General features: G+C 67.3%; 206 protein-coding genes, 3 pseudogenes and 1 riboswitch (1 of these 210 cut by a window edge). Of the genes and pseudogenes, 119 read left to right on the forward strand and 90 right to left on the reverse strand.

Annotated features, from left to right (window positions below):
• Together AB4Z37_RS15230 and scpA are read left to right on the forward strand one after the other, a co-directional pair.
• Nucleotides 1-147, forward strand: a 147-nt coding sequence (locus tag AB4Z37_RS15230; protein WP_441517809.1) for an acetyl-CoA carboxylase biotin carboxyl carrier protein subunit, incomplete at its 5' end; no start/stop codon positions are given.
• A 92-nt stretch (nucleotides 148-239) separates the two neighbouring features.
• Nucleotides 240-2387 (forward strand): methylmalonyl-CoA mutase, encoded by a 2148-nt coding sequence (scpA, locus tag AB4Z37_RS15235; protein WP_441517589.1) that lies wholly within the window; start codon nucleotides 240-242, stop codon nucleotides 2385-2387.
• 30 nt (nucleotides 2388-2417) lie between these two features.
• Here the strand turns inward: scpA and AB4Z37_RS15240 are convergent, their stop codons facing one another.
• The 5 genes from AB4Z37_RS15240 to AB4Z37_RS15260 all read right to left on the reverse strand — a co-directional run bounded on the left by AB4Z37_RS15240 (nucleotide 2418) and on the right by AB4Z37_RS15260 (nucleotide 7725).
• A complete protein-coding gene (locus AB4Z37_RS15240) occupies nucleotides 2418-2954 on the reverse strand; it encodes a DinB family protein (protein ID WP_441517590.1) in 537 nt (178 codons plus the stop codon).
• 102 nt (nucleotides 2955-3056) lie between these two features.
• Entirely contained in the window at nucleotides 3057-3953 is an 897-nt protein-coding gene (locus AB4Z37_RS15245) for a hypothetical protein (protein WP_441517591.1), read from the reverse strand.
• Nucleotides 3954-4074: 121 nt separating this feature from the next.
• Entirely contained in the window at nucleotides 4075-5586 is a 1512-nt protein-coding gene (locus AB4Z37_RS15250) for a sensor domain-containing diguanylate cyclase (RefSeq protein WP_441517592.1), read from the reverse strand.
• 223 nt (nucleotides 5587-5809) lie between these two features.
• Nucleotides 5810-6853, reverse strand: a complete 1044-nt coding sequence (locus AB4Z37_RS15255) for an alcohol dehydrogenase catalytic domain-containing protein (RefSeq protein WP_441517593.1) — start codon at nucleotides 6851-6853, stop codon at nucleotides 5810-5812.
• Nucleotides 6850-7725: an IclR family transcriptional regulator gene (locus AB4Z37_RS15260; RefSeq protein ID WP_441517594.1), complete on the reverse strand. Its 876-nt coding sequence runs from the start codon at nucleotides 7723-7725 to the stop codon at nucleotides 6850-6852. The genes AB4Z37_RS15255 and AB4Z37_RS15260 overlap by 4 nt, the downstream gene beginning before the upstream one ends.
• Before the next feature lie 188 nt (nucleotides 7726-7913).
• On the opposite strand from AB4Z37_RS15260, the gene AB4Z37_RS15265 reads away from it, so the two are divergent.
• From AB4Z37_RS15265 to AB4Z37_RS15305, 9 genes are all read left to right on the forward strand, one after another.
• Nucleotides 7914-8777, forward strand: a complete 864-nt coding sequence (locus tag AB4Z37_RS15265) for an SDR family NAD(P)-dependent oxidoreductase (RefSeq protein ID WP_441517595.1) — start codon at nucleotides 7914-7916, stop codon at nucleotides 8775-8777.
• A 55-nt stretch (nucleotides 8778-8832) separates the two neighbouring features.
• A complete protein-coding gene (locus tag AB4Z37_RS15270) occupies nucleotides 8833-9852 on the forward strand; it encodes a TRAP transporter substrate-binding protein (RefSeq protein ID WP_441517596.1) in 1020 nt (339 codons plus the stop codon).
• Nucleotides 9849-11729, forward strand: coding sequence for a TRAP transporter large permease (locus tag AB4Z37_RS15275; protein WP_441517597.1), 1881 nt, complete (start codon nucleotides 9849-9851; stop codon nucleotides 11727-11729). The genes AB4Z37_RS15270 and AB4Z37_RS15275 overlap by 4 nt, the downstream gene beginning before the upstream one ends.
• A gap of 12 nt (nucleotides 11730-11741) precedes the next feature.
• Nucleotides 11742-12776 carry a cyclase family protein gene (locus tag AB4Z37_RS15280; protein WP_441517598.1) on the forward strand — a complete coding sequence of 345 codons (1035 nt, stop codon included), beginning with the start codon at nucleotides 11742-11744 and terminating at the stop codon, nucleotides 12774-12776.
• A gap of 3 nt (nucleotides 12777-12779) precedes the next feature.
• Nucleotides 12780-13649, forward strand: a complete 870-nt coding sequence (locus AB4Z37_RS15285; RefSeq protein ID WP_441517599.1) for a hypothetical protein — start codon at nucleotides 12780-12782, stop codon at nucleotides 13647-13649.
• Between the two features lie 251 nt (nucleotides 13650-13900).
• Nucleotides 13901-15034, forward strand: a complete 1134-nt coding sequence (locus AB4Z37_RS15290) for an MlaE family ABC transporter permease (RefSeq protein ID WP_441517600.1) — start codon at nucleotides 13901-13903, stop codon at nucleotides 15032-15034.
• A gap of 2 nt (nucleotides 15035-15036) precedes the next feature.
• Nucleotides 15037-15804, forward strand: a complete 768-nt coding sequence (locus AB4Z37_RS15295) for an ABC transporter ATP-binding protein (protein ID WP_441517601.1) — start codon at nucleotides 15037-15039, stop codon at nucleotides 15802-15804.
• A gap of 2 nt (nucleotides 15805-15806) precedes the next feature.
• Nucleotides 15807-16934 (forward strand): ABC-type transport auxiliary lipoprotein family protein, encoded by a 1128-nt coding sequence (locus AB4Z37_RS15300; RefSeq protein WP_441517602.1) that lies wholly within the window; start codon nucleotides 15807-15809, stop codon nucleotides 16932-16934.
• Nucleotides 16935-17028: 94 nt separating this feature from the next.
• Complete coding sequence (locus tag AB4Z37_RS15305; protein ID WP_441517603.1) at nucleotides 17029-18240, forward strand: cyclic nucleotide-gated ion channel; 1212 nt, start codon at nucleotides 17029-17031, stop codon at nucleotides 18238-18240.
• A 33-nt stretch (nucleotides 18241-18273) separates the two neighbouring features.
• Here AB4Z37_RS15305 and phbB read toward each other — a convergent pair whose 3' ends face one another.
• Entirely contained in the window at nucleotides 18274-18996 is a 723-nt protein-coding gene (phbB, locus tag AB4Z37_RS15310) for an acetoacetyl-CoA reductase (protein WP_441517604.1), read from the reverse strand.
• 170 nt (nucleotides 18997-19166) lie between these two features.
• Here phbB and AB4Z37_RS15315 point away from each other — a divergent pair, with 170 nt between their 5' ends.
• Nucleotides 19167-21029, forward strand: a complete 1863-nt coding sequence (locus AB4Z37_RS15315) for a PHA/PHB synthase family protein (RefSeq protein WP_441517605.1) — start codon at nucleotides 19167-19169, stop codon at nucleotides 21027-21029.
• Here AB4Z37_RS15315 and AB4Z37_RS15320 read toward each other — a convergent pair.
• Both AB4Z37_RS15320 and AB4Z37_RS15325 read right to left on the reverse strand, forming a co-directional pair.
• On the reverse strand, nucleotides 21011-22579 hold the full coding sequence (locus tag AB4Z37_RS15320) for an AAA family ATPase (RefSeq protein ID WP_441517606.1): 1569 nt from the start codon (nucleotides 22577-22579) through the stop codon (nucleotides 21011-21013). The genes AB4Z37_RS15315 and AB4Z37_RS15320 overlap by 19 nt on opposite strands.
• 4 nt (nucleotides 22580-22583) lie before the next feature.
• Complete coding sequence (locus AB4Z37_RS15325) at nucleotides 22584-23567, reverse strand: zinc-dependent alcohol dehydrogenase family protein (RefSeq protein ID WP_441517607.1); 984 nt, start codon at nucleotides 23565-23567, stop codon at nucleotides 22584-22586.
• Between the two features lie 174 nt (nucleotides 23568-23741).
• Between AB4Z37_RS15325 and AB4Z37_RS15330 the strand changes: the two genes are divergently transcribed.
• Nucleotides 23742-24212 (forward strand): Hsp20/alpha crystallin family protein, encoded by a 471-nt coding sequence (locus AB4Z37_RS15330; protein ID WP_441517608.1) that lies wholly within the window; start codon nucleotides 23742-23744, stop codon nucleotides 24210-24212.
• A 483-nt stretch (nucleotides 24213-24695) separates the two neighbouring features.
• A complete protein-coding gene (locus AB4Z37_RS15335; protein ID WP_441517609.1) occupies nucleotides 24696-25655 on the forward strand; it encodes a SphA family protein in 960 nt (319 codons plus the stop codon).
• A 206-nt stretch (nucleotides 25656-25861) separates the two neighbouring features.
• Here the strand turns inward: AB4Z37_RS15335 and AB4Z37_RS15340 are convergent, their stop codons facing one another.
• The 11 genes from AB4Z37_RS15340 to AB4Z37_RS15390 all read right to left on the reverse strand — a co-directional run bounded on the left by AB4Z37_RS15340 (nucleotide 25862) and on the right by AB4Z37_RS15390 (nucleotide 36628).
• Nucleotides 25862-27454 (reverse strand): ATP-binding cassette domain-containing protein, encoded by a 1593-nt coding sequence (locus AB4Z37_RS15340; protein ID WP_441517610.1) that lies wholly within the window; start codon nucleotides 27452-27454, stop codon nucleotides 25862-25864.
• Entirely contained in the window at nucleotides 27451-28443 is a 993-nt protein-coding gene (locus AB4Z37_RS15345) for a branched-chain amino acid ABC transporter permease (protein ID WP_441517611.1), read from the reverse strand. The genes AB4Z37_RS15340 and AB4Z37_RS15345 overlap by 4 nt, the downstream gene beginning before the upstream one ends.
• Complete coding sequence (locus AB4Z37_RS15350) at nucleotides 28440-29315, reverse strand: branched-chain amino acid ABC transporter permease (RefSeq protein ID WP_211965604.1); 876 nt, start codon at nucleotides 29313-29315, stop codon at nucleotides 28440-28442. The genes AB4Z37_RS15345 and AB4Z37_RS15350 overlap by 4 nt, the downstream gene beginning before the upstream one ends.
• 18 nt (nucleotides 29316-29333) lie before the next feature.
• Complete coding sequence (locus AB4Z37_RS15355) at nucleotides 29334-30533, reverse strand: amino acid ABC transporter substrate-binding protein (RefSeq protein ID WP_441517612.1); 1200 nt, start codon at nucleotides 30531-30533, stop codon at nucleotides 29334-29336.
• A gap of 99 nt (nucleotides 30534-30632) precedes the next feature.
• Nucleotides 30633-31295 carry a DAPG hydrolase family protein gene (locus tag AB4Z37_RS15360; RefSeq protein ID WP_211965602.1) on the reverse strand — a complete coding sequence of 221 codons (663 nt, stop codon included), beginning with the start codon at nucleotides 31293-31295 and terminating at the stop codon, nucleotides 30633-30635.
• Nucleotides 31296-31354: 59 nt separating this feature from the next.
• Nucleotides 31355-32632, reverse strand: coding sequence for an MFS transporter (locus AB4Z37_RS15365; protein ID WP_441517613.1), 1278 nt, complete (start codon nucleotides 32630-32632; stop codon nucleotides 31355-31357).
• A gap of 63 nt (nucleotides 32633-32695) precedes the next feature.
• Complete coding sequence (locus AB4Z37_RS15370; protein WP_441517614.1) at nucleotides 32696-33637, reverse strand: 3-keto-5-aminohexanoate cleavage protein; 942 nt, start codon at nucleotides 33635-33637, stop codon at nucleotides 32696-32698.
• Entirely contained in the window at nucleotides 33634-34563 is a 930-nt protein-coding gene (locus AB4Z37_RS15375) for a 3-hydroxyacyl-CoA dehydrogenase family protein (RefSeq protein WP_441517615.1), read from the reverse strand. Before AB4Z37_RS15375 ends, AB4Z37_RS15370 begins: the two co-directional genes overlap by 4 nt.
• A 5-nt stretch (nucleotides 34564-34568) precedes the next feature.
• Nucleotides 34569-35366, reverse strand: coding sequence for an SDR family NAD(P)-dependent oxidoreductase (locus tag AB4Z37_RS15380; protein WP_441517616.1), 798 nt, complete (start codon nucleotides 35364-35366; stop codon nucleotides 34569-34571).
• The gene (locus tag AB4Z37_RS15385) at nucleotides 35363-35716 is read right to left on the reverse strand and encodes a cupin domain-containing protein (protein ID WP_441517617.1); all 354 of its coding nucleotides are present in this window, start codon (nucleotides 35714-35716) and stop codon (nucleotides 35363-35365) included. Before AB4Z37_RS15385 ends, AB4Z37_RS15380 begins: the two co-directional genes overlap by 4 nt.
• 69 nt (nucleotides 35717-35785) lie before the next feature.
• On the reverse strand, nucleotides 35786-36628 hold the full coding sequence (locus tag AB4Z37_RS15390) for a cyclase family protein (protein ID WP_441517618.1): 843 nt from the start codon (nucleotides 36626-36628) through the stop codon (nucleotides 35786-35788).
• A 179-nt stretch (nucleotides 36629-36807) separates the two neighbouring features.
• Between AB4Z37_RS15390 and AB4Z37_RS15395 the strand changes: the two genes are divergently transcribed.
• Nucleotides 36808-37581 carry an IclR family transcriptional regulator gene (locus AB4Z37_RS15395; protein ID WP_211965595.1) on the forward strand — a complete coding sequence of 258 codons (774 nt, stop codon included), beginning with the start codon at nucleotides 36808-36810 and terminating at the stop codon, nucleotides 37579-37581.
• 19 nt (nucleotides 37582-37600) lie between these two features.
• On the opposite strand, the gene AB4Z37_RS15400 is transcribed toward AB4Z37_RS15395, so the two are convergent.
• The gene (locus AB4Z37_RS15400; protein ID WP_441517810.1) at nucleotides 37601-38320 is read right to left on the reverse strand and encodes a DNA-3-methyladenine glycosylase I; all 720 of its coding nucleotides are present in this window, start codon (nucleotides 38318-38320) and stop codon (nucleotides 37601-37603) included.
• Nucleotides 38321-38561: 241 nt separating this feature from the next.
• On the opposite strand from AB4Z37_RS15400, the gene AB4Z37_RS15405 reads away from it, so the two are divergent.
• From AB4Z37_RS15405 to AB4Z37_RS15450, 10 genes are all read left to right on the forward strand, one after another.
• Complete coding sequence (locus AB4Z37_RS15405; RefSeq protein ID WP_441517619.1) at nucleotides 38562-40568, forward strand: alpha-ketoacid dehydrogenase subunit alpha/beta; 2007 nt, start codon at nucleotides 38562-38564, stop codon at nucleotides 40566-40568.
• Nucleotides 40568-41374, forward strand: a complete 807-nt coding sequence (locus AB4Z37_RS15410) for an IclR family transcriptional regulator (protein WP_211965593.1) — start codon at nucleotides 40568-40570, stop codon at nucleotides 41372-41374. Before AB4Z37_RS15405 ends, AB4Z37_RS15410 begins: the two co-directional genes overlap by 1 nt.
• A 12-nt stretch (nucleotides 41375-41386) precedes the next feature.
• Nucleotides 41387-41779 carry a RidA family protein gene (locus AB4Z37_RS15415; protein WP_441517620.1) on the forward strand — a complete coding sequence of 131 codons (393 nt, stop codon included), beginning with the start codon at nucleotides 41387-41389 and terminating at the stop codon, nucleotides 41777-41779.
• A gap of 5 nt (nucleotides 41780-41784) precedes the next feature.
• Nucleotides 41785-43173 carry an aminotransferase gene (locus AB4Z37_RS15420; protein WP_441517621.1) on the forward strand — a complete coding sequence of 463 codons (1389 nt, stop codon included), beginning with the start codon at nucleotides 41785-41787 and terminating at the stop codon, nucleotides 43171-43173.
• A gap of 2 nt (nucleotides 43174-43175) precedes the next feature.
• Complete coding sequence (locus AB4Z37_RS15425) at nucleotides 43176-44609, forward strand: amidase (protein WP_441517622.1); 1434 nt, start codon at nucleotides 43176-43178, stop codon at nucleotides 44607-44609.
• Between the two features lie 27 nt (nucleotides 44610-44636).
• Nucleotides 44637-45890 carry a branched-chain amino acid ABC transporter substrate-binding protein gene (locus AB4Z37_RS15430; RefSeq protein ID WP_441517623.1) on the forward strand — a complete coding sequence of 418 codons (1254 nt, stop codon included), beginning with the start codon at nucleotides 44637-44639 and terminating at the stop codon, nucleotides 45888-45890.
• A 76-nt stretch (nucleotides 45891-45966) separates the two neighbouring features.
• Nucleotides 45967-46917 carry a branched-chain amino acid ABC transporter permease gene (locus AB4Z37_RS15435; RefSeq protein WP_211965589.1) on the forward strand — a complete coding sequence of 317 codons (951 nt, stop codon included), beginning with the start codon at nucleotides 45967-45969 and terminating at the stop codon, nucleotides 46915-46917.
• Nucleotides 46914-48218, forward strand: coding sequence for a branched-chain amino acid ABC transporter permease (locus AB4Z37_RS15440; RefSeq protein WP_441517624.1), 1305 nt, complete (start codon nucleotides 46914-46916; stop codon nucleotides 48216-48218). The genes AB4Z37_RS15435 and AB4Z37_RS15440 overlap by 4 nt, the downstream gene beginning before the upstream one ends.
• On the forward strand, nucleotides 48215-48964 hold the full coding sequence (locus AB4Z37_RS15445) for an ABC transporter ATP-binding protein (RefSeq protein ID WP_441517625.1): 750 nt from the start codon (nucleotides 48215-48217) through the stop codon (nucleotides 48962-48964). The genes AB4Z37_RS15440 and AB4Z37_RS15445 overlap by 4 nt, the downstream gene beginning before the upstream one ends.
• Nucleotides 48964-49659 (forward strand): ABC transporter ATP-binding protein, encoded by a 696-nt coding sequence (locus AB4Z37_RS15450; protein ID WP_211965586.1) that lies wholly within the window; start codon nucleotides 48964-48966, stop codon nucleotides 49657-49659. Before AB4Z37_RS15445 ends, AB4Z37_RS15450 begins: the two co-directional genes overlap by 1 nt.
• 56 nt (nucleotides 49660-49715) lie before the next feature.
• On the opposite strand, the gene AB4Z37_RS15455 is transcribed toward AB4Z37_RS15450, so the two are convergent.
• The 6 genes from AB4Z37_RS15455 to AB4Z37_RS15480 all read right to left on the reverse strand — a co-directional run bounded on the left by AB4Z37_RS15455 (nucleotide 49716) and on the right by AB4Z37_RS15480 (nucleotide 54417).
• Complete coding sequence (locus tag AB4Z37_RS15455; protein ID WP_441517626.1) at nucleotides 49716-50399, reverse strand: helix-turn-helix domain-containing protein; 684 nt, start codon at nucleotides 50397-50399, stop codon at nucleotides 49716-49718.
• A 115-nt stretch (nucleotides 50400-50514) separates the two neighbouring features.
• Nucleotides 50515-50943, reverse strand: a complete 429-nt coding sequence (locus tag AB4Z37_RS15460) for a response regulator (RefSeq protein ID WP_441517811.1) — start codon at nucleotides 50941-50943, stop codon at nucleotides 50515-50517.
• A 73-nt stretch (nucleotides 50944-51016) separates the two neighbouring features.
• A complete protein-coding gene (locus AB4Z37_RS15465; protein ID WP_441517627.1) occupies nucleotides 51017-51220 on the reverse strand; it encodes a hypothetical protein in 204 nt (67 codons plus the stop codon).
• Between the two features lie 189 nt (nucleotides 51221-51409).
• Entirely contained in the window at nucleotides 51410-52024 is a 615-nt protein-coding gene (gene fixJ / locus AB4Z37_RS15470; protein WP_441517628.1) for a response regulator FixJ, read from the reverse strand.
• Complete coding sequence (gene fixL, locus AB4Z37_RS15475) at nucleotides 52017-53531, reverse strand: sensor protein FixL (RefSeq protein WP_441517629.1); 1515 nt, start codon at nucleotides 53529-53531, stop codon at nucleotides 52017-52019. The genes fixJ and fixL overlap by 8 nt, the downstream gene beginning before the upstream one ends.
• 157 nt (nucleotides 53532-53688) lie before the next feature.
• Nucleotides 53689-54417 carry a CBS domain-containing protein gene (locus tag AB4Z37_RS15480; RefSeq protein WP_441517630.1) on the reverse strand — a complete coding sequence of 243 codons (729 nt, stop codon included), beginning with the start codon at nucleotides 54415-54417 and terminating at the stop codon, nucleotides 53689-53691.
• Nucleotides 54418-54871: 454 nt separating this feature from the next.
• On the opposite strand from AB4Z37_RS15480, the gene AB4Z37_RS15485 reads away from it, so the two are divergent.
• The 4 genes from AB4Z37_RS15485 to AB4Z37_RS15500 all read left to right on the forward strand — a co-directional run bounded on the left by AB4Z37_RS15485 (nucleotide 54872) and on the right by AB4Z37_RS15500 (nucleotide 59655).
• Nucleotides 54872-55231 (forward strand): hypothetical protein, encoded by a 360-nt coding sequence (locus AB4Z37_RS15485; RefSeq protein ID WP_441517631.1) that lies wholly within the window; start codon nucleotides 54872-54874, stop codon nucleotides 55229-55231.
• 135 nt (nucleotides 55232-55366) lie between these two features.
• The gene (locus AB4Z37_RS15490; RefSeq protein ID WP_441517632.1) at nucleotides 55367-55792 is read left to right on the forward strand and encodes a CBS domain-containing protein; all 426 of its coding nucleotides are present in this window, start codon (nucleotides 55367-55369) and stop codon (nucleotides 55790-55792) included.
• A 90-nt stretch (nucleotides 55793-55882) separates the two neighbouring features.
• Nucleotides 55883-56725, forward strand: coding sequence for a universal stress protein (locus AB4Z37_RS15495; RefSeq protein ID WP_441517633.1), 843 nt, complete (start codon nucleotides 55883-55885; stop codon nucleotides 56723-56725).
• A gap of 227 nt (nucleotides 56726-56952) precedes the next feature.
• Nucleotides 56953-59655, forward strand: coding sequence for a bifunctional acetate--CoA ligase family protein/GNAT family N-acetyltransferase (locus AB4Z37_RS15500; protein ID WP_441517634.1), 2703 nt, complete (start codon nucleotides 56953-56955; stop codon nucleotides 59653-59655).
• A 51-nt stretch (nucleotides 59656-59706) separates the two neighbouring features.
• Here AB4Z37_RS15500 and AB4Z37_RS15505 read toward each other — a convergent pair whose 3' ends face one another.
• From AB4Z37_RS15505 to AB4Z37_RS15520, 4 genes are all read right to left on the reverse strand, one after another.
• Entirely contained in the window at nucleotides 59707-60129 is a 423-nt protein-coding gene (locus tag AB4Z37_RS15505; RefSeq protein ID WP_441517635.1) for a hypothetical protein, read from the reverse strand.
• Nucleotides 60130-60153: 24 nt separating this feature from the next.
• Nucleotides 60154-60627, reverse strand: a complete 474-nt coding sequence (locus AB4Z37_RS15510) for a phage holin family protein (RefSeq protein WP_441517636.1) — start codon at nucleotides 60625-60627, stop codon at nucleotides 60154-60156.
• A 1-nt stretch (nucleotide 60628) separates the two neighbouring features.
• A complete protein-coding gene (locus AB4Z37_RS15515) occupies nucleotides 60629-60904 on the reverse strand; it encodes a hypothetical protein (protein ID WP_441517637.1) in 276 nt (91 codons plus the stop codon).
• Nucleotides 60905-60998: 94 nt separating this feature from the next.
• Nucleotides 60999-61334 (reverse strand): c-type cytochrome, encoded by a 336-nt coding sequence (locus AB4Z37_RS15520; protein ID WP_441517812.1) that lies wholly within the window; start codon nucleotides 61332-61334, stop codon nucleotides 60999-61001.
• 202 nt (nucleotides 61335-61536) lie between these two features.
• Here AB4Z37_RS15520 and AB4Z37_RS15525 point away from each other — a divergent pair, with 202 nt between their 5' ends.
• The 13 genes and pseudogenes from AB4Z37_RS15525 to AB4Z37_RS15585 all read left to right on the forward strand — a co-directional run bounded on the left by AB4Z37_RS15525 (nucleotide 61537) and on the right by AB4Z37_RS15585 (nucleotide 74968).
• Nucleotides 61537-61680, forward strand: a complete 144-nt coding sequence (locus AB4Z37_RS15525) for a hypothetical protein (RefSeq protein WP_441517638.1) — start codon at nucleotides 61537-61539, stop codon at nucleotides 61678-61680.
• A gap of 41 nt (nucleotides 61681-61721) precedes the next feature.
• The gene (gene hemN, locus AB4Z37_RS15530) at nucleotides 61722-63056 is read left to right on the forward strand and encodes an oxygen-independent coproporphyrinogen III oxidase (RefSeq protein ID WP_441517639.1); all 1335 of its coding nucleotides are present in this window, start codon (nucleotides 61722-61724) and stop codon (nucleotides 63054-63056) included.
• 165 nt (nucleotides 63057-63221) lie between these two features.
• Nucleotides 63222-64853, forward strand: a complete 1632-nt coding sequence (gene ccoN / locus AB4Z37_RS15535) for a cytochrome-c oxidase, cbb3-type subunit I (protein ID WP_441517813.1) — start codon at nucleotides 63222-63224, stop codon at nucleotides 64851-64853.
• 10 nt (nucleotides 64854-64863) lie between these two features.
• Nucleotides 64864-65598 carry a cytochrome-c oxidase, cbb3-type subunit II gene (gene ccoO, locus AB4Z37_RS15540; protein WP_441517640.1) on the forward strand — a complete coding sequence of 245 codons (735 nt, stop codon included), beginning with the start codon at nucleotides 64864-64866 and terminating at the stop codon, nucleotides 65596-65598.
• A gap of 12 nt (nucleotides 65599-65610) precedes the next feature.
• Nucleotides 65611-65775: a cbb3-type cytochrome c oxidase subunit 3 gene (locus AB4Z37_RS15545; protein ID WP_441517641.1), complete on the forward strand. Its 165-nt coding sequence runs from the start codon at nucleotides 65611-65613 to the stop codon at nucleotides 65773-65775.
• A gap of 6 nt (nucleotides 65776-65781) precedes the next feature.
• Nucleotides 65782-66657 carry a cytochrome-c oxidase, cbb3-type subunit III gene (gene ccoP / locus AB4Z37_RS15550; protein WP_441517642.1) on the forward strand — a complete coding sequence of 292 codons (876 nt, stop codon included), beginning with the start codon at nucleotides 65782-65784 and terminating at the stop codon, nucleotides 66655-66657.
• Between the two features lie 106 nt (nucleotides 66658-66763).
• Complete coding sequence (gene ccoG / locus AB4Z37_RS15555; RefSeq protein WP_441517643.1) at nucleotides 66764-68218, forward strand: cytochrome c oxidase accessory protein CcoG; 1455 nt, start codon at nucleotides 66764-66766, stop codon at nucleotides 68216-68218.
• Between the two features lie 17 nt (nucleotides 68219-68235).
• Nucleotides 68236-68757 (forward strand): FixH family protein, encoded by a 522-nt coding sequence (locus tag AB4Z37_RS15560; RefSeq protein ID WP_441517644.1) that lies wholly within the window; start codon nucleotides 68236-68238, stop codon nucleotides 68755-68757.
• Nucleotides 68758-68768: 11 nt separating this feature from the next.
• On the forward strand, nucleotides 68769-70961 hold the full coding sequence (locus tag AB4Z37_RS15565; protein WP_441517645.1) for a heavy metal translocating P-type ATPase: 2193 nt from the start codon (nucleotides 68769-68771) through the stop codon (nucleotides 70959-70961).
• A complete protein-coding gene (gene ccoS / locus AB4Z37_RS15570) occupies nucleotides 70961-71119 on the forward strand; it encodes a cbb3-type cytochrome oxidase assembly protein CcoS (RefSeq protein WP_441517646.1) in 159 nt (52 codons plus the stop codon). Before AB4Z37_RS15565 ends, ccoS begins: the two co-directional genes overlap by 1 nt.
• A 452-nt stretch (nucleotides 71120-71571) precedes the next feature.
• On the forward strand, nucleotides 71572-72504 hold the full coding sequence (gene coaA / locus AB4Z37_RS15575; RefSeq protein WP_441517647.1) for a type I pantothenate kinase: 933 nt from the start codon (nucleotides 71572-71574) through the stop codon (nucleotides 72502-72504).
• 36 nt (nucleotides 72505-72540) lie between these two features.
• Nucleotides 72541-72771 carry a hypothetical protein gene (locus AB4Z37_RS15580; RefSeq protein ID WP_441517648.1) on the forward strand — a complete coding sequence of 77 codons (231 nt, stop codon included), beginning with the start codon at nucleotides 72541-72543 and terminating at the stop codon, nucleotides 72769-72771.
• A gap of 426 nt (nucleotides 72772-73197) precedes the next feature.
• Nucleotides 73198-74968 (forward strand): annotated as a pseudogene (locus tag AB4Z37_RS15585) (peptidoglycan D,D-transpeptidase FtsI family protein).
• Between the two features lie 352 nt (nucleotides 74969-75320).
• Here the strand turns inward: AB4Z37_RS15585 and AB4Z37_RS15590 are convergent.
• On the reverse strand, nucleotides 75321-75479 hold the full coding sequence (locus AB4Z37_RS15590; protein WP_441517649.1) for a hypothetical protein: 159 nt from the start codon (nucleotides 75477-75479) through the stop codon (nucleotides 75321-75323).
• A 215-nt stretch (nucleotides 75480-75694) separates the two neighbouring features.
• On the opposite strand from AB4Z37_RS15590, the gene AB4Z37_RS15595 reads away from it, so the two are divergent.
• Entirely contained in the window at nucleotides 75695-75943 is a 249-nt protein-coding gene (locus tag AB4Z37_RS15595; protein ID WP_441517650.1) for a hypothetical protein, read from the forward strand.
• Between the two features lie 45 nt (nucleotides 75944-75988).
• Nucleotides 75989-76822, forward strand: coding sequence for a universal stress protein (locus AB4Z37_RS15600; protein WP_441517651.1), 834 nt, complete (start codon nucleotides 75989-75991; stop codon nucleotides 76820-76822).
• Nucleotides 76823-76889: 67 nt separating this feature from the next.
• On the opposite strand, the gene AB4Z37_RS15605 is transcribed toward AB4Z37_RS15600, so the two are convergent.
• Together AB4Z37_RS15605 and AB4Z37_RS15610 are read right to left on the reverse strand one after the other, a co-directional pair.
• The gene (locus AB4Z37_RS15605) at nucleotides 76890-77057 is read right to left on the reverse strand and encodes a hypothetical protein (protein ID WP_441517652.1); all 168 of its coding nucleotides are present in this window, start codon (nucleotides 77055-77057) and stop codon (nucleotides 76890-76892) included.
• 90 nt (nucleotides 77058-77147) lie between these two features.
• Nucleotides 77148-77762 carry a GNAT family N-acetyltransferase gene (locus AB4Z37_RS15610; RefSeq protein ID WP_441517653.1) on the reverse strand — a complete coding sequence of 205 codons (615 nt, stop codon included), beginning with the start codon at nucleotides 77760-77762 and terminating at the stop codon, nucleotides 77148-77150.
• Between the two features lie 179 nt (nucleotides 77763-77941).
• Here AB4Z37_RS15610 and AB4Z37_RS15615 point away from each other — a divergent pair, with 179 nt between their 5' ends.
• From AB4Z37_RS15615 to AB4Z37_RS15635, 5 genes are all read left to right on the forward strand, one after another.
• Nucleotides 77942-79558, forward strand: a complete 1617-nt coding sequence (locus AB4Z37_RS15615) for a GMC family oxidoreductase (RefSeq protein WP_441517654.1) — start codon at nucleotides 77942-77944, stop codon at nucleotides 79556-79558.
• 320 nt (nucleotides 79559-79878) lie between these two features.
• On the forward strand, nucleotides 79879-80220 hold the full coding sequence (locus AB4Z37_RS15620; protein WP_441517655.1) for an EthD family reductase: 342 nt from the start codon (nucleotides 79879-79881) through the stop codon (nucleotides 80218-80220).
• Between the two features lie 14 nt (nucleotides 80221-80234).
• On the forward strand, nucleotides 80235-81056 hold the full coding sequence (locus AB4Z37_RS15625) for a sugar phosphate isomerase/epimerase family protein (RefSeq protein WP_441517656.1): 822 nt from the start codon (nucleotides 80235-80237) through the stop codon (nucleotides 81054-81056).
• 281 nt (nucleotides 81057-81337) lie between these two features.
• Entirely contained in the window at nucleotides 81338-82534 is a 1197-nt protein-coding gene (locus AB4Z37_RS15630) for an NADH:flavin oxidoreductase/NADH oxidase (RefSeq protein WP_441517657.1), read from the forward strand.
• A 31-nt stretch (nucleotides 82535-82565) separates the two neighbouring features.
• A complete protein-coding gene (locus tag AB4Z37_RS15635; protein WP_441517658.1) occupies nucleotides 82566-83519 on the forward strand; it encodes an aldo/keto reductase in 954 nt (317 codons plus the stop codon).
• A 298-nt stretch (nucleotides 83520-83817) separates the two neighbouring features.
• On the opposite strand, the gene AB4Z37_RS15640 is transcribed toward AB4Z37_RS15635, so the two are convergent.
• The 3 genes from AB4Z37_RS15640 to AB4Z37_RS15650 are packed head-to-tail and all read right to left on the reverse strand — an operon-like array spanning nucleotide 83818 to nucleotide 85521.
• Nucleotides 83818-84528, reverse strand: a complete 711-nt coding sequence (locus AB4Z37_RS15640) for an SDR family oxidoreductase (protein ID WP_441517659.1) — start codon at nucleotides 84526-84528, stop codon at nucleotides 83818-83820.
• Nucleotides 84529-84538: 10 nt separating this feature from the next.
• Nucleotides 84539-85351, reverse strand: a complete 813-nt coding sequence (locus AB4Z37_RS15645; protein WP_441517660.1) for a shikimate dehydrogenase family protein — start codon at nucleotides 85349-85351, stop codon at nucleotides 84539-84541.
• On the reverse strand, nucleotides 85348-85521 hold the full coding sequence (locus AB4Z37_RS15650; protein ID WP_441517661.1) for a hypothetical protein: 174 nt from the start codon (nucleotides 85519-85521) through the stop codon (nucleotides 85348-85350). Before AB4Z37_RS15650 ends, AB4Z37_RS15645 begins: the two co-directional genes overlap by 4 nt.
• On the opposite strand from AB4Z37_RS15650, the gene AB4Z37_RS15655 reads away from it, so the two are divergent.
• Nucleotides 85511-86707, forward strand: a complete 1197-nt coding sequence (locus AB4Z37_RS15655) for an ABC transporter substrate-binding protein (protein ID WP_441517662.1) — start codon at nucleotides 85511-85513, stop codon at nucleotides 86705-86707. The genes AB4Z37_RS15650 and AB4Z37_RS15655 overlap by 11 nt on opposite strands.
• A gap of 150 nt (nucleotides 86708-86857) precedes the next feature.
• On the forward strand, nucleotides 86858-87553 hold the full coding sequence (locus AB4Z37_RS15660) for an EthD domain-containing protein (RefSeq protein WP_441517663.1): 696 nt from the start codon (nucleotides 86858-86860) through the stop codon (nucleotides 87551-87553).
• A 249-nt stretch (nucleotides 87554-87802) separates the two neighbouring features.
• Here the strand turns inward: AB4Z37_RS15660 and AB4Z37_RS15665 are convergent, their stop codons facing one another.
• From AB4Z37_RS15665 to AB4Z37_RS15695, 7 genes are all read right to left on the reverse strand, one after another.
• Nucleotides 87803-88942 carry an ABC transporter substrate-binding protein gene (locus AB4Z37_RS15665; RefSeq protein WP_441517664.1) on the reverse strand — a complete coding sequence of 380 codons (1140 nt, stop codon included), beginning with the start codon at nucleotides 88940-88942 and terminating at the stop codon, nucleotides 87803-87805.
• Nucleotides 88943-88993: 51 nt separating this feature from the next.
• Nucleotides 88994-89863, reverse strand: coding sequence for an ABC transporter permease (locus tag AB4Z37_RS15670; RefSeq protein WP_441517665.1), 870 nt, complete (start codon nucleotides 89861-89863; stop codon nucleotides 88994-88996).
• Complete coding sequence (locus tag AB4Z37_RS15675; RefSeq protein WP_441517666.1) at nucleotides 89856-90722, reverse strand: ABC transporter ATP-binding protein; 867 nt, start codon at nucleotides 90720-90722, stop codon at nucleotides 89856-89858. Before AB4Z37_RS15675 ends, AB4Z37_RS15670 begins: the two co-directional genes overlap by 8 nt.
• Complete coding sequence (locus tag AB4Z37_RS15680) at nucleotides 90719-91798, reverse strand: ABC transporter substrate-binding protein (RefSeq protein WP_441517667.1); 1080 nt, start codon at nucleotides 91796-91798, stop codon at nucleotides 90719-90721. The genes AB4Z37_RS15675 and AB4Z37_RS15680 overlap by 4 nt, the downstream gene beginning before the upstream one ends.
• Nucleotides 91799-91828: 30 nt before the next feature.
• Nucleotides 91829-92755, reverse strand: coding sequence for a TauD/TfdA dioxygenase family protein (locus AB4Z37_RS15685; RefSeq protein ID WP_441517668.1), 927 nt, complete (start codon nucleotides 92753-92755; stop codon nucleotides 91829-91831).
• Between the two features lie 146 nt (nucleotides 92756-92901).
• Nucleotides 92902-94338, reverse strand: coding sequence for an NAD(P)-binding domain-containing protein (locus AB4Z37_RS15690; RefSeq protein ID WP_441517669.1), 1437 nt, complete (start codon nucleotides 94336-94338; stop codon nucleotides 92902-92904).
• 63 nt (nucleotides 94339-94401) lie between these two features.
• Entirely contained in the window at nucleotides 94402-95613 is a 1212-nt protein-coding gene (locus tag AB4Z37_RS15695) for an acyl-CoA dehydrogenase family protein (RefSeq protein ID WP_441517670.1), read from the reverse strand.
• Between the two features lie 428 nt (nucleotides 95614-96041).
• Here AB4Z37_RS15695 and AB4Z37_RS15700 point away from each other — a divergent pair, with 428 nt between their 5' ends.
• Nucleotides 96042-96857 (forward strand): class I SAM-dependent methyltransferase, encoded by an 816-nt coding sequence (locus tag AB4Z37_RS15700; RefSeq protein ID WP_441517671.1) that lies wholly within the window; start codon nucleotides 96042-96044, stop codon nucleotides 96855-96857.
• A gap of 54 nt (nucleotides 96858-96911) precedes the next feature.
• On the forward strand, nucleotides 96912-98255 hold the full coding sequence (locus AB4Z37_RS15705) for an LLM class flavin-dependent oxidoreductase (protein WP_441517672.1): 1344 nt from the start codon (nucleotides 96912-96914) through the stop codon (nucleotides 98253-98255).
• A 379-nt stretch (nucleotides 98256-98634) separates the two neighbouring features.
• On the opposite strand, the gene AB4Z37_RS15710 is transcribed toward AB4Z37_RS15705, so the two are convergent.
• The 4 genes from AB4Z37_RS15710 to AB4Z37_RS15725 are packed head-to-tail and all read right to left on the reverse strand — an operon-like array spanning nucleotide 98635 to nucleotide 102469.
• The gene (locus AB4Z37_RS15710) at nucleotides 98635-99864 is read right to left on the reverse strand and encodes an acyl-CoA dehydrogenase family protein (RefSeq protein ID WP_441517673.1); all 1230 of its coding nucleotides are present in this window, start codon (nucleotides 99862-99864) and stop codon (nucleotides 98635-98637) included.
• A 43-nt stretch (nucleotides 99865-99907) separates the two neighbouring features.
• Entirely contained in the window at nucleotides 99908-100903 is a 996-nt protein-coding gene (locus AB4Z37_RS15715) for an NrtA/SsuA/CpmA family ABC transporter substrate-binding protein (protein ID WP_441517674.1), read from the reverse strand.
• 28 nt (nucleotides 100904-100931) lie between these two features.
• Nucleotides 100932-101645 (reverse strand): ABC transporter ATP-binding protein, encoded by a 714-nt coding sequence (locus AB4Z37_RS15720; protein WP_441517675.1) that lies wholly within the window; start codon nucleotides 101643-101645, stop codon nucleotides 100932-100934.
• Complete coding sequence (locus AB4Z37_RS15725) at nucleotides 101642-102469, reverse strand: ABC transporter permease subunit (RefSeq protein ID WP_441517814.1); 828 nt, start codon at nucleotides 102467-102469, stop codon at nucleotides 101642-101644. The genes AB4Z37_RS15720 and AB4Z37_RS15725 overlap by 4 nt, the downstream gene beginning before the upstream one ends.
• A 329-nt stretch (nucleotides 102470-102798) precedes the next feature.
• Here AB4Z37_RS15725 and AB4Z37_RS15730 point away from each other — a divergent pair, with 329 nt between their 5' ends.
• Both AB4Z37_RS15730 and AB4Z37_RS15735 read left to right on the forward strand, forming a co-directional pair.
• Entirely contained in the window at nucleotides 102799-103872 is a 1074-nt protein-coding gene (locus AB4Z37_RS15730; RefSeq protein ID WP_441517676.1) for an LLM class flavin-dependent oxidoreductase, read from the forward strand.
• A gap of 120 nt (nucleotides 103873-103992) precedes the next feature.
• Nucleotides 103993-105366 (forward strand): LLM class flavin-dependent oxidoreductase, encoded by a 1374-nt coding sequence (locus tag AB4Z37_RS15735; RefSeq protein WP_441517677.1) that lies wholly within the window; start codon nucleotides 103993-103995, stop codon nucleotides 105364-105366.
• 18 nt (nucleotides 105367-105384) lie between these two features.
• Here the strand turns inward: AB4Z37_RS15735 and AB4Z37_RS15740 are convergent, their stop codons facing one another.
• The 7 genes from AB4Z37_RS15740 to AB4Z37_RS15770 all read right to left on the reverse strand — a co-directional run bounded on the left by AB4Z37_RS15740 (nucleotide 105385) and on the right by AB4Z37_RS15770 (nucleotide 112127).
• Nucleotides 105385-105912 carry a carboxymuconolactone decarboxylase family protein gene (locus AB4Z37_RS15740; RefSeq protein WP_441517678.1) on the reverse strand — a complete coding sequence of 176 codons (528 nt, stop codon included), beginning with the start codon at nucleotides 105910-105912 and terminating at the stop codon, nucleotides 105385-105387.
• Nucleotides 105913-105928: 16 nt separating this feature from the next.
• Nucleotides 105929-106843, reverse strand: a complete 915-nt coding sequence (locus AB4Z37_RS15745) for a branched-chain amino acid ABC transporter permease (protein WP_441517679.1) — start codon at nucleotides 106841-106843, stop codon at nucleotides 105929-105931.
• Nucleotides 106840-107700, reverse strand: coding sequence for a branched-chain amino acid ABC transporter permease (locus tag AB4Z37_RS15750; RefSeq protein WP_441517680.1), 861 nt, complete (start codon nucleotides 107698-107700; stop codon nucleotides 106840-106842). Before AB4Z37_RS15750 ends, AB4Z37_RS15745 begins: the two co-directional genes overlap by 4 nt.
• Nucleotides 107701-108411, reverse strand: a complete 711-nt coding sequence (locus tag AB4Z37_RS15755; protein ID WP_441517681.1) for an ABC transporter ATP-binding protein — start codon at nucleotides 108409-108411, stop codon at nucleotides 107701-107703. It lies immediately after the preceding gene.
• A gap of 17 nt (nucleotides 108412-108428) precedes the next feature.
• On the reverse strand, nucleotides 108429-109187 hold the full coding sequence (locus tag AB4Z37_RS15760; RefSeq protein ID WP_441517682.1) for an ABC transporter ATP-binding protein: 759 nt from the start codon (nucleotides 109185-109187) through the stop codon (nucleotides 108429-108431).
• Nucleotides 109188-109191: 4 nt separating this feature from the next.
• Nucleotides 109192-110412: an ABC transporter substrate-binding protein gene (locus AB4Z37_RS15765; protein ID WP_441517683.1), complete on the reverse strand. Its 1221-nt coding sequence runs from the start codon at nucleotides 110410-110412 to the stop codon at nucleotides 109192-109194.
• Between the two features lie 329 nt (nucleotides 110413-110741).
• Nucleotides 110742-112127: an LLM class flavin-dependent oxidoreductase gene (locus AB4Z37_RS15770; RefSeq protein WP_441517684.1), complete on the reverse strand. Its 1386-nt coding sequence runs from the start codon at nucleotides 112125-112127 to the stop codon at nucleotides 110742-110744.
• Nucleotides 112128-112427: 300 nt separating this feature from the next.
• On the opposite strand from AB4Z37_RS15770, the gene AB4Z37_RS15775 reads away from it, so the two are divergent.
• The gene (locus AB4Z37_RS15775) at nucleotides 112428-112664 is read left to right on the forward strand and encodes a hypothetical protein (protein WP_441517685.1); all 237 of its coding nucleotides are present in this window, start codon (nucleotides 112428-112430) and stop codon (nucleotides 112662-112664) included.
• A 44-nt stretch (nucleotides 112665-112708) separates the two neighbouring features.
• Here AB4Z37_RS15775 and AB4Z37_RS15780 read toward each other — a convergent pair whose 3' ends face one another.
• From AB4Z37_RS15780 to AB4Z37_RS15790, 3 genes are all read right to left on the reverse strand, one after another.
• Complete coding sequence (locus tag AB4Z37_RS15780; protein WP_441517686.1) at nucleotides 112709-113662, reverse strand: helix-turn-helix domain-containing protein; 954 nt, start codon at nucleotides 113660-113662, stop codon at nucleotides 112709-112711.
• Between the two features lie 404 nt (nucleotides 113663-114066).
• Nucleotides 114067-114843: a helix-turn-helix domain-containing protein gene (locus AB4Z37_RS15785; protein ID WP_441517687.1), complete on the reverse strand. Its 777-nt coding sequence runs from the start codon at nucleotides 114841-114843 to the stop codon at nucleotides 114067-114069.
• 248 nt (nucleotides 114844-115091) lie between these two features.
• Nucleotides 115092-116096 carry a SphA family protein gene (locus AB4Z37_RS15790; RefSeq protein ID WP_441517688.1) on the reverse strand — a complete coding sequence of 335 codons (1005 nt, stop codon included), beginning with the start codon at nucleotides 116094-116096 and terminating at the stop codon, nucleotides 115092-115094.
• Between the two features lie 755 nt (nucleotides 116097-116851).
• On the opposite strand from AB4Z37_RS15790, the gene AB4Z37_RS15795 reads away from it, so the two are divergent.
• Together AB4Z37_RS15795 and AB4Z37_RS15800 are read left to right on the forward strand one after the other, a co-directional pair.
• A complete protein-coding gene (locus tag AB4Z37_RS15795) occupies nucleotides 116852-117643 on the forward strand; it encodes a MoaF C-terminal domain-containing protein (RefSeq protein WP_441517689.1) in 792 nt (263 codons plus the stop codon).
• A 26-nt stretch (nucleotides 117644-117669) separates the two neighbouring features.
• Complete coding sequence (locus AB4Z37_RS15800) at nucleotides 117670-118059, forward strand: nuclear transport factor 2 family protein (RefSeq protein ID WP_441517690.1); 390 nt, start codon at nucleotides 117670-117672, stop codon at nucleotides 118057-118059.
• 57 nt (nucleotides 118060-118116) lie between these two features.
• On the opposite strand, the gene AB4Z37_RS15805 is transcribed toward AB4Z37_RS15800, so the two are convergent.
• Nucleotides 118117-119052 (reverse strand): helix-turn-helix domain-containing protein, encoded by a 936-nt coding sequence (locus AB4Z37_RS15805; RefSeq protein WP_441517691.1) that lies wholly within the window; start codon nucleotides 119050-119052, stop codon nucleotides 118117-118119.
• Nucleotides 119053-119744: 692 nt separating this feature from the next.
• On the opposite strand from AB4Z37_RS15805, the gene AB4Z37_RS15810 reads away from it, so the two are divergent.
• Entirely contained in the window at nucleotides 119745-121337 is a 1593-nt protein-coding gene (locus tag AB4Z37_RS15810) for a GMC family oxidoreductase (RefSeq protein ID WP_441517692.1), read from the forward strand.
• Between the two features lie 399 nt (nucleotides 121338-121736).
• On the opposite strand, the gene AB4Z37_RS15815 is transcribed toward AB4Z37_RS15810, so the two are convergent.
• Nucleotides 121737-125279 carry an autotransporter domain-containing protein gene (locus AB4Z37_RS15815; RefSeq protein ID WP_441517693.1) on the reverse strand — a complete coding sequence of 1181 codons (3543 nt, stop codon included), beginning with the start codon at nucleotides 125277-125279 and terminating at the stop codon, nucleotides 121737-121739.
• Between the two features lie 447 nt (nucleotides 125280-125726).
• Between AB4Z37_RS15815 and AB4Z37_RS15820 the strand changes: the two genes are divergently transcribed.
• On the forward strand, nucleotides 125727-126689 hold the full coding sequence (locus tag AB4Z37_RS15820; RefSeq protein ID WP_441517694.1) for an AraC family transcriptional regulator: 963 nt from the start codon (nucleotides 125727-125729) through the stop codon (nucleotides 126687-126689).
• Nucleotides 126690-126792: 103 nt separating this feature from the next.
• Here the strand turns inward: AB4Z37_RS15820 and AB4Z37_RS15825 are convergent, their stop codons facing one another.
• The 4 genes from AB4Z37_RS15825 to AB4Z37_RS15840 are packed head-to-tail and all read right to left on the reverse strand — an operon-like array spanning nucleotide 126793 to nucleotide 130148.
• Nucleotides 126793-127542, reverse strand: a complete 750-nt coding sequence (locus AB4Z37_RS15825) for an ABC transporter ATP-binding protein (RefSeq protein ID WP_441517695.1) — start codon at nucleotides 127540-127542, stop codon at nucleotides 126793-126795.
• Nucleotide 127543: 1 nt separating this feature from the next.
• Entirely contained in the window at nucleotides 127544-128251 is a 708-nt protein-coding gene (locus tag AB4Z37_RS15830) for an ABC transporter ATP-binding protein (protein WP_441517696.1), read from the reverse strand.
• Complete coding sequence (locus tag AB4Z37_RS15835) at nucleotides 128248-129288, reverse strand: branched-chain amino acid ABC transporter permease (RefSeq protein WP_441517697.1); 1041 nt, start codon at nucleotides 129286-129288, stop codon at nucleotides 128248-128250. The genes AB4Z37_RS15830 and AB4Z37_RS15835 overlap by 4 nt, the downstream gene beginning before the upstream one ends.
• On the reverse strand, nucleotides 129285-130148 hold the full coding sequence (locus AB4Z37_RS15840; protein WP_441517698.1) for a branched-chain amino acid ABC transporter permease: 864 nt from the start codon (nucleotides 130146-130148) through the stop codon (nucleotides 129285-129287). The genes AB4Z37_RS15835 and AB4Z37_RS15840 overlap by 4 nt, the downstream gene beginning before the upstream one ends.
• A 124-nt stretch (nucleotides 130149-130272) precedes the next feature.
• Here AB4Z37_RS15840 and AB4Z37_RS15845 point away from each other — a divergent pair.
• Nucleotides 130273-130392, forward strand: a pseudogene (locus AB4Z37_RS15845) (hypothetical protein); the annotation flags it as partial.
• On the opposite strand, the pseudogene AB4Z37_RS15850 reads toward AB4Z37_RS15845, so the two are convergent.
• Nucleotides 130371-131552, reverse strand: a pseudogene (locus AB4Z37_RS15850) (ABC transporter substrate-binding protein); the annotation flags it as partial. The pseudogenes AB4Z37_RS15845 and AB4Z37_RS15850 sit on opposite strands and share 22 nt — an antisense overlap.
• 256 nt (nucleotides 131553-131808) lie before the next feature.
• Between AB4Z37_RS15850 and AB4Z37_RS15855 the strand changes: the two are divergent.
• Complete coding sequence (locus tag AB4Z37_RS15855; RefSeq protein WP_441517699.1) at nucleotides 131809-132342, forward strand: 2,4'-dihydroxyacetophenone dioxygenase family protein; 534 nt, start codon at nucleotides 131809-131811, stop codon at nucleotides 132340-132342.
• 85 nt (nucleotides 132343-132427) lie between these two features.
• Complete coding sequence (locus AB4Z37_RS15860; protein WP_441517700.1) at nucleotides 132428-133186, forward strand: SDR family NAD(P)-dependent oxidoreductase; 759 nt, start codon at nucleotides 132428-132430, stop codon at nucleotides 133184-133186.
• A gap of 524 nt (nucleotides 133187-133710) precedes the next feature.
• Here AB4Z37_RS15860 and AB4Z37_RS15865 read toward each other — a convergent pair.
• Genes AB4Z37_RS15865 through AB4Z37_RS15875 form a run of 3 tightly spaced genes read right to left on the reverse strand, consistent with a single transcriptional unit; the run spans nucleotide 133711 to nucleotide 136743 of the window.
• Nucleotides 133711-134499 carry an SDR family NAD(P)-dependent oxidoreductase gene (locus AB4Z37_RS15865; protein ID WP_441517701.1) on the reverse strand — a complete coding sequence of 263 codons (789 nt, stop codon included), beginning with the start codon at nucleotides 134497-134499 and terminating at the stop codon, nucleotides 133711-133713.
• Between the two features lie 16 nt (nucleotides 134500-134515).
• Entirely contained in the window at nucleotides 134516-135343 is an 828-nt protein-coding gene (locus AB4Z37_RS15870; RefSeq protein WP_441517702.1) for a MoaF C-terminal domain-containing protein, read from the reverse strand.
• A 2-nt stretch (nucleotides 135344-135345) separates the two neighbouring features.
• Entirely contained in the window at nucleotides 135346-136743 is a 1398-nt protein-coding gene (locus AB4Z37_RS15875) for a transaminase (RefSeq protein WP_441517703.1), read from the reverse strand.
• Nucleotides 136744-136950: 207 nt separating this feature from the next.
• Here AB4Z37_RS15875 and AB4Z37_RS15880 point away from each other — a divergent pair, with 207 nt between their 5' ends.
• The 11 genes from AB4Z37_RS15880 to AB4Z37_RS15930 all read left to right on the forward strand — a co-directional run bounded on the left by AB4Z37_RS15880 (nucleotide 136951) and on the right by AB4Z37_RS15930 (nucleotide 151638).
• On the forward strand, nucleotides 136951-137634 hold the full coding sequence (locus AB4Z37_RS15880) for a helix-turn-helix transcriptional regulator (protein ID WP_441517704.1): 684 nt from the start codon (nucleotides 136951-136953) through the stop codon (nucleotides 137632-137634).
• A gap of 176 nt (nucleotides 137635-137810) precedes the next feature.
• Nucleotides 137811-139811 carry a primary-amine oxidase gene (locus AB4Z37_RS15885; RefSeq protein ID WP_441517705.1) on the forward strand — a complete coding sequence of 667 codons (2001 nt, stop codon included), beginning with the start codon at nucleotides 137811-137813 and terminating at the stop codon, nucleotides 139809-139811.
• Nucleotides 139812-139952: 141 nt separating this feature from the next.
• Nucleotides 139953-141623, forward strand: a complete 1671-nt coding sequence (locus AB4Z37_RS15890; RefSeq protein ID WP_441517706.1) for an amidohydrolase — start codon at nucleotides 139953-139955, stop codon at nucleotides 141621-141623.
• A gap of 4 nt (nucleotides 141624-141627) precedes the next feature.
• Nucleotides 141628-142776 carry a CobW family GTP-binding protein gene (locus tag AB4Z37_RS15895; RefSeq protein WP_441517707.1) on the forward strand — a complete coding sequence of 383 codons (1149 nt, stop codon included), beginning with the start codon at nucleotides 141628-141630 and terminating at the stop codon, nucleotides 142774-142776.
• Nucleotides 142777-142804: 28 nt separating this feature from the next.
• Nucleotides 142805-143986: an ABC transporter substrate-binding protein gene (locus AB4Z37_RS15900; RefSeq protein WP_441517708.1), complete on the forward strand. Its 1182-nt coding sequence runs from the start codon at nucleotides 142805-142807 to the stop codon at nucleotides 143984-143986.
• A gap of 87 nt (nucleotides 143987-144073) precedes the next feature.
• Entirely contained in the window at nucleotides 144074-144943 is an 870-nt protein-coding gene (locus AB4Z37_RS15905) for a branched-chain amino acid ABC transporter permease (protein ID WP_441517709.1), read from the forward strand.
• Complete coding sequence (locus AB4Z37_RS15910) at nucleotides 144930-146645, forward strand: branched-chain amino acid ABC transporter ATP-binding protein/permease (protein WP_441517710.1); 1716 nt, start codon at nucleotides 144930-144932, stop codon at nucleotides 146643-146645. The genes AB4Z37_RS15905 and AB4Z37_RS15910 overlap by 14 nt, the downstream gene beginning before the upstream one ends.
• The gene (locus AB4Z37_RS15915) at nucleotides 146642-147352 is read left to right on the forward strand and encodes an ABC transporter ATP-binding protein (RefSeq protein ID WP_441517711.1); all 711 of its coding nucleotides are present in this window, start codon (nucleotides 146642-146644) and stop codon (nucleotides 147350-147352) included. Before AB4Z37_RS15910 ends, AB4Z37_RS15915 begins: the two co-directional genes overlap by 4 nt.
• A gap of 176 nt (nucleotides 147353-147528) precedes the next feature.
• A complete protein-coding gene (locus AB4Z37_RS15920; RefSeq protein WP_441517712.1) occupies nucleotides 147529-148230 on the forward strand; it encodes a glutamine amidotransferase in 702 nt (233 codons plus the stop codon).
• A gap of 228 nt (nucleotides 148231-148458) precedes the next feature.
• On the forward strand, nucleotides 148459-149790 hold the full coding sequence (locus tag AB4Z37_RS15925) for an MFS transporter (protein ID WP_441517713.1): 1332 nt from the start codon (nucleotides 148459-148461) through the stop codon (nucleotides 149788-149790).
• A 195-nt stretch (nucleotides 149791-149985) separates the two neighbouring features.
• Nucleotides 149986-151638, forward strand: a complete 1653-nt coding sequence (locus AB4Z37_RS15930; RefSeq protein WP_441517714.1) for an acetolactate synthase large subunit — start codon at nucleotides 149986-149988, stop codon at nucleotides 151636-151638.
• Nucleotides 151639-151670: 32 nt separating this feature from the next.
• Here AB4Z37_RS15930 and AB4Z37_RS15935 read toward each other — a convergent pair whose 3' ends face one another.
• Entirely contained in the window at nucleotides 151671-152438 is a 768-nt protein-coding gene (locus AB4Z37_RS15935; protein WP_441517715.1) for an IclR family transcriptional regulator, read from the reverse strand.
• A 149-nt stretch (nucleotides 152439-152587) separates the two neighbouring features.
• On the opposite strand from AB4Z37_RS15935, the gene AB4Z37_RS15940 reads away from it, so the two are divergent.
• Complete coding sequence (locus tag AB4Z37_RS15940) at nucleotides 152588-153175, forward strand: nuclear transport factor 2 family protein (protein WP_441517716.1); 588 nt, start codon at nucleotides 152588-152590, stop codon at nucleotides 153173-153175.
• Nucleotides 153176-153380: 205 nt separating this feature from the next.
• On the opposite strand, the gene AB4Z37_RS15945 is transcribed toward AB4Z37_RS15940, so the two are convergent.
• Nucleotides 153381-154826 (reverse strand): PepSY domain-containing protein, encoded by a 1446-nt coding sequence (locus AB4Z37_RS15945; RefSeq protein ID WP_441517717.1) that lies wholly within the window; start codon nucleotides 154824-154826, stop codon nucleotides 153381-153383.
• 2 nt (nucleotides 154827-154828) lie between these two features.
• Nucleotides 154829-157105: a TonB-dependent siderophore receptor gene (locus tag AB4Z37_RS15950; protein WP_441517718.1), complete on the reverse strand. Its 2277-nt coding sequence runs from the start codon at nucleotides 157103-157105 to the stop codon at nucleotides 154829-154831.
• Between the two features lie 301 nt (nucleotides 157106-157406).
• Nucleotides 157407-157631: riboswitch (cobalamin riboswitch) on the reverse strand.
• A 322-nt stretch (nucleotides 157632-157953) separates the two neighbouring features.
• Between AB4Z37_RS15950 and AB4Z37_RS15955 the strand changes: the two genes are divergently transcribed.
• On the forward strand, nucleotides 157954-159261 hold the full coding sequence (locus tag AB4Z37_RS15955) for an NAD(P)H-dependent oxidoreductase (RefSeq protein WP_441517719.1): 1308 nt from the start codon (nucleotides 157954-157956) through the stop codon (nucleotides 159259-159261).
• A 230-nt stretch (nucleotides 159262-159491) separates the two neighbouring features.
• On the opposite strand, the gene AB4Z37_RS15960 is transcribed toward AB4Z37_RS15955, so the two are convergent.
• The gene (locus AB4Z37_RS15960; protein ID WP_441517720.1) at nucleotides 159492-160319 is read right to left on the reverse strand and encodes an enoyl-CoA hydratase/isomerase family protein; all 828 of its coding nucleotides are present in this window, start codon (nucleotides 160317-160319) and stop codon (nucleotides 159492-159494) included.
• Between the two features lie 136 nt (nucleotides 160320-160455).
• Between AB4Z37_RS15960 and AB4Z37_RS15965 the strand changes: the two genes are divergently transcribed.
• Nucleotides 160456-162012 (forward strand): class I adenylate-forming enzyme family protein, encoded by a 1557-nt coding sequence (locus tag AB4Z37_RS15965; RefSeq protein ID WP_441517721.1) that lies wholly within the window; start codon nucleotides 160456-160458, stop codon nucleotides 162010-162012.
• Nucleotides 162013-162211: 199 nt separating this feature from the next.
• On the opposite strand, the gene AB4Z37_RS15970 is transcribed toward AB4Z37_RS15965, so the two are convergent.
• The gene (locus AB4Z37_RS15970; RefSeq protein WP_441517722.1) at nucleotides 162212-163279 is read right to left on the reverse strand and encodes an IclR family transcriptional regulator; all 1068 of its coding nucleotides are present in this window, start codon (nucleotides 163277-163279) and stop codon (nucleotides 162212-162214) included.
• Between the two features lie 264 nt (nucleotides 163280-163543).
• Here AB4Z37_RS15970 and AB4Z37_RS15975 point away from each other — a divergent pair, with 264 nt between their 5' ends.
• The gene (locus AB4Z37_RS15975) at nucleotides 163544-164404 is read left to right on the forward strand and encodes a MaoC/PaaZ C-terminal domain-containing protein (RefSeq protein WP_441517723.1); all 861 of its coding nucleotides are present in this window, start codon (nucleotides 163544-163546) and stop codon (nucleotides 164402-164404) included.
• 188 nt (nucleotides 164405-164592) lie between these two features.
• Here the strand turns inward: AB4Z37_RS15975 and AB4Z37_RS15980 are convergent, their stop codons facing one another.
• On the reverse strand, nucleotides 164593-166140 hold the full coding sequence (locus tag AB4Z37_RS15980; protein ID WP_441517724.1) for an acyl-CoA synthetase: 1548 nt from the start codon (nucleotides 166138-166140) through the stop codon (nucleotides 164593-164595).
• Between the two features lie 289 nt (nucleotides 166141-166429).
• Here AB4Z37_RS15980 and AB4Z37_RS15985 point away from each other — a divergent pair, with 289 nt between their 5' ends.
• The 11 genes from AB4Z37_RS15985 (at nucleotide 166430) to AB4Z37_RS16035 (ending at nucleotide 177968) form a co-directional block, all read left to right on the forward strand.
• On the forward strand, nucleotides 166430-166840 hold the full coding sequence (locus AB4Z37_RS15985) for a Zn-ribbon domain-containing OB-fold protein (protein ID WP_441517725.1): 411 nt from the start codon (nucleotides 166430-166432) through the stop codon (nucleotides 166838-166840).
• Nucleotides 166841-166843: 3 nt separating this feature from the next.
• A complete protein-coding gene (locus tag AB4Z37_RS15990) occupies nucleotides 166844-167983 on the forward strand; it encodes a thiolase C-terminal domain-containing protein (RefSeq protein WP_441517726.1) in 1140 nt (379 codons plus the stop codon).
• Nucleotides 167984-168060: 77 nt separating this feature from the next.
• Nucleotides 168061-168981 (forward strand): SDR family NAD(P)-dependent oxidoreductase, encoded by a 921-nt coding sequence (locus AB4Z37_RS15995; RefSeq protein ID WP_441517727.1) that lies wholly within the window; start codon nucleotides 168061-168063, stop codon nucleotides 168979-168981.
• Nucleotides 168982-169327: 346 nt separating this feature from the next.
• On the forward strand, nucleotides 169328-170572 hold the full coding sequence (locus AB4Z37_RS16000; RefSeq protein WP_441517728.1) for an ABC transporter substrate-binding protein: 1245 nt from the start codon (nucleotides 169328-169330) through the stop codon (nucleotides 170570-170572).
• Nucleotides 170573-170746: 174 nt separating this feature from the next.
• The gene (locus AB4Z37_RS16005) at nucleotides 170747-171466 is read left to right on the forward strand and encodes an ABC transporter ATP-binding protein (RefSeq protein WP_441517729.1); all 720 of its coding nucleotides are present in this window, start codon (nucleotides 170747-170749) and stop codon (nucleotides 171464-171466) included.
• The gene (locus AB4Z37_RS16010) at nucleotides 171459-172163 is read left to right on the forward strand and encodes an ABC transporter ATP-binding protein (protein WP_441517730.1); all 705 of its coding nucleotides are present in this window, start codon (nucleotides 171459-171461) and stop codon (nucleotides 172161-172163) included. Before AB4Z37_RS16005 ends, AB4Z37_RS16010 begins: the two co-directional genes overlap by 8 nt.
• Nucleotides 172164-172176: 13 nt before the next feature.
• Nucleotides 172177-173043: a branched-chain amino acid ABC transporter permease gene (locus AB4Z37_RS16015; protein ID WP_441517731.1), complete on the forward strand. Its 867-nt coding sequence runs from the start codon at nucleotides 172177-172179 to the stop codon at nucleotides 173041-173043.
• Nucleotides 173040-174032, forward strand: a complete 993-nt coding sequence (locus AB4Z37_RS16020; RefSeq protein ID WP_441517732.1) for a branched-chain amino acid ABC transporter permease — start codon at nucleotides 173040-173042, stop codon at nucleotides 174030-174032. The genes AB4Z37_RS16015 and AB4Z37_RS16020 overlap by 4 nt, the downstream gene beginning before the upstream one ends.
• Nucleotides 174033-174182: 150 nt before the next feature.
• Nucleotides 174183-174632, forward strand: a complete 450-nt coding sequence (locus AB4Z37_RS16025) for a (2Fe-2S)-binding protein (protein WP_441517733.1) — start codon at nucleotides 174183-174185, stop codon at nucleotides 174630-174632.
• Nucleotides 174633-174642: 10 nt separating this feature from the next.
• Entirely contained in the window at nucleotides 174643-176835 is a 2193-nt protein-coding gene (locus AB4Z37_RS16030) for a molybdopterin cofactor-binding domain-containing protein (protein WP_441517734.1), read from the forward strand.
• 287 nt (nucleotides 176836-177122) lie between these two features.
• Nucleotides 177123-177968: a CmcJ/NvfI family oxidoreductase gene (locus AB4Z37_RS16035; protein ID WP_441517735.1), complete on the forward strand. Its 846-nt coding sequence runs from the start codon at nucleotides 177123-177125 to the stop codon at nucleotides 177966-177968.
• A 242-nt stretch (nucleotides 177969-178210) separates the two neighbouring features.
• Here AB4Z37_RS16035 and AB4Z37_RS16040 read toward each other — a convergent pair whose 3' ends face one another.
• Both AB4Z37_RS16040 and AB4Z37_RS16045 read right to left on the reverse strand, forming a co-directional pair.
• Nucleotides 178211-179767 (reverse strand): acyl-CoA synthetase, encoded by a 1557-nt coding sequence (locus tag AB4Z37_RS16040; protein WP_441517736.1) that lies wholly within the window; start codon nucleotides 179765-179767, stop codon nucleotides 178211-178213.
• A gap of 35 nt (nucleotides 179768-179802) precedes the next feature.
• Nucleotides 179803-180483, reverse strand: coding sequence for a TetR/AcrR family transcriptional regulator (locus AB4Z37_RS16045; protein ID WP_249122997.1), 681 nt, complete (start codon nucleotides 180481-180483; stop codon nucleotides 179803-179805).
• Between the two features lie 98 nt (nucleotides 180484-180581).
• Here AB4Z37_RS16045 and AB4Z37_RS16050 point away from each other — a divergent pair, with 98 nt between their 5' ends.
• The 6 genes from AB4Z37_RS16050 (at nucleotide 180582) to AB4Z37_RS16075 (ending at nucleotide 185821) form a co-directional block, all read left to right on the forward strand.
• The gene (locus tag AB4Z37_RS16050; protein WP_441517737.1) at nucleotides 180582-181766 is read left to right on the forward strand and encodes a lipid-transfer protein; all 1185 of its coding nucleotides are present in this window, start codon (nucleotides 180582-180584) and stop codon (nucleotides 181764-181766) included.
• An 8-nt stretch (nucleotides 181767-181774) separates the two neighbouring features.
• Complete coding sequence (locus tag AB4Z37_RS16055; RefSeq protein ID WP_441517738.1) at nucleotides 181775-182230, forward strand: MaoC family dehydratase N-terminal domain-containing protein; 456 nt, start codon at nucleotides 181775-181777, stop codon at nucleotides 182228-182230.
• Nucleotides 182227-182637: a MaoC family dehydratase gene (locus tag AB4Z37_RS16060; RefSeq protein ID WP_441517739.1), complete on the forward strand. Its 411-nt coding sequence runs from the start codon at nucleotides 182227-182229 to the stop codon at nucleotides 182635-182637. Before AB4Z37_RS16055 ends, AB4Z37_RS16060 begins: the two co-directional genes overlap by 4 nt.
• A gap of 184 nt (nucleotides 182638-182821) precedes the next feature.
• Nucleotides 182822-183649 carry an SDR family NAD(P)-dependent oxidoreductase gene (locus AB4Z37_RS16065; protein ID WP_211965397.1) on the forward strand — a complete coding sequence of 276 codons (828 nt, stop codon included), beginning with the start codon at nucleotides 182822-182824 and terminating at the stop codon, nucleotides 183647-183649.
• A 235-nt stretch (nucleotides 183650-183884) separates the two neighbouring features.
• Nucleotides 183885-185030, forward strand: coding sequence for an acyl-CoA dehydrogenase family protein (locus AB4Z37_RS16070; protein WP_441517740.1), 1146 nt, complete (start codon nucleotides 183885-183887; stop codon nucleotides 185028-185030).
• Nucleotides 185031-185044: 14 nt separating this feature from the next.
• Nucleotides 185045-185821 carry an enoyl-CoA hydratase-related protein gene (locus AB4Z37_RS16075; protein WP_441517741.1) on the forward strand — a complete coding sequence of 259 codons (777 nt, stop codon included), beginning with the start codon at nucleotides 185045-185047 and terminating at the stop codon, nucleotides 185819-185821.
• A 291-nt stretch (nucleotides 185822-186112) separates the two neighbouring features.
• Here the strand turns inward: AB4Z37_RS16075 and AB4Z37_RS16080 are convergent, their stop codons facing one another.
• Entirely contained in the window at nucleotides 186113-187918 is a 1806-nt protein-coding gene (locus AB4Z37_RS16080; protein WP_441517742.1) for a carbamoyltransferase family protein, read from the reverse strand.
• Between the two features lie 26 nt (nucleotides 187919-187944).
• On the opposite strand from AB4Z37_RS16080, the gene AB4Z37_RS16085 reads away from it, so the two are divergent.
• From AB4Z37_RS16085 to AB4Z37_RS16095, 3 genes are all read left to right on the forward strand, one after another.
• On the forward strand, nucleotides 187945-188349 hold the full coding sequence (locus tag AB4Z37_RS16085) for a hypothetical protein (protein WP_441517743.1): 405 nt from the start codon (nucleotides 187945-187947) through the stop codon (nucleotides 188347-188349).
• A complete protein-coding gene (locus tag AB4Z37_RS16090; protein ID WP_441517744.1) occupies nucleotides 188350-188670 on the forward strand; it encodes a hypothetical protein in 321 nt (106 codons plus the stop codon).
• Between the two features lie 335 nt (nucleotides 188671-189005).
• Nucleotides 189006-190064, forward strand: a complete 1059-nt coding sequence (locus AB4Z37_RS16095; protein ID WP_441517745.1) for a YeeE/YedE family protein — start codon at nucleotides 189006-189008, stop codon at nucleotides 190062-190064.
• Between the two features lie 46 nt (nucleotides 190065-190110).
• Here the strand turns inward: AB4Z37_RS16095 and AB4Z37_RS16100 are convergent, their stop codons facing one another.
• From AB4Z37_RS16100 to AB4Z37_RS16135, 8 genes are all read right to left on the reverse strand, one after another.
• Entirely contained in the window at nucleotides 190111-190764 is a 654-nt protein-coding gene (locus AB4Z37_RS16100) for a 2-hydroxychromene-2-carboxylate isomerase (RefSeq protein WP_441517746.1), read from the reverse strand.
• A 7-nt stretch (nucleotides 190765-190771) separates the two neighbouring features.
• Nucleotides 190772-192160, reverse strand: a complete 1389-nt coding sequence (locus AB4Z37_RS16105) for a cytochrome P450 (protein WP_441517747.1) — start codon at nucleotides 192158-192160, stop codon at nucleotides 190772-190774.
• Between the two features lie 168 nt (nucleotides 192161-192328).
• Nucleotides 192329-192775, reverse strand: a complete 447-nt coding sequence (locus AB4Z37_RS16110) for a DUF1801 domain-containing protein (RefSeq protein ID WP_441517748.1) — start codon at nucleotides 192773-192775, stop codon at nucleotides 192329-192331.
• Nucleotides 192772-193011: a hypothetical protein gene (locus AB4Z37_RS16115; protein WP_441517749.1), complete on the reverse strand. Its 240-nt coding sequence runs from the start codon at nucleotides 193009-193011 to the stop codon at nucleotides 192772-192774. Before AB4Z37_RS16115 ends, AB4Z37_RS16110 begins: the two co-directional genes overlap by 4 nt.
• 44 nt (nucleotides 193012-193055) lie before the next feature.
• Entirely contained in the window at nucleotides 193056-193487 is a 432-nt protein-coding gene (locus AB4Z37_RS16120) for an SRPBCC family protein (RefSeq protein ID WP_441517750.1), read from the reverse strand.
• A complete protein-coding gene (locus AB4Z37_RS16125) occupies nucleotides 193484-193807 on the reverse strand; it encodes an ArsR/SmtB family transcription factor (RefSeq protein ID WP_441517751.1) in 324 nt (107 codons plus the stop codon). Before AB4Z37_RS16125 ends, AB4Z37_RS16120 begins: the two co-directional genes overlap by 4 nt.
• A 505-nt stretch (nucleotides 193808-194312) precedes the next feature.
• Nucleotides 194313-195305: an MBL fold metallo-hydrolase gene (locus AB4Z37_RS16130; protein ID WP_441517815.1), complete on the reverse strand. Its 993-nt coding sequence runs from the start codon at nucleotides 195303-195305 to the stop codon at nucleotides 194313-194315.
• A 5-nt stretch (nucleotides 195306-195310) separates the two neighbouring features.
• Nucleotides 195311-195658: an ArsR/SmtB family transcription factor gene (locus AB4Z37_RS16135; protein WP_441517816.1), complete on the reverse strand. Its 348-nt coding sequence runs from the start codon at nucleotides 195656-195658 to the stop codon at nucleotides 195311-195313.
• Between the two features lie 272 nt (nucleotides 195659-195930).
• Between AB4Z37_RS16135 and soxC the strand changes: the two genes are divergently transcribed.
• The 11 genes from soxC (at nucleotide 195931) to AB4Z37_RS16190 (ending at nucleotide 204486) form a co-directional block, all read left to right on the forward strand.
• The gene (gene soxC, locus AB4Z37_RS16140) at nucleotides 195931-197175 is read left to right on the forward strand and encodes a sulfite dehydrogenase (protein ID WP_441517817.1); all 1245 of its coding nucleotides are present in this window, start codon (nucleotides 195931-195933) and stop codon (nucleotides 197173-197175) included.
• On the forward strand, nucleotides 197159-197848 hold the full coding sequence (locus tag AB4Z37_RS16145; RefSeq protein ID WP_441517752.1) for a c-type cytochrome: 690 nt from the start codon (nucleotides 197159-197161) through the stop codon (nucleotides 197846-197848). The genes soxC and AB4Z37_RS16145 overlap by 17 nt, the downstream gene beginning before the upstream one ends.
• Before the next feature lie 35 nt (nucleotides 197849-197883).
• Complete coding sequence (soxX, locus tag AB4Z37_RS16150) at nucleotides 197884-198222, forward strand: sulfur oxidation c-type cytochrome SoxX (protein WP_441517753.1); 339 nt, start codon at nucleotides 197884-197886, stop codon at nucleotides 198220-198222.
• A gap of 55 nt (nucleotides 198223-198277) precedes the next feature.
• Nucleotides 198278-198799 carry a thiosulfate oxidation carrier protein SoxY gene (gene soxY / locus AB4Z37_RS16155; RefSeq protein ID WP_441517754.1) on the forward strand — a complete coding sequence of 174 codons (522 nt, stop codon included), beginning with the start codon at nucleotides 198278-198280 and terminating at the stop codon, nucleotides 198797-198799.
• A 22-nt stretch (nucleotides 198800-198821) separates the two neighbouring features.
• Nucleotides 198822-199133: a thiosulfate oxidation carrier complex protein SoxZ gene (gene soxZ / locus AB4Z37_RS16160; RefSeq protein WP_211965363.1), complete on the forward strand. Its 312-nt coding sequence runs from the start codon at nucleotides 198822-198824 to the stop codon at nucleotides 199131-199133.
• A 184-nt stretch (nucleotides 199134-199317) separates the two neighbouring features.
• Nucleotides 199318-200181: a sulfur oxidation c-type cytochrome SoxA gene (soxA, locus tag AB4Z37_RS16165; RefSeq protein WP_441517755.1), complete on the forward strand. Its 864-nt coding sequence runs from the start codon at nucleotides 199318-199320 to the stop codon at nucleotides 200179-200181.
• Nucleotides 200182-200360: 179 nt separating this feature from the next.
• Entirely contained in the window at nucleotides 200361-200672 is a 312-nt protein-coding gene (locus tag AB4Z37_RS16170) for a hypothetical protein (RefSeq protein WP_441517756.1), read from the forward strand.
• A 255-nt stretch (nucleotides 200673-200927) separates the two neighbouring features.
• Nucleotides 200928-202676, forward strand: coding sequence for a thiosulfohydrolase SoxB (soxB, locus tag AB4Z37_RS16175; protein ID WP_441517757.1), 1749 nt, complete (start codon nucleotides 200928-200930; stop codon nucleotides 202674-202676).
• Nucleotides 202677-202907: 231 nt separating this feature from the next.
• Nucleotides 202908-203417: a DsrE family protein gene (locus AB4Z37_RS16180; protein WP_441517758.1), complete on the forward strand. Its 510-nt coding sequence runs from the start codon at nucleotides 202908-202910 to the stop codon at nucleotides 203415-203417.
• Nucleotides 203418-203476: 59 nt separating this feature from the next.
• Nucleotides 203477-203950, forward strand: coding sequence for a DsrE family protein (locus tag AB4Z37_RS16185; protein WP_441517818.1), 474 nt, complete (start codon nucleotides 203477-203479; stop codon nucleotides 203948-203950).
• A gap of 38 nt (nucleotides 203951-203988) precedes the next feature.
• The gene (locus AB4Z37_RS16190; RefSeq protein ID WP_441517759.1) at nucleotides 203989-204486 is read left to right on the forward strand and encodes a GlcG/HbpS family heme-binding protein; all 498 of its coding nucleotides are present in this window, start codon (nucleotides 203989-203991) and stop codon (nucleotides 204484-204486) included.
• Nucleotides 204487-204501: 15 nt separating this feature from the next.
• On the opposite strand, the gene AB4Z37_RS16195 is transcribed toward AB4Z37_RS16190, so the two are convergent.
• The gene (locus tag AB4Z37_RS16195) at nucleotides 204502-206721 is read right to left on the reverse strand and encodes a transglycosylase SLT domain-containing protein (protein ID WP_441517760.1); all 2220 of its coding nucleotides are present in this window, start codon (nucleotides 206719-206721) and stop codon (nucleotides 204502-204504) included.
• A gap of 286 nt (nucleotides 206722-207007) precedes the next feature.
• Between AB4Z37_RS16195 and AB4Z37_RS16200 the strand changes: the two genes are divergently transcribed.
• Nucleotides 207008-209089, forward strand: a complete 2082-nt coding sequence (locus AB4Z37_RS16200; RefSeq protein ID WP_441517761.1) for a methyl-accepting chemotaxis protein — start codon at nucleotides 207008-207010, stop codon at nucleotides 209087-209089.
• Nucleotides 209090-209283: 194 nt separating this feature from the next.
• On the opposite strand, the gene AB4Z37_RS16205 is transcribed toward AB4Z37_RS16200, so the two are convergent.
• Entirely contained in the window at nucleotides 209284-209994 is a 711-nt protein-coding gene (locus AB4Z37_RS16205) for a hypothetical protein (protein ID WP_441517762.1), read from the reverse strand.
• Between the two features lie 176 nt (nucleotides 209995-210170).
• Entirely contained in the window at nucleotides 210171-211619 is a 1449-nt protein-coding gene (locus AB4Z37_RS16210; protein ID WP_441517763.1) for a protein adenylyltransferase SelO, read from the reverse strand.
• A 298-nt stretch (nucleotides 211620-211917) separates the two neighbouring features.
• Between AB4Z37_RS16210 and AB4Z37_RS16215 the strand changes: the two genes are divergently transcribed.
• From AB4Z37_RS16215 to AB4Z37_RS16230, 4 genes are all read left to right on the forward strand, one after another.
• Nucleotides 211918-212763: a glycoside hydrolase family 16 protein gene (locus AB4Z37_RS16215; RefSeq protein ID WP_441517764.1), complete on the forward strand. Its 846-nt coding sequence runs from the start codon at nucleotides 211918-211920 to the stop codon at nucleotides 212761-212763.
• A gap of 215 nt (nucleotides 212764-212978) precedes the next feature.
• Entirely contained in the window at nucleotides 212979-213668 is a 690-nt protein-coding gene (locus AB4Z37_RS16220) for an outer membrane protein (RefSeq protein ID WP_441517765.1), read from the forward strand.
• 355 nt (nucleotides 213669-214023) lie between these two features.
• Entirely contained in the window at nucleotides 214024-214782 is a 759-nt protein-coding gene (locus tag AB4Z37_RS16225) for a hypothetical protein (RefSeq protein ID WP_441517766.1), read from the forward strand.
• Between the two features lie 120 nt (nucleotides 214783-214902).
• Nucleotides 214903-216525, forward strand: coding sequence for an ABC-F family ATP-binding cassette domain-containing protein (locus AB4Z37_RS16230; protein ID WP_211965325.1), 1623 nt, complete (start codon nucleotides 214903-214905; stop codon nucleotides 216523-216525).
• A 514-nt stretch (nucleotides 216526-217039) separates the two neighbouring features.
• Here AB4Z37_RS16230 and bla read toward each other — a convergent pair.
• Nucleotides 217040-217933 (reverse strand): subclass B3 metallo-beta-lactamase, encoded by an 894-nt coding sequence (bla, locus tag AB4Z37_RS16235; RefSeq protein WP_441517767.1) that lies wholly within the window; start codon nucleotides 217931-217933, stop codon nucleotides 217040-217042.
• Nucleotides 217934-218251: 318 nt separating this feature from the next.
• Between bla and AB4Z37_RS16240 the strand changes: the two genes are divergently transcribed.
• A complete protein-coding gene (locus tag AB4Z37_RS16240; RefSeq protein WP_441517768.1) occupies nucleotides 218252-218686 on the forward strand; it encodes a hypothetical protein in 435 nt (144 codons plus the stop codon).
• 75 nt (nucleotides 218687-218761) lie between these two features.
• Here the strand turns inward: AB4Z37_RS16240 and AB4Z37_RS16245 are convergent, their stop codons facing one another.
• Entirely contained in the window at nucleotides 218762-219427 is a 666-nt protein-coding gene (locus AB4Z37_RS16245; protein ID WP_441517769.1) for a TetR family transcriptional regulator, read from the reverse strand.
• 111 nt (nucleotides 219428-219538) lie between these two features.
• Between AB4Z37_RS16245 and AB4Z37_RS16250 the strand changes: the two genes are divergently transcribed.
• A complete protein-coding gene (locus tag AB4Z37_RS16250; protein WP_441517770.1) occupies nucleotides 219539-220204 on the forward strand; it encodes an O-methyltransferase in 666 nt (221 codons plus the stop codon).
• 11 nt (nucleotides 220205-220215) lie between these two features.
• Here AB4Z37_RS16250 and AB4Z37_RS16255 read toward each other — a convergent pair whose 3' ends face one another.
• A complete protein-coding gene (locus AB4Z37_RS16255; protein ID WP_441517771.1) occupies nucleotides 220216-221145 on the reverse strand; it encodes a LysR family transcriptional regulator in 930 nt (309 codons plus the stop codon).
• Between the two features lie 159 nt (nucleotides 221146-221304).
• Between AB4Z37_RS16255 and AB4Z37_RS16260 the strand changes: the two genes are divergently transcribed.
• The 3 genes from AB4Z37_RS16260 to AB4Z37_RS16270 form a co-directional block, all read left to right on the forward strand.
• Nucleotides 221305-222510, forward strand: coding sequence for an HlyD family secretion protein (locus tag AB4Z37_RS16260; RefSeq protein WP_441517772.1), 1206 nt, complete (start codon nucleotides 221305-221307; stop codon nucleotides 222508-222510).
• A 481-nt stretch (nucleotides 222511-222991) separates the two neighbouring features.
• Nucleotides 222992-224584 (forward strand): MDR family MFS transporter, encoded by a 1593-nt coding sequence (locus AB4Z37_RS16265; RefSeq protein ID WP_441517773.1) that lies wholly within the window; start codon nucleotides 222992-222994, stop codon nucleotides 224582-224584.
• Nucleotides 224585-224734: 150 nt separating this feature from the next.
• Nucleotides 224735-225169 carry the 5' portion of a carboxymuconolactone decarboxylase family protein gene (locus AB4Z37_RS16270; RefSeq protein WP_441517774.1) on the forward strand. It continues 12 nt past the right edge of the window, so only the first 435 of its 447 coding nucleotides appear in the window; its start codon is at nucleotides 224735-224737; its stop codon lies beyond the right edge, outside the window.

The raw sequence follows: 225169 nt of genomic DNA on the forward strand, positions 1-225169 counted from the left end.
ATCAAGGCCGGCGAGACGCTGGCGGTGGTCGAGGCGATGAAGATGCAGAACGTGTTGCGCGCCGAGCGCGACGGCACGGTCAAGGCGATCCATGCCAAGGCTGGTGCGACGCTTGCGGTCGACGCCCTGATCCTCGAGTTTGCGTGAGGCAGGCCGCCTGAACCGCCATGCCCGCCGACGTCGGCCTGCCTCCGGCCGATCGTCGGCGGGATCTCTTTCCCGAAGCATGCGAGACCAAGATGACGACGATTGTGTTTCCTGACGAGTGGAAGAAGATCGCGGAAGGCGAGCTCAAGGCCGATCCGGAAACGCTGGTGCGCCAGACCCCGGAGAATATCGCCATCAAGCCGGTCTATACGGCGTCGGACCTCGAAGGCATCGCGCATCTGGAGTCGCTGCCGGGGGCGCGCCCCTTCGTGCGCGGCCCGCGGGCGACCATGTATGCCGGTCGGCCCTGGACCATCCGGCAGTATGCGGGATTCTCGACGGCGGAAGCCTCGAACGCCTTCTACCGCTCGGCGCTGGCCGCCGGACAGAAGGGCCTGTCGGTGGCCTTCGATCTCGCGACCCATCGCGGCTATGACTCGGATCATCCCCGTGTCGAGGGCGACGTCGGCAAGGCGGGCGTCGCCATCGATTCCGTCGAGGACATGAAGATCCTGTTCGACGGCATTCCGCTCGGCGACATCTCGGTCTCCATGACCATGAACGGCGCGGTGATCCCGATCCTGGCGACCTTCATCGTCGCCGGCGAGGAGCAGGGCGTGCCGACCAAGGCGCTGTCCGGCACCATCCAGAACGACATCCTCAAGGAGTTCATGGTCCGCAACACCTACATCTACCCGCCGCAGGCCTCGATGCGGATCGTGGCCGATATCATCGCCTACACCGCGCAGCACATGCCGCGGTTCAACTCGATCTCGATCTCCGGCTATCATATGCAGGAGGCCGGCGCGACGCTGGTGCAGGAGCTCGCCTTCACGCTGGCCGACGGCCGCGAATATGTCCGCGCGGCGCTCGCCAAGGGGCTCAATGTCGACGACTTCGCCGGGCGGCTGTCGTTCTTCTTCGCCATCGGCATGAACTTCTTCATGGAGGCGGCGAAGCTGCGCGCGGCGCGGCTGATCTGGGCGCGGGTGATGGCCGAGTTCCAGCCGAAGAAGTCGTCGTCGCTGATGCTGCGGACCCATTGCCAGACGTCCGGCGTGTCGCTGCAGGAGCAGGACCCCTACAACAACATCGTGCGCACCGCCTATGAGGCGCTCGCCGCGGTGCTCGGCGGCACGCAGTCGCTGCACACCAACTCGTTCGACGAGGCGATCGCGCTGCCGACCGAGTTCTCCGCGCGGATTGCCCGCAACACCCAGCTCATCCTGCAGCACGAGACCGGCGTCACCGATGTCGTCGATCCGCTCGCCGGCTCCTACTATGTCGAGAAGCTGACCGACGATCTCGCCAGCAGCGCGTGGGCGCTGATGGAGGAAGTCGAGGCCATGGGCGGCATGGCGCAGGCCATCGCCACCGGCTGGCCCAAGCGGCTGATCGAGGAATCCGCGACGCGTCGGCAGGCGGCGGTCGACCGCGGCGATCAGGTGATCGTCGGTGTCAACCGCTTCCGTCTCGAGCAGGAGGATCCCCTCGACATCCTGGAAATCGACAACTCGTCGGTGCGCGCGGCCCAGATCAAGCGCCTCGACGATATCAAGCGCACGCGCGATCCCAAGCGCGTTGCGGCGGCGCTGCACGCGCTGGCCGAAGTGGCGCGCACCGCCGAGGGCAACCTGCTGGCGGCTGCGACGGAAGCCGCGCGCGCCCGCGCCACTGTCGGCGAGATGTCCGATGCGATGCGGCAGGCATTCGGCGACCACGCGGCGGTGCCGACAGTGGTGTCGAACGTTTACAGCAATTCGTATGGCGATGATCCCGAATTCACCAATCTCGTGACCCGGGTCGGCGAGGTCGCGCAGGCGATCGGCGGACAGCCCAGGATCATGGTCGCCAAGCTCGGCCAGGATGGCCATGACCGTGGCGCCAAGGTCATCGCGTCGGCGTTCGGCGACATCGGCTTCGAGGTGATTGCCGGTCCGCTGTTCCAGACGCCGGCTGAAGCGGCCACGATGGCCATACAGTCCAGGGTTCACGTGCTCGGGGTGTCGTCGCTTGCCGCCGGCCACAAGACGCTGGTGCCGCAGGTCATCGAAGAGCTCAAGGCGGCAGGCGCCGGCCACATCGTCGTCGTCTGCGGCGGCGTGGTGCCGCGCCAGGACTATGACGATCTCTACCGCAGCGGTGTCGCGGCGGTGTTCGGGCCCGGCACCAACGTGCTCGATGCCGCCCGCGCCATTCTCGACCTTGTCGAGGGCAAGCGCCGCAACCGCGCGTTCTGAGGCCTGCGGCGGGACGCGTCGACGCGTCTTTCAGCGCATGTCGTCCGGATCCTGGGCGCGCGCCGCGCGGTCGCCGAGCAGGAAGAATTCGTCGAGCTGCGGCGCGCGCTCGGCGGTGCCGGCGAGCATCGCCGTGGCCTGGCCGCGATGATGGATCTGATGCAGAAACAGGTGCGGCAGCACCGTCGCAACGGTTTCCCGGTGGAGTCCCGCTGGGCCACGATCGAGCAGGACGGTCTGGTCGAGACTGGTGGCCGCGAGGCCGTCACAGAAAGCGATCAGTCGCAAGTCCAGCTCCCGCTGCGCGGGCGTCAGTACCTGCATGGTCGGAAAGGGAATCTTGTCGGCGAAGATCACCACGCTGGCAACGCTGCCTGCGAGGCCGGTGAGATAGAAGCGGTCGACCAGCAGGATATGATTGAGCGTCAGTTGCAGTGAGGGAAAGAAGTTCGTGCGCTCGCGCGCGAACTCGTGGTCGGACAGGCGACTGCAGGTCCTGGACAGGCGAGCATTGGACCAGGCGTTGTTGCGGGCCATGGCACGATAGTGCTCGATAAGGGGATCCATCGCTTCCTTCTTCGGCTGGCCTGGCGGCATCGCATGGTCTGCGACGGCGGTGTGCACCGGTTTGAGCACTTCAGGTTACGCGGCCGCGCAAGAGGGCGCACACTAGTTCGCGCACAGCAGCGACGTTTCGTGGCAGATGAAGCCCGGCGGGCTGTTGCGCACCCGGATGGTCTCGATGCGGGTCATGGACAGCGCCATGAACTTGTCGAGGCGGTCGATCTGCATGTCGAACCGCTTGCGGAGGCGATCGGTCAGCTTGGTCATGGCCGCTCGGGTGGTGTCGTCGAATGTCGGCGGCGGCGCGTCCGCCTTGACGGCCGCCGTCCAGCGGCGGATCGGTTCGATATCGCGGTGCAGGTGATCGAAACAGGTATAGATTACAGCGAGATGATGCTTGGCGCTGCGCCAATCGACCTGCGGTGCTCCCGGTTGCGACGACAATGGCGCCATCGTCCAGCGTGCCACGTTCTGACCGGGGGCGATCAGCGTGTCGCAATCGATATTCGCGGCACCGATCGTGCTCAGGGTCAGCGGGTCCTGCAGCACTTTGTCGACGGGGGATGTCGTGGTCGGCCAACTCGGCCAATCGATATAGATCTCGGCCCGGCGCGCGATCACGTCGATCGATTGGCGCAGCTCGATCCGCGCACGCGTGTAGTCGTCATAGGCCGCTTTCGCCTGCGCGCCGAGAAAGCCGAGCCGGCTGTCGAGATCAGTGTCGGCCTCGAGCGCGGCGACATAGTTGAACACCAGCATCTGCTGCAGCGTGATGGCGCGGGACAACAGGTCCGAGGTCTCGGTGAAGGTCTTGGTGACTTGCTCGAGGTCGGTCTCCGCCGCCTTGAGGCGATGTTCGACGGTCCAAGAGTTGTACTGGATCAGCGCGCTCACCAGCCAGCCCAGCACCGACAGCAGGATGGCGACGCCGCTGAGCTGGCCGAGCGCCTTGAACGGCGCTTCCACGCGCTGCAGCCGATTGATCACGTCCTGCCAGGTCATGGGTGCCCCGCGTCGAACGGAAAGGCGGTCGGTGATGGCCAAGCGCCAGGGACCGATGGCACAATTCTAGCGCAAGGAGTGTGATGGTTAAATTACAACTTTTGTGGGGTGGCAGGGGCGATCAGGCCACAAGCCTGCAGGCCGGCCGCTCGATGGTCGCGGCAGCCACGCAGCGGTCGCGCCCCTGGTGCTTGGCGTCATAGAGCGCAAGGTCGGCGGACTTGATGAGGTCGGCCGGGCCGAGGCCTGCCTGCGGCATCATCGCGGCGATGCCGATGCTGAGGGTGGGGCACAGGTCCGGCCGGCCATGCTGCTGCTCGCGCAGCGACAGCACGCTCGCGCGCATCGCACTCGCCACCCGCAGGGCGTTGTCGGCGGTCAGGCCCGGCAGCAGCACGGCGAATTCCTCGCCGCCATAACGGGCGCACAGGTCGGAGGCGCGTTCGGCATGTGCCGCGATGCACGCGGCAATCGCCGCCAGCGCGGCATCGCCAGCCTGATGCCCGTGCTGGTCGTTGAAGGCCTTGAAATGGTCGGCGTCGATCATCAGCAGCGCGATCGGGCTCCTGTTGCGCCGGGCGCGGTACCATTCGGCCTCGATGGCATCGTCGAACCGCCGGCGGTTGCTGAGGCCGGTGAGGGCGTCGGTGCTGGCGAGGCGGGCGAGCTGATTTTCGGCAGCGCTGCGGCGCTTCAGCGCGGCGATCAGGAACAGCGTCAGCGCCATCACGATGGCGCACAGCGCCAGCGTCAGCGTGCCGATCAGCCACACCTCGCGTAGCCAGTCGGCGAAGATCGTTCGCATAGACAGGCCCTGCACCACCACCAGCGGATGGCGGCCGATCTGCTGATAGACGAACAGCCGTTCGATGCCGTCGAGCGCGGAGGTGGTCTGGTAGGTTCCTGCCGTGAGCGAGATGAGCTGCCTGAAGGTGGACGCCTTGCCGAGGTTGCGCCCGATGGTGTCGATGTCGAACGGCGCGCGCATCAGGATGACGCCGTCGGCGCTCATCAGGTTGATGGAATCATCGGGGCCGAGCTGCAGCTTCCTGAACAGGTCGTGGAAGTAGCTCAGCCGCATGCTGCCTGCGACCACGCCGGCGAACGAGCCGTCGGGATGGCTCATGCGCCGGCTGAAGCTCAGGAGGTACTGGCCGTCGTCGGCGATCCAGGGCCTGCTGATGAACAGACCGAGATCGGGCTGGCGCTGGTGCGCCTGGAAGAAGTCATGGCCGGTATAGTTGCGCGGCGCGGGCGACAGCGAGCGCGAATCCAGCATGACCCGGCCCTCGGCATTCAATACCAGGATCGAGCCCATGTCCTTGGCCGTGGCGGCGCGGTCGAACAGCACCACCTGGCGCAGCTCAGGCCGGATCACGGCGATTTCAGGCAGCTTCATGCCGTCGACCACGGCCTGCAGCGACAGATCGTAGAGCTCGATGTTGCGGCCGATCTCGCTGGCGAGGCTGGCGACCAGGTTGGTTGCGGCGGTGCGGCTGTGATCGAAATCCTTGGTGCGCATCTGCCACAGCACGGCGCCGCAGATGCAGGAAAAGCTCAGCGTGACCGCCAGCCCGAGCAGCAACAGCCGCCGGGTCGGCGCGCTTCTGTGCTGCAGATATCGCCTGTACATCTGGATGTCCCCGTCCCCCCGCCCGCGCTCCCCAGCGCGTGCCTTTTCCTGATAGCGGAATGCTGTTGAGGAAGACGGCGCAATTTTCCGGCAATCCGCACGGCGCCGGTCACACTTTGCTAACCATGGCGGGCAGGCCGCCGAGCATCCGGTTGCCGGGGCCGTCGGTTCGCTGGTCGCGACGGTATGAGCCGCGCGACCGGCCGCCGTGTCGAAAGCCGTTTCAGGGCTGCAGCACGACCTTGCCGGCCTCACCGGAGGCGGCAAGGGCGAAGGCCGCATCGAAGTCGGCCAGGGGAAGGCGATGCGTCATCACCTGGGCAAGCTGCGGGCCGTGCGTTCTGAGCAGCGTCTCCACCTGCAGCCAGGTCTGGTCGAGGCGCCGGCCATAGACGCCGCGCAGCGTGATCTCACCGAGAATGACATGGCGGGCCATGTCGATGCTGAAGGAGCGTTCCGGCAGGCTTGCGAACACGATGTCGCCGCCCTTGCGGGTTTGCGCCAGAGCATCCTGGAAGGCCTGCTCGCTGCCGGAGGTTTCGATCACGACGTCGAATTTTTCGCGCGCGAGCTGTGCCGGCATCGCATCGCCGAGCGACTGGCGGGCGGGATCGGCCACAACATCAGCGCCGAGCCGCTGTGCGAGCGCGCGCCGGTAGGCGGCAAGATCGGTGGCCATGATGCGGCCGGCGCCGTAGGCGCGTGCGGCGGCGACCGCGAACAGGCCGATCGGGCCGCAGCCGACCACCAGCACGTTGGCGCCGGTGACGGACACTTCGGTGACGGCGCGGACGGAGACGCCGAGCGGCTCCATCATGGTGGCGAAGTCGACCGCAATGCCGTCGGGAACGAGGCGCAGCAGCGCCTCCGGCACCACGGTATGGTCGGCGAAGCAGCCGAGGCCCATGCGGCTGAACAGCCGGAGATTGTCGCAGGTGTGGCCGCGTCCCAGCCGGCATTGCCGGCACTCGCCGCACGGCAGGTGGGTCTCGGCGCTAACGATGTCGCCAGCGTGCACCCGCGTCACCGCGGCGCCGGTGCCGACCACGGTGCCGCCGAACTCATGCCCGAGCGGGAGCGGCGGGCGATAGCTGTGCGCGGCCCATTCGTTCCACTTGTAGATGTGCAGGTCGGTGCCGCAGATCGAGGCGCTGTGGATGCGGACCAGCACGTCGTGCGGACCGAGCGCGGCGATCGGCTGCCGGCGCAGGCCAAGGCTGCGCGGCGCCGCCGCCTCCTTGAAGACCGAGCGTGTATCGATGCTCATCGGGACGCTCCGCGGCCGGTGCGCGTCTTGCGGCGATCGTCGGCCGGTGCCGTCTGAGGCGGGGCATCGGAAAAATCCGATCGCATCAGCGCGGCGAGCTCCGCCGCCTCGCGCTGCAGCAGCTGCACCACTTCCGGGATGCGCTCGCCGCGCAGCCGCTCGGCGATCGCCGCGACGCTGAGCGACGCCAGCGGGCGCCCCTCGGCATCGAGCACGGGAACGCCGATCGCATTCATGCCGGGGATCACCTGTCCATCGATGAACGAGAAGCCGTAGCGGCGGGTTTCCGCCACCAGCGCGCGCAACTGCTCGGCGTTGAAGCGCGGATAGTCCGCGAGCCAGCGGTGGTTGCCGGCAATGGCGGCGTCGATCTCGGCGTCGGACAGGAACGCGAGTATCGCAAGGCTGCCCGATCCGATGCCGAGCGGACGGCGATGGCCGACCTCGAGCGACAGTGTCCGGATCGGAAACGCTCCCACTTCGCGGCCGACGCACACCGCGGCGAAACCTTCGCGCACGGAGACGTAGGCCGTGTCGGCGGTGCTCCGCGCGATGCGCTCGAGAAACGGGTGGGCGAGGGCGGCAACGTTGCGATGACGCGCGGTGGTTGCGAGCAGGCAGAGACCGACGCCGAGGCGATAGCGGCGTGAGGTGGCATCCTGGGCGACGAATCCGACATCCGACAGCGCGCCGAGCAGACGGTGGACCGTCGCCTTGCCGAGCCCGGTGCGGCGGGCGACGTCGCTGAGCATGGCGCCGCGTTCGCCTTCGCCGACCAGCGCCGCCAGCAGCTTGGCTGCGCGATCGATGGTCTTGACCGCAGCGGCTATTTCACCGCCGCGCTCGAGGGGGTCGTCTGCTGTCAATTCCATTATTCCTCTCGATAGCGCTTCTATTTTGAAACGGATCTCATGCCCGCCAGGTCGGAAAAGATCCTCCGTCCGGCTTTTTGACCGCACTTTTTCAAGCCAGCCATTTGACATCGCAATTCTGAGTGTGCAATCGTTCCGTATAATAAATATTGTTGTTCCGCAATACGGAACGATATGGGAGGTCGCTGATGCCGTCCGAGCCTCACCCTGGAGCACCTGCTCCACATGAGCGCAGCGAGCTGAGCAGAGCGCCTCGCGCCCATGGCCGGGTGCGGGACAAGGTCGCCGTTGTCTTCGGGGCGGGATCATCCGGGGCGGGGTGGGGGAACGGCAAGGCGGCGGCCGTGCTGTATGCCCGGGAAGGGGCGCGTGTCGTGGCGGTGGATCTTCAGCGCACGGCGGCGGAAGAGACAGCCGGCCTCATCCGTGAGGAAGGCGGGCAATGCCTTGCGCTTCAGGCGGATGTGACGTCGAGCGAGGCCGTGGCGAATGTCGTGCGCGAGGCGGTCGCTGCGGTGGGCGCCATCGACATCCTGCACAACAATGTCGGCATCACTCACATGGGCGACGTGATCGAGGCCAGCGAGCAGAGCTGGCGGCGGGTGATCGACACCAACCTGACGAGCGCATTCCTGACCTGCAAGCACGTCCTGCCGGTCATGCTCGCACGGCAGCGTGGCGCCATCGTCAACGTGTCTTCGCTCGCCTCGATCCAGGTCAACAGCTATCCCTACGTTTCGTATTACGCGGCGAAGGCGGGGCTCAACCACTTCACGCGCGCCATCGCGGTCCAGTATGCGGCGCGCGGCGTTCGCGCCAATGCGGTGCTGCCGGGCGTGATCGATACGCCGCTTGTGCGAACTCAGATCGCCGGCCGCTACGAGAGCACCGAGGCGATGATGACCGCCCGCCATGCCGCAAGCCCGATGGGGCGCATGGGCGACGCCTGGGACGTGGCCCGCGCCGCGCTGTTTCTGGCCTCCGACGAGGCCGCCTACATTACCGGCGTCTGCCTGCCCGTCGACGGCGGCAAGAGCTGCGTCGGGCGCTGAATTTCAGACGACAACAACGATCGGCACAATGCCGTCGAATTTCATGGAGGATGCCATGCTCGAGTTGAGCCGTCGACGTTTTCTCGCGGCGGTCGGGGCGGGGACGATTGCGAGCCCGTTCATCCGGCTGAGGTCGGCAAGCGCTGCCGAATTCGCCTACAAATATGCCGGCAACGTCAATGCCGAGCATCCCCTGACGCGCAACATCGCGATCGCCGCCGACAAGATCCGCGAGCGGACCGCGGGGCGCGTCGATATCCAGATTTTTCCCAACAGTCAGCTCGGGTCGGAAATGGACATGCTGACCCAGGTACGCACCGGCGCGATCGAATTCTACACCATCTCCGGCCTCGTGCTCGCTTCGCTGGTGCCGATCGCCTCGATCAACGGCATCGGCTTCGCCTTTCCGGACTATCCGGATGTGTGGCGGGCGATGGACGGCAAGCTCGGCGCGCATGTGCGCGCGGCGATCGACAAGTTCAGTGTCGTAACCTTCCCGCGGATCTGGAGCGGCGGTTATCGCCAGGTGACGTCGAGCGTCAGGCCGGTGCGCACTCCGGCGGACCTGCAGGGCTTCAAGATCCGTGTGCCGGTCAGCCCGCTGTGGACCTCGATGTTCAAGGCGTTCGGCGCTGCGCCCGTCAGCATCAACTGGGGCGAGGTGTATTCGTCGCTGCAGACGCGGGTGGTCGACGGGCAGGAGACGCCGCTCGTCAGCATCGAGAGCGCCAAGCTCTACGAGGTGCAGAAGTACTGTTCGCTCACCAACCACATGTGGGACGGCTTCTGGTTCCTGGCCAACCGCCGCGCGCTCGACCGTCTGCCGCCGGACCTGCGCGATATCGTCGTCGGCACGATCGATGACCAGGCGATCGCCCAGCGGGCCGAAGTGGAGCGCCTCAACAAGAACCTGCAGCAGGCGCTGACCCGTCTCGGGCTCGTCTTCAATGCGACGGAGCCGGAGCCGTTCCAGGAGGCGCTGCGCAAGGGCGGCTTCTACGAGGACTGGAAGGGGCGGTATGGCGAAGCCGCGTGGGCGCTGCTCGAGGAAAGCGCCGGAAGGAAGCTGTCATGACCGTCGCCGAGCGGGTGCCGGACGCGCATGCGAGCGCGATTGCCGGCGGCGGCGCAGCGTGGCTGCGCGACATCGAGAACGGCCTGTCGCTGGTCGTCGCCGTTCTCGCCGGCGCGCTGGTGGTGGCCGAAAGCATCATTCTGCTCGCAGGGATCGTCGCGCGCTATGTCTTCCATGCGCCGCTGCTGTGGTCGGACGAACTGGCGTCGATCCTGTTCAGCTGGCTCGCCCTGCTTGGCGCGGCGATGGCATTTCGCCGCGGTGAGCACATGCGCATGACCGCGGTGATCGCCCGTGTACCGCCGTCGCTGCGCCAGTTCCTCGATGTGCTGGCGACGGCGCTCGCCACCGCCTTTGTGATTGTGATCCTTCCGGCGGCAGTCGAGCTCGCGCAGGAGGAGGCGCTGATGCTGACCCCGGCGCTGGAGATCTCCGGTGCCTGGCGCGCCGCGGCGCTGCCGGTCGGCGCCGCCGTGATGGCGGCGTTCGGCGTGCTGCGCCTTGCCCAGACGGCGGATCGGCGCCGTGCTGTGACCGCCGTGCTGGTCACGGTCGCCGCGGTGCTGCTGGTCGGCGCCTGTGCGCCGCTGTTCGCCGGCCTCGGTTATTTCAACCTGCTGATCTTCTTCGTCGGCTTCGTGTTCGTGATGGTGTTCGCAGGCGTGCCCATCGCCTTCGCGTTCGGCCTTGCCACCTTCGGCTACGTCTCGGTCGCCACCCATGCGCCGATGCTGGTGGTGGTGAGCCGTATCAACGAGGGCATGGGGCATCTCATCCTGCTGTCGGTGCCGCTGTTCGTTCTGCTCGGCATGATGATCGAGATGACCGGGATGGCGCGCGCCATGGTCCAGTTCCTCGCGAGCCTGCTCGGCCATGTCCGCGGCGGGCTGTCCTACGTGCTGGTCGGCGCGATGTATCTGGTGTCCGGCATCTCGGGCGCCAAGGCGGCCGACATGGCGGCGGTGGCGCCGGTGCTGTTTCCGGAGATGACGGCGCGCGGCGCCAAGCCCGGCGACCTGGTGGCGCTGCTCGCGGCGACCGGCGCACAGACCGAAACCGTGCCACCGAGCCTTGTGCTGATCACCCTCGGCTCGGTCACCGGCATCTCGATCGCCGCGCTGTTCACCGGCGGGCTGCTGCCGGCACTGGTGCTGGCGGTGACGCTGTGTCTGACCGTCGCCTGGCGCTATCGCCGCGAAGATCTGTCCGGCATCGTCCGGCCGACGTGGCGGCACATTGGGCGGGCCTTCCTGGTCGCGCTGCCGGCGCTTGCGCTGCCGTTCGTGATCCGCGCCGCGGTGATGGAAGGCATTGCCACCGCCACCGAGGTCTCGACGATCGGCATCGTCTATGCGGCGCTGGTCGGCGTCCTGATCTACCGCCAGTTCGACTGGCGGAAGCTGCTGCCGAAGCTCGTGGAGACCGCGGTGCTGTCCGGCGCCATCCTGTTCATCATCGGCACCGCCACTGCGATGGGCTGGGCGCTGACCCAGTCGGGCTTTTCGCAGACGCTGACGAAGGCGATGGCAGGCCTGTCCGGCGGCGCCGCGGTGTTCATGGCGGTGTCGGTGCTGGTATTCATCGTGCTCGGCAGCGTGCTGGAGGGCATTCCGGCGATCGTGCTGTTCGGGCCGCTGCTGTTTCCGGTGGCGCGGCAGCTCGGCATTCACGAGGTGCACTACGCCATGGTCGCCATTCTCGCGATGGGGCTTGGTCTGTTCGCGCCGCCGTTCGGCGTCGGTTACTACGCCGCCTGCGCCATCGGGCGCGTCAATCCGGATGAAGGCATGCGGCCGATCTGGGGCTATCTGCTGGCGCTACTTGCAGGCACCGTGCTGGTCGCCAGCGTGCCGTGGATCTCCATCGGCTTCCTGTGAGGTGGGGCGCTCATGAGCGATGACAAGCAGCAGACGCCGACACGGCGCTGGGTCAACCGGCCCGAGGGCTCCAACTGGGGCGAGTTCGGTGACGACGACCAGCTCGGTCGTCTCAATCTCATCACCGCGCACAAGGTGCGCGAGGGACTTGCCGAGGCACGAGAAGGTCTGACCTTCTGCCTCAGCCTGCCGCTGGACTATCCGGGAGGACGGGCGCTCGCGCCGCATCGCTTCCCGCCACGGCGGATGTCGACCGAACGGCGCGGCGAGCGCTTCTTCAATTATCGCTTCGCGCATGAGGGGGCGCAGTTCTGCGACTGCGGTTGTGACGATGCGGTGTTGCTGTGCACCCAGTACTCGACCCAGTGGGACAGCCTCGCCCATATCGGTGCGCTGTTCGACGCCGATGGCGACGGCGTCGCCGAGCCGGTCTATTATAACGGGTACCGTGCGGAGACGGATGTCGTGGCACCGGAGAACGCAACGGTCGCGAGCGCGCTCGGCGTTGAACGCATGGCGGAGCGCTGCATCCAGGGCCGCGGCGTCCTGGTCGATCTCGCACATCACTTCGGGCGGGCGCGGACGCTCGTCGGCTATGACGACCTGATGCGCGTGATGGAGGCCGACCGCGTCGAGGTCGGGGGCGGCGACATCCTCTGCCTGCACACCGGTTTTGCCGACGTGGTGCTGGAGATGAATCGCAACCCCGATCCCACGGTGTTGCACAACGCGTGTACCGCTCTGGACGGTGCGGATGCACGGCTGCTGCAGTGGATCACCGACAGCGGCGTCGCCGCCATCGCCGCCGACAACTATGCCGTCGAGGCGATTCCGGCGCGCGGGCCGGAGCAGGGCGCGCGGCCGTTCGTGCCGCTGCACCATCACTGCCTGTTCAAGCTCGGCGTGCCGCTCGGCGAGCTGTGGTACCTCGGCGCGCTCGGCCGCTGGCTCAGGGAGCATCGCCGCTCGCGCTTCCTGCTCACCGCGCCGCCGCTGCGGCTGCCCGGCGCGGTGGGGTCTCCGGTCACGCCCGTGGCGACGGTTTAGACCATGACGGGGCTGGTGCTCGACAGCATTACCGAGCTGCCGCCGTGCATTGCCGGCCGTGCGGTCGTCGCGGCGTCCCATGGCGGTATCTATTCGGCCCGCTGCGCGCTCGCCGCCGCGGCCGGTGGTGTGATCCTCTGTGACGCCGGCATCGGCCGCGAGCAGGCCGGCGTTGCCGGCCTCGCGCTGCTCGATGTCCATGGCGTGCCGGCTGCGGCCGTCAGCCACGCCTCGGCGCGGATCGGCGACGGCGCCGATTGCCTCGCGCGCGGCGTGCTGTCGGTGGCGAACGGGGCGGCGCGGCGGCTCGGCCTTGGCGAGGGCATGCGGGCCGCCGAGGCGCTTGTCCGTTTGCAGGATGCGCTGCCGCCGTCTGTGGCAGCGGTGCGCCCGACGGACAGCGGCGTGCGACGGATCAACGGCGGCCCCGGCGGCGGGGCAGCACAGGCGCGGTGCGCGATCGCCGATTTCCTGCCGGTGCCGGTGGTGACGATCGATTCCAACTCGCTGGTCACGGCGGCGGATGCCGATGCCATCGTGCTGACTGGCTCGCACGGCGGACTGCTCGGTGGCCGTCGCGGTTCGGCGATCAAGCACCGTGTCTTCGCCGTGGTCTACAACGACGCCGATGTCGGCGTCGACGGCGCCGGCATCTCCCGCCTCGGCGCGCTCGATGCGCTCGGCATTCCTGCCGCCACCGTCAGCGCGTGGAGCGCCCGCATCGGTGACGGACGTTCGACCCTCGCCGACGGCTTCATCACCCATGTCAACCGCAGTGCCGCCGCGATCGGCGGCGAGCGCGGCATTTCGAGTCCGGCGTTCGTCAGCCGCCTTGCCGCGGTCTGGATCGATGCAAGGAGGAATGGCGCGTGAATGTCACCTGCGTGTCCGGCAATGCCGCCTCCGGTGCTGTGAAACCCGCATCCCGGCGCGAATGCTGCCCGGCCTCGACAGCCGGCCGTTCAAGGCGACCAGGGGCGATCGGCAGATGTGAGGCCGGCCGCCCCTTGTGAGGCCGAGGTCCGCCGCCGGGCGGCCGCCTTCTTGATCTGCCTCAAGGGACTGCGCGCGCCGTCGTGCTCTGCCTATCGTGCAGTGTCGTGACATGCACGGAGGCTTTCCGCGTGACAGTCGCACCGGTTCTGAATGCGACCAGCATCGGCGATCGGCTGGAACTGCGTCCCGCTGGCGCGTGGACGGTCGCGCAAGTGGATGTTCTGGAAGCGCTGTCCGGCGCAATGAGCCTGCGGATCCGGCAGGCGCAGGCCGTCGAGGTCGACATGAGCGGGGTGTCGGAGATCGACACCCTCGGCGCCTGGCTGCTCGAGCGGGCGTCGCGGCAGGCGACGCGGCCGGAGGCGGCGCGGATCGTCGGCGTCGCCGACCGCCATGCCGGGCTGATCGCCCAGGTGCAGCGGGTCAACCGGCGCAAGGTGATGGCGCCGCGGCCACCGAATGCCCTGATGCAGCGCCTCGACCAGATCGGCCGCTCCACCTTCACCGCCGCGGAGGGCGGCGTCGTGTTCCTGGAGATGCTGGGAGCGCTCGGCGATGCGCTGCTGCGTGTGTTGCGCCGCCCGAGCCGGCTGCGCGGCACCTCGCTCGTCTATCACCTGCACCGGGTCGGCTGGCAGGCCATTCCCATCGTTGCCCTCATCACCTTCCTGATCGGCGCGATCATCGCCCAGCAGGGCATCTTTCATTTCCGCAAGTTCGGCGCCGACGCCTATGTGGTCGACATGGTCGGCATCCTGGTGCTGCGCGAGATCGGCGTGCTGATCGTGGCGATCATGGTGGCGGGCCGCTCCGGCAGTGCCTACACCGCCGAACTCGGCTCGATGAAGATGCGTGAGGAGATCGACGCGCTCTCCACCATGGGGCTCGATCCCGTCGAGGTGCTGATCCTGCCGCGGGTCGCCGCGCTGGTGTGCGCACTGCCGATTCTCACCTTTATCGGCGCGATGGCGGCGCTGTATGGCGGCCTCCTCGTCAGCTGGCTCTATGGCGGGATGACTCCCGCGATCTTCATCGCGCGGCTGCGCGAAGCCATCTCGGTGACCCATTTCGAGGTCGGCATGATCAAGGCGCCGTTCATGGCGCTCGCGATCGGCATCATCGCCAGCAGCGAAGGGCTGCGGGTCAAGGGCAGCGCGGAATCGCTGGGCCGCCAGACCACGACCTCGGTGGTCAAGTCGATCTTCCTGGTGATCGTGCTCGACGGCGTGTTCGCCGTGTTCTTCGCCTCGATCGGCATGTGACCATGGCAAACGCTGCAGCCAGCCCCGCGATCCGCATTCAGGATCTCACCGTCGGCTTCGGCCGGCACATGGTGCTCGACCGCCTGTCGCTCGATGTGCGGCGCGGGGAGATCCTCGGCCTTGTCGGCGCGTCCGGCGGCGGCAAGTCGGTGCTGATGCGCACCATCATCGGGTTGCTGCGGCCGCGCGCGGGGGCCATCGAGGTGATGGGCCAGCCGCTCCGTCGCAACGGTGACAGCGAGGGGACGCGGCGAGGCATCCTGTTTCAGCAGGGCGCGCTGTTCTCGTCGTTGACGGTGCGCCAGAACGTCCAGTTTCCGCTGCGCGAGGCGGTGCGGATGTCGGAGCCGCTGATGGACGAGATCGCCACCGCCAAGCTGGAGATGGTCGGGCTGCGGGCCGAGGACGGCGACAAATATCCGTCCGAGCTGTCCGGCGGCATGACCAAGCGCGTGGCGCTCGCGCGTGCGCTGGCGCTCGATCCCCCCATCGTGTTTCTCGACGAGCCGACCTCGGGTCTCGACCCGATCGCGGCCGGCGAGTTCGACGCCCTGATCAAGACCTTGCAGCAGACCCTGGGGCTGACCGTGTTCATGGTGACGCACGATCTCGCCAGCCTGCGCACGGTGTGCGACCGCATCGCCGCGCTTGCGGATGGCCGGATCGTGGCGGTCGGCGATATCGATGTTCTGCTGCGGTCCGATCATCCCTGGGTGTCGGCCTATTTCCACGGCAAGCGGTCCCAGATGATGCAACCGGGAGTGAGCTAGGCATGGAAACCCGCGCGCCCTTCGCCGTCGTCGGCGCCTTCGTTCTGGCCGCGATCGTGGCCGTGTTCGGCTTCGTCTACTGGATGCACAGTGCCGGCGGCATCGGCACGCGCACGACCTATCAGGTTCAGTTTCACGGTCCTGTTCCCGGCCTGCTGGTCGGGGCGGCGGTCTTGTTCAACGGCATCCGGGTGGGCGAGGTGACCGGTCTTTCGCTGGCGGCGGATGATCCGCAGCGGGTCGATGCCGTGATCGCGGTCGGAGCCGGCACTCCGGTCCGCAGCGACACCCGGGTGGGCCTCGAGTTTCAGGGGCTCACCGGCGTGCCGGTGGTTGCGCTCCAGGGCGGCAAGGAGCGCGGCGCGGCTAGTGCGGTGACGACGCTGGTGGCGGATGCCGATGTCGGCCAGAGCATGACGGAGGCGGCGCGCAATGCCTTGAAGCGGGTCGACACCGTGCTGGCGGACAATGCCGAGCCGTTGCAGAGCACCATCGCCAACCTGAAAACCTTCACCGACGGCCTCGCCCGCAACACCGAGCGGATCGACGGCATCCTGACCGGGCTGCAGCGCATGGTTGGCGGCGGAGCGCCTGCGACGCCGAAGCTGACCTACGATCTGGCCGTGCCGACGACGTTTGCTCCCCAGCGCGGCGGCCTCAAGGGACGCTGGACCATTCCCGAGCCGACCGGCGTGCTGATGCTCGACACACGGCGGCTCCTGGTCGAACCGTCCGGCGAGCATCCGGCGTTCGATGACGCGCAATGGGCCGACAACATACCGAAGCTGCTGCAGGAGAAGCTGATCGAGAGTTTCGAGAACTTCGACCTTGGCCATGCGCCGCTGCGGGCGTCCGACGAGCCGCCCGACCATCAGCTGATGATCGGCCTGCGCCGCTTCCAGGTGACGCTCGAGCCGGCCGCGGCCGCGGAGATCGCCTTCTCGGCCCGTCTTGTCGCGCGCGACGGCCGGGTCGTGGCGTCCCGCCTGTTCCAGGGCAGCCGGCCCCTGGCGCGGCCCGACGCCGCCGCAGCGGTGGCCGCATTCGGCGAGGTTTTTCAGGAACTGGCGCGGATCCTCGTCGAGTGGATGGCGCAGGCGCCCGTGCCGGAGGGCTCCGGCAAGGGTTAGCGGGCAAGGGTTCGCGTCCGAATCTTGATCCTGGTCAATCCACCGGGTTCCAGGCTGGGTGAAAAGATGCGCGAAGGAGAGCCTGGTCCATCAGATGACGCAGATCGTGCAGACCGTCCGCGCCTATCTTCATGACGCGCTGGAGAGTTCGCCCCGCCAGGTGCGGGGCGGTCTCCTGGTCAGCCGGTCGATCGAGTTGATGATCGTCCTCAGCCTGACCGCGACCGTGCTCGACACGGTGCCGGCGCTGCATCAGGCCTATGGCGCGCTGTTCGACGGCATCGAGGACCTCAGCCTTGCGGTCTTCACCCTCGAATATGCGCTGCGGATCTGGATCGCGCCCCAGCAGGACATCCAGCACGGCCGCTCCGCCGCCGCGGCACGGCTGTCCTACATGCGCAGCCCGCAGGGATTGCTCGACCTTGCGGCCATCCTGCCGCTGTGGATCGCCCTGTTGGGCTTCCGTGAGCTGCAGATCCTGATCGTTCTGCGGGTGCTGCGGATCTTCAAGTTTAACCGCTACTCATCCGGCATGAGCTCGCTGCTCGACGTGCTGTGGAGCGAGCGACGGGCGCTCGGCGGCTGCCTGGTGATCCTGATGTGCGCCACGCTGCTGTCGGCGAGCGCCATGCATGTCATCGAAGGGGCGGTTCAGCCCGAGAAGTTCGGCACCATTCCGGATGCGATGTGGTGGGCGATCGTCACGCTCAGCACGATCGGTTATGGCGACGTGGTGCCGCTCACGGTGGCCGGCAAGATCGTCGCGGCGATGACCATCGTCAGCGGCCTGGTCATGATCGCGCTGCCGGTCGGCATCGTCGCGACGGCGTTTTCCGACGTGATCCATCGCCGCGATTTCATCGTCACCTGGAGCATGGTGGCGCGGGTGCCGCTGTTCTCGCACCTCACGGCGGGCGATATCGTCCATATCATGCAACTGCTGCGGGCCCAGCAGTTCGACCGCGGCGAGACCATCCTGCGACGTGGTGACCTGGCGCACGCCATGTATTTCATCGCCGAGGGCGAGGTCGAGATCGAGCTGGCGCCGGATGGCAACGGCCGGCGGGTGCGGCTCGGCCCCGGGCATTTTTTCGGCGAGCGGGCGGTGCTGAAGAAGACCCGGCGCACTGCGACCGTCACCGCCGTCTCCCGCACGCGCCTCCTGAGCCTGGATGCCGCTGACCTGCGCGGGCTGATCGCGCGCGATGGGTCGATCGCCGCCCATATCAACAAGGTGGCGCTGAGCCGCGGCGCCCGCCACGCGCCGATTCCGGCGACCGAACTGGAAGACAGCGATATCGGCTGAGGCCGCACGCGCCGGACGACACGAGGCGATCAGTCATGTCATGTACTGTCCGCCATTCACTGTCAGCGTCGCGCCGGTGATGTAGGAGGCCTCGTCCGCCACCAGGAAGGCGACGCAGCGCGCCACGTCGTCGGGGCTGCCCAGATGAGCCACCGGGATCGCCTCCTTGATCGCGGTCAGCACCTTGGGCGGAACGGCCGCCACCATGTCGGTCGCGATGTAGCCTGGCGCCACCGCGTTGACGGTGATGCCGCTGCGGGCGCTCTCCAGCGCCAGCGCCTTGGTGAAGCCGATAAGGCCGGCCTTGGCGGCGCTGTAGTTGGTCTGCCCGAACTGGCCTTTCTGTCCGTTGATCGAGGAGATGTTGACGATGCGGCCGAAGCCGCGCGCCCGCATGCCCTCGATGACATTGCGGCACATGTAGAACACGCCGGACAGGTCGGTGCGGATGACCTGGTCCCACTGTTCGACGCTCATGTGGTGCAGCGTCGCGTCGCGCGTGATGCCGGCGTTGTTGATCACGACATCGACCGGCCCGAGCGCGCGCTCGGTCTCGGCGACCGCGTGGCGGCACTGCTCGAAGTCGCCGACGTCGCAGCGCAGCGTCAAAACACCGAGCTCGCTGCGGCAGCGTTCGGCATGCGCTTCGTCGCCGGCATAGAATGCCGCGATCCGGTGACCTTGCTGCTGGAGATGGCGGGTGATGGCCAGGCCGATGCCCCGGGTGCCGCCGGTGACGATGGTGACGCGCGACATGTCGTTTGGCTTCCTTCGGGCTGATATGACGCCGTCATGACGCTGCGTTGACGGCGCGGTGGGCTCGGTTGCGCAGGTTAGTGGCGCGCGCGCATCGGGCGTTTGATCGGCGTCAATTCATCGCTGGCGCCGACGCTGAATACTCCGCGCGCATCGATCGGAGGCAGCCCATGAGTTCTGTCCACGCGGACGCGAAGGATCCCGATGTCCAGCCGGATGTTCCGCATGCCGCGGCCACGGAGCGCGGCGCGGCGGGAGAGACGGTCAGTCTGGTTCCGATGGCGGAGCCCGCCGCCGATGCTGGCAGGCCGGCGCCGCCATCAGTCATGGCGGCGCTGACGGCGGACACCTTCGATCGCCTGCTGCATGCGGCCATGGCGCGCTGGACCGGCGGTCTGTCGCCCGTCGCGCTGGCGCTGGCGTGGGGCGACTGGATCGCGCATCTCGCCGCGGCGCCGGGCAAGCGCGGCGAGCTCCTGGCGCAGGCGCTGCACGATCAGCGCGCGCTGGCGGCCGACGCCGTCAGGGGCGGTTCGCAGCCCTGGGGGGTGATCCGGCCGCCGCCGCAGGATCATCGTTTCTCGGCGCGCGAATGGCAGCTGCCGCCGTTCAACACCTTCGCGCAGGCCTTCCTGCTGGGGGAGCGGTGGTGGCAGGCGGCCACGACCGGCGTGCGCGGCGTGTCGCGCCGTCACGAGAACGTCATGGAGTTCGTCGGCCGGCAATGGCTCGACGTGTTTGCGCCGAGCAATTTTTTTTCGACCAATCCCGAGGTGCTGCAGCGCACGTTCCGCAGTGGCGGCGAGAACCTGGTGTTCGGATTCGAGAACTGGCTCGCCGACTGCCAGAAAGCGTTGTCGGGAAGCGCCGCGGATGGCGAGACGCCTGTCGGCCGGCGTGTCGCGGTATCGCCGGGCAAGGTGATCTATCGCAACGAGCTCATCGAACTGATCCAGTACCTGCCGACGACGGACAAGGTGCGGCCGGAGCCGATCCTGATCGTCCCGGCCTGGATCATGAAATACTACATCCTCGACCTCGCGCCGGAGAGCTCGCTGGTCAGGTTTCTGACTGACAGCGGTTTCACCGTGTTCATGATCTCGTGGCGCAATCCGGAGCGCGACGACCGTGACCTCGATCTCGAGGACTACCGCGTCAAGGGTGTGCTCAGTGCGCTGTCGGAGGTGCGACGGGTGCTGCCGGAGCGGCGAATCCATGCCATGGGCTATTGCCTCGGCGGCACGCTGCTGGCGATCGCGGTCGCGGCGATGCTGCGCGACGGCAGCGACTGGCTGCAGTCGCTGACCCTGCTCGCCTCCCAGGTCGACTTCACCGAGGCCGGGGAGCTGACGCTGTTCATCAACGAGAGCCAGATCGCCTTCCTGGAAGACATGATGTGGCATCGCGGCGTGCTCGATTCCCGGCAGATGGCCGGCACGTTCCAGATCCTGCGGTCCAACGATCTGATCTGGTCGCACATGGTGCGCAGCTATCTGATGGGCGAGAGCGAGCCGCCGAACGACCTGATGGCCTGGAGCGCCGACGCCACCCGCATGCCGTACCGGATGCATGCCGAGTATCTGCGTCACCTGTTCCTGTACAACGATCTCGCCGAGGGGCGCTACATGGTCGACGGCAAGGCCGTGGCCCTGTCGGACATCCGCCTGCCGGCCTTCGCGGTCGGCACGGCGCATGATCACATCGCGCCGTGGCCATCGGTGCACAAGCTGCACTTCCTCAGCCAGGCCGATATCACCTTTGTGCTGGCGAGCGGCGGCCACAATGCTGGCATTGTCGCGCCGGTCGGCGCGGCGGGCCATAGCTACCGCCTGCTGCGCAAGCGTGCGGACGAGCCCTATCTCGGGCCGGAGGAGTGGGTGAAGGCGGCACCGGCGTGCGACGGCTCGTGGTGGCCGGCGTGGACGGCATGGCTCGCGGCACGTTCGGGCGTCCCCTGTGCGCCGCCCCGGGTTGGCGCCGGCCCGGCGACGTCTTTCGACGATGCGCCGGGACGTTATGTGCTGCAGCGCTGATCGCCGCTGCGCGCGCCGCCAAGCGCGCGCATGCTGCGGGCGAGGGTGTCGCCGGGCGAGCCGGAGGCATCGATTGCGTGCCAGTCGATCGCACCGAGGTCGTAAGCATCCTGCATCCGCGCGATCTGCGGCGTGGCGTCGGAGGCGTCGTTTCGCCGCTGGCCGATGCGCTGGACGCGTGTCGCCAGGTCGGCGGAGAGGAACAGGCCGCTGAACGGCACGCCCAGCGCGCGGGCGGTATCGGCGATGGCCGCACGCTCGCTGCTTGCGGCGAACACCGCGTCGACCACCACGGCGTGGCCGGTGGCGAGGACCGTGCGGGCGCGCAGAGCAAGCTCGCGATAGATGCGCTCGGTCACCGCGGGCTGGTAGGCCGCGCTCGGCAGCCGCGCCAGTTCGTCGACGCCGAACAGCTGTTTGCGGATGATGTCGGAGCGCAAGAGCACCGCACCGGGCGCGGGGCCGATCCCTGCGGCGAGATCGCGCGCGAGGCGCGATTTTCCCGTCCCCGACAGCCCGCCGACGGCGACGAGGCTGGGCGGCACCGGGGCGATCAGGCGTCGGGCGAGATCGAAATAGCTGGTTGCCGCGCCGTCGTCGCATGCGACGGGGCGGCGGCGCAGCAGGACGTTGGCGCGGATCGCCGCGCGCAGCGACAGGAACAGCGGCAGTGCCGTGAGGCCTTCGATGCCGGCGTCCGGCATCAGGCTGAGGTAGCGGTTGAACAGGATGTTCGCCGCCTGCGCCTGTCCTGCCGCGAGCAGGTCCATCAGCGGGAAGGCGAGGTCATAGAGGATGTCGGTGGTGGCGAGCGCGGGATCGAACTCGATGGCGTCGAACAGCACCGGCCGGTCGTCGATCAGCGCGATGTTGGCAAGGTGCAGGTCGCCATGGCAGCGCCGCACCAGGCCGGCCTGCATCCGCCGCTCCAGCAGGTCCCGCAGCTGCAGGAAAGCGGCATGGCTGTCGTGGTCGAGGGTGGAGATGCGGTCGGCGGGAAACGCCGCCTCGGCCACGAACGTATCCGTGTTGGCGGTGATCAGCGCGGGAATGGCGGCGACCCAGCGCGCATCAGCCGCCGGCGGGGCGGAACGGTGGGAGGCGACGATCGCATCGGCCATCTGCGTGGCGAGGTGGGGCGGTAGTGGCCCGGCCGCGGCGAGATGATCGAGCGTCGCCTCGGAATCGAAGCGCTGCATCTCCACGGCCCATTCCACCGCCTCGCCGTCGCCGCCGATGTGCAGCGATCCATCGGTCGCGCGGGTGATCGGCACCACGCGCAAATAGATCTGCGGCGCGAAACGGCGGTTGACCTCGAGCTCCTGCACGCAGGCTGCCTTGCGCAGCGCCAGTGTCGAATAGTCGAGAAACGGAAAGCGGACCGCGCGCTTGACCTTGTAGGCGCGGTTGGCGGCGAGGAAGACGGATGCAGCATGGGTGTCGATCCGGCGTACCCCATGGCCGCCGTGATGGCTGGCATCGGCGAGGAAGGCGAACACCTCGTCCTGGAGGCCGTCTGGGACCGGCGTTTCGGTTGTCGCGGCGCGCATCGTCTTACGGCCGCAGCACGGCGGCGCCGAGCAGTTGCCCGCCGCGCATCGCGGCCAGCGCCTCGTTGGCGGCCTCCAGCGGGAAGGTGGTGGTCTGCACCTCGATGCCGGCCTGTGGCGCCAGCGCGAGAAAATCGAGCCCGTCACGGCGCGTCAGGTTGGCCACCGACATCACCTGCCGTTCCTGCCACAGCAGGCTGTAGGGAAACGACGGAATGTCGCTCATGTGAATGCCGGCGCAGACCACGCGGCCGCCCTTGCGCACGGCCCGCAGCGCCGCCGGCACCAGCGCGCCGACCGGCGCATAGATGATCGCGGCATCGAGCGGAACGGGCGGCGGATCCTCCGAGGCGCCAGCCCACGTCGCGCCGAGCCGCAGGGCGAGGTCCTGCGCCTGCCGGTCGGCGGCGCGGGTGAAGGCGTAGACCGAGCGCCCCTGCCAGCGCGCGACTTGCGCGATGATGTGGCCGGCGGCGCCGAAGCCATAAAGACCGAGCTTTTCGGCATCGCCCGCCATCACCAGCGAGCGCCAGCCGATCAGTCCGGCGCACAGCAGCGGCGCGATTGCGGCGTCGTCGCCTTGGTCCCCAAGCGGGAAGGCGTAAGCCGCATCCGCGATGGTGTGGCTGGCGAAGCCGCCGTCACGGGTGTAGCCGGTGAACAGCGGATGGTCGCAGAGGTTTTCCATGCCGGCGCTGCAGAATGCGCAATGGCCGCAGGTGCGACCGAGCCAGGGCACGCCGACCCGATCACCGATCCTGAGGCCCGAAACATCACGTCCGACACTCTCGATGCGGCCTACGATTTCGTGGCCGGGAATGATCGGATAGCGGATCGCCGGAAGTTCGCCGTCGACGACATGAAGATCGGTCCGGCAGACGCCGCAGGCGCTGATCCTGATGCGGATGTCCTGCGGGCCCGGTTCACGGTCCGCCACCTCCTGCAGGCGTAGCGGTGCTCCCGGGGCGCTCAAGACCATGGCTTTCATCACCGCCTCCGGCACGGATCGTGGGGATAGGCACGATCGGAATGGGACGTGTATCGCATCTCACCTTTCATCACATCACGTCGCGCGGCGTTTGACTTCCGTCAATTTGCCGCGCGCGGGACGTTGTTATCTAGACGTGCGGAGCCAGTTGCTCAGTTCCAGATGGAGGATGTCATGAATGTGAAATCTCTCATTCCCGTGAGCCAGGATCGCACCGCGCGCCGCAGCCTCAGCCCGTTCATGGCGCTGCAACAGGAGATTGATCGCCTGTTCGACGGCTTCACCCGTGGCTTCCCGACGCTGGCCAGCAGCGAACTGTTGCCGAGCATGGACGTCGCCGAGACCGACAACGAGATCGAGGTGACGGCCGAGCTTCCCGGCCTCGAGGAGAAGGACGTCCAGCTCAACGTCGTCGATAATCTGTTGACCATCCGCGGCGAGAAGAAGAACCAGCGCGAGGAAAAGGACAGGGATTATCACCTGATCGAACGCAGCTACGGCGCGTTCACCCGCACGGTACAGCTGCCGCCGGGCGTCAATGCCGACGCCATCAAGGCCACCATGGCCAAGGGCGTGCTCAAGGTGAGCGTGCCGAAGCCGGCGCCGGCCCAGGCCAGGAAGATCGAGGTCAAGCCCGCGGCATAACGCCGACACGTGCGCGAGGGGGCTTGCGGATGTCAGGCCCTCGCACCTCGCCGCCAGCCAGCGCGGCGAGGGCGTCCGCGGCATGGTTGTCGCCGATCCCGCTTGAGATCGTGGCCAGGCGCGCGGCTGTCGCCGGTCACCGTGCGCAGTCGCGTGCACATCGCCGAACCACCATTCGACCATCGCTGCCTTGCAGCCGATCATGCGGGTGCCCGCCCGCCGTCATGAATCGGCGCCCTTCGCCGTCGTAGGGCGCGCCATCCCGATCCGTCATCAGCTGAGCTTAAAACCACAATACGGTACATATGACCCGTATTGTGATTATTCAGCCACAGGCGCGGGAAATCCCGCCGCGCGGCCTGTCGCTGTCATTGTTGATTGTCCCGCTATTCAGTACGTTTGTACCGCGATACAATAAATCCTTCGGGGGGGAAATCAATGACTGCTTTACGGCGGACGGCCGCGGCATGCGCGGCGTCAGGGATGGTTGCTGCGCTGAGCAATGGTGCGGCGCATGCGTATGAGTTCGGTTCTTCAGGCTGGGCGCAGAAGCCCGGTCTCACGCTCGGCGCCGCCACGGCCGGTGCACCGCCGCCCGGTGTCTACATGTTCCAGCAGTTCGGCACTTATCAGGCGTCGCTGGTCGGGCCCGGTGCGCCCAACGTTGGCGGTGCGCAGACAAAGGTCCAGATCGCGGCGGAAGCGACCGGCTTCGTGTTCGTGCCCGGCTGGTCGTTCCTGGGCGCGACCTACAACGCGGTGCTGGTGCAGCCCGCGCTCATGGCCGGCATCGGATCGCCCATCAGCATCAGTTCCGCAGGATTGCACAACACCTATATCGTTCCGGTCGAGCTGAGCTGGAAGCTCGGCGACAGCGGCTTCTTCTTCAAGGCGGGGCTTGGCATGTACGCGCCGGATGGCTCGACCAGCGGGGCGAACGGCCTCGGCAATGTCGGCAATCCGTGGTGGACGTTCCAGCCGGAGTTCATCGTCTCCTACTTGAAGGATGGCTGGAATCTGACGGCAAACCTGTTCTACGAGACCAATACCCGCAGCACCGTCACCAACTACAAGAGTGGCGACGTCCTGCACGCCGAGTTCACCGCCACCCGGACCATCGACCGCTGGAGGGTCGGGCCGGTCGGATACTACGTCGGACAGGTGACCAACGATCAGTCGAGTGCGTTCTACAACGGCGCGATCAACGTCAACCGCTACAATTTGTGGGCTGCCGGTCTGCTGGTCGGTTATGATTTCGGTCCGGCGACCCTCAATGTCTGGGCCTTGAACGAGTTCTCCGCACATGCCTCAGGCGGTACAGCCGCGCCGGGCCAGGATGCGGCGAGCATCACCAGAGGCTATTCGGTCTTCGCCCAGGTGAGCTTTCGCCTGTGGGCGCCCGACGAGCCGGCGCCGCTCGCGCGGCCGTTGATCCGCAAATAGCACCCACAGCACGTCCTTGAGCATTCGCCGCGTTTTCCCTCCAGGTTTCGCGGCGGATGTTTTTTTCGTGGTCAAGACATCATCATGGCCACCGTGATACGGCCGCGCGATGCGACGATCACGCCGCGACGACGGATTTGCTTCTCCGAATAATGATGATGCCAGTGATGGCGCGGCTGCGCGCCGGCAACCGAGCCGCGCCGATGTCAGCCGGCCGCGTGCTCGGCAGCGCCGATATAGATGTGCCGGAGTCTGGGATCGGCGGCGATCTCGCGCGGCGTTCCCGTCAACGCGAAACGGCCTTGTTCGAGCACGTGGGCGCGGTCGGCGAGCGCCAGTGCCCGCTCGATGTCCTGCTCGATCACGATCAGCGTCATGCGGGCCTGCTTCAGCAGCGCCAGCGCCTCGTACAGCCTGTCCATGACGATCGGCGCAAGGCCGAGGCTGATCTCGTCGAAGATCACAAGGCGCGGCTGCGCCATCAGCGCCCGCCCGATCGCCAGCATCTGCTGCTGGCCGCCGGACATCGCCGTGCCGCCTTGCGTCCTGCGCTCGGCGAGGACGGGAAAGAGATCGTAGACGGCGGCGAGCCGCGCGCGGGCGGTGGCGCGGTCGGCGTGGCGGGCGGCGATCAGCAGATTGTCCTGCACGGAAAGCGCCGAAAAAATGCGGCGCCCCTCCATGCAGTGGGCGATGCCATGGCCGGCGATGCGATGCGGCGGCTGCCCGGTGATATCAGCGCCGTCGATCCGCAGCGTTCCGGCCGATGGCGCGATGGCGCCGCTGATGACGCGCGCGAGCGTCGTCTTGCCGGCGCCGTTGGCGCCGAGGATCGCGATGGTCTCGCCGGGCATGGCGGTCAGGTCGATGCCCTGCAGCACCTGCGCCTGGCCGTAGCCGGCGCGGATGCCGGCGAGCGCGAGCAGCGGCGTACCGGCAGATGAAGCTGTCATCGGGGCGGTCAGCGGCGCCAGCACCCGTGCCTCCGCGTCCGGTGCGGCGAGGTGGACGTCGTCGCCGGCGGCGGTCACCGCGGTCTCATTGGTCGTGCCCTGGCGGGCGCCGCTGCTGCCGAGATAGATCGCGGCAACCTTGTCATTGCCGAGCACCTCGTCGGTCGGCCCCTCGATCAGCATCTTGCCGAAATCGAGCACCAGGGATCGCCCGCAACAGGCGCGGACGACCCGCAGCACATGCTCGACGATCAGGATCGCGGTGTTGTCGTCACGGATGGACTGGATCAACGCGATCAGCTCGCTGATCTCACTGTCGACGAGGCCGGCGCCGACTTCGTCGAGCAGCACGATGCGCGGCTTCAGCGCCAGCGCGCGCGCGACTTCGAGGCGCTTGCGCCGCAGCAGCGGCAGGCTGTGCGCCGGACGCGTCGCGACGTCGAGAAGCCCGGTGCGCGCAAGCAGGGCTTCGCGCTCCTCGCGGGCGGTCTCGGCGCGGATGAACGGGGCGACGGAATACTGCGCAACTGCCAGATTGTCGGCGACGGTCATGTCGAGGAATGGACGCGGGATCTGGTAGGTGCGGCCGATGCCGGCGCGTGCCCGTTCCGCAGCGGGCAGCCGTGTGACGTCGCGGCCGTCGAGATGAATGGTGCCTGCGCTCGGCGCGAGCGCGCCGCCGATCAGGCCGATCAGCGTCGACTTGCCGGCGCCGTTGGGGCCGATGACGCCGGTGATGGTGCCCGGACGCAGGACGAGATCGACCTGGTCGATGGCGACGAGGCCGCCATAGCGCTTGACGAGGCCACGGGCGACGAGAAGGGGCGCAGCTTCCAGCGTTGTCATGGTGTGGCTCGCGAAGGGAGGGCCCGTTCGGCAAGGCCGACAAGGCCATGGGGCGCGAAGCGGATCAGGACAATCAGGATGGCGCCGGTGATGGCGACATGCAGTTCGGGATAGTCAGCGAGGGCTTCGCCGACGGCGACCACGAGCACCGCGCCGACCAGCGGGCCGAGCCGGCGGCCGACGCCGCCGATGACCACCATCGACAGCACGTCGATCGACCATTGCAGCCCGAACATGCCGTAGGGCTCGATCGCGCCGAGCTTGACCGCCTGCAGGCCGCCGGCCATGGCGGTCAGCGCGCTCGCCAGCATGAAGGCCGCGAGCTTGACGCGGAAGGTGCGCACGCCCAGCTGCGCCGCCGCATCGGCGTCGTCGCGCACGGCATGCATGATCACGGCGGCGCGGCTGCGCCCGCACAGCGTGGCGGCGAGCGAGGCGATCACCGCGAGCGCCAGCGCGTAGCGGAACAGGACGGGCAGGGCCGGCGGATCGTCGCGCAGGATCAGCCCGGTGGCGCCGCCGAACGCCGGGACGTTGATCATGGTCAGCCGCAGCAGTTCGGCCAGCGCCAGCGTTCCGACGGTGAAGTACAGGCCGCGCAGGCGGAACAGCGCCGGCGACACCAGCGCGGCAAGCGCGCTGCCCGCCACGGCGCAAGCCGCAAAGGCGAGCGGCAGCGGCAGGTCGAGATGGTTGAGCAGGCCGAACGCGACATAGCCGCCGAGCCCGACGAAGCAGGAGGTGCCGAGCGAGACGAGGCCGACCGAACCGGCCATCAGGTTCCAGCCCTGGGCCAGCACCAGGAAGATGCCGATACGAAAGCCGAGCTGCAGCCAGTGGTCACCGGCGATCGCGGGCGCGAACCACAGCGCGATCCCGGCGACGGCGAGCACGGCGATTTCGAGGGAGCCGTGCGAGGCCGAGGTCGACCACGCAAGAGCGGGACGGGCGGAGGCAGTTGAGGAGATCATGGGGGATGCCTGGGTCATGTGCGGCCCCTTGCCATGAAGCCGTCGGGGCGGAACGCCAGCACCAGAAGGAACAGCGCCATGCCGACGAGGTCGCGGTAGCCGTCGCCGAGCGTCAGGCCACCGACGCTCTGCAGTGCGCCGAGCGCGACGCCGCCGAGCAGCGTGCCGAGCACGTTGCCGAGACCGCCCAGCACGACGATCGCGAGGCTGTTGAGGAGATAGGCGCCGCCGCTCGACGGCGCGAACTGGAACGCGGCGCCGATCAGCGTGCCGCCGACGCCTGCGCAGGCTGCCCCCAGTGCAAACGTCAGCATCTGCACCCGCGCGACGTCGACGCCGAGCGTCGCGGCGGCGCCGGCGTCCGCCGCGCTCGCCCGCAGGTCGCGGCCGAACGCGGTTGCGGTCACCAGCCAGTGCACCGCGAGGATCAGCGCCACCGAGATGGCACAGCCGATCAGGTAGATCAGCGGCACGGTGACCGGGCCGATGGTGAGCGGCACGGTGGCATAGTCGCGGGCGATCGAGCGCGTGTCGGCGCTGAACGCCAGCACGAACAGGTTTTCCATGATGATGGCGACGGCGAACATCGTCATCATCTGGGCTTCCGCGCCGCGGCTCGCGAGCGGCGCCAGCAGCAGGCGGTACAGCGGCACGGCGAGACCCCCGACCACGATCGCCACCACGGGAAGGCCGAGCAGCGGATCGAGGCCGGTGGTCTGCAGCAGGTAGAGGCCGCCATAGGCGCCGACCAGCAGGAAGTCGCCGTGCGCGAGATTGACGAGCCGCATCACGCCGAGGACGATCGACAGACCGAGCGCGGTGAGGGCCAGCATGCCGCCCAGCAGGAGGCCGGCGGCGATGGTGCTGGAGACGATGCCGATGTCGGGCATGGTGCGAGCCTCGCGGGATCAGCGCAGCGGGAACAGGAAGTCGCCGGTCCTGGCGTCTTTCGGCCAGACGACGATGGTCTTGCCGCCCTGCCATTGCAGCGACACCACGGGCAGTTTCGCCGTGTGGTCGCGGTCGAACTGCACGGGCCCGACGACATAGGTCTTGTTGGTCTCGCCGATGGCCGCGTTGATCTTTTCGGGGTCCGTCGAGCCGGCCGCCGCGATCGCGTCGAGCAGGATCTGGGCGGCGGCGTAGGAGTCGGCGATGTGCTGGCTCGACGTCAGCCGCGTATCGCTTTCGAACGCCTTGGCGAGTTCAGCCGCGCCGGGATAAGGAAACGACGGATCCCAGTAGCCGCCGACCAGCACGCCGTCGGCGAGCTTGCCGAGCGCCTCGGCGAACTGCACCGGCTCGGCGCCCTTCTCGATATTGAGCACCTTGGGCGTGAAGCCGGCGGCCGCCATCTGCTTGCGGATCGCGATCGCCTGCGGGGTGATGGCGTCGACCATCACGATCTCTGCGCCCTTGCTCTTGGCCTCGGCGATGATCGAGGTGAACTGGGTATTGTCGACCGGGAAGTCGGCGTTCTGCACCACCTCGTAGCCGAACTCCTTGGCGAGCGCCGGCCAGATCTGGCCGCCGACCATCTGGCCGTCCGGGCCGTTGTCGTGCCAGATCGCGATCTTGCGGTTGGTCTGCGCGCCGAGGTCGGCGAGCGCCTTGAACTGCACCGCCGCGAGCTGTGGCTCATGGAAGAACAGGTCCCAGACATACTGCCACTTGCGCACCGCCTTGAACGCTTCGAGCGGATTGCAGCCGGTCACCATCGGTTTCCTGGCGCGCTCCGCCACCAGCGCGCCGGCATTGACCAGCGCCGGCGTGCAGGACCCGAGCATTGCCACCACGCGCTCGCGCGAGATCAGCGTTTCGGTGTTGGCCGCCGTGGCGTTGGGATCGGTCTTGTCGTCGCGGATCACGAGGCGAACCGGACGCCTGGCGCCGTCGATGGTGATGCCGCCGGCCTTGTTGACCTCGTCGACCGCGCGCTTGTAGCCCCATTGCTGGAAGCTGCCGAAGCCGGCGAGCGGGCCGGACAGCGGCAGCGATGCGCCGATGACGATGTCGTCGGCGGCGGCTGCCGGATGCGCGCCGATGACAGCTGCGGTGAAGCCGAGCGCGATCGTAGCCGCGCGAATGCGTGAACGCTGAAGCGTCATGTGTTTCCTCCTGTGATGATGAAAGCCGCCGGCTTGGGCCGGTCTTGGTGGAGCGATACGGGCCGTACGCGACGGCCCGTCGCAGGCGTTGCGGTCGGCTCAGAAACTGTCGTCGAGCGTGACGCGGCGGTACAGCGTCGGCAGCACCTCGGCGAGGTAGCCCATCTCCTCGACGCAGTGCTGATGCAGTCGTCGCGCGAAGGCGACGTCGACATGATCGGCGCGCATCTGCCGGATCTGGGCCTCGGGCAGCGTCACCGTCGGATCGCGGTGGCTGATCAATCCCAGCCAGAAGCGCGAACGCATCTCGCAGCCATAGTCGGTGTCACGTATCAGATGGGTCATGCGGCCGATCTGGATCGGCGCCTCGAGCAGTCCCGGCCGCGCGCACACCGCGAACATGCCGGACGCCTTGTAGCGCTCGGCGTCGAAGGTCTCCGTCGGCTCGTGGATGTCGATGCGCAGCTTGTAGAGCGGGCCGTCGGTGCCAGCGAGATACTCGTGCACGATGTGCGAGGCGCCGATGTAGCGTCCGTTCACGCGGTTTTCCCAGGCGCTGTAGACATGGTCGCGCGGATGCCACAGGCGGTACCACTCGATGTCGCCGAGCCAGGAGAACCACCAGTCGATCATCTTGGCGCGGCATCCGGGCATGCGGGTCAGGGCGGCGACCACCCACTTGCCGTCGTCGAGCTCCTGGTAGCCGGATTCGAACGGCAGGTAGCCTGGCTTGAGCATCTCATTGGCGTCTTCGAATCTCATCTGCTTTCTCCCTTTGTGGTCGGTGTGGTCGTTTCGAATGTGGCAAGTCGGGTTGAGTTCTATGTCGTCTTCGCCGCGGCTGACGCCTGCTGGACGAGCCTTTGCGCCTGACCCGCCTGCGTCGCCCTGGGGGATCTGGCGAGCAGCACTGTGAACAGCGCGGCGAACAGAAAGCCGACGGCGCAGAGGGCAACGCTGACGCCGAGGCCGTATCGCGCGGCGATGATGCCGAGCACGAACGGAGCGAGGGCGGAAATGCCCCGGCCGACATTGAAGCAGAAGCCCGCGCCGAGGCTGCGAATGCGCGCTGGATAAAGCTCGCTGAAATAGGATCCGAAGATGCCGGCGTAACAGAAGAACAGCGCGACGACGGGGCCCAGCCAGAACAGCAATGTCGTGTTGGCGCTCAGGCCATAGATCGGCAGCATCACGACTGCGCCGCCAAACGACCAGAGCAGGGCCGCAGGCCGCCCGATCTTGTCGGCGAGCCAGCCGAACGCCTGGTAGCCGACGAACATGCCGATGTTCAGCATGACCACGAACCACGACATGTCAGCGGCATCGAGGCCACGGTCTTTTACGAGATAGGTCGGAATCCAGGTGTTGGCGCCCCAGTAGCCGACAAGGGCCGAGGCTGAGGCAAGGGTGCCGAACAAGGTGGTGCGCAGATATTCGGGCGCAAACAGTTCGCCGACCGAGACCCGCTGCCGCCCGGCCGCGGAATGGCGTCGCTGCTCGCGCTGCTCTGCCCATGCCGCCGACTCCGGGACGAACAGCGCCGTATAGAGCGCGGCGACCACCGCGCCGAGACCACACAGGAACAGCGCCCGCCATCCGTAGCTCGGCAGAATGATCGAGGCGATGAATGCAGCGCAGCCAAACCCGATCGGCCAGGATCCCAGAACGAAAGCGGTTGCCCGCCCCCGCTGTTCGGCGGGCCAGGTTTCGCTGATGAACGCCGCCGCCACACCCCAGACACCGCCCAGTCCGAGGCCTGCGAGAAAGCGCAGCACCATGAGGTCGGTCCAGCCCCGGGCAAGGGCGATGGCGCCCGTCAGCACGCCGAAGACGACGAGGCTGGCGATCAGCGCCGGCCGCCGTCCATAATTGTCCGCGTACCACCCGATGACGACGCTGCTCAAACCGACGCCGGCAAGCGTCGCCGTCCCCAGCAGTCCCGCGTCGGACAGTGACAGATTCCATTCGGCGATGATGGCTGGCATCGCGAGCGCGAGCAGCATGAAATCCATCGCATCGAAGGCGTAGGCGAGAAAGCATGCAACCAGCACGTGCCATTTCACGGCCGGTCGCGCGCCTGATCTGTTGTCGCCGCTCATCTCGTTTCCTTCCCAATTGTCAGATGGCCGCAGCGTTTTCCGCTTCTCGGCCCTTCAGCAGTGTCAGAAGCCGACCTGGTCGCCGCCTTTCAGCGCCAGCATCGCGCGCGCCTCCGCCGGCGTGGCGATGGCGTGGCCCAGTTCTTCCATGATGCGCCGGATCTTGGCGACCTGCTCGGCATTCGAGGTCGCGAGCTTTCCCGGTCCGATGTACAGCGAATCCTCCAGGCCGACGCGGACATTGCCGCCGGGCATTGCGGCCTGGGTCGCGAACGGGATCTGGGAGCGCCCGGCGGCCAGCACCGACCAGTGATAGTCGGCGCCGAACAGACGGTCGGCGGTTTCCTTCATGAACATCAGGTTGCGCATGTCGGCGCCGATGCCGCCGAGGATGCCGAAGATGGTCTGGACGAAGAATGGCGGTTTGACCAGCTTGCGGTCGACGAAGTGGGCGAGGTTGTAGAGATGGCCGACGTCGTAGCATTCGTGCTCGAACCGCGTGCCGTGCTCCTCGCCGAGCATTTTCAGGATGCGCTCGATGTCGCGGAACGTGTTGCGGAAGATGAAATCGTCGGTGCCGCGCAAATAGGGCTCTTCCCAGCCGTACTTCCAGCTCTTGTAACGGTCGGCAAGCGGGAAGATGCCGAAGTTCATCGAGCCCATGTTGAGCGAGCACATCTCGGGTTTGGCGACCAGCGGCGCGGCGAGCCGCTGCTCCACCGTCATGCTGAGGCTGCCGCCGGTGGTGATGTTGAGGACGGCGTCGGTCGCCTGCTTGATGCGCGGCAGGAACTGCATGAACACCGCCGGGTCCGGCGAGGGGCGGCCGTCGGCGGGATCGCGGGCATGCAGGTGCAGGATCGCGGCGCCGGCTTCGGCTGCTTCGATCGCCTGGGTGGCGATGGCATCCGGCGTGAACGGCAGCGCGTCCGACATGGTCGGGGTGTGGATGCCGCCGGTGACGGCGCAGGTGATGATGACCTTGTTCGATCGCTTTTGTGTCATGGCTTGGGTTCCGTTGCGGAGGCGGGCGCGCCGAAGCTCGCCTTGAGATGTCGGGTCAGCCGCGCGCGCAGCGCGGCCTGCTGCTCGGGGCTCCAGCGTGCAAAGCCTTCGCCGCTCTTGAAGCCGAGGCGTCCCTGCGCGATCAGCTCGTCAAGGTAGGGCGAGGGCGTCGTGGCGCGGTCGAGCGCGGGAAAGACGTAGCCGTGGATGGCGCGGGTGAGGTCGAGGCCGACGAGGTCGGCGTTTTCCAGCGGACCGAGCACCGCGAGGCGGGCGCCGAAGCCGGACTTCACCACCTCGTCGACGGTCTCGGCGTCGCAGACGCCCTCGGCGACCAGTGCGATCGCCTCGCGCCACAGCGCATGCTGCAGGCGGTTGCCGACGAATCCCGCGACATCCTTACGGACCTCGACGGGCGTCTTGCCGACCTCGCGCAGCAGCGCCATCGTCGCCGCCACCGCATCGTCGGCGGTCTGCGGTGTCCGCACCACCTCGACCAGCGGCACGAGATAGGGCGGATTCCACCAATGGGTGCCGAGCGCGCGGCCGCGCGGGGTGACCTCGGCCATGATCTGGCCGATCGGGATCACCGAGGTGTTCGAGGCGAGGATGGCGTCGCGCGGCGCGGCGCGGGCGACGTCGGCAAAGATCTTCTGCTTCAGGGCGAGATCTTCCGGCGCCGCCTCAATCACCCAGTCCGCACCCGCGACGCAGGCTTCGAGTGTGTCGACCACGGTGACGTGCGTGAGTGCGTCGCCGCTGGCGCCGAGATCGTCCAGCGTGCCGCTGATGCGTGCGAGGATCGCGGAGCGGACACCGGGCAGGGGGTCGGTGATGGTGACGGTGTGGCCGGCGCGGGCGAACACCAGCGCGATGCCGTGTCCCATCAGGCCGCCGCCGAGAATGGCGATGCGTCGTGCGGTCATCGCTGTCATCCCGCCGTGTAGCCGCCGTCGGCGTAAAGAATGTGCCCGGTGTAGAAGTCCGAGGCCTTCGATGCGAGGAACAGCAGCGGGCCGGCGAGGTCGGCCGGTTCGCCGAGCCGCCCCTTGGGGACGCGGGCGAGGAAGCCTTCGCGCGTGGTGCGTGCGCGGTCGTCGTCGCCGAACATCCAGGCGGTCAGCGGCGAGCGGAACACGGTCGGCGCGATGGCGTTCACGGTGATGCCGGTCGGGCCCCATTCGCAGCCGAGCGCGCGGGTGATGCCGTCGACTGCCGATTTGGAGGCGCAGTAAGCGGTGTAGCCGGCGGGATGGCCGAGCAGGCCGCGCGCCGACGACATCAGGATGATCTTGCCGCCGTCGCCCTGGGTGAGCATCTGCGCGCCGGCGGTGCGGGCGAGCAGCCAGCTCTGGGTGACATTGGCGTCCATCACGTCGAGGAAACGCTGCGGCGCCATCTCGGTGATCTTGGCGACGTCGTTCTTGCCCGATGCAACGACGAGGATATCGAGCCGGCCGAAGCGTGCGACCGCTGCTGCGACGATCCCTGCGCAGGCGGCCTCGTCCGACGGACGCTGCGCAATCGTCTCGACCTCGGCGCCGCGGGCGCGGCAGTCGTCGGCAATCTCGGTGAGGGCATCGGCCTGGCCGGCGGCCAGCACGAGGCGCGCGCCGGCGGATGCGAGCGTGCGGGCGGCGACGGCGCCGAATGCGCCGGAGGCGCCGGTGACGATGGCGACCTTGCCGGCCACCGAGAACAGCGCCAGGGGATCGGTGGGAACGCTCATGGCGCCGGGCTCCGTGATGGATAGGGGATGATCACCAGCATGGTGCAGACATGGTTGGAGCGGTTGGCGATCTCGCGCACCTCGTTCGGAGGAATGGTGCAGGAATCGAGCGGCCTGAGCACGATCTCGTGCTCGCCGGCACGCACCGTCATCTCGCCGCTGAGCACGACGTAGACCTTTTCGAACGGCGTGGCGTCCGGGCCGGCGCCGCCGCCGGGCAGGAACTGGGAATAGCCCACCCACTGGTTGGTCGGGCCGCCGGGCTCAAAGCCCTGCAGGCGCAGGCCGACCACGCCGTGATGATGGGGCGCTTCATACGGCGCGGCGTCCGCGAACCGCTTGACGTGCATGGGCGTGTCCTCCTTCGCCGCTCCCGATGGGAGCGGCGTTGGTGTTGTCGTTGGCGAAGGCGTTCGGCGTTATGCCGCGAACGCCGTGCCCTTCTCGATGCGATAGCCCTGCGCACGGTCGATCATCGCGACGAGGCGGATGATGCAGCCGTCGCCGCGGTCCCAGTTCCACGGGAAGAACGCGAAGGTAACGCGCTTGTTGGTGACCGCGTCGAGATCGCCGCCGACATTCTCGATGCCGAGAATGCCGTTGGTGAACAGCTTGCGGTGCACCGGCTCCCACTCCGGGTGGTCGTCCTTCCAGTCGCGGCCGCCCGACCACTGCCGGTACTCTTCGGCGAGATGCGGGTGCAGCGGGCCGTTGCGATGCGGGCCGATCGCGGTCGCCAGCGGATGGTCGTTGGCCTGGGTGTCATGGCCGACGACCTTGACCTTCTTCTCGACGAACCAGTCGGCCGCGGAGGCAACGAAGCCCGGGCACTTGCAGAAATATTCCTCGCTGTCGCGGTACTTGTGATGCCAGCCGGTGTTGACGATCACGACGTCGTTGGGCTGCACCGCATGTCCTGCGGCCTTCTCGAGGTCGTCATAGGTGATCGGCTCCCACATTGCTTTGGGGATCGACACCACGATGCCCGAGCCAAAGAAGTGCGGCAGCGGCACCTCGTCGATGAACGGTGTGTCTTCCACCACATGGGCGGGCGCGTCGATGTGGGTGGTGTTGTGCATGCTGGTCGTGATGCGCTGCGACAGCACGCCCGACTTCGCCATGTAGTGGATGCGTTCGATCTTGACGTCTTCGAAATACGGCCAGTTCGGCGACTGGAAGCCGAAGCGATGGGAGAGATTGTAGAACTCCAGGCCCATCGGGTTGTCGAGATTGCTCTGGAATTCGATGCCGCGAATCTTCATCGCTGCGCGCTCCTTGTCGTGTCCTTGCGTGTCCATCCCGCCGGCCGCCAAAACGCCGCCGGGCTTCTTGTACCAAGATACAATGCATGTGTACCATATAGCAGTCAAGCGGCTGCGGCCGATTTGTTCACCGGCTGCGGGCGCGCTAATGCTTGCGCGACAGGACGAGGAGATTCTCTGTGAGTGTGCGGACGGACGACGACGACAAGGGGGCAGCGCTCGGCGTGCAGGTCATCGCCCGCGCGGCCAGTGTGCTGCGTGCGCTCGAAGGCAAGCCGGATGGTCTCAGCCTCGGCGAGATTGCCCGCGCGGTCGGCCTTGCGCGCTCGACGGTGCAGCGCATCGTCGCGGCACTGGCGAACGAGGACTTCGTCACTGAGGCGCAGCCCGGCCGCGGCGTGCGCATCGGCCCGGGCCTCGCCCGTATCGCCGCCTCGCTCAGCTCGAACTTCACCGACATCCTGCATCCTCATCTCGTCGCGCTGCGCGACGAGGTCGGCGAGACCGTCGACCTCTCGATCCTGTCGGGCGGCTCGGCGGTGTTCATCGATCAGATCCCGGGCCAGCAGCGCCTCGTCGCGGTGTCCGGCATCGGCGAGCGCTTCCCGCTGCATTGCACGGCGAACGGCAAGGCGATCCTGTCGTGCTTTGCCAAGGAAGATGCGGCGGCGCTGATCGACAAGAGCGTCACCGAGCACGCCGACTATCCGATCGCTGATCGCAGCCGCCTGCTGAAGGAGCTCGACGCCACGCGCCGCAAGCATCTCGCGTTCGATCTCGCCGAGCACGGCATCGGCATCAGCGCGGTCGGGACGGCGATGGTCGATCCCTTCGGCCGCCCGGTTGCGGTATCGATCCCGGCGCCGACCCACCGCTTCAATGCGGAGCGTGAGATGCTGTCCGCCGCGTTGCTGCGCTTTCGCGAGAAGTTGCAGTCGATCGTCGGCCGTTGATGCGGCCGGCGGGCCGGCCTTACTCCTCGCCGCCGGCCATGGCAGCGAGCTTGTCCGCCGCGTAGTTCTCGCCGATCGACAGCGCGCAGATCCGCGACAGCTGGATGTAGGGCAGGCCGGTTTCCTTGGCCCAGGCGTTGAACTGGTCCTGCACCCGTGTGAGATCGCGCTTGGAGGTGACGCTTTCGGCGATGTCGAGGCCGGCGTCGCGCAGGCATGTCACCACGTCCTTCGATGTCACGAAGCCGTCCCAGCCGAGAAAGCGCAGCAGCATCTGGCCGGTGTTGCCGCCGAGCCGGCTGCCGCGCTTGGTGAGCAGCTCCAGCAGCCCGATTTCGTTCGATGCCGGCCACGCCGCCAGCATGCGGCCGAAGCTGCCGTGCTCCCTGGCGATATCGCGCACGAACACCGCATTGCTGCGCACCGACATGATCTTGGCGCCATTGCGCACGATGCGCGTGTCCTTCATCAGGCCATCCCAGTAGTCATCAGGCTGTAACGACAGCCGTCCGGGATCGAAGCCGAGAAACGCCTCCTCGAAACCCTCCCACTTCGCCTCGATGACGCTCCAGGCAAAGCCCGCGGAAAACACCCGCTTGGTCATCATCGCCAGTGCGCGATCGTCGCGCAGCTTCGCCAGCGCCTTCACGTCCGGCGCGGGCGGCAGCAGCTTGGCGAGCGCCTTGGGGCCGCCTTTGCGCTTCTCGGCGCGGGCGCGAATGGTCTTGAACGATGGCACGATGAAGTCTCCGGTCATGCGGTCATGGTGGCGGGCGACGCGAGCCTAGGAGGCGCGGTCGTGGCCGTAAAGCGGAGCGGGATCAGGCGTGCGGAGCGGACGACGCGCGGTGTGGGTGGCCTTCATGCGCTGTGTATTGTCATATAGTGATAATCTTATAATATATTTGACATCTTGGTCTCCGAACGGCTCTCTGTGCGCACAACGTTTTGTGCAGGGAGGCCGTTTCAAGGTGAGTCAGTTGTCCAATTCCGATCGCGCGTTTCTGCTGACTGCCTACGAGGAGATGCTGCGCATCCGCCGCTTCGAAACCGCCTGCATCGAGCTCAGCACCGAGAAGGAGCCGCGCATCGCCGGCTCGGTTCACACGTGCGCCGGCCAGGAGGCGGTGCCGGTCGGCGCGCTCGCGGCGCTGCGTGCGGACGACCAGATGGTCGCCACCTATCGCGGCCATGGCTGGGCGCTGCAGAGCGGCATCGGGGCGGAGGAACTGCTGGCCGAGCTGTGCCACCGCGCCGCGGGCGTCAACGGCGGCCGTGCCGGCTCGGCGCTGGTGATGGCGCCGGAGCGGCGCTTCCTCGGCGAGAACTCCATCGTTGGCGCCGGCGTGCCGATCGCCTGCGGCGCGGCAATGGCGGCGGTGAGCGAAGGCTCCGACCGCGTCGTCATCGTCACCTTCGGCGACGGCGCCACCAGCCAGGGCGCGCTGCACGAAGGCCTGGTCTTTGCGGCCAGCCGCAACCTGCCGGTGATCTTCGTCTGCGAGAACAATGGCTGGTCGGAGATGACCCCGATCTCCGGCATCGTGAAGGTCGACCGTCTCGCCAAGCGCGCCGGCGGTTACGGCATCCGCGGCGTGTCGATTGACGGCACCAATCCGCTGGCGGTGCGCGACACCGTGGCCATGGCAGCCGCAGAGGCGCGCAAGGGCGGCGGCCCGGCTTTCATCGAGTGCCATGTGCCGCGGCTGTGGGGCCACTACAACCGCGATATCGAGCACTATCGTCCCAAGGACGACCGTCAGGCCGCCGGCCGCAAGGATCCGATCGCGCTGCTGGAGGCTTCGCTGGTTACCGATGGGGTTGCGAGCGCCGACGAACTCGCGGCGATCGCCGCGCGCGTCACCGGCGAGATCAATACCGTGATCGACAAGGTGACCGCGCTGGAGGCGCCGCAGGTGGCTGAAGCGGGGCGCCATGTGGTCGCGCTGCCGGTCGCAACGCGGGCCGCGGCCGATGCGGCCGCCGAGACGCGCGAGATCACCTATGTGCAGGCTGTCAACGAGGCGCTGCGCGCGGAGCTGACGGCGCGGCCGGAGATGCTGCTCTATGGCGAGGATGTCGGCCATGCTGGCGGCATTTTCGGTGCCACGCGCTACCTGCAGCGCGACTTCGGCGCGGCCCGGGTGTTCGACACGCCGATCGCCGAGAGCGCCATCCTCGGTTCGGCGGTGGGCGCTGCGATGTGCGGCCGCCGGCCGGTGGTCGAGATCATGTGGGCCGACTTCATGCTGGTCGCACTCGACCAGCTGATCAACCAGGCCGCCAATGTGCGCTATGTCACGCAGGGGCGCACCACGGCGCCGCTGGTGGTGCGGGTGCAGCAGGGTGCGACGCCGGGCTCGTGCGCGCAGCACTCGCAATGCCTCGAGGCGCTGCTCGCCCACATTCCCGGGCTGCGGGTCGGCCTGCCGGCCACCGCCCAGGATGCCTATGCGATGCTGCGCGCGGCGATCGCCGACGCCGATCCCTGCATCATTATCGAGGCAAGATCGCTCTATCAGGTCAAGTCGCAGGTCGCGCTGGGTGGGCCGGTCGAGCCCGTCGGCAAGGCGCGGCTGGTGCGCGAAGGCCATGATGTCGCGCTGGTCGGCTGGGGCACCATCATGCCGCACCTGATCGCGGCGGCCGAGACGCTGCAGCAACAGGGCGTCAATGCCGCGGTGCTTGACCTGCGCTGGCTGTCGCCGCTCGACGAGGAGGCGCTGGCCGCGACGGTGCGCGGCTGCGGCGGTCGCGTGGTGGTCGCGCATGAAGCCAACCTCACCGGCGGCTTCGGCGGCGAGGTGGTGGCGCGGCTGCAGGAACTGTGCGGGTCGATCCAGTTCCGCCGCGTCGGCGCCCCCGACGTGCGCATGCCGGCATCGCCGGTGCTGCAGCGGGCGCTGCTGCCCAATGCCGACACGGTGGTGCAGGCGGCGCACGAGGTGCTCGCGACGACGGGAGCGAGGGCGAAGGAGGAGGCTTGATGAAGAAGCGCGGCGGAAGTGCGGTGGCGCCACCGGATGCGCCGGTAGACGACAGCATGCCCCGGCAACGCATCAATTCGGTGGCCCGCGCGGTCAACATCCTGCTGGCGATCTCGCGCAGCGAGCAGGGGTTGACCGTGAAGGAGATCAGCGACGCGCTCGGCATCGAGCGTCAGACCACCTATCACCTCGTGCACACGCTGGCGGCGATGAACATGATCGCGCGCGACGAGCAGCGCCGCTATCAGCTCGGCTTGCGCGTCGGCAGCCTGACGGATGCGTTCCAGCGCCAGTTCTCGGCGCCGGATTATCTGCGGCCGCTGGTGCGCGACCTCGCCACCGCGAGCGGCGAGACCTGCTATGCGGTCGGCTGGTGGCAGGGCGAGATCGTCACGCTGGCGGTGGTGCGCGGCACCTCGGCGATTCAGGCCGCCGAAGTGCCGCACGGCCAGTATGGCGACGCCCATGCCCGTGCCGCCGGCAAGCTGCTGCTGGCGTTCGCGCCGTTCTCGCGCCGCAACGACTACCTGCAGCGCCATCCGCTGCGCACCCGCACCGCCAACACCATCACCGAAGTCAAGCGCCTGGATGCGGAGTTCGTGCGCATTCGCGACCAGGAATACGCCGTCGACGACGAGGAGTTCGCGCTCGGCGTCTGCTGCATGGCGGTGCCGCTCGACGGCGGCGGCGCCCCCTTCGCGCTGGCGCTGTCGGCGCCGGCCGACCGCTTCCGCGAGCGCTTCGACAGCTATCTGCAGAGCGCGCGGCGCATCGCCAATAACAATCTCGAACCAACCAACATCTAGTCGGGACGAAACATGCTCAGCTACAGGACCAGTGACGACATCGCCGCGCCGTTCGGCAACTACAATCATGCGGTCGAAGTGCCGCCGGGGGCGCGGGTGCTGCATCTCGCCGGCCAGGTCGGCGCGCGGCGCGACGGCACCATTCCGGATAGCCTGGAAGAAGAAGTCCGGCTGATCTTCGCCAACCTCGAAAGCGTGCTGAAGGCGAGCGGCATGGCGCTGTCCGACCTCGTCAAGCTGAACTACTTCGTCGCCTCGACCGATCATCTCGCGACGCTGCGCACGGTGCGCGACACCATCCTCAAGCCGCCCTATCCGGCCGCCTCGCTGGTGATCGTCAAGGCGCTGGGACGGCCGGAGTGGCGCATCGAGGTCGACGGCATCGCCGCCAAGGTCGGAGCGTGACGCCGATGCGCAACGATCTGCACGTTCAGGACATCAGCCTGCATCTCCATCCGCAGACCAACCCGCGCGCCCACGAGACCCGTGGCCCGCTGATCATGGCGCAGGGCAACGGCGCGCGCGTCGTCGACAGCGACGGCCGCGAGTACATTGAGGGCATGGCGAGCCTGTGGTGCGCCTCGCTCGGCTTCAACGACGCGCGGCTGGCAGCGGCCGCCGCCACCCAGTTCGCGACGCTGTCGACCTATCACACCTTCAACCACCGCTCGAACCAGCCCTGCATCGAGCTGTCGGAAGCGCTGCTGGCGATCGCGCCGATCGCGCCGGCGCGGGTGACCTATACCAACTCCGGCTCGGAAGCGAACGACTCCATGATCAAGCTGGCCTGGCTCTACCAGGCAGGGCGTGGCAAACCGCACAAGCGCAAGATCATCTGCCGCCGCGGCGCCTATCACGGCAGCACCATCTTCGGCTCGGCGCTCAGCGGCCTCGACCATGTGCGCGGTCCGCTGGTGCCGTCCGCCAGCGAGATCCTGTTCACGGATACGCCGCATTACTATCGCCGGACGCAGTCTGAGCAGTCGCGGGCGGCGTTCGTCGACCAACTGATCAACAATCTCGAAGCGCTGATCGTCGCGGAGGGCGCCGACACCATCGCCGCGATGATCGTCGAGCCGGTGATGGGGGCGGGCGGCGTCATCATGCCCCCGGATGGCTATTTTCCGCGGCTCGCCGAGCTGCTGCGTCGCCATGACATCCYGCTGCTCAGCGATGAGGTGATCTGCGGCTTCGGCCGCACCGGCCACTGGTTCGGATCGCAGGCGTTCGGCTTCACGCCGGACATGATGTCGGTGGCCAAGGGCCTGTCGTCGGGTTACCAGCCGATCGGCGCGGTGGTGCTGTCGGAGGCGATCTTCGCCGCCGTCGCGGACGAGGCTGATCGCATCGGCACCTTCGGTCATGGCTTCACCTATGCCGGCCATCCGGTGACCAGCGCGGTCGCGCGCGAGACGCTGAAGATCTACCAGGAGATGGACCTGATCGGTCACGTCCGTCGCCGCGCAGTGCCGTTCCAGCAGCAGCTGCAGGCGTTCGCCGATCATCCGCTGGTCGGCGACGTCCGCGGCATCGGCCTGCTCGGCGCGCTCGAACTCGTTGCCGACCGCCGCGCGCGCACGCCATTCGCGTCCGGTCTTCGGGTCGGCCCGCGGGTGGTGGAGAGTGCGCTCGCCCACGGGCTCATCGTGCGCAGCCTTGGCGACATCATCGCAGTCTGTCCGCCGCTGATTATCGCTGAAGCCGACATCACCGAGCTGTTCGCGCGGCTGACTCGCGCGCTCGACGACGTCGCAGCGTCGCTCGCCGCGGACGAGCAGTCTTCCAAAGAGGTTCACTGAAGATGTCCAATGATCCCCTCGACCTCGACGCCGTCGGCCAGGCCGCGCTTGTCGTCGCCAAGAAGATCTCGCCGCGCGAGCTGGTGGATGCCGCCATCGCCCGGATCGAAGCCGGCGACGGGGCGATCAACGCCGTCACCCAGCGGCTGTTCGAGGATGCCCGCGCTGCGGCGGATTCCGACCGGCATCACGGCCCGTTCCGCGGCGTGCCGTTCCTGCTGAAGGACTTCTACTGCCATATGGCAGGCACGGCGACGACCGGCAGCACGCGCCTGCTGAAGGACAATGTCATCGACCATGACAGCGAGCTGATGCGGCGCTACCGCGCGGCCGGCCTGATCACGGTCGGCAAGACCAACACGCCCGAGCTGGTGTCGATGGGCACCACCGAGCCGAGCTGGCGCGGCGCCACCCATAATCCCTGGAATCTCGACCACACCCCGGGCGGCTCGAGCGGCGGCGCCGCGGCGGCGGTCGCGGCCGGCTTTGTCGCCATGGCCCATGCCAATGACGGCGCCGGCTCGACGCGCATTCCCGCAGCATGCTGCGGGTTGTTCGGGCTGAAGCCGTCGCGCGGACGGATCACGCTCGGTCCGGACGTCGGCGAATCCATCGGCGGCATCACCGCCGAGCATGTGGTGACGCGCTCGGTGCGCGACAGCGCCGCGCTGCTGGACGCCACCAGCGGCGGCCTGCCGGGTGATCCTTACGTGGCGGAGCCGCCGCGGCAGGGCTTTCTGGCCGCGACACGGCAGCCGCCGAAGCGGCTGCGCATCGCGGTGTCCGAGACGCCGCTCTACGCCGCGAAGATGGATGCCGAATGCGTCGCGGCGGTGCGCCGGACGGCAAAGCTGTGCGCCGATCTCGGCCACGACGTCGTGGAGGCGCGTCCGAAAGTCGATGGCGATGCCTTTCGTGCCGCGGTCGAGACGTTCTGGCCGATGACGGTGACGCGGGCGCTGTCGGTGCTGGCGGTGCAGCGCAACTGCACGGCCGCGTCGCTCGCCGCGGAGCTGGAGCCGTTCAACCAGTACCTGTTCGAGCAGGGCAGCCGGCGCAGCGCCATCCAATACCTGGCGGACCTGTCCTTCTTCCAGGCCGTGACGCGCACCTTCGGGCAGTTCTTCACGGACCATGACGTCTGGCTGACGCCGACGCTGGCGTTCGTGCCGCCGCGGCTCGGTTATTTCGACGCCGCGCGGCTCGGCGGCCCGGAGGCCTACCGCCGGGTGATCGATTCCTTCGCCTTCACCGTGCCGGCCAATGTCGCCGGTCTGCCGTCGACGAGCCTGCCGCTCGCCACCTCGGCCAGCGGGCTGCCGATCGGCATCCAGATCACCGGCCGCCTCAATGACGAGGAGACGCTGTTCGCGCTGTCGGCGCAGCTCGAGCAGGCCGCGCCGTGGACTGGCCTCGCGCCGCGGGCCGCAGCCTGATCGTCAAACAAGTAAAAAGGGGGAAACATGACACATCAACTCTCGCGTCGCGCCATGCTCGGCACCGTGCTTGCCGGCCTCACCGCGCTGGCGCTGCCGGCGCGCGCCGCCACCGACAAGGTGCGCGTCGCGTTCATCGATCCGCTGTCCGGGGGCGGGGCGATCGCCGGCGAGCACGGCGCGCGCCATTTCCGCTTCCTGATCGACAAGATCAATGCCGCCGGCGGCGTGCTTGGCGGCACGCCGCTCGAGCTCGTCGTCTATGACAACAAGAGCGCGGTGCAGGACACGCTGATCCAGGCGCAGAAGGCAATCGACGCCGGCACTCGCATCATCGTGTCCGGGTTCGGCTCGAACGTTGCGCTGGGGCTGTCGGACTTCCTGCAGAAGCACAACAGCCGCAACCCCGAAGCCCAGGCGATGTTCCTGAACTACGGCACCATCGATCCGGCGCTGACCAACGAGAAGTGCAGCTACTGGCATTTCCGCTTCGATGCCGATGCCGAGATCAAGATGCACGCGCTGACGAGCTTCATCCGCGACCGCAAGGAGATCAGCAAGGTCTACGTGATCGGCCAGGACTATTCCTTCGGTCAGGCGGTGCGCGCCTCGGCGCGCCGGCTGCTGGCCGAAAAGCGTCCGGATATCGCCATTGTCGGCGATGAGCTGCACCCGCTGCTCAAGGTCAACGACTTCGCGCCCTACATCGCCAAGATCAAGGCGTCGGGCGCGGATTCCGTGATCACCGGCAACTGGGGCCAGGACTTGGCACTGCTGCTCAAGGCGGCGGCGGATGCCGGCCTCAAGGTCGACTGGTACACCTTCTATGCGGGGCTTGCGGGCAGCCCGACCGCGGTGCGCCAGACGGGCCTCGATCATCGGATCTATCAGGTCGTCGAATGGCATTCCAACGTGCCGGGCAAGGAGATGCAGGATCTCAATGCCGAATTCCGCTGGCGCTATGACGGCAAGGGCTGGTGGTACTTGCGCGCCAAGACCGCGATGGACATGCTGGTGAAGGCGATCGACACCGCCAAGGCAGTCGACGCGGCGAAGATCTCCGCGGCCATGGAAGGAATGCGGATCAAGAATGCGCTCGGCGCCGAGGTGTGGATGCGCAAGGACGATCACCAGGCGTTCCAGGACCTCTATGTCGCCTCGTTCGGCTCCGGCGTGCCGGTGGACGAGGAGGGCACGGGATGGGGCTGGAAGACGGTCGCGACCATCGCCGCGGCGGATACCCTGACCAGGACCGTGTGCCAGATGGACCGGCCGAGCTGATCGTCGTCTGATCTCACCACCTTTTCTGTCATTCAGCCGATCGCGCGGCGAGGTCGCCGCGCGCGAGGGAGCGCGCATGCTCGAATTCCTGACCTTCTCGGTGCTCAATGGCGTGCAGTACGGCCTGCTGCTGTTCCTGCTCGCCAGCGGGTTGACGCTGATCTTCTCGATGATGGGCGTGCTCAACTTCGCCCATGCCAGCTTCTACATGCTCGGCGCCTATTTCGGCTTCCAGGCGAGCCTCAGCCTCGGCTTCTGGCCGGCGCTCGTGGTGGCGCCGCTGGCGGTGGGCGTGCTCGGGGCGCTGGTTGAGCGCTTCGGGCTGCGGCGGGTGCATCGGCTCGGCCATGTCGCCGAGCTGCTGTTCACCTTCGGCCTCGCGTTCGTCATCGACGAGGTGGTGGTGATGCTGTGGGGCCGCACCCCGGTCGACTACCGCGTGCCGGCACTGCTCGACGGCCCGGCGTTCATGCTGTGGCAGACCAGCTATCCCGCCTACAAGCTGTTCCTGCTGCTGGCCTCGGTCGCGATCTTCGCCGGCCTGCTGATGTTCCTCACCCGCAGCCGGGTCGGGTTGATCATCCAGGCATCGCTGACCCATCCGCAGATGGTGTCGATGCTCGGGCACAACGTGCCACGCATCTTCATGGTGATGTTCGGCGCCGGCACCGGCCTTGCCGGGCTCGCGGGCGCCATCGCCGGGCCCGCGCTGGTCACCCAGCCATCGATGGCGGCGCTGCTCGGGCCGATCCTGTTCGTGATCATCGTGCTCGGCGGGCTCGGCTCGCTGACCGGCGCGCTGATCGCTTCGCTCGCGGTCGGCCTGATCCAGACCTTCGCGGTCGCGGGTGAGGTGTCGATCGCCGACCTGCTGGCGCGCGTCGGCGTCACGCTCGGCCACTCCGAATGGTTCGGCAACTTGTGGCACGCGACGTTGGCGCAACTCGCGCCGGTCATTCCCTACCTTCTCCTGGTGCTGATGCTGCTGCTTCGGCCCGCCGGCCTGATGGGAGCCCGAGAGACATGAGCCAGTCCACCTCCATGCCGATTCCGGCTGCCGGCAACGGCACGCGGCGCGGCGCCGTCCGTATTCTCGGCCCCTGGGTCTGGACGGCGCTGCTATTGCTCGCGCTGCCGCGCCTGTTCCCCTCGACCGGCGCCCTGGCGACGCTGTCGCTGATGGGCGTCGCGGTGACCTTTGCGCTCGCCTACAACATGCTGCTCGGCCAGACCGGCTTGTTGTCGTTCGGCCACGCCATCTACTACGGCCTCGGCGGCTTTCTCGCCGCCCACGCCATCCTCGGCGCGGCCGCGGCAGGGGTGCGCATTCCGTTGCCGCTGATGCCGTTGGCGGGGGCGTTCACGGGGCTGGCGTTCGGCGCGCTGTTCGGCATCGCCTGCACCAAACGTGCCGGCACGGTGTTTGCGATGATCTCGCTGGGGTTGGTGGAGCTGGTCACGGCGCTGGCGCTGGTGATGACCGGCTTCTTCGGTGGCGAGCAGGGCATCGCCTTCGATCGCACCCGGATCGCGCCCTTCCTGGGCCACCGCTTCGGCTCGCAGCTCGAGGTCTACTACCTGATCGCGGCCTGGACCTTCCTCGCGGCGGCCGCGATGTATTTCGTCACCCGCACGCCCTTCGGGCAGCTCTGCAATGCGGTGCGCGAGAACCCGATGCGGGTCGAGTTCCTCGGCTATTCCACACGCACCATCCGCTTTCTGGCGCTGTGCCTGTCCGGCCTGTTCGCCGGGCTCGCCGGTGCGCTCGCCGCCATCAATCTGGAAGTGGCGTCCGGCGCGATGCTGGGCGGCCAGCAGTCGGGTCTCGTGCTGCTGATGACCTATATCGGCGGCGTCGGCCAGTTCGCGGGGCCTGTGGTCGGCGCGATCCTGATCACGCTGCTGCAGGTGTCGCTGTCCGACATCACCGGGGCGTGGCAGCTCTATTTCGGCCTGCTGTTCATGCTGGTGGTGACGTTCGTGCCCGGCGGCCTCAGCGGGCTGATCGTGCTGCACGGGCCGCTGCTGCGTGCCGGGCTGCTGCCGCGCCTTGCCGCGCCCTACGCCAAGGGCGCGATCCCGCTGCTGCTGACCGGCGTCGGCGCGAGCCTTGCCATCGAGCTCGCCTATCGCCTCACCATTGGCAGGGCGACCGGAACGGCGCTGCAGATCGGTTCATGGCAGATCGACGCCACCGCGCCGGTGCCCTGGATCGTGGCTCTCGCCGCGTTCGCGCTCGGCGTCGTGCTGCTGCGCCGCTTCGGGCCGGCGATCACAGCCCGCGTGGCCGACCTGCAGGCCGATGCGCTCGCGAGGCTGCCGTCATGACCGACACCATTCTCGCCCTTACCAATGTGCAGAAGAGCTTTGGCCGCACCGCGATCATCCGCGGGCTCGATCTCGCGGTCAGGCGCGGCGAGCGCCATGCCATCATCGGCCCGAACGGCGCCGGCAAGTCGACCACCTTCCACCTGATCTCGGGCCGGCTGCGGCCGACCGGCGGCGACATCCATCTCAACGGCGAGCGCATCGATGGCCTCAGCCCGAGTCTGATCAGCCGCCGCGGGCTGTCGCGCAGCTTCCAGATCACCAGCCTGTTTCCGCAGCTCTCGGTGTTCGAGAACCTGCGCTGCGCGGTGCTGTGGTCGCAGGGCACGGGATACTCGTTCTGGCGGCCGATCGCCTCGCTCGCCTGCGTGCGCGAGCGCACCATCGAGGTGCTGGAGCTGATCGGGCTGGCGCATCGCCGCGATGTCCCCGCCAGCACCCTCAGCTATGCCGAGCAGCGCGCGCTGGAGATCGGGATGGCGGTCGCCGGCGGCGCCGAGGTCATCCTGCTGGACGAGCCGACCGCCGGCATGAGCGCCTCGGAAACCGTGCAGGCGGTGGCGCTGATCCGCAAGGCGACCGCCGGGCGGACCTTGCTGGTGGTGGAGCACGACATGGGCGTGGTGTTCGACCTCGCCGACCGCATCTCGGTGCTGGTCTACGGCCAGGTGATCGCCACCGACACGCCGGACAACGTCCGCGGCAACGCCGCGGTGCGCGAGGCCTATCTCGGAGACCTGCACTGATGCTCGACGTCGTCGATCTGCATGCCCACTACGGCAAGAGCCACATCCTGCAGGGCGTGACGTTCCATGTCGGCCCGGGAGAGATCGTGGCGCTGCTCGGCCGCAACGGCGTCGGCCGCTCCACCACGGTGAAGTGCATCATGGGCGACGTGCCGCCGGAGGGCACGATCCGCTTCAAGGGCGAGGCGATCGCCGGCCGCCGGCCGCACGAGATCGCGCGCCTCGGCCTCGGCTACGTGCCGGAAAACCGTGATGTGTTTCCGGCGCTCACCGTGCGCCAGAATCTCTTGCTCGGCGAGAAGCCGGGGCGGCGGGAGGCACGCTGGTCGATCGACGAGATGTTCACGCTGTTTCCCAATCTGGAAGCGCGCGCCGATACGCCGGCCGGCGTGCTGTCCGGCGGCGAGCAGCAGATGCTGACAATGTGCCGCACGCTGATGGGCGATCCCGACCTGATCATGATCGACGAGCCGACCGAAGGGCTGGCGCCCAAGGTGGTGGAGCAGGTCGGCTTGTTGCTGCGCGAGATCGCGGCGAAGGGCATCGCCATTCTGCTGGTCGAGCAGAAGCTCGCCATCGCGCTGACCATCAGTCATCGCGTCTACGTGATGGGCCATGGCCGCATCGTGTTCGAGGGTACGCCGGCGCAGATCAGGGACAACGAGGCGATGCGGCGCGAGTGGCTGGAGGTCTGAAGCCGCCCGCGCCTTGAAATGAAAGCTTGAGCTGAAACCCTGGACCGAAATCCGCCTCAGGCATCCATGCCGCGCAGCCGCTGGCGGTTGCGCAGCACGATCTGGCGCGCGCCGGAGAGGCCGAGCACGCCCTCGTCCTGCAATTGCGACAGCGCCCGCGACACGGTTTCCAGCGTCAGGCCGAGATAGTCGCCGATGTCGCGGCGGCACATCGGCAGCGCCATCATGCCGGCGACCGCAAGACGGCGATCCATCTCCAGCAGGAAGGTCGCGACCCGCTCCATCGCGGTCTTGCGGCCCAGCAGCAGCATGTGGTCTTCGGCGTGCCGGAGGCTGCCGGCGGTCATGCGCAGCAGGCCGCGCACCACCTCGACGTCGGTCATCGCCGCCTGTTCGAGGCTCTTGCGCTTCACGAGGCGCACGGTGGTATCGATGATGGCTTCGGCGGTGAGGCGGTGGGTCGCACCGGTCTCCAGGCCGAACACGTCGCCGGGCAGGTGGAAGGCGCCGATCTGGCGGCGGCCGTCGGACAACAGCTTGTAGCTGCGCACCGCGCCGCTGACGACCTGGTAGACATAGTCGGCCGGCTCGTCCTCGCCGTAGATCTCGGCGTCCTTCTTGTAGGCGAACTCGGTGGCGATGAGGCCCGCATGGCCGGTGACAGCGCCGAACTGATCGCCAGGACGCTGGCTGCCGAGCGCGAGGCTGCCGGTGGTGGGGCTGATCGGTTGGGGGAACATGGCCATCTCCTGAATGCGGTCGATGGCGTAGCGTAAGCGAGGGACGGGAACTGGAAAATTTCGCCTCTTATCTTAGGGGCCAGCCCCTAAGTAATGATCCGGAAGTGATGTGGTATCAGCCTTCCGTGTCTGGAGCGGTTTGCCGAATCGCGCTGCGCAGCGTGGCGGCAAGGCTGTCCTCGAGATGGGGCTTCATCAGCACGGCGTGGATACCGGCGGCGCTGGCCTTGGCGGCGATGCCGTCGTCGGGAAAGCCGGTGATCAGGATGACCGGTGCCTGGACCGTTGTCCGCAGCCGGGTGGCGAGATCAAGGCCGTTCATCGTCTCCATTTTGTAGTCGATCACGAAGCCATCGGCCTTTCTGACGGCGTCCGAGTTGAGCAGCGCCGGGCCGCTGCGGAAGGTGCGGACGTCGAAGCCCTCGGTTTCCAATAGAAACCTCAGCGAACTCAGCACGGCGGGATCGTCGTCAACCACGTTGACGCGGATCGCGAGCGGTGAGGCGGCCGCCACAATATCTTCCACGCGAGGCTGGGAACCCATGAGCTGCATGACGGTATGATAAGGCGCTACACGGGGCGTACTTTGACTTGCCTCAAGGACCGGCAGAAAAACGTCAGTGACACATCTTCGATGGCTTGGCCATCGCCGCCAGAGCCAGATCCTCGCCATCGACCGACAGCGCGGCGTCGTCAACGGCCGCGTCGGACAGGCGGCGGGCGATCGCGGCCAGCTGGATCGACGTCTGGGGGCAGCTGACGGTTTCCGCAAGCGCGAGACATTCGGCCGCGCATTCCAGGGCGATATCGGACAGATGCATGGGGGCCTCCTCGCCGTTTGGTTGAATATATGCCCGTTTCAGTTGCGTGATTTGAGATGGATCAAGCCAGCCGGCACTGCGCGCCGCGGGGAGGGGCGCGGCGCTGGCGGCGCTGTTCAGCGATGGGCCGTTCGAGGTCGCGGATTTCCGCAACCGGACCCCGGCGGCGGCGTGGCGGCTGCCGGCCGCTCAGGGCTTGAGCAGGCCGCCGCGAATGGCGAAGCGCACCAGTTCGGAGACGCTGTTGGCCTGCATCTTGGTCATCACGTTGGCGCGATAGACCTCGATGGTGCGCGGGCTGATGTCGTAGTCGCGCGCGATCTGCTTGTTGGAGAGCCCTGCCACGAGGCCTTCCATCACCTGGCGCTCGCGCGGGCTGAGGCTTGCGATCCGCGCGACGATCTCGGCGGTGGCGGCCTCGTCCTGGGCGTTGCTCTTGCCGGCGACGAGCGCGGCCTCGATCATGCCGATCAGCCGTTCGTCCTCGAACGGCTTCTCGAGGAAGTCGAGCGCGCCGAGCCGCATCGCTTCCACCGCCAGCGGAATGTCGCCGTGCCCGGTCATGACGATGATCGGCAGCGCCTTCTTCGTGCCCTTGAGGCGCTTGAGCAGCTCGATGCCGTCGATGCCCGGCATCCGCACGTCCGACACCACGCAGCCGAACGCCACCTCCGGCAGGGCTTCGAGAAAGCTGCTCGCCGTCTCGAACAGGGTCACCTGGAAGCCCGCGGAGCCGAGCAGGAAATCCAGCGAGTCCCGCATCGCCGGATCGTCGTCGATGACATAGACGTTGCCGCTACTCATCGCGGCCTCCGTTCGATGCGGCCGGCAGCGTGAAGCAGAACGTCGCGCCTCCAGCGGCATTGGTCATGGCATGCATGCGCCCTCCATGCGCCTCGATGATGGAACGGCTGATGGAGAGGCCGACGCCCATGCCATTGTCCTTGGTGGTGAAGAAAGTCTGGAACAGGTTTTTTTCGACCTCCTCGGCGAAGCCGTGGCCGGTGTCGGAAATCTTCACCTCGATCATGTCGTCGGCGGCGGGGGCATTGCTGGCCACCAGTTCGCGCCGCGGTGACCTCGCCATCGCCTCCAGCGCATTGCGGAACAGGTTGACGAGCACCTGCTGCACCTGGACGCGGTCGACCAGCACGAGGTCGTGGATCGGATCGAGGTCGAAGCGCAGCAGCACGCCCTGCTCGCGGGCGCCGGTAAGGCCGAGCGCGCCCGCCTCCTCGATCAGCTTGGCGACGCTTTCCACCCGCCGCTCGGATTCGCCGCGCGACACGAAGTTGCGCAGCCGCCGGATGATCTGGCCGGCGCGGATCGCCTGCTCGGCGGCGCGGTCGAGCGCGGTCTCGATCTTGGCGACATTGGGATCCTCGCTGCTGGCGAGCAGCCGGCGCGAGCCCTTCATGTAATTGCTGATCGCCGACAGCGGCTGGTTGAGCTCATGGGCCAGGGCCGAGGCCATCTCGCCCATGGCGCTGAGGCGTGAGACATGGACGAGCTCGGACTGCAGCTCCTGCAGACGTGCCTGGGTCAGCTGGTGCTCGGTCAGGTCGCGCACGAAGCCGGTGAAATAACGCTCGCCCTGCGAGGTCATCTCGCCGATCGACAGGTGCATCGGGAAGGTGGAGCCGTCCTTGCGCCGGCCGCTGACAATGCGACCGATGCCGATGATGTGGCGTTCGCCGGTGTTCTGGTAACGCTCGAGGTAGCGGTCGTGGCGGCTGCGATCCGGCTCCGGCATCAGGATCTTGACGTTCTGGCCGATCGCTTCCGCGCCGGTATAGCCGAACAGCCGCTCGGCGGCGCTGCTGAACGACTGCATCAGGCCACGCTCGTCGATCACGACCATCGCGTCCGGAATGGTGTCCAGAATCGAGCGCAGGTGGCTTTCTCTGGTTCGCAGCGCGTCCTCGATTCGCTTCTGCTCATCGATGTCCAGCACCACGCCACTCAGCCGCGGCTGCCCGGCGGCATCGTGGGTCAGGCCGCCCTGGACGCGGACCCAGTGGCCTCCGGCATTCTGGAGGCGGTATTGCAGGTCGAAATTGTCGCCGCCGTCCCGCAGCCGTGCGATGGCCTGCTCGGTGCGATCGCGGTCGTCGGCCGACAGCAGCGACAGGAACAGGGCATAGGTCACCGGCTCGCCGCCGGCGATGCCGAACAGGCGGCGGGTGGTGTCCGACCAGGCGAGCCGTCGGGTTGCGAGGTCGAACTCCCACAGGCCGACGCCGGACAGATCGATCCCCCGGTGCAGCGGGTTGTCGCGGAATGTGTCCCCGAATGGTGAGTCCGTCGGCAAGTGCTTGAGATCCCCCGCACAATCGTCGCAGCCGGGCCGCGTTGATTTGCTGGCGGATTATCCTCCAGGTGGCGGAGCGGGCTCAAGAAAAAAAAGGCGCCGCGCCGGCTTCAGGCGCGACGCACGAGGTCGGAATGATCGTCCCCTGGGAGCAGCCTCAGCTGGCTCGTGCCTGAGCCTCATCCTCGGCGGAGTTCACGTACATGCCGGACATCGGATCGACCCAACACAGGTGGTCATGGACTTCCCTGACGCCGGCGATGTTTTCAGCCGCCACGATGCAGGCGCGCCGCGTGCGATCGTCGGTGATGACGCCATGCAGGTGGACGACGCCATGACGGGAGGTGACGCTGAAGCCCAGCGGGCGCCAGTCGCTGCGGTCGATGGCGTCGGTGAGCCGGCGCTCGATGTGGGCGTCGTCGGCCGTCGGGTCCGGCACCTGCCGCGCCAGGCTCGCCACCGCCCGCAGCACATTCGCCCGCGTTACAATGCCGACAATGCGGCCATCGCGCAGCACCGGCAGCCGCTTGACATGCTTGGTCTCCATCAGCTCGACCGCGTCGGCGAGCGGCGTGCTCTCGGTGATGGAGAACGGGCTCAAGGTCATGATCTCGCCGACCCTGCGGCCGCGCTCATGGACGAAGGCGTCGGCTTGCTTGCCCGGGCCGATGAAGAACTTCAGCCAGCGGTTCTGCTTGCGCTGCGTGCCGACTTCGGCCCGGCGCAGGAAATCGCCTTCCGAGACGATCCCCACCAGTTGTCCGTCGGACGCGACGACCGGGAGGCCGCTGATATGATGCCTGAGCATCAGGTGAGCCGCCTCGACGATCGGTGTGTCGGGGCCGACAGTCACAACGTCGCGTGTCATGATGTGATGCGCGTGCATGGCCAGGCTCCTGTGATCGGCTCGTTGTGCGGACGCTCGTGTCCCGGTTCGCAAGTCTTGCTGGTGTCCTTGTCGAAGCCGAAGTTCGCGAGAGAACTCGCCGCGAAACCGAGCGGACTTCGGACTCGGAACACTAGCCGACAACCGCCAGGCGCCGCTTGATGCAGGTCAAACAGGCTGCCTGACGTGTGCCCCGGTTCCACCGGTCGGCGCGGCCGGACTGCGCCATAGTCGGACGGTATTATGGCCGGGTGCGTGGTGTCGTGAGATCGGGTGTCGCGGGATCGGGTGCCGTGAGATTGACGGAACGGCTGATGTTCCGCTTCTCCCAATAGAGGCTCGCATGACGCGAGCGATGAAGGGCCCGCGCGCATCCGCGCCTTTTGACCCAGATCAATGATGTCCGCCGGGCCAGTTGAACAATCATTCGGACAAAAAATCGGGAGGTCTCGCCATGAGCGATGGCATTGCAGGACAGGTGAGCGAGAGCGGTTCGGCGGCGCTCGAGCAGTTCACGCGGCCGGGGCGCCAGGCGGTCGATTTCGCCTTCGAGCTGCAGAAGGCCTGTCTCGACGAGATGGCGCAGGCCGGCGACGAGGCGCTGGAGCGGTTGCGATCGGAGATGGAGATCGGCGCCGAGTTCATCGCACGGATGGCCTGCGCGCGCTCGGTCCATGAGATCGCCTCCGCCTTCAGCGATTGCGGCGGGCACCAGGCCGACGTCCTGCGCCGCGACAGCGAACGGATGCTGCGGCACGGCCAGCGGATCTGTGAGCGGGCGTCAAAACTGCTGTCAGGCGCCGCCCGGCAATAATTTCCGCTCCAGCGTGGCCTGGCCGCGTTCGCGGCCGGGCTTTTCTTTGACCTCGATCAATCCGCGGCCGCCGCCGCCGGTGCAGCCTGTCGAGGCTGCCGGAGCGTCCGGCCGAGTCGCGACCGGGAGATGCCGTTGTACCGTTTTCTCGACGAAACCGTCGCCGATCACATGACCCGCACGGTGAAGACCGCGTCGCGCGCCGAAACCATGGCCGAGCTGCAGCGGCGCTTCGACGCCGATGACTTCAACACCTACCCGGTGGTGGAGGACGGCGAGGTGGTGGGGATCGTCACCAAGTTCGATTTCCTGAAGATCTTTTCCATGACCCCGGCCCGCCTGGTGCCGCGTTATGATGACCTGATGAAGGTGTCGGTCGGGGAGGCGATGACCTACGAATTCATCTACGTCACGCCGGTGACCCGACTGACACGGGTGCTGCAGCTCATGGTCGAGCATCGCATCCGCAGCGTTCCGGTGATCCAGGGCGAACGCGACCTGGTCGGCATCATCTCGCGCGAGGATGTGATGCGGGCGCTGCACCTTTGCGAGGGCCGGTAGAAGGTCGCCGCGTGCCCGCGCAGGTTGAGCAGGATCAAGATGGCGCCGCCTGCCGCACGGTAAGGTGACGGCGGACAAGGAGACGTGATCATGCCCGTGCAAGACATTTTCCTTCCGCTCGCCAGCCATCTCCGGCCATCCGCGGACGCGCTGGGGACGTGTGCTGCGATTGCCCGTTCGCTCGGGGCGCATGTTGCCGTGGTCGCCGTCGACACCGCCATCGCCGCAGCGGCGCATCCCTTCCAGGCCGCCAGCCATTTCGTCCGTGACGCGACGCTCACCCCCGAGCGCAGCAGCGCCGATCCGGACAGCGCTCTGAACCTGTTCCTGGCCGAGGCCCGGCGTCGCAGCGTGCGCTGTGAGCATGCCGTGATCCGCGGCACCATCGACACCGCGCCCGCGATGCTGGCGGAGGCCGCCAGGCTGCATGATCTGACGCTGCTGCCGGTCGGCTCGCACGACAGCGCGCTGGAACAGACGCAGCTGGCGCTGCTGTTCTCATCCGGCCGGCCGCTGCTGATCTTCCCGCAGGAGCAGGCGGCGGCGCTGCCGATCACGTTCGACCGGGTGGCGATTGCCTGGAACCGCAGCGCGCAGGCGGCGCGTGCGGTTGGCGACGCGCTGCCGCTGCTGCGGACTGCGACCCATGTGCAGATCTTCACCGCGACCGATCGTGCCACCGAACAGGATGCGGCGTCGGGCAACGCGCTGGTGCGGCATCTCGGCGAGCACGGCATCGCCGCGACATTCGAGACCATTGCGCTGGCGGGCAGCTCGGTGGGCAAGGTCTTTGAAAGTTATGTGAAGGCGAACGCCAGCGATCTGCTGGTCATGGGCGGCTACGGCCGGTCCTGGTTGAAGGAATTTACATGGGGCGGTGCGACGAATACGATTTTGGAAGGCCCGCCTTGCTGGGTCCTGATGTCACACTAGTGTCTCGCAGGCGCGTTGCATGGCGCGCAATCGCAGAAACTTCACGTTCCGCGCACTCCTGCCGCCGATCTGACGTCGCTGGATCAGCCCGTTTATCGAATTATCGAAGTGCGTCGCGGAGGTTGCCGCGATGTTTCACGGATTTCGAAACGCGAACCACTGGCGCTGATGTTGAATCAGGATATGGTGCGGCTTCGGTTCAGTCCGCGCTGTGAGATCGTGGTGCAATGTCGGTTTATCGGCTGAGCAATCTGCTGTCGCCTCGCTCTGTGGCTCTGGTCGGCGCCTCGCCGCGCGCAGGCTCGCTCGGACGCGCCATCCTCGACAACATCCGCGCTGCGGGCTTCGAAGGCCCGATCGGCGTGGTCAACCCCGGCCATCGCGAGATCGCCGGGTTGCCGACCGTCGGCCGCCTCGCGGACCTTGCCTTCGTTCCCGAACTGGTGGTGATCACCACGCCCGCCGCCGCGATCCCCGGCCTCGTCGCCGAGGCGGGGCAGAAGGGGGCAGCGGGCGCGTTGATCGTCAGCGCCGGCCTTGGCCGCGGCGTGGACTCGCTCAGCGACATGACCGAACGCACGGCGCGCAAGTATGGCATGCGGCTGATCGGTCCGAACTGTCTCGGCATCATGATGCCGAACGCCCGCCTGAATGCCGGCTTTGCCGCGCACATGCCGCAGCCCGGTGGTCTTGCGCTGATCTCGCAGTCCGGTGCCATCGCCGCTGGCATGGTGGACTGGGCGGCGCAGCGCCACGTCGGCTTCTCGGGAATCGTCTCGATCGGCGATCAGCTCGACGTCGATATCGCCGACCTCCTCGACTACTTCGCACTCGATCCGGCGACCCAGGCGGTGCTGCTCTATGTCGAGGCGATCAAGGACGCCCGCAAGTTCATGTCCGCGGCACGCGCGGCGGCACGGATGAAGCCGATCGTCGTGGTCAAGTCCGGACGGATGGCCCAGGGCGCGAAGGCCGCCGCCACCCACACCGGCGCGCTGGCGGGCTCCGATGCGGTCTATGATGCGGCCTTCCACCGCGCCGGCATGCTGCGGGTGTTCGACCTGCGCGAGCTGTTCGACTGCGCCGAGACGCTGAGCCGCGCCAATCCGCCGAGAGGCAAGCGCCTCGCGATCCTGACCAATGGCGGCGGCATCGGCGTGCTCGCGATCGACCGCCTGGCCGAGCTTGGCGGCCTGCCGGCGACGATCTCCGCTGAACTGCGCGCGCAGCTCGATCCGGTCCTGCCGGCGACCTGGTCGAAGGCCAACCCGGTCGACATCGTCGGCGACGCCAACGCCGATCGCTACGTCGCCGCGCTCGGCCCCCTGCTGGCCGACCCCGGCAACGATGCCGTCCTGGTGATGAACGTCCAGACCGCGGTGGCACCCGCCGGCGAGATCGCGACCAGGGTCGCAGACCTCGTGCGCGCCGAACGAACCCGGCGGCTCACGGGCAAGCCGGTACTTGCGGTGTGGGTCGGCGCCAGCGAGGCGGTGTCGGAGACCCTCAGCGCCGCCTCGATCCCGAGCTATCCGACCGAAGACGACGCCGTGCGCGGCTTCATGCATCTCGTGCATCATCGCGACGTGGTGGAGATGCTGTCGGAGGTGCCGCCGAGCCTGCCCGGCGACTTCGTGCCCGACGTTGCGGCGGCGCGCCGCATCGTCGACGCCGCCATCGCGGACGGGCGCCAATGGCTCGACCCGGTCGAGGTGGCGCAGGTGCTCTCGGCCTACCAGATCGCGATGGTGCCGACCGTGCCGGCCGCCGATCCCGACGAGGCGGCGCGGCGGGCCGGGGAATTTTTCGCCCGCGGCGAGACCGTGGTGCTCAAGGTGCAGTCGCGCGACATCGTGCACAAGTCGGACGTCGGCGGCGTGGTGCTGAACCTGACCAACGCCGAGCAGGTCCGCGCCGCTGCGGTTGAAATCCTGGCGCGGGCGAGGGCGAAGCGGCCGGATGCGCGGCTTGCCGGCGTCATCGTGCAGCCGATGGTGGTGCGCTCCAAGGCGCGCGAGTTGATCCTCGGCATCGCCGATGATCCGACCTTCGGCACCGTCATCGTGTTCGGCCGCGGCGGCACCGCGGTCGAGGTCATCAACGACAAGGCGCTGGCGCTGCCGCCGCTCGATCTTCCGCTGGCGCGCAATCTGGTCGGCCGCACGCGGGTGTCGCGGCTGCTGCAGGGCTATCGCGATGTCCCGCCGGCGAAGCCGGACGAAGTGCCGCTGACGCTGGTCAAGCTGTCGCAGCTCGCCGCCGACCTGCCACAGATCCGCGAGCTCGACATCAATCCGCTGCTCGCCGATCATCGCGGCGTGCTGGCGGTGGACGCCCGCATCGCGGTCGGCACGCCGGTGCGCAAGTTCGCGGGGTCCGGCCACATCAACTTCGCGCTGCGGCCCTATCCGTCGGAGTGGCAGCGCACCATCGTCGCCAAGGACGGCTGGCGGCTGCACACCCGGCCGATCCGACCCGACGACGCGCCGCAGATCCGCGACTTGCTCAGCCATGTCACCATGGAGGACCTGCGGCTGCGCTTCTTCGCGCCGATCAAGGAGTTCTCGCACCAGTTCATCGCCCGCCTGACCCAGCTCGACTATGCGCGGGCGATGGCGTTCGTCGCCCTCGACGAGGCGAGCGGCGAGATGGTCGGCGTGGTGCGCATCCACTCCGATTCGATCTACGAGAACGGTGAGTACGCCATCCTGCTGCGCTCCGACATGAAGGGCCGCGGCCTCGGCTGGGCGCTGATGCAGCTGCTGATCGACTATGCGCGGGCGGAAGGGCTTGCCCGGATCTCGGGGCAGGTGCTGCAGGAGAACACCGTGATGCTCGACATGTGCCGCGAGCTCGGTTTCAAGGTCGTGACCGATCCGGCCGACCCTGAACTCTGCGACGTGACGCTGACGCTGAAGCCCGGCAGGTGATGGAGGCCGCCGATGCGCGCGGGCTTGTCCCGCACGCATCCTGTCGCGGCGTCACAGCCGCGTGGTCGAGACCACGCGGAAGGTGTGCAGGGCGCCGTTGTCGCGGATCGATACGTACTCGCCGGCAATGAAGCGCTCGTCGGTGAAATGATAGCCCGCCTCGTCCGGCAGGTGCGTCTCGTCCTCGTAGTGGAACGTCCAGGATCCGCCGGGACGGTGGACAAGATGGCCGGCAGTCTGTTCGCCGCCGGGCCGCAGGCGCACCACGCGGCAGGCCTCGCGATGCTCCTTCCACTGCGCCGGATCGATCCGGCCGTCGGCGCCGAGCGGCGCCAGCAGCACATAGGCGATGCCGTGCTCGCCCTCGGGGTGTCCCGCTTCGCGCGCGAGCTCCAGGCGGATTTGCCGGAAGCTCGGCGGCAGCGAGGCGTTCAGGATCGGCGGCAGGCCGGAGGTCGCATGTGGATGTCGCATGGTGGTGTCTCCTCGCGGCAATTGTCAGCCCGGCTCGGCTTTCGATGCCTTGGGCCTCGTCAGTTGCCGGACGATGGCCGTGAGCAGCGGCACCAGCAAAGGCAGCAGCGCGCCCTCGAGCGGATGGCGCATGAAGCCGCTGACCTCGGCGTGCAGGCCCTGGGCCTCGCTCTGCAGCGCATCGATCGCGCTGTCGTGGATGTCGTTGGCGAGCGCGAGCTCGCGGGCCGCCGGCCCGCGCGATGCCGCCACGAAGATCACCGCGGCGATCACGAAGTTGATGGCGCCGAGCGCGGCAGCGGCGACGATCGCGCTCCAGACCTGGACCAGCGCGAAATAGGCGGCGAGCTCGAGCATCAGCAGGCCGAACGCGGCGATCAGGGCGGCGAATGCCTTCATCCCCAGGCTCACCAGCAGGTGGCGCAGGCGGATGTCGGCGATGATGCGGTCGGCACGCCACAGCGCCCGCAGGTGGCGCGCGATATTTTCGGAATTCACGTTACGCTCTCCTCAGCATGAAACCGACCACGACGCCGAGCGCGAAGGCGGATGCCAGCGTGGTGATCGGACGCTCCGCGACCATCTGTTCCATGTGGCTCTGTTCGCCGGCCAGCGTCTGTCCGAGGTCGTCGAGCGCGGATTTCAGCTGCTTCGACAGATCCTCGAACGTGTCACGGGAGGCGCCGGCGATCTTGTCGCGCCTGTCGCCGATCACGCGGCTGATGTCGTCCTTGAGCGACTGCAGTTCGCTCGTCAGGTCATGTGTCTGCAGCATGAGGTCGGCTCCCGGTCATTGCACGGATCTGGGCACCTTAGCCCGCGGTCTTGCGCTCCCATTGACCTGCGTCAAACGGGCGCGCGGGACCGCGTCACTCGAGGCTTTTGAGAAAAGCCAGCAGATCGTTGATCTGGTCGGGGTCGAGCTGGAATGCCGGCATGGTCGGATGCCCGGTGTAGATGCCTTCGGCGAATGCCTCCGACAGCGTCTCGATCGGGTAGCGCTGATGCAGCGTGCGGAATGGCGGCGCGATCTTCAGCGGGCTGTCCGTCACCTTGTCGATGGAATGACAGCGCGCGCAGTTGGTTCGGGCGAAGGTCTGGCCGCGCTGCGCGGCGGGGGAGGCGGCGAATGCGGGCGTGCCTGCCGGCATGGCCAGGAGACCCGCGAGACCTGCGGCAAGGAGGGCGGTGGAACGGAACGGCATCACGGCGGAGCCTCGCGATTCGGCTGAAGATTCAATGCGCCACCCATATTCCATGGTCGCCACCCCCGCGACTTGACGTGGGTCAATCGCGTGATGGCGGGGCGTTGCCGCCACCTCGATGCGGCCCGGCGGCGCGGGTTTGATCCGGATCAAGGCCGGCGCGGCGCACTGGGGCATAGTGCAATCGAAGCGGAGGTGCGCCATGCTGCTGATCGACACCCTGATTGTGACCGCTGCGTTGCTGTTCATGGTCGCGGTTTTCGCCTGTGCGCTGGTCGGAAAACCGTCGACTTCAGTCATGCCGAATGGCCCGGAATGGCCACGGCGCAAGCGCCGCGCGTTCTGACAGCGCCGTCGCGATCGTCTTGAAGGAATTGCAGAGTGTCGATGAGCGCCGTCGTTCGCCGTCATGCCGAGCGGCAGGTGCCGCGCTATACGTCCTACCCCACCGCCGCCGAGTTCGCGGCCGACGTCAGTCCCCTCGATCATGAGCGCTGGTTGCGGCAGATCGGCACCGATGAGCCGGTGTCGCTGTATCTTCATGTACCGTATTGCAGGGATATCTGCTTCTACTGCGGCTGCCATGCCAAGATGGCCCGTCGTGACGACGTGGTCCGCGACTACCGCGACGCCCTGACGCAGGAGATCGCGACCGTCGCGCGGCTGCGGGCGGCACCGCTGGCGGTGGCGCGGCTGCACTGGGGTGGCGGCACGCCGAGCATTCTCGGCGGCGAGGGGCTGGCCAGGGTGGTCGAGGCGCTCGACCGGCATTTCGTGCTGGCGGCCGATCTCGATCATGCCATCGAGCTCGACCCGCGTTATGTCACCGAGGATCTCGCCCGCCAGCTCGCCGCGCTCCGCGTCTCCCGCGTCAGCCTCGGCGTGCAGGATGTCAATTCGCGGGTGCAGGCCGCGATCGGGCGCGAGCAGCCGACCGTGGTGGTTGCTGCCGCGGTCCACCGGCTGCGCGATGTCGGTATTGACGCGTTCAACTTCGACCTGATCTACGGCCTGCCGCTGCAGACGGTGGAGACGCTGCGCCAGACCTGCCGCACCGTCACAGCCTTCGCGCCCGACCGCATCGCCTGCTACGGCTACGCCCATATGCCCCAGCGCAAGGCCGGCCAGCGCCGGATCGATGCCGCGACGCTGCCGACCAGTGCCGAGCGCCTGGCGCAGGCGGATGCGATCGCGCACGAACTGCTGGCGCAAGGCTATGTGCGAATCGGCTTCGACCATTATGCGCGGCCCGACGATCCGCTGGCGCACGCCGCGGCCGCCGGGACGTTGCACCGCAATTTCCAGGGCTACACCGACGACGATTGCGACACGCTGGTCGGTTTTGGCGCCTCCGCCATTTCGTCGCTGCCCGGCGGTTATGTCCAGAACATCACCGACGTTCCGGCCTATCTGCGTGCGGTCGGCGGCGGCGGGCTGGCGACGGCGCGCGGCTGCCGCCTCACCACGGAAGATCGGGTGCGCGGGCGAATCATCGAACGCCTGCTGTGCCGCTTCAGCGTCGATCTCGATGAAATCGCGCCCGACCAGGGCTTTGCCGATGAACTGGCGCAGCTGCAATCGCTTGCGGCCGATGGCCTGGTGGACGTCGATGGCCGCGTGATCACGCTCAGCGACGAGGGCCGGGCGGTCGCCCGTGTCGTCGCCACGGTGTTCGACACCTATAGCCGCGACCGTCTCGGCCGTTTCAGCGTCGCGGTCTGAGCGCGTCACTCCTTCAACCCAGCCTCATTCAGCAGCGTCTCTTCGTCATCCAGCATCGCGCCTTTTGACTTCGATCAAGTCGGGGGTGGGGGGATTGCTGCTAGGGACAATCGTCCTTCAACCGCGAAGTGCATCACCATGAAACAGACCCATACTGCCAGGTGGATGACGGTTGGCGAGCTCGGCCTCGCGCTGACCTTCGCCCCGCTCGTCCTGCTGTGCATCTTCGCCGCGTCGCGCGCGCACGATGTCGCGTTCCAGTTTCACTCCTGGCTCGGCGCCATCGCCAGCCTGCTCGCAGTGCTCGCGATCTGCTATCGCTACGCCGAGCGGCCGGCGGAGCTGCCGCCGCAGGAGATCAACGGCCGGCCCAACTACAATCTCGGGCCGATCAAGCTCGCCAGCGTCATGGCGATGTTCTGGGGCATCGCCGGTTTCACCGTCGGCCTCCTGATCGCGCTGCAGCTCGCCTATCCGGCGCTCAACTTCGATCTGCCCTGGACGACGTTCGGACGGCTGCGGCCGCTGCACACCTCGGCGGTGATCTTCGCGTTCGGCGGCAACGTGCTGATCGCAAGCTCCTTCTATGTGGTGCAGAAGACGTCGCGGGTGCGCCTCGCGGGTGATCTCGCGCCGTGGTTCGTGGTGCTCGGCTACAACTTCTTCATCCTGATCGCGGGCACCGGCTACCTGCTCGGTGCCACCCAGGGCAAGGAATATGCCGAGCCCGAGTGGTACTCCGACCTGTGGCTGACCATCGTCTGGGTGGTCTACCTGCTGGTGTTCCTGGCGACGGTGATCAAGCGCAAGGAACCGCACATCTTCGTCGCCAACTGGTTCTATCTCGCCTTCATCGTCACCATCGCGGTGCTGCATCTCGGCAACAATCCGGGACTGCCGGTCTCGGTGTTCGGCTCGAAATCCTACATCGCCTGGGCCGGCGTGCAGGATGCCATGTTCCAGTGGTGGTACGGCCACAACGCGGTCGGCTTCTTCCTCACCGCCGGCTTCCTCGCCATCATGTACTATTTCATCCCCAAGCGGGCCGAGCGGCCGATCTATTCCTACCGGCTCTCGATCATCCACTTCTGGGCGCTGATCTTCCTCTACATCTGGGCCGGCCCGCACCACCTGCATTACACCGCGCTGCCGGACTGGGCGCAGACGCTGGGCATGACCTTCTCGGTGATGCTGTGGATGCCGTCCTGGGGCGGCATGATCAACGGCCTGATGACGCTGTCGGGCGCCTGGGACAAGCTGCGCACCGATCCCGTGCTGCGCATGATGGTGGTGTCGGTGGCGTTCTACGGCATGTCGACCTTCGAGGGGCCGATGATGTCGATCAAGGTGGTCAATTCGCTCAGCCACTACACCGACTGGACCATCGGCCATGTCCACTCCGGTGCGCTCGGCTGGGTCGGCTTCGTGTCGTTCGGCGCGCTGTACTGCCTCGTGCCCTGGCTGTGGAACAAGAAGGGGCTGTACAGCCTGAAGCTGGTCAACTGGCACTTCTGGATCGCGACCATCGGCATCGTGCTTTACATCTCGGCGATGTGGGTGTCCGGCATCCTGCAGGGCCTGATGTGGCGCGCCTATACCTCGCTCGGCTTCCTCGAATACTCCTTCATCGAGACCGTCGAAGCGATGCATCCCTTCTACGTGATCCGCGCCGCGGGTGGCGCCCTGTTCGTGATCGGTTCGCTGATCATGGCCTACAACCTCTGGATGACGGTTCGCGTCGGCGAAGCATCCGAGGTCGAGGCGTCGCCGCTCGTCGCCCTGCATCCTGCTGAATAGAGGCCGACCCATGTCGTTCTGGAAACGTCATCAGATCTTCGAGAAGAACTCGATCATTCTTCTCGTCGGCATCCTGCTGGTGATCGCGATCGGTGGTCTCGTCGAGATCACCCCGCTGTTCTACCTCAAGAGCACCATCGAGAAGGTCGAGGGCATGCGGCCCTATACCCCGCTCGAGCTCGCTGGGCGCAACATCTATGTCCGCGAGGGCTGCTATCTCTGCCATTCGCAGATGATCCGGCCGCTGCGCGACGAGGTCGAGCGTTACGGGCACTACTCGCTCGCCGCGGAGAGCATGTACGACCATCCGTTCCAGTGGGGCTCCAAGCGCACCGGACCGGACCTCGCCCGTGTCGGCGCCAAGTATTCCGACGAGTGGCATGTCACCCACCTCAAGGATCCGCGGTCGATCGTGCCGAAGTCGGTGATGCCGCCTTACGCGTTCCTGGCCGAGACCGAGCTCGATGCGTCGACGATCGCCGATCACCTGCGCACCAACCGCGCGGTCGGCGTGCCCTATACCGACGAGCAGATCGCCAACGCGGCTGCCGACCTCAAGGCCCAGGTCGACCCCGACAGCGCCGACTCCGATGCGTTCGCCAAGCGCTATCCCAAGGCGGTGGTTCGCAACTTCGACGGCAAGCCGGGGCAGCCGACCGAGATGGATGCGCTGGTGGCGTACCTGCAGATGCTAGGCACGCTCGTCGACTTCAAGCTCTACAACGAAAAAGCCAACCTGCGCTGAGAAGGCCGCATCATGAAAGCCATCCTGACGGTCCAGAACCTCGCCTCGGATTTCGTCGTGACCTGGTGGACGCCGGTGTTCGTCGGAGTCTTCATCGCCATCGTCGCCTACGCGCTGCGGCCGCGCAACAAGGCGCTGTTCGACGCAGCCGCCAAGATGCCGCTGCGGGAGGATTGAAATATCATGAGCGAGCATCACGAAGAGTTCGACGCCGTATCCGGCAAGACCACGACCGGTCATGCCTGGGACGGCATCAAGGAGCTGAACACGCCGCTGCCGCGCTGGTGGGTGACCACCTTCATCGCCAGCATCATCTGGTCGTTCGGCTACTGGGTGGTCTATCCGGCCTGGCCGATGATCCAGGGCTACACCACCGGCGTGATCAATTATTCCTCGCGCGCCGATGTCGCGGTCGAGCTCGCCAATCTCGGCAAGCTGCGCGGCGAGAAGATGGCGGCGCTGGGTACCGCGCCGCTGGCCGAGATCGAGAAGGATCCGGCGCTGCTGGCGCTCGCCCGCGCCCAGGGCAAGGCGGCATTCGGCGACAACTGCGCGCCGTGTCACGGCAGCGGTGCTGCGGGTGCCAAGGGCTTTCCCAACCTCAACGATGACGACTGGCTGTGGGGCGGCACCGTCGAGCAGATCATGCAGACCATCGAGTTCGGTGTGCGATCGGGCCATGCCAAGGCCCATGAGGGCACCATGCTGGCGTTCGGCCGCGACGGCATCCTCAAGAAGGATGAAATCGTCACGGCGGCGAACTACGTGCGGTCGCTGTCCGGCCTTGCCACCGACAAGGGCTTCGATGCCGCGGCCGGCCGCAAGATCTTCGCGGAGAACTGCGCGTCCTGTCATGGCGCCGACGGCAAGGGCAGCCAGGAGTTCGGCGCGCCCAATCTGACGGACCAGATCTGGCTTTATGGATCGGACGAGGCGACCCTGATCGAGACCATCACCAATGGCCGCGGCGGCGTCATGCCGGCCTGGACCAGCCGGCTGGACCAGCCGACCATCAAGGCACTGGCGGTGTACGTCCACTCGCTGGGCGGCGGCAAGTAGCAGTGGCGGCGCGGCGGCATTCCGCCGCGCCGCTTTTTTGAGCTGGATCAACACCCGGCCGGCAGCTTCCGGCCATCCTGATCCAGCCAGTACCACCGGACTTCCGATGAACAAGATGATACGTCCCGACGAAGCGGAGCCCGACGAAGACGGACCGCTGTATGCGGCCCACAAGAAGGTCTATCCGCAGTGCGTTTCAGGCACTTTCCGCAGCATCAAGTGGCGGCTGATGGCGGTCTGTCTCGGCGTCTACTACCTGCTGCCGTTCGTGCGCTGGCATCGCGGGCTCGGAGCGCCAGACCAGGCGGTGCTGGTCGATCTGCCCAACAGCCGCTTCTACTTCTTCTTCATCGAGCTGTGGCCGCAGGAGGTGTACTACTTCACCGGCCTCTTGATCGTCGCCGCCATGACGCTGTTCCTGATGAACGCGCTCGGTGGCCGCATCTGGTGCGGCTATCTCTGCCCGCAGACGGTGTGGACCGACCTGTTCTATGCGGTGGAGCGCCTCGTCGAGGGCGACCGCCGCGAGCGCATGAAGAAGGACGAGGCCGACTTCACCCTGCGGCGATTCTTCGAGGTCACCGCCAAGCACTCGATCTGGCTGCTGATCGCGTGGTGGACCGGCGGCGCCTGGGTGCTGTACTTCGCCGATGCGCCGACCCTGGTGAAGGAGCTTCTGACCTTCCAGGCGCCGATGGTTGCCTATGTCTGGATCGGCATCCTCACCTTCACGACCTACGTGCTCGCCGGCCACATGCGCGAGCAGGTCTGCGTCTACATGTGTCCGTGGCCGCGTATCCAGGCGGCGTTGACCGACGAATGGGCGCTCAACGTCACCTACAAGTATGATCGCGGCGAGCCGCGCACGTCGGTGAAGAAGGCGGCCGAGGCGCGCGCCCATGGGCAGGTGGTCGGCGACTGCGTCGATTGCCGGCAGTGTGTGGCGGTCTGCCCGACCGGCATCGACATCCGCGATGGCGCCCAGCTCGACTGCATCCAGTGCGGGTTGTGCATCGACGCCTGCGACACCGTCATGGCCAAGATCGGCCGGCCGTCACGGCTGATCGGCTATGACAACGACATCAACATCCAGCGCCGCATGGCGGGCAAAACGGACGTGTTCCGGCCGCTGCGCGCGCGCACCATGGTCTATGCCGGGCTGATCGTCGGCGTCGGTGCCATCATGCTGTATGCGCTGGCGACGCGGGTGCTGCTCGACGTCAGCGTGCTGCATGATCGCAATCCGGTCGCGGTGCGCCTCAGCGACGGCTCGATCCGCAATGCCTACACCATTCGCCTGCTCAACAAGCGGGCGTTCGACCAGGTTGTCGCCATTGATGTCGATGGCGTATCGGGCGCGACGCTGCATGTCGTCGGCTTCGACGCCATCACCCAGGATCGTCCGGCGATCGTGCTCGGCCGCGACCAGACCACCGAAGTGCGGGTACTGGTGACGGCGCCGGGCGGTGCACTGCCGAAATCCTCGCCTGTCACGTTCCATGTCACCGATATCGGCCTCGGTGAGGTCGCGTCCGCAACCGACAATTTCGTCACGCCGTGACCACGGGAGTAGCGCCCATGTCCCGATCGACATCGCCATCCATCTCGCCGCCCGCACCGGCCCGTCCGCTGACCGGCCGTGTGGTGCTGGTGATGGTCGTGGCCTTCTTTGCCGTGATCATCAGTGTCAACGTGGTGATGATGACGCTTGCGGTGAAGACGCTGCCGGGTACCGAGGTGGACAGCGCCTATCGCGCCAGCCTTGCCTATGGCGGCGAGATCAAGGCGGCGGAGGCCCAGGCGCAGCGGCAGTGGCGGGTCGGCGCGCACGTCGCGCGCGAGGCGGACGGTGGTGCCGCGCTGCAGGTCGAGGCGCTGGACCGCGACGGCGCTCCGCTCGACGGCATCGCCTTCTCCAGCCGCCTGGAGCGGCCTGCCGACCAGAATGGCGACCGTGTGGTCGTGCTCACGGGGATCGGCCAGGGGCGTTACCGCGGCCGCGTCGCCGATGTCGGTCCAGGGCAATGGGATCTCGTGATCGAGGGCGAGCGGGCCGGAGAGCGGGTGTTCCTGTCGCGCAACCGGGTCGTTCTGAACTAGCGGGGCGTGTGATGGAGCTGGTGCGGGACTTCTCCCATTACGTCAAGGATGCGGCGCCAGGCGTCGCTCATCTCGACCTCGCGGTCGAGGGCGTGAGCTGCGCCGGCTGCATGGCGAAGATCGAGCGCGGCATCGGCGACATTCCCGACGTGACGCTGGCGCGGCTCAACCTCACCGATCGACGTCTCGCGGTGGAGTGGCGCAAGGGCGCGCTTGACCCGGCGCGGCTGGTCGATCGGCTGGCCGAGCTCGGCTACAAGGCCTATCCGTTCGAGCCGGTGCGCGCGGAAGTCGAGGAGGTCGAGCAGTCGCGCTTCCTGCTGCGTTGCCTCGGCGTCGCGGCATTCGCGTCGATGAATGTCATGATGCTGTCGGTCCCGGTGTGGTCGGGCAATGTCAGCGACATGCTGCCGGAGCAGCGCGATTTCTTCCACTGGCTGTCGGCGCTGCTGGTGCTGCCGGCGGCCGCTTACGCCGGGCAGCCGTTCTTCCTGTCGGCGTTCCGCGCGCTGCGCGCGCGTAGCGTCAACATGGATGTCCCCATCACTATCGGCGTGGTGCTGGCGCTCGGCATGTCGCTGGTGGAGACCGCGACCCATTCGCACCATGCCTATTTCGACGCCGCGATCATGCTGCTGACCTTCCTGCTGGTCGGGCGCTACCTCGACCAGAACATGCGGCGGCGGACGCGGGCGGTCGCCGGTAACCTCGCGACCCTGAAGGCCGAGCACGCCACCAAGTTCGTCAGCGATACCGAGATCCGCGAGGTGCCGGTGGCGGCGATCCGGGCCGGCGATCTCGTGCTGCTGCGGCCGGGCGAGCGCTGCGCCGTCGACGGCACCGTGATCGAAGGCCGCTCCGAGATCGACCAGAGCCTGATCACCGGCGAGACGCTGTACGCGCCGGCGGGGCCGGGCACCGCCGTCTATGCCGGCACGATGAACGTCTCCGGCACGCTGCGCATCCGCGTCGCGGCGGCCGCGGAAGGAACGCTGCTCGACGAGATTTCGCGCCTGCTGGAGCACGCGCTGCAGGCGCGTTCGCGCTACATTCGGCTCGCGGACCGCGCGTCGCGGCTCTATGCGCCGGTGGTGCATGTCACCGCGCTGCTCACCATGCTGGGCTGGCTGGTCCTCGGTGCGTCCTGGCACGATGCCATCGTCACCGCGATCGCGGTGCTGATCATCACCTGTCCATGTGCGCTCGGGCTTGCCATTCCGACCGTGCAGACCATTGCCGCCGGAGCCTTGTTCCGGGCCGGCGTGTTGCTCAATACCGGCGATGCCATCGAGCGGGTGGCCGGCGTCGACACCATCGTGTTCGACAAGACCGGCACGCTGACCCTGCCGGAGCTTGATGTGGTCAATACCGCGCAGTTGCCGCCCGACGTGCTGGCGCTGGCGGGGCGCCTCGCCCTGGCGAGCCGTCATCCGGTGGCCGCCGCGGTGGCACGGGCGTCGCAGGCACGCGCGCCGCTGCCTGGCATCGTCGAGGAGCCGGGGCAGGGCGTGCGCGGCACCCTGTACGGCGTCGAGGTGCGGCTCGGCAGTCCGGCTTTTTGCGGTGCCGAGGCCGAGGCGGCGAGGCTGCTTGCCGCGGATCCGGAAGTTTCAGTGGTCGCCTTCCGTCAGGGCGAGGTGCGGCACGTGTTCGCGGTGCGCCAGCGGTTGCGGCCCGATGCCGCAGCTGTCGTCGCAGGCCTGCTCCAGCGTGGCATCGCGGTTGAGATCCTGTCGGGCGACCGCGCGGCGGCGGTGCGCCATGCGGCGCAGGGACTCGGAATTTCGACATGGCGGGCGGAGCTGACGCCTGCGGACAAGATCGCCCGGATCAAGGCGCTCGGCCAGGAAGGCCGCACCGTGATGATGGTTGGCGACGGCCTCAACGATGCTCCGGCGCTCGCCGCTGCAGCCGTCTCGATGTCGCCGGTCAGCGCCACCCATCTCAGCCAGGCTGCGGCCGATCTGATCTTTCTCGGCAAACCGCTGGCGCCGGTGGTGGCGGCGTTCGATCTGTCGCGCAACGCCCTGCATCTGATGCGGCAGAACCTGTGGCTGGCCATCGGCTACAATGTGCTGGCGGTTCCGGTCGCCATCGCCGGACTGACCACGCCGCTGATCGCCGCCGCGGCGATGAGCGGCTCGTCGATCCTGGTGATGCTCAATTCGCTGCGGGCTCGCCGCGCTAATCGGGAGATGGTGTAATGGAGGTCCTGGTCTATCTCGTGCCGCTCGCGCTGATGCTCGGCCTGCTCGGGCTCGCAGGCTTTCTGTGGTCGCTTCGCAACGGCCAGTATGATGATCTCGAGGGCGCGGCCTGGCGCGCCATCGCCGACGATGAGCCGGCGGGAGATGCCCACTAGGGCGTTTTCGGGCAGAACCTGCCTGCGCACGTGATCCGTGGAGCGTCGAACGCACTCTGGACGCCCGCCTCGGGCGCGTGCGCTTTTGTTCGACGGTATCGGCTTGATGGCAACCCATTCATAGTCAGCCAATTCGCGGTGCATGATTCGAGCCCCGGTTTGGGAGTTTGAAACACGGCGATCTGGCCGAAAACGACGTCCGTAACTGTCCTGGTACGGCGATCACGGACAGGAGCGGACATCCGCCAGCCCAAAATTCCCGCCGAAACCGTCGAGAACGATCCGGAGTCGACCTCGCCAGATCGTGTTGCGATAGCAACTAGAGGTTGACTGTTTCCAGCGCTACTTAATAGGCTCGCGCTTCGGATTGAGCGGACAAGGGAGGATCAAAGTATCCGCATTTGCCCGTGACAAAATGCGGGGCTGCATCAGGCCCGCCGTGAAGGATCAGAATGACTCACGCCGATGACCTGTCAGCCTATGCGACCTTCGGCCGAAGTGATTGGGCGGCACTACGTTCCGGCACCTTGCCGACCCTCTCCGATACCGACCTCTCGGCACTTCGTGGTTTGAGCGAGCCCATCACATCTGCGGAGGTTGCCGACGTCTACTTGCCACTCACGCGCCTACTGAATTTGCATTTTTTGGCTGCGCGCAACCTCATGCACGTCAAGGCGAAGTTTCTCGGCCGGCCGGCGCGGAGTTCACCCTACATTATCGCGCTGGCAGGGAGTGTTGCGGTCGGCAAGAGCACCTTTGCCCGTGTGCTTTGTGCGCTTGTGGCCCGCTGGGCAGATCGTCTTCGCGTCGAGCTGGTTACGACTGACGGCTTTCTGCATTCCAACGATGTTCTGGAGGAACGTGGGCTCATGCGACGGAAGGGCTTTCCTGAGAGTTACGACCTCCCGCGGATGTTGCGCTTCCTCTCGGCTGCAAAGGCGGGTGAACATGAGCTAGAACTGCCTGTGTATTCGCATCTGATTGGCGATATCATGTCTTCAGAACGTCAGGTCGTCCAGCAGGCTGACGTCTTGGTTTTCGAGGGCCTGAACGTGCTGCATGCGCGCGGCGCAGCACCTGTCGTGGTCTCCGACTTTTTCGACTTTTCGATCTATCTCGATGCAGAGGAAGCTGACATCCAGTCCTGGTATGTCGAACGCTTTCTTGGCCTACAGCGAACGGCTTTCCGGAACCCAGCTTCATACTTCCACCACTACAGGGACCTTCCACCGAAAGACGCGCGCGAGGTTGCCGACAGATTGTGGCGTGAGCATCATCGCGCCAATTTACGAGAGAATATTCAACCTACGCGTACCCGAGCCGATGTTGTGCTGCGCAAGCGCTCAGACCATTCGGTTGGTGAAGTCTGGTTGCGAGAAGCGTAAGTCTCGTTCTGGCTCGTCGTAGGCGACGAGATCGACGTGCCTGCGATGGTCGCCGCAGCGATCGAATGCGTTGAAGATTTTACGGCTTCTTTCAATGCTCGTAACCTTGAGGGCATGGACGCGAGGCTACGTTTTCCTCACATCTTCCTTTCTGGCGAGCAATTCGCCCTCTGGGGCAAGCTAGTGCAATTGCCATCGGCCTTTTTTGACGATCTCTCCAAGTCAACCGGCTCGAATACACTCGCAACCGGTGGGATGGTTCGGTGATAACCAGCCATCGAAATCTTTGGATTGTGACGTTCGAGCTAGAACGTTGGAGTACCAAGCAACGATCATACTGAATGCGATTTCGGCTTTTTAGCCCATCGCGACATGTTTGCGCCGCGCACGAACTTGGTCGCTGCAGGGGCAAAGCAGATGTAATCCCCGTCGCGCCACTGGCCGGCCTTACGGACACACGGCCTAGTACAGCGGCCGACCGCGCCACAGGTGCAGCGCGACGAAGGCATGTCCGCTAAGGGCCAGGAGTGGTCCGCCTCGGATTGAGGAGGGACAAAAGCGAACCTCAAAAAAGACTTGTCGCGCAATATTTCAATCAGGGGTTGTTAACCAGGCACCCCTTAATAAGGGGTGAACGGCTGCCCACAGAAGCCTTCGGTGCATGGCAGACTGCTAATTTCCGGCAAACAACCGATGATGAGCGCCATACCCCGGCCAAAACAACCTGAACGGTGGCGGCACAAGCTCATCTCCAGTCTGCTCTATGGGCATAACGTCGACCGCGCCACGAAGGCGCGCGCGTGTCGGCCTTGTCATGCTGGCCTTTGCGGCGGTCTACACCCTGATCGGCGGCCGGCTCGTGATGGTCACGATCGGCGCCGACGTCCATGGTGCGCGGGGCGCCGCCTCGCAGGAAGTGGTCGCGACCGCGCGGCCGGACATCGTCGACCGTAACGGCGAGATCCTCGCGACCGACGTCAAGGCCGCCAGCATGTTCGGCGAGCCACGCCGCATCATCGACAAGGACGAGGCGATCGAGCTGCTGACCGCGACCGTGCCCGACCTCGACGAGACCGAGGTGCGCGAGCGCCTATCCTCGCGCAAGAGCTTCGTCTGGCTGAAGCGCGAAATCACGGCGAAGCAGCAGCAGGACATCCATAAGCTCGGCCTGCCCGGCATCGGCTTCCTGCGCGAGAACAAGCGCGTCTATCCCACCGGAAACGAGGTCGCCCACCTCATCGGTCTCGTCAACATCGACAACCAGGGCATCGCCGGTCTGGAGAAGTGGCTCGACAATCAGGGCCTCGCCGATCTCCACCGCGCCGGCTTTGCCACCGACGGGCTGCAGAAGCCGATCGAGTTGTCGGTCGATCTGCGCGTCGAGCACGCGCTACGCGACGAGCTCCTGAAGGCCAAGGACAAGTTTCACGCCAAAGCCGCCTCCGGCCTCGTGACCAACGTTAGCACCGGCGAGATCATAGCGATGGTATCGTTGCCGGACTTCGATCCGAACAATCCGAAGGAAGTGCACGACCCCGACCGCATCAACCGCCTGACCACCGGCGTCTACGAGATGGGCTCGACCTTCAAGGCCTTCACGCTGGCGATGGCGCTCGACACCGGGAAGTACGGCCTCGATTCGTTGTGGGACGCGCGCGAACCGCTGCACTACGGCAAGTTCGCGATCCATGATGACGAGCCGAAGGGTCGCTTCCTGACGATGAAGGAGGTCTTCACGTTCTCCTCCAACGTCGGCGCGGGGCGGATCGCGCTGTCGCAGGGCGTGGAGGCGCACAAGGCGTTCCTGCACAAGATGGGTCAGCTCGATCGGCTGCGTACGGAATTGCCCGAGAGCGCGTCGCCGATCCTGCCGCGACGTTGGAGCGATTTGAACACCATTACCATTGCGTTCGGCCACGGTATGGCGGTGGCGCCGCTACAGGCGGTGATGGGCGTCAGTGCGCTGGCGAACGGCGGCCTTCTGATTCCCCCGACCTTCCTTAAGCGCTCCGAGGAGGAGGCACGGGCGGTCGCAAAGCGCGTGATCAAGCCCGAGACCTCCGACAAGATGCGGTTCCTGATGCGGCTGAATGCAGAGATCGGCACCGCCAAGAGGGCGAATGTTCCCGGTTACTACATCGGCGGCAAGACCGGCACTGCGGAAAAGGTGGTCAATGGCCGCTATGCCAAGAAGCGGGTGCTGACGGCGTTCACTGCCATCCTGCCGGCGGACAAGCCGAAATATCAGCTCCTGATCATGCTTGACGAGCCGCAGCCGCTGAAGGAGACCTACGGCCAGATCGCGTCGGGCTGGAACGCCGTTCCGACCGCGGGCAATGTCATCGCCCGTATCGGACCGCTTCTCGGCATCGAGCCTCGCTACGACCTGCCGCCTGCGGACCGCCTTATTCTTGCGGCTTCAACAACGCGCCATCAGGAAAAGAGCGCGACAGCGGCGCATTGATGAGTCCGCGGTGCTGGCGATTGCGCTCGTTAACAAGCTCGCCCGGATCGCCTGCGCCGGACCATCGTGAGGACAGCTCGCGCTGCGCTCCCACGGCTGTGATGTCTCTCGCAGCGAGCGCGATGCCCGCTATGGGCGTAATCTCGGAAGTAGATTCTCGAATGTTGGTGATCCGCGAAGAGCCATTTGCAGACGTTCCCGGCTGGTCCGGGCTATGTCTGCCCTACGCCTGGAAGCGGACAATCCCGGATTTATGAGTGCACGCCCTAGAATTTATATTTGCGAGTGGTCCTTTAATTCCAACATTCGCAAAGCGCCGTCTGAAACGGCTGCGAATGTTAGAATTGGACCACTAGTACAACGGTCGACCGCGCCACAGGTACAGCGCGACGATGGCCAGGGCGATCGACAGGTTGATGGCCAACACCACCATGCGCCGGGTTGCGGGCCGCATGCGGCGCTGCAGCGCGCTGCCGGTCAGCAGGGCCTTCAAGGCGGCCTTTCCCTTCATCACCCTGCCTCGCGGATGTCGATGCACCGCAGTCTAGACAGGCCCTCTGACGCGCCCTTGACGCAGGTCAAGCTGCCGGTGGAGGCGGGCCAGGCGCCCTGTGGCCTGCCATCCGCCGAGCAATCAAATTGCGTCGATCTTGACGGGGATCAATGTGGGACGTCCGCCGCCGGCCGATGCTGGCCGCGTCATCCTCCGATCGCAGGAGCCTCATCATGACGGAACGTCTGGCGCGATTGCTTATTATGGGTGTGGTGACCTACGGCGTGATGGCGCTGATCCACTACCTCTGGTTCTCTGACGTGAAGCCGATCGCATTCGCGCCCGAGGAGCAGGCCGGCTGGCGGGTCGACGTGGCGTCCTCCCTCGTCGCAGTCGAGATGGTCGGGGGCATTGTCGCGGCCCTGTCGGCATTTTTTCTTGTCGTGGTGATCTGGCGGCAGCGGCAGCGCCGGGCGTCCTGAAGAGGGCGGCGATCGATCGACCAACAGGCAGGCCGGGAGACAGGCATGATCAAGGATATTCTCGTCAAGCTGGAGCGGGACCCGTCGCGCAACGCGGCACTATGTGGCTACGCAATCTCGATCGCGGAGGCGTTCGAGGCCCATGTCGCAGGTGTCGCGTTCACCCATGCGGGCATTCCGCCTTTCGTCCTCGCCGATGTGCCGGCGGACGTGATCCAGAAGCTGCTCGACGAAAGCGCCGCGGTTGCCCGGCAGGCGGCGGACCACTTCCAGCAGGCCGCGGCGCGCAGCCGCCTGTCCATCGAGCAGCATGTGTTCGCCGACACCGACCTGCTGCCGTCCGAAGTGTTTTCGGACATGGCACGCCGGTTCGACCTCGGCGTGATCATGCAGTCCGATGGCGAGAAGGGCGTCCACAATGATCTGCTGATCGAGACGGCGCTGTTCGGCTCCGGCCGGCCGGTCATGCTGGTGCCCTATATCCAGAGGGACGGCCTCAAGCTCGACCGTGTGGTGTGCTGCTGGGACGGCGGGCGGCCGGCGACACGGGCCATCCATGACGCCATGCCGCTGCTGAAGCGGGCGCGCGTGGTCGAGCTGCTGATCGTCACCAACGACCGCAAGCCGGCGGAGCGCGATGTGCGGGGGCTCGAGATCGGGCGCCATCTCGCCCGCCATGGCCTGAAGGTAGAGGTCGAGGTGGTGCCGGCCGCCGGCATCGGCGTCGCCGACGTCATCACCTCCCATATCGCCGATTGCGGCGCCAACCTGCTGGTGATGGGCGGCTACGGCCATTCCCGGCTGCGCGAGGTGGTGCTCGGCGGTGCGACCCGCGGCATCCTCAAGGAAATGACCGTGCCGGTGCTGATGTCGCACTGAGCGGCGATCTAAAGCCAAGGGGCGGAGCGGCGTGCGCTGCTCCGCCCCTTCTTTCTTGGTTTCGCGGTCAGGAGCTGCGCTGGCGGGGCCACAGTGCGGCGAGCACCAGCACGGCGACGACCAGCACGACGGCGACCATCGTTTGCATGATCCCGAAGTTGAGCGCGTCACGCGCCACGAACAGCGCCGTGATCGGCGCAGCGACCAGCAGCAGCAGGCGAACAAGCAGCGACATGACACTCACTCTCCGGTGGCGTGAGGCGGAACCGGCCTCATGACCGCAGGATGGCGGAGTTCAGCGTATCGCGACTTGAGCTGAGTCAAGTCAGGCGCGGACGAGCCCGGCGAGCCGCTGCCTGGTCGCAGGCCAGTCCGCGGCGACGATGGAGAAGCGGGCGGAATCGCGTGCGGTGAGGTCGGGGGCCATGCGATGGGCGCGCAGCACGCCCTCGAAGGTTGCGCCGAGCCGCGCGATCGCGGCGCGCGAGCGCTCGTTGCGGGCATCGGTGTGCAGGCACACCCGCAGCACCTCCCAGCGCTCGAAAGCAAAGGTCAGCAGCAGCGCCTTGGCTTCGGTGTTGATGCCGGTGCGGATGGCCGTTCGCGCCAGCCAGGTGTGGCCGATCTCGCAGGCGTCGGGCGCGGCGCGGCCGTGGCGCGGATGTCCTGCGGGCCAATTCCAGCGCTCCAGATTCCAGAACCGCGTCGAGCCGACCACGCGATCGTCCGCGCGCCGCACGATGGCGAAGGGCAGGGCGATGCCGTCGCGTTGCCAGCTGCGTGCGGTTGCGACATAGCGCGCCGCCTCGGCTGCTGTCCCCGGGACGAAGGTCCACTGGTAGGCGGAGCGATCGGTGGCCGCGGCCACCAGCCCCTCGATATGGTGCTCGCCGAGCGGTTCGAGGCGGACCAGGCGGCCCTCGAGCACGGTATCTTCCATGGTGTCCATCTGACGGGGTGCGGCAGTCGATGCGGGAGGCAGGCGGGACCTTACGCGATCGGTGAGCGTTCGTCGCGTCCGTTCGCGCATCGGCGCCATGCGGCGCGCCGCTGGTCCGGACATAATTCTCATGTTAAGCGATTTTCGATCATCGGCTGCTGTTGGATTGCGAAGGACTTATGCAGGAGAAGGGCGTCTACGACTTCATCGTCACCGGAGCGGGATCGGCGGGCTGCGTGCTGGCCGCGCGTCTCAGCGAGAGCGGCCGCTATTCGGTGCTTCTTCTGGAGGCCGGCCCCGAGGACAACGGGTTCTGGGTGCACGCCCCGCTCGGCTATCCCATGCTGTTCGCCAATCCCAAATACAACTGGATGTTCGACAGCGAGCCGCTGCCGGAGCTCAACGGCCGGCCGACCTACCAGCCGCGCGGCAAGGTGCTCGGCGGCACCAGCTCGATCAACGGCATGATCTACATCCGCGGCAATGCCCGCGATTATGACGAGTGGCGCCAGCGCGGCTGCGACGGCTGGAGCTACGACGAGGTACTGCCGTATTTTCGCAAGGCCGAGGACCAGCAGCGCGGCGGCGACGCCTTCCATGGCACCGGCGGGCCGCTCAAGGTGTCCGATCATCCGGAGACCTACGAGCTGGCGGACGCCATCATCGCCGCCGGCGTCGAGGCCGGCATTCCCGCCAACCGCGACTTCAACGGCGCGAAGCAGGAAGGTGTCGGCTACTACCAGACCACGACCTACAAGGGGCGGCGCTGGAGCACGGCGAAGGGCTACCTCAAGCCGGCGCGCGGCCGCGGCAATCTCACGGTCGAGACCGGCGCGCATGCGTCGCGCCTGCGCTTCGATGGCCGCCGCGCCACTGGCGTCGAGTTTCGCACCGCCTCCGGCGCCATGGCCTATGCCACGGCGCGCAAGGAGGTGATCGTGGCCGGCGGCGTATTCGGCTCGCCGCAACTGCTGATGCTGTCGGGCATCGGCCCGGCGCAGCATCTTGCTGACATGAACATCCCGGTGGTGCACGATCTGCCGACAGTGGGCGGCAACCTGCATGACCATTTCTATATCCAGCTCATGTTCCGCTGCCCCAAGCCGATCACGCTTAACGATCTGGCGAAGAGCTGGCCGATGAAGCTCAAGGCGGGCATGCAGTACCTGCTGCAGGGCAAGGGTATGCTGGCAGGCAACGGCATCTACGCCGGCGCCTTCGTGCGCAGCGACGAGCGGCTCGAGCGCCCCGACCTGCAGATCAACATGAATGCCTGGAGCGTTGCCGAGCGCACCCGCACCGGCATGGTGCCGCATCCATTCCCGGGCTTCACCATGAGCCCGGTGCATCTCAAGCCGGAAGGCCGCGGCACCGTGCGGCTCAAGAGCGCCGATCCCTTCGCCGCGCCGTCGATCCGCTTCAGCTTCCTGCAGACCGACTACGACATGCAGGCGATGATCAGTGGCATCCGCCTGGTGCGCAAGATCTCGCAGCAGCCGGCGCTCAAGCCCTACGTCACCGAGGAGCTGCAGCCGACGCTGGCATGCGAGAGCGACGCCGACATGGCGGCGTTCATCCGCAAGCTCGGCTACTCCAACCTTCATCCGGTCGGCACCTGCCGCATGGGCTCGGATGCCACCGCCGTGGTGACGCCGCAGCTCAAGGTCAACGGCATCGACGGGCTGCGCGTGGTGGACGCCTCCGTGATGCCGACGGTCGTCGCCGGCAACACCAACGCGCCGACCATCATGATCGCGGAGAAGGCCTCCGACATGATCCTGGCGGACGCACGGTAGAACAAGATCAGACCTCAGTCGTCGTCGCCGGGCAGCGCGATCCGTCTTTGACGGATCGCTAGGACCAAGGTCTCCCGGCGACCCCGATAAGGAAGGCACCGCGTCCCTCAGCGAGGTGGCCGGGACAAGCCCGGCCACGACAGCGGTGGAATGTGGAGTGCTTGCTTTCTTCCTCCGAGGGACGTGAGGGCTTGCGTTTTCTCTGTCGTCGCCGGGCTTGTGAGCGATGCCGAGGCGTCCCGACGCACGCCCGCCCGCGCCGTTGACCGGCACCGCCGGCGCGTTTATTAACATGTGAAGTAATTCTCGACGGGGCTGCCATGATCAAGCGGATCACCATTGTCGCACGCAAGGACGGCCTGTCGGATGCCGAGTTCGACCGGCGCTGGCGCGTGCAGCACGCTCCCATGGTGCTGTCGCTGCCGGGCGTGTGCGGCTATGTGCAGAACCAGGTGACGGAGGCGACGACGCCGGATGCCAAGGGCCGCCGCATCGACGGCTTCGCCGAAATCTGGTTCGAGAGCCGTGCGGCGATGGACGCCGCGCTCGCCACCGACACCTGGCGGGCGATCGTCGCTGATGCGCAGGAGTTCATGGGCGAGATCGCCGGTTATTCCATCGAGGAACGGGTGTTCCGCCCGGTCGCGCAACCGGCCGCCTGATGTCGGACGCGGCCATGCCGACGCTGTCGCTCGCGCATATCAGCCTGCTGCCGGCGTCGCCGCTTGAGATGATCGAGGCGGGCGCTGCCGCCGGCTTCGACTGTGTCGGCATCCGGCTCGAGCCGGCGCTGGCCGACGAGGCGCGTTTTCCGGTCACGCCGGGCTCGCCGATGATGCGCGAGATTGCGGCGCGGCTCGATGCCACCGGCCTGCGCCTGCTCGATGTCGAGGTGTTTCGCCTGATCTCCGGCCTGCGGTTCGCACGCTATCGCGGCGTGCTGGAAGCCTGCGCCGCGCTCGACGCGCGCGAGCTTCTGGTCACCTGTGATGTCGCCGATGAAGGCGAGGCGGCTGACTTGCTGGCCGACGCTGCCGACGTCGCCGCGGAGTATGGCCTGTTCGTCAATCTCGAATTCATGCCGTTCCAGGCCGTGCGCACGCTCGACATCGCTTCACGGCTCGTCGCCCGGGCGGATCGCCCCAATGCCGCGGTGCTGATCGATGCGCTGCACGTCCATCGCGCCGGCGTGTCGGTTGCGAACCTTGCGGCCTTCGACAAGCGCCGCATGCGCTACATCCAGCTGTGTGACGGCACGGCGCCGCCGCCGGACTTCGACACCATGCTGTTCCAGGCGCGCTATGAACGCCTGATGCCGGGTGAGGGCGTGCTTCCGCTGCGCGACTATCTGCGCGCGCTGCCGCGCGACTGTCCGCTGTCGCTGGAGGTGCCGATGCGCGGCCGTCTTGCCGAGATCGGCGCGCTGGAACTGGCGCAGCAGGCGATGCGCACCACGCGCGCGCTGCTGGCAGCGCTGGACGATTCGGCTGCATCCTGATGCGTGCGGATGATCGGCATGTTCCGTGATGTTCGTGTGCACAATGGGCGTGCGTTGACAGCCAATACCTGCCAACCTACCATCCCCGCCGTTATCGGTCGTCCGGCCCTGCGCCGGAGATCGATGGGGAAACTCAGCTTCATTCGCGCGGCATGCGCCGCGCTTCCCGCCTCGCTTCTTCAGATCACGCGGGCCGACCATCACCGTTTGCGGCTGAGCCGTGCCCGCTTGCCGGGGCGTCGTGTGGGGCGCGCGCGGCTTCGACCATGAAAGGACATGTCATGACTGTCAGCGCGGACGGTGACGTCACGCCCCTGCTGTTCCAGCCGCTCAGGATCCGCGATCTTATCCTGAAGAACCGGGTGGTGATCTCGCCGATGTGTCAGCATGCGGCTGACTTCGGCAAGGCGACCGACTGGCATCTCGTCCATCTCGGCCGTTTCGCCATCGGCGGCGCCGGGCTGGTTTTCGTGGAGAGCACGGCGGTCGATCCGCGGGCGCGCGTCGGTGTCAACGACGTCGGCCTGTGGGCGGACGATCAGATCGAACCGTTGCGCCGCATCGTGCGATTCGTGCAGGACAACGGCGCCAGGATCGGCGTGCAGCTCGCCCACACCGGCCGCAAGGCGGGCTCGGAAGCGCTGTGGGATGGTGGCCGTGCGCTGACCGAAGCGCAGATGGCCGCCTCCGGTGAGCCGTGGCGGCGCGCTGGTCCCAGCGCGATCGCCGCCGGTCCGGAATGGACGGTGCCGGATGAGATGACGCCGGCCGATATCCAGGAGACCATCCGGCATTTCGCCGACGCCACGCGGCGCGCCGAGCGCGCGGGCTTCGATGTCATCGAACTGCATTTCGGCCATGGCTATCTCGCGGCGAGCTTCCTGTCGCCGAAATCCAACCTGCGGACCGATGCCTATGGCGGCTCGCTGGAGAACCGTATGCGCATGCCGCTGGAGGCCGCCGCGGCGGTGCGCGCGGCCTGGCCGCAGCACAAGCCGCTGTTCGTGCGCATCTCCGCCGTCGACGGCGCCGAGGGCGGCTGGAGCCTCGACGATTCGGTGGTGCTGGCGCAGCGCTTCAAGGCGATCGGCGTCGACGTCATCGATTGCTCGTCCGGTGGCCTTGGCGAGGAGACGCGCTCGACCAACGTGCCGCGCGGGCTCGGCTTCCAGGTGCCGTTCGCGGACCGCATCCGCCGCGAGGCCGGCATGCTGACCCAGGCGGTCGGCGTCATCCTCGACGGCCTGCAGGCCGAACGCATCCTGCAGCAGGGCCAGGCCGACCTGATCGCGGTCGGTCGTGAGGCGCTGTTCGATCCGAACTGGGCGGTGCACGCCGCCTATGCACTCGGCTTCGATCCCGAATTCAGGACATGGCATTTCCGCCATGGCGGCTGGCTCGCCAAGCGCGAACCGCTGATCCGCAAATTGCAGGACGAGGCGCAGCGTGCCGCGGCGGCGAGCGGCGCTCGCAGCTGATCCTTCATTCAGACCCGAAAAGGACCACCCCATGCGCTATCGTCGGCTCGGCAATTCCGGACTGAAGGTGTCCGCGATCGGCCTCGGCTGCAACAACCTGTCGCTGCGCATCGATCTCGATGCGTCGAAGGCGGTGGTGAATGCGGCGCTCGATGGCGGCATCACCCTGTTCGACACCGCGGATGTCTATGGCGACGGTGGCTCTGAGGAATTTCTCGGCAAGCTGCTCGGCGCACGCCGCCGCGACATCGTGCTCGCCACCAAGTTCGGCATGCCGTTCAAGGGCGAGCAGGCAAAGAGCGGCGCCAGCAGGCGCTACATCATGCAGGCGGTCGAGGACAGCCTCAAGCGTCTCGGCACCGACTGGATCGACCTCTACCAGATGCACAAGCCGGACGCCGACACGCCGGTCGAGGAGACGTTGCGCGCGCTCGAGGACCTGCGCCGCCAGGGCAAGGTGCGCTATTTCGGCTGCTCGCAGATGGCGCCGACCGACGTCGTCGAGTCGGCCTGGGCGGCGCGGCTGCTGCAAGTCGAGGGCTTTGTCAGCAGCCAGCACGAGTATTCGCTGCTGGCGCGCGGCATCGAACAGACCGTGCTGCCGCAGCTGCGCAAGTACCATATGGGCCTGCTGCCGTTCTTCCCGCTCGCCAATGGCCTGCTCAGCGGCAAGTACCGCAGCCTGTCGGAGCTGCCGCAGGGCTCGCGCTTGGCCACGCCGAACACGCCCTGGCTGCAGCGCGAGGCGGCGAAGCTTCTGAACGACGACAAGATCACGCAGGTGCAGAAGCTCGATGCATTCGCCCGTGCGCGCGGCCGCACCAGCCTCGAACTCGCCTTCGCCTGGCTGCTCGCCAACCCGGTGGTCGGCAGCGTCATCGCCGGCGCGTCACGCCCCGACCAGGTGGCCCAGAACGCGGCCGCCCATGCCTGGGAGCTTGATGCCGGCGAGCTGCAGGCGGTCGAGGCGCTGCTTGCCGGCTGAGAGCGTGAGACGGATGGCCGTGCTCCCCATGCCGCGTCATTGCCGGGCTTGACCCGGCAATCCAGCTTCACGTCATCGCGTGCGGCAGGAAAGCAAGCTGGATGCGCGGGTGACTTTAGTCCTGGCGATCCGTCGAAGACGGATCGCGCTGCCCGCGCATGACGCCGAGTTGGGAGCGCAGCTGTGCCAGCGCATATGAACCCGTAGCCCGGATGAGCGCAGCGATATCCGGGATGTTCACACGGCGCGAGACCCGGATGTCGCCGCGCTCATCCGGGCGACACCAATGTCTGGCGCCTCACACCAGCGACGCGCCGCCGTCGAGCATCAGCACGGTGCCGGTGGCGTAGGGGTTGGTCGCCAGCATCAGCAGCGCGGCCGCGATGTCGTCAGGCTTGCCGACGACACCCGCCGGATAGTGCGCCGCCATCTTGGCGATCATCGCCGCGCGCGCCTCCGGCGCCATGCCGCTCCACAGCTCGGTGTCGACGAGCGCGGGCGAGACCGCGTTGACGCGCAGCGGCCGCAGGTCGAGCGCGAGCCCGCGCGTCAGGCCCTCGATCGCCGCATTGATCGCGCTCATCAGCGCAAGGCCGGGGCCCGGCCGCTGCGAACGGAAGCCGGCGATGAAGCCGAGCGAGCCGCCGGGCGCCATCTTGACGGCGCGCGCGATGCGGTAGATGCCCCAGAACTTGCTGTTCATCGCCGCCTGCGCCTCGGCGATGCTGATGTCATGGATCGGTGCGATACGCACATCGGCGGCGGTGACCACCACATGGTCGTAAGCCTTGTCGGCGGCGAAGAAGCGCTCGACAGAGGCGTCGTCGGTGACGTCGATGACGCCGTGAGCCACCGATCCGCCGAGCGCGGCGGCGGCGGTTCGCAGCTTGTCGGCCGAGCGTGAGGCAAGGGTGACGTCAGCGCCGGCGGCGAGGGCTGCTTGCGCGGTGGCGAAGCCGATGCCCGAGCTGCCGCCGACGACAAGAACCTGGCGGGAACGAAGATCCATTGGATTATCCTTATGAAGAGGCGCGGCGCGCGCCCATGAACTCGGCAAGCAGCGGCAGCTGCGACAGCAGCATGGCATCGCCGTAATGGATGGTGGCGCCGCGTCCGGCGGCAGCCTGCAGCAACGGCGTCTCGCGCGGCGTCATGATGACTTCGGCGACCACCGTCTGCGCTGTGACGCCGGCGATGTCGAACGGCAGCGGATCGTCGGCTTTCATGCCGGCGCTGGTGCCGTTGATGGCGATGTCATGGCCCGACGGATCCGGGCCGCCGATGCCGATGTCGCAGGCGGGGAACGCCGCGCGCACGCGTGTCGCGAGCTCTTCGCCGCGTGCTGCCGTACGGTTGTAGATGGTGATGCGTGCGGCGCCGGCCTCCGCGAGGCCGAAGACGATGCCTGCGGCGGCACCGCCGGCGCCGGCAATGAAGATGCGCTTGCCGCGGGGATCATGCCCATGGGTGCGCAGGCCTTCGACGAAGCCGAGGCCGTCGAGCTGGTCGCCGACCAGCCGGCCATCCGCCTCGCGGCGCACTACATTGACGGCGCCGACGCGCTGGGCGCGCGCCGACACCTCATCGAGCAGCGGCACCACCGCCATCTTGTGCGGGACGGTGACGCAGAAGCCCTTGAGATTCTCCAGCACGCGTGCGCCGGTGAGAAAGGTCGCGAGATTGTCCGGACGCACGTGAAACGCGAGCATGACCGCGTTCACGCCCCAGTCGCGAAACAGCGCGTCAAATCGCCACGGCGAGGTTACATGCGCGACGGGGTCGGCGACGGTGCCGAAGATCAGGGTGTTGCCATTGAGCGAGGAAGTGGTCATGCGCCGGCCGGATCGAGCGAGGAGAGGAGGATGTGTGCAGGGGTGAAACGGCGCGCGGCAGCGCGGTGCGCAAAAGCCGGCAGCGTGTTTGACTTCAGATATTTAACATGATTACTAATTTTCTCAAGCGCGGAGCAACCGCGCGGCAGGGGAGAAAACATGACGATCACGCGACTGTCCGCGGCGCTTGCGCTCGCGGTGCTGAGCCATGCGATGCCGTCCATGGCGGCCGAGCCGATCAGGATCGGCTTCAACAGCGACCTCTCCGCGTCGCCGTCGGCGCAGAGCAGCCAGCATGCGCTGCTCGGCTTCGACGCCGCGATCGCTGATATCAACAAGCAGGGCGGCGTGCTCGGCCGGCCGCTGGAGCTGGTGGTGCGTGACGACGTCGCGCAGCCGCCGAAGGCGATCCAGAACATGAGCGACCTGATCGACGGCGAGAAGGTGGTCGCGGTGATGGGGCCGACCAACTCCGGCAACGCGCTCGCCTGGAAGCACATCCCCAACGCTCGCAAGATTCCGGTGATCACCGTGCTCGGCACCGCCACCGGCATCACCCAGCCGATGGCGCCGGGCGCCGACAATTACATGTTCCGCCTGTCGGCCGTCGACCGCGAACAGGTGGTGGCGATCCTGACCTACGCCGCGAAGAACCCGGCGACCAAGAAGATCGCCGTGTTTGTCGAGACCACCGGCTATGGCCAGGGCGGGTTGAAGGACATCGAGGAGTTGAAGGGCCTCTATGGCCTTGCCCCGGTGATCGTCGACAAGTTCAATGTCAGCGATACCGACATGACCTCGCAGCTCAACAAGATGAAGGCGGCGGGCGTCGACACCATCATCATGTGGGGGCAGGGCACGCCGATGGGGCACGTGCTGCGCAGCATGGAGAAGATCGATTATTTCCCGATCGTGCTGACGAGCTGGGCGTCCGACAACAAGAGCTTCATCGATGCCGCAGGTCCCAAGCTCGGCAACATCCCGATCTTCCTGCGCACCATCGCGCCGGACTACACGCCGCGCCAGCAGCAGCTCTATGAGCGCGTCAAGGACAAGATCACCGCGCCGTCGGTGTTCTGGGCGACCTGCCAGGGCTATGACGCCATGAAGCTGCTGGCGCTCGCCATGCAGCAGGCCGGCACCACGGATGGCGATGCCGTGCGCAAGGCGCTGGAGAACCTCAAGGGGATCTATGAGGGTTACTCCAAGACCTACGACAAGCCGTTCTCGGCCGCCAACCATGAGGGCATCGCCGGGCCCGACTTCGTGTGGACGCGTTGGGTCGACGGCAAGCTGACGCGCTACAGCGACGCCGTGATCGCGGGCCTGAAGCCGGCGGACTTCAAGCGGCCGTGAGGGAATGGCCGCCTGCGTGCAACAGGGGGCGTCAGGGCGGCGCGAGTCGCCTATAGGCACGTCAATTCGCCGCCCCGAAGCGCATGCGCGTCTCGGGGCGGTGGCCGAGGTCGCCTCGCTTGGACAAGAGACTTGAAGGGAGCCATTGTCATGGAAGTCAGCCGGATCGGAATCCTGACGCGCAAGGCCGGCATGAGCCCGCAGGATTTCCGCCGCCACTGGTCGGAGGTCCATGGCTCGATGGTGAAACGCCTGCCGGGCCTCGTGCGCTACTATCAGCACCATGTGGTGGACACGAGCCAGCTCGGCATCGATCATGCCCGCGGCGCCTGGCAGGTCGATGGCTTCTCCGAGATCGTGTTCGAGAGCCGCGCGGCGCTCGATGAAGCGCTGAATTCGGCGGCGTTCACGCCGACCACCGGCGACGTCAGCAACTATGTCGACAGCATCCGCCTCGTGGTGTGCGAGAAGAACGTGGTGGTGCCTTCGCCGGAAGACAGCGGCCGGCCGTTCGTCAAGCGGATGTCGATCCTGACCCGCCGTCCCGACATCGATCACGCGCGCTTCGTTCATGAATGGACGGGCAAGCATGCCTGCGACGTGCCGGGCCTGCCCGGCATCATGGGCTACACCCAGAACGTCGTGATCGACCGCTACCGCACCATGACCGAGACAACGACGTGGGAGGATTTGCCGGTCGACGGCATCGTCGAGCTGTGGTTTCCCGATGCTGATGCCATCGTCAAGGCGTTCGCCTCGGCGCAGGCTGGCATCACCCAGACCCACGCCAAAGACTTCATCTCGACCATCACGACCTTCCTGGTGGAATCGCGCCGCCTGCTGTGAGCGGGGGCAGTGCCTATCGCCGTCATCCTGAGTGTCTGGCCGAGAAAGGCGATCGGCAACATGACATGGAGTGTTCGTCGTCATTCCGGGGCGCGCGCAAAGCGCGCGAGCCCGGAATCTCAGCAGCGCGGCATCGTCAAGATTCCGGATCGGCCCGCGATGCGGGCCGTCCGGAATGACATGTGACGGATCACGTTCGTCCAGCCTCGCACCTTGAGCTCAGCAGGCTTGAGGGCAGGCCGCCACCGCTCATCCGGCGATATCCACCACCACGCGGTTGGCGAGCTTCACCGGATCGGTCGACGGCTTGATGATCGAGGCACGCTTGAGGTCGCCGGTGATCTTGATGACCTCGCGGCGCAGCACGTCGCCGGCCGGATGATGGTCATGGGTGTGGCTGCGCAGCATGGCGGCGAGATCGGCCGCGGGCACCTTCGGGGTGTATTTCGAGAAGATCTGCGCCGCGTCGTCCGGATTGGCGGAGACGTGGATCGCGGCATCGCGGATCGCGTGGGTCAGCGCCGCCGCAGCAGCCGGATCCCTGGTCCACAGCGATGTGCGCACCCCGAGCGTGCAGCATGACAGGGTGGCGTAGTCGCCGGTGAGGTTGGAGGCGATCTCCACCAGCGTGCCATTGGCGCGCTGGTGGGTCAACCAGGCCGTCGGATCGGCGTCGGCGATCGCCTGGATTTCATCACGCTGCAGCGCCGTCGCCAGCAGGTCGGCGGGGAATTCGCGCCACTGCACGTCGGTCTGCGGATCGAGGCCGGCATCCGCCAGCAGGATGGCGAAGAAGTTGCGCGGCGGACCGGAGATGCTGGACACGCCGATGGTCTTGCCCTTCAGCTGGGTGATGTCGGTGAGACCGGACGTCTTGGTCACGAACAGGCGGGTGCAGCCGCCATGCATCCCGGTGGTGAGCTTGACGTCGATGCCCTGTTCCAGCGGCTTGAGCCAGCTCAGCAGCATGCTGGCGCCGACATCGGCCTTGTCGGTCGCCAGCGCCTGCAGCATCTGGTCGGTCGTGCCGGCGTACTGGATGAACTCGACCTCGAGGTTGTGCCTCGCGAAATAGCCGCGCTCGAGCGCCACGGGAATGGCGGCGGTGCAGATCGCGGTGCCGCTGTAGGCGAAGCGGATGTGGCGCGCCGGGCCCTTCGGCTCCGCGGTCGGACTGTCGGAGGTGCGGCAGATCGGGGCGTCGGCGAGCGGATCGGCGATGCGCGTGCCAAAACCGGGGAAGGCGCGAGCGCTGCTCAGCACGCCGAGCGGTGCGGCGGCGCCGAGCGCGGCGGCGAAGCCGAGCAGGCCGCGGCGCGAAGTCAGCGTGCGCCGGGATGTGTCGGATGAGGCGGAAGCGGTCAGTGGATGATCATCGAGATGGGACATGGGGCACTCCTTGAGAAAATGTCGGAAGAAAATGTCGTATGGAAAGGGTGGTCAGGCGCTGGACGCCGCGCGCCAGCGCGTCGCGCGGCGCTCCAGCGCTTCCAGCACGGCGTTGAAAACGAGCCCCATCGCGGTGATCGCGAGGATGCCGAAATACATCTGCGGGATCAGGAAGCTGTACTGGCCGTAGATGATCAGGAAGCCGAGGCCGGCCTTGGCGCCGACCATCTCGGAGGCGACCAGCACCAGCATCGCGGCGGCGCTGGCGAGGCGAACGCCGACGAAGATCGTCGGTGCGGCGGCCGGCAGGATCACCTTGATGAACAGCTGCAGCGGCGTCGCGCCCATGGTGCGCGCGGACTTGACCAGCAGCGGATCGACCTGGCGCACGGCGGCGATGGTGTTGAGCAGCAGCGGCCAGGCGCAGCTGTAGATCACCATGGCGACCTTGGAGACCTCGCCGATGCCGAGCAGCAGGATGAACACCGGCAACAGCGCCAGCGGCGCGGTGTTGCGCAGCACCTCGATCAACTGGTTGAGCGCGCGCCCCAGGCGTTCGGAGCGGCCGATCACGAGACCGAGCGGAACAACGGTGACGACCGCGATCAGGAAGCCGCTCAGTGCCCGGAACAGGCTGGCGCCGACATGCTCATAGAGCTGGCCGTTGAGCGCGAGCTGCCAGCCGGCGTCGAGCACCTCGGACAGCGGCGGCAGGAACGCCGGGTCGGTCAGGCCGAGCCGCGGCGCGGCTTCCCACAGCGCGAGCAGCGCCAGCACCAGCGCCGAGCGGCGCCCGAAGGCAGCGAGCCGCCGCAGCCCTGCCGCCAGCCGCGGCAGGATGATCGCCGGCTTGCGGCGGGGATCGTCGGATGCGCCGCGCACGGCGCGGGGCAGGTCGAAGCTGGTGTCGAAACTAGACATGGGCCGGCTCCTGTCGTGGCTGGCTGATGGCGGCGGCCGTGTCGCTGCGTGCGGCCTGCTCCTGCTGAGTCCTGAGCACTTCGTCGCGCAGCAGCGTCCAGACCTGATGCCGGACCTCGCCGAACAGCGGCAATGCGCGGACGTCGTCGCTGTCGCCGCGCAGCGTCTCCGGAATGTCGATGATCTGCTTGATCCGTCCCGGGCGCGCGGTCATCACAGCGACGCGCTGCCCGAGCACGATGGCTTCGTCGATGCCATGGGTGATGAAGACGATGGTCTTGCCGGTGGCGCGCCAGATCCGCAGCAGCTCGGCCTGCAGCTGTTCGCGGGTCTGCGCGTCGAGCGCCGCGAACGGCTCGTCCATCAGCAGCACCTCGGGATCGTAGGCAAGGCTGCGGGCGATCGCGACACGCTGCTTCATGCCGCCCGACAGTTCGTGCGGATAGCGGTTGGCGAAGGCCGCGAGATTGACGAGATCGAGATAATGTTGCGCGCGGGCGCGGCGCTCGACGGCACTGAGGCCGGCGACCTCGAGGCCGAACTCGACGTTCTGGATCGCGGTGCGCCAGGGAAACAGCGCATATTGCTGGAACACGATGCCGCGGTCGCGGGCGGGCCCGGTGATCGGCTTGCCGTCGAGCAGGATGCGGCCGCTGCTCGGCGTCGTCAGCCCGCCGAGCAGATCGAGCAGGGTGGACTTGCCGCAGCCGCTCGGGCCGACGATGGCGAGGAATTCGCCGGGATGCACATCCAGCGTGATGTCGTCCAGTGCGGTGAAGCGGCGTGGCGGTCCGCCGCCGTCACCGCGGACCTCGAATTCCTTGCGGACCTGCTCGAGGCGGATCTTGGCGGTGCTCACTTGGCCGCCCCGGTCGTCTTGGCTGACGTCTCGGCCGCGTAGGGATTGAATTCGTTGGTGTAGAGATCGGCGGCCTTCAGCTGGCCCGCCTTGAGCGTGCCGTCCTTGACCAGCCAGTCGATCCACACCTGCAGCTGCTGGTCGGTGATTACGCCGCCGGGATCGGCGATGCCCGTGCTATTCCAGTACTTGATGGCGGACGCATCCTCGTTGCGCTTGCGTGCGGCGATGATCTTTTCGAAGCGGGCGCGCACTTCGCTGGGCGGCGTGGTGCGTTCCCATTCGATCGCCCTGGCGATGCCTTCGACCAGCTTGCGCGCGGCGGCCGGGTTGTCGCGGATGAATTTGGTGTGCAGCACGTAAGGTCCGCCGGTGAAATGTCCGAACAGCTCGATGTCGGAGAACAGCTTGCGGATGCCGCCGCGCTCCAGTGCCTTGTCGCGCAGCACGCCGGCAAGCGTCGTGACCTCGACCTGGCCCTGGCGCAGCGCCTGCTCGCCGGTCACCGGCGGCACCACCACCAGCGTCACCTGGCGGATCTCCTCCGCGGTGAGGCCGCCGCGGGTGAGGTACTCGCGCAGCACGAATTCGAGATGGGCGCCGAGCGTGTTGACGGCGACCTTCTTGCCGATGAGGTCGCGCGGGCCGCGGATCGGGCTGTCGTCCTTGACGAAGAAGCCCTGCCAGGTGTTGTCGTCGGAGCCGTAGTTGCCGATCACCGCCTTGACCGGCGCCTTGGCGGCGATCAGTTTGATGACGGCACCGTAGAAGGCGCCGCCGATGTCGACGTCGCCGGTGGCGACGCTCTGAATGTCCTGCGGACCGCTGATGGTGTTGCCGACATATTTCAGCTTCAGCGGCGCGAGGTAGCCGAGATCCTCGGCGAGTTCGTGAAAGCTGACCTGGCCGGCCCAGCCCTGGTAGCGGATTTCGGTCTTGTCGAGCGCCGGCTCGGCGAAGGCCTGGCCGAGCGCGGCGCCGAATGCCGCCGCAGCGAAGGCGAGGCGGCGCAGCGCCCCGAGGACGGGGCGCCTGGCGGCGAAGGCCTGGCCTTGGGATGACGATGTATGGGTCATGGCATGAGGTCCGGTGTGTGGAGGATGCGCTTACGCGGCCTTGATCGCGGGCTTCGGCGCCTTGATCCGCGTCGTGCTGCGGCGGCCGTCGACGCTCACCGGCACGTCGCCGTCGACGGTGGCGCGGCGCACCACGCGATGCGCATCGCCATAGTCGTTGACGGCGTAGTGCTGGGTGGCGCGGTTGTCCCAGATCGCGACGTCGCCGGCCTGCCAGCGCCAGCGCACGGTGTTCTCCGGCGCGGTGATGTGCGACTGGAATAGATCATAGAGCTTCTGGCCGTCGCCCTTCGGCAGGCCGACAAGGCGCTGCACGAAGTTGCCGAGCAGCAGCGTGCGCTCGCCGGTCTCGGGATGCACCCGCACCACCGGATGCTCGGTCTCATAGACCGTGCCGGTGAACACCTCCTCGAAATGTTTGCGGTCGGCCTCGCTGGCGCGGGTCTTCACCGCGGCATAGTCGTAGGCATTACTGTGCACGGCCCACAGTTCGTCGGCGAGGCGCTGCAGCGGCTTCGGCAGGCTGTCATAGGCGGCAGCGGTGTTGGACCAGACAGTATCGCCGCCGAACGCCGGGATCACCACGCCGCGCAGCACCGAGAATTTGGGGTAGGCGTCGACGAAGGTGACGTCGGTGTGCCACTGGTCGGCGCGGCCGCCGCCACGGGCGGAGTCGAGCTCCAGGATCGAGGACGTGCCCTTGATCGCGCCGACGGTCGGATGCGGCACCAGCGCGCCGAGCCGCTGCGCGAAGCGCTCCTGCTCGGCGTCGTCGAGGTGGCTCTGGCCGCGGAAGAAGATCACCTTGTGCTTGAGCAGCAGCTGGTTGATGGTCCGGATCGCCGCATCCGGCAAGTCGCCGGCGAGGCGCACATTGCGGATTTCGGCGCCGAGCCGGCCGGCGAGCTGCACGGCATCGATATTCGCTGCGGGGGCCGTCACAGAAGATTGGCTCATCATCAACTCCATGCGTTGCGTGACGACCGGCGGTTCGATGAAAAGGCGCCGCGGGTCACCGGTCGCCATGCATCCGGCAGCGCATCGAGGTCTGTTCGGCCGAGGCCGGTGACAGGCCGGCGCCGGAGCGCCGGCCTGTCTGGCGATCATTCCGCCGCGGCGCGGGCCGCGGGCGTGCGGACGGCGCTCGCATAGAGCGCGGGCTCGAAATCCTCCGCGATCGGACCGTTGATCCGCGCGGCGTGGGCGTCGAGATCGGCGAGGAACAGGTCCTGGCTGATGCGACGGACGATGCCGGGGATGTCGCGCTTGAAGCTGGGGATGTCGCCGACCGGCAGGCCGTAGCTGACAAAGGCCGCCGGATTGAAGACATGGATGTCCCTGAGATAGGGCGCCTGGCCCAGAGTCTTTTCCAGGTATTCATGACCGGCGCCGAGATAGGGATGGTTGGCAAGGCCTTCGTGTTCGTCGCCGGGCGGCGGCGCGAAGCGATCGCGCCACAGCAGGATCTGCTCGGCGAAATCCTTCAGTTCAGGACGCGCGCCCGGATCGATGAAATAGCCGGTGCCGGCGATGGCGAAATCGAAGGCGAACTCCGCGTCCGTGGCGTGGGCGATGATGCGGCCGTCACGCAGCTGCGCCGCGCTCCATTCCGAGGCGAGATGCAGGTGGAAGTTCGGAAACCGGGTGACGCGGGTGATCGCGTCGACGGGCGGTGTAGAGCCGTCGCGCTGGAAGCGCAGCGCCTGCTGCCAGCGCAGCGCGTCGGGCAGCGCATAGTAGTTGTCATAGGCGCCGGGGTAGCTGCGCAGGCGGATGACCGGCACCGCCGCGATGGTGGCGCGGCGCGCGAACAGGTGGACGTCGGCGGCGCCGGCTTCGAGCGCCACCGCGGCAGCGTCGAAGGCCGAGGCCGCCCCGCCGAGCACCGCCACCGACTTGCCGCGCAGCGCCGCGAAGTCGATCGGCTGCGAGGTGTGGGCATAGGCATGGGCCGGCAGGTTGCGGCTCAGCACCGGCGGAATCGCCGGGCCGCCATTGCCGGCGACGCCGTTGGCGAGGATGACCTTGCGCGCCGTCTCGGTGCGGAGCTCGCCGTCGATATCGAGATGCAGGCGGAAGTGGCCGTCCTGCGGCTCGATGCGCAGCAGCTTGGTACGGTAGCGCACGGCAATGCCGACGGTCTCGCGATACCAGGTGAGATATGCGGCCCAGTCGGTGCGCGCAATGCGGTCGAGCGTGGCATAGGCGTCAGCGCCCTGGCGCGCCTCGTACCAGGCCTGGAAGCTTAAGCCCGGCAGGCCGAGTTCGGGCCCGACCAGCGTCTTGGGCGTTCGCAGCTTGTTCATCCGCGCCCGCGTCAGCCAGACGCCCGCGGCCGCGGGGCCGTCGGCGCCGTCGATCACCGTGACATTGCCGATGCCGGCGCGACGCAGGGCGAAAGCAAAGGTGGTGCCGGACTGGCCGCCGCCGATGACAGCGACATTGTGGTCGATGCCGGGGCGCGCAGGCACCCAGTTCTCGGGATCGGGCCCGATCAGGCGGAGAGTGTTTTCGGCGTCGGCATCGGGGAAACGGGACATTCTGAAACTCGTTCTGGATTGCGAAGGAATGGTCGGTCGATCGGGTGACGAGGGAAGTGAGGTTCAGCCGCCGAGCACGCCGAGATAGGTGCGGCCGATCAGGTCGTGCGCGGCGTCGGAGTTCGGCGGGTGGAATGGGCCCGAGCGCACGTCGCGATAGAGCCGCTCGAGCTCGTTGCGGCGGTAGAGCGAGGACGCGCCGGCGATCTTGGTGGCGAGATCGACCACGCGCCGTGCGCCGTCGACCGCGTGCTGCTTGGCCGCAAGGATCTTGGCCGGCCAGTGCGGGCCGTGATCGACGCCGTCGGCCCAGTCGGTGGCGACACGGTCGAGCAGCGCCCAGATGCTGTCGAGCTCGATCGCGGCCTGCGCGACGTCGCGCTGGGTGTAGGGGTGGTGGGCATAGGTCTTGCCGCCGAGCGCCGCCGATACGCGCGTCTTGGCGCTGTCCACGGCGATGTCGAAGGCACGGCGGGCGATGCCGTAATACACCGCGCCGATCGCTGGAATGGCCGCGCCGAAGATGCCGTCGACAAACGGATCGGCGGGCGGCCCGGCCGGCAGGACGCGCGACACATAGGGCGCCTCCGCCACCGCGCCCTCGAGCACGGTATCGTCGCTGCGGGTGGCGCGCACGCCGATGGTGTCCCAGGTCTCCTCGGTGCGGTGGCCGCCGTCCTGGCGGCGGATGAAGGCGTGGACGATCCTGGGCTGCGCCGGATCGGTGTTGTCGAGGGCATGGAGGCCGAGCCAGTCCCACACCGGTGACAATGAGGTGAAGATCTTGCGTCCGGTGAAGCGGTAGGCGCCGTCGGGCAGCGGTTCGGCGACGACGGCCGAATTGCCGAGGCCGAGATCGTTGCCGATCTCGCCATGGCCGGCGGCGAAGATCTTGCCGGCGGCGGCCTCGCGCAAGATCCAGTCGGTGGAGTGGTCGCCCTTGCGCCAGAGATAGGCGGCGGTGCCGGTCCAGTACAGGTGCATGTTGATGGCGAGCGCCGTCGACGGCGCGTGATAGGCCAGGCGGGCCTGCTCGCGTATGATCTCCGGCGTCGTGAAGCCGAGGCCGCCGAATTCGGTCGGCACCGCGAGCCTGAGATAGCCGACCTCGCGCAGCGCCTCGAGATCCTCATAGAAGAAGCGGTTGTCGCGGTCATAGCCCGCCGCGCGGGCCTTGATTGCGTCGAGCAGCGTGTCGCTGAGCACGGTGCGGCCGCCGTGGCGGTCGGCGGCGGCGTGGGGCGTGGTGTCGATGCGTCGCAAAATCTGGTTCATGCCGTACCTTCCGTCGCGGACTGAGCACAAGGCCAAAATCCTAAAATCGGCCATCAAATAGTCAATAAAATGAATAGACTATTATTCGGCGTGGAACGCGCTGGCTGTTCCCGGATCGGCGCGTTGCGCGGCAGGCTTCGTTCGCATCACCGATTTTGCCGGGGCAGCCGCCCCGCGGAGGCCGCCACGAGTCGGGGCGCGGAGGCGGCCTGTCGTCGTGTCGCCGCGGTGAGGCTGCAGCATGGCGCCGTCGCTTGCTCGCACAACGGAGCGGGGTTTGTGCTCGCGTCGCGCCGAACAATGCAAATCCATTTCATCGACTTCACATGGACGTCGGCTACAATGTGCAGGGTGGCGAGATTGTTCGTCGCCGTGTCTGCCGACGCGGACGATCGTTGAAATCACCGGAAAGAACTGGATTCGTCCGCATGTCGAACGCGAGCGCTGCCGTCAGCTTTCACCACGATACGCCGGAACTGGCGAACGCCTATGAGCGTACAGGCGTGGTGCAGTTCAACCACGGCCAGGTGCTGATCGAGCGGCTGCGGATCGCGCCTGGCGAGCGGGTGCTCGACGTCGGCGCCGGCACCGGGCGGCTCGCGGCCTATGTCGCTGAGCTGGTCGGCCCGAGCGGGGAGGTCGTCGGCATCGATCCGCTCGGCCACCGCATCGCGATCGCGCAGTCGCGCTCGACCGCCAATGTGCGTTTCGCCACCGGGCAGGCCGAGGACCTGTCGGCCTTCGCCGACGGCCATTTCGATGTCGTTTACTTCAACAGCGTGGTGCACTGGATTGAGGACAAGCCGCGCGCCCTGGCGGAGGCGTTTCGCGTGCTGCGGCCGGGCGGCCGGATCGGTCTCAACACCAAGGACCCGTCGAAGCCGCACGAAATTCGCGGTTTCCTGCAGGCGGCATTGACCGATGTCGGCCTCGGCGACCGGCGGCGTGCCCCCCCGGGCGGCAGCGACGGCACCACCTTGCAGACCCTGCTGGAGGCGGCGGGCTTCCGTGTCGGCGACAATGTCCTGCACACCATCGTCGATTTCCATGACGACGTCGACGCACAGCTGACATGGTCGGAGAGCAGCGCGTTCGGCAATTTCCTCTCGGGATTTTCGCCTGAAGAGCGCGCGCGCATCCGCACCGCGCTGGCAGCGCGATTGGAATCGCGCCGCACGCCGGACGGGCTGCGGCTCGAGCGTTATCTGCGCTTTGCCACCGCGGTGAAGCCGTCAGCGAGCTGAGCGCGGGCGCTGTCCCAGCCAGCCGTTACCCTGCCTGCCATCGGAGTTCGCGCCATGACCGATCGTCGCCGCCTCGTGCTCAACCTGTTCATCTATCCGGGCGGGCACCATGAAGCGGCGTGGCGCTACAAGGATTCCGCGCCGGAGCGGGTGTTGGACATCACCTACTACCAGGAGCTGGCGCAGCGGGCGGAAGCCGCCAAGCTCGACGCGGTGTTCTTCGCCGACGGCCCGGCGCTTGCGGACAATATCCGTTACGCGGCGCGCTTCCGTGTCGAGCCGATCACCTGGCTCACCGCGATTGCCGCGGCGACGAGGCGCATCGGGCTGATCGCCACGGCCTCCACCACCTACAACGAGCCCTACAACCTGGCGCGGCTGTTCGCGTCGCTCGATCACATCAGCGGCGGCCGCGCCGGCTGGAACATCGTCACCACCAGCGCGCCGCAGGCGGCGCAGAATTTCGGCCTGCCCGAGCATCCGCCGCACAATGAGCGTTACGAGAAGGCGCGTGAGTTCCTCGACGTCATCACCAAGCTGTGGGACAGCTGGGAGGACGACGCCGTGGTCAACGACCCGGTGTCGGGGATCTTTGCCGACGCCGCCAAGATCCACCCGATCAACCATGTCGGCCGGCATTTCCGTGTCCGCGGGCCGTTCAACACCGCGCGCTCGCCGCAGGGGCGGCCGGTCTATGTCCAGGCCGGCGCGTCCGACGATGGCCGCGGCTTTGCCGCCCAGCACGCCGAAGCGATCTTCACCGCGCACCAGACGCTGGCCAGCGCCAGGGAATTCTATGCCGACATCAAGGCCCGCGCCCGCGCGTTCGATCGCAACCCGGACCATGTCAAGATTCTGCCGGGCCTCTCTCCCTTCATTGGCAGCACCACGGCCGAGGCGAAGCGGCTGCAGGACGAGTTCAACGACCTGATCCAGCCGGACTATTCGCTGACCCAACTGCGCCAGATGATCGGGCTCGACCTGTCCGGCTTCGATCTCGACGGCCCGTTTCCGCGCCACCTCATCGACACCAGCGGCCCGCGCGGCGTCGCCAGCCGCTTCCAGCTCGTCATCGACATCGTCGATCGCGAGAAGCCGACCATCCGCCAACTGGTGCAGCGCCTTGCCGGCGCGCGCGGCCATTTCGTGCTGGCGGGCACGCCGGAAGAAATCGCCGACCATATTCAGGGCTGGTTCGAAGGCGGCGCCGCCGACGGTTTCAACATCATGCCGCCGTGGCTGACCGGCGGCTTCGACGCCTTCGCCGAGCACGTCGTGCCGATCCTGCGCCGCCGCGGCTTGTTCCGCGAGGAGTATGAGGGCACGACCCTGCGCGACCACTACGGCCTGCCACGCCCCGACAGCCAGTTCAGCCATCCCGCCCGCGCGATCGCGTAAGACGGGCCTTTCCGTCTTTCGCTCGGGCGACGCTGAGCGCGGCATCTCCTTCACGCTCTGCGTCATCACCGGGCCGCGTGTCAGCGCCGTGACCCGGTGATCCAGCTCTACGTTCGGCATGAGCTTTTCTCCTCATGGTGAGGAGGCACGTCAGCGCCGTCTCGAACCATGAGGCCGAGGCGCATCTGCTGCGATCTTCGGGCCTCATCCTTCGGGACGCGGCTGCGCCGCTCCTCAGAATGAGGGCAAGGTTCCGCGAAGCGGGACCCTCGAAGGGAAGGCCCCTTTGCTGCGACATCCGGGCCGTCATCCTTGGAGGCGCGCAAAAGCGCGCACCTCAGGATGACGGGGAACAGTTCGGCTTGAAATTTGCTTCGCCCTAGAAAAAGCCCCGCGATGGCAGCGGCGTGCCGTTGATGGCCTGGTCGCCGATGGCGCGGGCCTTGTAGCTTGCCGGGTTGTGCGAGGCGAGGGTGCGGGCGTTGCGCCAGTGGCGGTCGAGGTTGGTGCTTTTCTTGGTCGCCGAGGCGCCGCCGACGTCGAGCAGCTGGCTGCCACCACGGATGGCGAGCTCGTCCACCACGATCTTGGCCTGTGCCGAGTGCAGCGCGGCAGCGGCGGCCAGCTCGGCGGCGGCCGGTGAGCCGGTGTCGAACGCGTCGGTTGCCACATCCAGCGCATCGGCGGCGGCGAGGATCGCCGCCTCTGCCGCGAACGCGCTGCTGGAAATCTCGCCGACGGTCTGCTGCAGCAGCGGATCGTCCACCGCCCGCTCGGCCGGGGCGTAATAGAAGGTACGCTGGCGCCGGCGCACCAGGGCGACGGCGTCGCGCAGCGTGGCGCGCAGGATGCCAGCGTTGACCGCGGTCAAGAACAGCTGGGCATAGGTGTTGGAATAGGCGACGCCATAGGCGACATCCGGCGCATCGAACACCACTTCGCTGCGCGCCACCGGCACGTTGCGGAAGTGCGTGGTGCCGGTGCCGGTCAGGCGCTGGCCGAAGCCGTCCCAGTCGTCGACCAGCTCGATGCCGTCGCGCTTCACCGGAATGAGTGTCGCGGCCAGCGCGCCGGACGCCTCGGCGACGCGCACCAGCACATAGTCGGCATAGATCGTCCCGGTGCTGTAATACTTCGTGCCGTTGAGCCGGTAGCCGTCGCCGTCCGGTGTCAGCACCGTGTCCGGGGTCGTGTCGCCGACCTTGCGGCTCTCGAGTTCGGTGGTGGCAAGCCCGATGATGGCGCCGTCGGCCACCGCCTTCTGCCAGCTCCGGCTCTGGTCGTCGCGCGGCGTGCGGATCAACCGCTCCACCACGCTGAAATGGTTGCGCAGGATGTGGGCGACATTGGCGTCGGCATCCGCAAGGCGGATCACCGCGGCGAACTGTTCGCGGATGGTGCTGCCGCCGCCGCCGTCGGCGGTGCGCAGCCGCAGCGCGCCGAGCCGCGAGCGCCGGATCAGGTCGACAATGTCGAACGGCAGGATGCGATCGCGGTCGCGGTCGGCGGCGCCCTCGGCGATATGGTCGAACAGGATCTGCAGTTCCGGCGCGCGCGCCGTGAGCGGCCGAGGCAGGGCGAGGTCGTGGATGGAGAGTGGCTTGTTCATGAGATGCCTGCCATGAGGTTGTCGGGGGCGACGGAGCGGCGCATCACAGCGCCGCGAGGTGGTCGGAGACGGTGACGGACTCGGGCAGGACCTTGCGTGCCACCAGCCAGTCCGCGGCCTTCTGCAGGTCGGTCACGAACGCCGTGTCGCTGACCGGATGGAAGCGGTACTGCCGCTTGAGGGCGATGAACTGGTCGCGGATCTCGTCGCTGTAGCCGGCCTTGGCCTGGGTGATGCGCTCGGCCTCGACGGTGTTTTCGGACACCCACTTGGCCTCGTCGCGGAAGGCGGTGTTGACGGCGCGGACCAGGTCCGGGTTCTCGGCCGCGAATGTCCGCGTTGTCAGGTACGAGGTGTAGTCGATCTGGAATTCGAGGTCGCGCCCCTCCAGGAACAGGTCATGCGCCTTGTAGTCACGCCGCGCGATGTCGACGCCCGGGCTCCACATCGACCAGGCGTCGACCTTGCCGGACGCCAGCGCCGGCGCCGCGTCCGGCGGATTGAGATAGACGAACTTGACGGCGTTGCGGTCGACCTTGTGCTTCTCCAGCGCCGCCACCAGCAGGAATTCGCCAAGGCCGGAACGGTTGACGGCGACCGATTTGCCGACGAGGTCCTCGATGCGGTCGATGCCGGAGCCGTCCTTGGCGATGATCGCAGTGGTGCGCGGCTCGTAGACCACGAACTGGGTGAACACCAGCGGCGAGCCGGCAATGATCGCCGCCAGCGCCGGCGTGGTGCTGCCGCCGAAGCTGAAGTCGGCGCTGCCGCCGGTGACGGCCTGCAGGGTCGGCGCATGGTTGGGGAATGGTCCGAGCCACTCCACCTTGATGCCGTCCTTGGCCAGGCGCTTGTCGAAATCGCCGCGCTCCTTGGCGATGACGTTGAGGCCGTTGAAGCCCCAGGTCAGGCGAACCTTGTCGGTGGTGCGGCCCGTCGCCGCGGTCGCGGGGGCGGCGAGGCCCGCGAGCGCGCCGGCGCCGATCAACGACGTCTGCAGGAAGCGCCGGCGGGACGGGTGAAGGAGGGAGGTCGTCATGTCGTGGCGGTCCATGGTTGAAAGGGGATCAGACGGCGAGCTTGTGCCGGGCGACGCCGAGCTCGGCGAGCAGCCGCGCGCGAGTCGCCTCAGTCTCGCCTGCGGCGGGGCGGTGTTCGAACGCGAGGCGGCCGTCGCGCATCACCAGGATGCGGTCGGCGAGGGCGATGGCCTCGTCGACGTCGTGGGTCACCAGCAGCACGCCGGGGCGGTGACGGGCGACCAGCTCGCGCACGAGGTCGTGCATGCGGATGCGGGTCAGCGCGTCGAGGGCGGCGAACGGCTCGTCGAGCAGCAGGAGTTGCGGCGCCTGCACCAGCGCGCGGGCCAGCGCCACGCGCTGGGCCTGGCCGCCGGAGAGGTTGCGCGGCCAGTCATCGAGCCGGTCGCCGAGACCGACCTCGGCGAGGGCCGCGGCCGCGCGGGCGCGGACGTCGGGCCCCGGCAGGCCGAGCGCGACGTTCTTCCACAGTGTATCCCACGGCAGCAGCCGATGCTCCTGGAACACGACGGCCGGGCGGCGCGGTCCCGCGATATGGCCGCCGTCGATCGGGTCAAGGCCGGCGACCGCGCGCAGCAGCGTGGTCTTGCCACAGCCGCTCTCGCCGAGCAGGGCGATGAACTCGCCGCGTTCGATGCGCAGGTTCAGCCCGTCGATCACCGTGCGGGCACCATAAGCGCGGCGCAGGCCGGTGATGGCGAGTGCGGGAGAAAAAGGATGGGACGACGGCTGTGTGGTCATGCCGCCCGCCGCGCGAAGTTCGGGTGCCAGGCGAGCAGCCGCCGCTCCAGCAGCCGCGCGATGGAATCGGCGGCGACGCCGATCAGCGCGTAGATCACGATGGTCAGCACGATGACGTCGGTGCGCAGGAATTCGCGCGCGTCCATGGCGAGGAAGCCGATGCCGGACTGCGCGCCGATCGTCTCGGCCACGACCAGCGCAAGCCAGGCGTTGGCGAGCGCATAACGCACGCCGGTGAGGATCGACGGCAGCGCGCCCGGCAGAATGACGCGATGGATCAGCTGTGCGGTCGACAGGTCCTGCACCCGTCCGAGCTCGATCAGTTTGGGGTCGACCTGGCGGATGCCGAGCGTGGTGTTGATGTAGATCGGGAAGGCGACGCCGAGCGACACCAGGAAGATCTTTTCGGCTTCGCCGACGCCGAACCACACGATCACCAGCGGCAGCAGCGCCAGGAACGGAATGGCGCGGATCATCTGCACGCTGCGGTCGATCAGCGCCTCGGCGAGGCGCGAGAACCCGACCAGGACGCCGAGCAGGAAGCCGACACTGCCTCCGATGACGAAACCGGCGGCGGCGCGCAGCAGGCTGATGCCGAGATCGACGCCGAGACTGCCGGATCTCGCCAGCTTCGCCGCGGTGCGCAGCACCTTGCTCGGCGCCGGCAGCACCTGCGGCGATAGCCAGCCGCTCTGGGCCAGGATTTCCCACACCACGACCAGCAGCACTGGCGCAGCCCATGACAAGGCCAGCAAGGTGTGCCGGCCGAGTGGCGCCGCCGGACGCGGGGCGGTCGCCGCTGGTCGGCTGTCCGCCGGCGGCAGCTGGCGCACCGCGCCTGCCGCGGGCACGGCGCGTTCGATATGGTCGGCGACGATCTCGCTCAAATGGTCCTGGTCCCGTGGTTGGCGCCGGCGCGCGACACGCCGCGCAATGGCGGCTTCGCTGCGATATGGCTGCTGTCACGGTGGAATCTTCCATGATTGATGATCTAGAGAAATAGTGGTGTATTCCAAATTGCCGGCGGTTTCGGGGAGATCCGCTCTCGCGAAAGGCCTTGGCGCGGCATGTTCGTCTTTTTCGTCGCCCTGGGTTTGCCCGCGCCGCGAATTTCGGGCAGCAACACCTGTGTTGCGAAAGAGGAGCATCGGTCATGACGTCATCAGCGGTTCGTTTCGGCATCTGGGCCCTGGTGCACGGCTCGCGCGGCGCGTTGCAGGATCCGGACGAGCCTTACGATGCATCGTGGGAGCGCAACCGTGCGCTGGTGCTGGAGGCGGAGGCGCTGGGTTATGATTCCACCCTGATCGCCCAGCACACCATCAACCCGCATCAGGAGGATCTCGACCAGCTCGAGGCCTGGACGGCCGCCGCGGCGCTCGCCGCGCTGACCAGCCGCATCGAGATCATCACGGCGATCAAGCCCTACCTGTTCCACCCGGTGGTGCTCGCCAAGATGGCGCTGCAGATCGAAAACATCAGCCGTGGGCGCTTCGGCATCAATCTCGTCAACGCCTGGAATAAGCCGGAGCTGGAGAAGGCCGGCATCGGCTTCGCCGAGCATGACGCGCGCTACGCCTATGGCCGCGAATGGATCACCGTGGTCGAGCGGCTGATGCGCGGCGAGCGCGTCACCTACCAGGGCGACCACTTCGACGTCAGGGATTATGTGCTGCGGCCGGGCGACCTCTACCGGGCGCGGCCGGCGATCTATGTCGGCGGCGAATCCGAGCCGGCGCGCGACCTCGTCGCCGGCCACGGCGACGTCTGGTTCATCAACGGCCAGCCGCTCGCCGACACCGCAGCGCTGATCGCCGATGTCGCCGCTCGCCCGCGGTCCGGGCCGCCGCTACGGTTCGGGCTGTCGGCCTTCGTCATCGCGCGGGAGACCGATGCAGAAGCCGAAGCGGCGCACCAGCATCTCCTGGCACTGGCGGCGAAGGATGCGCCGATCCGCGCCGTGCAGAAGGCCAACACCGATCCCAAGGTGGTGATGATGCAGACCATGCAGAAGTCGCCACGGGTCGGCAGCAATGGCGGCACCGCGGCCGGCCTCGTCGGCAGCTACGACACCGTCGCGGCGCGGATCCATGCCTTCCACACCGCGGGGATCGAGCTGTTCATGCTCCAGTTCCAGCCGTTCGAAGCGGAGATGCGCCGCTTCGCCGAACATGTCATCCCACGCGTGCGCAGCGGCGAGCGCCCGCGCTTCGCGCGGCCGGCCTGACAGGCTGCCGGCGCGTCATCCGCTTGCTGTCACCCTCGATCCGCGAACAACCGGCCCTGTCACGACGCGTCGCGTGGGCCACATGCCGCGGATGATCCCATGGACTCCAGAACCAGGCGCATGACCAAAATCAGGGAACTTCGCTTCAACGCCTTCAACATGACCGCGCCCGGCCACAACTGGGCAGGGCTGTGGTCGCATCCACGCGACCGCTCCATCGACTACAACACCCTCGATTACTGGGTCGAGTTTGCGAAGATCGCGGAGCGCGGGCTGCTTGACGGGATCTTCCTCGCGGACGTGTTCGGCGTCTACGACGTCTTTGCGGGCAGCCCGGAGACCGCGATCGGGCATGGCGTGCAGTTGCCGAACGCCGATCCGACGCTGCTGGTCTCGGCGATGGCGTTGGTCACGAAGCATCTCGGCTTCGGCATCACGACCAACCTGACGCTCGAGCATCCCTACCAGTTCGCGCGGCGCTTCTCGACGCTGGATCATCTGACCCGCGGCCGGATCGGCTGGAACATCGTCACCGGCTATCTCGACAGCGGCGCGCGGGGCATGGGCCTCGACGGCGGGCGGCAGCACGACGACCGCTACGATGTCGCCGAAGACTTCCTGACGGCGACCTACAAGCTGTGGGAGGGCAGTTGGGAGCACGACGCGGTCCGCCGCGACCGCGCAAGCGGCATCTTCACCGATCCCGCCAAGGTCCATGCCGTTCACCATGACGGGCCGCATTACCGCGTCAACGGCATCCATCTCGCCGAGCCGTCGCCGCAGCGCACGCCGCTGCTGTACCAGGCCGGCGCCTCGAAGCGCGGCCGCGCCTTTGCCGCACGACATGCGGAGGCGATCTTCCTCAACGGCCAGACGAAACCCATGCTGGCGGAGACCGTGCGCGCCATCCGCACCGCGGCCCGCGAGTTCGGCCGTGCGCCCTACGACATTCGCCTGTTCGCCGGCCTGAACGTCATTGTCGCGCCGACGCGGGCCGAGGCGCGCGACCTGCACGAGGAGTACGGCCGCCACGTCAGCGAGCAGGGCCAGATGGCGCTGCTGTCGGGCTGGACCGGCATCGACTTCTCGCGCTTTTCGCCGGACCAGGCCCTGCAGTATGTCGAGAGCAATGCGATCCAGTCGATGGTCGAGAACCTGACCAGGCGCAGCGACCGGCCGATGAGGGTCGGCGATCTCGCCTCGCTCAGTCCCGCAGGAGCGCGGGCGCCGTTCGTCGTCGGCTCGCCGCAGGATGTCGCCGACGAACTCGCGGACTGGGCGCGCGAGACCGACATCGACGGCTTCAACCTCGTGCGGCTGGTGGCGCCGGAATCGCTGACGGCATTCGTCGATCTCGTGGTGCCGGAGCTGCAGTCGCGCGGCATCTACAAGACGGCGTACCGCGACGGAACGTTGCGAGAGAAGCTGTTCCCCGAGGGCAGCGCGCTTCTGCCGCCGACACATCCAGCAACCGCCTTCCGGCGGGCGCGCTGACCGCGAGGCGTATCGCCGTCAGACGTCGATCTCGACCTGCAGCACGTCGTTGAAGCGGTTGAACGCGCCGCATAGTGCGATGCGCCAGGTCAGCTCCACGATCTCGGCGTCGCTGAAGTGCGCGCGCAGGCGCTTGAACATGGCGTCGCGAATGCGGTGCCAGTTGCTGGTGACTGCAATGGCGTATTCCACCACCAGGCGGTCGATGGCGTCGAGCTCCGGATGCTTCTCCCAGTCCAGCAACTGCGCCGCACCCTCGGGCGTGATGCCCTCGACCGCGAGCTTGGGCGCATGCTGCGCGACGCAGAACTGGCACTGGTTGACCAGCGACACCGCGACGATCGCGAGCTCCAAATAGCGCTTCCTGAGCACGCCCTCGTCGGCAAGGTCGGTGAGCAGGCGCCAGGTGTGCTCGAAGATCGGCAGACGGTTGGCCATGGCGCCGGCCTGCCCCTCGAAGGCGCCGCCGTAGGTCGTCATGCGGTCCCACAGCGGCCGCAGGTGCTCCGGCAGGTCGTCTCGTCGGCGAAGTGGGACGCGGGCCATGTCAAAACTCCGGTTGTCAGAAGCGAAGGGATTTCTCGTCCGCAAGCGCCGAACGCGGCTCGCGGCCGAAGCCGTCCGGTTTGAAGATCAGGAGGGCCACCAGCCCGACGCCGACGATCACCAGGCGGATGGCGGCGAGCTCGGATGCGCCAAGGCCGGGGACGAGGTCGATCAGGAAGCGGCTGCCCTCCAGCAGGAAGATCAGCGTGAAGGCGCTGACGAGTACGCCGCGGTTGCTGCCGCGCCCGCCGATCACCACGACCATGAATGCATAGGCGGTGAGGACCGGACCGAACTGGGTGGGATCGATATAGGTGTAATAGAAGGCATGCAAGCTGCCGGCGAGCCCGAGGATGGCGCTGCCGACGGCGAATACCCGCATCCGGACGCCGAGCACCGACTTGCCGAGCGCCTCGACCACGCCGGCGTCGTCGCGGGTGGCGCGCACCAGCCGCCCGAACGGCGAGCGCGCCAGCGCCTGCAGCAGGGCATAGACGGCGACCACAGCGAGGAGCGCGAGCGCGAGAAAGCCGGCATCGCCGAAGCCGCGCGGCCACAGCTCCTGGAACGGCCGCGTGATGCCGGTCACGCCCAGCATGCCCCGCGTCAGCCAGCCCTCGTAGCTGATCACCAGCCGCAGGCATTCGGCGAAGCCGAGCGTCACGATCGCGAGGTAGTCTTCCGACAGGCGCACGGAAATCAGCGCGCTGGCGGCGCTCAGCGCGGCGACGCCGACCACGGCGGCGGCGAGCGCGACCAGCGGCGGCACGCCCTGCAGGGTCAGCAGCCCGGCGATGTACGCGCCCAGCATGTAGAAGCCGAACAGGCCGAAATTGACCAGGCCCCCCATGCCCCACTGCAGGTTGAGCGCAAGGCCGGCGAGGGCAGCGATGGCGACGACGGTGAGCGTGGCGATCAGATAGGCGGTCATTTGGTGATCCACCGCGTTCCGAACAGGCCCCATGGGCGCAGCAGCAGCAGGCCGGCCATGACCAGGAAGGTCACGATCATGCGATAGTGCACCGGCATCACCAGCGTCGCCAGTTCCTCGGCGATGCCGAGGGTGAGCGCGCCGGCGACGGCGGCCATCGGGTTGGCGATGCCGCCGAGGATGGCGGCGGTGAACACCGGCAGGAGATAGGTCCAGCCCATCTGCGGTTCGATGTTGGCGTCGAGCCCGACCAGCACGCCGGACAGGGTGACCAGGACGCCGCAGATCAGCCACACGCCGGCGACGACGCGCGAACGCGCGATGCCGCGGACGGCGGCGAGGTCGGGATTGTCGGCGAGCGCGCGCATCATGCGGCCGAGGCGGGTGAAGCGGAAGATCACCCACACCGCGACCAGCGCGATGCTGACCGTGACGAGGATGGCGAGCTGCTCATGGTTGAGGCGGATGTCGCCGAGGCGGATCGGCCGCGCCACCGCGACGTCGTAGGCGCGCGGCGAGCTGCCGGCGAGAAAACGTATCGTGTTCTCCAATGCGATGGCGACGCCCATCGAGGCGACCAGCAGCGTCACGCCCGAGCGCTGGCGCAGCGGGCGATAGGCGAGCCAGTCGATCGCGACCGCCATCGCGGCGAACAGCAGCGCACCCGCTGCGGCCGACAGCCACAGCGGCAGGCCAAGCATCACGTTGCCGACATAGACGAGATAGGCGCCGCAGGTCAGGTAGGAGCCGATGGCATAGTTGGCGAAGCGCAGCACGCTGAACGACAGCGCGAGCGCCAGCGCCGGCAATGCCAGGAGCAGCCCGGTGACGAGGCCGTTGACCAGAAGCTGTCCCACCTACGCGCCTCCGAGATAGAGGCTGCGGATGTCGGGGTCGGCGAGCACCGCCGCCGCCGGCGCGTCGAGGCGAATGCGGCCACTGACCAGGACGATGCCGCGATCGGCGACGGCAAGGCCGAGCCGCGTGTTCTGCTCGACGATCAGCAGCGTGACGCCGGAGGCGGCGATGCGGCCGATGACGTCGAACAGGCCTTCGGCGTTGCGCGGCGACAGGCCGGCGGACGGCTCGTCGAGCGCGAGCACGGACGGCTGCGGCATCAGCGCCGCCGCCATGGCGACCATCTGGCGCTGGCCGCCGCTGAGATGCCCGGCCATCTGGCGCAGCTTGGCGCGGATATCGGGAAACAGGGCGAGCACCGCCTCGAGGCGCGCGGCGAAGGCGGCGCGTGAGCGCTCGGCGGCGACTTCATGGCCGACGACCAGGTTTTCCAGCACCGTCATGTTGCGGAAGACGTTGGCCTCCTGTGGCACGTAGGCGAGGCCGAGCGCGGCGCGTGCCGGTGCGCCGAGCCGGCTCACGTCGGCGTCGCCGAGCCGGATGCCGCCGGAGAAGGGCATGAGCAGGCCGACGGCCGTCTTCATCAGGGTCGACTTGCCCGAGCCGTTGGGTCCGACGACGACCAGCGTTTCGCCGGGGCGCACCGACAGGCTCACGCCATGCAGGATCGGCTGGCCGCCATAGCCGGCGACCACGTCGTGCAGTTCCAATCCTGTCGCCTGGGCGGTTATGGCTGGGCTCCCAGATAGGCCGAGGCGACGTCGGCATTGGTGATGACGTCGTCGAAGCGGCCTTCGGTCAGCAGGCGGCCTTCGGCCAGCACATAGACGTGGTCGCACAGGGCGCGCACCATGGCCATGTTGTGCTCGACGATGCCGAAGGTCACGCCTTCCTGCCGCAGCACCTGCACGAAGTCGACGATCTCGCCGATGCGCGTCGGGTTGACGCCGGCGCTGGGTTCGTCGAGCAGCACGATGCGGGGATCGAGCATCAGGGCTCGGCAGAGTTCGAGCAGCTTCTTCTGGCCGCCGGACAGCGTGCCCGCTAGCGCGTCGGCCAGCCGCCACAGGTCGACGCGCTGCAGCAGGCCGCGGGCCTTGTCGATGGCGGCGGCCTCGTCGTCGCGGACCGCGCGCCGCGCGCAGAGGAGCGACAGCAGTCGTTCGCCCCGCGCATGGGGCCTCGCGACCAGCAGGTTTTCCAGCACGGACAGGCTGGAGAGTTCGCGCGACAGCTGGAAGGTACGCGCCAGCCCGCGGCGTGCGCGCCACGCCGGGCCGTGCCGCGTCACCGTCTGCCCGGCGAGCCGCACGTCTCCGGCGGCAGGCCGCACCGCGCCGGCGAGCACGCCGAACAGCGTGGACTTGCCGGCGCCATTGGGGCCGATGAGGCCGGTGACGGCGCCGGCGGCGAGCCGCACCGACGCGCCATTCAGCGCGCGGAAGCCGCCTTCGTACACCACACTGACGTCGTCGGCCTCCAGCATTGGCTCAGCGGATCTCGCCGATCAGCTTGCTCTCGCCCGACTTGATGACGAAGTGGCCGTAGGCGAGATTGGTCTGGTCGCCATTCGGCGCGAAGCGGAAGTCCGACGCCGCGCCTGCATAGCGGAAGGGTTTGCCGGCGCGCAGCGCCTTGAGCGCTTCGGCCGGATCGCCGATCGACGGCGCCTCGGCGTTCACCAGCGCGGGAAACTCGCCGCCGAACCGCGTCGCGTCGGTGCTCCTGGCCTTCTCGATGGCGAGGGCGGTGAGCACGATCTGGTCGAACACCTGCGCGCCGAAGGTCATGATCGTACCGTCCGGCTTGCCGATTTCCTTGAGATAGCGGCTGTAGGCCTCGGATTTGCCGACGGGGACGTGCTGAGTGTGATGGACGCCTTCGGCGACGTTGGCGCCGACGTTCTTGACAAACTGGCCGTTGCTGCCTGCCGCGTTGCCGAACGCGTAGATCGTGCTGTCGTAACCCGAGCGGAACGCTTCCTTGGCGATGGCGCTGAGCTCGTTGATGTAGGCGGCGACGAACACCGCTTCCGGCTTCTTGGCGAACACCTGCTCGACCTCGGTGCGATAGGACGGCTGGCCGGCATTGAAACTGACCTCGTCGAGCACCTTGCCGCCGGCCTTGGTGAAGGCGTCGCGGAACGGCTGGATCGTGCTCTTGGTGAACGGCGTCTGCAGCACGAGGATCGAGGCCGTCTTGACGCCGCTGGTGACCATCGCCTTGCTGAAAGCCTCGCCCCAGGCGCGGCCATTGGTCTGAAAGCGCCACACGAGATTGCGGTTGTCGCCCTCGGTGATCTCGTCAGCCGAGCCATTGACGCTGAGCAGAACGCCCCTTTCCAGCGTAATCGGCTTGACAGCGAGTGCGACCGCGCTGCTCCACACGCCGCCGACGGACACGACCTTGTCGATATCGATTAGCTTGCGGACGGCGGCGACGCCGGCGGTCGGCTGGGACTCGTCGTCGGCCACCACCAGCTCCAGCCGGCGTCCGAGGACGCCGCCGGCATCGTTGATGATCTTCACGGCGGCGCGCGCGGCCTGCTCCTCTTCCGGCCCGTAGGGGCCGCCGGTGCCGGTCAGCGGCGCGAGCAGGCCGATGCGAATGGTGGATTCGTCCGCCTGTGATAGCGCGGGAACTGCGAGGGAGGCGGTGATTGCGACCGAGGCCGCGAGAAGGGCACGGCGCGACAGGGATGAGGACAGCACGGTGGTCTCCAGCAATTCGGTCGCGTGCAGCCCTGCAGCATTACAGCTACAAAATCCGCCCGCGGCCGATTCCGATGTGAGTGCCGGCCAGAGGTTTAGGGGCCATCGATGGCGGACACGTTCGGGACCGACGTCTCGCGACCGGCCATCCTTGTCAACATGTTCATGAAAAGAAGAATGTTTGAATGACGAGCGGCGATGGCGCGATAAAAACGCACTATATCATTCGGCAAAGTTGAAAATTTTATCGCCGCCGGAGACGTCGCCTATGGGCACCTCAGCGCGGTCAGCTGCTTGGCGGGCGATCGATGGCGTGTCCCGTGCGACGCTTAGCTTGAGGTCCCGGTGGCAACCGGCCGATACAGCGTCGCCGGATGCGGTGGGGTGAGGCGGGCGCGGCCGGCGCCGAACAGCTTTTCCCGTAGCGTGCCTTGTTGATAGGCGGCCTTGTAGCGGCCGCGCCGGGTCAGCTCCGGCACCAGGAGGTCGGCGACATCGGCAAAGCTGTCGGGGGTGACCGCGAAGGCGAGGTTCAGCCCGTCGACGCCGGTGGCCGCGATCCAGGCCTCGATCTCATCGGCAACCTTGTCCGGCGTGCCGACCAGCACTGGGCCGATGCCGCCGATGCCGACATGCTCTGCGACTTCGCGCACCGTCCACACCCGGTCCGGATCGGCGCGGCTGATGTTGTCCATCGCCGACCGTCCGGCCTCGTTCTGGACATGGCGGATCTCCTGGTCGAGGTCATAGGTCGAAAAGTCGACACCGGTCCAGCCCGACATCAATGTCAGTGCGCCTTCGTGGCTGATGTGGCGGCGATAGTCGGCGTGCTTTGCCGCCGCCTCCGCCTCGGTCTCCCCGAGGATCACCGTCATCAGGCTGAAGATCAAAAGCTCCGCCGGATCGCGGCCGATCTCGGCCGCGAGCGTCCGCAGCGCCGCGACCCGCGCGGCGACGATCTTGGCCGACGGTCCGGACATGAACACGCATTCGGCATGCCGCGCCGCGAAGCTGCGGCCGCGTGGCGAGGTGCCGGCCTGGTACAGCACCGGAGTGCGCTGCGGCGACGGCTCGCTGAGATGGATGGCGTCGAGGCGATAGTTCGGCCCGTCATGACGGACGCGATGGACCTTGGCCGGATCGGCGAAGATGCCGCGGGCGCGGTCGCGCAGCACCGCATCGTCCTGCCAGCTGCCTTCCCACAGCTTGTAGACCACCTCCATGTATTCGTCGGCGACGTCGTAGCGGTCGTCGTGGGCGGTCTGCTGCGTCCGCCCCATGCCGCGCGCGGCACTGTCGAGATAGCCGGTCACCACGTTCCAGCCGATGCGGCCTTCGGTGAGATGGTCGAGCGTCGACATCCGCCGTGCGAACGGGTAGGGCGGTTCGTAGGACAGCGTACAGGTGACGCCGAAGCCGAGATGCTCGGTCACCGCGGCCATCGCCGACACCAGCATCAGCGGATCGTTGACCGGCACCTGGGCGGCGTTGCGCAACGCTGCATCCGGCGTTCCGCCGAACACGTCGTAGACACCGAGAACATCGGCGAGGAACAGGCCGTCGAAGCGGCCGCGCTCCAGCGTGCGTACGAGGTCGAGCCAGTACGGCAGGCGGTTGTAGTCGGCGGAGCGATCATGCGGATGGGTCCACAATCCTGGGGACTGATGCGCCACGCAGTTCATGGCGAAGGCGTTGAGGCGGATCTGTTGCGGCATGGCGTCTCTCGCGATGGCGGGCCGGCGCGAACAGGGGCCGGTGCGATCCGGCGATAGTCCGTTCCGCGCGTGCTGACAAGCGATGCACCGGCGCGTGCCGCGAGCGAGTGCCCTTCCGGCCGGAACCTGGCGACGGTTTGATCTCGCGCGACGCCGCTTTGAAAAACAAACCTGCTGTGCCGGCGCCGGCGCGAGACGCGTTCATTGTTTTGTTCGCCGGTGCATTGCCAATCCCCATCCGGTGCATGACGATCATGCGACGGCGGTGCGTCGCCGCCACGATCAACCAGGAGATGCGCGATGGCTGAGTTGGCCGGAGTGATCGATCTGCAGGCATGGCGCGCCGCGCGGCGCGCTCCTGCGCTGGAAGCAACGCAGCCTGAGCCAGATCCAAGGTCGCAGTCGAACGCCGTGGCGCTCGGTCCGCTGTCGGCGACGTCGTTCGCGCTGCCGATGGCGTTCTTTGCGTTCTGGCCGGCGTTCGTCGCGGTCGAGACGCCGGTCTGGCCGCGCCACGACGTCACGCCGGGTGAATAAGGCGGACTGCGGCGCGGCACCGGTCTTGAATCGGTGTTGGACGTTCAGGTCAGGCGGCCGAACAGCTGCATCCTCAGCTCGCGCGCCGATACGCCGTAGGCGCGGCGGAAGCGGCGGCTGAAGTGCGAGAAATTCGAGAAGCCGAACTCCAGTGCCAGTGCGCCGATGGTCTGCTGCTTGAAGTCGGGCGAGCAGATCTTGGCGCGGCAGGCCTCCAGGCGCTGGCTCCACAGCCAGCTCGAGAAGGTTTCTCCCTCCTGGCGGAACAGCGCATGCAGGTAACGGATCGAGATGCCGATGTCGGCGGCAGCCCTGGCTGGCGACAGTCCCGGCGTCTGCAGGCGCGCCAGCGAATAGGACTTGATGCGCTTCAGCGTCGCCGAGCGCGTCCAGCTGTTCTGGCGGCGCGGCTTGATGATCTCGGCGGCGCTGATGGCGAGCAGCGAGACCGCCGTGGCGGCGAGGCGCGTGAAGGTCGCCTCGTCCAGTTCACGCTGATAGGCCGCGAGGCGGTGCAGGTAGCTCGCCGCCAGCGCCGACAGGCCGGAACTGGTGCCGAACGGCTGCGTGGCGATCACCTCCGGGCAGCCGATCGCACGCACGATGGCCGCTTCCGGGAAGCAGATCATCAGCGCGTCGAACGGTTCGGCGAAGTCGGCCTGGAACGCGCGCGTCAGGTCGTGAAACACATACTGCCCGCTGCCGATCCGGACGTCACGGCCATCCTGGCGCACCAGGCACACGCCCGAGATGACCAGGCTGGCCATCATGGTGGCGGCGGGGTCGAGCGTCGCCGCGGGGCCGAACCTCAGCCGGTCACCATTGATTCGGCAGACACGGATGTCGCCCGCCACGTGGGCCTGCAGATCGAGATGTGGCGAGGACGCCTGCGGATGAACGGCGAGACCAGGCAGGGCGTCATCGAGCGTGGTGCGCGCATCGTAGGACATGCGCTGCAGTTCAGGTCGTGTGCTGGTGAGGCAGTCGGTGGTGTCCATTGCTGTGATCGGTCCCCACGTCCGTTTGCTGATGGCCCGAACCTGCATGCGCCTTGGTTTCAGCGGCATCCTGCAGGAACGGCGAAATCACAGACCACGAGCAAACATGAGTTTCTGGTGGCGCCCAGGACCGGACATTCGCGTCGCGTGCTTGCGGCGATGTAAGGCGCGAATGTCAAATCCGCTCCACTCGCAATGACGATAAGTCTGAATTTTCAGCAATCGAAGCCCAATATGCGGGAATTGGCCGCATCTGCCTGCAAGGGCAACTCTTTGGTCTCTCCAAATCAACCGCCGCACAACCGGCTGCAACATTGCTGCGCTGCAGGGCGAATGGCCTTATGCCGCCGCGTGGAAACGCGCCGGCGGCATGAGGCTGCGAATCGGTGACGGCCTGACGCCGCTCAGGGACGGTAGGCGCGGGGCGACAGGCCGAACGCGCTCTTGAACGAGCGGCTGAAGTGGGAGAAATCGCGAAAGCCGCAGTCGAACGCGATCTGCTTGATCGAGCGGCTGGCGAGCAGCGGATCGTCGAGCTTGCGGCGGGTGCGTTCCAGCCGGCGCTGCGCCATCCATTCACGGGGCGTGGTGTCGAACTGGTAGAACCGCTTCTGCAACGAACGCAGCGTCATGCCGAGTTCGGCGGCGAGCGTGTTGACGTCGAACGCCGGGCTGTCGAGCAGCTCCTCGATCCGCTGCAGGCTGGAGAGGAAGATCTGGTCGGACGTGGCCTCGGCCGCTTCGTCGAGCGCGACCTCGATCAGGTCGGCGAGCACCTCGCCCATCTTCTGCACGATCGTCGAGTCGGAGGCGGGGACGAAATCCTTCATCCGCCGGATGCAGTCGGTCAGCAGCAGCCCGACCGGATCGTCCTCGCCAAGACGGATGGCATGCCGCCGGTGCGGGCGGAAGCGCAGCGAGAACACCGGACCACCCGAGGCGATGATGCATTCGGCATGCTGGTCGGCGGCGTTCCACTGCAACTGCGCAAAAGGTGTGATCAGCAGCGCCTCACCGCCATGCAGCGGATAGACGTCGCCGTTGCTTTGCAGCATGGCACGCCCGCGCGTCTGGACGCAGATGGCAAAGCTGAGATGGCAGTCCGGCTCGTCGGCGGTGATCACGGTCTGGGGCGCCCGACCTTCGCAGAACTGTACGCCGGCGAACTGTCCACGGTGCATGCGGCGGTCGGGCGTGCGCGGCGTGGGTGGCGGAAGATGCGATGGTGTGTGTGATCCAGTCATCGATCTCGTCATGGGCGCACCATCGTGCATGTCGGGCCTGCGTGCATGTCGGGCCTGAACGGGGGTGGGGTCTGAATAACGGCAGGCCGGCGATGGCGGTTGATCCGCATCGCCGGCCGGAGCTCCTCCAACTCAGCATGCCAAAGCAGCCATAGCTGCTTCGGATGCCGCCTTGGCGTCGGCGCTTACTTGTAGAAGGCCGGACGCTTGGTGACCGGCGGCGCCGGCTCGTCCGGCGCCCACAGCCGGTAGCTGAGGCTCGCGAACGCGGTCCAGCCCTTGGTGATGCTGGCGGTGTCGCCGGCGAGGTTCGGCGTGCCGCCCGACGCCTTGGACGAGACTTCGTCGAGCGCCCACACCGTGAGGGTAGCGGGGCCGAAGTTGTAGGCGACGAGACCGCCGACCGCCCAGATGTTATAGCGGTTCACGTTGATCGCGCCGTTGTAGAACCCGCTCGACTTGTCGTTGCTGACCTGGCCGACATAGTAGGCCACCGGACCGAAGGTCCACTTGTCGATGGTCTTGGTGACGGTGAAGTCGGCGTGGAAGACGTCGCCGCTCTGATAGTTGGTGTAGGTGTTCTTGGTGTTGAACTCTTCATACAGGAAGGCGGTGATGTTCCAGCCGTCCTTGAGGTAGGAGACGATGAGTTCGGGCTGGAAAGTCCACCACGGGTTGCCGACGTTGTTGAGGCCAGCCGGGCCGCTGATCGAGCCGTTCGGCGTATAGATGCCGAGGCCGGTCTTGATGAAGAAGCCGCTGTCGCCGAGCTTCCAGCTCAATTCCACCGGCACGATGTAGGTGTTGTGCATGCCGGCCTGCTGCGCATTCACCGGCGCGCCGACGTCAGCCATGATGAACGGCTGCACGATGACGGCGTTGTAGGTGGCGCCGAGGAAGGTCCAGCCCGGCACGAATACGAGACCGGAAGCCTCCACCGCCGCATGCACCTGGGTCTGTGCACCGCCGACATTCGGCGCGCCCGGGCCAACGATGCTGGCCTGATAGGTGAAGACCTGGTCGAACATGTAGATGCCCGGGGGCGGCGCGCCTGCGCTCGCACCGATGGTGATGCCGGGCTTGGTCGCCCAGCCGGGCGAGCCGAATTCGTAGGCGCTCGCCGAGGTCAGGCTTGCCGCTGTCAATGCGGCCGCGCCGACCAGGACGCTGGCAGTCTGCTTGAAGTTCATCGTTCCCCCTAGTCCCGTGAAGCCAACGCTTCGCGAGTCAACGTCGTTGCAATGGGGAAATGCTATGGTGACGATTTTTTGAGAGCTTCGCTGGGTGCGAAGTAAAAGTTGGCCCAGGACGAATGCGCGCGAGTGTGTCGATCAGAGCACAGCTGGGCCTTCGGATCGTCCTCTGAATGCAGAAGAATCGGCGTTCTAGCCTCGCCGGGAAGACATCCTTGATCATGCGTGCAGAGCCGCCGATCGAACTCCCGTGGCCGCGGCTTTTCCGTATAACGTCGGGCGGAAAATGGCGCGCAATCGCGGACGGCGCGCCACTTTTGTTGGCTTCAGTCGTTCGTTGTCTCGATTGTTTGTTTCAGCCGGGCAGCAATCTCTTCCTCCCGATGCTCGGCTGCTCACTGGGCCCGGCCTACGGGCCGGGCCATTTTTGCTGATCGACAGGCTGGCGGTTGTTGTCGCCCCCGAGCGCGGCGTTTGTGCGGTTGCAGTCGATGCCGCGGCTTGTTGCGACGCTGCTCTGTGTGTGCTGTCCCGTGCGTGTTGCCGACCGGTGGCGTTTCGCGCCTCTTGAGACGGGCGTTCATGGTGGTGCCGGTCGTTTGACCGTGCGCGAACAAAATCAGGTCTCATGCCGATGGTCAACCGCAAGTCGCAGGTTTGAACTGGCGCGCCCGCGCACGGCCATGCGAGGCTGCGCGGCGCCGGCCCGCGCGCTGCGGAGGCCGATTGATCCGTGATGCAGGGACCGCCGCATGTCCAGCCAGGACCGACCGCAAGACTGGAAGAACTACGACGACTTCGCCGCCGGCATCGACACCAATCGTTTGCCGCCGTCGCCTGCGCTGCAAGGGCGCAGCTTCGATGTCCGCTTTGATGCCGCGCACAAGCTGCATCTCGCATTCGCACAGGGACAGGTGGTGTGGTCGGACGAACACGGCGACGGCAGCGACCCCTGCGATGTCGTCGAGGTCGCGCCCCACACCTACTTCGTCGATGTCGCGTTCGCGGCACGGCCGACGCAGGCGGCGACACTGATCCTGAACGTGGCGACGCGGCGGGTGCTGTGTGTCACTTCCATTGTCCGCGGCGCCGACGAGGTGCGTGGCGAGCCGCGTGTCGCGCAGGTGTTCCGGCCGGGGATCATCGACAACCTCGACGGGCCGCCAGGGCCGCTGGTGCCGGCGCCGACGCGCGACCTGATCGGCCTGCGCGCGCATTTCACCTACAGCCCGCAGCACACCTATGAGCACACTTATCTGTCGTCGGAGCGCTATTGCTGGCAGTGCCTGGTCGGCGTGCAGCGCGGCCATGGCGATGTCGACCTGACCACCACCTACAGGTTCGATGACAATCAGTACGTATTCACGTTCCGGGAATTCCTCATCCCGGTCGCCTCGGTGTTCTTCTACAACTTCGACACCATGCGCTCGACCGGCAAGTTTCTTGGCATCACCGGTGACGGGCGGATCGAGAACAGTCGCGCGGGCGCGATCATCCGCAAGGCGTCGATGACCTACTATCTCCCCGGCCAGGAGCCGGTTTAGTCCAGAGGTGAAACTTGGAAGCGAAGATGCGGACGGCTTATGAAATCGTGAAGGCCCACTACGACGCCAGCAGTCGCGGCGATCTCGACGGCATGCTTGCCGATCTCGCGCCCGACGCGGAGTGGATCGAGATGGACGGTTCGCTGTGCACGGGCACCCATGTCGGGCCCGCCGCCGTGGTCGAGAATGTGTTCAAGGTGATCGGCAGCACGTTCGAGGGTTTCGAGTTCCGGCTGGATCGGCTGCTCGATGCCGGCGACGAGGTGGTGGCGATCGGCGGTTATCGTGGCCGGCACCGCCAGAGCGGCAAACCGTTCAGCGTGCGCACCGCACATCTGTGGACGGTGAGGGACGGCAAGGTCCGTCGCTTCGAGCAGTTCACCAACACCAAGCTGCTCGACGACGTCGCGTCCTGAGACGCAGGCGGGATGCCGACCGCGGCGCCATGCCCTTCGGGGCGGCGCCGCGTCCGGTCAGGCGCCGACCTTGCGGGCGTCGCTCGGCGACATGCCATAGCGCTTGCGGAACGCCCGCGAGAAGTGCGCGGTGGAGGAGAAGCCGCAGGAGAATGCGACTTCCGAGATCGATCCATTGCGGAAGCTGCCGGCAGTCAGCCGCTCCCGGGTGCGCTCGAGGCGCAGGTCCCAGATATATTGCGAGGGGGTGGTGTCCGCGGCCTGGAAGGCACGGAAGATGTAGCGGCGCGAGCAGCCCATGCGCTGCGCGATCTCCTCGATGTCGAGATCGCTGCGCGCCAGGTTGTTCTCGATATACGCTTTGACGCGGGCGCGCAGGATGCGCAGCGTGCAGGAATCGTCGCCCTCCTGATCCGACGAGATCATCATGGTCGCGAGCCGCGCGAGCGAGTCGCCGACTCGCGACGCCTCGAGCTCCTCGAAGCGTGCGATCTCGTCCATGGTCGAGCGTACGAATGCCGCGACGACACGCGGCACGCCGGCGGGATCGTCACAGAACACGTGCGGCAGCGACAGCCGCTCCAGTGCCGCTGCGGAAAAGTTGTTGCGCGGCACCTGCAGCAGCAGCTGGCTGATGCGCGACTGGTTGTTGAGCTGATAGGGCCGCGTCGGATCGTAGACGATCCACGACTTCGGCCCGAACGCGAACGCCTTGCCGTCCTGTTCGAAGATCGACTGTCCTTCGAGTTGCAGGATGAGCTTGATCGAGTCGACGTCGTGGCTGCGCTGCACGACGCGCGTCGCCTTGACGCCATGTGGGCTCGCGGTGATGCGTGACAGGCGGCACGCACCGAGCGGCGCCGACATCAGCTCCGCGTCGGCATCGTCGTCGGCATGAAAGCCAAGCTTGATGTTGCCGAAGAACTTGCGTGCAGATTCGGCAAAATACTGGCCCGAGCTGACCGTCACATGGTGGTCTTCGACCATGATCATCGTTTTCCTCCGTCGTCGCGGCCGGCGGTCCGGGCCTGTTTTTCTGCCATCGTAGCGGCGGCAGGATATTCGTCAATCTTTCTAAAACGTTGCATCATCTACCGCGTCGCGGCCGGTTCCGTCCCGGGGGTGTCGCGATGCAGCAGCGGGGAGCGGTTTATCCCGTGCGAAGTTTCGCTTGATCGTTGGCGCAAGCGGCGTCCGCAGCCGTCGCCGGATCGGTTGCGGCCTTCTAGTAATGCAGGTTCCACGGCGCCCAGGCGTCGATCGAGCGTCGATTCGGAACCTGTCATGATCGTGTCTCCACCACCTCTGTCGTGCCGTGAAGCCGCCGATGCGCCGCGTCGAAGGAGTCGCGAAGGGAGCGCCGATTCGCCGGCCGCCCCGACCGGTGCGAGGGACGGCGAGACGATCCGGGTTGCGTGGAGATGGAGCGAGGACGGCGTCGTCAACTGGCGTGATGGTGTTGGCCGGGCGCCGAAAATTCGACGCGTCGGTTTCGATACATCGATTGCCGCGCCAGCGGGAAGTAGTCACTTTGCAGTAACCTTTGAAGTCACCGCCGGGAAACCGGCCGCGCGTGATCACTGCAGCGTGTCACCCGGCGGCGCAGGGCGGGGGCGTCGGTCCGGCGCCGCGCTGCAGGGATCCCGCTTTCATTCAACAACCCCAATCGCAAGGTGTGCATGACGATGGCTGAGGAATTCGACTACGTGGTGGCCGGGGCGGGCTCGTCCGGCTGCGTGATCACCAACCGCCTGGTGGCCGCGGGCAAGCGGGTGCTGCTGCTGGAGGCGGGGCCGGCCGACAACGACATGTTCATCCACATCCCGGCGACCTTCGTCCGCGTCATCGGCACGGAGCGCAGTTGGGTTTACGAGTCTGAACCGCAGCCGCAGGCCGCCAACCGGGCGATGTATGTGCCGCAGGGCCGCACGCTCGGCGGCGGGTCGTCGCTCAATGCCATGGTCTATATTCGCGGCCAGGCGCGTGACTACGACGAGTGGGCGGAGATGGGGTGTGACGGCTGGGCGTGGCGTGACGTGCTGCCGGTGTTCCGCCGCTCCGAGGCCAACACCCGCCTTGTCGACGGCTATCACGGCAATGACGGGCCGCTCTCGGTCACCGATATCGCCTACAAGCATCCGCTCAGCCGCGGCTTCGTCGCCGCGGCCGAGCAGGCTGGCCTGCCGCTCAATCCCGATTTCAACGGCGAGCGGCAGCTCGGCGTCGGCTTCTACCAGACCACGACGCGGCGCGGCCGGCGCGGCTCGACTGCGGTGATGTATCTGCGCCCGGTGATGAACCGGCCCAATCTCAAGCTGGTCACCGAGGCCCATGTCTCGCGGGTGCTGTTGGAAAACGGTGCGGCGTCCGGCATCGTCTACCGCACGGCGGATGGCGCCGAGCATGTCGCGCGGGCGCGCCACGAGGTCATTCTCACGGCTGGCGCGCTGGCGACGCCCAAAATCCTGCTGCTGTCGGGCATCGGCCCGCAGCAGGATCTCGCAGGGCTCGGCATCCCGGTGATCCGTGATCTTCAGGGCGTCGGGCGCAACTACCAGGACCATCTCGAGGTGTCGGTCTATGGCCGTGCCCGCAAGCCGATCAGCCTGCTCGGCAACGACACCGGCTTGAAGGCGCTGCGCCATGGTGCGCAGTACTACCTGTTCAAGTCCGGGCTTTTAACCTCCAACGTGGTGGAGAGCGGCGGCTTTGCCGACACCCTCGGCACCGGTCGGCCGGACATTCAGTTCCATGTGCTGCCGGTGCTGGCCGGCGACGTCGGCCGCGAGCCGCTTGAAGGCCACGGCATGTCGATCAATCCGTGCTTCCTGCGGCCGAAATCGCGCGGCAGCGTGCGGCTGCGGGCCGCCGATCCCTCGGCGCCGATCCTGTTCGATCCGAATTATCTCGCCGAGCAGGAGGACGTCGACGCCCTGGTGCGCGGCGTCAAGCTGGCACGCAAGATCCTGCGGGCCCCGGCGCTCAAGGCGCTGATCGAGAAGGAGTTGCTGCCGGGCGAAGCCGATGACCTCGACGACAAGGCGATCGAGGCCCATGTGCGCAGCTATGCCAAGACGGTGTACCATCCGGCAGGCACCTGCCGCATGGGCAAGGACGACGGCGCGGTGGTCGACCCCACGCTCAAGGTGCGCGGCGTCAGCCGCCTGCGCATCGCCGACGTCTCGGTGATGCCGAAGATCGTCAGCGGCAACACCAACGCCCCGGCCGTGATGATCGGCGAGCGCTGCGCCGACTTCGTGTTGGCGGAGAACCGGTGAGGGGGGATAGGGGCTCCGCTCGCCCGGGCTGCGGCCATGTCGAGAGCACCCCGCTTCTGCATGCGACCGTTAAGGAGCTCAACCGCCTGGCGAGAAGACACGGTGTCAAGCTGCGGCAATCCTATTGCCGCGTTGCCAGGGTCCGGTTGCGCGAGCGCGTTCGACCGCCGGAAATGTCAAACTTCTGCTGCCTCCCCGGCAAAGCCGGGGGGCCTTCTTTGTTTGGCTAGCTAGGCAAGGCCTGGCAAAGTCCCACGTCCGCGTCAGGTCAAAAGCACCGGTTTTGACTTCTGCTAGTCACGTGAATCTAAACCTGGCCAGCACGCGTTCGCGGCCGCGCTCGCTCATCGCAGTCGCCGCGGCCACATCTTCCGGCGATTTCTCGTTGTGAGTGGCCTCTCAGAACCTCCAGGTGAAATCGGCTTTCACGCCGTTGTCGTGAGCGCCCTTGGCGATCTGCCCGGAATAGGCGATTCCGATCGTGGCGTTGCGCGTCACCCCGACCGACAGGCCTGCATCGATCGCCGCGGCATCACGTGCGATCGGCACGCCGGCAATCGTGAAGGGCGAGCCGCCGGCAAAGGCGACGGCTATGGTCGGAGTCACGTCGCCGAAGGCGTGGCGCCAGCCGAGCGCGCCCTTCAGCGTCACGATGGCCCCGCCGACCTGGACCTCCGACGATCCGCGCAGGCCAAGTGTCGAGAAGGTCACGCCGGTGTCAGCAGCAACGCCCGTCAGCGCCGCAACGCTGCCGGCTTCGATAAAGCCGGTGCTGCGCACCCCGACCCAGGCAGCGGCGGCGAATGGCTCGATCATGCTGTGCGGCGCAACGTCGAAACGATAGGCGAATTCGCCGAAGGCCTGTGTGGTCTCGGCCCGGCTGCCCGACGACAGGCGACCGACGAAGCCGGGGAAAGCGATCGTGCGTGTGGTGTCGAGGTTGTGCCAGCTATAGGCGGCCCCGGTACGCAGACCGAGTGCGCCAAGCTGCCAGCCGGCATAGGCGCCGACATGATAGTCGTCGCTGCCGACGCTGGAATTATCGGCATCGCTGCGCAGGCTGGTACGGCTGTAGCCTGCGAGTACGCCGAGCCGTGCGCCCTCCGCCACCAGAGCATCCATGCCGCTGACGATCCCCCTGGTGTCGCGCGACAGCGCCGCGGCATTGCCGTCGCTCGCGGTCGCCCCCCATGATCCGATCATGCGCCCCCAGATCGCAACAGCAGCGTCGCGGCGCACGGGCGTCTCGTCCAGCGAGGCATAGGCCATCGCGGGGTTGCCCGGCAGGCCGAGGTCACTGAAGGCATCCCTGATGCGATCCATCGCGGCGTCGCGCAACAGCCGGCTGTCCTCGATCAACGCCGACCGCGTCGAGGCGTGAATGTCGCCCGACAGTTGGTCGAAGGCGCTGCGCGCCTGTGCGGCATTGAGCATCACCACGGCATTCCACATCGCATTGCCGTAGCCATACGCATCGGCCGCGGTGCCGGATGCGATCTGGTTGCGCGTTGTGCCGATACTGCCGAAGGTCGCGGCGTTGCGCGTCAGCATCAGATAGACGTCGTTGGCATCATAGCTGAGCGACGGCGTGAGGAACGCAGCGTCGGAGGTGACGCCGGCGAACGTGCCGGTCACCCCGCCAGCCGAGGTCAGGATCGTGTAGCGATTGGTCGCGGAATAGACGCCCGCGCCGACCTGCGCCTGTACGATGCCGCCGCCGATCAAGGTCGTGCCAGTGACGGCGAGCTTGTCCGACGCCGTCGGTGAGACCTGGGCCTGGAAGGTCGAGCCGGCGGCGATCACCGCGTTGCCTGCGACGTTCAACGTGCCAATCGAATTTCCCGGCGCAAGGATGCCCTGCAGTTGCAGGCCGCCAATGGTGCCGTTGCCGCCGATCGTGCCGTCGCTGTTGACGATGACGGGCGCCCCCGACAGCGTGCCGTTGACGGACAGCGTTCCGCCGGTGACCGAAGCGATGCCGGTAAAACCGCTGGAATCGCCGGTCATAATGGTGTGGCCCGCTTGCTGATAGATCGTGCCAGATCCGGACAAGGCGGCATCGAACATGTAGGCGGAACTGGTGTGGTTGAAGATGAGCTGGCCGTTGCCGGCGCCGAACACAATGCCGGCCGCATTCACCGTTCCCGCCCCGACCGCCGCCCCGCCGGTAGAGGCGCCGATGATCAATCTGCCGCTCGATCCCGCCTGGCTTGCGATCTGGATCGAATTCTGCACGACGACGCTGCCGCCATTGGCGACGATCAGCGCCCCGTCGCCGGAGAAGCCGACGCTCAAATCGCGGGCGCTGAGGGAAGAGCCGGCACCATCGACATTCAGCGTGCCCCGCCCCGTCGCCGCCACGCCCACACTGACGTCGCGGCCGGTGACGTTGCCGCCATGGGTGATATTGGCGGTGCCCGAGCCGCCCGAACCGACGTAAAAGAGATTCTCTACCGAAGCAGATGAATTCTGACCATCGACGTTCAGTGTGCCCGTGCTGCCCGTATTGTAACCGACGTAAAGATGGTTATGCGCAACGAGGCTTCCCCCCGCGGTGACATTGACCGTGCCGGTGCCGCTGCGACCGACGTCGAGCGCATAGGTCGTGAATGCCGAGCCTGCGCCGTCGATTTTGATCGCGCCCACGCTGCCGGACTGTGCGCCGACATAGCCGCCGGCGGCGCTCGCGGTCGCACCTCCCGTGATCACGAGGCTGCCATGACCGTATTCACCGACATGGAACAGGGAGCCACCACTGCTCTGGACGACCGTCAGCATCGAACCTTTGCCATCGATGGTCACGGTGCCTTGACCGCTCGGCTGCATGCCGACCAGCAGTCCGTCGACCGTCGCCGTGGCGCCGGTGTTCACCGCGAGACTTCCCTGGCCTTGATTGGCGATGGTCGCAGTACCGCCAAAGCCGGCGACCGGCGATACGGTCAGCGACGAACCTGTTCCCGACACCGTCACGCTACCCGCAGCGGAGGCCTGATCCGCGACGAACAATGACCCGGTGACCCCGGCAGTGGCGCCCGCGGCAAGGCTGACTCTCGCCGTGCCGATAATGCCGACCTCAAGCACGGTGTTGGCCGTCGAGCCGACCTGAAGTGACGTGCTGGCTCCCGAGGCCGTGAGGGTGCCCTGTCCGCCAACACCGGTCGACATCTGGATGGAATTGGTGGTCTGAAAGCTTCCACCGTTGGTCAAGGCGACCGTGCCCGTGCCAGCCCCTCCGATCGTGACCAGGCCATTGGTGGTGAGCTTCGAACCGTTGCCGTCGATGGTGACGGCTCCGCTTGCCCCCGCATATTGGCCAAGCGTGACGTTGACGTTTGCCGTGTTGGAGGCATGCACCTGGCCGGCGTTGGAGACCTTGAGCATACCGGTGCCGTATAGTCCGACCGTCAGCGAACCCGCGGCGGTAAAGACAGATCCCGCGCCGTCGACGTTGACGGTTCCAGAACTGCCGGCGAAATTGCCCATCGCGACCAGCGTGGCGCCTGCCGTGCCGCCTGCGGTAAGGTTCAGCGTGCCGTTCCCGTAATTGCCGACATAGAGAGCCTGCCCGTTGACCACACTCCAGTTCGAGCCGGCGCCCGTCACGCTCACGGCGCCGGTCGCGTGCGAGCCGTCGCCGATGATGCCGGTCGACGAGAACAGCTGCGCGCCGGAGCTGACGGTCAGAGCACCGCTGTTGGCCTGAGCGACGTCGATCCCGTTCGCGTAGCCGGTGCCGCTGGACAGCACCGCTGGCGGCACGGATGCCGAGTCGAAGAAGACCGCGTCCGATCCCGTCGGCACCGCGTTGCCACCGCCGGGGATGATGGTCCAGTTGTTGGCAACCGACCAGTTCGACGACTGGCTGCCGTTCCAGACCAATTGGTCCGCAAATGACGGCGACAAACCGGCAACGAGCGCGATGGCGGTCGTGCTGAGCAGCATGGAAAGGCGACGAGACGAACGGCGATAATATCGAAGCATGACCGCTCCCAGCGACGGAAGGCAAATCCCTCCGGAAGCGGATCAGCTAAAGCAGCTTCGAAGAATCGTCTTGCTCAGCGCTGGACTGTACTTGTCCGATTGATGAACCCGATGAGGTTTCTCCGCATTGCTGCGGTTTCGCAACACTTTTCCCCTGCGCGCCTTGAACCGGACATGACCCCAATTGACCTATACTGGACAAGGCAGCCGCGGCGTTGTTGAGCGTTCGACCACGTTGCCGTAACATCGGCCCATCCTGAACCGACACGCCCCCGAAGCGACCAACTTAAATTGATCTCTCGGAATTGAAGTGAAACCGCTCAGGACGTTCAGACATGCTCCTGCCATCCCGCCCCTCCCGTGCATCGATCGCATGCGCGGCTGAACCCCCGATGCAGGATTGACCTGATGCAGAAGATGATCGTGTCTACGACCGACCTGCCGGCCGGGATCGACGACGAAGCGCGCTTCAATGCGTGGCACGATGCCTTCCGCAGCCGGTTCGGTGCGGCGGAGATGTCGCAGATCGGCGATGGTCCTTTTCACGGCGAATGGGTCGTTGCCCCCTTCAAGGAAACGCTGCTGGGCTATTTCAAGGGCACGCCGATCTCGGTGGCGCGCTCGAAGCAACAGGCGGGCGCGCTCGATGGCTATACGCTGAGCTTCAATTTCGCATCCCACGCCTCGTCGCTGCTGTTCTCGTTTCCGCAATCCGACCGCGAAGCGCTCCTCACCCAGGGCCAGGCGGTGCTGTTCCGCCCTGGCGAAGCCTGGCGCTGCGAGCCCGCCGAGAACTGCCTGTCATTCCGGATCCCGAGCCGCGCGTTGCAGGGCCTGGTACCGAACCCCGGCGACCTCTCCCACAGTCCGATCGACGGTTCGCTGCCGGCGATGATCCACCTCCGGCGCTATCTCGGTATGCTGATCGCCAATGACGGCATCCCGGACGATCCGGCCTTGCGGGAGCATATCGAGGTGACGCTCATCGACCTGGTCGCGCTGGCCGTCGGCGCGGAGCGCGATGCGGCGATGCTCGCGCGCACCCGCGGCCTGCGCGCGGCGCGATGCACTGAAATCCTGGCCGAGATCCGCGACGGCTTTGCCGATCCGGTCTTCTCGATCCAGCGCGTGGCAGTCAGGCTCGGCGTGTCCGCGAACTACGTGCAGAAGCTGCTGGCGGAGACCGGCACCGGCTTCAGCGAACGCGTGCTGGAACTCCGCCTGCAGAAGGCGCGTACGATGCTCGCCGATCGCCGCAATGATTTGCTGAAGATCAGCGACATCGCGCTCGCCTGCGGCTTTAACGAAGTGTCCTATTTCAACCGCTGCTTCCGCCGCCGCTTCGGCGAGACGCCGACGGCGGCGCGGTAGGTCATCGCACGGGGCCAGCGCGCGGTCGGGAGCCCTGACCCAGTGTCGCGGCGCTCACCCGGGCTATGGCTCCGCGATCGGAGTTGCGCTTGCCGCGCCCAACCTAAGACGTTTCCGCCTCGGCCAGGCGCTTGCCGCCGGCGAGGTAGGCGCTGTGCAGGATGTCCGGATTGTCCTGGAGCGTCGCGGCGCTGCCGCTGAACACGATGCGGCCGCGCTCCAGCACGTAGGCCTGGCGCGACAGTGCCAACGCCAGGGTCGTGAACTGCTCGATCAGCAGGATGCCGGTGCCGCCGGCGGTGATGCGGGGCAGCGTCTCGGCGAGGCGCTTGACGATCGCCGGCGCGAGCCCGAGCGACAGCTCGTCGATCAGCAGGAAGCGCGGCCGGGCGATCAGCGCCTGGCTCATGCTGACCATCTGCTTCTGGCCGCCCGACAGCGCTCCGCCGGCGACGTCGAGCCGCGCCTTCAGCTCCGGGAACAGCGCCAGAGCCCGCTCGATCTCGTCGGCGAGAGCTGCGGTGGAATGCATGGTGCCGGCGGCGCGCAGGTTGTCGCGCACGGTCAGTGACGCCAGGATGCGATGGCCCTCCGGCACCACGGCGATACCGGCGCGGCGCACCGTGTCGGGCGAGCGGCCGTCGATGCGCGCGCCATCGAAGGTGATGCGGCCCGCGGCCGCGGGCAGCATACCGGCGATGGCGCCGACAAGCGATGACTTGCCGGCACCGTTGGCGCCGACCAGCGCGGTGACCTCGCCGGCGGCGATGTCGAGGGACACGCCGTGCAGCACCTGCTTGCCGGCACGCTGGACCACGAGGTCGCGGATTTCGACGCGGGCGATGTCCGTCATCTCAGGCATTCCCCAGATAGGCTTCGCGCACCACCGGCTCGTCGAGCACGGCGCGGGTCGGTCCGAGGGCGAGGCGCTTGCCAAAATCGAGCACCAGCGTCTCGGTGCAGGTGACGGCGATGAGGTCGACGTCGTGGTCGATCAGCAGGATCTGCGCCCCGAACGTCGAGGGGATGCCGACGATGCGCTGCTTCAGCAGCATCGATTCCGCCTCGTTGAGGCCCGCCGCCGGTTCGTCCATCAGGATCAGCCGAGGCCTGCCGACGAGGGCCTTGGCGATTTCCAAAAGACGCCGCTCGAACAGGTTGAGCGCCGCTCCCAGGGTCTGCGCCACAGAGCCGAGCCCGACATAGTGCAGTGCGCGCTCGACCTGCTCCTCCGGCGCCGCGCCGCCGCGCGGCATGTGGTCGGCGATCGCCAGCACGTTGTCCCAGGCGGTGAGGTCGTCGGCGATCTGCTCGGTCTGGAAGGTGCGGCGCAGGCCGAAGGCGACACGCCGCGTCGGCGACAGCGCCAGCAGGTTGGTGCCGTCGATGTCGATCGTGCCCTGGCGGGGGCGCACGAAGCCGGACAGCACGTTGAGCAGCGTGGTCTTGCCGGCGCCGTTCGGGCCGATCAGGCCGACGATTGGCGCAGCGAGGTCGGCCGTGAGCGCCTCCAGCGGCCGGACCGCGCCGAACTGGACGGTGACGTCGCGGATGCGGATCATGGCTTCGTCCCCGCAACGAGGCGGCCGACGCGCTCGAGCAGGCCGCCCAGCTGGCCGGCGACACCGGTCGGGGCGGTGATCAGCGCATGCAGCAGCGCGGCGCCGAAGAAGATCATCGCGACATTGCCGTCGACGCCGTAATCCGTCAGCAGCGACGGCACCGCGCGCAGCAACAGGCCGGTGATCACCGCGCCGACCCAGTTGTAGACGCCGCCGACCACCGTGAGCGCGAACAGGCTGAGGGATTCCGAGGCAGGGAAGGCGCGGCCGTCGAGTTGGCCGACGCCGCCCGCGAGCAGCGCGCCGGCGACCCCGGCGAGGAAGCCGGCGAGCGCGAACGCCCAGGTCTTGTACAGCAAGAGGTTGACGCCGGAGGCGAGCGCGGTGGTTTCGCCGGCGCGGATCAGCGCCCAGGCCCGGCCGGGCCTGGTGCGGCGGTGCAGCTCGACCAGCATCAGGCCGAGCGCCAGCACCACCACGCAGTACACGAAGTAGGCGCTGTTCGAGCCGGCGATCGCCGGCCGCGCCATCATCAGCCGCTGGGTGGCATCGGCGCGGCCGAGGAAGCCGGGGCCGCCGTCGGGATAGCCCCAGGCGTTGATCACGACCTGGAAGCCGCCGGCCAGCATCAGTGTCACCAGCGCGAGGTAGAGGCCGCGCAGCCGCAGCGCCGGCAGGCCGCACAGCACCCCGATGGCCGACGACACCAGCCCCGCGGCGATCAGACCAAGCTCGAACGGCAGATGAAAGGCGAAACCGAGCCGCAGCGCCACCCAGCCGCCAACGCCGAGCAGGCTGTACTGGCACAGCGACACCAGGCCGAGCTGGCCATACAGCAGCCCGACGCCCGACGCCGCCAGCGCGATCGCGGTCGCCGACGTCAGGGTCGAGATCCAGTAGCCGTTGGCGAGCGCGGCGACGACCAGCGCGGCGGTGATCAGCGCCAGCGGAATGACCACGATGTTGCGGTAGCGATCAAGGCCCGGCCGGCGGACCGCCACGACATCGCCAACCGCGCCGGCTTCCAGGGCGCTCATCGCTGCTCCATCTTCAGCTTGGCGGTGGTGCTGAGCACGGCGACCGCGATCAGGGCGACCACGAAGGGCGTGGCGGTGCGGTAGGCGGCGATGGCCGGAACGATGCTGAGGCAAGCCTCGATCACGCCGATGACAAGGCCGGCGATCGCGGTGACGGTAAGCGACGACAGCCGGCCGAGGATTGCCGCCGCGATGGCCGGGATCACCAGGAAGGTGAGCTGCAATCCCTGCAGTCGCACCATGTTGGCGAGCAGCACGCCGCAGATGCCGGCGGAGACGCCGCTGATGACCCAGGCGATGGTTTCGACCGACACCACGCGGATGCCGAGCAGCCCGGAGAGGTCGCGGTTGTCGGCGAGCGAGCGCATCTTGAGCCCGAGCCGGGTGCGCGCCAGCAGCAGGCTGATGGCCACGACGATGACGATCGCGAGGCCGATCGCCAGCACCCGCGTCATGGTCAGGCGGGTATCGAACACGTCGAGATAGGCGCGGTCGGTCGGCAGCGTCAGGCGGCGCGGAATCTCGCCCCACATCCAGCCGATGAAGCCGAGCAGCACCAGCGCGAAGCCGAGCGTACCGGCCGCGCGCACCACCGGATCGCGGAAGGCGAGGCGCGGCGCGACGAAGCGGCCATAGGCATACGAGCCGGCGGTTGCGACCGCAATGGCGGCGAGCCAGCCGAGCGGCGCGGCATAGCCGGCATTGATCACCGACCAGGCACAGAACGCGCCGAGCGCGCCGACCGCGCCATAGGCGAAGTTGAGAACGCCCGTGGCGCGGTACAGCACCACGAGCCCGACCCCGGACAGGGCATAGACGGCCCCGATGCCGAGGCCGGACACGATGAAGGGCAGCAGCATGCGATCAGGTCAATCCAGAGGTGGCGAGGGGTGGGATAGCTGCGCCCGGAAGGCAGGCGAACCTGCCTTCCGGGGCGCGCTCCCCATTCAGCGGACGATCCCCGCCTTGCTTTCGTACGCACGGATGTCGGCAAGCTCCGGATCGACGATCTTGGCGCAGCCGGCGACGGCCTTCCAGGTCTTGCCGCTGGTGACCGAGGTCCGCAGCGTGTTGTTGGCGTTGTGGCGCGCCGCGTCGGCGCCGAAATACCACGAGCTGCACAGGATATCGCTGTCGAACTTGGTGACGCCGCGCAGGGCCGTGGTGACGCTGTCGCGGTCGATCTTGGCTGGATCGAGCGTCAGCAGCGTTTCGGTGGCGAGGCGCGCGGCGAGGTAGCCGGCCTGGGCGAAGGTGTCGCGTGGCACGTCGGCGGCGGCGTACTTGTCCATCACCGCGAGCCAGTTGGCATTGTCGGCCTCCTTGGAGTCGAGCGGCTGGAACTCCATGTTGACCACGAACTTGCCATCCCAGGCCGCTCCCAATGCGCCGGGCACATCGTTGCTGTAGCCCGACGCTGCGGAGCCGAACTTGATCTTGTCGATCAGGCCCTGCTGCTCGGCGGCGACCATCAGCGGCAGCATCACGCCCTTGGGCATGCCGAGGATGATCGAATCCGGCTTGGAGCTCGCCGCCTGCAGGATGGTCGAGTTGGCGTCGGACGAGCCGGGATCGACCAGGATGGTCGAGGACTTCAGGCCGTTGGCCTTCGCCCAGGTCTCGATGCCGTCACACGACCAGGCGCCGACATTGGGAATGTTCGGCGCCACGCAGACGAAGGTCTTGGCGCCATAGGCCTCGTGGATGTACTGCGCGGCGGCGATCGACGACAGCCGCGGCCCGGCGTTGAGCGGCGCGTAGTTCTTGGCGGTGAAGCACTCGCGGGGAACGCCGACGCCGGCGATCACCAGCGTGTTGCTGGCCTCATAGCCCTTGGCATTGGCGGCGCACTCCACGAAGCTGGAGTTGCCGACCATCGCCACCACCTTCTGGTCGTCGACCAGCTTGGCGCGCAGCTGCGCGGCGGTCTCCGGATTCCACTGGTCGTCGCCGATGATGTAGTTGACCGGGCGGCCGTTGATGCCGCCATTCTCGTTGACGCATTTGAAGTACGCTTCGGCGGAACGCGCCGAGGCGCTGAAGTCGTCGGGGCCGGTCTTGCTGACGATGGCAYCGATGTTGATCGGCGTGCCGCTTGCCTTCTGACCGTTGCCCAGTCCGCACTTGAGCGCGGCGGCCTGGCAGTCGGCCATTGCGGCGAAGCCGATCAGGCTGGCCGCGGCAGCGGCAGCCGTCGTGATTGAACGCGATAGACGCGGCATCAAAGGTCTCCCCCTCAAATTGCCCGTGACGGGCAGTGTCATGACATCGCTGAAAGTGCGTGGCGTCGGCGTTCACTGCGACGATCGCCCGGTTCCGCCGGACGCGCGGTGGTCCTGCGACGGAAAGTCCCACCAGCCTAAATTCATCGGGGAGGCGAGGGGAACGCGGCGCCTTGATCGGGCGGGAATGATCATTTGACCAGAAGGGATTTGGACCATGCCTGAGGCTACCGAGCCCCGGAACAGCCATCTAGAACAACGCCACTGCCGATTTGGACAATTCAGGAGACCGTGACCGATGCCGGAGGCTGCAACGAGCGAATTTTGGCGTGATCTGAAGCCGATCACCAAGGTGTTTCAGCCCGATGCGCTGCCCGAGGTCTATCTCGCCAACGCACCGACCGACGACGAGCGCTACTACGTGCCGTTCACCGACACCGTGTTCTCGCGGCCGCTGTGGATCTCGCCGAGCCAGAACAAGTGGTGCGACATCCTGATGGCCAAGAAGGCCGGCCTCGTGAACCGCCACTATCACCCGCACGAAGTGTTCGCCTACACCATCTCGGGCAAGTGGGGCTATCTCGAGCACGACTGGACCGCGACCAAGGGCGATTTCGTTTATGAGACGCCGGGCGAAGGCCACACGCTGGTCGCCTATGAGCATGACGAACCGATGCGGGTGTTCTTCCAGGTCAAGGGGCCGCTGATCTGGCTCGACGACAACGGTGAGCCGAACGGCTACTTCGACGTGCACCAGTACATCCAGATGTGCCGCGACCATTACGACAAGGTCGGCATCGGCGCCGACTACGTCAACAAGCTGTTTCGCTGACGGCGGGCGGCGAGGCTTCGGCCTCGCCGCGGCCTGCAATCGTTTGATCGGAGCGCGGCGTGCAGCGCCGGCGGGGAGAGTTGTGATGGGTTCGCTGAACGGCAAGACGTGTATCGTGACGGGCGGCGCCGGGAGTCTCGGCGTCGCGGCCGCGCGCCTGTTTCTGAAAGAGGGCGCGAAGGTGATGCTGCTCGATCGCCGCGAGGCCGAGCTGCAGCAGGCCGCGGCGACGCTGGCGTCAGCCGACGTTGCCGGCATGGCGGTGGATGTCACCGACCGCGCGAGCGTCGAAGCCGCGCTCGACGCCGCGGTGGCGCGCTTCGGCAAGATCGACGTGCTGTTTTCCAACGCCGGCAATTTCGGCACGGTGCGGCCGATCGCCGAGTATCCGGAGGATGTGTTCGACGCGGTCTATGCGGTGCATGTCAAGGGCGCTTTCCTGATGTGCAAGCTCGCCGCGCCGCGCATGAACGATGGCGGCAGCATCATCATCACCTCGAGCGTCGCCGGCACCCGCGGCGATCCCGGCGTTTATGCCTATATCACCGCCAAGCATGCCCAGGTCGGGCTGATGCGCTGCCTCGCCAAGGAACTCGCCGGCCGCCGCATCCGCGTCAACACCATTCATCCCGGGCCGATCGCCAACGATTTCCAGCAGCGGGTGGAAGATGATCTCAGCGAGATCATCGGCCGCAACGCCACCGAGTTCTTCGACAGCCAGATCCCGCTCGGCCGCCACGCCTCGCCCGACGAGGTCGCCAAGTCCGTGGTCTACCTCGCGTCCGACCAGAGCAGCTTCACCACCGGCGCCATGCTGATGGTCGACGGCGGCATGAGCGCGTGAGGGTCGAGCGTTGACGTAGTGTCGTTGTTGGTGCCCTAAGTCATACCGGCTGCAGCTGCATGCGCGCCCCTTTCTCCTCATGGTGAGAAGGCGCGCCAGCGCCGTCTCGAACCATGAGGCCGAGGCGCACGCCACTCCGCGCTGCCCGGGCCTTCATCCTTCGAGACGCGGCTGCGCCGCTCCTCAGGATGAGGGGAGAGGAAGGGGCTGCGCCTCGTCACAGCCGTCATTCCGGACGACGCGAAGCGGCGATCCGGAATCTCGAAGCTTCGGCAGGGTGAGCGGTCGAGATTCCGGGTTCGTCGCGGAGCCTGTCATCGGGCCGCGCTTTGCGCGGACCCGTTGGCGACGCCCCGGAATGACCGTGGAGTGGCATCGGGCCTGCAGTTTTTCGCTTCGCCCACCTCTCCACAAAAAGATGCCCGGCACAAGGCCGGGCATGGAGGGAGGAGCACGCTTGGAGAGCCTCAGGAAACGGCGCGGCGGAGCGTGTGGCCGCCGGGCCGGAGCTGGTCCAATAATCCTCAGTCGGCAAAGCCGATGGTCGGCAGGTCCACCACCGAGGAGCCGCCATCGACCGGAAGCATCGCGCCGCACACCATCGCCGCCTCGTCGGAGGCGAGGAAGCAGATGACATTGGCGACCTCGTCCGGCTCGGCCGGACGCCGCATCGGCACGTTGCGGGTGACGAGCTGGTAGGCCGCTTCGATCGAGGGCAGGCGATGCTTCTCAATGATGACGTCCATCTCACCGTCGGCCATGTCGGTCTTGACCCATCCCGGGCACACCGCATTGGTGCGCACGCCGCGCGGGCCGAAGTCGCGCGCCAGTGACTTGGTCAGGCCGACCAGGGCATGCTTCATGGTGACATAGCCCGCCACCTCGGGGCCGGCGAACAGGCCGGCAAGCGACGACACCACGACAATGTTGCCGCGCCGCTTCTGCAGCGACGGCAGCGCCGCGCGCGCGGAAACGAAGGCGGTGTCGAGGTTGGAGTGAGTGGCCTGACGCCAGGTGGCGTCGTCCATCTCCTCGACGGTGCCGAAGCCGTGGCCGCCGGCATTGGCCACCAGCACGTCGAGGCCGCCGAACGTGTCCATGGCGAGTTCGACCGCGCTGCGCATGTCGCTGCCATCGGCGGCGTCACCGACGGCGACCAGCGCGCCGGTGTCGGCGGCAACCCGCTCCAGCGGCTCCCGGCGCCGGCCCATGACGATGGCCTTGCCGCCGTCCGCTTGGAAGCGGCGGGCGACGGCCGCGCCGATGCCCGTGCCGCCGCCGGTGATCAGTGCGATCTTGTTGGCGAAGCGCATGGCGAATCCTCTCCGCTCAGAGCGTGTGGACGGTGGTGTTGACGAGCTTGCTGACGGCGCCGACCTGGAAGTTGCTGACACTCGAGAGGCTGTCGTCGGCATAGCCGAAGATCTTGCCGGTGGTCTTCATCTGCTCGAGATCGACCAGCACCGCGCCGAGCGTCGGCACCACCTTTTCGCGCCAGATGAACAGGTAAAGCCTGTCGGCGATCTTGATGTAGTGCGCGCGGTCGACGTCGGCGAGGCCTTTTTCGGCGCCGGACAGGCAGTGCCAGGCGTAGCGGTGCTCGTTGAGATAAATGTGCTCGTAGACTTCGTGTGGATTGTAGCGATGCTGCAGGCGGATGCCGGTCAGCTCGGTTGTCGCGGCATGATGCGCGGCGGCGGCGGTGAACGGCTGGTCGATCGAAGCGAACTGGATGTCGGCGCCGACGGACGTCAGTTCCTGCTGCTGCTGGGCCTGGCGGAAGATGCTGCGGTGGGCGACCTCGCCGGCCGGCAGTTGTGCCACGACCGAGGTGGCGACCTTGCGGTCGAGGTCGAACACCAGCGACACCGAGGCCGGCGGGCGGGCGTCGGGCAGCACGAAGTCGACAAAATAGATGCCGGGCCGCAGGCAGGTGGCGAGGCAGTGGCTGTCGCCGCTGCCGGCCGCGCCGTTGAAGTTGATGGCGCCGTCCTTGCCGAATGTGCAGGTCGCGGTGCGGCCGTCGGCGAAGTGCAGGGTGATGGTCTTGCCGTCGAGATCCGCCGAGCGCACGAGATTGTTGTTGTCGGGCGCGAAGCTCTGCGCCAGGGCGCCTACGGAAATCCAGTTGGTGGCGTCGGCAGAAGCGTTGGTCATGGTCACTCGTCGGTCGATGAGGGGGAGGTGAAGTCGGTGAGCATCTCGCCGAACACGCGGTCGTAGGTCGCGATGTCGTCGAGGGTCGTGAATGGCGAGACCAGCGCCATGTTGTGGAACGGCGTCAGCAACACGTTGCGGTTGGCGAAATAAAGATGACTGAGCAGCTCGATGTCGTCGGAGCGGGCGCGCGCGGCCTCGCCGCCGCTGCGCGGGCGCTGTGGCAGGTAGAGATACTCCACCCGCGCGCCCATTCGCGTCACATGCCACGGCAGGTTGAACTGCGCGATCCGCCGCGCGATGACCTTTTCCAGCGCCTGCGCCACCATGGTCATCTGGCGGTAGCTCGCCTCCGTGATCACCTCGTCCAGCGAGGTGCGGATGGCGCGCAGCGTCAGCGCGTTGGCGGCCAGCGTGCCGCCGAAGCCGTAGTGGTTGATGCCGGGGCCGGCGGTGATGTGCTCCAGCGCCTTGCCGAGGTGCTCGCTCATGCCGTAGACGGCGCTGGGAATGCCGCCGGCCAGCACCTTGCCGAGCACCACCATATCCGGGTCGAGGCCGAGCGCGCCGGTGCCGCCGGACGGACCCATGCAGATGGTGTGGGTCTCGTCGATGATCAGCAGCGTGCCGGCCGCGCGGGTCAGGCGGCGCAGGCCGTCGTGGAAGCCGTCGACGGCCGGCACCATGCCGATGTTGGTCATGTGCGGTTCGGCCAGCACGGCGGCGACGTCGCGGTCGGCGAGCGCCGCCTCGAGCGCGGCGAGGTCGTTGAACTCCACCACCTTGGTGGTGCGGTTGAAATCGACGCCGTTGGGATTGACGCCGTGCTGCGGCCGCATCGCGCCGTCGCGCAATTCGACCTGCGTCTCGTCGACCGAGCCGTGATACTTGCCGTTGAACACCAGCACCTTGTCGCGGCCGGTGATCATCCGCGCGATGCGCAGCGCGAAGCGATTGGCTTCGGTCGCCGAGGTCGCGAGCTGCCAGTACGGCACGCGAAAGCGCCGGCCGAGCTCGCGGCTGACCGCGATGGCGTCGCGGGTCGGCAGCATGTAGGACGCGCCCTGGGTGATCGCCTCGCCGATGCTCTTCGCCAGCGCCGGATGGGCGTGGCCGAACATGCAGGCGGAATCGCCGAGGCAGAAGTCGACGTAGGTGTGGCCGTCGACGTCGGTCAGCCGCGCGCCCTGCGCGCTCTCGGCGAAGATCGGGAACGGCGTGCCCCACTGGCTCATCCAGTGCAGCGGCACGCCATGGGGCATGTGCTGCAGCGCTTCCGCGTGCAGCTGCTGCGCCCGCGGCCGTTGTTCCCGAAATTTCCGCTCTTCCCGGGCGCGCAGTGCCGCCAGAGTGTGCGGAGCGACACCATGTGTGGCGTCGCCGTCTGCCGATAGCGCCATGCCGTCCTCTCAAGCCATGGTTGCCATGATCGGGAGAAACGGCCGGGATCGCCATCAGCCGAATGGTTGATCGGGACGCCGTGCTCGACAAAGGGCACTGTCAGTCAAGCGTGGCCCGCAAATTGCTTGACTGAGCCAGCCGCGTACCGCAGCGTTCGCCCCAACGGGTGCATGAAGAATCCCGGCGGAGGAGAGTTGGAGGGCACCATGGACATGATGACGGACGTCGTGGATCCGGCGGCGGAACGGACCATGCAATTCGCCAATGACGTGCTGGAGGCGAGCGGCGCAGCGTTCTACCGGGTCAACCCGGACATGACGCTCGGGAACTTCTTGTTGCGCGGCGTGCCCATGGATTTCCATCGTCAGTATGTCGAGCGAATGAACCGCTTCGATCCGCTGCATGTGCGCAACATGCAGGCGACCCGCCGCGGTGTGGCCCGCCTCACCGACGAGATCGCCGCGACCCATACCCCGGATGTCGCGACCTACCGTTCGTTCTCATGCCATTTCGGCATCGGCGACATGATCGAGTTCTTCTTCCGCCAGGACAGTCGCATCGTCGCCGGCATGAGCGTGATGTGGCGGGACGGCACTCCGGTTCCGGACAGCGCCATGACCATGGCGGCCAAGATGCACGAGTACATGGAGTTCACGCTGCTGCGTGATGCATCGCTGGAAACCCTCGACCGCAAGGTCACCCGCTATGGGCTGACGGGGCGGGAGCGCGAGGTCATCGACCTGTTGTGCTGCGGCCGCACCAACCGCGAGATCAGTGCCTGCCTGGAAATTAGCCTGGCGACCGTCAAGACCCACCTGCTGCATATCTTCGAGAAGCTCGGGGTGGAGAACCGCTCGGCGGTGGTTGCCCTGATGTCCCGGTTCCACTGAAACGGCGGCCGGAGCCCTTGCCGGCTGTTGCGGAATGCGCCGTCCCGGTGCCGCGGTTTGCGGCTGGCTTCGCAGTTGGTCTTGTCATGTTGCAGCGCGGTCGTCCACCGAACGGTTGATTTTCAACCGGGCCGGCCGCGCTGACACTCGTGCAGGTTCATCAAGGGTAAAATGCCATGTCGCAAACGGACACCTGCGCCTGCGCCCCGGCGGCGGAAAAGGCCCTGGGGGTCGGTCATCCGCTCGATCCGCTGTCGCTCCGGGAAATCGAGCTGGCCACCAGCCTGCTGACGGCCAACCAGAAACTCGGCCCGGAAACGCGCTTTGCCATGGTCCATCTGGCGGAGCCGACCAAGGCGGAGCTCGCGGCCCATGCCGGCGGCGCAGCGCTCGCCCGCCGGGCTTTCCTGCTGGTGCTGGATGCACGCACGGGTGCCGCCCACGAGGCCGTAGTCGACCTGACGGCCGGGGCGGTCAGCCAGTGGGCGCGTCTGCCCAACGATGCCGCGCCTTACGGCCAGCCGCCGGTCATGCTCGAGGAATTCGCGCGCTGCGAGCAGATCGTCAAGGCGGATGAGGGCTGGCGGCGGGCGATGCGCCGCCGCGGCCTCACCGATGCCGACATGGAGCTGGCGCAGATCGATCCGTTCTCGTCCGGCTTCTTCGGTCGTGACGTCGAGAAGGGCCGCCGCATCGTTCGGGCCGTCAGCTACTATCGCTCTCACCTCAAGGACAACGGCTACGCCCATCCGATCGAGGGCGTGGTCGCGGTCGTCGATCTCGTCGCCAACCGTGTCACCGACCTCGTCGACGACGAGGTGACGGTGCCGATCCCGCGCAAGAACCGCGACTACAATCGCGAGTCGATCACGGAGACGCGCACCGACATCAAGCCGCTGCACGTCGTGCAGCCGGAGGGCGCGAGCTTTTCCGTGGATGGCTGGGAGGTGTCCTGGCAGCGCTGGACTTTCCGTGTCGGCTTCACGCCGCGCGAGGGCCTCGTGCTGCACCAGCTGTCCTACGACGACAAAGGCAGGAAGCGCTCGATCATCCATCGCGCCAGTGTCACCGAGATGGTGGTGCCCTACGCCGATCCCACTGCCAACCACTACTGGAAGAGCGCGTTCGACGCCGGCGAGTATGGCCTCGGCAAGCTCGCCAACGCGCTGGAGCTGGGGTGCGACTGCCTCGGCCATATCCGCTATTTCGACATTCCGGCGGCCGACGACCTCGGTCGCCCGTTCGTGATGAAGAACGCGGTGTGCATGCATGAGGAGGACTACGGCATCCTGTGGAAGCACTATGAGTTCCGCAACAACACCTATGAAGTGCGCCGCTCCCGCCGCCTGGTGATCAGCTTCTTCGCCACCGTCGGCAATTATGATTACGGTTTCTACTGGTATCTCTACCAGGACGGCACCATCCAGCTCGAGGCCAAGCTCACCGGCATCATCCAGACCGCGGCGGTGGCGCCGGGGTCGACCTATCCGTGGGGCGGCATGGTCGATGACGGTCTCGGCGGCCCGACCCACCAGCACTTCTTCAATGTGCGGCTGCACATGGATCTCGATGGCGGCGGCAACAGCGTCACCGAGCACGAGTTCGTGCCGCGGCCCTGGGGCAAGGACAATCCCTATGGCAACGTGTTCGACACCACCAGCCGCACGCTGCAGCGCGAGCGCGACGCCGCCCGCATCGCCGACGGCGCCACCGGCCGCTACTGGAAGGTGATCAATCCCAACCAGAAGAACAGCGTCGGCAAGCCGACCGGCTACAAGCTGATCGTGCAGCCGAGCCCGCTGATGCTGGCCCAGGAAGGCAGCACCGTGCGCCATCGCGGCGGCTTCGCCACCCGCCATGTCTGGGTGACGCGACATGACCCCGCGGAGAAGTATGCCAGCGGCGACTATCCCAATGTCCATGCCGGTGGCGACGGCCTGCCGCGCTACATCCAGCACAACCGCGACATCGACAACCAGGACATCGTGCTGTGGCACTCGTTCGGTCACACCCATGTCTGCAAGCCGGAGGATTTTCCGGTGATGCCGGTGGAATATGCCGGCTTCATGCTGAAGCCGAACGGCTTCTTCGATGCCAATCCGGCTATGGACCTGCCGGCCGAGCGCAACGCGCGCAGCGTCGACGGCCGCGACGCGAACGGCCATTGCTGCAGCTGACCCAGCACAATCCGGCGCCCGGGCGGCGCCGGATTGCGGCCCGCCGTGGCGGCGGAGCTGCGACACATCAGCCATATGGTTGATTGTTCGTGACGCGCCGTCGGCAATGATCTGATGACAGTTGGACAGGACGTTTTTCCCATGGTGCAGGAGTCTCAAGCGGCCGACCTCGTGATCCGGAACGGCCGCATCTACACGGTCGATCGGTCACGGTCGTGGGCGAGCGCGGTCGCGATCAAGGGCGGCCGCATCATCGCGGTCGGGTCGGAAGCCGATGTCACGTCGATGATCGGCAAGGCGACCCGGATTCTCGACCTGCAGGGCCGCATGGCGATGCCCGGCATCGTCGATGTCCACAATCACATCATGATGGGCGGGCAGGCCGATCTCTACGAGACGCGCTTTCCCTCGACGCTGAGCATTCGCGACATCGCCGACCGCATTGCCGCGGCCGCCGCCAAGGCCAGGCCCGGCAGCTGGATCGTCGGCGGCCAGTGGGGCACCGATCAGCTGGGCCGCATCAACACCGCCGAGGCGCTGGCGCTGCTCGATGCTGCCAGCGGCGACAATCCGGTGCTGCTGCGCGACGACACCTACCACAACCGCTGGGTCAACTCGGCGACGCTGAAGCTCGCCGGCATCACCCGCGATACGCCGAACCCGGAGCAGGGCGAGATCGGCCGCGATCCCAACACCGGCGCGCTGACCGGCGTGATGATCGAATCCGCCTCCGGTCTCGTCGAGCGCGCGCTTGCCGAGTCCGGTCACTACACCGCCGAGATGGACCGCGCTGCAGTCGCCCGCTCGATCGCGCTGCTCAATTCCTACGGCGTCACCGGCTTCCTCGACGCCGCCAGCATGCAGCCGATCCTCGCGGCGCTGAAAGGTCTCGACGATCGCGGCGAGCTGACCGCGTGGTCGGTCGCGGCGATGCCGGCGATCGAGCCGTCGTTCATGTTCGGCCTCGCCGGCGATGCGCTGTTCGCGCTGCGCGAGAGCTATCGCGGCGTCCATGCCAAGCCGGACTACGCCAAGATCTTCCTTGATGGCGTGCCCGGCGCCAAGACCGCCGCGTTCCATGAGCCTTATGTCGCCGATCCCATCCATGGCTGCTGCTTCCGCGGCACCACCATGCTGACGGTGCCGGATCTCGTGCGCTGGGTCGGCAAGTGCGAGAAGCAGAACATCGCGGTCAAGATCCACTGCGCCGGCGATGCCGCGGTGAGCCAGGCGCTCGACGCCATCGATGTCGTGCGCAGCTTCAACGGCCCGACCACGCTCGTCCACCACATCGCCCATGCCAGCTATATCGCGCCGCAGGACATCGCGCGCTTCGCCGCGCTCGGCGTCGCCGCCGACCTGTCGCCGATCATCTGGTATCCGACCGTGTTCCTCGAGGGCCACAAGGCGGCGATGGGCGAGGAGCGGGCGACGCGGTTCTGGCCCAACAAGAGCCTGCATGAGGCCGGCGCGCTGATCGCCGGCGGCTCGGACTGGCCGGTGGTGCCCAACCCCGACCCGTGGACGGGCATCGAGGGCATGGTCACCCGCCAGAATCCGTCCGGCGAGTTTCCGGGCCAGTCGCTGTGGCCGGAGCAGGCGCTCGACCTCGCCACCGTGCTTGAGACCTACACCATCAGTGCGGCGCGGGCGATTGGCCTTGGCCGCACCACCGGCTCGATCGAGGTCGGCAAGTCCGCCGACATCATCGTGCTCGACCGCAACGTGTTCGAGACGCCGAGCGACGAGATCGCCGACACCCGCGTGTTGACGACCTTGTTCGAAGGCCGCATCGTCTACGAGCGGGGCTAACCGCATGGCCGCCGCCGAGCTCATTCCCGTCACGGTGCTGACCGGTTTCCTCGGCAGCGGCAAGACCACGGCGCTGAACCACCTGCTGCGGCAGCCGGCGCTCGACGGCACCGTGGCGATCATCAACGAGTTCGGCGAGGTCGGCCTCGATCATCTCCTGATCGAGACCAGCGAGGAGCGCTTCGCGCTGCTCGACAATGGCTGCATCTGCTGCACGGTGCGCGGCGACCTCGTCGAGACGCTCAAGGGCCTGCTGCGCCGGCGCGATGCTGGCGAGCTGCCGCGCTTCTGCCGCATCCTGCTGGAAACCACCGGCCTCGCCGATCCGGCGCCGGTGCTGCATACCCTGATGGCCGATCCTGACATCGCGGCGCGTTACCGCATCGACGGCATCGTGGTGACCGTCGACGCGGTCAATGGCGAGGCGACGCTGCGCGGCTATTCGGAAGCCGCCAAGCAGGTCGCGGTCGCCGACCGCCTGCTGGTCACCAAGACCGACCTCGCCGAGCGTGCCAAGGTCGAGCGTCTGACGGCGCAGCTGTCCTGCCTCAATCCCACGGCCGACGTCCTGCTGGTCCGCGACGGCGTGGTCGATCCGGCTGATATCCTCGACATCGGGCTGTTCGATCCGGCCGCGCGCGGCGCCGAGGTCGTCGCGTGGTTCGCGCGCAGCGCCTCGGCGCGCGCCGCGGGCGCGACGCATCACCATTGCCATGGCGCCGGCTGCACCGATCCGTCCCATCATCATCACGGCGGCGCGGCGCACGGCCATGGCGGCGGCCATCACGGCGTGCAGTCGTTCAGCCTGCTGATCGACGGCCCCGTCGCCTGGGAGCCGTTCGCGACCTGGCTCGACTATGTCGCCTCGCTCAAGGGCGAAGATCTCCTGCGTTTCAAGGGCCTCGTCAACGTCGCCGAGAAGCCCGGCCAGCCGGTGGTGGTGCATGGCGTGCAGCATGTGTTCCATCCGCCGAGGGATCTCGACGCCTGGCCGACCGACGACCGCACCACGCGGCTCGTCTTCATCGTGCGGGATATTCCGCGCGAGCTGATCGAGCGGACTTTGTGCAAGTTCGCCGCGATCGAGCCCGCGCGGCTGCGCCAGCCGGCGGGCGCGCGCCACGACAGCCGCCGGCAGTTTGAGACAATCTGAACGACGACAAGCATCAGGGGGAACGACAATGAAGCATTTGAGAACGATCGCGATGGCGGGAGCGGCCAGCCTCGGATTTCTGGCTCTGTCCGGGCAGGCCTTTGCGGCCGGCCCGACCTGCGCGGGCGGCACGATCAAGGTCGGCGCGGTGTCGACCGTGACCGGTCCTGCCGATTTCAGCGAGGTGCCGAAGGCGACCGCGGCGGCATTCGACCAGCTCAATGCCGCCGGCGGCATCAATGGCTGCAAGATCGACTACACGATTTCCGACGACAAGGCCGATCCGCAGGTCGCCGCGCAAGCCGCGCGCGACCTCATCGACAACAAGGAAGTGGTGGGCATGGTCGGCTCCGCCAGCCTGCTGGAATGCCAGGTCAACGGCGCCACCTACAAGCGCAAGAACGTGATGTCGGTTCAGGGCCTCGGCGTCGACGCCGCCTGCTTCAACTCGCCGAGCATCGCGCCGGTCAATGTCGGTCCGTTCGCGCTGTCGACCGCGGTCAGCTATTACGCCACGCGCTCGCTCGGCACCAAGAAGCTGTGTGCCTTCTTCATCATCATCGGCGGCACCCAGGAAGCCTACAAGGCAGCGCTCGCCAACTGGGAGAAGATCACCAGCCAGAAGATCCATCTGCTGGACCTGACGCTGCCCTACCAGGGCGACCTGACGCCGTATGTCATCAAGGCGCGTGACGCCGGCTGCGACGCCGTGATCAACAACTCGGTCGAGCCCGGCGTGGTGCAGTGGGTCAAGACCGCGGAAGCGCAGAAGATCACCGGCATCAACTGGCTGTTCCTGGCGCCGGGCTACACCGAGCAGGTGGCGAAGGCGCTCGCCGACACCAACCAGCCGGTCTATGTCGGGACCGAGTGGGAGCCCTATACCGAGACCGGCTCGGCGGCGAACAAGGAGTGGATCGCGGCGATGAACGCCTCCAAGCGTCCGCTGACCGCGTTCTCGCAGGGCGGCTATCTCGCAGCGCAGGTGTTCATCGACGTCGTCAAGGGCATCGACGGCCCGGTGACCCGCGACAGCATCACCAGCGCGCTGCTCAAGATGAAGCCGGCGAAGTATCCGCTGGCGGGCTCGCCCTACATCTTCGGCGAGGACAAGACCCATTCGCCGATGCAGTCGACCAAGATCATGAAGCTTGATCACGGCGCCTGGAAGGTGCTGACGCCGGAGTGGGTGGTGCTGCCCGTCATGTAAGCATGGACGCCCGTTCACGGGCGGGGCAAGCTCTCGATTGACGACAGGGCGGCGGCATGTCCGCCGCCCAACCTCTACGGAGTGACGATGAATGCTCTCCTGACATCCGCGGTTGCGGGACTGACTGCGGGTGGTGCCTATGCGCTGCTCGGCGTGTGCTCGGTGTTCACCTATCGGCTGGTCGCGGTGATCAACTTCACAGCGGCCGCGATCGGCGCCGCCGGCACGTTCGTGCTGATCGCGCTGAGCGAAGCCGGCATGCCGCTGTTTCCGGCGGTGCTGCTCGGCCTGGTCGCGGGCGCGCTGATCGGCGTCACCATCGGCTTTGTGATGACGCGCTGGTTCGCCGAGGCGACCGCCTCGAGCAAGGCTGCGGTCACCGTCGCGCTGCTGGTCGGCATGGTGGCGTTCGGCCTGCGCGTCACCGGCGGCCAGCATCCGCATCATTTCCCGGACCTGTTCCCGGGCTCGGCGTTCCGCCTTGCCGGCGTCGAGGTGACGAATGCGTCGGCGCTGACCATTGCGCTCGCGTTCCTGTTCACCATCGCCTCGGACCTGTTTCTCAACCGCACCCGCACCGGGCTGCATCTGCGGGCGCTGTCCGAGCGGCCGATGGCGGCCGAACTGATCGGCGTGCCCGTGCAGCGCCTCGCGCTGCTGGTGTGGGGCATCACCGGCGCGGTGACGACATTCTCGCTGATGCTGATCGCGCCGCAGCGCTCGCCGGACTTCATGTCGCTGAGCCTCTTGGTGGTGCCGGCGCTGGCGGCAGCGCTGATCGGCCTGTTCCGCAGTTTCTGGATGACGCTGATCGGCGGCATCCTGATCGGCATGATCGAGGGCATGACCAGCGTGTTCGGAAGTCTCAATCAATACCGCGGCGCGGTACCGTTCCTGATCATTCTGGCGGTGCTGTTGTGGCTGCAACGGGGAGCCCGCTGGGATGAAGCACGCTAGTTTCCGCTCGAGCCTGGTGATCGTGCTCGCGGCGATTGTCGCGGGGGCCATCATCGTCGGCGTGCTGCCGGGCTACTGGACCTATCTCGCCACCTCGGTGCTGATCTCGGGCGTCGCGCTGCAGAGCATCGGCCTCGTGTCGGGCCGCACCGGCATGATTGCGCTGTGCCAGATGTCGTTCGCCGGCGTCGGCGCCTGGACGGTCGGCTGGCTCAACGTCGCCGAGGCGCCCGGCGGCCTGCCGCTGTGGATCCTGATCGGCGGCCTCACAGCCGTGCCGTTCGGTGTCGCCATCGGCCTGCCGGCGCTGCGGCTGCGCGGCATCAATCTCGCCATCGTCACGCTCGGGTTTGCCACCGCCTTCGATGCCGTGCTCGCCACCATCACCTTTCCGGGGCAGACCTCGTTTACCTCGGTGGTGCGGCCGGCGCTGTTCGACAGCGATGGCGGCTACTTCATCTTCGCGCTGATCTTCTACGTCATCATCGCGGTGGCGCTGGAATTCATCAGCCGCGCCCGCATCGGCGCGACCTGGCTTGCGGTACGCCACTCCGAGCGCGCCGCCGCCGCCCACGGCATCAGCATTCCCTATGCCAAGCTCACGGCGTTCGCCATGAGCGCGTTCATCGCCGGTGTGTCCGGCGGCCTGCTCGCCGGCTATCTCGGCACGCTGGTGGCCGACAACTTCAACATGATGAGCTCGCTGGCGCTGTTCGCGGTGGCGACCATGGTCGGCGCCCAGTTCGCCGAGGGCGCGCTGATCGGCGGCATCATGATCACCGCGTTCCCGGAGATCCTGCGCCGGCTCGACCTCGGCCAGGACATCGGCAACGTGCTGTTCGCGTTCGGCGCCACCCATGCGCTGAGCGCCGGCGAGACGCTGAGCGACGCCTGGCGGCGCGCAATCCGCAAGCGGCGGCTGCGCAACGCGGCGGCGGTCGCGGGCGCGGCGACGCCGCAGTTCTCGCTCGGGCCGCGCGTCAGCGGCGGTACGCTGGAGACGCGCGGGCTCACGGTGCGCTACGGCACCGTGGTCGCGCTCGACAAGGTCGATCTCGTGGTACCTGCGCAGTCGGTCACCGGGCTGATCGGGCCGAACGGCGCCGGCAAGTCGACCCTGATCGATGCGGTCGCCGGCTTCCTCGATTCCTATTATGGCAGCATCATGCTCGACGGGCAGGCGCTCGAAGGGCAGGCGGCGCATCTGCGGGCGCGCGGCGGCATCCGTCGCACCTGGCAGACCACGCGCATCGCGCCGGAGCTTACGGTCGGCGAGTATATCCGCCTCGCGGCCGGTGCATTGTCGGATGCCGATCTCGAGGCGGTGCTCGCCTGGATGGGGTGCCCGCACCGCGATATGCTGGTGGCGGAAGTTGATGTCGGCACCCGCCGTCTGCTCGACGTCGCCGGCGTCGTCGCGTCGCGGCCGGCGCTGGTGCTGCTCGACGAGCCGGCCGCCGGGCAGTCCTATGACGAGACGCTCAAGCTCGGCCGCCATATCGCCGAGATTCCCAAGCTGTTCGGATCGTCGGTGCTGCTGGTGGAGCACGACATGGATCTGGTGCGAACCGCGTGTTCCACCATCAACGTGCTGGATTTCGGCCGCCTCATCGCGACCGGCCCGACCGCGGTCGTGCTCGACGACCCGCGGGTGCGCAAGGCGTATCTCGGCATCGAGGAAGGCAGGACGGTGGCGGCATGAGCAAGCTCGAGGTGTCCAGGGTCTGTGTCGACCGCTCCCATCTGCCGGTGGTGCGTGATGTCGACCTCACGGTGGAGAGCGGCACCATCAGTGTGCTGCTCGGCGCCAACGGCGCCGGCAAGACCACGCTGCTGGAGGGGCTGTCCGGCGTGATCCCGATCGCCAGCGGCCGCATCGTGGTCGATGGCCGCGAGGTGCAGCGCGTGCGTCCCGGCGAGCGCGTGCGTGCCGGCCTTGCCCATGTCGAGCAGGGGCGCACCGTGTTTCGCCAGCTCACCACCGACGAGAACCTGCGCGCCGGCGCGCGTTCGGCGGAGGTGCTGGAAGAGGCCTATGAGCTGTTTCCGGAGCTCCGGCCGCGCCGCCAGATCAAGGCGGGGCTGCTGTCCGGCGGCGAGCAGCAGATGCTGGTGATCGCCCGCGCGCTGGTCGGCAAGCCCAAGATCCTGCTGGTCGACGAGATGTCGGCGGGGCTCGCGCCGGTGATCGTGCGCCGCCTGATGACCACGGTCCGCCAGCTCGCCGACCAGGGACTCGCGGTGGTGCTGGTCGAGCAGTTCGCCGAACTCGCGCTCGCGATCGGTGATCGCGCCTATGTGCTGCGGCGCGGCCAGATGGTCTATGACGGTTCGTGCAGCGAGCTGCGCGAGGCGCCGGATCGCTTGCATCAGCTATACCTCGGTGCCGCCAGCAGTCACGCGGCCTGACGGCATCGCCGTTTCCGCCAGGCCGCGATCCGCGCCACGGTGCCCCGAGGGCAATTTCGTGCACGTTCGGCATGCGCGCCGCGTTCTGGCGGGAGGCGCGCTCGCCGTGCTATGTCCGCGGGCCCGCCGTGCCTGATCGCCCGGGCCGGATCGCAGCCCGCACGAGGACATCGCCGATGCCGAAGACCGTCGTCGCCATCCGTCACGTTCATTTCGAGGATCTCGGCACCTTCGCGCCGGCGCTGGCGGATGCCGGCTACACCATCAGCTATCGCGATGCCGGTGTCGACGACCTCAGCGCACTCGCGACAGAGGATGTCGACCTGCTGGCGGTGCTCGGCGGCCCGATCGGGGCTTATGAGGACGACAAGTATCCGTTCCTGGTCGACGAGATCGCCTTGATCGAGCGGCGGCTCGCCGCCGGCCGGCCGACGTTCGGCATTTGCCTGGGCGCGCAGCTGCTGGCGCGGGCGCTGGGCCAGCGGGTCTATCCCGGGCCGGCCAAGGAGATCGGCTGGGCGCCCGTCACCCTGACGGAGGCCGGGCGCGCGGGGCCGCTGCGTCACCTCGAGGGCGTTGCGGTGCTGCATTGGCATGGCGACACCTTCGACCTGCCGGACGGGGCCGCGCGGCTCGCCTCGACGGCGGTCTGCCGCAATCAGGCGTTTTCCATCGGCGCCAATACGCTGGCATTGCAATTTCACCCCGAGGTCGAGGCGCGCACCTTCGAGCGCTGGCTGATCGGCCACACTTCCGAGCTGACGCAGGCCGGTCTCGCCCCGGCGGCGCTGCGCGCCGACACCCGCGCGCTCGCCCCTGCCGCCGACCGCCATGGCCGCGCCTGTCTCGATGCGTGGCTGCAGGGGCTGGGCGTCTGAGCGGGCAGGGCGCGGGCCACGGGTTCCCATGGCCGGGGCTGAACGGGTGGTGACAGGCCGCCCGATCTGTCGCTAGTCTGGCCTCCGGCGAGGCGCGGTCACCCGTGTCCGTCGCCCAACGATCATGGGGGGATGAGCGGGCCGGACGGTGCATGGCGCCGTCGCGGCGACGTCTGCGGCCCGGTCGTGATCGCTTGCCGCCACCGACGCCCGCGAGAAAGGCACTTCATGACCCCTGCAGCCTCCGCCCCTGACGCCGTATCGCCGATCGAAGCCGAGACCATGCGCCGCGTCGGCTGGCGGATCGTGCCGTTCCTGATGCTGTGCTACTTCATCGCCTTCGTCGATCGCGTCAACGCCGGCTTCGCCGCGCTGCAGATGAACAAGGATATCGGGTTGACCGCGGCGGCGTTCGGGCTCGGCGGCGGCCTGTTCTACATCACCTATGTGATCTTCGAGATCCCCAGCAACCTCGCCATGGAGAAAGTGGGGGCACGGCTGTGGATCGCCCGCATCATGATCTCCTGGGGCATTGTCTCCGCCTGCATGGCGCTGGTGGTCGGTCCTTACTCGTTCTATGCGGTGCGGCTCTTGCTCGGCGCGGCGGAGGCCGGGTTCTTTCCCGGTGTCATTCTCTACCTGACCTACTGGTTCCCGGCGGCCTATCGCGGCCGTATTGTCGCGATCTTCATGGTGGCGATCCCGATCTCGAGTTTCCTGGGATCGCCGATCTCCGCCTCGCTGCTGCAGATGGATGGCGCTCTCGGCTTCCGCGGCTGGCAGTGGATGTTCGTGCTGGAGGCGGTGCCGGCCGTCGTGCTCGGGCTGGTGTCGTTCGCGGTGCTGCCGAATTCGCCGGCGAAGGCGACATGGCTGACGGCGCCGCAGCGCGACTGGCTGGTGGCGCGGCTCGCCAGCGAGCGCGCTGCCCCGGGCAAGACGCAGGGCCACCTGTCGCTGTGGCAGGTGATGACCAACAAATATGTGCTCGCTGCCTCCCGGATCTATGCCGGCGCATCCGGCGCCAGCCAGTGCCTGTCGCTGTGGCAGCCGCAGATCATCAAGTCGTTCGGCCTCAGCAATATCGAAACGGGGCTGCTCAACTCGATCCCGTTCGGCATCGCCTCGGTGCTGATGATCCTGTGGGGCCGCAGCTCCGATGCGACGCGTGAGCGGCGCTGGCACACCGCGATCCCGCTGTTCCTGCTGGCGGCGAGCCTTGCGGTCGCGCCGCTGACCGGCTCGCTCGCGCCGACCATCGCCATCCTCTGTGTCGCCGTCACCGCGACCTACATCGTCAAGGGGCCGTTCTGGGCGCTGGCGACGGAATGGATGTCGGCGGGCGTCGCCGCGGCGGCGATCGCCCAGGTCAATGCCATCGGCAATCTCGGCGGTTTCTTCGGCAGCTATCTGCTCGGCGTCATCAAGGATGCAACCGGCAGCTATGCGCTCGGCCTGCTGCCGCTCGCGGGCTTGTCTGCGGTAGGATGCGTGCTGGCGTTGCTGCTGGGGCGCGGCACGCCACGAGAGCCAGCCGCCGGGCTGACCTCCGCGCACTGAGCGCGGGCGCCTGTGCGACAGGCTAGAGCGTTTTCGAGCGAAGTGGGCACCGGTTCGCGTGAAGAAAACGCGTCAAAACAAATAACTGGAGCGCGTTCGTGATTCCATCAAAAGCGAACGCGCTCTAGTGTCCCGGTTCTAACATTCGCACTCCTTTGCGGCACTAGGGGTAATCTCTGCAGGAAGGACTTCACGATGCCCAAGGGCTCCGATCTTCTCGTCGCGGCGCTGGAACACGAAGGTGTCGATCGCATCTTCGGCGTGCCCGGCGAGGAGAATCTCGATGTCGTCGAATCGCTGCGCCGCTCCTCGATCGAGCTGGTGCTGACGCGGCACGAGCAGGCCGCCGCCTTCATGGCCGCGACCCATGGCCGGCTCACCGGCCGGCCCGGCGTGTGCATCTCGACGCTCGGCCCGGGCGCGCTCAACTTCACCACCGGCGCCGCCTATGCCCATCTCGGCGCCATGCCGATGCTGATGATCACCGGCCAGAAGGCGATCATGAGCAGCCGCCAGGCGCGCTTCCAGATCGTCGATGTGGTGGCGTCGATGAAGCCGCTGACCAAGCTCACCCGCCAGATCGTCAGCGCCGCCAGCATACCGACCCTGGTGCGCGAAGCGTTCCGCGTCGCCATGGAGGAGCGCCCGGGGCCGGTGCATCTCGAACTGCCGGAAGACATCGCCGGGGCGGACGTCCCCGACGCGCCGATGGTGCCGATCCATCCCATCGACATTCCGGTCGCTCATCACACCGCGCTCGATCGCGCTGCGGAGATGATCATGTGCGCCGAGCGGCCGCTGATCATGCTCGGCGCTGCCACCAGCCGCCCGCGCGCCACCCAAGGGCTCGATGGTTTCGTCCGCCGCACCGGCATTCCGTTCTTCACCACCCAGATGGGCAAGGGCACGGTGTCCGGCGGCACCAATCTCTACATGGGCACGGCGGCGCTGTCGGAGCGCGACTATGTCCACGAGGCGGTCGACAAGGCCGACCTGATCATCGCCATCGGCCATGACACGGTGGAGAAGCCGCCGTTCATCATGGGGCCGCGCGGGCCGCAGGTGATCCATGTCAGCTACACGCCGGCGACGGTGGAGCAGGTGTACTTTCCCAACGCCGAGGTGATCGGCGATGTCGGGCCGAGCCTCGAGCTGCTGGCCGATCGCCTCGAGGGCCGGCTGCCGCGCGCCGGCGCGCTGCTCGGTCTGCGGGACGGCATTCTCAGCCGCATCGCCGATCGCGCCACCGAGAGCCGCTGGCCGCCGACGCCGCAGCGCCTGGTGCATGATGTGCGCCAGGTGATGCCGAGCGACGGCATCGTCGCGCTGGACAACGGCATGTACAAGATCTGGTTCGCGCGCAATTACCGCACCGTCACCGCCAACACGCTGCTGCTCGACAACGCGCTCGCCACCATGGGCGCGGGGCTGCCGTCGGCGATGATGGCGGCGATGCTCCATCCCGACCGGCGGGTGATGGCGATCTGCGGCGACGGCGGCTTCATGATGAACAGCCAGGAGATGGAGACCGCGGTCCGCCTCAAGCTCAATCTCGTGGTGCTGATCCTCGACGACGGCGCTTATGGCATGATCCGCTGGAAGCAGGCGGTCGACGCCTTCCCGGATTTCGGTCTCACCTTCGGCAATCCGGACTTCACGCGCTATGCCCAGGCCTATGGCGCGAGGGGCGCGCGGATCGAAAAGCTCGACGACTTCGTTCCGACGCTGGAGGCGGCGTTCCAGAGCGGCGGCGTGCACCTGATCGCGGTGCCGATCGACTATTCGGAAAACATCCGTGTGCTGGTCGAAGAGCTGCGCGCCCGCATGCCGCCGGCCGATCCGGCCTGAGCGCCCAGCGCGGCGCGGACGTCGTCCAGGTTCTAGGTGCGCGCCGCGATCGCCTGTCCGAGCGTGGCCGCCGCGGTCGCGAGCTGGCGGCGGAACACGGCGTGGCGCTCCTCGGTGAAGCGCACGGTCGGCACCGCGAGATTGAGCGCACCGAAGAAGCGGCCGTCATGGGTGACCGCGGTGGCGATGCCGGTGATGCCGGAGGTGAATTCCCCGCGTGAGTAGGCGAAGCCGCTCTGCCGCACGGTCGGCAGTTCCTCGCGCAGGTGCCGCTTCGAGGTGATGGTCGAAGGTGTGATGATTTCGAAGGTGAGGTCGCGCAGGTAACCGTCGAGCTCGCCCGCCGGCATTCGCGACAGCACGATCTTGCCGCTGGAGACGGCATAGAGCGGCGCGCGTTCGCCGACCTTCATGGTGTAGGCCAGCGCCTGGCTCGAAGTGGCGGAGGCGATCGCCTCCACGACGTCGTCGATCCGCACGTAGAAGCCCGAGGTCTCGTTGAGCTCGCCGCTGAGCTGCTTGAGGAACGGCGTCGCGATGGTCGCGAGCGGCGGCGGCGAGATCTTGTGCACCAGAAGCCGCACCTGGTCGCCGATGCGGTAGCGGTCGGTGGTCGCGTCCTGCTCCAGATAGCCGCGTGCCAACAGGTTGTTCAGCAGGTGAAACAGGCTGCTGCGCGGAATGCGCAGGTCCGTCAGCATGTGCGAGAACGACGGCGGATCGCTGGCATCGGCCACATACTCCAGGATGTCGAAGGCCCGGTCCGCGGATTTCACCGACGATGCTGGATTGAGTTTCATAGGCGCAACCGGTTCTCGCAGGGGGACTGAGGGCAGCTTGACGGCTGCTTATCACAGTTCCATAATGAGTACCAGTTTATATACATAAACTTATCTGTGAACTTCGGCATCCGCGGCTGGCACCCGGTCGCGCCGGAAGAGGTGACTGCATGAGCGACGAGACCGCCGACCGGACCGCGATCCGGGAATTGATCGAGAACTGGGCGCTGTGGCGCGACGCCGGGTTGTGGGATCGCTTCGCGACGGTGTGGCACGACGACGGCTGGATGTCGGCGACCTGGTTTCAGGGCCCGGCGACCGAGTTCATCCGCGTCAGCAAGGAGGGCTGGGACAAGGGCGTCAGCATCCTGCATTTCCTCGGCGGCATGACGATCGAGCTGTCCGCCTATCGCGCCATCGCGCAGACCAAGATGACGATTTCGCAGCGCGGCCCAGTGCACGGCGTCGAGTGCGATGTGGTCTGCACCGGCCGCTTCTTCGATTTCCTGGAAAAGCGCCATGGTAAGTGGGGCGTCGTGCGCCGCCAGCCGATCTACGAGAAGGACCGGCTCGATCCGGTTGATCCGGCCGCCGTGCTCACGCTCGACCAGGACAAGCTCAAGCAGTTCCCGGCTGGCTACCGCCATCTCGCCTACATCCAGGAAGAGATCGGCTACCGCGTCAAGCGCGACATGCCCGGGCTCAGGGGGGCGGAGGTCGAGAAGCTCTACGCCGAGGGGCGGGCGTGGTTGGGGTGAGGGGCGTTCCTCATTCTGCGTCATCACCGGGCCGCCGCCAACGGGTCCGCGCGAAGCGCGGCCCGATGACAGGCTCCGCGGCGAGACCCGGTGATCCAGCTTCAAGAGCTCGCGTTTCGGGCGCGCAAGCTGGATGCGCGGGTCAAGCCTGCGCATGACGTAAGTGAGCGTCGAACGGGCTCAATACGCGAAACGCGTACGCCAGCTATCGCCGCAACCGCCGCCATCCCACCACGACGCCGCTCACCGACACCACGAGGCCGATCAGCGACAGCAGCCACACGACGATGTCCCACGCCGGGCGGTGGGCAAGCAGGGGCAGCAGGTCGAGGCTGTGCAGCGCGTTGAACCACCAGCGATAGGCGCGGCGGCTGTCGTCGCTGCGGCCGAGGAGGTCGCCGGTCGCCGGCGCGATGTGAAACCAGCTGTGCGCGGCGTCGTCGAAGCCGATGCGCAGCACCGGCAGCGTGCGCTCCTGGTGATGCGAATACCAATACCAGTCCGCCTGTGTCAGGCGCTGCCGCAGCGTGATCATCGCGTCCGGCAGCAGGCGGCGCGCGGCAGCGACGATGTCGGTCTCCGCCAGCGCCAGCGGCGCGCCCGTCGCAGGATCCGCTGGCGTGATGTGGCCGCTGCGGTCCGCGAGCAGCATCAGCGGCCGACCGCCGAGCCAGACGAAGCGCGCCTCGACCGCGCCGGCCTGCGGCCGCGCCACGATGTCCGCGATCCGCGGCTGATCCTGCCCCATATAGCGCACCGCCATGTCGCGGCCGATGCCGCGGCCGGCGAACAGCTCCAGCGGATTGAGCGACAGCCAGCCGCTCACCATCCAGGTGACAACAAACACCCCGCCGACAAGGCCGGCGAGGTGATGCCAGGCCATCCAGCCGCGATACGGCGTCATGCGCCCGCGGGCGTAGCGTTGGCGCAGCCGCAATCGCAGCACGCCGATCCAGAACCCGGTCGTGGCGACGACGATGCAGAAGCCAGAGATCCACAGCACCACCTGCCGCCAGGCCGCGCCGTCCTTGCGCAACACCGTGGGATATATCCAGTGCGGGATCGAGCCCAGCCAGTTCCAGATGCGCTCATGACGCGTGGTGTCGAGCGCGATCTCGCCGCTGCGGCTGGAGACATAGAGCTCGGTGCCGGCGGCATCGCCGAGCCCCACCAGGAACAGCGGCCGCAGCGGATCATAGCGCGCGGTGACGCTCCACTGGTCGCGCGTCACCGTGTCGAGCAGCTCCGGACGTGTGGACGCAGGGTGATGCGCTGAGATCGCCAGTGCCTGATCGGCGGTGATGGCGTCGATCGCGTGGCCATCGGTCGCGGCGATGACGGCGCGGCGTCCGTCCCAGGTCGTGATCCGGTACACCGGCGTCGTATCCAGCATCGCGAGGCGCAGCTCGCGCGGATAGGTGGTCGCACCGGTGAGCGCCAAAGCGCGGTCCGGCGTCACAGCCACCTTGTCCCAGGCGACGGGCGGCAGTGCCGCCCATCGCTCGGTGTCACTAAGCTGCGGAAACGCGACATACATCATCACCACGCCGGACACGAACCACATGGCGAACAGCAGGCATGTGGCAATGCCGATCCAGCGGTGGATGATATAGAGCCAGCGTTTGGCCCGTCGCACGATCCGCAGGTTCATCGTCAGAACTTGACGTTGACCGACAGTTCCGCCGTGCGCGGCATGCCCAGCAGCCACTGGCCGCTGTAAGGCGCCGACACGGCATAGACCTTGTCGAACAGGTTATAGACGCGCAGCGCCACGGTGGTCTGTGCGTCCGGCTGCCAGCGCAGGCCGGCGTTGACCAGTGCGTAGGACGGCCGCTGCAGCGTGTTGCCGGCGTCGGTGTACATCGACCCGACCACCTGCACGCCGGCGTTGGCCGACCAGTTCGGCGCGAAATTCCAGGTCACCCAGGCATTGCCGACCTGCTGGGGCACGTTGAACGGCACATTGCCGGCATAGTTGACCAGCTTGCCGCCGACGACGGCGGAGAAGTTGTCGTACTTGGCGCGCAGCAGCGCGACATTGCCGTCGACCCGCCAGGCGTCGTTGAGCGTGAGGCCGAGGCTCGCCTCGATGCCGCGCGACGACTGCTGGCCGACCTGCAGCGACGGGCCCGCCAGATTGGTCGAATCCGGAATCAACAGGTTGTTCTTGACGATGTCGTAGGCGGCGAGCGTCCACTCGCCGCGGCCGCCCCAGAACGACTGCTTGACGCCGACCTCGACCTGCCGGCCGGTGGCGAGCTGGAAGTTCTTCTGGCTGGTGTTGAGTGTGATCAGGTTGCCGACCGGGTCGACGGCGGTGGCGTACTGACCATAGAACGCCAGGTTCTCGATCGGGGTGTAGACGAGGCCGGCGCGCCAGCTCGTGCCTGACAGCGAGGTTTCGAAGCTGTTGGCGGGGATGCGGTCGTCGGTGCGGTTGACGGTCGGCCGGTCGAAGCGCACGCCGCTGACCAGCGCGAGCTGCTCGGTGAGCATCAGGCGATCCTCGGCGAACAGCGCGTACTGGTTGGTCAGGGAATGGTAGCCCGGCGTCGTCGGGCTGGTGGTCGCCGAGAACAGGCCGGGATCGAAGTTGAGGAGCGGAACGTAGGTCTGACCGTTGTAGGGCGAGTTGTTGACGTGGGCGAAGGTGATCTGGTTGACGTCGAAGCCGGCGACGAACTCGTTCCTGAAGCCGAAGATGTGGCCGCGCAGCGTCACGTCGGTGCGGGTGCCGAGCTGGGTCTGGTCGTGGAAGATCTCGATATAGCTGTTGCGGCCGATGAGGCCGGTCGCCGGGCTGAACGTATAGGCCTCGATGTCGCGCCAGTGCCGGTTGCTGGTGAGATAGTAGGTGGTGTTGCGCACCGAGACGCCGTCGGCGACGTCCCATTCGGTCTTGAACTGGGTCCAGTTGTCCTTGTAGCGGATCTGGCTGTCCCATGTGTTGTAGTTCTGATAGCGCAGCGCGGTGTCGAGCGTGCCGTTGATCAGCGGGGTGCCGAAATAGCGCGACGGGCTGCGGTCGCCATAGTCGTTCGATAGCGTGAAGGCGAGGTTGTCGGCCGCCTGCACCCGCACCGCGGCGGAGACCGCGACATTCGAGGTCCTGTCGCGGTCGACATAGCCGTCGGACATATTGCCGGTGGCGGCGACGCGGTAGGAGACATTGGGATTGATCGGGCCGCCGCTGTCGACCGCAAGCCGCCGCGTCATGTTGGTGTCGAGCGAGACCTCGGCCTCGTTGTGCGCGGTGGTGATCGGCTTTTTCGGCACGACATTGACGATGCCGCCGATCGCGCCTTCGCCGTACATCACCGAGGCCGGGCCGCGCATCACCTCGATCTGCTGCGCCGTCCAGGTGTCGAACGGGAAGGTGACGGTGCCGGCGCCGACATAGAAGCGGGTGCCGTCATACAGCGTCATCACCGAGTTGCTGCCGGCGAAGCCGCGGGTCGCAAACGACAGCCCGCCATTGCCCGGTGCCGGGGTGGCGGTGAAGCCCGCCGCGTTCTGGGTCACGGCGTCGAGCACGCTGTGCTGGCCGCGCGCGGCGATGGTGTCGGCGCTGATCACCTCGACGCTGGCAGGCGTCTGCAGCGGGGTGAGGCCGAGGCGGCTGCCGCTCGCTGCGGGTGCAGTGAGGTGCAGCGCGGTCGCGGGCGGTGCGGATGACGCAGGTGCGTTGCCCGCTGACGTCGCGGCGGTTGCGGCAGGCCTCGGTCGGGTGCGCGTCGCGCGTTCGGCGCGCCTGCTGGCGGCGCGTTTCGGTTTTGCCTGTGCCGGGGGTGACACTTCGATGGTGTCGAGCCGGCCGGGTTGGGTCGCGCCCTGGGCGGAGACTTCGGCGGGCAGCAGCAGTGACGACAGGGCGATGGAGCAGAGCAGGGCGGCGCGGCGGCGCGGCGCTGCGATCGGACGGACAGACATTGGGTTTGATGACTCGCGTGAGGATCAGTGGCGGCGATGTAGTGTATGTTATGTTATAACGTTACATACGCCTGGTGAGGCACGCAATGGGGCGAGGCCGGCGACGTGCGCGCAGCCGACATCGCTGCCGAATGTCTTGGATAAGGGAGATCGGCGCCGTGCGACGGCGCTGTCATGGAAGGGAAGATCATGAGTCGGGGACTCGCGGTGAGCGTGGCACGTCACCGCGAACGCAAGCCGCCCCGGTCGCCCTACGGCGACGGATCGGCTTCCACCAGGACGCCCCGCCCGATGTGCTCGCGTGTGACCACGGCTGACGGCAGGTCTCCTGGCTCGCGGGTCGTCGCTGATCGTCACCTTCCCGGGCGAAGCAGCCCAGTGGCTTTGAGCATCACCGCCCGTGATTACGGGCTGCGTGCTGACGATCGGCTCGCCGCTTACAGTTGCGGGGACAGCTGCGGCTTGAGGCGAACCTGCACCGCATTCCCTTTTGATCCTCGGAAGGAACCGTCGCCGCGACGATAGGCAGTGGTTCGGTGGGCGTCAATCGACTCGATTGTCGATGCACATGCTTTGCTGTGGCAATAGGTCTCACCGTCGCGGCGGTGACGGCAGGCGGCCGGTGCGCCCTGCGCGGCAGCGATGGCCTCGGCGCCGTCGCGTGGCGTCGTCGTCCGCGGCCGCGCGCCGCCATGCGCCGGAGTTGTCCAGCTCACGCGGGAGGTCCTGCGCAGGTTGACTCGCGAAGGCGTGCGCCTATGGTTCGCGGGCCAGTTCGATGGGCGCGCGTGCGACAGCCCATCCTCGTGCCGCCTGCGCCGGCCTGACCATCATAAAGACGACGCTTCATGAATCTCCATCATCTGCTGCACAAGCGCCTGTCCGCCGGCCGCCCGGTTCGCGTTGCGCTGATCGGCGCCGGCAAGTTCGGCTCGATGTTCCTCGCCCAGGTGCCGCACACGGCGGGCCTCGAGGTCGCCGTCATCGTCGACCTCGATCCGGAGCGGGCGCGCGATGCCTGCCGCACGGTCGGCTGGGATGCGGCACGGATCGCCGCGACGTCGTTCACGAAAGACGGTCTTGCGGCGATCGGCGATGCCGCTGTCGAGGTGGTGATCGAGGCGACCGGCAATCCCGCCGTCGGCATCCGCCATGCGCGTGCGGCGATCGCCGCCGGCAAGCATATCGTGATGGTCAATGTCGAAGCCGACGTGCTTGCGGGTCCGCTGTTGGCGGAGGAGGCGCGCCGCGCGGGCGTGGTCTATTCATTGGCCTATGGCGACCAGCCGGCGCTCACCGCCGAGCTCGTCGACTGGGCGCGCGCCACCGGCTTCCGTGTCGTCGCCGCCGGCAAGGGCACCAAGTACCTGCCGCTCTATCACGACGTCACGCCGGCCGAGGTGTGGAAGCATTACGGCCTCAGCGCCGCCGAGGCGCAGTCGGCGGGCATGAACCCGCAGATGTTCAATTCCTTCCTCGACGGCACCAAATCCGCCATCGAGATGGCGGCGATCGCCAACGCTACCGGCCTCGACGTGCCGTCCGCAGGCCTTGCGTTTCCGCCCTGCGGCGTCGACGACCTGCCGCATGTGCTGCGGCCGCGGGATGCCGGCGGCGTGCTCGAACGCGCTGGTGTGGTCGAGGTGGTGTCGTCAGTGGAGCGCGACGGCCGTCCGGTGTTCCGTGACCTGCGCTGGGGTGTCTATGTGGTGCTGGAGGCGCCGAACGACTATGCGGCGGATTGCTTCCGCCAGTACGGCCTCAAGACCGACGCCAGCGGGCGCTATGCAGCGATGTACAAGCCGTATCATCTGATCGGGCTCGAATTGAACATCTCGGTGCTGTCGGCGGCGCTGCGCGGTGAGCCGACCGGGCAGGCGCAGGATTTCCGCGGCGATGTCGTCGCGGTGGCCAAGCGGTCGCTGCGCGCTGGCGAGATGCTGGACGGCGAAGGCGGCTACACGGTGTGGGGCAAGCTGATGCCGGCCGCCGACAGCCTCAAGGTCGGCGCGCTGCCGATCGGCCTCGCCCATGGCGTCAGGCTGGTCAACGATATCGCCCATGGCGGCGTGGTGCGCTGGTCCGATGTCGCGTTCGACGCCAGCAACGAAACCGTCGTCTACCGCCGCGCCATGGAAGCACGCTTCGCCGGCTGAACGGCGCGCTGGTTTGTGTTCGGCGTGGCTATCGCCGCGTCATCACCGGGCCGCCGCCAACGGGTCCGCGCGAAGCGCGGCCCGATGACAGGCTCCGCGGCGAGACCCGGTGATCCAGCTTAAACTGGTGCATGCTATGCTGGGAGCGAGATGGATGCGCGGGTCAAGCCCGCGCATGACGTGGTGAGTGTGGCTGGCGCGACCGGTCAATTGGACCGCCGCAGGATATTTCAGATCTGGGTCTTCTCCGCCGCCGCGCTGCGGAAATCCGGCTTGCGCTTGCCGAGGAAGGCGCTGACGCCTTCGCCAAATTCCACGCTGCCGAATGCCACCGCCTGCGCCGTTGCCTCGGTGGCGAAGAAGGCCTCGATCGGTTCATAGGCGCTGTTGACCAGCGTCTTGGTGAGCCCGAGCGATGTTGCGGGACCCGCCGCGAGTTCGCTTGCGAGCGCCAGTGCCGCCGCGCGCAGCTCGGCCGCCGGCACCACGGCCCGCGCGAATCCCAGCGTCACCGCTTCGGCGGCGTCGATGCGGCGGTTGGTCAGCAGGATATCCTTGGCCCGCGACGTGCCGATCGCGCGCGGCAGCGTCAGCGCAAGGCCAAGATCGGGCGCCGCGCCGAGGCCGGGAAACGCCGGACGGAAGAACGCGCTGTCGGCGACCAGCACGAGATCGCACAGCAGCGCCAGCGAGAAGCCGGCGCCGGCGGCTGCGCCGTTCACTGCCGCCACCACCGGCTTCTCGCCGGTGAGGATGCATTTGACCCAGGCATGGCTGCGCAGCATCCGCGCCCGCACCGCCGGCGCATCGCGCTCGCTCATGTTGGTGATGTCGCCGCCGGCGCAGAACGCCTCGTCCGTGCCGGTGATGACGACGCAGCGCACGGCCCGGTCGGCCATCAGCGCGGGGATCGCCTGTTCCAGCCCCGCCTTGATCTCGGCGCTCAGCGCGTTGCGGCTGCGTGGACGGTTGAGGCGCAGCAGCGCGACATCGGCATGGCGCTCGATGATCACGGCATCGTCGGTGGCGGGCGCGGAGACGGAAGGTGTCGCGGTCATGGCGTGGTCCGGCGGTTGGTTGCGGCGAGGGATGAAGCTAGTCGTTCGCTCGCAAAAATGAAACAGAATTTCGCAATTGTGCAACGCGTCCGGATTGGCTTAACCTTGCGGCCAACAACAACAGTCCGAGGAAGCGATGAACCTGACGGCGGGGCTGCGCAAGGCCGCGGCATTTTCCAGCGACACGACGGCATTGATCAGCGGCGATGCCCGGCTCGACCGCCGGACCTTCGTGGACCGGATCGCCCGCCTCGCCGCGGTGCTGCGCGACCTCGGCATGGCGACCGGCGACCGCGTGGCGATGCTGGCGCAGAACGGCCAGCCCTACATCGAGTTCTACTTCGCGGTGCTGTGGGGCGGCGGCGTCATCGTTCCCGTCAACTCGCGCTTCGCGCTGCCGGAGATGATCGAGCAGCTGCGCGACGCAAGCCCCGTGGTGCTGATGGTGGACGCGCATTTCGCCGACGTCGGCGCCGAGCTTGCCGCCTCGGCGCCGTCGGTGCGGGCGGTGCTGCACGCAGGGCCAGGCGAGGCGCGGGGCGGCGCGATCGCCGGCGAGGCGGCAATCGCGGCGGCGAGGCCGGCCGAGGATGCACTGCGCGGCGGCGAGGATCTCGCCTGCATCTTCTACACCGGCGGCACCACCGGCCGCTCCAAGGGAGTGATGCTGAGCCATCGCAACCTGTGGGCTAACGCTGCGGTCACCGCCGCGCGTTTCGGTTTCGACGAGCGCACCGTCGCGCTGCACGCCGGGCCGCTGTTCCACCTCGCCGCCGGCGCGCGGGTGTTCACCACGGCGCTGCTCGGCGGCACCCATGTGGTGATCCCGCGCTTCACGCCTGTCGATGCGCTGGAGGCGATCGCGCGCCACCGCGTCACCACCGTCACCTTCGTGCCGACCATGCTCGCCATGCTGCTGGAGCTGCCGGATCTCGGCGCCTACGACCTGTCCAGCCTGCGGCTGATCACCTATGGCGCCTCGCCGATGCCCGAGGCGGTGCTGGCCGCCTGCCTGCGGCGTTTCCCCGCCGTCAGGTTCGCGCAGTCCTACGGCATGACCGAGCTGTCGCCGGTCGCCACCATCCTCGGCCCAGAGGACCATGCGCCGGATGCGCCGCGGCAGAGGCTGCGCTCGGCCGGCCGGCCGGTGTGGTCGGCCGAGGTCAGGGTGGTGGACGTGGACGATCGTGAACTTCCTTGCGGCGAGATCGGCGAGATCGTGGTGCGCGGCCCGATGGTGATGCAGGGCTACTGGAACCAGCCGGAGTTGACCGCGCAGACCCTGCGCGGCGGCTGGATGCACACCGGCGACAGCGGCTATTTCGCGCCCGACGGCTATCTCTACGTCGCCGACCGCATCAAGGACATGATCATCTCCGGCGGCGAGAACGTCTATTCCGTCGAGGTCGAGAATGCGGTCGGCAGCCACCCGGACGTCTTGCAATGCGCCGTCATCGGCGTTCCCGACGCGCGCTGGGGCGAGCGCGTACATGCGGTGGTGGTGCGCCGGCCCGGCACGACGCCGACCCCAGAGGCGATCCTCGCCCATTGCCGCGATGTCATCGCCGGCTACAAGTGCCCGCGCAGCGTCGACATCCGCGACGAGCCGCTGCCGTTGTCCAGTGTCAACAAGGTCAACAAGGCCGCGCTGCGCGCGCCGTTCTGGGAGGGGCAGGCGCGGCAGGTGAATTGAGGCGGAGCGCCGGGCCCTCTCGCTTTGCGGGGATGCGCACCTCCCCCTCATCCTGAGGAGCGGCGCAGCCGCGTCTCGATGGATGAGGCCGGGGAGCCGGTTGTTGTCAGAGGCGCTCCGGCCTCATGGTTCGAGACGCGCGGCTGTGCCGCGCTCCCCACCATGGGGGGATAAGCCGGATGACAAGCAGCGGCGCCGCTCACCCGCCGCCCAGGGCGGCGCTGATCTGTTGCGCCGCCGCGGCGATCGCCGGGCCGTACTCGTTGTCGAGTTGCTCCTGCGACATCAGGTAGGCCGGCCCGCCGATGCTCAGCGCATATACCGTGCTGCCGCCCGGGGCGACGACCGGCGCGCCGACCGCGTTGATGTCCTTGCGCCATTCGCCGGCCGAGACGCAGAAGCCGCGCTCGGCGACGTCGCGGGTCGCGCGCTCGACCGAGCGCACGATCATCGGCCAGTCCTCACCGTGCTGGCGGCGGATGGCATCCATCAGGCTGTTGCGCTCGTCGTCGGCGACCGCGGCGAGATAGGCCTTGCCGATCGCCGTGACCGCGACCGGCATGCGTGACCCGGTGGCGAGCCGCAGCCCGACCAGGCCCTGGCCCTCGCAGGTCTCGATGTTGAGCATCATCTGCTTGTCGCGCATGGCGAGTGCGACATGCAGGTTGTGGCTGTCGGCGAGCCGCTCCATGGTCGGCCGCGCCACGCGGCGGACGTCGAGATTGGCGAGCGCGACATAGCTCAGCGACAGGGTGCTGCCGCCGAGCTGGTAGGTGGCGGAGCGGGCGTCATAGGCGAGATAGCCGAGCTGGGTCAGGGTATGGGTGATGCGCGAAATGGTCGGCTTCGGCAGGCCGGTGCGCTTGGCGAGCTCGAGATTGCCGAGCGCGCGGTCGCGGGCGCGGAAGGCGCTGAGCACCTCGAGCCCGCGCGCCAGCGCGGAGACGAACAGCCGCCCGCCGGCGCTGTCCTCGGCCGCCTCGTCATCGCTCGCACGGGGCCGGCGCGCCGCGCGCTGCAGCTTCATGCGGGCGCTGCGCTTGCGGGCGCGCTCGTCCGCCACCAGGGGGGCGGCGGGCTTGAGCTTGCGCGGCTTGCCGTCGGCCTTGGTAGCCGAGGCCTTGGTAGCCGAGGTCTTGGTAGCGGAGGTGTTGGCAGCCGCGGCCTTTGCGGGCGAGGCCCTTGTGCTGGACGTCCTCACGCTCGACGTCTTTGCGGCCTGCGACCTCGTGGCGGCGGAGCGGCGCGGGGGCTTGTCGGCGTCCATGCTTGGTCCTCGTGCCAGTGACTGGGGGCCAGGTGAATTGGTATCAAGTGAATCGGGGACGGGTGAACCGTTGGTCGTCTCGTAGCGTTTTTCCGCCGCGCGGTCGCGGCGAAACAGCGAGGGGGTGTAGCAGCTTCGCGCCCCCTGTCGCGACCTCAGGCGGAAAGTCATATGCGAAATCAATTTTCGCATGTTGCCACGATCCCGAGGCCGTGGCAATTTTCGCGGCAAAGAGCCGACAAGATTGCCGAGGAGACCCCGCCGATGCCGATCGATCCCAAAGTCCTGCGCAACTGGCCGTTCGCGGATATCGAGCACAGCTACACCACCCGCGACACCATCCTCTATGCTCTCGGCGTCGGCTGCGGCGCCGATCCGCTCGATGAGAGTGATTTGCGCTTCGTCTATGAGGCGAAGTTGCAGGCGTTGCCGTCGATGGCGGTGGTGCTTGGCTATCCCGGCTTCTGGCTCGGCGATCCCGCCACCGGCGCCGACTGGAAGAAGGTGCTGCATGGCGAGCAGGGTTTTACCATTTTCAAGCCGCTGCCGCCGTCCGGCACGGTGATCGGCCGCACCCGTGTCACCGGCCTGTTCGACAAGGGCGCCGGCAAGGGCGCGGTGCTGCTGTCCGAGCGCGACGTCATCGACAAGGCGAGCGGCGAGGTGCTGGCCCGCCTGACCTCGACCACCATGTTGCGCGGCGACGGCGGTTTCGGCGGCCCGTCCGGCCCGTTGCCGACGCCGCACCCGATCCCCGAGCGCGCGGCGGATGCGACGCTCAGCATCGCCACATTGCCGCAGGCGGCGCTGATCTACCGCCTGTCCGGCGACTACAACCCGCTGCACGCCGATCCCGCGGTCGCCCGCGCCGGCGGCTTCGACCGGCCGATCCTGCACGGGCTCTGCACCTATGGCGTCGTCACCCGCGCGCTGCTGCGGCTTGCCTGCGCCAGCGATCCGGCCAGGCTGCGCGCCATGCAGGTGCGCTTCTCCTCGCCGGTCTATCCCGGCGAGACCATTGTCACCGAGCTGTGGCGCGAAGCCGGCGGCATCGTCTCCTTCCGCGCCCGCGTCGCCGAGCGCGATGTGGTGGTGATCAACAATGGGCGGGCGGAGGTCGTTTGAGGAGCAAGAGTTCGAGCCGCAAGGGCGTTTCCCCCTCATCCTGAGGAGCCCGCGCAGCGGGCGTCTCGAAGGATGAGGCCCGGGAGCCCTCGCGCATCGAACGCCGTGACCTCATGGTTCGAGACGCGCGGCGTTGCCGCGCTCCTCACCATGAGGAGAGAGGGCATGACGCTGAGCTGGAGGCGCCCTCAAATCTTCCGTTTCGCCGCCGCCCAATACGGATCGCGCAGCCGCCGCTTGAAGATCTTGCCGGAATCCTCGCGCGGCAGGTTGTGCTGCACTTCGATGCGCTTGGGCACCTTGTAGCCGGCGAGCGCCGCGGCGAGCGTCTTGCGGATGGCGTCGACGTCGAGCGTGACGCCGGCTTGCGGCTCGACCACCGCCATCAACGCCTCGCCGAACTCCTCGTCGGGAATCCCGAACACCGCGCAGTCATGCACGCCGGCGCAGCCGTGCAGCACCGCCTCGATCTCGGCGGGATAGATGTTGACGCCGCCGGAGATCACCATGTCGCGCTTGCGATCGGAGATGAAGACATAGCCGTCGGCGTCGACGTAGCCGACGTCGCCGCTGGTGATCAGGCCGTCGCGGTCGATCTCGGCGCGCTTCTCCGGCTGGTTGTGATAGGTGAAGTCGGGATTGGCTTTGATGCGGGTGTAGATCTCGCCGACATGGCCCGGCGGCAATGCGTGGCCGTCGTCGTCGAGAAAGCGGATCTCGGCGCCGGGAAAGATCTGTCCCACCGTGCCCGGTCTCTTCAGCGCGTCCTCGGAGGTCGCGAAGGTGACGGCGCCAGATTCCGTCGAGCCGTAGAACTCGTAGATCACCGGCCCCCACCAGTCGATCATGGCGCGCTTGACGTCGGCCGGGCATGGCGCGGCGGCATGGATGACATGGCGCAGCGACGACATGTCGTAGCGCTGGCGCACCGCCTGCGGCAGCTTGAGGAGCCGCACGAACATGGTCGGCACCATGAAGATGTTGTCGATGCGCTCGTCCTGGATGATGCGCAGGAACTCTTCCGGATCGAACCGCGGCATCATCACCAGCGCGCCGCCGAGGCGGCCGGCGCGCAGCGCAAACGCGTTCGGCGCGGAGTGATAGAGCGGCCCCGGCAGCAGTGCGCGCACGCCAGGCTTGAGGCCGTAGATCTTTGCCCGCATCGCTTCGGATGCCGCGATCTGCTCGGGTGTCGGCGCGTTGCGCCGCACGCCCTTGGGGCTGCCGGTGGTGCCGGAGGTGTAGATCATGCTCTGCGGCGGCGGTCGCCGCTCGCCGGCATAGGGCGCCTGTGCGCCGATCCAGCGCTCATAGTCTTCGGCGCCGCGCGGCGGCGCGAGCCGGGCCAGGTCGATGGTGTAGGTCTGCAGGATCTCCGGCGGGGTCGGCACGCTGATCTGCGTGACGCTGTCGGGAATGGCCGCGCGCAGCGTGTTGAGCAGGTCGGCATGGCCGATCAGCACCCGCGTCGCGGTGTCCTTGAGAATATGGGCGACCTCGTCGAGCTTGAAATGCCAGTTCACCGGCACCGCATAGGCGCCGAGCGTCATCGCCGCATAGCTCGCCTCCAGGAACGCGATATCGTTGCGCATCAGGATGCAGACACAGTCGCCGGCGCCGACGCCGAGTCGGGCGAGGCCGCCCGCGATGGCGAGGGCGCGCGCCTCCGTCGTGGCAAAGCTCTGGTTGCGCGCGCCGCTGGTGATGCCCGCGGATGGGGCGGCTGCGGAGGTCATGGCGTGGTCTCCCGTCTCAAAGCGCCCTTACCGGGCTGTTCGTGGTCGCATGCGCGAGGAATATTGCGGCGCGCGGAATGCGTGCGGTGCAGATCACGCGCGCGAGACCGCGTGCAGATGCGCATGTTGCGCGATGGAAAATTCCGGCAAAATCACGGGCGTCCTCGCATGTTCTGATTTTGCGAAATGCTATTTCGCATGTTTGACATTTGCAAGGTGGCGTGGCACATCGAACGTCATCAAGCAAGAACGATCGCGGATGCTGTCATGCTCCGCACGGGAGAGAGAAATGGCTGCCCCCGCACGCGCCCGTCCGGTGCCGACACCGGAAACCAAGCATTACTGGGAGGGCGCCGCGCAAGGCGAGCTCCGCCTGCAGCGTTGCGACGACTGCACCAAGGCGTATTTCCCGCCGCGTCCGTTCTGTCCGTCGTGCGGCTCGCGCCATGTCAGCGTGTTCAAGGCGAGCGGCAAGGGCATGCTGTACAGCTATGTCATTCATCATCGCCCGGTGCCCGGCTTCACGCCGCCTTACGCCATCGCGGTGGTCGAGCTCGCCGAAGGGCCGCGCCTGATGAGCAACATCATCGACTGTCCGCAGACGCCGGAGGCGCTGGTGCTCGACATGCCGCTCGAGGTCGCGTTCGAGAAGCTCGACGACGCGATCACGCTGCCCCAGTTCCGCCCGGCGAAGGGGTGAGCCATGCGTCGTAATCAGGTTGCCATCGTCGGCGCTGCCGAGACCACTGAGCTCGGCGTCGTGCCCGGCATGTCGCAAATCCAGCTGCACGCGGACGCGGCGCTCAACGCCATGGCCGACGCCGGCCTCAAGCCCTCCGACATCGACGGCATCGCCACCGCGGTCGAAGCGCCGCAGCAGATCGCCCACTATCTCGGCATCACGCCGACCTGGGCGGACGGCACCTCCGTCGGCGGCTGCTCGTTCATGTTGCATGTCCGCCACGCGGCGGCGGCGATCGAGGCCGGGCTGTGCAAGACCGTGCTGATCACCCATGGCGAGAGCGGCCGCTCCAATATCGGCAAACCGCCACGCGTGGTGGCGGCCGACAGCCTCAATGGCCAGTTCGAAATGCCATATGGGCCGTTCGGGCCGCCGAGCCTGTTCCCGATCCCGGTGCTGCGCTTCATGAAGACCCATGGCATCACCCATGAGCAGATCGCCATGGTGTCGGTGGTGCAGCGCGAGTGGGCGGCGAAGAACCCGCGCGCCACCTTCAAGGATCCGATCACGGTCGACGACGTGCTCAACTCGCGCATGATCGCCTATCCGTTCCGCATCCTGCAGTGCTGCGTCGTCACCGACGGTGGCGGCGCGCTGATCCTGACCAGCGCCGACCGCGCCAAGGATTTTCCGCGGAAGCCGGTCTACGTCATGGGCACCGGCGAGAGCGTCGAGACGCCGATGGTCAGCCAGATGGAGACGTTCAACTCCTCACGCGCCTTCCGCGTCGCCGGGCCGACCGCGTTCCGCGAAGCCGGCATCAGCCATGCCGACGTCGATCATCTCATGATCTACGACGCCTTCGCCCACCTGCCGCTGTTCGGCCTCGGTGACCTCGGCTTCATGCCCCATGCGGAGGCCGGCGCCTTCATTGCCGGCCGCAACACCGCGCCGGGCGGCAAGCTGCCGGTCAACACCAATGGCGGCGGCCTCAGCTACATGCATTCCGGCCACTACGGCATGTACGCCCTGCAGGAGAGCGTGCGCCAGATGCGCGGCATCGCGCCGGCGCAGATCCCGAATGCGAAAATCTCGGTGTGTCACGGCGTCGGCGGCATGTTCGCCGCCAGCGGCACCATCGTGTTCACGAACGAACGGTAAGTATCCGTCATCCCGAGGCGCGCGACGCGCCTCGACGGGGACGGGCAAAGGCTTGCAGCAACACAGGGAACGGCACCATGGCACAGACAAAAGCGCTTGACGGCAAGGTCATCATCGTCACCGGCGCGGGGCGCGGCATCGGGCGCGAGATCGCGCTGCTGGCGGCGGCGGAAGGCGCCAAGGTCGTGGTCAATGATCCCGGCGGCGCGGCCGACGGTTCCGGCACCAGCGCTGCGCCGGCGGAAGAGGTGGTCGAGGAAATCCGCAAGCGCGGCGGCACCGCGGTCGCCAATTTCGAGACCGTGGCCGAGGCCATTCCCGCCAGCAAGATCGTCCAGACCGCGATCGATGCCTTCGGCAAGCTCGACGGCGTCGTCAACAATGCCGGCATCCTGCGCGATGCCATCTTCCACCGCATGAGCGTCGACGCCTTCGAGCAGGTCATCAAGGTGCATCTGATGGGCTCGTTCTACGTGTCCCATGCCGCGGCACGCCTGTTCCGCGAGCAGGAGAGCGGCGCCTTCGTGCACTTCACCTCGACGTCCGGCCTGATCGGCAATTTCGGCCAGGCCAACTATGCCGCCGCCAAGCTCGGCATCGTCGGCCTGTCGAAGTCGATCGCCCTCGACATGAACCGCTTCAACGTGCGCTCGAACTGCGTGTCGCCGTTCGCCTGGAGCCGCCTGATCGGCACCATCCCGACCGAGACCGAGGCCGAGAAGGCGCGCGTCGCCCGCATGCAGCAGATGGGCCCGGAAAAGATCGCGCCGCTGTCGGTGTTCCTGCTCGGCGACGACGCCAAGGACGTAACCGGCCAGATCTTCGCCGTGCGGATGAACGAGATCTTCCTGATGGGCCAGTCGCGCCCGCTGCGCTCGATCCACCGCGCCGAAGGCTGGACCTGCGAAACGCTGGCCAACCACGGCATCCCGGCGCTGAAGTCGTCGTTCTACAAGCTCGACCGCTCGGCCGACATCTTCTCGTGGGACGCGATCTGAGCCGGGCTGCCAACTTCGCTTGTTGCAGAAGGTGCTCGCCGTCTTCTTTGTCGTGGCCGGGCTTGTCCCGGCCACCCCGCTTAGGGACGCATTGCTTTCCTTGCCGGGGTCGCCGGGAGACCTTAGTCCTGGCGATCCGTTAGAGAGGGATCGCGCTGCCCGGCGACGACACTAAGGTCACGGCCCCAACGCCCATGGCCTCATAGTTCAAGACGCGCGGCTTTGTCGCGCTCCTCACCATGAGGAGTGGCGTTGTCAGCATTTGACGACGCCGGCCAAAATCGGCTTAGCTCACATCAAGTGCCGCACATGATGGCGCAGAGCAATGAGATTCGGGAGACAGACGATGACCATCACCCGCCGGACCTTTGGCCTCGGCGCAGCGGGAGCCCTGATTGCGCCGGTCGCTGCGCCCTTCGTCCGCCGCGCCTCGGCCGCCGGGCCGACCATCCGCATCGGCGTGGTCAATTCCATGAGCGGCAGCCTTGCGGCCTATGCCCAGGAAGGCCAGCCGGCCTTCGAATACATGATCAGGAAGATCAATGCCGAGGGTGGCATCCGCAGCAAGGGCGGCGCGCAGATCGAGCTGGTGATGGCCGACGACACCAGCCAGCCGGCGCGCACCGCGGCGGAAGCGCGGCGGCTGATCACCGAGGAGAAGGTGCAACTGCTCACCGGCACCATCCTCAGCGCCCAGATGCTGGCGCTCACCCCGGTGCTCGACGAACTCAAGGTGCCGACGCTGTCGGTGTGGGCCGGCGGCGCGCACTCCAGCTACATGTTTACCCTGGGCTACCCCTACGACCGCGGTTACGCCCAGACCATGCACGACTTCGTCGTGTCGCTGCGCGACGACGGCAAATTCCCGATCAAGACTGCGGTGATGAGCTACTCGAACTACGAGGCCGGCCAGCAGGTCAACAGGTTTCTCACCGAAAAGCTCAAGGCCAGCAACATCGAGATCATCGGCGAGGCCGCGCTCGACATCCGCGCCCAGGACCAGACCGCGGCGATGGTGCGCATCCGCTCGCTCAAGCCCGATGTCGTCGTCGGCCTGGTGACGCCGCGCGACGGCATCCTGCTGCACCAGGCGCGCTACAACTTGAATTACCACGGCAGCATCTTCTGCGGCGGCACCGGCGGCTATTCCGACCTGTCGCTGTGGAAGGACCTTGGCCAGGAGATCGGCAAGGCGGTGCTGACGCGCAACCTGTTCGGCATGACCGGTTTCAGCGCCGGCGCCAAGATCGAGTCGATGCAGAAGATCATCGCCGAGCTGCGCGACGTCGCCAAGCTCGAGCGCATCGGCCAGGGTGCCATCCAGTATGCCCAGGCGGCGCGGGTGCTGCAGCAGGTGCTGGAGAACGCGGTGTCGCTCGACAGCGACGCGCTGCTCAACGCCTTCAAGAAGCTCGACATCCCCTATGGCGATCCCAACCTCTACATCGCCAAGCCGCAGGGGTTGCAGTTCGCCGAGGATCGCCTGCTCAAGGACGGCTCGGCGATGTTCATCCAGTGGCTGCCGGACCAGGACCAGCAGGTGGTGTTTCCAAAGATCTTCGCCCAGGCCGCGCCGCGGCCGAAGTCGTGAGGACAGGCGAGTGTCGTTCCTCATGGTGAGGAGGCGCGCAGCGCCGTCTCGAACCGTGAGGCCCGTACGTTACGGCCTCATCCTTCGAGACGCAGGCTTCGCCTGCTCCTCAGGATGAGGACAGAGGCCGAGGACGGGGATCTCGGGATACGGCAATGAGGGGAAGGGGCTGACGTGGCATTTCTGGAGGTCGCCGGCATCACCAAACGCTTCGGCGGCCTTGTCGCGCTGAACGCGGTCAGCTTCTCGGTCGAGAAGGGCGAGATCGTCGGCATCATCGGCCCCAACGGCGCCGGCAAGACCACGCTGTTCGGCGTCATCTCCGGCTTCATCCCGCCGAGCGAAGGCACCGTGCACTTCGACGGCGCGGCGATCGGCTCGCTGCGGCCCGACCAGCTGGTGCGCTGCGGCCTGATGCGCAGCTTCCAGATCGTGCAGACCTTCGCCGACATGACCGCGCTCGACGTGGTGACGACCGCGGCGCTGACGCGGCGACCGATGCGCGAGGCCGTCGACTATGCGGCGCATGCGCTCGAGCGGGTCGGCCTTGGGCCTAAGCTCGAGGCCACGCCGGCGACGCTGTCGCTGCAGGACAAGAAGCTGCTCGAGATCGCGAAATGCATCGCCACCGATCCCCGTTGCATCCTGCTCGATGAGGTGATGGCGGGCCTCACCATGGCGGAGACCGCCGCGCCCATGGCGGTGATCCGCGAGCTCAATACCCAGGGCGTCACCATCGTCATGGTCGAGCATGTCATGCCGGTGATCATGCGCCTCGCCACCCGCATCGTGGTGATCAATTTCGGCGAGAAGATCGCGGAAGGCACGCCCGAGGACATCATCAGGGATCAGCGCGTGGTCGATGCCTATTTCGGAGACCATGTCGATGCTTGAGGTCGAACGGCTGGTCGCGGGGTATGGCACTGTCCCGGTGCTGCACGAGGTGTCGCTGACGCTCAAGGCCGGCGAGATCGTCGGCCTGCTCGGCGCCAACAACGCCGGCAAGACCACGCTGATCAACGCGCTGTCCGGCATGGTCACGCCGAGCGCCGGACGAATCCTGTTCGATGGCGAGGACGTTACGCACCTCTCCGCAAAGCAGCGGGTCGAGGCCGGCATTGTCCAGGTGCCCGAGGGACGCCTCGTCTTTCCGGAGATGAGCGTGCGGGAGAACCTGCTGCTCGGCGGCATCAATGCGCGCGCCCGCGCGCAGCGGCCGCAGCAGATGGACAGGGTGCTCGACCTGTTCCCGCGGCTTCAGGAGCGGCTCGGCCAGGCCGCCGGCACGCTGTCCGGCGGCGAGCAGCAGATGCTGGCGATCGGCCGCGGCCTGATGGCGGATGCGAAACTGCTGATGCTCGACGAGCCGTCGCTCGGCCTGTCGCCGCGCTTCGTGCAGTACATCTTCGCCATCGTCGACCGCCTGCATGCCGAGGGGCTGACCATCCTGCTGGTGGAGCAGAACCTCAACCTGACGCTGCGCCATGCCGGGCGCTGCTACGTGCTGGAGCGCGGCCATGTCGCGGTCGAGGGCACGGCCGACGTGGTGAAGAACGATCCGCGCACCCGCAGCGCGTATCTCGGGCTTTGACGGGGAGAGCGACGTGACCGAACTCTACCAGGCGCTGGCGCAAGGACTCCTGATCGGCTCGACCTACGGGCTGCTCGCCCTCGGCATGGGCCTTGTCTACGGCGTCAGCGGCGTCGTCAACTTCTCCCATGGCGACTTCATCTCGTTGGGCATGTTCATGTGCCTCGCGCTGTACTCGGCGTTCTCGCTGGATCCCTATGTTTCCGCCGTGATCACGATCCCCGTGATGACGGCGCTCGGCGCGCTGGTCTACCGCTTCCTGATCCGGCCAATGGTCGGCCACCAGTTCCTGATGATCGTGCAGCTCACCCTGGGCTTAAGCCTCGTGCTGCAGAACGGCATCCTGATGGTGTTCGGCGGCCAGCCGGCGCGCACCCCTTCGGTGGTCGAGACCAAGCTGATCCTGCTCGGCGACGTCGTGCTGCGGCTGCCCCATGTCATCGCCTTCGTGATCTCGTTCGCCCTCGCCATCGCGCTCTATGTCATGCTGCGCTCCACCGACTTCGGCCGCTCGATCCGCGCGGTGCACCAGAACGCCCACGCCGCGGCGCTGATGGGCATCAATGTCGGCCGCGTCCAGGTGCTGACCTTCGCGATGGGCATCGGCCTCCTGGCGCTCGCCGCGGTGCTGCTGCTGCCGGGCACGCCGATCCAGCCGACCCAGGGCCTGCGCTACACCGTGATCACCCTGCTGGTGGTGGTGCTTGGCGGCATGACCAATTTCGTCGGCATCATGCTCGGCGGCCTTGTCATCGGCATCGCGGAAGCGTTCGGCACCATCTATCTGGAAGGTCCGCTGGGACTGCTGATGCCTTACCTGATCTTCGTCGCCATCATGCTGTTCCGCCCGCAGGGCCTGACCTGGAGGTCGGCGCGATGAAGGAGGAGTTTTACCGCACCCTGCGTTCGTCGATCTGGTGGGGCGTGCTTGTCCTCGCCGCGCTGCTGCCGTTCGCGCTGTCGAGCTACTACCTGCACATCGTCACCCTGGCCTTGGTCTATGTCGCGCTGGCGTCGTCCTGGAACATCGTCGGCGGCATGGCCGGGCAGATCTCGCTCGCCCACAGCCTGTTCATCGGCGTCGGCGCGATGTTCTCCAGCGCGCTGCTGCTCAAGCTCGGCATCAACATGTGGCTGGGCCTCGTGATCTCCGCGGCGATCTCCGCCGTGCTTGGCGCCGCGATCGCCTGGATCGACTACCGCTTCCGCCTCGGCCATCTCTCCTTCGTGCTGATCACGCTGGCGTTCGCGGAGATGGGCGCGATCATCGTCGAGGGCTGGGAGTTTCTCGGCGGCGCCTCGGGCCTGCTGCTGCCGCGCGACGCCGGCAACTTCCTGCGTTTCGAGTTCGGCGGCGGGCAGGGCGCGTTCTGGGTGATGCTGGTGCTGGCCGCGATCTGCGTGCTGGTGAATGTCGCCATCCTCAACGCGCCGCTCGGCTATTACCTGCGCACCATCCGCGACAACGAAAAGGCGGCGCAGGCGATCGGCGTCAACGTGCTGCGCTACAAGACCATGGCGATGGTGATCTCCGCCGTGCTCGCCTCGGTGGTCGGCACGGCCTATGTCCGCTATCTCACCTTCGCCGATCCGTACCTGCTGATCTCGCCGGTCATCACCATCGAGATCGTGCTGTTCGCGACCGTCGGCGGGCTCGGCCGCGCCTACGGCCCCGCGCTCGGCGCGCTGCTGCTGGTGCCGCTCGGTGAGGTGCTGCGCGGCAAGCTCGGCTCCACCCTGCCGGGGCTGCACTACTTCATCTATGGCGTGGTGGTGGTGGCGGTGATTCTCGCCACGCCGCGCGGCCTGCTGCCGCTCGCCGAGCGGATGTGGGCGCGCTGGCGCGGCCCGGCATCCCGCGCAGGGTGATCGCCGGTTCCGGCGGAACCGGCCTCCACCTTTCGACTTATATGGCCACGGTTGCGATCGCGCCGGAAATCTTGATTTGAGCGAGTGGCGATTCGTGGTCAGCATCCCCCCGCCGGGCGATATGCGCCCGTCTTCAGGGGACCCGTGACGATGCCAACCCTTAAAATCAATGGAAAAGACGTCAATATCGACGCAGAGCTGGAGATGCCGCTGCTCTGGGCCATCCGCGACTATGCCGGGCTGACCGGCACCAAATACGGTTGCGGCATCGCACAATGCGGCGCCTGCACCGTGCATCTCGACGGCGAGCCGACCCGCTCCTGCAGCGTCCAGCTCGGCGACGCCGTCGGCAAGACCATCGTCACCATCGAGGGCCTCGCCGAAGGCGGCACGCTGCACCGGGTGCAGCAGGCCTGGGTCGACCTCGACGTGCCGCAATGCGGCTACTGCCAGAGCGGCCTGATCATGGCGGTGACGGCGCTCCTCAAGGACAAGCCCAAGCCCACCGACAAGGATATCGACGACGCCATCACCAACATCTGCCGCTGCGGCACCTTCGTGCAGGTGCGCGCGGCTATTCACGCCGCCGCGAACGCGTGAGGAGGGCGCCATGACACAGCATGTCACGATGTCTCCCGCGGTCAGCCGCCGCGCCTTTGTCATCGGCGCCGCTGCGCTCGGCGGCGGCCTCGCGCTCGGTCTCGACCTGTCCGCGGCCCATGCCGCCGACGGTGTCTCCGCCACCACTGCGCCGGAGGTCAACGCCTGGGTCGTGGTGCGGCCCGACGACACCGTGGTCGTCCGCATCGCCCGCTCCGAGATGGGCCAGGGCACGCTGACCGGCCTCGCCCAGCTCGTCGCCGAGGAGCTGCAGTGCGACTGGTCGAAGGTCACGACCGAATATCCGACGCCCGGCCAGAACCGTGCCCGCCAGCGGGTGTGGGGCGACTTCTCCACCGGCGGCAGCCACGGCATCCGCGGTTCGCACGATTATGTGCGCCAGGGCGGCGCCGCGGCGCGGATCATGCTGATCCAGGCCGCCGCCAACGCCTGGGGCGTGCCGGCATCCGAATGCAGCGCAGCCAACAGCGTCATCAGCCATGTGCCGTCCGGGCGCACCGTTACCTATGGCAAGGTCGCGGACGCCGCGGCCAGGCTGGCGCCGCCGACGGATATCAAGCTCAGGGATCCCAAGGACTGGACCATCGCCGGCAAGGGCCTCAAGCGGCTCGACACCGTCGACAAGACCACCGGGCGCATGACCTACGGTATCGACGTCAAGCTGCCGGGCATGCTCAGCGCGGCGATCAGGGATTGTCCGGTGTTCGGCGGCAAGCTCCGGAGCTTCGACGCCGCCAAGGTCACCGGCATGAAGGGCGTCAAGCAGGTGGTCAAGGTCGGCGACAGCGCGGTTGCGGTGGTGGCCGACAGCTGGTGGCACGCCAAGGCCGCGCTCGATGCGCTGCCGGTGCAATGGGACGAGGGCGAGCACGCCAAGCTCTCCAGCGCCTCGATCGCGTCCTGGCTCGCCGAGGGGCTCGATCCGGCGCAGCCGGCGTTCGTTGGCAACAGCAATGGCGATGCCAAGGGCGCGCTCGCCAATGCTGCGCGGCGGATCGAGGCGACCTACGCCTATCCCTACCAGAACCACGCCGCGATGGAGCCGCTCAACGCCACCGCGCTCTATACGCCCGAGCGCTGCGAGGTGTGGACCGGCACGCAGAACGGCGAGGGGGCGCTCGCCGCGGCGATCGCGGCCTCCGGCCTGCCGCCGGAGAAGTGCGACGTGCACAAGGTGATGCTCGGCGGCGGCTTCGGCCGGCGCGGCATGTCCGACTACGTCACCCAGGCGGTGCTGATCGCAAAGCAGATGCCGGGCACGCCGGTCAAGCTGCTGTGGTCGCGCGAGGAGGACATGCTCCACGGCCGCTACCATCCGGTGACCCAGTGCAGGCTGGTCGGCGGCCTCGACGCCGATGGCAATCTCACCGCGTTGCATCTGCGACTGTCGGGCCAGTCGATCCTGGCGAGCGCGCGCCCCGGCGCGTTGCAGAACGGCATGGATCCGGCGGCGTTTCAGGGCCTCGCGCCACGCGGTGAGGCAGTGATCGGCTACGACGTGCCGAACCTGCTCGTAGAGCACAGCATGCGCAACCCGCCGGTGCCGCCGGGCTTCTGGCGCGGCGTCAACATCAACCACAATGCGATCTATCTGGAGTCCTTCATTGACGAGCTGGCAGCGGCGGCGAAGCAGGATCCGCTCGCCTTCCGTCGCAAGCTGATGGCGGGCCATCCGAAGCATCTCGCGGTGCTCAACGCGGTCGCCGAGCGCATCGGCTGGGATACGCCGCCGCCGCAGGGCGTGTTCCGCGGCATTGCCCAGCACATGGGCTATGGCAGCTATGTCGCGGCCGCCACCGAGATCTCGATCACCGACGGCAGCAAGATCAGGATCCACCGTATCGTCGCGGCGACCGATCCCGGCCACGTCGTCAATCCGGCGCAGGTCGAGCGCCAGATTGCGGGCTCGTTCGTCTACGGCCTGTCGGCGCTGTTCTACGGCGAGATCACGCTCAAGAACGGCCGCGTCGAGCAGGAGAATTTCGACAGCTACAACTCGATGCGCATTGCCGAGATGCCGAAGGTCGAGACCATGCTGATGCCAAGCGGCGGCTTCTGGGGCGGCGTCGGCGAGCCGACCATTTGCGTTGCCGCGCCCGCCGTGCTCAACGCGTTCTTTGCCGCGACCGGCAAGCGCATCCGTTCGGTGCCCCTCAAGAACCACGACATCGTGTTCGCCTGACCACGCTGTCGGCCTGATCGCAACGCCGCCGCCGGAGATCTCTCCGGCGGCGGTTCCTTTTGAGGTGGGGGCTGGCCCCCTTTGCATTCTCCGGGGAGGCCATGGCGCAGCAAAATCCTTTCGCTGTCTGGGAGGCAGGCGCCAAGTCCTTGCTTTTGTCGCGCCGCCTCTTGCCGGATGTTCCGCCGCCGCCAAAATCAGCAAGATGACGGTGGGCGTGTCGCGTCCGCCAGTGCCTTGTGCCGAAGCCCTGCGGTCTTGCAGGCGGCAAACGGGAGATCAACAAGATGGGACTTCAACCCGCGACCCTCGAATCCGTACCGTTCGTGACCGCCGAGCTTAACTACATCGCGCCGATGGCCGCCAAGCCGCGGACCTATGCTTACGATCCGCCGCCGGGCGAGCCGAAGAGCAATATCGTCAGCGAGCCTCACAGCCTGCCGATCTTCGACGTCCGCAAGGCGGGGCACGACTTCTCGCTCGACCGCGAAGGCTTCGCGCTGCTGCCGCAGCCGACCGCGGTCAGGAATTTCGATGACGAGGACGAGATCCGCCGCGTCTACTATCCCGAGGTCGAGCGCTTCCTGCGGGCGACGCTGAAGGCTGACCGTGTCGAGATCTTCGACCACACCGTGCGCAAGCGCGTCGCGGGCGCCGCCGACGTGCGCGGCGCCGGGCCGCGCCAGCCGGCGACGCGGGTGCATGTCGACCAGACCGCGGCATCCGGACCGAACCGGGTGCGCGAGCACCTGCCGGAGCAGGCCGAGGCGCTGCTCAAGGGGCGGGTGCAGATCATCAACCTGTGGCGGCCGCTCCGCGGCCCGCTGCGCGACACGCCGCTGGCGATGTGTGATGCGACCACGGTGGCGCCACAGGATCTCGTCGCCTCCGACCTGATCTATCCAAATCGCAATGGCGAGAACTATTCGGTGACCTTCAATCCCAATCACCGCTGGTTCTACGTGCCGGAGATGCGGGTCGACGAGGCGCTGCTGCTGAAGTGTTACGATTCGGCGACCGACGGCCGCACCCGTTTTGGGCCGCACACCGCGTTCGTCGATCCGACGACGCCGGCCGACGCGCCGCCGCGCGAGAGCATCGAGGTCCGCACGCTGGTGTTTCATACGCATTGAGGTCGCTGCGGGCGCTATGCAATCGCGCGGTGGTCGTGTCCTCAGCGTCGGGGGTGTTGCAGAACTCGTCATGGCCGGGCTTGTCCCGGCCATCCTGCTTGGGGACGCAGTGCCTTCCTTATCGGGGTCGCCGGGAGACCTTAGTCCTCGCGATCCGTTAAAGACGGAGATAAGCCTGCTCCTGTTTGAAACGGACACTGCTTGATTAGGCGTTGCCCGTCGATGCCTCCAGCGCGACGGCCTCAGCTCACCCGCCGCTCCTGCGTCTCCCAGAACGGCCGGCGCAGCTCGCGCTTCAGGATCTTGCCGGCGCCGGACAGCGGCAGCGGCTTGTCGCTGATGTCGGCGCTGCGCGGGCACTTGTAGCCGGCGATGAGGGTCTTGCAGAACGCCAGCAGCTCCGCCTCGGTGACGCTGGCGCCGCTTTTGGTCACCACCACGGCGTGGACCTGTTCGCCCCACTGCTCGCTCGGGATGCCGATCACAGCGCATTGCGCCACCGCCGGATGCTGCGCGATCGCGTTCTCGACCTCGACCGAGTAGACGTTCTCGCCGCCGCTGATGATCATGTCCTTGACGCGGTCGACCACATAGATGAAGCCGTCGTCGTCCATGGTGCCGCCGTCGCCGGTATGCATCCAGCCGTCGACGATGGCGCGCGCGGTTTCCTCTGGCCGCTCCCAGTAGCCCATCATGACGTTGTCGCCGCGGGCGACGATCTCGCCGACGGTGCCGCGCGGCACCTCGTTGTCGTCGATATCGACGATGCGCACCTCGCAGCCGAGCGTGGCGCGGCCGGCGCCGCGATGGCGGCCCTTGGCGCGGCTGTCGCCGATGTGGTCGTTCCAGTGCAAGAGTGTCGCGATCGGCGATAGCTCGGTCATGCCGTAGGCCTGGGTGAAGTGCACATGGGGCAGGGCGCGCGAGGCGCGGTCGAGCACCGCCTCGCTGATCGGCGACGCGCCATAGATGATGTTCTGGAGCGACGACAGGTCGTAGTTCCCGAGCGCGGGGTGATCGACCAGCATCTGGATCATCGTCGGCACCAGCAGGACGTCGGTGATCCGCTCGTTCTGGAGCGCGGCCATCACCCCCTCGGGTGTGAAACCCTGAATCATGACATTGGTGCCGCCGCCGAGCAGCAGCGAATACATCGCCGCGCCGTTGGCGAGGTGGAACATCGGCGCCGCGTGCAGATAGGTGCAGCCTGCGGGAAACAGCCCCTCGCCGAGCGCGTTCAGCGCATTGGCCATCAGGTTGGTGTGGCTGAGCATCACGCCCTTGGAGCGGCCGGTGGTGCCGCCGGTGTAAAAGATGCCGGCGAGGTCGGCGCCGCTGCGCATCGCATCGGGGACCGGCGCGCTGGCGTCGAGCAGGGCTTCGTAGTTCGCCATGCCGGCGGGTGTGTCGCCGTCGTCGGCATAGATCAGCTGGAGGCCCGCAATGGCCTGCGCCAGCGCGGCGCCGGTCGCGGCGAAGGCCTTGTCGACCACGAGCAGGCCGGCGCGGCAGTCGCGCAGCGCATCCTCGTTCTCGACCGCGCTCCAGCGGATGTTGAGGGGAACGATGACGCCGCCGGCCCAGCCGGTGGCGAGATAGAGCTCGAGATAGCGGTCCGAGTTGAGCGACAGCACGGCGACGCGATCGCCGGCCTTGACGCCGAGCGCCTGCAGCGCGCCGGCGAGGCGCGTGACGCGCGCGCCGACCTCGCCCCAGGTGCGGCGGCGGCCGTTGCAGATGGTGGCGAGGCCGCCGGGATTGGTCTGGCGCGCGCGTCGCAGTCCTTGGGTGATGTTCATGGCTTCTCTCCCGATGTGATTGTGGGTGAACGCTTTCAGCGTTTCGTGTGTTGTTTGGTTGTGCGTGGTTTGCGTGGAGGCCTCACGGCGAGGCCGTCGGTGAGTTGCATGGCGAACGTCTCGCCGATGGCTTCGGGCGTCATCGTGCCGTCGCGCTTGTACCAGTGCCCGATCCAGTTCAGCGAGCCGGCGATCATGAATGCCGTCATCTTGGGATCGCACGGCGTGATCGAACCATCGGCGATGCCCTCGGTGATATAGCCGCGAAAAGTGCGGTCGATGCTCTTCTTGCCGGCGAGCACGATGTCGCGGTGCTTGGCGCCGAGATCGCGAACGTCAAAGCGTACCAGGCTGGCGCCGAAATCGGTCGCCATCAGCCCGCCATAGGCGCGCGCCATCTTGCGCAGCTTGTCGAGGCCGCTGCCGCCGGCAGCGTTGATCGCGGCCGTCGAAGTCTCGACGAGCTCCAGTCCCATCGCCCAGCACTCGAACAGGATCTCGTCCTTGCCGCGGAAGTAGTTGTAGAGCGCGGGCTTGGTGATGTTCAGCCGCTCCGCCACCTCGTTGAGCGTGGCGCGGTGATAGCCCTGCTCGAGAAACAGCTGCACCGCGGTGCGCAGCACCGCCTCGCGCTTCTCGTCGCGGGCGCGGCGGCGGCTTTCGAACGGCAGCCAGGGGGATTCGGCAGCAGGGGCGCGGGTGTCCATATCGATCATCTTTGGTGTGCGGCTTCGGGCGCATTGACAGGCCCGTCGGACCCGTATATTACCCACGGGTAAGAAAAAGTCCAGCGGGTCAATTTCGGGAGGTTCGCATGTCGTCGCATGTCCATGTTGTCGGGGTCGGCATGATCCCGTTCGCCAAGCCCGGCGCCAGCGCGCCGTATCATGAGATGGGGGCAGAGGCGGCGCGGCGTGCGCTCAGCGACGCCGGCCTCGACTACGGCATGGTCGAGCAGGCCTATGTCGGCTACGTCTACGGCGATTCCACCTGCGGCCAGCGCGCGCTCTATCCCGTCGGGATGAGCGGTATCCCGATCGTCAACGTCAACAACAACTGCTCCACCGGCTCGACCGCGCTCTATCTCGCGCGACAGGCGATCGCGTCGGGCGCCGCTGACTGCGTGCTCGCGCTCGGCTTCGAGCAGATGAAGCCCGGCGCGCTCGGCTCGGTGTACACCGACCGCCCCAGCGCGTTCGGGGAGTTCGACGCCGCTGCCGACAAGCTGGTCGACGCCGCCGGCATTCCGCTGGCGCTGCGCTACTTTGGCGGCGCCGGCCTCAGCCACATGCACAAGCATGGCACGCCGCTATCGTCGTTCGCCAAGGTGCGCGCCAAGGCCAGCCGCCATGCCGTCAACAATCCGCTGGCGCTGTTCCGAAAGGAAGTCACGGCCGATGACGTCATGAACGACCAGGTGATCTGGCCGGGGGTGATGACCCGCCTGATGGCGTGCCCGCCGACTTGCGGCGGCGCCGCTGCGATCCTGGTGTCGGAAAAGTTCGCTGCCAGGCACGGCCTGCGCCAGGACGTGCGCATCGCCGCCCAGGCGATGACCACGGATACGCCGTCGACCTTCGGCGCTGCCGACATGATGCAGCTCGTCGGCTATGACATGAGCCGCGTCGCGGCCGACAAGGTCTATGAGGCGGCCGGCGTCGGCCCCGAGGACATCGACGTGGTCGAGCTGCACGATTGTTTCGCCCACAACGAGCTGATCACCTATGAGGCGCTCGGGCTGTGCCCCGAGGGCGGTGCGGCGCGGTTCATCGATGACGGCGACAACACCTATGGCGGCCGCATCGTCACCAACCCGTCGGGCGGTCTCCTGTCCAAGGGGCATCCGCTCGGCGCCACAGGTCTTGCGCAATGTTATGAGCTGACGCGGCAGCTGCGCGGGACCGCGGAGCGCACTCAGGTGGACGGCGCGCGGCTCGCGCTGCAGCACAATCTCGGGCTCGGCGGCGCTTGCGTCGTCACCCTCTATGAGCGCGTCTGAGGTTCGCCATGGTTGATCAATCCGCGGTCGGGCACCGCTTCTCGGAGGTCGTCGCCCATGTCGAGCCCGGGCGGCTGCGTTATTTCTTCAACACGCTCGGCGAGACCAACCCTGTCTACCGCGACGCCGCGGTGGCGCAGGCCGCCGGCTACGCGGCCGTGCCGGTGCCGCCGACCTACCTGTTCTGCCTGGAGATGATGGACGCGACAAAGCCATTCGAATTTCTCACTGCGCTCGATATCGACCTCGCGCGCGTGCTGCACGGCGAGCAGATTTTCGCTTACTACGCTCCGGTGGTGGTCGGCGATACGCTGACGTTCCGCCCGCACGTGAAGAGCGTCACCGACAAGAAGGGCGGCGCCATGACATTGATCGTGGTCGAGACGGCGGTGACCAACCAGCACGGCGTCCATGTCGCCGACACCAGCCGCACCATCGTGGTGCGCAACGGAGGCAACGCATGAACGCGCTCGCCAATCCCGCGGTCGGCGACCGCGTCGTGCACAAGAGCTTTCCGCCGATCAGCCGCCACACGCTCGCGCTGTATTGCGGCGCGTCCGGCGACCACAACCCCATCCATGTCGACATCGACTTCGCCCGCAAGGCCGGCTTTGGCGATGTGTTCACCCACGGCATGCTGGTGATGGGCTATCTCGGCCAGGCGCTGACGGATGCGGTGCATCCTTCCAAGGTGCGCAGCTTCTCCACCCGCTTCGCCGCCATCACCCAGCTCGGCGCGCAACTGACCTGTGAAGGCCATGTCGCGGAGCTGACCGAGCACCAGGGCGAACGGCGGGCGCGTCTGACGCTGACGGCCAGGGACGAGGCCGGCGAGGTCAAGCTCGCGGGCGAGGCGGTGGTGGCGATCTAGCCGCGACAAAGGCCTCATCCTTCGATGACGGCGCGCCGCGCAACCTCCTCAGGATGAGGGTCTTTATTCCTCATGGCGAGGAGCCGCGCATCGCGCGGCGTCTCGAACCATGAGGCCATCTGCAGCGCTTCGACGCAAGACGGCTCGCGCACCCACGGACAACAATGCTGAACAAGGAAACACCATGACCAAACTCACCGGAAAAGTCGCCGTCGTCACCGGCTCGGGGCGGGGCATCGGCCGCGCCATCGCGCTCAAGCTTGCGAGCGAGGGCGCAAGGCTCGTCATCAACGATCTCGACGCTGCACCGGGGGATGCGGTGGCTGCGGAGATTGTCGCCGCCGGCGGCCAGGCGGTCGCGGTCAACGGAAGTGTGTCGGAGACCGGCTTCGCCGACCGCTTCATCGGCGCCGCGATGGAAAAGTTCGGCGGTCTCGATATCATCGTCAACAATGCCGGCTACACTTGGGACGCCACCATCCAGAAGATGACCGACGAGCAGTTCCAGGCGATGCTCGACGTCCATCTGGTGGCGCCGTTCCGCATCCTGCGCGCCGCCGCCGAGCCGATCCGAATCCTGTCGAAGAAGGAGGCGGAGGAAGGCCGCGAGGTGTTCCGCAAGGTCGTCAACATCTCGTCCATCGCCGGGCTCTACGGCAATGCCGGGCAGGCGAGCTATTCCTCGGCCAAGGCCTCCCTCGTCGGCCTGACCCGCACGCTGTGCAAGGAGTGGGGCCGCTACAAGGTCAACGTCAACTGCGTCGCCTTCGGCCTGATCAACACCCGCCTGACCCAGCCGATCGAACAGCAGCAGAAGACCATCGACGTCGCCGGCCGCGACATCAAGGTCGGCGTCCAGCCGCAGATGCTCGACGCCATGAGCCGCATGATCCCGCTGGGCCGCGGCGGCACGCCGGAAGAGGCGGCGGACGCGGTCTACTTGTTCTGCAGCCCGGAATCCAACTACATCAGCGGCCAGGTCGTCGTCGCCGGCGGCGGGCTGATCATTTAAGATGGCAAGTGCTGGTCAACAGCACGGGGCCTCATCCTGAGGAGGCGCGAAGCGCCGTCTCGAAGGATGACTGATGCGACGTGAGTGGCCTCATGGTTCGAGACGCGCGGCAGGCCTCGGCGGTGGCGGTGGTCATGCTCGAATGCCGCGCTCCTCACCATGAGGATTGTGGATCATCGTGCCGATGGGTGAACTGATCGGCTTTGGCTATCTGTTGTGATCGAGGAGTTCTCCCATGCCCTACCGCTCTCCGTGGATGACCGAGGAACTGGACGTCTTCCGCGACCAGTTCCGCAAATTCCTCGCCAAGGATCTCGCGCCGCAGGCCGAGACGTGGCGCAGGCAGAAGGTGGTCGATCGCTCAGCCTGGCGGGCGCTGGGCGAGATGGGGGCGCTGCTGCCGAGCGTGCCCGAGGCGTATGGCGGCCTCGGCGCCACCTTTGCGTATGACGCGGCGGTGTTCGAGGATATCGAGCGCACCGTCCCCGAGCTCAACAACGGCGTCACGGTGTCGAGCGGCATCGTCGCCCATTACATCGCCAACTATGGCAGCGACGAGCAGAAGAAGCGCTGGCTGCCCGGCATGGCGCGCGGCGAACTGATCGGTGCCATCGCCATGACCGAGCCCGGCACCGGCTCGGACCTGCAGAGCGTGCGGACCACCGCGCGGCGCGAGGGCAACGCCTATGTCGTCAATGGCCAGAAGACCTTCATCACCAATGGCCAGACCGCGGATCTCGTGATCGTCGTGGCGCGCACTGGCGGCACCGGCGCCAAGGGCCTGTCGCTGCTGGTGCTGGAGACCGCCGGCAACGACGGCTTCCGCCGCGGCCGCAACCTCGACAAGATCGGCCTGCAGGCCGGCGACACCTCGGAGCTGTTCTTCGAGAACGCGATCGTGCCGCCGGAGAACTTGCTCGGCACCGAGGAGGGCCAGGGCTTCGTCCAGCTCATGCAGCAGCTGCCGCAGGAGCGGCTGATCATCGCCATCGGCGCGGTGGCGGCGATGGAGCGCGCGGTGGAGCTGACCGCCGCCTATACGAAAGAACGCCAGGCGTTCGGCAAGCCGATCCTCGAATTCCAGAACACGGCCTTCAAGCTCGCTGAACGCAAGACCGAGGCGACCATCGCGCGGGTGTTCGTCGATTACTGCATCGGTCGCCTGATCGAGGGCGATCTCGACGCGGTGACGGCCTCGATGGCCAAATGGTGGTCGACGCAGAAGCAGTGCGAGACCGTCGACGAATGCCTGCAGCTCCACGGCGGCTACGGCTACATGCAGGAATATCCCATCGGCAACATGTATGTCGACGCCCGCATCCAGAAGATCTATGGCGGCACCAACGAGATCATGAAAATGCTGATCGCGCGGTCGCTGTGAGGGAGAGTGCTCACATGGCAATGGTTCTCACCGAGCGGCGCGGCGCGGTCGCCGTCATCACCCTCAACAATCCGGCGCAGTACAATGCGCTTGGCGGCACGCTGATCGCCGAGCTCAACGCGGCATTCGACGCAGGGCTGGCCGATAAGGACGTGCGCGCCATCGTGCTCACCGGAGCCGGCAAGGGCTTTTGTGCCGGCGCCCAGCTCGGCGGTTCGACCTTCGATGCGGGCGATCGGGTTGCTTCGCTGCTGCGTGACGAAGTCAATCCACTGATCGCCAAGATGCGCGCGGCCGCCGTGCCGGTCGTGGTCGCGGTCAACGGCCCGGCGGCCGGCGCTGGCGTCGGCATCGCGCTCGCCGGCGACATCGTGCTGGCGGCGCGCTCGGCGCGCTTCGTGCTGTCCTTTGTCAAGCTTGGCGCCGCGCTCGATGCCGGCACCTCGCAGCTGCTGCAGCGCTCGGTCGGCGTCGCCCGCGCCCGCGCGCTGGCGCTGCTCGGCGAGCCGCTCGATGCCGCGCGCGCCGAGCAGTGGGGCCTGATCTGGAAGGCGGTCGACGACGAGCAACTGATGTCCGAGGCGTTCGCGCTGGCGCAGAAATTGGCCGAGGGCCCGCCGATCAGCATCGGCCTCATCAAGAGCCAGGTCGAAGCCGCCTTCGCCGCACCACTGGCGACCGCCCTCGACGGCGAGGCGATCGCGCAGGCGAAGGCCTTCGTCACCGAAGACCTGCGCGAAGGCGCCGCCGCCTTCGTGGAGAAGCGCCCGGCGAAATTTTCGGGGCGCTAGCGTTTGGCTGTGGTGGCATGAGGTCTGTGCCGTTCCCCTCATCCTGAGGAGCCTGCGGAGCAGGCGTCTCGAAGGATGAGGCCCGGGCCTTCGTTGCAGATGCGCATCGGCCTCATGGTTCGAGACGCGGCCGAGAGGCCGCTCCTCACCATGAGGAGAGAGGCGCGGACGTGCGGTGTAGGCGTTTTCGCAACAAGCGTTGACGTATAGCCCAGGTGAACGAAGCGACACCCGGGATTCTCCGAGCATGCATGTTGGACGGCGTCCCCGCTACGCGGCGAGAGATCGCCTTCAGCTCCTCATGCTCGACACCACGATGCTGGCGACGTCGGAGTAGATCTCGACCAGCGGGTTGACCACCGGGTGCAGCGCGTTCTTCGACACCAGGCGATCGTGCAGCACGAGGTGGTCGATGCCGGTGGTGAGGAAGCAGGCGACGGCGTCGCGCGGCGTCTCGACGATCGGCTCGCCCTTGACGTTGAACGAGGTGTTGAGCAGCACCGGAACGCCGGTCAGCGCTTCGAACGCCTTGAGCAGCCGATAGAGCTCCGGATTGGTCTGTTCGCGCACGGTCTGCACCCGTGCGGTGCCGTCGACATGGACGATCGCCGGGATGCGGTCGCGCCATTCGGGCCGCACGCGCTTGGCGATCAGCATGAAGGGAGAATCCTCCTCGCCCTCGAACACTTCCCTGGCGCGTTCGTACAGCACGATCGGCGCGAACGGCCGGAACGCCTGGCGATGCTTCACCCGCTTGTTGAGGATGTCCTTCATCTCCGCGCGGCGCGGATCGGCGATGAGGCTGCGGTTACCGAGGGCGCGCGGGCCGAACTCGGAGCGGCCCTGGAACCAGCCGATCACCTTCTGCTCGGCGAGCAGTTTTGCTGTGTCGGCGGCGATGTCGGCGCTGCGGGTCGCTTTGGTCTGCACGCTGATCAGCGGCCGCTGGATCGCGGCATCGATCTCTGCGTCGCTATACGGCCGCCCGGTGTAGGCATGCTCCATGACATAGGCGCGCGGCTGCTGCAGCAGCGCGATGTGGCCGTAGAGCGCGCAGCCGATGGCGATGCCGTCGTCGCCGGCGGCCGGCTGGATCCAGACATTGTCGAAGCCGGCCTCGCGGGCGATGCGGCCGTTGGCGACGCAGTTCAGCGCGACGCCGCCGGCGATGCACAGGTTCTTGGCCCCCGTGGTCTCGCGCAGCCAGTTGGCGCGCGCCAGCAGCACCTTCTCGGTGTCGTCCTGCACCCGCCAGGCGACGTCCTCCCAGTGCGACACATGTGGGCTCTTCTCCCACGACTGGTCGCTGTCGAGCACGAACGGATGGTCGAGGTCGCGCGTCCATGGCGGCACCTCGAGCGCGCCGTCGCGCAGCTGCATCAGCGACCTGACGCGTTCGGGCCGGCCGTAGGGCGCCAGTCCCATCAGCTCGCCGCACTTGTTCCAGTCGCCGAACACATAGGTCGAGGCGCGGCTGTACAGCGCGCCGAGCCCGCGCATGTTGTAGAATTCATCGCTGAGGAAGCCGCGCTCCGGCTCCATCCACACCTTCTTCAGGCAGGTGAGCTCGCGCCCCCTGAAAGTGTAATAGCTCTCCGACTCGCGGGCGAGCGGGCCGGCAGCATCGGCGGGGTAGGGCTCCGACACGTCCGACTTGTAGCTGCCGACGCCGTCGACGATCATGATCGCGCCCTCGTCGAACGGCGAGGCGGCGAACGCGCTGAAGGCGTGGGCGAGATGGTGCGAGATCGACACCACCTTGGCCGAGGCCGACTGGAACAGCGGATGGGCCGTCGCGGTGGCGCGCTCCGGTTCCGGCAGGAAACCCGGCATGTCCTGATAGACCAGCCGCTCCTCCATCTCCGGCACCGGCAGGATGTAGCAGTTGCGCACCACCAGATCGACGTCGTCCAGCGTGATGCCCTCGGCATTCAGGCAGTAGTCGATCACCTCTTTATAGAAGCCGCTGGCGTGCTTCTCGCGGGTGATGCGCTCCTTGGCGATCGCCACCGCGATGGCGCCGTCGCGCAGCAGGCAGGCGCTGACGTCATGATCGTAGGTGTTGAGGCCGAGGACATAGGTGTGGGCTTTGGGCATGCGGCTTTCGTGGCGGAGGAGAGAGAATGCGAAGCGAACCGTCGGATGGGACGCTGCAGCAGCCCGTTCGGTTCGATCCTGGCGACGTGGCCGTGGTCTTATACGTGATCCGGCGCGGCCTGCCTGCTGTGCGACGCAGCAAAAACATCGCTGAACATGATGCGCCACGCCGACATTTCCCGATGTTGCTGCACCTCCTGATGTCGCTGCGTCGAACCGTCGCGCGTCATCCTGCGACCACGGTGTTATCGGTTGCGAAAGGAGCGGTGTGCAAGCGATTGCTTGACCCGTTAGGAGCGCGTCCGTATCCTGCCGCGGTTACGGGGACATTGCGCGAGTCTTATGGGCTCGACGTCGAGGCGTTGCCCTCGACCTGCCCGGCTGATGCGGTGCGCACCAGCCCGGCGCCTGAGAAGACCAGGAGAACATGAATGACCATTGCGAAGACCCGTAAACCTTTTCTGACACGCGCGCTGGCCGCCCTGACGCTGATCGCGATCTATGGCGCCAGCCTGATCGGCACCACTGCAGTGATGACGGCGGCCGGCACCACAGCGGCGGAAGCCCGTGGCGGCGGACGTGGTGGTGGTCGTGGCGGCGGCTGGGGTCGCGGCGGTGGCTGGCGCGGCGGAGGCTGGAGCCGTGGTCGCGGCTGGGGTCGCGGACGCGGCTGGGGTCGTGGACGCGGCTGGGGCTTTGGCCCGGGCTGTTTCTACAATCGCTGGGGCCGGCTGGTTTGCCCGTATTATTGATCTGACGTCGGCCGGCGCGGATCCGCGCCAGTGCCATCTGAAGTTTCGTGCGAGGTGCGCCGGTTCGCCGGCGCACCTCGTGCCATTTTTGTGTCGGGCAAATGCGTTGCCGGCGCGGGAGGGGCGTGCAGCATGAGGTTTCTCAGGTCCTCGACGTACCGATCTCTTCTGGAAATTATTTTCTCTTTTTAGTAAAATTATTAGAATAAATCATCTGTTTTTCGCCCTCGGCGAGCGACATCTGTCCTTATTTCCCTGCGGCAATGGACCGCAATCGCCCCCTCCCTTATTTACTAATCCTTGCAAGGGTTTAATGCGCATCGGGCGGGCTGGCCGTGTCCTCTCCAACGTTCATCGTCGTGGTTCTCGCCTTTCTGATCGGCCTCGTGTTCGGCTCGGTCGGGCTGCTGTCGGGCTTCTGTCTCAACAGCAGCATCAAGGACTGGCTGCAGGCGCAGGACGGCCGCAAGCTCCGCAGCTTCGCGCTTGCCGCCGCCGTCGCGGTGCTGGCGACCCAGCTTGCCGCCGCCACCGACCTCGTTGATCTCTCCAGGTCGATCTACCTGCAGCCGCAGTTCTCCGCGCCGCTGATGTTCGCCGGCGGCCTGTTGTTCGGCTACGGCATGATCCTCGCCAATGGCTGCGCCTCGCGCGCACTGGTGCTGCTCGGCCGCGGCAACCTGCGCTCGCTGGTGGTGGTGCTGGTGATCGCGGTGGTGGCGCAGATGACGCTGAAGGGCCTCGTCGCACCGCTGCGCATCGCGCTGCTGCAGTGGTCGCAGGCGACGCCGGCCTTCAATGCGCTGCCGGCAATCGCCGCCCATCTCGGCCTTGGCGATGGCGCCGCGCATGTCGCCGCCGCACTGCTGGTCGCGGTGCCGCTCGCCATCTTCGCGCTCGCCGACGCACGCTTCCGCCGCGCGCCGCTGCAGGTCGCCGCCGGTCTCGCCATGGGCGCGCTGGTGGTCGCCGGCTGGCTCGCCACCGGCTATGTCGGCGCCGACGATTTCAATCCGGTGCCGGTGACGTCGCTGACCTTTGTCGCGCCGCTGTCCGACACGCTGCAATACGTCATGCTCTCCACCGGCCTCACCATGAGCTTCGGCACCGCGCTGGTACCCGGCGTGATCGCCGGCAGCTTTATCACTGCGGCCTTGACCCGCGGCTTTCACGTCGAGGGCTTCAGCTCGGCCAATCACATGCTGCGCTCGATCGGCGGCGCCGCGCTGATGGGCTGCGGCGGCGCGCTCGCCTATGGCTGCTCGGTCGGCCAGGGCCTCACCGGCGTGTCGACGCTGTCGATCGGCTCGTTCGTCGCGGTCGCCGGCATTTTCGCCGGCGCGGTCGCGGGCCTGCGCGGCCGCCTGCGCGTGCCGGCGCTGCAGCCGACCTGACGGCAGCTCTTTCGCTTCAGCAACGCGCGCGCCCCGCGCGGCACGCTCATATGCGCTGGGTCAGGCCCTTCTGCGTCATCCGCCAGATCAGGAGATCGATGCGGTCCTGGCCGAAGAACGGCTCGCCCTCGAACACGAAGGTCGGCACGCCCCAGTGGCCGGACGCGGCATGGTCGCGCTCGTTGTCGGCGATGACGGCCTCATAGCGATCGGGATCGGCTGTGATCGCCGCATCGAGCGCCGCGAGGTCGAAGCCGGCGGCGGCCGCGGCGCGCGCCAGGTGGTCGCCTTCGGTCCAGTTGGCGACGCTGCCGTCCCACAGCACCGGCGCGATCGCCGCAGTGAAGGCGAGCGCGCGGTTGTCGAGCTGCGCCGCGGCGGCGAGGCGGGTCAGGCGGTGGATGTAGGGCTGTTCGGCTGCGACCTCGAGCGTCGCCATGTCCTGCACGATCGGATCGGGCCGCGGAAAGCGGAATGGGATGCCTTCGTAGTCAGCAACGCGCTTGCTGTCGCGCACCACATAGCGCGCGAACCGCGGATCGGCGCGTTTGAAGAAACCGGGCACCCGCACCGCGAGCGGATAGACCGGACGCAGCCGCACGTCGACGTCGTAGTCCTTCACCATGCGGCTGGTCTTGTGCAGCGCCAGGTAGCTGTAGGGACTGCGGAATGAAAAGAACAGGTCGACCGCGAACGGCATCGCCGCCTCAGCCGCGCGGCGCCAGCGTCACCTTCAGGCCGTCCCTGGGTTTGGGGATCGGCCACATCTGCCACGCCGGCGTGTAGCCCGGCGCCACCGACACCGTCAGATTGCGCAGGAGGTGCACCGCGAAGCACTTGGCCTGCATGTAGGCGAAGTGCAGTCCCAGGCACATGTGGGCGCCGCCGCCGAACGGCACATAGGCGAAACGGTGCCGTGCGCGCTGCGCTTCGTCGGTGAAGCGCAGGGGATCGAAGATCTCCGGCTCGGGCCAATGCTCCGGCATGTGATGGGTGTAGAGCGTGTTGACCCCGGTGAGCGTGCCGGCGGGAATGGTGAAGCCGCGGAAGCTGAAGTCGCGCGTGGCGCGGCGCGGCATCGAGGGCACCGGCGGGTTGAGCCGCATCGCCTCCTTGAACGCCATCTCGGTCAGCGGCAGCGCCTCCAGCTTGTCGAACGGCAGCGGCTCGCCGGGCGCGAGGCCGAGCGCCTCGACCTCCGCGCGCAGGCGCTGCTGCCATTGCGGGTCGGCGGCGAGGAAGTAGACCATCGAGGTCAGCGACGACGTCAGCGTGTCGTGCGCCGCCATGGTCAGGAAGCTCATGTGGTCGACGATGTCCTGCGTCGACAGCAGCGCGCCGTCCTCGTGGGTCGCCTGGCACAGCTGCGAGAACAGGTCGTCGCCGCCGCGGGCGCGGCGGATCGGAATCTGCTCGGAGAAATACGCGATGATGCGCTTGCGGCCGGCGACGCCGCGCGCCATCTGGCTGCCGGGCAGCGGCTTGCGGATCACGGCGACGGACGCTGCCACCATGTCGACGAAGGCGCGCGTCACCTCGGTGGTCTCGGCGCCGATGTCGGTGCCGAGGAACGAGGTCGCGGCAAGGTCGAGGGTGAGCTGCTTCATCGCCGGATAGAACAGCATCTCGCCGGGCGTCTGCCGCCACTGCGCGACGCGCGCGGCGATGCCGGCATCGAGCTGGGCGAGGTACGACTTCATCGGCCCGGCCTTGAACGCCACCGACAGCGCGCGGCGGTGCAGCCGGTGCTCGTCGAAGTCGAGCAACATCAGGCCGCGCGGAAACAGCAGGCCGAGGATCGAATCCCAGCCATGGGTCGAGGAGAACAGCTTGGTCTGGTCGAGATAGACGAACTCGTTGGCCTCCGGGCCGAGCAGCGCGATGCTGGTCTCGCCGAGCAGCCGCGAGCGGTAGACCGGGCCGAAGCGCTTCGCCATGCGTTGCGCCTCGCCGAGCGGATCGGCGAGGACATTGAAGGTGCGGCCGATCAGCGGCCAGCCTTCGTCGCCGGGAATATGCCGCAGCGCGGCACGGTCGGCGCGGGCGAGGCGGGATTCGGCGGTAAGGGCGGGGGACGTCAGGCTCGGCATCGACATCGGCGCTCTCCGGACTGGCGGCGTGGTCGGCTCGGTCGGGAGGATGTCGCGCGGGCCCGCGATTGGCAAGATCGCGCGCCGTAAAATCCGGACATGTGGATGACATTGTCCGCCGCCGCAATTGTGGCCGGGCGGCGCAGGCGCCCGCTCCCGGTCGTTGCGATCCCGTCAGTTGCGGATCTTGGCGCGGACCTTGGCGGTGTTCAGGGTCACGGCGGCGCGGATGAGGGTCTTCAGCGCCTTCTCGTTGATCTCCTCGCCTTCGTGGACGTCGATGGCGCGCCGCGTGTTGCCGTCGAGACTGGAGTTGAACAGGCCTGCGGGATCGTCCAGCGCCGCGCCTTTGGCGAAGGTCATCTTCACGGCGCTCTTGTAGGTCTCGCCGGTGCAGATGATGCCGTCGTGCGACCACACCGGCACGCCGCGCCACTTCCACTCCTCGACGATGTCGGGATCGGCTTCTTTAATTAGAGCACGGAGCCGGCCGAGCGTCTTGCCGCGCCAGTCGCCGAGCTCCTTGATCCGCGCGTCGATCAGGTGGGACGGCGAGTCTCCCGTCTGCTTGTCCGTCGCGCCGCTCTTCGTCGTCTTCATGGGCGTTGCCGCTTTTGTCATGGCTGTTGTCCCGCGCGCGTCACCTCAGGCGCGCCGGTGCGCGACCGCGTGACATAGGGCAGTGCGAACAGATAAAGGCCGCTGAGCAGCAGCAGGACGAGCGGGAACAGGGCCAGGAGCCCAACCCAGATGGCTTGTTTCTCCTGCACCATGGCGATGATGTTGGCGATGACCGCGACCGTGAAGGCGATGGACAGCCAGCGGTGGACCTGCCGAATCCAAACGTTCCAGTTCAAGGGAATCTCCTCCGAAGTTGAGTTGTGATGGATGCTGGCGGACGTCAGTCCGTCCGCGCCACGACCTGCTCCAGGTCAGTGAGGAATTTCTGCCAGCCGAATCTGGCGCCGCCGTAGGCCTGCTTCTGATCCGGGTGGAAGCCCGCCTGCTCGACGCGCAGATGGGTCCCCGTGCTCGTTGGGGTGAGGGTGAAGGTCACGACGCTCTTCAGATTGAAGGCGGCATCGTCGTGCACGTGATCCCAGGTGTAGGACAGCGTGCGATGCGGTTCGATGGCAAGGACCTCGCAGTCGAGCACGCCGCCCCAGTCGCCGCGCAGATTGAAACGATGGCCGACGACAGGCTTGAAGTCGTTCTTCATCAGCCACTCCGCGATCAGGTGTGGTTGCGTCAGCGCGCGCCAGAGCTTTTCCGGCGGATGCGGGATCTCACGCTCGACAACGACGGAGCGCGTTTCGGTCGCGGCGTTGGTCATTGGTCCATCCTTTTGAGCAGGTCTTCGAGGTGGTCGAACCGGTTTTCCCAGAAACCGGCCATCTGCTTCGTCCAGTCGATCAGCGGAGCGAGCGCGCCGAGCTGCGCGCTGTAATGGGTCTGGCGTCCTTCATGGCGATCGTGCACCAGCCCGGCCTGCTTCAGCACCCCGAGATGCTTGGAGACGGCCGGTTGCGAGACTCCGGATCGGGCCGTCAGGGCGCCGACCGTCTGCTCGCCTTCGCGGCACAACCGCTCGAAGATCGCCCGCCGTGTGGGGTCGGCAAGCGTCCGGAAGAGCACATCGTGGGTGGTCGACATTTCCTAATCAATAACTCGCTGGTTATTGATTGACCTATAACTGGCGAGTTATGATTGAGTCAAGTGGGGTGGGGCGGCATGCGGGCGTGCCGCGACCCGATGATCCAGCGTGAGAGGGCGAGGGGGTGGAAGAGGTCCGCTAGCGGATGCGCAGAGCGAACCCACGGCTGCCCGGTTCATCTTGGGAGCTCGCCACACCCAATGCGTCATTGCCGGGCGAAGACCCGGCAATCCAGCTTGCTCACAGCATAACTCGAGCTTTGAAGCTGGATCACCGGGTCACGGCGCGGAGCCTGTCATCGGGCCGCGCTTCGCGCGGACCCGTTGGCGCCGGCCCGGTGATGACGCTGAAAGCGTGGAAGTGCATTGCGGCCCTGAAACAGCGGCCATTAGCCCGCATGAGCGCTGCGATATGCGGGGAGGAAGGCAGTGAGCACGGCTCCCGGATATCGCTGCGCTCATCCGGGCTACGGAGTGCCGTCGCCGCCTCCGGCGTGCGCGGGCCTCACTTCTTGAACTGCGCGCCTTCCAGCTCGATGTAGATGCGGTAGGCGTTGCCGCGGTTGTTGGCGTCGAACGCCGGAAAATCCTTGTACTTCGACCAGTCCGTATCGCGGTAGGCGGTGTCGAAGTCGGTCCAGGTCTCCACCGCCTTGCCCATCGCCGCGCGCACATAGGTGATGTAGTCGCGGGTGAACGCGATCGCTTCCTTGGCGGCCGCCGACGGCTTGCCATGGCCGGGAATGATGTAGCTGGGCTCGAGCTTCAGCACGGTGTCGAGCGCTTTCAGCCATTGCGCGGTGTCGACGTCGTCGCCGTTCATGAACGGGATGCGGCTGTTCTGCACGATGTCGCCGGCGAACAGCACACCGTCGGGCTCGACCATCATCATGATGTCGCTGCTGGAGTGCGCCGGCCCGGCGTTGATCAGCGAGAAGCGCTTGCCGCCGACCGCAAGCGTCGCGCGGTCATTGAAGGTGAGGTCCGGCGGCACCACGCGGGTGTTCTTGTCGACCCAGGGAAACAGCGCGCCGCGGCGCTGATCGAGGCGTTGCGCGGCGCGCTCGTCCTGGGTCTCGTCGTTGTCGCGGTATTCGGTGGCGTGGTCCTGCGCGACGATCACCGCGGCGGAATGATCCTTGAAGGCCTGCAGCCCGTAGATGTGATCGGCGTGATAGTGGCTCGCGACCAGGAAGCGCACCGGCTTGTCGGTATGCGTGCGGATGTCGTTGAGCAGCGCGAAGCCGAGGCTCGGCGTGCCCAAGGCGTCGAACACCACGACGCCGTCGTCGGTGACGACATAGCCGGCGTTCGAGGTGTTGCCTTCGTTGGCATTGCCGGGCACGCCGGGATTGCCGACGCTGTAGAAGATCGGCTTGCCCGGCACCTGCTGGACCGCGAGTGGCAGCGTCAGCGGCGCGTAGGCGGCAGGCGTTTCCGCAAGGAGCGGGGCAGGGGCGAGCAGCGCGGCGAACAGCGCCGCGAGAAAAGGGCGCATCGGCATCATGTCATGTCGTCGCAATAGAGCTTCTTCAGCGTCTTGATCAGCTTGCCGACCCGCGGATCGGCGATGCGGTAATAGATGTGCTGGGAGTCGCGCCGTGACGTGACGAGACCGTCGGCGCGCAATTTCGTCAGGTGCTGCGATAGCGCCGACTGGCTGAGATCGATGGCGGCGGCGAGCTCGCCGACATTCATCTCCTTGCGGGTCATCAGATAGCACAGGATCAAGAGGCGGTTGGCGTTGCCGAGCAGGCTCATCAGCCGCGCGGCGTCCGCGGCCTGGCGCGCCAGCTCGCGCCGCTCGCTGTCCTGCGCCGCGCGTGCCTTCGCCGCGCGGGAGGTCTGCATGTCCATGGTCGGCTCCCGATCCGCATCATCGTCTCAACGCGTTCCACTATGTTGCGCTGCACGACGACGCCGTTCAAAACAATTAGCACCAGCTACTTTAGCATTGACTAATTTAGCAGTCACGGATACCCGAGAGACAAAGATTTTAAAAGCGCCGGCGATCGGGAAAGATTACAGGCGAGGGAGGCGACGTGCAGAGTAAATTTTGGCGCGGGCTCGCTGCGCGCACCGGCGGGGTGTCCGCGCTGCGCGACGACGGCGGCACGGTCCGCCTGATCGGGCGGCGGTCGCTGTTGCGGACCTCCGGCGCGCTGGCCGCCGGCTTGCTGCTGCAAGGCGGCGGGGCGGAAGCCGGCGAGGACGCGGCGCCGCCGGCGGATTCGCCCTGGTCGCAGTCGCTCGGCGCCGGCGTGGTCGATCGCCCCTATGGCCGTCCGGCCGACCAGGAGGCCGGCGTCATCCGCCGCAACGTGCCCTGGCTCACCGCCGGCACCGAATCCTCCGTCAGCTTCTCGCCGATCCAGGACCTGCACGGCATCATCACGCCGAACGGCCTGTTCTTCGAGCGCCATCACGCCGGCCGGCCGGATGTCGATCCCGCCGCGCATCGCCTGATGATCCACGGCCTGGTCGAGCGGCCGCTGCTGCTGACCATGAAGGACATCCTGCGCTACCCCTCGACCTCGCGCGTCCATTTCATCGAATGCCCGGCCAATGGCGGCATGGAGTGGCGCGCGGCGCAGCTCAATTCGCTGCAGTTCACCCATGGCATGATCAGCTGCGCCGAGTGGACCGGCGTCAAGCTGTCGACGCTGCTCGCCGACGTCGGCTTGAAGAAAGAGGCGAAGTGGGTGCTGGTGGAAGGCGCCGATGGCGCGCACATGACGCGCAGCCTGCCGCTCGACAAGTGCCTCGACGATTGCCTCGTGGTCTATGCCCAGAACGGCGAGGCGCTGCGTCCCGAGCAGGGCTATCCGCTGCGCCTCGTAGTGCCGGGCTGGGAAGGCAACGTCAACATCAAGTGGCTGCGCCGCATCAAGATCGGCGACCGCCCATGGTACTCGCGTGAGGAGACCTCGAAATACACCGACCTGATGCCGGATGGAAAATCGCGCGGCTTCACCTGGGCGATCGACGCCAAGTCGGTGATCACGTTCCCATGCCCCGAGAAGCCGCTGAGTGGTCCGGGCCTGTATGAGATCCGCGGCCTTGCCTGGACCGGTGCCGGCAAGGTCAAGGAGGTGCATGTCTCCGTCGACGGCGGTGTCAACTGGCAGAAGGCGGAGCTCAAGGAGCCGGTGCTGTCCAAGGCGCTGACGCGCTTCACCCTGCCGTGGCGCTGGGACGGCCGTCCGGCGCTGCTGGAATCCCGTGTCATCGACGAGACCGGCTATGTGCAGCCGACGATTTCGCAATTGCGAAAGGTGCGGGGCATCAGCTCCGTCTACCACAACAATGCGATCCAGACCTGGCAGGTGAAGGCCGACGGGAGCGTGTTCGATGTCCAGACCGCTTGAGCGGCGTTCGCGCCGGATCGTTGGTGCCGTCGTCTTTGCTGCGCTGCTCGCCGGAGGCGGCGGTGCGCTCGCGGGCGAGACGCAAGTATTCGGCTACGGCCGCGCGCCGACCGCAGCCGAGATCGCCGGCTGGGACATCGATGCGCGCGGCGACGACGGCAAGGGCCTGCCGCCGGGCAAGGGCAGCGCGTCGCATGGCGCCGACGTGTTTGCCGACCAGTGCGCGGTGTGCCACGGTACCTTCGGCGAGGGCGAGGGGCGGTTTCCCAAACTGGTCGGCGGCAATGGAACATTGACCGGCGAGCGTCCCGAGCCCACAGTCGGCAGCTACTGGCCGTTCGCGGTCACGCTGTGGGACTACATCAACCGCGCCATGCCGATGCCGACGCCGCACACGCTGTCCGCCGACGACGTCTACGCGCTGACCGCCTATATCCTGAGCCTCAACGGTGTCGTGCCGGACGATTTCGTCGCCGACAAGGACAGTCTGCCCAAGGTCAGGATGCCGAACCACGACAACTTCATCTGGAGCGACCCGCGGCCCGACACGCCGAGCAAGGTGTGCATGACCAAGTGCGCCGATCCCAAGGCGATCACCATCGTCTCGACCGCGGAAGGGCGTGACCTGACGCCGCGCACCACCGGACCGCTTGACGCCATGCAGCCGAAATGATCCGAACAGGGCCGGGACATCGCGAAGGGAAGCGCATGAACAGGATCGGGGCTTGGATCGTCATTGCGGGGCTTGTGGTCGCAACAGCGGCGCGGGCGCAGTCGCCGGCGCTCGACGGCAAGGCGATCGCGTTCGATCGCGGCAAGGGCAACTGCCTGTCCTGCCATGACATCAAGGGTGGTGAGCTGCCGGGCACCATCGGTCCGGCGCTCAGCGACATCAAGGCCCGCTTTCCGGACCGCAACGAACTGGTCGGCATCGTCACCGACGAGACGCGGCGCAACCCGCAGACCATGATGCCGCCGTTCGGCCGCAACCTCATTCTCAACGACCAAGAGATATCGGCGGTGGTCGATTTTCTCTACACACTGTAAGCAGGGCTCGGATTTCGGCCGTAAGCCGGGATCGCAATCTGACTGGGAGAAGATGATGCCAACCCTGAGTGCCAGCCTGAAGGAGATGTTGTTCGGAGGCGGTGCGCACACCTCGCGCCGCACGGTGCTGCGCGGTGCCGCGCTCGCCGTGGTTGCCGGCGCGGGGCTGAACGCGTTGCGCGCAGTCGCCGCGTTCGCCGCCGATGCCGCGGGCTGGCCGGCCGATGCGTTCAAGCAGAAGTCGGATGCTGACGCGCTGAAGTCGCTGTACGGCAAGGCCGCTGAAGCCTCCGACAAGGTCAAGCTGGAGGCGCCGGAGATCGCCGAGAACGGCGCGGTGGTGCCGATCAGCGTGTCGACCTCGCTGCCGAACGTGACCTCGATCGCGATCCTGGTCGCGGAGAACCCGAACGCGCTCGCCGCCTCCTACAAGATTCCGGAGGGCACGGTGCCGATGGTCGCCAACCGGCTGAAGATGGCGAAGACCGGCAATGTGATCGCGGTGGTGGAGGCCGGCGGCAAGCTGTTCAGCGCCACCAAGGAAGTCAAGGTCACCGTCGGCGGCTGCGGCGGCTGAGCAGGGCAGAGGGAGAGACATCATGGCATCGACCATTCGCGTGCGCGCCACCGCCGGCACCGAGACCACCGAAGTCCAGGCGCTGATTCAGCATCCGATGGACTCCGGTTTCGTCAAGGACGCCAAGGGCGACCTTATCCCGCCCCACCACATCGAGACCGTGACCTTTGAGACCGGCGGCAAGGTGGTGTTCACCGCGCTGTGGGGCCCGGCGGTGTCGAAGGACCCGTTCGTGAAGTTCGCGTTCAAGGGCGGCGCCAAGGGCGACGACCTCAAGATCACCTGGGTCGACAACAAGGGCGCGACCGACACGCTGACCGCGAAGATCGGCTAGCTGTCGCTCTCACGCGCGGAGGGCTTGGTTAGCGTCATGCGCGGGCAGCGCGATCCGTCTTCGACGGATCGCCAGGACTAAGGTCACCCGCGCATCCAGCTTCAGCGCTTCTCCGCGAGACAAAGCTGGATTGCCGGGTCAAGCCCGGCAATGACCAGGAACAGGGTGCAGAGGAAACGCAACGATGCGCAACGTCGCGACGCTCGCAATGATCGCCGCCGTGTCGGCCGCTCTGGTGGCGGGCCTTGTGCCGCGTCCGGCCGCGGCGATCGATGCCTCGACGCCGGAGAAGGACTTCAAGGTCTTCCGCGACTACTTCGTCAAGAAGTTTCCCAAGGTGCCGCTGGAGGATTTCGTCAACGGCCCCTATTCGATGAACGAGGACATGCGCAAGCAGTGGATCGAGAAGGAGGACTTTCCGCCTTACGATTTCGCTGTCGACCGCGGCAAGGAGCTGCTGGCGCAGCCGTTCAAGAACGGCAAGACGCTGGCCGACTGCTTCCCCAACCAGGGGATCGGCATCCGCCAGGATTATCCCTATTTCGACAAGGACAAGGGCGAGGTGGTGACGCTCGAGCTCGCGGTCAATCGCTGCCTCGAGGCGAACGGCGAGAAGCCTTATCCTTACGTCAAGGACGACATGGCCGCGGTCACCGCCTACATGGCGATGACTTCGCGCGGCAAACCGTTCGCCATCAAGATTCCCGATGACCCGCGCGCGCTCGAAGCCTACGAGGCGGGCAAGCAGTACTTCTACCAGCGCCGCGGCCAGCTCAATTTCTCCTGCGCGAGCTGCCACATCCAGAGCCCGGGCGAGCGCATCCGCGCCGAGGTGCTGGCGCCGGCGCTCGGCATTCTCAACGCCATGCCGATCTATCGCTCGGAATGGGGCGGCATGGGCACCATCAGCCGCCGCTTCACCACCTGCAACAGCCAGGTGCGCGGCACGCCGCTGGAGCCGCAGGCGCCGGAATACCGCAACCTCGAATACTACCTGTCCTACCTCGCCAACGGCCTGCCGATCTCCGGCCCGGGAGCACGGCCATGAGGTGTGCGGCCAAGAGCTATGTGCCTCATCCTGAGGAGCGGCCGTTTGGCCGCGTCTCGAAGGATGAGGCCCGGGCCTCATGGTTCGAGACGGCGCTGGCGCGCCTCCTCACCATGAGGAGGGGAGCGCGCGCAGGAGACGGCGGGCGCATCGACGCCATCACCGGGAGAAACACCGCCATGCTGCGATCCGCTGTCGTGATCCTCGCCGTCGCATTCGGCCTCGGCCTGTCGCCGCTGCGTGCGCAGGCGCCGGATGCCGCGTTCAAGGCGGCGCTGGCGGAGGCCGAGGCCGCCAACAAGCGCGCCGGTGAACTGCGCAACCAGTGGACGCCGACGGATGCCGCGCTCACTGCCGCGCGCAAGGCCGGCGAGGCCGGCGACTTCGACAAGGCGACGGCGCTGGCGAAGGAGGCCAAGGCCCTGGCCGACGCCTCGATCGCCCAGGCGCTGCGCGAGAAGGATCTGTGGCGGGATGCGGAGCTGCGTTGAGCTTTGATGGCGCCGTTCGTCGCTTGAAGCGTCGGGCGATGCAGCAGCCCGATCATGGCCATGCGTCTCCCCACATGAAGCGTCATCACCGGGCTTGACCCGGTGATCCATCTGATGGGCCGCGCGTCGCAGACGAAGCTGGATGGCTCCGGCCACGACGCAGAATGAACGGAGATGCCGTCGGCCCCTTGAGCTCTCACCTGACGGCTTCTGTTGCTGACGAAATGAACCGCGAACCGGACCGCGAGGACACCCATGCCGCTGCACCGACGTGATCTCCTGAAAGCCGCACTCGCCGCACCCGTGGTGCTCGGCCTGCCACGCATGGCGGCAGCCGCGGATGGCGGCGACCTCTATGATCTCGCGCCGTTCGGGCAGGCGCGCATCCTGCACATGACCGATACCCATGCGCAGCTCGAGCCGGTGCATTTCCGCGAGCCGTCGATCAACATCGGCGTCGGCGCGATGCGCGGACGGCCGCCGCATCTCGTCGGCGACGCCTTCCTCAAGCAGTTCGGCATCGCGCCCGGCAGCGCCGAGGCGCATGCCCTGACCTTCCTCGACTTCGGCAAAGGCGCACAGCAGTTCGGCCGCATGGGCGGCTTCGCCCATCTCAAGACACTGGTCGACCGCCTGCGCGCCGCGGTGCCGCCGGGGCGCTCTCTGCTGCTCGATGGCGGCGACCTGTGGCAGGGCAGCGGCCTCGCCAACGCCATGCAGGGCGCTGACATGGTGCAGGCGGCCAACCTGCTCGGCATCGACGCCATGACCGGGCACTGGGAGTTCACCTATGGCGAGAAGGTGCTGCGCGCCAATCTCAAGGCGTTCAAGGGCGAGTTCCTGGCGCAGAACGTCTTCCTGACCGAGGAGGCGGCGTTCAACGACGCCGACGCCTTCGACAAGGACACCGGCCGCGTCTTCAAGCCGTATGTCATCCGCGAGATGGGCGACCATCGCGTCGCGATCATCGGCCAGGCGTTCCCCTATGTGCCGATCGCGCATCCCAAGCGCTTCACGCCGGACTGGACATTCGGCGTGCGCGACGACGAGCTGCAGAAGCTGATCAACCGGCTGCGCGAGGCCGACAAGGTCGATGCGGTGGTGCTGCTGTCGCACAACGGCATGGATGTCGACCTCAAGCTCGCCAGCCGCGTCAGTGGCATCGACGTCATTCTCGGTGGCCACACCCACGACGCGGTGCCGCAGCCGATCGCGGTCAGCAACGCTACGGGCAAGACGCTGGTCACCAATGCCGGCTCCAACGGCAAATTCCTCGGCGTGCTCGACCTTGAGTTGCGCAAGGGCGGCGTCAAGGACGTGCGCTACCGCCTGCTGCCGGTGTTCAGCGAGCGGTTGAAGCCGGACGCGGACATGGCCGCGCTGCTGGCGCGGCTGCGCGCGCCGCATGCGGCGGCGTTCGACACCCAGCTCGCCGTCGCCGACCGCCTGCTGTTCCGCCGCGGCAACTTCAACGGCACCATGGACGAGGTGATCTGCGACGCGCTGCGCAGCGGCCTCGACGCCGAGATCGCGCTGTCGCCGGGCTTCCGCTGGGGCCCGACGGTGCTCGCCGGCGCGCCGCTCACCATGGGCGACCTGCTGGGGCAGACGGCGATGACCTATCCCGAGGTCTATGTGCAGCCGATGACTGGCGAGCAGCTCAAGGCGGTGATGGAGGACGTCTGCGACAACCTGTTCAACCTCGATCCCTATTACCAGCAGGGCGGCGACATGGTGCGGCTCGGCGGCCTCGCCTACACCTGCGCGCCCACCGAGACGGTCGGCCGGCGCATCTCCGATCTCAGACTGGCGAATGGGGCCGCGATCGAGGCCGGCAAGACCTACAAGGTCGCCGGCTGGGCCTCCGTCAACGAGCAGAAGGGTGCGCCGGTGTGGGACACCGTCGCCGCCCACCTGCGCGCGGGCAAGATGGCGGCGGCCGGCAAGCCGTCGGTCACGCTCAGCGGTGTCGAGGACAATCCGGGCTATGCGGCGCAGGGGTGAGGATGGAGATCGGCTGTCTTCTGCGTTGCCGCACATTCAGCGTCATCACCGGGCTTGTCCCGGTGATCCAGCTTGGCGTTTGCGGAGAGCAAGCTGGATTGCCGGGACAAGCCCGGTGATGACGCGCAGAGTGTGAAGCGTCCTGCCATGGCACTGCGGGCCGAAACGCCGTAACCTGCGTCAGTAGCGTGCAGGTGTGCAGAGGGTGACGATGAAATGCAGGTGACGTTCATGTTCGATGCGACAGCCAATGCCTACCTCCTGCTGCGGCGGGCGCGTGTCGGTCTGCGAACCGGCCTCGCGCTGGCGGCGGTCGCCCTCGCGCTGAGTTTCGCGATGGTCCCCCCCGCCGCGGCCCAGAACGTTCCCCCGCTGGACAAGCCGTTCGCCGAGCACAAGCTGGCGCTGCAGCTCTCCGACAATGACCCGAAGAAGGAGAGCCTCGTCATCAGCGTCGCCTACAACCTCCTGAAGTTCTACGGCCCCGACAAGGTGGCGATCGAGGTCGTGGCGTTCGGCCCCGGCATCGACCTGCTGAAGGCCGACAACGCCAACCGCGCGCTGGTCGACAGCCTGGTGGCGCAGGGCGTGCGCTTCGACGTCTGCGGCAACACGCTGGACACCATCGCGCGCGAAAGTGGCAAGCGCCCGGACATCAACCCGCGCGCGGTCGAGGTCGAGGCCGGCGTGGCGCAGCTTCTCACGCTCGCCGAAACCGGCTACACGATCGTACGCCCCTGACAGACGAAGCGGGGGAGATGGAGGAGACGTCCATGCGTACACCGATCAGGGCCGCCGCCATGCTGCTCGCGCTGTGTGGCCTTGCATTCGCCGCCACCGGCGCCGTTGCGGCCGACGCCAAAGCCACCGATGCCAAGGCCACGACGCCTGCCGAGGTGAAGACCCATCACGTCGCCATCCAGGTCGACCAGAACGATCCGGCGGTGATGAATCTGGCGCTCAACAACGCCGCCAACATCATGGAATACTACAAGGGCAAGGGCGAGGACGTGCAGATCGAGGTCGTCGCCTACGGTCCCGGCCTCGCCATGTTCCGCGATGACTCTTCGCCGGTGAAGGATCGCCTGCGCGAGATGGCGGAATTCGCCTTTCCCTCCCAGGTCAAATTCTCCGCCTGCAACAACACCAAGGAAGGCATGGAGAAGCGCGAGGGCCATGCCATCGCCATCGTTCCGCAGGCGAGCCTCGTGCCGTCGGGCGCGGTACGCCTGATGGAGCTGCAGGAGCAGGGCTGGACGTATCTCAAGCCGTGACGGGTGCGAGGTCTCGAGGGCAGCTCAAGGATGCGCCGATGAAAGCTCCGCTTTGCGCCGCTGCTCTCATCCTTGCCGCCTCGCTCGCCGCTGCGCGCGCGGAGGACGCAACCGTCACCTACAAGTCGCTGTCGCCGGATGTCGCGCTGGAAGCGGCGCAGGCGGCGTTGAAGCGCTGCCGCACCGACGGCTATCAGGTTGCGGTCGTGGTGCTCGACCGTTTCGGCGAGCCGCAGGTGCTGCTGCGCGATCGCTTTGCCGGCCTGCCGGCATCGCGCACCGCGACCGACAAGGCGTGGACCGCGCTCGGCTTCCGCGCCGACACCGCGGCGCTGTCGAAATCGGTTCGGGACGGCCAGCTCGATGCACGCCTTGGCCAGCTGCCGCGCGTCACCTTCCTCGGTGGCGGCCTCGTGGTCGAGGCCGGTGGCACGCTGCTCGGTGCCATCGGCGTGTCCGGCGCGCCTGGCGGCGACAAGGACGAGGCCTGCGCGCGGGCAGGGCTCGACGCCATCCGCGACAAGCTGGATTTTTAGCGCCGCTGCCGGTCCTCACTTGACGGCGGCGGCCTGCACCTCGAGAGGGGACGGCTCGCCGGGCCCGCGGTCGGGCGCGGGCTGCGCCGTCGCCTCGGTGCCGAACCGGACACGGTAGACCTGCAGGTTCTCCATCACCCGCTGGACATAGTTGCGCGTCTCGGCGAACGGGATCCGCTCCACCCAGTCGACGGCGTCGACATGGGGATCGCGCGGGTCGCCATACTGCTTGATCCATTGCTGCACCCGGCCGCGGCCGGCGTTGTAGCCGGCGAAGGTCATGATGTGGCAGCCGCGATATTCGCGCAGCAGCGCGGCGAGTTCGGCCGCGCCCATCTGGGTGTTGTAGACGGGGTCCGACACCAGCCTGTTCCAGTCATAGGCCACGCCGAACCGCTTGGCGGTGTCGCGCCCAGCCTCCGGCGTCACCTGCATCAGGCCGACCGCTCTGGCCGGCGACATGTCGCGCTGGTCGAACGCGCTCTCGGTGCGGGCGACGGAAAAGATCAGGCTACGTTCGATCTCGGGGCCGATCGGGCGGTGCGCCGGCACGCCGATCGCGGGAAACGCGTAGGCGTCGAGCGCGAGCCCGCGGGCGAGCGCGGTCTTGCCGATCTCCAGCATCGCACGGGCATCGTTGTGGCGCGCGGTCAGTTCGCCGAGCGCGGCCAGGGTTGTGACGCCGTCGTCCTGCTCGGCAAGGTCGCTGACAAAGCCGAGCACCAGGTCGCGCTCGCCGACGGCATAGAGCATGTCGGCGGCGCGCAGGCGGTCGTCCGCCGGTGCGGGGCTCATGTCCAGTTCGGCTTGCGGCGCGGGGCGCAGCGTCAGCCGCTCGAGGCCGAGCCGTCCGCGCGCAAGCTGGCCGTAATAGGCGGTGGGATGGGCGGCGGCAGCCTCGAAGAAGGCGCGCATGGCGTCGTTGTCGCCGAGGGCTTCCGCGGCGCGGCCGCGCCAGTAGTTCGCCCGCGCCAGCACGATGGGATTGCGCGAGCCGTCGTCGATATGGGCGAAGTGGTCGCGCGCGGCGGTCGCGTCGCTGCGGTAGCGCAGCGCAATCCAGCCCGCCATGAAGCGGGCTTCCGCGCGATAGTTGTCGTTGGCCGGCGGGGCGGCGTCGCGCACCACGCCATAGGCGGCTTCAGCGTCGCCGAGATCGAGCAGCTTGCGGGCGAGCACACGCCGCTCGCGCCACCATTGGTCGGTGTCCTGAAGGGCCATCTCCCGCTGCGGCGCGGCCAGCATCAGCTTGCCGGCGTCCGCATAACGCTCCCGGCGCATCAGCCACTGCGCGCGGCACAGCACATAGCCGAGATCCTGCCGCAGGTCGGTCGCCACCGCGTCGAGCAGCGCCTCGGCGTTGCTCGCGCCGCCGTTGACCGCGGCACAGGCCTTGACCGCCGCCTGCGCGCCGCTGCCGAGCCGTTTCGCCGCGCGCATCGCGCCTGCAAAATCCCTGGCGCCGATGCGGCGGTCCATGCGCAGGCGATGGTCGTCGCGGGTGAGGAGCGGCTCGAATGCAGCGAAGGCTTCGCCCTCCAGCCGCTCCGACAGCTCCTGCGTCCGCCACGCCACGCGCACCTGGTGCTGGGCGCCGTCGCGGTCGCCGATGGCGAGCAGTGCCCGCGCCAGCGCGAGGCGTCCCTTGCCGCTGAGCGGCTGGTCGGCGGTGAAGCGCCGCACGGTCGCGGCATCGCTGCGTTCCTGCCACAGCAGCCCTTCCGCGCGCGTGCGCAGCAGGCGCACCGGCCAGGCCGGGTTGTCGGCGATGAACGCGGCGGTGCGGGCGAAACTGCTGACGCCGTCCGGGTGTCGCAGGATCAGCCATTCGACCAGCGTCTGCGCCACGGGATCGCCGAGCGCGCTCTTGAGGACCGCGGCGTCGCGCGCCTTGCCCTTGCGCACGAGATCGAGCGCCTGCTTCACCACCGCGAGGTCGCCGGACAGCGCGGTTGGCGCGATCACCGGTGCACCGGCCGGGCTCAGTGCGGCGGCGTCGAGCGACGGGCGCGGCCGCGGCAACGGGATGGCCGAGGCCGAAGCGCGTGAGGCATGCCGCGCACGATCGGCTTTCGCAGCCGCGCGCGCGGTCCTTGCGTGCTGGACATGGGAGGCGTGAGAGGACGCGTGAGCATGCGCGTGGGACTTGCGGGCGCGCGCATCCGCGTCATGCGAGGCGATGGCAAGCACGGCGACGGTGATGACGCCCGTCAATGTTCGCAAGCGTTGGTTCATTGCGTGTTTCCCCAAGGAGACCCCCGGCACGAACAACCACACGGCATGCCCCCATGCCGTTCGAACTGACGCAACGAGCGTAGCACGCCGCCGCGTCGAAACTGTCACGCTTGCGCAACATGACCCGTAAAATACCCGGTTGCATGGAACTGGCGCTGCGTGCGGCACGTCGGTTCCACCGGGCGGAACTTGCGGACGGACCGCCTATTAGCCGGGATTTAACGACTGATCCCTACAAATTTACCAAATCTTTAACGACGTCGCCCCCTTCAACTGGAACCCTGTGATGCGCATCAGGACTCTCTTCACGCTCTGCATGTCGGCCCTCGCGGTGACCACCGCCGCGCTCGGGCTCTATCTGCTCGCCCAGGCCGTCATGCAGTATCGCACCGCCGGCCGCATTGCCGAGGTTGTCGAGGTGCGGAGCCGCCTGCTGTCGCTGATGGAGAAGATCGCCGCCGAGCGCGTCGCCATGCTCGACAGCCTGGTGTCGCCGGAGGTCGCCGGCGATCAGGCCAAGGGCCGGATCCGCACCGCGTCGGACGCGACCGACGGCGTGCTCGCCGCGGTCGAGCACAACATCGCGGCGGCGGCGTCGCCGACCACCGCGCGGCAGCTCGAGATCCTGCGCGCGCTGCGCGCTTCGCTCGCCAACTGGCGCGGCAAGGTCGCCGAAGCCAATGTGAAGCCGCCGGCGGAGCGCGATGGCCAGCTGTTCCCGACGGTGCTCGCCGCGCTCGGCGCGCGCGCGTCGAGCGATCTCGACGAGGCGATGGATCTCGGCGACACCACGGCGCTGCTGCAGGACGCCGCGGTGCTCGATCTCACCGAGCTCGCCCGCCGCGCCTGGCAGATGCGCGTGTTCACCGCCGGCCGCACTGGCCCGCTGCTGGTGGTGATGAACGCCAGGAAGCCGTTCAGCCCGGCGCTGCTCGAAAGCCTCAACGGGGTCGATACCTCGATCAGTTTGAACTGGGGTGCGGTCGATTCCATCGTCCGCCGCCTCGCCGGCACCGTCGATCTGTCGGGCATCGCGGCCGAGGCGCGCAAGGCGATGGACGACACCATGCCGATGTACCGCGAGGTCGTCGATGCCGGCCGCAAGGGCGGCACCTATGCGATCGAGCCCGTCGCGTTCGGCAACCGCCTGGTCGATGGCGCGCTGGCCTCGCTCAAGCTGCGGGACGCCGCGCTGCAGTTCGCGCGCGACCATGCCGCGGCCAATGCGCGCTCGGCGGCGATCAGCATCGCGGTGATGGCATCGCTGGTGATCGCGCTGCTGATCGGCACCGTGTTCGCGCTCAGCCTGCTCACCCGCCGCATCGTCTCGCCGGTGGTGGCGATGACCGGCGCGATCGAGCGCATCGCGCGCCGCGATTACGGCGTCGAGGTGCCGGCGCGCGACCGCAGCGACGAGATTGGCCGCATGGCGGTGGCGATGGAGGCGCTCAAGCAGGGCGCGATCGAGGCCGAGGCGATGGCGCGCAGCCAGGAGGCCGAGCGCGGCGCCAAGGAGCGCCGCACCGCGAAGCTCGACGCGCTGCTCACCGATTTCGAAAGCCGGGTCGGCAGCCTGGTCGAGCGTCTTGCCGCGTCGTCGACCTCGCTGGAGACGACCGCGCGCGGCATGAGCGCGAACGCCGCCGAGAACGGCCGTCAGGCCGAGGCGGTCGCCGGCGCTGCGGCGCAGGCCAGCGCCAACGTCGAGTCGCTTGCCGCCGGCGCCGAGGAGCTCAGCGCCTCGATCGGCAATATCAGCGGCCAGGTGGCGCAGACCGCGCAGATGGCCGGCACCGCGGCGAGCGAAGCCAGCCGCACCGATCACACCGTGCGGGCGCTCGCCGACGGCGCGCAGCGCATCGGCGACGTCGTCGGCCTGATCACCAGCATCGCGGCACAGACCAACCTGCTGGCGCTCAACGCCACCATCGAGGCGGCGCGGGCCGGCGATGCCGGGCGCGGCTTTGCGGTGGTGGCTGCCGAAGTGAAGACGCTGGCGCAGCAGACCAGCCAGGCGACCGAGGACATTACCGCGCAGGTGGCGCAGATCCAGGACGCGACGCGTGACGCGGTCGCCGCGATTCAGAGCATCACCGCCGCCATCGGCGAGGTCAGCGGCACCGCCAGCAACATCGCCCATTCGGTCGAGCAGCAGGGCGAGGCGACGGCCGAGATCGCGCGCAACACCCAGCAGACCTTCGATGCCGTGCACAAGGTCACCAGCACCATCGGCGGTGTCAGCGAAATCGCCGGCAGCACCGGCGCGGCCGCCCAGCATGTCCTCGATGCCGCCGGCGACCTGTCGCGGCAGGCCGAAGACCTCGCCGAGCGCTTCAAGGGTTTTGTCGTCGAGGTCCGCGCCGCGTGATGCCCGGCGCAAACGCACGTCGCCGCAAGGCGATGCGCCGGCCGGGTGATGCTGCGGATCGCTGCGCGCCGCGGCGTTGCCGCGCGGCGACTGGAGCACGTTCGCTTTTGATGGAATGACGAACGCGCGCTCGTTATTTGTTTTGACGCGTTTTCTTCACGCGAAGCGGCGCGCACGTCGCGCGCCGACGCTCTCTAGCCGTCGCAGCGCTGCATCAGGTTCAGCGACTGCAGCAGGCCGCTGAACGGATTGTCCGATGGCTGGCACGTCCGCGCGCTGGCGACGGAGCGCGCGGGAGCGGGCCTTGCCGCGACACGGGGCGGCGCGGAGCGCACATCGGCTGGCGGCCTGATCTCCTGGCGGGCGGCGGCGACCGCAGGTTTGGCCGGGGCCGGCGGGCGCGTAGCCAGCGCTGCGGGCTTGGGCGGCGCCGGCTTGGGCGCGGCCGCGGCAGCGGGCCTGGCGTCAACCGCCCTGGTGTCGGCGGCTCTGGCGCCGACGGACCGGGTGTCGACGGCGCTGGCGTTGGCGTTGTCCCAGCGCGCGGCGACAGCCGGCGGATTGGGACGCGCGGGCGCAGCGGCGACGGCGGGAGCAGCGGCGGCCGGGGCGGGCGCGACGGCTGGCGCAACTGCCGCGGTGTCGGCGGCGGGCCGCGCGGTGAGGTCGAGCCGGTCTGACTTGGTCAGCGTGCCGCCGTCAGCTGTGGGCGCAGGTGCGCTCACCGGGCGGGCGATCATGGCGAGCTGGTCCGGCTTGGCCGGCGGATGCGGCGTTCCCTGGCTGGGATCGGTGGTCATGCCCACCATCACGCCAAGGCCCGTGAGGAACGCGATCGTGAACCACGCGGCGGTGAACTTGCCGGTGGTGAAGATGGCAGGCGTGAAGATGTCAGATCGGATCATCGTCGCTGTCCCCATCGTCGATCCCGCGGCCGATCGTGGGTCGTCCCTTGTCGATCGATCGTTGCGATCAATTCGGGCAGACTGGCGGCATGGTGCCGAAAGCGGGCGCGGCGTGGGGAAAATCAACGAATCGAAGTTAACGAAAATGATCCGGACCCGGCGGAGCGGGGCCGGGCTCAGGTTCCGCAGAAGGTCTGCAGCACCCGCTGGTCCGGCCGCGGCGGCTCGGCATAGGCGGCGAACTGCGGCTGCGCGTCGAACGGCCGCGCCAGCACCGTGGCGAGCTCCTCGAACGGGGCAGTGTCACCGGCCGTTGCGGCTGCGATCACCGCCTCGATGCGGTGGTTGCGCGGGATGAACGCCGGATTGATGGCGCGCAGCGCCGCGGCGTCGGGCGCGCCCGGGCCGCGCTGCGCCCGCCAGCGCGTCAGCCAGGCGTCGAGCGCTGCGGGCTCGGCGACCATCGCGCGCAGCTCCGAGGCGTCGCCATCGGCGGCGTCGCTGAGGCGGCGGAAGGTCAGGGTGAAATCCATCTCCTGCTGCGCCATCAGTTGCAGGAACTCGCCGATCAGCTCGTCGTCGCCCTCCGCGCCGGCAAGGCCGAACTTGGCGCGCATCCCGCCGGTGAAGGCGGCGTCGAACGCCGGCGAGAAGGCGCTCAGGATCTCCTTGGCGATCTCAATCGCCGTCTCCTGGCTGTCGTCGAACAGCGGCAGCAGGCATTCGGCGAGGCGCGTCAGGTTCCACAGCGCGATGCGCGGCTGGTTGGCATAGGCGTAGCGGCCGTTCTGGTCGATGGAGGAGAACACGGTCGCTGGATCGTACGCATCCATGAACGCGCAGGGGCCATAGTCGATGGTCTCGCCGGCGATCGACATGTTGTCGGTGTTCATCACGCCATGGATGAAGCCGATCTGCATCCAGCGCGCCACCAGCTCCGCCTGCCGTGCGATCACCTGCTTGAGCAGCGCGCGCGGCGGGTGGGCATCGCCGGCGATGTCGGGGTAGTGCCTGGCGACGACATGATCGACGAGCCGGCGGATGGCATCGCGGTCGTCGCGCGCGGCGAAGAACTGGAAGGTGCCGATGCGGATGTGGCTCGCCGCCACCCGCGTCAGCACGGCGCCCGGCAGCATGGTCTCGCGCTGCACGCGCTCGCCCGTCAGCACCGCGGCAAGCGCTCGCGTGGTGGGAATGCCGAGCGCGGCCATCGCCTCGCTGACCAGATACTCGCGCAGCACCGGGCCGAGCGCGGCGCGGCCGTCGCCGCGGCGCGAGAACGGGGTCGGGCCGGCGCCCTTGAGCTGCAGGTCGCGGCGGCGGCCGTGGCGGTCGATCACCTCGCCGAGCAGAATGGCGCGGCCGTCGCCGAGCTGCGGCACGAACTGGCCGAACTGATGGCCGGCATAGGCGGTGGCGATCGGGTCGGCGCCGCTGGGGACGCTGGTGCCCGCGAGCACGGCGAGGCCGTGGGGGGAGGCCAGCCAGCCGGCGTCGAGGTTGAGCTCGTCCGCCAGCGCGCCATTGAGCTTGATCAGCTGCGGCGCGGTCACCGGCGTCGGCGCGACGCGGGCATAGAAGCGCTCGGGCAGGGCGGCGTAGCTGTTGTCGAACGGGATCTGCATGGCACGGATATAGGGCGCGTCCGCAGCCCCGGCAATCGCGCGGCGCGGCGCAGCGGATGGCGGCGGCGGCCTTCGGGGTCGGCCGCATGGCACCATGGCGGATGCGTGCGAGCGCGATCGCGAGCGGTATCCCGTGGCACGCCCGCGCGGGAACTGTCATGATGATGACGGCGCGCTGCGCGCCGGCCAGCTTCGCCCCGTGCAGTGGCAGCCGCAGTGTTGATCGATGGCCCGCCGGCCGCACGGCCGGGGCCCATGTCATTGCAGACGCCGGATCTCAGCTGTGCGAAGGCCGACCATGCCGTGTCGTCATGCGGGCCATCCCCGCCGTCCTCGATCGCTGTCGCACCGCCTCGCGGCGCTGGCCGTGATGCTGGCGGCGTTCGTCGGCGGCGCGGCGCATGCACAAACGCCGCCCGCGCCGGCGCAGGCCGCCGCCGCGGGCTTTGCCACGCTGGCCTTCAGCGATGCGTTCACTGCCGACACCTTCACCGCCGCGGCGCCGACGCGGCTGTGGTGGAACAGTTTCTGGTTCTTCCCGCCGCCGGTCGGCGGCGCCGCGCTGCTGTCGGGCAGCGGCGTCGTGCGCATCACCACGCCCGGCACCACGCCGAACACCCATCTCGTCAATCACCCGGTCAATTCCGATCCATACGGGCCGGACCATCTGTTCGGCTATTTCGAGGCGCGCATGCGTTTCTCGGCCGGCTCCGGCGGCGATGTGAAGAATTCCTGGGGGGCGTTCTGGCTGCTGTCGAAACCGGCGATCGAGAACAAGGTCACCGGCGCTGATGGCAACAAGGCGTGGTGCGAGATCGACGTCGCCGAGATGTTCGGTCACGGCTTTCTCAACACCACCATTCATTCCTGGGTCCAGATCGGCAGCGGCACCCCGAAGGACACCATCAACCCCGCCCACCTCAACATGGTGACCGCCGACCCGATCGACGGCCACTGGCACACGTTCGGGGTGCTGTGGCAGGAGGGGGTGGTGACCTGGTTCCTGGACGACGTCCAGGTCGCGACCTATTCCCATGCCTTTTCGGTGTGCAACACCCAGCCCATGACGGTGGTGCTGTCGTCCCAGAGCCTGACCGGCGACTCCCAGGTCGCCGACGTCGCCTGGGTCCGGGTCTGGCATTAAAGCGCCCGCGTCCGGCCGCCGCGGCGCTCCGAAATCCGGCCAAAAGTCGTCAAAAGTCACATATCCGCCAAAGGCTTAATGGAGTACCGCTGGTTGTGGCAAAAATGTCGCAGCGGGTTCCCAAACGCCGGGGACAAGTGCCGAAAACGTTGCATGCGGGAACCGGACATGATGATTGGCGCCCATTGATTTTCTTTTCTTGGGAATACACGCAAATGAAGAAGTTCCTGCTCGCCAGCGCCGCTGTGATCGCGCTCGCGTCGTCCGCCTCGGCCGCTGACCTGGCCGCCCGCACCTACACCAAGGCTCCGGTTGCTCCGATCAGCCCGCTGACCAACTGGTCGGGCTTCTACGTCGGCGCCTTCGGCGGCTATGGCTGGAGCGGCAGCAGCAGCAACAACCTCGACCTCAAGGGCGGCTTCGGCGGCGGCACCATCGGCTACAACTGGCAGGGCGCGGGCAGCCCGGTCGTGTGGGGTATCGAAGTTGACGCTGCTGGCGCCAGCATCCGCCAGTCGGCTGGCCTGGTCGGCGTCCTGACCGCCGAGGACAAGATCCGTGCGTTCGGCACCGTGACCGGCCGCGTCGGCTATGCCTTCGATTCGGCGCTGCTGTACGTCAAGGGCGGTTACGCCTGGGCCGACAACCGCTTCTCGGTCAACGTCGCCGGCGTGAACTTCTCGGACAGCAAGCTGCACTCCGGCTGGACCGTCGGCGCGGGCCTCGAGTACATGTTCCTGCCGAGCTGGTCGGCCAAGGCCGAGTACCAGTATGCCGACTTCGGCAACCAGACCTACTTCGCCAACCTCGGCGGCATCAATTCGGGCAACCAGCAGATCCACACGATCAAGGCTGGCATCAACTACCACTTCAACTGGGGTGGTCCGATCGTCGCAAAGTACTGATCGCGCGATATTCTCCATCTGACATCCGACTTGAGCCCGGCACGCATGTGCCGGGCTTTTTTCGTTGGAGGTTTACCGAAGCTCGAAATTGATCTGAGTTGCGGCGCGATGCTGCCTGGATGAAATTTTAGTAATGGAAAGACAGGCGTCGTGGCTAATTTGTAAATATCGCAGCTTCGTCAATGGGCGATGTGTCTCAGCTGAATGCTGCGTGAACGGTCCAGCCACAGATTTGGGCGAGAGTAGACGCGAATCTGGCCAAATTGAATTTGATAGTTTGCGTGTCATCCGCAGACGGATGATGCAGAGTCTTTAGCAGAAGATCTTTTCTCCATTTATATTAGGGGTGTAAGCGATGACGACACGTTCGAAATCCACCAAACACATCTCTCACGATGGACCTGCCGCGCGTATTTCGCATGACGCTATCGTTCCTTCACGGACGCGGGTGTGGAGCGAACTGCTGGTGCTGGCGAAGAACGTTGCTGGGAACAGCAAGGTTCGTGTGGCCTTCAAGTGGGCCAAAACGATTGGCCTGACTGGCTTGTTGCTCAGTGGAGCACAGCAGGCGGCTGTAGCGTTGGCTCCGCAGTCGTTCGATGCATTCTACAATCCCGTTGCGGAGGCTGTCGGGCTGCATCGGCCATACGCCGCGATTTCACACGAGCCGGCTGAGGCGCCGCTGAAGCAGGGCGACGTCGGTAAGACGGACAATTTCTACTACGAGTTTAAGCTCACGGATTTGAATAGTGTCGGCTCTGTCTATGGTCGTTTTCATGGCGTCGCAGCGACGCCGGATGGTCCCGTTGATCCGCGTTGGTGGACTGTGCGTGGGACCACCAATGGCAATGTGGCGCAACTGCACTACGTGAACGAAAAGGGAGTGCCGCTCGGCAACATCGTCCTGCGGCGTTCGGCCGACACGGCAACATGGGCGGGGCACCTTACAGGCATCGATCAGAGTATTTCGGACAAGGATTTCGTTCAGAGCCCCATCATTGTGACGCAGTCACGCTATGAATTGCCCCGTGTTGCAAAGGATTCTTTTCTTGCAACCGCTCCGAGGATTGTGGCCGGGTATGACCGGTCCGCGCCGGGAAATAGTCACCAGTAGAGCTTGGGCGTGTGGCGCCAAAATGAAGATATTCGCACAAAAGTAGAGGGGGGAAGGGGCTTCCCCCCGGAGCCCACATCCCCTAAACACGCGGCAAATTTCCCTCATTTCGCGCGTGCCATGATCCGTCTCGATACCATCAGCAAGCAGAACGGCCACCAGATCCTGTTCATCGAAGCCGCCGCGGCGCTCCAGCGTGGCGAGAAGGTCGGGCTCGTCGGCCCCAACGGCTCCGGCAAGACCACGCTGTTCCGCATGATCACCGGACAGGAGCTGCCCGACGAGGGCCAGGTGTCGGTCGATCGCGGCGTCACCATCGGCTATTTCAGCCAGGATGTCGGCGAGATGGCCGGCCGCAGCGCGGTCGCCGAGGTGATGGACGGCGCCGGTCCCGTCAGCGAGGTTGCGGCCGAACTGAAGGAGCTCGAGGTCGCGATGGCCGATCCCGAGAGCGCCGACGAGATGGACGACATCATCGCGCGCTACGGCGAGGTGCAGGCGCGCTTCGAGGAGCTCGACGGTTACGCCCTCGAAGGCCGTGCGCGCGAAGTGCTCGACGGCCTCGGCTTCAGCGCCGAGATGATGGATGGCGACGTGGGCTCTCTCTCCGGCGGCTGGAAGATGCGCGTCGCGCTCGCCCGCATCCTGTTGATGCGGCCCGACGCCATGCTGCTCGACGAGCCGAGCAACCATCTCGACCTCGAGAGCCTGATCTGGCTGGAGCAGTTCCTCAAGGGTTACGAAGGCACGCTGCTGATGACCTCGCATGACCGCGAGTTCATGAACCGCATCGTCGGCAAGATTCTGGAGATCGACGCCGGCTCGCTCACCACCTATTCCGGCAACTACGAGTTCTACGAGCAGCAGCGCGCCGTCAACGAGAAGCAGCAGCAGGCGCAGTTCGAGCGCCAGCAGGCGATGCTCGCCAAGGAAATCAAGTTCATCGAGCGTTTCAAGGCGCGTGCCTCCCATGCCGCCCAGGTCCAGAGCCGCGTCAAGAAGCTGGAGAAGATCGAGCGCGTCGAGCCGCCGCGGCGCCGTCAGGCCATCGCGTTCGACTTCCCGACCGCACCGCGCTCGGGCGAGGACGTCGTCAGCCTCAAGGGCGTGCACAAGGGTTATGGCAGCCGTCGCATCTATGACGATCTCGACTTCATGATCCGTCGCCGCGAGCGCTGGTGCGTGATGGGCGTCAACGGCGCCGGCAAGTCGACCCTGCTCAAGCTCGTCGCCGGCGCATCCGAGCCGGACCAGGGCTCGGTCACCGTCGGCGGCAGTGTCAAGATGGGCTACTTCGCCCAGCACGCCATGGAGCTGCTCGACGGCGAGCGCACGGTGTTCGAGGCGCTGGAGGACGCGTTTCCGCAGGCCGGCCAGGGCTCGCTGCGCACGCTCGCCGGCTGCTTCGGTTTCTCCGGCGACGACGTCGAGAAGCGCTGCCGCGTGCTGTCGGGCGGCGAAAAGGCCCGCCTCGTGATGGCCAAGATGCTGTACGATCCGCCGAACTTCCTGGTGCTCGACGAGCCGACCAACCACCTCGACATGGCGACCAAGGAGATGCTGATCGCAGCGCTCGCCGACTACGAGGGCACCATGCTGTTCGTGTCCCACGACCGGCACTTCCTCGCGGCGCTGTCGAACCGCGTGCTCGAGCTGACGCCCGAGGGCATCCACCAGTACGGCGGCGGCTACACCGAATACGTCGCCAGCATCGGCCACGAAGCGCCGGGGTTGCGGAGCTGAGACGGCGCCTTCTCCCCTCATGGTGAGGAGTGCGGCACAGCCGCGCGTCTCGAACCATGAGGCCACGGTGCTTGCCGCGGAATAGCTTCTGCCGCGGCCCTTGCCCCACGTCGTCTGATCTGTTCCTCCGCGCACGCCACACCCACTGCGTCATTGCCGGGCTTGACCCGGCAATCCAGCTTCCGCGCGGCTCGACGTGCGTCCCTAAGCTGGATCACCGGGTCACGGCGCTTGCGCGCCGCCCCGGTGATGACGCAGAGAATGAAGCGGCGCCTTCTCTCCTCATGGTGAGGAGCGCGGCATAGCCGCGCGTCTCGAACCATGAGACCACGCCTTTCTCTGTTGTGGCCAGGCTTGTTCCGGTCCCCCCGCTTAGGGACGCAGTGCCCTCCTTGTCGGGGCCGCCGGGAGACCTTAGTCCTAGCGATCCGTCAAAGACGGATCGCGCTGCCCGGCGATGACAAACACTAAGGTCGGTGGTTTGCTTTTCAGGACGAGGGAAGACTCCCGCGGCTCATTTGCCAGTTGCGCTCTTCTTCCCCGCCTGCTCCGTCTTCAGCGTCTTGGCAAAATCCGTCTTGGCCTTGCCGACGAGGCGGCCGAGCAGGGTGGGGTCGACGAAGGCGTCCTTGTCGCCGGCCTTGAGCTTCGCCGCGCGGCCGAACACGTCGGTAGCTTCGGGATGGCCGGTCAGCACCACGTCGGCCTTCATCGCGCCGAGCCGCGCAAAGCTCTTCTCGAAATCGGCGACGATGCCCGGATAGGTCGTGTTGCCGACGAGCACGTTGCCGGCCACCGTGATGCTGCAGGGAAACACCACCTGCAGCGTGCGGCCGCCGTCGGTCACCGGCATGGAGAAGGTGGTGCAGCCCTTGGTGTGGCCTGGCGTCAGCGTCGCGGTGAGGCGGATGTCGCCGAGCGTGATCGTCTCGCCGTCGGCGAGGACGCGATCGACCGCGACCGGTGGGAAGGTCAGGTAGGCGTACTCGCTGTCGCCCTCGTGGCGGCCGTGCTCCAGCGCCGAGCGATCCTCGGCGCTGGCATAAACCGCGGCGCCGCTGTCGCGCTTGAGCTGCGCCATCGCGCCGGCATGGTCGAGATGGGCGTGGTTGTTGAGGATGATCTTGACCTCGTCCATCTTGTAGCCGAGCGCGGCGATGTTCTTTTCGATCAGGGGGGCGTTCTCCGCCATCGTGCCGTCGAGCAGGATCGCTTGCCGGCCCGACGTGATGAGATAGGCGCTGAGCCCCTGCGTGCCGACATAGTAGATGTTGCCGGCGATGCGGAACGGCGCGGCCGGCTTGAACCAGGCTTCGGGCGCGGCGAACGGCTCGGCGGCGCGCGCGCAAGGCTGGGCGGCAGCAATCAGCAGCGCGGCAAGGGCGGCACGCGCGGGCAGGGTCGGCATCCATCGTCTCCCATGGGGTGGTCGGGGCGTGTCGAGCGTTACCGGTGCGCCGGGATGCCCGCAAACGATCAATGTTGGGCCGAGCCATGAGAAAAATTTGGAGCGGTGCGCCTTGGCGACGCCACGATTTCGGCCGCCCGCCGCGGCGGCGTGACGTGCGCCAAACCACAGCTTTTGTGCGCGTGGCGTTGCGCTGTTACGGAAAATCGACGACACTTCGCAGGCTCGCCCGCATCATGATCACTGTCCCGCGCCGCCGGCCTGTCCGCGCCCTGTGCGTTGCCGGTGCGTGCCCCCATGTTCGAGGAGGAGAGGCCGATGAAGGATCCGTCGCGCTACCGCCAGACCATTCTCGATCGCATCAGCTTCGGCATCAGCCGCGGCCGCACGCTGGAGAGCCTGTGCGGTGTGGACGGCATGCCCTCGCTCGCCACGCTGCGGCGCTGGGCGCGCCTCGACCCCGACGGCTTCGGCGCCGCGTTTCAGCGCGGCCGTGCCTTCGACCTGCAGGCGCGGCTCGATGCCCTGCTGGAAATCGCCGACGACAGTCGCGACGACTGGCGGCCGCGTGCCGCGCCGGGCGATGCGGCGCCGGCAGCGTTTGATCGGGACAACGTGACGCGGGCGCGGCTGCGCATCCGCGCCCATGGCGCGGACCTCGCGCGGGCGATGGCGAAAGCCGACGATCTGTCCGCCGATCGTCTCACCGGGGTGCTGGACGTGATCGCGGCGCGGGCCGCGCCCGAGGGCTAGAGCGTTTCGAGCGAAGCATGCCCCCGGACTTGATCCGGGGGTGGATACCGGTTCGCGTGAAGAAAACGCGTCAAACTAAAATCGAGAGCGCGTTCGCGCTGAACGCGCTCCAGGCGCCGCCGCGCGGCCGGCGAAATAGCCGCACAGCATGTCGCCGAGGATGGCCGCCTTGCGCGCGACGTCGGCATCGGAATGGTCCGATGTCACGGTGTCGCCGACCGCGCCCATGATGGTGGTGACGATGTCGGCCATCACAGCGCGCTCCCGCGGCGCCGCTTTGGGCATCAGCTCGCCGAGGAAGGTGGTGAACAGGCGCTGGCCGCGCGCCTCCATCTGCCGCGCCTCCGGCGCGTCGCGGTAGAGCGGGGCGGCGTCGTCGAGCGCTGTGCGCAGCGCCGCTTCCTCGCGCTCGGTCCTCAGGAACGTGTCGAGCAAGGTGCGCAGGCGCTGCTGCGGCGGGCAGGTGCGGTCGGCGAGGATGTCATGGAGCAGGGCGCTGGTGCGCGTCCACTCGTCGACCTGCAGGCGGAACAGGATCGCCTCCTTGTTGGGGAAGTACTGGTACACCGAGCCGACGCTGACGCCGGCGCGCTCGGCGACGCGCGCGGTGGTGAAACGCGGCGCGCCGTCGCGCGTCAAAACGTGAGTAGCCGCCTCCAGGACGTCGGCGACGAGCTGGGCCGAGCGGGCCTGTTGTGGCGCTTTTCTCGGGGAAATACGCGGTTTTGTGCGGGGGGCCATGGCGGCTTCCGGGAATGCGAATGGCGAATGCGACGAATTATTCGTATTTTACGCCAGGACGTCGCCGACGTCATCCCTTTCGATCCAAGTCCGCAATTCCTGGAGTTGTCCATGTCCACCACGTTGAAAGCGGCGCCGCTGGCGCCGATCCTCGCCCGGCTGCTCGACGATGCCGACGAAAGCAGCACGGCGCTGCACCGCGAGCTCGAACACCTGACGCCGCAGGAGCGCGCGCAGCTGCATCAGCAGGCCGACTACCGCGCGCTCTACCATCGCACCCGCGACCACCACCTTGCGGTGTCGCGCGATACCGCGAGGCTGCTGTACATGCTGGCGCGTGCGCTGCGGGCGCACAACATCGTCGAGTTCGGCACTTCGTTCGGCGTCTCGACACTGCATCTCGCTGCGGCGCTGCGCGACAATGGCGGCGGCCGGCTGATCGGCAGCGAGTTCGAGCCGTCCAAGGTCGCCCGCGCCCGCGACACCATCGTGGCGGCGGGCCTCGCCGATCTCGTCGACCTCCGCGAGGGCGACGCGCTTGAGACGCTGGCGCGCGACCTGCCGGAGCCGATTGATCTCGTGCTGCTCGACGGCGCGAAATCGCTCTATCCCGCGGTGCTTTCGCTGCTCGCGCCGCATCTGCGTCCCGGCGCGGTGATCGTCGCCGACAACGCCGACTGGAGCGATGACTATCTCGCGATCGTGCGCGATCCGGTCGGCCGCTACCAGTCGCTGGCATTCGGCGTGGACGTCGAGCTGTCGGTGTTCACCGGCTGACGCGGCCGTCCTCAGGCCTCCTCGCTGTTCTCCGCCGGGTTCATCCATTTGCGGTGCGCGGCGAAACGTTCGGCGAGGAGGTCGATGAAGGTGCGCACCTTGCTGGAGAGATGGTGGCGATGCGGGTAGATGGCGTTGATGACGAACTCCACCGGGCGATGGTTCGGCAGCAGCCGCACCAGGCGGCCGGCCTTGAGGTCGTCGGCGATCATGAAGCTCGGCGCGAGAAAAATGCCATGGCCGCCGAGTGCCAGCATGCGCAGCATCTCGCCGGAATGGGTGACGATATTGCCGCCGACCCGCACCATCTGTGGCTGGCCGTCGTCGCCGTCGAAGCGCCACTCGTTGCCGTAGGGGTAGTAGGTATAGCGCAGGCAGTTGTGGGCGGCGAGGTCGGCGAGTTGCTGTGGCGCGTCATGGCGTTCGAGGTAGGCCGGCGCGCAGCAGGTGATGTGGCGCCATGGCGTCAGCTTGCGCGTCACCAGGGAGGAATCCTCGGACGGGATCATGGTCATGATCGCAAGGTCGATCCCGCTCTCCACCAGGTCGGTCATGCGCTCGCCGCCGGAAGACTCCACCGCGACCTGCGGATACAGCGCCACGAACTCGGCGATCACCGGCGACAGGAAGCGCACCAGCGACGGGTTGGCATAGATCCGCAGCGTGCCGCGCGGGGTCGAGTTCATCGCATCCGCGATGCGGTCGGCCTCGTCGAGGTCGCCGAGGATCTGCCGGGTGCGCTCGTAATAGGCCTGGCCGACCTCGGTCAGGCTGACCTTGCGGGTGGTGCGGTTGAGCAGCCGTACCCCGAGATGATCCTCCAGCGACTGGACGTGGTTGCTCACCATGGTGACGGACATGTTGAGCCGCCGTCCGGCGGCGGAGAAGCCGCCGGATTCGACCACCTGGCCGAACACGGTCAAACTGGTGAGGCGATCCATAAGTGGCTCGAATACTTGAAGATTTTCCCAGAGTAGCAGCGGATTATCCAGCCGGAGTGGATAATCCTTTTGTTCGTTTCGAGATTATCAGATCGCGCAGCAGGTCGCATGTACAGCGGCGTGTGAAAGGGCCGGCCCGGCCGGCCACTGGAGATGACCATGGTTGAAATGCCCCGCCCCGAAAGCTTTGCGCCGGCGACCGAGCGTCCGGCAGCGGCGCCCGCCGCTCCGGGATCGGCGCGCCGGCGGGTTCAGCGCGGCGCGCTGGCGCTCGCCCTGCTCGCCGGCACCGCGCTCGCCGGCTTCTGCGGTTACGACTACTGGACCAGCGGGCGTTACCTGCAGTCCACCGACGACGCCTATGTCAAGGCGGATTCCACCATCATTGCGCCCAGGGTTGCCGGTACCATCGCCGAGGTGCTGGTGCAGGACAACGCCGAGGTCGCCGCCGGCGCGGTCCTGGCGCGGATCGACGATCGCGACTATCGCACCGCGCTCGCCCAGGCCCATGCCGATGTCGCCGCCGGCGCCGCCACGCTGCGCAACCTCGATGCCCAGATCGTGCTGCAGCAGTCGCTGGTCGATCAGGCCAGGGCATCGATCGATGCGACGAAGGCGTCGCTCGACTTCGCGGTGTCGGATGCGGCGCGCTACCGCGACCTGATGCAGACCGGCTCCGGCACCATCCAGCGGGCGCAGCAGACCGAGGCGGTCCGCGCCCAGACCGCGGCGCAGCTGCAGCGCGACAACGCCGGACTCATCGCCGCGCAGAAGAAGGTCGCCGTGCTCGCCACCGAGCGCGAGCAGGCGCAGGCCCAGCTCGCCAGGAGCCAGGCGGCGGCGCAGCAGGCCGAGCTGAACCTGTCCTACACCACCATCGTTGCGCCGGTGGCCGGGCAGGTCGGCGCGCGCACGCTGCGCGTCGGTCAGTTCGTCACCGCCGGCACCCAGCTGATGGCGGTGGTGCCGCGGCATGCGGCCTATGTGGTGGCGAACTTCAAGGAGACCCAGCTCACTCATGTGCGCGACGGCCAGCCGGTCGAAATCCGTATCGACAGCTTTCCCGACTTGCGGCTGAAGGGCCATGTCGACAGCCTGTCGCCGGCGAGCGGCCTCGAATTCGCGCTCCTGCCGCCGGACAACGCCACCGGCAACTTCACCAAGATCGTGCAGCGCATCCCCGTGAAGATCGTGCTCGATGATCCGGCCGATGCCGGCCTGTTGCGCGCCGGCATGTCGGTCGAGCCGACGGTCGACACCAAGGCCACGGTGATCGCCGCCCGCAACGCGCCCACCGCCACGGCAGCCCAGCGTGTCGTGCGTCCGACGCGCAACGCCGCCAACGATGCTGGCGGGGTGATGTAGCGGCGAGGGCGGTGGTTCGTCCGCCCCCCACGAGCCACCGCCCCGCCGCGGCGACAGGCGTCGACGCTTTGACCCCCACTGTCGGGCCGCGCCCGGCGATCCGGCAACAAGAGCTCGGTGCTGCGTTGCCACGAGCCGGCAGGATCGCCGGGTTGACCCCGTTTGCCGAGCGGCGTCGAGTGCCGCGGCCTCATGGTTCGAGACGCGGCCCGCTGGGCCGCTCCTCACCATGAGGAGAGAGAGCGGTGCGCTGTAATCTTCTGCCTTGAGGGGAGAGGTTGCGTGTCGTGCCGTGTTTTCGGCCGAGGCCTGACCCGGCCATGGCCCATCTCCTCATCCTGAGGAGCCCGCTCTGCGGGCGTCTCGAAGGATGCAGGCCCCTGACCTTCAACCGTCGCGCAATGATCCTTCCCGTCTTTCTCGGATTATCGCGACGACGACGCTGCGGCATGGTCGCGGCAAAACACCGATGGAGTTCGCCATGTCCACGCTCACACTCACATCGCCCGGCGCGTCGTCAGCGCCGGCCGCGCCGGGCGCGCTGAAGACGTGGACCGCGGTCGCCGGCTCCACCCTCGGCGCGTTCATGGCGGTGCTCAACATCCAGATCGTCAACGCCTCGCTCGCCGATATCCAGGGCGCGATCGGTGCCGGCATCGACGACGGCGGCTGGATCTCGACCTCCTACCTGATCGCCGAGATCGTCGTCATTCCGTTGTCGGCGTGGCTGGCGAAGGCGTTCTCGGTGCGGATCTACCTGCTCACCAACGCCATCCTGTTCCTGGTGTTCTCCGCGGCCTGCGCGCTGGCGCAGACCCTGCCGCAGATGATCGCACTGCGCGCGGTGCAGGGATTTTGCGGCGGCGTCCTGATCCCGATGGCCTTCACCATCATCATCACGCTGCTGCCCAAGTCCAAGCAGCCGATCGGGCTTGCGCTGTTCGCCATCTCCGCGACCTTCGCACCCGCGATTGGCCCGACCATCGGCGGCTATCTCACCGAGAACTGGGGCTGGCAGTATATCTTCTACGTCAACCTCGTGCCGGGCGCGATCATGGTCGGTATGCTGTGGGCCTCGCTCGACGCCAAGCCGATGCAGCTGCAGTTGCTGCGCCAGGGCGACTGGCCGGGCATCGCCACCATGGCGATCGGCCTTGCGGCATTGCAGACCGTGCTGGAGGAGGGCAACAAGGAGGACTGGTTCGGCTCGACCTTCATCGTGCGGCTGTCGATCATCGCCGCGGTCGCGTTGACGCTGTTCGTGATCGTCGAACTGCGCAGCGATCGCCCGCTGCTCAATCTGCGGCTGCTGCTACGCCGCAATTTCGGCTTTGGCGTGCTCGCCAACTTCCTGCTCGGCGTCGCGCTGTACGGCTCGGTGTTCGTCCTGCCGCTCTATCTCTCCCGCATCCAGGGCTACAATTCCGAGCAGATCGGCTTCGTGCTGGCCTGGACGGGCCTGCCGCAGCTGGTGCTGATCCCGCTGGTGCCGCGGCTGATGAAGCTGATCGACGTCCGCCTCCTGATCGCGACCGGCCTCCTGTTGTTCGCCGTCAGCAACTTCATGAACATCTACATGACGGTCGACTACGCCGCCGACCAGTTGCTGTGGCCGAACATCGTGCGTGCGGTCGGGCAGGCCATGTGCTTTGCGCCGTTGTCGGCGGTGGCGACCTCGGGCATCGAGCCGGAGAATGCCGGTTCGGCCTCGGCGCTGTTCAACATGATGCGCAATCTCGGTGGCGCCATTGGCATCGCCATGCTGCAGACATTCCAGACCAAGCGCGAGCAGTTTCACTCCAACATCCTCAGCCAGCCGGTGTCGCTGCTCGGCGAGGCGACACGGGCGCGGCTCGCCGGGCTGACCAACTATTTCCTCAGCCACGGCGTGTCCGACCTCGCCACCGCCCAGCACAAGGCGGTTGTCGCGGTCGCCTTGAAGGTGCGCCAGCAGGCCAACATCATGGCGTTCAGCGACACCTTTTATCTGCTCGGCCTCGGGCTGGTGATCGCGATGGTCGCGGCCCTGCTGCTGAAGCCGCCGGCTCAATTATCCGGCGGCGGCGGGCACTAGAGGAATGATGACATCAATGCGACGGCGAAAGGCCTGGAATATTCAGAGAATGCTCAAGAATATTTCTGGCGTGGGCTTGATCAAACAGTGGGATGTTTCTATTTCACATGCGAAATAAATCCACGCATCCACAGCCGAGGGACATCCGTCATGCAGCCGCGCCTGAATCCCTACCAGCTCGCTCCTGAGACCATGAAGCCGATGATCGACCTCGAGGCCAGCGTCAAGGCGAGCGGTCTTGAGCCGTCGCTGATCGAGCTGGTCAAGATCCGCGCATCACAGATCAACGGCTGCGCCTACTGCATCCACATGCACACCCACGATGCCCGCGCCAAGGGCGAGACCGAGGCGCGCATCTACCTGCTCGACGCCTGGCGCGAGTCGCCGCTGTACACCGACCGCGAGCGAGCGGCGTTGGCCTGGGCCGAGGCGGTGACGCTGGTGTCGCACACCCATGTGCCCGACGACGTCTACGCGCAGGTCCGCGCTGTGTTCTCCGAGGTCGAGACCGTCAAGCTGACCATGCTGGTCGCCACCATCAACGCCTGGAACCGGATCGCCATCAGCTTCCGTTCGCTGCATCCC

The sequence above is a fragment of the Bradyrhizobium sp. 2TAF24 genome (assembly GCF_052115025.1).
Taxonomy (GTDB): domain Bacteria; phylum Pseudomonadota; class Alphaproteobacteria; order Rhizobiales; family Xanthobacteraceae; genus Bradyrhizobium_A.

Bases quoted from the DNA above. Each gene is read 5' to 3' on its own strand.
- AB4Z37_RS15295 (WP_441517601.1), top strand. From the start codon at position 15,037: ATGGCAAACGCTGCAGCCAGCCCCGCGATCCGCATTCAGGATCTCACC.
- AB4Z37_RS16180 (WP_441517758.1), top strand. From the start codon at position 202,908: ATGTTCGATGCGACAGCCAATGCCTACCTCCTGCTGCGGCGGGCGCGT.
- AB4Z37_RS15615 (WP_441517654.1), top strand. From the start codon at position 77,942: ATGCAGGAGAAGGGCGTCTACGACTTCATCGTCACCGGAGCGGGATCG.
- AB4Z37_RS15715 (WP_441517674.1), bottom strand. From the start codon at position 100,903: ATGACGACCTCCCTCCTTCACCCGTCCCGCCGGCGCTTCCTGCAGACG.
- AB4Z37_RS15430 (WP_441517623.1), top strand. From the start codon at position 44,637: ATGACACATCAACTCTCGCGTCGCGCCATGCTCGGCACCGTGCTTGCC.
- AB4Z37_RS15855 (WP_441517699.1), top strand. From the start codon at position 131,809: ATGCCGGAGGCTGCAACGAGCGAATTTTGGCGTGATCTGAAGCCGATC.
- AB4Z37_RS15275 (WP_441517597.1), top strand. From the start codon at position 9,849: ATGACCGTCGCCGAGCGGGTGCCGGACGCGCATGCGAGCGCGATTGCC.
- AB4Z37_RS15770 (WP_441517684.1), bottom strand. From the start codon at position 112,127: ATGCCGCAACAGATCCGCCTCAACGCCTTCGCCATGAACTGCGTGGCG.
- ccoP (WP_441517642.1), top strand. From the start codon at position 65,782: ATGAGCGAGCATCACGAAGAGTTCGACGCCGTATCCGGCAAGACCACG.
- AB4Z37_RS15660 (WP_441517663.1), top strand. From the start codon at position 86,858: ATGGAAGTCAGCCGGATCGGAATCCTGACGCGCAAGGCCGGCATGAGC.
- AB4Z37_RS15920 (WP_441517712.1), top strand. From the start codon at position 147,529: ATGCCGAAGACCGTCGTCGCCATCCGTCACGTTCATTTCGAGGATCTC.
- AB4Z37_RS16215 (WP_441517764.1), top strand. From the start codon at position 211,918: ATGCCGTGTCGTCATGCGGGCCATCCCCGCCGTCCTCGATCGCTGTCG.
- AB4Z37_RS16000 (WP_441517728.1), top strand. From the start codon at position 169,328: ATGACCATCACCCGCCGGACCTTTGGCCTCGGCGCAGCGGGAGCCCTG.
- AB4Z37_RS15910 (WP_441517710.1), top strand. From the start codon at position 144,930: ATGAAGCACGCTAGTTTCCGCTCGAGCCTGGTGATCGTGCTCGCGGCG.
- AB4Z37_RS15255 (WP_441517593.1), bottom strand. From the start codon at position 6,853: ATGAGCATCGATACACGCTCGGTCTTCAAGGAGGCGGCGGCGCCGCGC.
- AB4Z37_RS15960 (WP_441517720.1), bottom strand. From the start codon at position 160,319: ATGACCGCGACACCTTCCGTCTCCGCGCCCGCCACCGACGATGCCGTG.
- AB4Z37_RS15440 (WP_441517624.1), top strand. From the start codon at position 46,914: ATGAGCCAGTCCACCTCCATGCCGATTCCGGCTGCCGGCAACGGCACG.
- AB4Z37_RS16120 (WP_441517750.1), bottom strand. From the start codon at position 193,487: ATGACCAACGCCGCGACCGAAACGCGCTCCGTCGTTGTCGAGCGTGAG.
- AB4Z37_RS15780 (WP_441517686.1), bottom strand. From the start codon at position 113,662: ATGGACACCACCGACTGCCTCACCAGCACACGACCTGAACTGCAGCGC.
- AB4Z37_RS15355 (WP_441517612.1), bottom strand. From the start codon at position 30,533: ATGACGCTTCAGCGTTCACGCATTCGCGCGGCTACGATCGCGCTCGGC.
- AB4Z37_RS15930 (WP_441517714.1), top strand. From the start codon at position 149,986: ATGCCCAAGGGCTCCGATCTTCTCGTCGCGGCGCTGGAACACGAAGGT.
- AB4Z37_RS15745 (WP_441517679.1), bottom strand. From the start codon at position 106,843: ATGACCGCCTATCTGATCGCCACGCTCACCGTCGTCGCCATCGCTGCC.
- AB4Z37_RS15485 (WP_441517631.1), top strand. From the start codon at position 54,872: ATGAGCGATGGCATTGCAGGACAGGTGAGCGAGAGCGGTTCGGCGGCG.
- AB4Z37_RS15835 (WP_441517697.1), bottom strand. From the start codon at position 129,288: ATGAGCGCCCTGGAAGCCGGCGCGGTTGGCGATGTCGTGGCGGTCCGC.
- AB4Z37_RS15635 (WP_441517658.1), top strand. From the start codon at position 82,566: ATGCGCTATCGTCGGCTCGGCAATTCCGGACTGAAGGTGTCCGCGATC.
- AB4Z37_RS16170 (WP_441517756.1), top strand. From the start codon at position 200,361: ATGCTGCGATCCGCTGTCGTGATCCTCGCCGTCGCATTCGGCCTCGGC.
- AB4Z37_RS15335 (WP_441517609.1), top strand. From the start codon at position 24,696: ATGGTTGCTGCGCTGAGCAATGGTGCGGCGCATGCGTATGAGTTCGGT.
- AB4Z37_RS15870 (WP_441517702.1), bottom strand. From the start codon at position 135,343: ATGACCAACGCTTCTGCCGACGCCACCAACTGGATTTCCGTAGGCGCC.
- AB4Z37_RS16190 (WP_441517759.1), top strand. From the start codon at position 203,989: ATGAAAGCTCCGCTTTGCGCCGCTGCTCTCATCCTTGCCGCCTCGCTC.
- AB4Z37_RS16035 (WP_441517735.1), top strand. From the start codon at position 177,123: ATGGGACTTCAACCCGCGACCCTCGAATCCGTACCGTTCGTGACCGCC.
- AB4Z37_RS15670 (WP_441517665.1), bottom strand. From the start codon at position 89,863: ATGTCTAGTTTCGACACCAGCTTCGACCTGCCCCGCGCCGTGCGCGGC.
- AB4Z37_RS15320 (WP_441517606.1), bottom strand. From the start codon at position 22,579: ATGCGCGCCGCGACAACCGAAACGCCGGTCCCAGACGGCCTCCAGGAC.
- AB4Z37_RS15785 (WP_441517687.1), bottom strand. From the start codon at position 114,843: ATGCACCGTGGACAGTTCGCCGGCGTACAGTTCTGCGAAGGTCGGGCG.
- scpA (WP_441517589.1), top strand. From the start codon at position 240: ATGACGACGATTGTGTTTCCTGACGAGTGGAAGAAGATCGCGGAAGGC.
- AB4Z37_RS15950 (WP_441517718.1), bottom strand. From the start codon at position 157,105: ATGTCTGTCCGTCCGATCGCAGCGCCGCGCCGCCGCGCCGCCCTGCTC.
- AB4Z37_RS15830 (WP_441517696.1), bottom strand. From the start codon at position 128,251: ATGATCCGCATCCGCGACGTCACCGTCCAGTTCGGCGCGGTCCGGCCG.
- AB4Z37_RS15840 (WP_441517698.1), bottom strand. From the start codon at position 130,148: ATGCTGCTGCCCTTCATCGTGTCCGGCCTCGGCATCGGGGCCGTCTAT.
- AB4Z37_RS15895 (WP_441517707.1), top strand. From the start codon at position 141,628: ATGGCCGCCGCCGAGCTCATTCCCGTCACGGTGCTGACCGGTTTCCTC.
- AB4Z37_RS15595 (WP_441517650.1), top strand. From the start codon at position 75,695: ATGACGGAACGTCTGGCGCGATTGCTTATTATGGGTGTGGTGACCTAC.
- AB4Z37_RS15515 (WP_441517637.1), bottom strand. From the start codon at position 60,904: ATGCTGCAGACACATGACCTGACGAGCGAACTGCAGTCGCTCAAGGAC.
- AB4Z37_RS15630 (WP_441517657.1), top strand. From the start codon at position 81,338: ATGACTGTCAGCGCGGACGGTGACGTCACGCCCCTGCTGTTCCAGCCG.
- AB4Z37_RS16260 (WP_441517772.1), top strand. From the start codon at position 221,305: ATGGTTGAAATGCCCCGCCCCGAAAGCTTTGCGCCGGCGACCGAGCGT.
- AB4Z37_RS16265 (WP_441517773.1), top strand. From the start codon at position 222,992: ATGTCCACGCTCACACTCACATCGCCCGGCGCGTCGTCAGCGCCGGCC.
- AB4Z37_RS16200 (WP_441517761.1), top strand. From the start codon at position 207,008: ATGCGCATCAGGACTCTCTTCACGCTCTGCATGTCGGCCCTCGCGGTG.
- AB4Z37_RS15790 (WP_441517688.1), bottom strand. From the start codon at position 116,096: ATGAACTTCAAGCAGACTGCCAGCGTCCTGGTCGGCGCGGCCGCATTG.
- AB4Z37_RS15695 (WP_441517670.1), bottom strand. From the start codon at position 95,613: ATGAACCAGATTTTGCGACGCATCGACACCACGCCCCACGCCGCCGCC.
- AB4Z37_RS15885 (WP_441517705.1), top strand. From the start codon at position 137,811: ATGTCGCAAACGGACACCTGCGCCTGCGCCCCGGCGGCGGAAAAGGCC.
- AB4Z37_RS15610 (WP_441517653.1), bottom strand. From the start codon at position 77,762: ATGGAAGATACCGTGCTCGAGGGCCGCCTGGTCCGCCTCGAACCGCTC.
- AB4Z37_RS15940 (WP_441517716.1), top strand. From the start codon at position 152,588: ATGAGCGACGAGACCGCCGACCGGACCGCGATCCGGGAATTGATCGAG.
- AB4Z37_RS15640 (WP_441517659.1), bottom strand. From the start codon at position 84,528: ATGGATCTTCGTTCCCGCCAGGTTCTTGTCGTCGGCGGCAGCTCGGGC.
- AB4Z37_RS15775 (WP_441517685.1), top strand. From the start codon at position 112,428: ATGGCTGAGTTGGCCGGAGTGATCGATCTGCAGGCATGGCGCGCCGCG.
- AB4Z37_RS16085 (WP_441517743.1), top strand. From the start codon at position 187,945: ATGCGAAGCGAACCGTCGGATGGGACGCTGCAGCAGCCCGTTCGGTTC.
- AB4Z37_RS15945 (WP_441517717.1), bottom strand. From the start codon at position 154,826: ATGAACCTGCGGATCGTGCGACGGGCCAAACGCTGGCTCTATATCATC.
- hemN (WP_441517639.1), top strand. From the start codon at position 61,722: ATGAGCGCCGTCGTTCGCCGTCATGCCGAGCGGCAGGTGCCGCGCTAT.
- AB4Z37_RS15720 (WP_441517675.1), bottom strand. From the start codon at position 101,645: ATGACCACACAGCCGTCGTCCCATCCTTTTTCTCCCGCACTCGCCATC.
- ccoN (WP_441517813.1), top strand. From the start codon at position 63,222: ATGACGGTTGGCGAGCTCGGCCTCGCGCTGACCTTCGCCCCGCTCGTC.
- AB4Z37_RS16075 (WP_441517741.1), top strand. From the start codon at position 185,045: ATGGCAATGGTTCTCACCGAGCGGCGCGGCGCGGTCGCCGTCATCACC.
- AB4Z37_RS16045 (WP_249122997.1), bottom strand. From the start codon at position 180,483: ATGATCGATATGGACACCCGCGCCCCTGCTGCCGAATCCCCCTGGCTG.
- AB4Z37_RS15435 (WP_211965589.1), top strand. From the start codon at position 45,967: ATGCTCGAATTCCTGACCTTCTCGGTGCTCAATGGCGTGCAGTACGGC.
- AB4Z37_RS15740 (WP_441517678.1), bottom strand. From the start codon at position 105,912: ATGGCCCGCGTCCCACTTCGCCGACGAGACGACCTGCCGGAGCACCTG.
- AB4Z37_RS15300 (WP_441517602.1), top strand. From the start codon at position 15,807: ATGGAAACCCGCGCGCCCTTCGCCGTCGTCGGCGCCTTCGTTCTGGCC.
- AB4Z37_RS15410 (WP_211965593.1), top strand. From the start codon at position 40,568: ATGAAGAAGCGCGGCGGAAGTGCGGTGGCGCCACCGGATGCGCCGGTA.
- AB4Z37_RS15600 (WP_441517651.1), top strand. From the start codon at position 75,989: ATGATCAAGGATATTCTCGTCAAGCTGGAGCGGGACCCGTCGCGCAAC.
- AB4Z37_RS16070 (WP_441517740.1), top strand. From the start codon at position 183,885: ATGCCCTACCGCTCTCCGTGGATGACCGAGGAACTGGACGTCTTCCGC.
- AB4Z37_RS15995 (WP_441517727.1), top strand. From the start codon at position 168,061: ATGGCACAGACAAAAGCGCTTGACGGCAAGGTCATCATCGTCACCGGC.
- AB4Z37_RS16125 (WP_441517751.1), bottom strand. From the start codon at position 193,807: ATGTCGACCACCCACGATGTGCTCTTCCGGACGCTTGCCGACCCCACA.
- AB4Z37_RS15340 (WP_441517610.1), bottom strand. From the start codon at position 27,454: ATGACAACGCTGGAAGCTGCGCCCCTTCTCGTCGCCCGTGGCCTCGTC.
- AB4Z37_RS15970 (WP_441517722.1), bottom strand. From the start codon at position 163,279: ATGGACGCCGACAAGCCCCCGCGCCGCTCCGCCGCCACGAGGTCGCAG.
- AB4Z37_RS16025 (WP_441517733.1), top strand. From the start codon at position 174,183: ATGCCAACCCTTAAAATCAATGGAAAAGACGTCAATATCGACGCAGAG.
- AB4Z37_RS15680 (WP_441517667.1), bottom strand. From the start codon at position 91,798: ATGACCCATACATCGTCATCCCAAGGCCAGGCCTTCGCCGCCAGGCGC.
- soxX (WP_441517753.1), top strand. From the start codon at position 197,884: ATGAACAGGATCGGGGCTTGGATCGTCATTGCGGGGCTTGTGGTCGCA.
- AB4Z37_RS15590 (WP_441517649.1), bottom strand. From the start codon at position 75,479: ATGAAGGGAAAGGCCGCCTTGAAGGCCCTGCTGACCGGCAGCGCGCTG.
- soxZ (WP_211965363.1), top strand. From the start codon at position 198,822: ATGGCATCGACCATTCGCGTGCGCGCCACCGCCGGCACCGAGACCACC.
- AB4Z37_RS16135 (WP_441517816.1), bottom strand. From the start codon at position 195,658: ATGCAGACCTCCCGCGCGGCGAAGGCACGCGCGGCGCAGGACAGCGAG.
- AB4Z37_RS15445 (WP_441517625.1), top strand. From the start codon at position 48,215: ATGACCGACACCATTCTCGCCCTTACCAATGTGCAGAAGAGCTTTGGC.
- AB4Z37_RS15705 (WP_441517672.1), top strand. From the start codon at position 96,912: ATGACCGATCGTCGCCGCCTCGTGCTCAACCTGTTCATCTATCCGGGC.
- bla (WP_441517767.1), bottom strand. From the start codon at position 217,933: ATGCCGACCCTGCCCGCGCGTGCCGCCCTTGCCGCGCTGCTGATTGCT.
- AB4Z37_RS15560 (WP_441517644.1), top strand. From the start codon at position 68,236: ATGTCCCGATCGACATCGCCATCCATCTCGCCGCCCGCACCGGCCCGT.
- AB4Z37_RS15240 (WP_441517590.1), bottom strand. From the start codon at position 2,954: ATGGATCCCCTTATCGAGCACTATCGTGCCATGGCCCGCAACAACGCC.
- AB4Z37_RS16050 (WP_441517737.1), top strand. From the start codon at position 180,582: ATGTCGTCGCATGTCCATGTTGTCGGGGTCGGCATGATCCCGTTCGCC.
- AB4Z37_RS15390 (WP_441517618.1), bottom strand. From the start codon at position 36,628: ATGAAGATTCGCGGCATCGAATTCCAGAGCAATCTCGACAACCCGATG.
- AB4Z37_RS15385 (WP_441517617.1), bottom strand. From the start codon at position 35,716: ATGCACGTCAAGCGGTTCGCGGACGCCGCGCCGTATGAAGCGCCCCAT.
- AB4Z37_RS16060 (WP_441517739.1), top strand. From the start codon at position 182,227: ATGAACGCGCTCGCCAATCCCGCGGTCGGCGACCGCGTCGTGCACAAG.
- ccoG (WP_441517643.1), top strand. From the start codon at position 66,764: ATGAACAAGATGATACGTCCCGACGAAGCGGAGCCCGACGAAGACGGA.
- AB4Z37_RS15730 (WP_441517676.1), top strand. From the start codon at position 102,799: ATGACGTCATCAGCGGTTCGTTTCGGCATCTGGGCCCTGGTGCACGGC.
- AB4Z37_RS15815 (WP_441517693.1), bottom strand. From the start codon at position 125,279: ATGCTGCTCAGCACGACCGCCATCGCGCTCGTTGCCGGTTTGTCGCCG.
- AB4Z37_RS15380 (WP_441517616.1), bottom strand. From the start codon at position 35,366: ATGAGCGTTCCCACCGATCCCCTGGCGCTGTTCTCGGTGGCCGGCAAG.
- AB4Z37_RS15425 (WP_441517622.1), top strand. From the start codon at position 43,176: ATGTCCAATGATCCCCTCGACCTCGACGCCGTCGGCCAGGCCGCGCTT.
- AB4Z37_RS16090 (WP_441517744.1), top strand. From the start codon at position 188,350: ATGACCATTGCGAAGACCCGTAAACCTTTTCTGACACGCGCGCTGGCC.
- AB4Z37_RS15250 (WP_441517592.1), bottom strand. From the start codon at position 5,586: ATGTACAGGCGATATCTGCAGCACAGAAGCGCGCCGACCCGGCGGCTG.
- AB4Z37_RS16110 (WP_441517748.1), bottom strand. From the start codon at position 192,775: ATGACAAAAGCGGCAACGCCCATGAAGACGACGAAGAGCGGCGCGACG.
- AB4Z37_RS15990 (WP_441517726.1), top strand. From the start codon at position 166,844: ATGCGTCGTAATCAGGTTGCCATCGTCGGCGCTGCCGAGACCACTGAG.
- AB4Z37_RS15800 (WP_441517690.1), top strand. From the start codon at position 117,670: ATGCGGACGGCTTATGAAATCGTGAAGGCCCACTACGACGCCAGCAGT.
- AB4Z37_RS16080 (WP_441517742.1), bottom strand. From the start codon at position 187,918: ATGCCCAAAGCCCACACCTATGTCCTCGGCCTCAACACCTACGATCAT.
- AB4Z37_RS15305 (WP_441517603.1), top strand. From the start codon at position 17,029: ATGACGCAGATCGTGCAGACCGTCCGCGCCTATCTTCATGACGCGCTG.
- soxB (WP_441517757.1), top strand. From the start codon at position 200,928: ATGCCGCTGCACCGACGTGATCTCCTGAAAGCCGCACTCGCCGCACCC.
- AB4Z37_RS16195 (WP_441517760.1), bottom strand. From the start codon at position 206,721: ATGAACCAACGCTTGCGAACATTGACGGGCGTCATCACCGTCGCCGTG.
- AB4Z37_RS15985 (WP_441517725.1), top strand. From the start codon at position 166,430: ATGGCTGCCCCCGCACGCGCCCGTCCGGTGCCGACACCGGAAACCAAG.
- AB4Z37_RS16230 (WP_211965325.1), top strand. From the start codon at position 214,903: ATGATCCGTCTCGATACCATCAGCAAGCAGAACGGCCACCAGATCCTG.
- AB4Z37_RS15665 (WP_441517664.1), bottom strand. From the start codon at position 88,942: ATGTCCCATCTCGATGATCATCCACTGACCGCTTCCGCCTCATCCGAC.
- AB4Z37_RS15865 (WP_441517701.1), bottom strand. From the start codon at position 134,499: ATGCGCTTCGCCAACAAGATCGCACTGATCACCGGCGGCGGCACGGGC.
- AB4Z37_RS15280 (WP_441517598.1), top strand. From the start codon at position 11,742: ATGAGCGATGACAAGCAGCAGACGCCGACACGGCGCTGGGTCAACCGG.
- AB4Z37_RS15505 (WP_441517635.1), bottom strand. From the start codon at position 60,129: ATGCGACATCCACATGCGACCTCCGGCCTGCCGCCGATCCTGAACGCC.
- AB4Z37_RS15480 (WP_441517630.1), bottom strand. From the start codon at position 54,417: ATGCACGCGCATCACATCATGACACGCGACGTTGTGACTGTCGGCCCC.
- AB4Z37_RS15265 (WP_441517595.1), top strand. From the start codon at position 7,914: ATGCCGTCCGAGCCTCACCCTGGAGCACCTGCTCCACATGAGCGCAGC.
- AB4Z37_RS15465 (WP_441517627.1), bottom strand. From the start codon at position 51,220: ATGCATCTGTCCGATATCGCCCTGGAATGCGCGGCCGAATGTCTCGCG.
- AB4Z37_RS15980 (WP_441517724.1), bottom strand. From the start codon at position 166,140: ATGACCTCCGCAGCCGCCCCATCCGCGGGCATCACCAGCGGCGCGCGC.
- AB4Z37_RS15270 (WP_441517596.1), top strand. From the start codon at position 8,833: ATGCTCGAGTTGAGCCGTCGACGTTTTCTCGCGGCGGTCGGGGCGGGG.
- AB4Z37_RS15795 (WP_441517689.1), top strand. From the start codon at position 116,852: ATGTCCAGCCAGGACCGACCGCAAGACTGGAAGAACTACGACGACTTC.
- AB4Z37_RS15915 (WP_441517711.1), top strand. From the start codon at position 146,642: ATGAGCAAGCTCGAGGTGTCCAGGGTCTGTGTCGACCGCTCCCATCTG.
- AB4Z37_RS16130 (WP_441517815.1), bottom strand. From the start codon at position 195,305: ATGCGCCCTTTTCTCGCGGCGCTGTTCGCCGCGCTGCTCGCCCCTGCC.
- soxY (WP_441517754.1), top strand. From the start codon at position 198,278: ATGCCAACCCTGAGTGCCAGCCTGAAGGAGATGTTGTTCGGAGGCGGT.
- AB4Z37_RS16220 (WP_441517765.1), top strand. From the start codon at position 212,979: ATGAAGAAGTTCCTGCTCGCCAGCGCCGCTGTGATCGCGCTCGCGTCG.
- AB4Z37_RS16245 (WP_441517769.1), bottom strand. From the start codon at position 219,427: ATGGCCCCCCGCACAAAACCGCGTATTTCCCCGAGAAAAGCGCCACAA.
- AB4Z37_RS15805 (WP_441517691.1), bottom strand. From the start codon at position 119,052: ATGATCATGGTCGAAGACCACCATGTGACGGTCAGCTCGGGCCAGTAT.
- AB4Z37_RS16030 (WP_441517734.1), top strand. From the start codon at position 174,643: ATGACACAGCATGTCACGATGTCTCCCGCGGTCAGCCGCCGCGCCTTT.
- AB4Z37_RS15935 (WP_441517715.1), bottom strand. From the start codon at position 152,438: ATGAAACTCAATCCAGCATCGTCGGTGAAATCCGCGGACCGGGCCTTC.
- AB4Z37_RS15880 (WP_441517704.1), top strand. From the start codon at position 136,951: ATGGACATGATGACGGACGTCGTGGATCCGGCGGCGGAACGGACCATG.
- AB4Z37_RS15890 (WP_441517706.1), top strand. From the start codon at position 139,953: ATGGTGCAGGAGTCTCAAGCGGCCGACCTCGTGATCCGGAACGGCCGC.
- AB4Z37_RS15645 (WP_441517660.1), bottom strand. From the start codon at position 85,351: ATGACCACTTCCTCGCTCAATGGCAACACCCTGATCTTCGGCACCGTC.
- AB4Z37_RS16250 (WP_441517770.1), top strand. From the start codon at position 219,539: ATGTCCACCACGTTGAAAGCGGCGCCGCTGGCGCCGATCCTCGCCCGG.
- AB4Z37_RS15625 (WP_441517656.1), top strand. From the start codon at position 80,235: ATGCCGACGCTGTCGCTCGCGCATATCAGCCTGCTGCCGGCGTCGCCG.
- AB4Z37_RS16040 (WP_441517736.1), bottom strand. From the start codon at position 179,767: ATGAACATCACCCAAGGACTGCGACGCGCGCGCCAGACCAATCCCGGC.
- AB4Z37_RS15655 (WP_441517662.1), top strand. From the start codon at position 85,511: ATGACGATCACGCGACTGTCCGCGGCGCTTGCGCTCGCGGTGCTGAGC.
- AB4Z37_RS16255 (WP_441517771.1), bottom strand. From the start codon at position 221,145: ATGGATCGCCTCACCAGTTTGACCGTGTTCGGCCAGGTGGTCGAATCC.
- AB4Z37_RS15345 (WP_441517611.1), bottom strand. From the start codon at position 28,443: ATGACCCAGGCATCCCCCATGATCTCCTCAACTGCCTCCGCCCGTCCC.
- AB4Z37_RS15350 (WP_211965604.1), bottom strand. From the start codon at position 29,315: ATGCCCGACATCGGCATCGTCTCCAGCACCATCGCCGCCGGCCTCCTG.
- AB4Z37_RS15500 (WP_441517634.1), top strand. From the start codon at position 56,953: ATGTCGGTTTATCGGCTGAGCAATCTGCTGTCGCCTCGCTCTGTGGCT.
- AB4Z37_RS15900 (WP_441517708.1), top strand. From the start codon at position 142,805: ATGAAGCATTTGAGAACGATCGCGATGGCGGGAGCGGCCAGCCTCGGA.
- AB4Z37_RS15360 (WP_211965602.1), bottom strand. From the start codon at position 31,295: ATGAGATTCGAAGACGCCAATGAGATGCTCAAGCCAGGCTACCTGCCG.
- AB4Z37_RS16210 (WP_441517763.1), bottom strand. From the start codon at position 211,619: ATGCAGATCCCGTTCGACAACAGCTACGCCGCCCTGCCCGAGCGCTTC.
- AB4Z37_RS16240 (WP_441517768.1), top strand. From the start codon at position 218,252: ATGAAGGATCCGTCGCGCTACCGCCAGACCATTCTCGATCGCATCAGC.
- AB4Z37_RS15545 (WP_441517641.1), top strand. From the start codon at position 65,611: ATGAAAGCCATCCTGACGGTCCAGAACCTCGCCTCGGATTTCGTCGTG.
- AB4Z37_RS15375 (WP_441517615.1), bottom strand. From the start codon at position 34,563: ATGACCGCACGACGCATCGCCATTCTCGGCGGCGGCCTGATGGGACAC.
- AB4Z37_RS15905 (WP_441517709.1), top strand. From the start codon at position 144,074: ATGAATGCTCTCCTGACATCCGCGGTTGCGGGACTGACTGCGGGTGGT.
- AB4Z37_RS15525 (WP_441517638.1), top strand. From the start codon at position 61,537: ATGCTGCTGATCGACACCCTGATTGTGACCGCTGCGTTGCTGTTCATG.
- AB4Z37_RS15735 (WP_441517677.1), top strand. From the start codon at position 103,993: ATGACCAAAATCAGGGAACTTCGCTTCAACGCCTTCAACATGACCGCG.
- AB4Z37_RS15620 (WP_441517655.1), top strand. From the start codon at position 79,879: ATGATCAAGCGGATCACCATTGTCGCACGCAAGGACGGCCTGTCGGAT.
- AB4Z37_RS15260 (WP_441517594.1), bottom strand. From the start codon at position 7,725: ATGGAATTGACAGCAGACGACCCCCTCGAGCGCGGCGGTGAAATAGCC.
- AB4Z37_RS15710 (WP_441517673.1), bottom strand. From the start codon at position 99,864: ATGAACAAGCCACTCTCCATCCACGACCTCGCCCTGCCTCGGCCGCTC.
- AB4Z37_RS15245 (WP_441517591.1), bottom strand. From the start codon at position 3,953: ATGACCTGGCAGGACGTGATCAATCGGCTGCAGCGCGTGGAAGCGCCG.
- AB4Z37_RS15700 (WP_441517671.1), top strand. From the start codon at position 96,042: ATGTCGAACGCGAGCGCTGCCGTCAGCTTTCACCACGATACGCCGGAA.
- AB4Z37_RS16105 (WP_441517747.1), bottom strand. From the start codon at position 192,160: ATGTCGATGCCGAGCCTGACGTCCCCCGCCCTTACCGCCGAATCCCGC.
- AB4Z37_RS15495 (WP_441517633.1), top strand. From the start codon at position 55,883: ATGCCCGTGCAAGACATTTTCCTTCCGCTCGCCAGCCATCTCCGGCCA.
- AB4Z37_RS15825 (WP_441517695.1), bottom strand. From the start codon at position 127,542: ATGACGGACATCGCCCGCGTCGAAATCCGCGACCTCGTGGTCCAGCGT.
- AB4Z37_RS15605 (WP_441517652.1), bottom strand. From the start codon at position 77,057: ATGTCGCTGCTTGTTCGCCTGCTGCTGCTGGTCGCTGCGCCGATCACG.
- ccoO (WP_441517640.1), top strand. From the start codon at position 64,864: ATGTCGTTCTGGAAACGTCATCAGATCTTCGAGAAGAACTCGATCATT.
- AB4Z37_RS15925 (WP_441517713.1), top strand. From the start codon at position 148,459: ATGACCCCTGCAGCCTCCGCCCCTGACGCCGTATCGCCGATCGAAGCC.
- AB4Z37_RS16205 (WP_441517762.1), bottom strand. From the start codon at position 209,994: ATGATCCGATCTGACATCTTCACGCCTGCCATCTTCACCACCGGCAAG.
- fixJ (WP_441517628.1), bottom strand. From the start codon at position 52,024: ATGAGTAGCGGCAACGTCTATGTCATCGACGACGATCCGGCGATGCGG.
- AB4Z37_RS15315 (WP_441517605.1), top strand. From the start codon at position 19,167: ATGAGTTCTGTCCACGCGGACGCGAAGGATCCCGATGTCCAGCCGGAT.
- AB4Z37_RS15455 (WP_441517626.1), bottom strand. From the start codon at position 50,399: ATGTTCCCCCAACCGATCAGCCCCACCACCGGCAGCCTCGCGCTCGGC.
- AB4Z37_RS15415 (WP_441517620.1), top strand. From the start codon at position 41,387: ATGCTCAGCTACAGGACCAGTGACGACATCGCCGCGCCGTTCGGCAAC.
- AB4Z37_RS15460 (WP_441517811.1), bottom strand. From the start codon at position 50,943: ATGGGTTCCCAGCCTCGCGTGGAAGATATTGTGGCGGCCGCCTCACCG.
- AB4Z37_RS15860 (WP_441517700.1), top strand. From the start codon at position 132,428: ATGGGTTCGCTGAACGGCAAGACGTGTATCGTGACGGGCGGCGCCGGG.
- AB4Z37_RS16020 (WP_441517732.1), top strand. From the start codon at position 173,040: ATGAAGGAGGAGTTTTACCGCACCCTGCGTTCGTCGATCTGGTGGGGC.
- AB4Z37_RS16145 (WP_441517752.1), top strand. From the start codon at position 197,159: ATGTCCAGACCGCTTGAGCGGCGTTCGCGCCGGATCGTTGGTGCCGTC.
- AB4Z37_RS15365 (WP_441517613.1), bottom strand. From the start codon at position 32,632: ATGAGCGGCGACAACAGATCAGGCGCGCGACCGGCCGTGAAATGGCAC.
- AB4Z37_RS16100 (WP_441517746.1), bottom strand. From the start codon at position 190,764: ATGCCGTTCGCGGTCGACCTGTTCTTTTCATTCCGCAGTCCCTACAGC.
- soxA (WP_441517755.1), top strand. From the start codon at position 199,318: ATGCGCAACGTCGCGACGCTCGCAATGATCGCCGCCGTGTCGGCCGCT.
- AB4Z37_RS15685 (WP_441517668.1), bottom strand. From the start codon at position 92,755: ATGAGCCAATCTTCTGTGACGGCCCCCGCAGCGAATATCGATGCCGTG.
- coaA (WP_441517647.1), top strand. From the start codon at position 71,572: ATGACTCACGCCGATGACCTGTCAGCCTATGCGACCTTCGGCCGAAGT.
- AB4Z37_RS15975 (WP_441517723.1), top strand. From the start codon at position 163,544: ATGCCGATCGATCCCAAAGTCCTGCGCAACTGGCCGTTCGCGGATATC.
- AB4Z37_RS15955 (WP_441517719.1), top strand. From the start codon at position 157,954: ATGAATCTCCATCATCTGCTGCACAAGCGCCTGTCCGCCGGCCGCCCG.
- ccoS (WP_441517646.1), top strand. From the start codon at position 70,961: ATGGAGGTCCTGGTCTATCTCGTGCCGCTCGCGCTGATGCTCGGCCTG.
- AB4Z37_RS15565 (WP_441517645.1), top strand. From the start codon at position 68,769: ATGGAGCTGGTGCGGGACTTCTCCCATTACGTCAAGGATGCGGCGCCA.
- AB4Z37_RS16065 (WP_211965397.1), top strand. From the start codon at position 182,822: ATGACCAAACTCACCGGAAAAGTCGCCGTCGTCACCGGCTCGGGGCGG.
- AB4Z37_RS16225 (WP_441517766.1), top strand. From the start codon at position 214,024: ATGACGACACGTTCGAAATCCACCAAACACATCTCTCACGATGGACCT.
- AB4Z37_RS15285 (WP_441517599.1), top strand. From the start codon at position 12,780: ATGACGGGGCTGGTGCTCGACAGCATTACCGAGCTGCCGCCGTGCATT.
- AB4Z37_RS16010 (WP_441517730.1), top strand. From the start codon at position 171,459: ATGCTTGAGGTCGAACGGCTGGTCGCGGGGTATGGCACTGTCCCGGTG.
- AB4Z37_RS15690 (WP_441517669.1), bottom strand. From the start codon at position 94,338: ATGTCCCGTTTCCCCGATGCCGACGCCGAAAACACTCTCCGCCTGATC.
- AB4Z37_RS15965 (WP_441517721.1), top strand. From the start codon at position 160,456: ATGAACCTGACGGCGGGGCTGCGCAAGGCCGCGGCATTTTCCAGCGAC.
- AB4Z37_RS15450 (WP_211965586.1), top strand. From the start codon at position 48,964: ATGCTCGACGTCGTCGATCTGCATGCCCACTACGGCAAGAGCCACATC.
- AB4Z37_RS16185 (WP_441517818.1), top strand. From the start codon at position 203,477: ATGCTGCTCGCGCTGTGTGGCCTTGCATTCGCCGCCACCGGCGCCGTT.
- AB4Z37_RS15520 (WP_441517812.1), bottom strand. From the start codon at position 61,334: ATGCCGTTCCGTTCCACCGCCCTCCTTGCCGCAGGTCTCGCGGGTCTC.
- AB4Z37_RS15820 (WP_441517694.1), top strand. From the start codon at position 125,727: ATGCAGAAGATGATCGTGTCTACGACCGACCTGCCGGCCGGGATCGAC.
- AB4Z37_RS15760 (WP_441517682.1), bottom strand. From the start codon at position 109,187: ATGCTGGAGGCCGACGACGTCAGTGTGGTGTACGAAGGCGGCTTCCGC.
- AB4Z37_RS15330 (WP_441517608.1), top strand. From the start codon at position 23,742: ATGAATGTGAAATCTCTCATTCCCGTGAGCCAGGATCGCACCGCGCGC.
- AB4Z37_RS15370 (WP_441517614.1), bottom strand. From the start codon at position 33,637: ATGACACAAAAGCGATCGAACAAGGTCATCATCACCTGCGCCGTCACC.
- AB4Z37_RS15325 (WP_441517607.1), bottom strand. From the start codon at position 23,567: ATGAAAGCCATGGTCTTGAGCGCCCCGGGAGCACCGCTACGCCTGCAG.
- AB4Z37_RS15810 (WP_441517692.1), top strand. From the start codon at position 119,745: ATGGCTGAGGAATTCGACTACGTGGTGGCCGGGGCGGGCTCGTCCGGC.
- AB4Z37_RS15875 (WP_441517703.1), bottom strand. From the start codon at position 136,743: ATGGCGCTATCGGCAGACGGCGACGCCACACATGGTGTCGCTCCGCAC.
- phbB (WP_441517604.1), bottom strand. From the start codon at position 18,996: ATGTCGCGCGTCACCATCGTCACCGGCGGCACCCGGGGCATCGGCCTG.
- AB4Z37_RS16055 (WP_441517738.1), top strand. From the start codon at position 181,775: ATGGTTGATCAATCCGCGGTCGGGCACCGCTTCTCGGAGGTCGTCGCC.